Annotated in this window: 194 protein-coding genes, 1 tRNA gene, 1 rRNA gene, 2 pseudogenes and 1 riboswitch; of the genes and pseudogenes, 127 read left to right on the top strand and 71 right to left on the bottom strand. The window is 65.2% G+C overall.

Annotated elements, in window-relative coordinates:
- The 4 genes and pseudogenes from ACNEOT_RS21935 to sucB form a co-directional block, all read right to left on the bottom strand.
- Positions 1–139 (bottom strand): annotated as a pseudogene (locus ACNEOT_RS21935) (lipoyl synthase); the annotation flags it as partial.
- Positions 140–149: 10 nt separating this feature from the next.
- Complete coding sequence (lipB, locus tag ACNEOT_RS21940) at positions 150–929, bottom strand: lipoyl(octanoyl) transferase LipB (RefSeq protein WP_415976730.1); 780 nt, start codon at positions 927–929, stop codon at positions 150–152.
- Between the two features lie 21 nt (positions 930–950).
- On the bottom strand, positions 951–1,841 hold the full coding sequence (locus ACNEOT_RS21945) for a TIGR01777 family oxidoreductase (RefSeq protein ID WP_415976731.1): 891 nt from the start codon (positions 1,839–1,841) through the stop codon (positions 951–953).
- Between the two features lie 149 nt (positions 1,842–1,990).
- On the bottom strand, positions 1,991–3,757 hold the full coding sequence (sucB, locus tag ACNEOT_RS21950; protein ID WP_415976732.1) for a 2-oxoglutarate dehydrogenase, E2 component, dihydrolipoamide succinyltransferase: 1,767 nt from the start codon (positions 3,755–3,757) through the stop codon (positions 1,991–1,993).
- Between the two features lie 378 nt (positions 3,758–4,135).
- On the opposite strand from sucB, the gene ACNEOT_RS21955 reads away from it, so the two are divergent.
- Complete coding sequence (locus ACNEOT_RS21955) at positions 4,136–4,477, top strand: oxidoreductase (RefSeq protein WP_415976733.1); 342 nt, start codon at positions 4,136–4,138, stop codon at positions 4,475–4,477.
- A 48-nt stretch (positions 4,478–4,525) separates the two neighbouring features.
- Here the strand turns inward: ACNEOT_RS21955 and ACNEOT_RS21960 are convergent, their stop codons facing one another.
- Positions 4,526–6,049 carry a leucyl aminopeptidase gene (locus ACNEOT_RS21960; protein WP_415976734.1) on the bottom strand — a complete coding sequence of 508 codons (1,524 nt, stop codon included), beginning with the start codon at positions 6,047–6,049 and terminating at the stop codon, positions 4,526–4,528.
- Between the two features lie 117 nt (positions 6,050–6,166).
- On the opposite strand from ACNEOT_RS21960, the gene gcvT reads away from it, so the two are divergent.
- The gene (gene gcvT / locus ACNEOT_RS21965; protein WP_415976735.1) at positions 6,167–7,267 is read left to right on the top strand and encodes a glycine cleavage system aminomethyltransferase GcvT; all 1,101 of its coding nucleotides are present in this window, start codon (positions 6,167–6,169) and stop codon (positions 7,265–7,267) included.
- Positions 7,268–7,308: 41 nt separating this feature from the next.
- On the top strand, positions 7,309–8,412 hold the full coding sequence (locus ACNEOT_RS21970) for a branched-chain amino acid aminotransferase (protein ID WP_415976736.1): 1,104 nt from the start codon (positions 7,309–7,311) through the stop codon (positions 8,410–8,412).
- Here the strand turns inward: ACNEOT_RS21970 and ACNEOT_RS21975 are convergent.
- Genes ACNEOT_RS21975 through ACNEOT_RS21990 form a run of 4 tightly spaced genes read right to left on the bottom strand, consistent with a single transcriptional unit; the run spans position 8,409 to position 11,531 of the window.
- Complete coding sequence (locus ACNEOT_RS21975) at positions 8,409–9,170, bottom strand: adenosylcobinamide-GDP ribazoletransferase (RefSeq protein WP_415976737.1); 762 nt, start codon at positions 9,168–9,170, stop codon at positions 8,409–8,411. The genes ACNEOT_RS21970 and ACNEOT_RS21975 overlap by 4 nt on opposite strands.
- Positions 9,171–9,172: 2 nt before the next feature.
- Positions 9,173–10,300 (bottom strand): nicotinate-nucleotide--dimethylbenzimidazole phosphoribosyltransferase, encoded by a 1,128-nt coding sequence (gene cobT, locus ACNEOT_RS21980; protein ID WP_415976738.1) that lies wholly within the window; start codon positions 10,298–10,300, stop codon positions 9,173–9,175.
- Complete coding sequence (cobU, locus tag ACNEOT_RS21985) at positions 10,297–10,866, bottom strand: bifunctional adenosylcobinamide kinase/adenosylcobinamide-phosphate guanylyltransferase (protein ID WP_415976739.1); 570 nt, start codon at positions 10,864–10,866, stop codon at positions 10,297–10,299. The genes cobT and cobU overlap by 4 nt, the downstream gene beginning before the upstream one ends.
- 5 nt (positions 10,867–10,871) lie before the next feature.
- Positions 10,872–11,531 carry a DUF3043 domain-containing protein gene (locus tag ACNEOT_RS21990; RefSeq protein WP_415976740.1) on the bottom strand — a complete coding sequence of 220 codons (660 nt, stop codon included), beginning with the start codon at positions 11,529–11,531 and terminating at the stop codon, positions 10,872–10,874.
- A 100-nt stretch (positions 11,532–11,631) separates the two neighbouring features.
- Here ACNEOT_RS21990 and ACNEOT_RS21995 point away from each other — a divergent pair, with 100 nt between their 5' ends.
- The 3 genes from ACNEOT_RS21995 to ACNEOT_RS22005 all read left to right on the top strand — a co-directional run bounded on the left by ACNEOT_RS21995 (position 11,632) and on the right by ACNEOT_RS22005 (position 14,216).
- Entirely contained in the window at positions 11,632–12,705 is a 1,074-nt protein-coding gene (locus tag ACNEOT_RS21995) for a glycerate kinase (RefSeq protein WP_415976741.1), read from the top strand.
- A 66-nt stretch (positions 12,706–12,771) separates the two neighbouring features.
- Positions 12,772–13,137 carry a HesB/IscA family protein gene (locus ACNEOT_RS22000; protein WP_094679093.1) on the top strand — a complete coding sequence of 122 codons (366 nt, stop codon included), beginning with the start codon at positions 12,772–12,774 and terminating at the stop codon, positions 13,135–13,137.
- A gap of 104 nt (positions 13,138–13,241) precedes the next feature.
- Positions 13,242–14,216 carry a carbohydrate kinase family protein gene (locus ACNEOT_RS22005; RefSeq protein ID WP_415976742.1) on the top strand — a complete coding sequence of 325 codons (975 nt, stop codon included), beginning with the start codon at positions 13,242–13,244 and terminating at the stop codon, positions 14,214–14,216.
- Between the two features lie 96 nt (positions 14,217–14,312).
- On the opposite strand, the gene asnB is transcribed toward ACNEOT_RS22005, so the two are convergent.
- Positions 14,313–16,241 carry an asparagine synthase (glutamine-hydrolyzing) gene (gene asnB / locus ACNEOT_RS22010; RefSeq protein WP_415976743.1) on the bottom strand — a complete coding sequence of 643 codons (1,929 nt, stop codon included), beginning with the start codon at positions 16,239–16,241 and terminating at the stop codon, positions 14,313–14,315.
- A gap of 224 nt (positions 16,242–16,465) precedes the next feature.
- Here asnB and ACNEOT_RS22015 point away from each other — a divergent pair, with 224 nt between their 5' ends.
- Positions 16,466–17,545 (top strand): cytochrome c oxidase subunit II, encoded by a 1,080-nt coding sequence (locus tag ACNEOT_RS22015; RefSeq protein ID WP_415976894.1) that lies wholly within the window; start codon positions 16,466–16,468, stop codon positions 17,543–17,545.
- Positions 17,546–17,563: 18 nt separating this feature from the next.
- Positions 17,564–17,980: a cytochrome c oxidase subunit 4 gene (locus ACNEOT_RS22020; RefSeq protein WP_317804603.1), complete on the top strand. Its 417-nt coding sequence runs from the start codon at positions 17,564–17,566 to the stop codon at positions 17,978–17,980.
- Positions 17,981–18,106: 126 nt separating this feature from the next.
- On the opposite strand, the gene ACNEOT_RS22025 is transcribed toward ACNEOT_RS22020, so the two are convergent.
- From ACNEOT_RS22025 to ACNEOT_RS22045, 5 genes are all read right to left on the bottom strand, one after another.
- Positions 18,107–18,382 carry a helix-turn-helix domain-containing protein gene (locus ACNEOT_RS22025; protein ID WP_415976744.1) on the bottom strand — a complete coding sequence of 92 codons (276 nt, stop codon included), beginning with the start codon at positions 18,380–18,382 and terminating at the stop codon, positions 18,107–18,109.
- Positions 18,383–18,608: 226 nt separating this feature from the next.
- The gene (locus ACNEOT_RS22030) at positions 18,609–20,366 is read right to left on the bottom strand and encodes a cytochrome b (RefSeq protein ID WP_415976745.1); all 1,758 of its coding nucleotides are present in this window, start codon (positions 20,364–20,366) and stop codon (positions 18,609–18,611) included.
- On the bottom strand, positions 20,363–21,556 hold the full coding sequence (locus ACNEOT_RS22035) for a ubiquinol-cytochrome c reductase iron-sulfur subunit (RefSeq protein WP_415976746.1): 1,194 nt from the start codon (positions 21,554–21,556) through the stop codon (positions 20,363–20,365). The genes ACNEOT_RS22030 and ACNEOT_RS22035 overlap by 4 nt, the downstream gene beginning before the upstream one ends.
- Entirely contained in the window at positions 21,553–22,401 is an 849-nt protein-coding gene (locus ACNEOT_RS22040) for a c-type cytochrome (protein ID WP_415976747.1), read from the bottom strand. Before ACNEOT_RS22040 ends, ACNEOT_RS22035 begins: the two co-directional genes overlap by 4 nt.
- Positions 22,402–22,484: 83 nt before the next feature.
- The gene (locus ACNEOT_RS22045) at positions 22,485–23,096 is read right to left on the bottom strand and encodes a cytochrome c oxidase subunit 3 (RefSeq protein ID WP_415976748.1); all 612 of its coding nucleotides are present in this window, start codon (positions 23,094–23,096) and stop codon (positions 22,485–22,487) included.
- Between the two features lie 151 nt (positions 23,097–23,247).
- On the opposite strand from ACNEOT_RS22045, the gene ACNEOT_RS22050 reads away from it, so the two are divergent.
- Complete coding sequence (locus ACNEOT_RS22050) at positions 23,248–23,724, top strand: hypothetical protein (RefSeq protein WP_415976749.1); 477 nt, start codon at positions 23,248–23,250, stop codon at positions 23,722–23,724.
- A 51-nt stretch (positions 23,725–23,775) separates the two neighbouring features.
- Positions 23,776–24,837, top strand: a complete 1,062-nt coding sequence (gene trpD, locus ACNEOT_RS22055; RefSeq protein WP_415976750.1) for an anthranilate phosphoribosyltransferase — start codon at positions 23,776–23,778, stop codon at positions 24,835–24,837.
- 11 nt (positions 24,838–24,848) lie between these two features.
- Here trpD and ACNEOT_RS22060 read toward each other — a convergent pair whose 3' ends face one another.
- Together ACNEOT_RS22060 and ACNEOT_RS22065 are read right to left on the bottom strand one after the other, a co-directional pair.
- The gene (locus ACNEOT_RS22060; protein WP_415976751.1) at positions 24,849–25,124 is read right to left on the bottom strand and encodes an Lrp/AsnC family transcriptional regulator; all 276 of its coding nucleotides are present in this window, start codon (positions 25,122–25,124) and stop codon (positions 24,849–24,851) included.
- Positions 25,125–25,194: 70 nt separating this feature from the next.
- Entirely contained in the window at positions 25,195–26,910 is a 1,716-nt protein-coding gene (locus ACNEOT_RS22065) for a DEDD exonuclease domain-containing protein (protein WP_415976752.1), read from the bottom strand.
- Between the two features lie 167 nt (positions 26,911–27,077).
- On the opposite strand from ACNEOT_RS22065, the gene ACNEOT_RS22070 reads away from it, so the two are divergent.
- The 5 genes from ACNEOT_RS22070 to ACNEOT_RS22090 all read left to right on the top strand — a co-directional run bounded on the left by ACNEOT_RS22070 (position 27,078) and on the right by ACNEOT_RS22090 (position 32,115).
- A complete protein-coding gene (locus ACNEOT_RS22070; protein WP_415976753.1) occupies positions 27,078–27,359 on the top strand; it encodes a hypothetical protein in 282 nt (93 codons plus the stop codon).
- A gap of 115 nt (positions 27,360–27,474) precedes the next feature.
- Positions 27,475–27,636: riboswitch (cyclic di-AMP (ydaO/yuaA leader) on the top strand.
- An 18-nt stretch (positions 27,637–27,654) separates the two neighbouring features.
- On the top strand, positions 27,655–28,209 hold the full coding sequence (locus ACNEOT_RS22075) for a C40 family peptidase (protein WP_415976754.1): 555 nt from the start codon (positions 27,655–27,657) through the stop codon (positions 28,207–28,209).
- 305 nt (positions 28,210–28,514) lie between these two features.
- Positions 28,515–29,576, top strand: coding sequence for an NlpC/P60 family protein (locus ACNEOT_RS22080; protein WP_415976755.1), 1,062 nt, complete (start codon positions 28,515–28,517; stop codon positions 29,574–29,576).
- A 30-nt stretch (positions 29,577–29,606) separates the two neighbouring features.
- Complete coding sequence (locus tag ACNEOT_RS22085; protein WP_415976756.1) at positions 29,607–30,968, top strand: hypothetical protein; 1,362 nt, start codon at positions 29,607–29,609, stop codon at positions 30,966–30,968.
- Between the two features lie 22 nt (positions 30,969–30,990).
- Positions 30,991–32,115: a glycosyltransferase family 4 protein gene (locus tag ACNEOT_RS22090; protein WP_415976757.1), complete on the top strand. Its 1,125-nt coding sequence runs from the start codon at positions 30,991–30,993 to the stop codon at positions 32,113–32,115.
- 25 nt (positions 32,116–32,140) lie between these two features.
- On the opposite strand, the gene ACNEOT_RS22095 is transcribed toward ACNEOT_RS22090, so the two are convergent.
- A complete protein-coding gene (locus ACNEOT_RS22095) occupies positions 32,141–33,961 on the bottom strand; it encodes an AMP-dependent synthetase/ligase (RefSeq protein WP_415976758.1) in 1,821 nt (606 codons plus the stop codon).
- Between the two features lie 168 nt (positions 33,962–34,129).
- On the opposite strand from ACNEOT_RS22095, the gene ACNEOT_RS22100 reads away from it, so the two are divergent.
- The 6 genes from ACNEOT_RS22100 to ACNEOT_RS22125 all read left to right on the top strand — a co-directional run bounded on the left by ACNEOT_RS22100 (position 34,130) and on the right by ACNEOT_RS22125 (position 38,793).
- Positions 34,130–34,522 (top strand): polyketide cyclase / dehydrase and lipid transport, encoded by a 393-nt coding sequence (locus ACNEOT_RS22100; RefSeq protein ID WP_415976759.1) that lies wholly within the window; start codon positions 34,130–34,132, stop codon positions 34,520–34,522.
- 135 nt (positions 34,523–34,657) lie between these two features.
- Complete coding sequence (locus ACNEOT_RS22105; RefSeq protein ID WP_415976760.1) at positions 34,658–35,092, top strand: SRPBCC family protein; 435 nt, start codon at positions 34,658–34,660, stop codon at positions 35,090–35,092.
- Positions 35,093–35,121: 29 nt separating this feature from the next.
- Positions 35,122–36,357, top strand: coding sequence for an ArsA family ATPase (locus ACNEOT_RS22110; protein WP_415976761.1), 1,236 nt, complete (start codon positions 35,122–35,124; stop codon positions 36,355–36,357).
- Positions 36,358–36,388: 31 nt separating this feature from the next.
- Positions 36,389–36,853 (top strand): hypothetical protein, encoded by a 465-nt coding sequence (locus ACNEOT_RS22115; RefSeq protein WP_415976762.1) that lies wholly within the window; start codon positions 36,389–36,391, stop codon positions 36,851–36,853.
- A gap of 58 nt (positions 36,854–36,911) precedes the next feature.
- Entirely contained in the window at positions 36,912–37,886 is a 975-nt protein-coding gene (locus tag ACNEOT_RS22120) for an ROK family protein (protein ID WP_415976763.1), read from the top strand.
- 178 nt (positions 37,887–38,064) lie between these two features.
- Positions 38,065–38,793 (top strand): lysophospholipid acyltransferase family protein, encoded by a 729-nt coding sequence (locus tag ACNEOT_RS22125; RefSeq protein ID WP_415976895.1) that lies wholly within the window; start codon positions 38,065–38,067, stop codon positions 38,791–38,793.
- A gap of 22 nt (positions 38,794–38,815) precedes the next feature.
- On the opposite strand, the gene ACNEOT_RS22130 is transcribed toward ACNEOT_RS22125, so the two are convergent.
- Positions 38,816–40,102, bottom strand: a complete 1,287-nt coding sequence (locus tag ACNEOT_RS22130; protein WP_415976764.1) for a glycosyltransferase 87 family protein — start codon at positions 40,100–40,102, stop codon at positions 38,816–38,818.
- 80 nt (positions 40,103–40,182) lie between these two features.
- Here ACNEOT_RS22130 and ACNEOT_RS22135 point away from each other — a divergent pair, with 80 nt between their 5' ends.
- Together ACNEOT_RS22135 and ACNEOT_RS22140 are read left to right on the top strand one after the other, a co-directional pair.
- Positions 40,183–40,674 (top strand): polyadenylate-specific 3'-exoribonuclease AS, encoded by a 492-nt coding sequence (locus tag ACNEOT_RS22135; RefSeq protein ID WP_094679111.1) that lies wholly within the window; start codon positions 40,183–40,185, stop codon positions 40,672–40,674.
- 45 nt (positions 40,675–40,719) lie between these two features.
- Positions 40,720–42,105, top strand: a complete 1,386-nt coding sequence (locus ACNEOT_RS22140; protein ID WP_415976765.1) for a class II 3-deoxy-7-phosphoheptulonate synthase — start codon at positions 40,720–40,722, stop codon at positions 42,103–42,105.
- 26 nt (positions 42,106–42,131) lie between these two features.
- Here ACNEOT_RS22140 and pknB read toward each other — a convergent pair whose 3' ends face one another.
- Positions 42,132–44,114, bottom strand: a complete 1,983-nt coding sequence (pknB, locus tag ACNEOT_RS22145) for a Stk1 family PASTA domain-containing Ser/Thr kinase (RefSeq protein ID WP_415976896.1) — start codon at positions 44,112–44,114, stop codon at positions 42,132–42,134.
- Between the two features lie 212 nt (positions 44,115–44,326).
- On the opposite strand from pknB, the gene ACNEOT_RS22150 reads away from it, so the two are divergent.
- Positions 44,327–44,698, top strand: a complete 372-nt coding sequence (locus ACNEOT_RS22150; RefSeq protein WP_415976766.1) for an Rv2175c family DNA-binding protein — start codon at positions 44,327–44,329, stop codon at positions 44,696–44,698.
- Here the strand turns inward: ACNEOT_RS22150 and ACNEOT_RS22155 are convergent.
- The 4 genes from ACNEOT_RS22155 to ACNEOT_RS22170 form a co-directional block, all read right to left on the bottom strand.
- The gene (locus tag ACNEOT_RS22155) at positions 44,695–45,660 is read right to left on the bottom strand and encodes a phytoene/squalene synthase family protein (RefSeq protein WP_415976897.1); all 966 of its coding nucleotides are present in this window, start codon (positions 45,658–45,660) and stop codon (positions 44,695–44,697) included. The genes ACNEOT_RS22150 and ACNEOT_RS22155 overlap by 4 nt on opposite strands.
- An 11-nt stretch (positions 45,661–45,671) precedes the next feature.
- Positions 45,672–47,312, bottom strand: a complete 1,641-nt coding sequence (locus ACNEOT_RS22160; RefSeq protein ID WP_415976767.1) for an alpha-(1->6)-mannopyranosyltransferase A — start codon at positions 47,310–47,312, stop codon at positions 45,672–45,674.
- A gap of 158 nt (positions 47,313–47,470) precedes the next feature.
- Entirely contained in the window at positions 47,471–49,054 is a 1,584-nt protein-coding gene (gene crtI / locus ACNEOT_RS22165; RefSeq protein WP_415976768.1) for a phytoene desaturase family protein, read from the bottom strand.
- A gap of 11 nt (positions 49,055–49,065) precedes the next feature.
- On the bottom strand, positions 49,066–50,187 hold the full coding sequence (locus tag ACNEOT_RS22170) for a polyprenyl synthetase family protein (protein WP_415976898.1): 1,122 nt from the start codon (positions 50,185–50,187) through the stop codon (positions 49,066–49,068).
- A 194-nt stretch (positions 50,188–50,381) separates the two neighbouring features.
- Here ACNEOT_RS22170 and metF point away from each other — a divergent pair, with 194 nt between their 5' ends.
- Entirely contained in the window at positions 50,382–51,308 is a 927-nt protein-coding gene (gene metF / locus ACNEOT_RS22175) for a methylenetetrahydrofolate reductase [NAD(P)H] (RefSeq protein WP_415976899.1), read from the top strand.
- 2 nt (positions 51,309–51,310) lie between these two features.
- On the opposite strand, the gene ACNEOT_RS22180 is transcribed toward metF, so the two are convergent.
- Genes ACNEOT_RS22180 through ACNEOT_RS22200 form a run of 5 tightly spaced genes read right to left on the bottom strand, consistent with a single transcriptional unit; the run spans position 51,311 to position 56,327 of the window.
- On the bottom strand, positions 51,311–52,480 hold the full coding sequence (locus ACNEOT_RS22180) for a glycosyltransferase (RefSeq protein WP_415976769.1): 1,170 nt from the start codon (positions 52,478–52,480) through the stop codon (positions 51,311–51,313).
- Positions 52,477–53,211 (bottom strand): LppM family (lipo)protein, encoded by a 735-nt coding sequence (locus ACNEOT_RS22185; protein WP_415976770.1) that lies wholly within the window; start codon positions 53,209–53,211, stop codon positions 52,477–52,479. The genes ACNEOT_RS22180 and ACNEOT_RS22185 overlap by 4 nt, the downstream gene beginning before the upstream one ends.
- 47 nt (positions 53,212–53,258) lie before the next feature.
- Complete coding sequence (locus ACNEOT_RS22190; RefSeq protein ID WP_415976771.1) at positions 53,259–54,101, bottom strand: carotenoid biosynthesis protein; 843 nt, start codon at positions 54,099–54,101, stop codon at positions 53,259–53,261.
- Positions 54,098–55,705 carry a phytoene desaturase family protein gene (locus tag ACNEOT_RS22195; RefSeq protein ID WP_415976772.1) on the bottom strand — a complete coding sequence of 536 codons (1,608 nt, stop codon included), beginning with the start codon at positions 55,703–55,705 and terminating at the stop codon, positions 54,098–54,100. Before ACNEOT_RS22195 ends, ACNEOT_RS22190 begins: the two co-directional genes overlap by 4 nt.
- A 4-nt stretch (positions 55,706–55,709) precedes the next feature.
- On the bottom strand, positions 55,710–56,327 hold the full coding sequence (locus ACNEOT_RS22200) for a GNAT family N-acetyltransferase (protein ID WP_415976773.1): 618 nt from the start codon (positions 56,325–56,327) through the stop codon (positions 55,710–55,712).
- Between the two features lie 196 nt (positions 56,328–56,523).
- Here ACNEOT_RS22200 and ACNEOT_RS22205 point away from each other — a divergent pair, with 196 nt between their 5' ends.
- From ACNEOT_RS22205 to ACNEOT_RS22325, 25 genes are all read left to right on the top strand, one after another.
- The gene (locus ACNEOT_RS22205) at positions 56,524–56,979 is read left to right on the top strand and encodes an SAV_6107 family HEPN domain-containing protein (RefSeq protein ID WP_415976774.1); all 456 of its coding nucleotides are present in this window, start codon (positions 56,524–56,526) and stop codon (positions 56,977–56,979) included.
- Positions 56,980–57,208: 229 nt separating this feature from the next.
- The gene (locus tag ACNEOT_RS22210; RefSeq protein ID WP_415976775.1) at positions 57,209–57,646 is read left to right on the top strand and encodes a DUF3040 domain-containing protein; all 438 of its coding nucleotides are present in this window, start codon (positions 57,209–57,211) and stop codon (positions 57,644–57,646) included.
- Between the two features lie 531 nt (positions 57,647–58,177).
- On the top strand, positions 58,178–58,609 hold the full coding sequence (mraZ, locus tag ACNEOT_RS22215; RefSeq protein ID WP_027497352.1) for a division/cell wall cluster transcriptional repressor MraZ: 432 nt from the start codon (positions 58,178–58,180) through the stop codon (positions 58,607–58,609).
- Positions 58,610–58,827: 218 nt separating this feature from the next.
- Positions 58,828–59,859: a 16S rRNA (cytosine(1402)-N(4))-methyltransferase RsmH gene (rsmH, locus tag ACNEOT_RS22220; RefSeq protein WP_415976776.1), complete on the top strand. Its 1,032-nt coding sequence runs from the start codon at positions 58,828–58,830 to the stop codon at positions 59,857–59,859.
- Positions 59,856–60,701, top strand: coding sequence for a hypothetical protein (locus ACNEOT_RS22225; RefSeq protein ID WP_415976777.1), 846 nt, complete (start codon positions 59,856–59,858; stop codon positions 60,699–60,701). Before rsmH ends, ACNEOT_RS22225 begins: the two co-directional genes overlap by 4 nt.
- Positions 60,698–62,554: a peptidoglycan D,D-transpeptidase FtsI family protein gene (locus ACNEOT_RS22230; protein WP_415976778.1), complete on the top strand. Its 1,857-nt coding sequence runs from the start codon at positions 60,698–60,700 to the stop codon at positions 62,552–62,554. Before ACNEOT_RS22225 ends, ACNEOT_RS22230 begins: the two co-directional genes overlap by 4 nt.
- A 184-nt stretch (positions 62,555–62,738) precedes the next feature.
- Positions 62,739–64,340 carry a UDP-N-acetylmuramoyl-L-alanyl-D-glutamate--2,6-diaminopimelate ligase gene (locus ACNEOT_RS22235; protein WP_415976779.1) on the top strand — a complete coding sequence of 534 codons (1,602 nt, stop codon included), beginning with the start codon at positions 62,739–62,741 and terminating at the stop codon, positions 64,338–64,340.
- Complete coding sequence (locus ACNEOT_RS22240; protein ID WP_415976780.1) at positions 64,337–65,845, top strand: UDP-N-acetylmuramoyl-tripeptide--D-alanyl-D-alanine ligase; 1,509 nt, start codon at positions 64,337–64,339, stop codon at positions 65,843–65,845. Before ACNEOT_RS22235 ends, ACNEOT_RS22240 begins: the two co-directional genes overlap by 4 nt.
- Complete coding sequence (mraY, locus tag ACNEOT_RS22245) at positions 65,842–66,927, top strand: phospho-N-acetylmuramoyl-pentapeptide-transferase (RefSeq protein ID WP_415976781.1); 1,086 nt, start codon at positions 65,842–65,844, stop codon at positions 66,925–66,927. The genes ACNEOT_RS22240 and mraY overlap by 4 nt, the downstream gene beginning before the upstream one ends.
- Before the next feature lie 3 nt (positions 66,928–66,930).
- On the top strand, positions 66,931–68,391 hold the full coding sequence (gene murD / locus ACNEOT_RS22250) for a UDP-N-acetylmuramoyl-L-alanine--D-glutamate ligase (protein WP_415976782.1): 1,461 nt from the start codon (positions 66,931–66,933) through the stop codon (positions 68,389–68,391).
- Positions 68,388–69,968 carry a putative lipid II flippase FtsW gene (gene ftsW / locus ACNEOT_RS22255; protein ID WP_415976783.1) on the top strand — a complete coding sequence of 527 codons (1,581 nt, stop codon included), beginning with the start codon at positions 68,388–68,390 and terminating at the stop codon, positions 69,966–69,968. The genes murD and ftsW overlap by 4 nt, the downstream gene beginning before the upstream one ends.
- Positions 69,965–71,107, top strand: a complete 1,143-nt coding sequence (gene murG, locus ACNEOT_RS22260; protein WP_415976784.1) for an undecaprenyldiphospho-muramoylpentapeptide beta-N-acetylglucosaminyltransferase — start codon at positions 69,965–69,967, stop codon at positions 71,105–71,107. The genes ftsW and murG overlap by 4 nt, the downstream gene beginning before the upstream one ends.
- Before the next feature lie 63 nt (positions 71,108–71,170).
- A complete protein-coding gene (gene murC / locus ACNEOT_RS22265; RefSeq protein WP_415976901.1) occupies positions 71,171–72,673 on the top strand; it encodes a UDP-N-acetylmuramate--L-alanine ligase in 1,503 nt (500 codons plus the stop codon).
- A complete protein-coding gene (locus ACNEOT_RS22270; RefSeq protein WP_415976785.1) occupies positions 72,670–73,464 on the top strand; it encodes a cell division protein FtsQ/DivIB in 795 nt (264 codons plus the stop codon). The genes murC and ACNEOT_RS22270 overlap by 4 nt, the downstream gene beginning before the upstream one ends.
- A 170-nt stretch (positions 73,465–73,634) precedes the next feature.
- On the top strand, positions 73,635–74,900 hold the full coding sequence (gene ftsZ, locus ACNEOT_RS22275) for a cell division protein FtsZ (protein WP_415976786.1): 1,266 nt from the start codon (positions 73,635–73,637) through the stop codon (positions 74,898–74,900).
- Entirely contained in the window at positions 74,897–75,646 is a 750-nt protein-coding gene (pgeF, locus tag ACNEOT_RS22280; RefSeq protein ID WP_415976787.1) for a peptidoglycan editing factor PgeF, read from the top strand. Before ftsZ ends, pgeF begins: the two co-directional genes overlap by 4 nt.
- Positions 75,647–75,665: 19 nt before the next feature.
- A complete protein-coding gene (locus ACNEOT_RS22285; RefSeq protein ID WP_415976788.1) occupies positions 75,666–76,421 on the top strand; it encodes a YggS family pyridoxal phosphate-dependent enzyme in 756 nt (251 codons plus the stop codon).
- An 83-nt stretch (positions 76,422–76,504) separates the two neighbouring features.
- Positions 76,505–77,152, top strand: a complete 648-nt coding sequence (locus ACNEOT_RS22290; RefSeq protein WP_032394380.1) for a cell division protein SepF — start codon at positions 76,505–76,507, stop codon at positions 77,150–77,152.
- Between the two features lie 82 nt (positions 77,153–77,234).
- Positions 77,235–77,522, top strand: a complete 288-nt coding sequence (locus ACNEOT_RS22295) for a YggT family protein (protein WP_415976789.1) — start codon at positions 77,235–77,237, stop codon at positions 77,520–77,522.
- 159 nt (positions 77,523–77,681) lie between these two features.
- Positions 77,682–78,533 carry a DivIVA domain-containing protein gene (locus tag ACNEOT_RS22300; RefSeq protein ID WP_415976790.1) on the top strand — a complete coding sequence of 284 codons (852 nt, stop codon included), beginning with the start codon at positions 77,682–77,684 and terminating at the stop codon, positions 78,531–78,533.
- Positions 78,534–78,612: 79 nt separating this feature from the next.
- Complete coding sequence (locus ACNEOT_RS22305; RefSeq protein ID WP_415976791.1) at positions 78,613–78,789, top strand: hypothetical protein; 177 nt, start codon at positions 78,613–78,615, stop codon at positions 78,787–78,789.
- Between the two features lie 290 nt (positions 78,790–79,079).
- Positions 79,080–82,235 (top strand): isoleucine--tRNA ligase, encoded by a 3,156-nt coding sequence (ileS, locus tag ACNEOT_RS22310; RefSeq protein WP_415976792.1) that lies wholly within the window; start codon positions 79,080–79,082, stop codon positions 82,233–82,235.
- A complete protein-coding gene (locus ACNEOT_RS22315) occupies positions 82,232–82,882 on the top strand; it encodes a peptide deformylase (protein WP_415976793.1) in 651 nt (216 codons plus the stop codon). The genes ileS and ACNEOT_RS22315 overlap by 4 nt, the downstream gene beginning before the upstream one ends.
- A gap of 2 nt (positions 82,883–82,884) precedes the next feature.
- Positions 82,885–84,243 (top strand): DNA polymerase IV, encoded by a 1,359-nt coding sequence (locus tag ACNEOT_RS22320; RefSeq protein ID WP_415976794.1) that lies wholly within the window; start codon positions 82,885–82,887, stop codon positions 84,241–84,243.
- 173 nt (positions 84,244–84,416) lie between these two features.
- Positions 84,417–84,932, top strand: a complete 516-nt coding sequence (locus ACNEOT_RS22325; RefSeq protein ID WP_415976795.1) for a hypothetical protein — start codon at positions 84,417–84,419, stop codon at positions 84,930–84,932.
- Between the two features lie 98 nt (positions 84,933–85,030).
- Here the strand turns inward: ACNEOT_RS22325 and ACNEOT_RS22330 are convergent, their stop codons facing one another.
- A complete protein-coding gene (locus tag ACNEOT_RS22330; RefSeq protein ID WP_415976796.1) occupies positions 85,031–85,777 on the bottom strand; it encodes a hypothetical protein in 747 nt (248 codons plus the stop codon).
- Entirely contained in the window at positions 85,774–86,727 is a 954-nt protein-coding gene (locus ACNEOT_RS22335; RefSeq protein ID WP_415976797.1) for a hypothetical protein, read from the bottom strand. Before ACNEOT_RS22335 ends, ACNEOT_RS22330 begins: the two co-directional genes overlap by 4 nt.
- A gap of 184 nt (positions 86,728–86,911) precedes the next feature.
- Between ACNEOT_RS22335 and lspA the strand changes: the two genes are divergently transcribed.
- The 4 genes from lspA to dnaE all read left to right on the top strand — a co-directional run bounded on the left by lspA (position 86,912) and on the right by dnaE (position 92,733).
- Positions 86,912–87,463: a signal peptidase II gene (lspA, locus tag ACNEOT_RS22340; protein WP_415976903.1), complete on the top strand. Its 552-nt coding sequence runs from the start codon at positions 86,912–86,914 to the stop codon at positions 87,461–87,463.
- On the top strand, positions 87,460–88,386 hold the full coding sequence (locus ACNEOT_RS22345) for an RluA family pseudouridine synthase (RefSeq protein WP_032394372.1): 927 nt from the start codon (positions 87,460–87,462) through the stop codon (positions 88,384–88,386). Before lspA ends, ACNEOT_RS22345 begins: the two co-directional genes overlap by 4 nt.
- The gene (locus ACNEOT_RS22350; protein WP_415976905.1) at positions 88,386–89,051 is read left to right on the top strand and encodes a hypothetical protein; all 666 of its coding nucleotides are present in this window, start codon (positions 88,386–88,388) and stop codon (positions 89,049–89,051) included. Before ACNEOT_RS22345 ends, ACNEOT_RS22350 begins: the two co-directional genes overlap by 1 nt.
- A gap of 145 nt (positions 89,052–89,196) precedes the next feature.
- On the top strand, positions 89,197–92,733 hold the full coding sequence (dnaE, locus tag ACNEOT_RS22355) for a DNA polymerase III subunit alpha (RefSeq protein WP_415976798.1): 3,537 nt from the start codon (positions 89,197–89,199) through the stop codon (positions 92,731–92,733).
- Here dnaE and ACNEOT_RS22360 read toward each other — a convergent pair.
- Positions 92,704–92,988, bottom strand: a complete 285-nt coding sequence (locus ACNEOT_RS22360; RefSeq protein ID WP_415976799.1) for a hypothetical protein — start codon at positions 92,986–92,988, stop codon at positions 92,704–92,706. The genes dnaE and ACNEOT_RS22360 overlap by 30 nt on opposite strands.
- A gap of 166 nt (positions 92,989–93,154) precedes the next feature.
- Between ACNEOT_RS22360 and ACNEOT_RS22365 the strand changes: the two genes are divergently transcribed.
- Together ACNEOT_RS22365 and ilvA are read left to right on the top strand one after the other, a co-directional pair.
- Complete coding sequence (locus ACNEOT_RS22365) at positions 93,155–93,589, top strand: nitroreductase family deazaflavin-dependent oxidoreductase (protein ID WP_415976800.1); 435 nt, start codon at positions 93,155–93,157, stop codon at positions 93,587–93,589.
- 70 nt (positions 93,590–93,659) lie between these two features.
- Positions 93,660–95,015 carry a threonine ammonia-lyase IlvA gene (gene ilvA / locus ACNEOT_RS22370; protein WP_415976801.1) on the top strand — a complete coding sequence of 452 codons (1,356 nt, stop codon included), beginning with the start codon at positions 93,660–93,662 and terminating at the stop codon, positions 95,013–95,015.
- Between the two features lie 21 nt (positions 95,016–95,036).
- On the opposite strand, the gene ACNEOT_RS22375 is transcribed toward ilvA, so the two are convergent.
- Positions 95,037–95,561: a TetR/AcrR family transcriptional regulator gene (locus ACNEOT_RS22375; RefSeq protein WP_415976802.1), complete on the bottom strand. Its 525-nt coding sequence runs from the start codon at positions 95,559–95,561 to the stop codon at positions 95,037–95,039.
- Between the two features lie 127 nt (positions 95,562–95,688).
- Between ACNEOT_RS22375 and ACNEOT_RS22380 the strand changes: the two genes are divergently transcribed.
- Positions 95,689–97,245: an MFS transporter gene (locus tag ACNEOT_RS22380; protein ID WP_415976803.1), complete on the top strand. Its 1,557-nt coding sequence runs from the start codon at positions 95,689–95,691 to the stop codon at positions 97,243–97,245.
- Here ACNEOT_RS22380 and treZ read toward each other — a convergent pair.
- The 4 genes from treZ to ACNEOT_RS22400 form a co-directional block, all read right to left on the bottom strand.
- The gene (gene treZ, locus ACNEOT_RS22385) at positions 97,218–98,960 is read right to left on the bottom strand and encodes a malto-oligosyltrehalose trehalohydrolase (RefSeq protein WP_415976804.1); all 1,743 of its coding nucleotides are present in this window, start codon (positions 98,958–98,960) and stop codon (positions 97,218–97,220) included. The genes ACNEOT_RS22380 and treZ overlap by 28 nt on opposite strands.
- A 26-nt stretch (positions 98,961–98,986) precedes the next feature.
- Entirely contained in the window at positions 98,987–101,362 is a 2,376-nt protein-coding gene (gene treY, locus ACNEOT_RS22390; RefSeq protein ID WP_415976805.1) for a malto-oligosyltrehalose synthase, read from the bottom strand.
- A gap of 3 nt (positions 101,363–101,365) precedes the next feature.
- The gene (glgX, locus tag ACNEOT_RS22395) at positions 101,366–103,663 is read right to left on the bottom strand and encodes a glycogen debranching protein GlgX (protein WP_415976806.1); all 2,298 of its coding nucleotides are present in this window, start codon (positions 103,661–103,663) and stop codon (positions 101,366–101,368) included.
- 77 nt (positions 103,664–103,740) lie between these two features.
- The gene (locus ACNEOT_RS22400; RefSeq protein ID WP_415976807.1) at positions 103,741–105,867 is read right to left on the bottom strand and encodes an acyltransferase family protein; all 2,127 of its coding nucleotides are present in this window, start codon (positions 105,865–105,867) and stop codon (positions 103,741–103,743) included.
- Positions 105,868–106,156: 289 nt separating this feature from the next.
- Between ACNEOT_RS22400 and ACNEOT_RS22405 the strand changes: the two genes are divergently transcribed.
- Complete coding sequence (locus ACNEOT_RS22405; RefSeq protein ID WP_415976808.1) at positions 106,157–107,371, top strand: MFS transporter; 1,215 nt, start codon at positions 106,157–106,159, stop codon at positions 107,369–107,371.
- Between the two features lie 529 nt (positions 107,372–107,900).
- Here the strand turns inward: ACNEOT_RS22405 and ACNEOT_RS22410 are convergent.
- Complete coding sequence (locus ACNEOT_RS22410; RefSeq protein WP_415976809.1) at positions 107,901–108,698, bottom strand: MerR family transcriptional regulator; 798 nt, start codon at positions 108,696–108,698, stop codon at positions 107,901–107,903.
- Positions 108,699–108,830: 132 nt separating this feature from the next.
- Between ACNEOT_RS22410 and ACNEOT_RS22415 the strand changes: the two genes are divergently transcribed.
- A complete protein-coding gene (locus ACNEOT_RS22415) occupies positions 108,831–109,709 on the top strand; it encodes a diguanylate cyclase domain-containing protein (protein ID WP_415976810.1) in 879 nt (292 codons plus the stop codon).
- A 6-nt stretch (positions 109,710–109,715) separates the two neighbouring features.
- Here the strand turns inward: ACNEOT_RS22415 and ACNEOT_RS22420 are convergent, their stop codons facing one another.
- Positions 109,716–110,312, bottom strand: coding sequence for a CHAP domain-containing protein (locus tag ACNEOT_RS22420; protein ID WP_415976811.1), 597 nt, complete (start codon positions 110,310–110,312; stop codon positions 109,716–109,718).
- A 47-nt stretch (positions 110,313–110,359) separates the two neighbouring features.
- Here ACNEOT_RS22420 and ACNEOT_RS22425 point away from each other — a divergent pair, with 47 nt between their 5' ends.
- Positions 110,360–111,136 (top strand): SIR2 family NAD-dependent protein deacylase, encoded by a 777-nt coding sequence (locus ACNEOT_RS22425; RefSeq protein WP_415976812.1) that lies wholly within the window; start codon positions 110,360–110,362, stop codon positions 111,134–111,136.
- Positions 111,137–111,200: 64 nt separating this feature from the next.
- Complete coding sequence (locus ACNEOT_RS22430; protein ID WP_415976813.1) at positions 111,201–111,527, top strand: hypothetical protein; 327 nt, start codon at positions 111,201–111,203, stop codon at positions 111,525–111,527.
- Positions 111,528–111,531: 4 nt separating this feature from the next.
- On the opposite strand, the gene ACNEOT_RS22435 is transcribed toward ACNEOT_RS22430, so the two are convergent.
- The 3 genes from ACNEOT_RS22435 to ACNEOT_RS22445 are packed head-to-tail and all read right to left on the bottom strand — an operon-like array spanning position 111,532 to position 113,854.
- Positions 111,532–112,599 (bottom strand): ABC transporter permease, encoded by a 1,068-nt coding sequence (locus ACNEOT_RS22435; RefSeq protein ID WP_415976814.1) that lies wholly within the window; start codon positions 112,597–112,599, stop codon positions 111,532–111,534.
- Complete coding sequence (locus ACNEOT_RS22440) at positions 112,596–113,456, bottom strand: ABC transporter ATP-binding protein (RefSeq protein WP_415976815.1); 861 nt, start codon at positions 113,454–113,456, stop codon at positions 112,596–112,598. The genes ACNEOT_RS22435 and ACNEOT_RS22440 overlap by 4 nt, the downstream gene beginning before the upstream one ends.
- Positions 113,453–113,854, bottom strand: coding sequence for a GntR family transcriptional regulator (locus ACNEOT_RS22445; RefSeq protein ID WP_415976816.1), 402 nt, complete (start codon positions 113,852–113,854; stop codon positions 113,453–113,455). The genes ACNEOT_RS22440 and ACNEOT_RS22445 overlap by 4 nt, the downstream gene beginning before the upstream one ends.
- A gap of 141 nt (positions 113,855–113,995) precedes the next feature.
- On the opposite strand from ACNEOT_RS22445, the gene secA2 reads away from it, so the two are divergent.
- Complete coding sequence (gene secA2 / locus ACNEOT_RS22450) at positions 113,996–116,299, top strand: accessory Sec system translocase SecA2 (protein ID WP_415976817.1); 2,304 nt, start codon at positions 113,996–113,998, stop codon at positions 116,297–116,299.
- Positions 116,292–116,699 (top strand): META domain-containing protein, encoded by a 408-nt coding sequence (locus tag ACNEOT_RS22455; RefSeq protein ID WP_415976818.1) that lies wholly within the window; start codon positions 116,292–116,294, stop codon positions 116,697–116,699. The genes secA2 and ACNEOT_RS22455 overlap by 8 nt, the downstream gene beginning before the upstream one ends.
- A gap of 13 nt (positions 116,700–116,712) precedes the next feature.
- Here ACNEOT_RS22455 and ACNEOT_RS22460 read toward each other — a convergent pair whose 3' ends face one another.
- Positions 116,713–117,300, bottom strand: a complete 588-nt coding sequence (locus ACNEOT_RS22460) for a TetR/AcrR family transcriptional regulator C-terminal domain-containing protein (protein WP_415976906.1) — start codon at positions 117,298–117,300, stop codon at positions 116,713–116,715.
- Positions 117,301–117,425: 125 nt separating this feature from the next.
- On the opposite strand from ACNEOT_RS22460, the gene bioB reads away from it, so the two are divergent.
- The 3 genes from bioB to ACNEOT_RS22475 are packed head-to-tail and all read left to right on the top strand — an operon-like array spanning position 117,426 to position 119,259.
- Positions 117,426–118,418, top strand: a complete 993-nt coding sequence (gene bioB, locus ACNEOT_RS22465; RefSeq protein ID WP_415976907.1) for a biotin synthase BioB — start codon at positions 117,426–117,428, stop codon at positions 118,416–118,418.
- A gap of 22 nt (positions 118,419–118,440) precedes the next feature.
- Entirely contained in the window at positions 118,441–118,665 is a 225-nt protein-coding gene (locus ACNEOT_RS22470; RefSeq protein ID WP_415976819.1) for a hypothetical protein, read from the top strand.
- A gap of 6 nt (positions 118,666–118,671) precedes the next feature.
- On the top strand, positions 118,672–119,259 hold the full coding sequence (locus ACNEOT_RS22475) for a DUF2567 domain-containing protein (RefSeq protein ID WP_415976820.1): 588 nt from the start codon (positions 118,672–118,674) through the stop codon (positions 119,257–119,259).
- 12 nt (positions 119,260–119,271) lie between these two features.
- Here ACNEOT_RS22475 and ACNEOT_RS22480 read toward each other — a convergent pair whose 3' ends face one another.
- Positions 119,272–119,970 (bottom strand): NUDIX hydrolase, encoded by a 699-nt coding sequence (locus ACNEOT_RS22480; protein WP_415976821.1) that lies wholly within the window; start codon positions 119,968–119,970, stop codon positions 119,272–119,274.
- Between the two features lie 79 nt (positions 119,971–120,049).
- Between ACNEOT_RS22480 and nadA the strand changes: the two genes are divergently transcribed.
- From nadA to ACNEOT_RS22500, 4 genes are read left to right on the top strand one after another with little or no spacing between them, the layout of a single operon-like run.
- Positions 120,050–121,108: a quinolinate synthase NadA gene (gene nadA / locus ACNEOT_RS22485; protein ID WP_415976822.1), complete on the top strand. Its 1,059-nt coding sequence runs from the start codon at positions 120,050–120,052 to the stop codon at positions 121,106–121,108.
- The gene (locus ACNEOT_RS22490; protein ID WP_415976823.1) at positions 121,105–122,673 is read left to right on the top strand and encodes an L-aspartate oxidase; all 1,569 of its coding nucleotides are present in this window, start codon (positions 121,105–121,107) and stop codon (positions 122,671–122,673) included. The genes nadA and ACNEOT_RS22490 overlap by 4 nt, the downstream gene beginning before the upstream one ends.
- A 1-nt stretch (position 122,674) precedes the next feature.
- On the top strand, positions 122,675–123,550 hold the full coding sequence (gene nadC / locus ACNEOT_RS22495; RefSeq protein WP_415976824.1) for a carboxylating nicotinate-nucleotide diphosphorylase: 876 nt from the start codon (positions 122,675–122,677) through the stop codon (positions 123,548–123,550).
- Between the two features lie 33 nt (positions 123,551–123,583).
- A complete protein-coding gene (locus ACNEOT_RS22500) occupies positions 123,584–123,958 on the top strand; it encodes an RNA-binding S4 domain-containing protein (RefSeq protein WP_415976825.1) in 375 nt (124 codons plus the stop codon).
- A gap of 51 nt (positions 123,959–124,009) precedes the next feature.
- Here ACNEOT_RS22500 and ACNEOT_RS22505 read toward each other — a convergent pair whose 3' ends face one another.
- Positions 124,010–124,993, bottom strand: coding sequence for a LysR family transcriptional regulator (locus ACNEOT_RS22505; RefSeq protein ID WP_415976826.1), 984 nt, complete (start codon positions 124,991–124,993; stop codon positions 124,010–124,012).
- A gap of 78 nt (positions 124,994–125,071) precedes the next feature.
- On the opposite strand from ACNEOT_RS22505, the gene ACNEOT_RS22510 reads away from it, so the two are divergent.
- Positions 125,072–125,488, top strand: a complete 417-nt coding sequence (locus tag ACNEOT_RS22510) for a DUF5997 family protein (protein ID WP_415976827.1) — start codon at positions 125,072–125,074, stop codon at positions 125,486–125,488.
- Here ACNEOT_RS22510 and ACNEOT_RS22515 read toward each other — a convergent pair.
- Genes ACNEOT_RS22515 through rhtB form a run of 3 tightly spaced genes read right to left on the bottom strand, consistent with a single transcriptional unit; the run spans position 125,485 to position 126,655 of the window.
- Entirely contained in the window at positions 125,485–125,868 is a 384-nt protein-coding gene (locus ACNEOT_RS22515; RefSeq protein WP_415976828.1) for a YchJ family protein, read from the bottom strand. The two genes, ACNEOT_RS22510 and ACNEOT_RS22515, sit on opposite strands and share 4 nt — an antisense overlap.
- A complete protein-coding gene (locus ACNEOT_RS22520; RefSeq protein ID WP_415976829.1) occupies positions 125,865–126,011 on the bottom strand; it encodes a hypothetical protein in 147 nt (48 codons plus the stop codon). The genes ACNEOT_RS22515 and ACNEOT_RS22520 overlap by 4 nt, the downstream gene beginning before the upstream one ends.
- 17 nt (positions 126,012–126,028) lie before the next feature.
- Positions 126,029–126,655 (bottom strand): homoserine/homoserine lactone efflux protein, encoded by a 627-nt coding sequence (gene rhtB, locus ACNEOT_RS22525; protein WP_415976830.1) that lies wholly within the window; start codon positions 126,653–126,655, stop codon positions 126,029–126,031.
- Between the two features lie 81 nt (positions 126,656–126,736).
- Here rhtB and ACNEOT_RS22530 point away from each other — a divergent pair, with 81 nt between their 5' ends.
- The 12 genes from ACNEOT_RS22530 (at position 126,737) to hisI (ending at position 135,724) form a co-directional block, all read left to right on the top strand.
- On the top strand, positions 126,737–127,204 hold the full coding sequence (locus tag ACNEOT_RS22530) for an SRPBCC family protein (protein WP_415976831.1): 468 nt from the start codon (positions 126,737–126,739) through the stop codon (positions 127,202–127,204).
- Between the two features lie 20 nt (positions 127,205–127,224).
- Positions 127,225–127,746, top strand: a complete 522-nt coding sequence (locus ACNEOT_RS22535) for a DinB family protein (RefSeq protein ID WP_415976832.1) — start codon at positions 127,225–127,227, stop codon at positions 127,744–127,746.
- Between the two features lie 86 nt (positions 127,747–127,832).
- A complete protein-coding gene (hisD, locus tag ACNEOT_RS22540) occupies positions 127,833–129,185 on the top strand; it encodes a histidinol dehydrogenase (RefSeq protein WP_415976833.1) in 1,353 nt (450 codons plus the stop codon).
- Entirely contained in the window at positions 129,182–130,312 is a 1,131-nt protein-coding gene (locus ACNEOT_RS22545; RefSeq protein WP_415976834.1) for a histidinol-phosphate transaminase, read from the top strand. The genes hisD and ACNEOT_RS22545 overlap by 4 nt, the downstream gene beginning before the upstream one ends.
- Positions 130,309–130,932, top strand: coding sequence for an imidazoleglycerol-phosphate dehydratase HisB (gene hisB / locus ACNEOT_RS22550; protein ID WP_032379000.1), 624 nt, complete (start codon positions 130,309–130,311; stop codon positions 130,930–130,932). Before ACNEOT_RS22545 ends, hisB begins: the two co-directional genes overlap by 4 nt.
- 61 nt (positions 130,933–130,993) lie before the next feature.
- The gene (locus tag ACNEOT_RS22555) at positions 130,994–132,112 is read left to right on the top strand and encodes an MFS transporter (protein WP_415976909.1); all 1,119 of its coding nucleotides are present in this window, start codon (positions 130,994–130,996) and stop codon (positions 132,110–132,112) included.
- A complete protein-coding gene (hisH, locus tag ACNEOT_RS22560) occupies positions 132,109–132,738 on the top strand; it encodes an imidazole glycerol phosphate synthase subunit HisH (protein WP_415976835.1) in 630 nt (209 codons plus the stop codon). Before ACNEOT_RS22555 ends, hisH begins: the two co-directional genes overlap by 4 nt.
- The gene (locus tag ACNEOT_RS22565; protein WP_415976836.1) at positions 132,735–132,965 is read left to right on the top strand and encodes a hypothetical protein; all 231 of its coding nucleotides are present in this window, start codon (positions 132,735–132,737) and stop codon (positions 132,963–132,965) included. The genes hisH and ACNEOT_RS22565 overlap by 4 nt, the downstream gene beginning before the upstream one ends.
- A gap of 47 nt (positions 132,966–133,012) precedes the next feature.
- Complete coding sequence (gene priA, locus ACNEOT_RS22570) at positions 133,013–133,747, top strand: bifunctional 1-(5-phosphoribosyl)-5-((5-phosphoribosylamino)methylideneamino)imidazole-4-carboxamide isomerase/phosphoribosylanthranilate isomerase PriA (RefSeq protein ID WP_415976837.1); 735 nt, start codon at positions 133,013–133,015, stop codon at positions 133,745–133,747.
- A gap of 8 nt (positions 133,748–133,755) precedes the next feature.
- Entirely contained in the window at positions 133,756–134,586 is an 831-nt protein-coding gene (locus ACNEOT_RS22575) for an inositol monophosphatase family protein (protein ID WP_415976838.1), read from the top strand.
- Entirely contained in the window at positions 134,583–135,356 is a 774-nt protein-coding gene (hisF, locus tag ACNEOT_RS22580; RefSeq protein WP_415976839.1) for an imidazole glycerol phosphate synthase subunit HisF, read from the top strand. The genes ACNEOT_RS22575 and hisF overlap by 4 nt, the downstream gene beginning before the upstream one ends.
- A gap of 14 nt (positions 135,357–135,370) precedes the next feature.
- Positions 135,371–135,724, top strand: coding sequence for a phosphoribosyl-AMP cyclohydrolase (gene hisI, locus ACNEOT_RS22585; RefSeq protein WP_415976840.1), 354 nt, complete (start codon positions 135,371–135,373; stop codon positions 135,722–135,724).
- Here the strand turns inward: hisI and ACNEOT_RS22590 are convergent.
- Positions 135,715–136,236 (bottom strand): MarR family winged helix-turn-helix transcriptional regulator, encoded by a 522-nt coding sequence (locus ACNEOT_RS22590; RefSeq protein WP_415976841.1) that lies wholly within the window; start codon positions 136,234–136,236, stop codon positions 135,715–135,717. The two genes, hisI and ACNEOT_RS22590, sit on opposite strands and share 10 nt — an antisense overlap.
- Before the next feature lie 119 nt (positions 136,237–136,355).
- A complete protein-coding gene (locus ACNEOT_RS22595) occupies positions 136,356–136,817 on the bottom strand; it encodes a peroxiredoxin (protein ID WP_415976842.1) in 462 nt (153 codons plus the stop codon).
- A 56-nt stretch (positions 136,818–136,873) separates the two neighbouring features.
- On the opposite strand from ACNEOT_RS22595, the gene ACNEOT_RS22600 reads away from it, so the two are divergent.
- The 12 genes and pseudogenes from ACNEOT_RS22600 (at position 136,874) to ACNEOT_RS22655 (ending at position 153,482) form a co-directional block, all read left to right on the top strand.
- The gene (locus tag ACNEOT_RS22600; protein WP_415976843.1) at positions 136,874–138,442 is read left to right on the top strand and encodes an anthranilate synthase component I; all 1,569 of its coding nucleotides are present in this window, start codon (positions 136,874–136,876) and stop codon (positions 138,440–138,442) included.
- The gene (locus ACNEOT_RS22605; RefSeq protein ID WP_415976844.1) at positions 138,439–139,104 is read left to right on the top strand and encodes a TIGR02234 family membrane protein; all 666 of its coding nucleotides are present in this window, start codon (positions 138,439–138,441) and stop codon (positions 139,102–139,104) included. The genes ACNEOT_RS22600 and ACNEOT_RS22605 overlap by 4 nt, the downstream gene beginning before the upstream one ends.
- A 79-nt stretch (positions 139,105–139,183) precedes the next feature.
- Positions 139,184–139,993 carry an indole-3-glycerol phosphate synthase TrpC gene (trpC, locus tag ACNEOT_RS22610; RefSeq protein ID WP_415976845.1) on the top strand — a complete coding sequence of 270 codons (810 nt, stop codon included), beginning with the start codon at positions 139,184–139,186 and terminating at the stop codon, positions 139,991–139,993.
- 135 nt (positions 139,994–140,128) lie between these two features.
- The gene (trpB, locus tag ACNEOT_RS22615) at positions 140,129–141,400 is read left to right on the top strand and encodes a tryptophan synthase subunit beta (protein WP_415976911.1); all 1,272 of its coding nucleotides are present in this window, start codon (positions 140,129–140,131) and stop codon (positions 141,398–141,400) included.
- The gene (trpA, locus tag ACNEOT_RS22620; protein ID WP_415976846.1) at positions 141,397–142,200 is read left to right on the top strand and encodes a tryptophan synthase subunit alpha; all 804 of its coding nucleotides are present in this window, start codon (positions 141,397–141,399) and stop codon (positions 142,198–142,200) included. The genes trpB and trpA overlap by 4 nt, the downstream gene beginning before the upstream one ends.
- A complete protein-coding gene (gene lgt, locus ACNEOT_RS22625; protein ID WP_415976847.1) occupies positions 142,197–143,207 on the top strand; it encodes a prolipoprotein diacylglyceryl transferase in 1,011 nt (336 codons plus the stop codon). Before trpA ends, lgt begins: the two co-directional genes overlap by 4 nt.
- Positions 143,200–144,048 carry a TM2 domain-containing protein gene (locus ACNEOT_RS22630; protein WP_415976848.1) on the top strand — a complete coding sequence of 283 codons (849 nt, stop codon included), beginning with the start codon at positions 143,200–143,202 and terminating at the stop codon, positions 144,046–144,048. Before lgt ends, ACNEOT_RS22630 begins: the two co-directional genes overlap by 8 nt.
- 42 nt (positions 144,049–144,090) lie before the next feature.
- Positions 144,091–144,666 (top strand): annotated as a pseudogene (locus ACNEOT_RS22635) (TM2 domain-containing protein); the annotation flags it as partial.
- A 281-nt stretch (positions 144,667–144,947) separates the two neighbouring features.
- Positions 144,948–149,516, top strand: a complete 4,569-nt coding sequence (gene gltB, locus ACNEOT_RS22640; protein ID WP_415976913.1) for a glutamate synthase large subunit — start codon at positions 144,948–144,950, stop codon at positions 149,514–149,516.
- Positions 149,509–151,014 carry a glutamate synthase subunit beta gene (locus tag ACNEOT_RS22645; protein WP_415976849.1) on the top strand — a complete coding sequence of 502 codons (1,506 nt, stop codon included), beginning with the start codon at positions 149,509–149,511 and terminating at the stop codon, positions 151,012–151,014. The genes gltB and ACNEOT_RS22645 overlap by 8 nt, the downstream gene beginning before the upstream one ends.
- Before the next feature lie 122 nt (positions 151,015–151,136).
- Positions 151,137–152,555: a pyruvate kinase gene (pyk, locus tag ACNEOT_RS22650; protein WP_082073683.1), complete on the top strand. Its 1,419-nt coding sequence runs from the start codon at positions 151,137–151,139 to the stop codon at positions 152,553–152,555.
- Positions 152,556–153,482, top strand: coding sequence for an acyl-CoA thioesterase (locus tag ACNEOT_RS22655; protein WP_415976850.1), 927 nt, complete (start codon positions 152,556–152,558; stop codon positions 153,480–153,482).
- Here the strand turns inward: ACNEOT_RS22655 and ACNEOT_RS22660 are convergent.
- Complete coding sequence (locus ACNEOT_RS22660) at positions 153,448–153,969, bottom strand: DNA-deoxyinosine glycosylase (protein WP_415976851.1); 522 nt, start codon at positions 153,967–153,969, stop codon at positions 153,448–153,450. The genes ACNEOT_RS22655 and ACNEOT_RS22660 overlap by 35 nt on opposite strands.
- A 58-nt stretch (positions 153,970–154,027) precedes the next feature.
- Between ACNEOT_RS22660 and ACNEOT_RS22665 the strand changes: the two genes are divergently transcribed.
- On the top strand, positions 154,028–154,231 hold the full coding sequence (locus tag ACNEOT_RS22665; RefSeq protein ID WP_415976852.1) for a hypothetical protein: 204 nt from the start codon (positions 154,028–154,030) through the stop codon (positions 154,229–154,231).
- Here the strand turns inward: ACNEOT_RS22665 and ACNEOT_RS22670 are convergent.
- Entirely contained in the window at positions 154,207–154,698 is a 492-nt protein-coding gene (locus tag ACNEOT_RS22670) for a DUF1772 domain-containing protein (RefSeq protein WP_415976853.1), read from the bottom strand. The genes ACNEOT_RS22665 and ACNEOT_RS22670 overlap by 25 nt on opposite strands.
- A 120-nt stretch (positions 154,699–154,818) precedes the next feature.
- Here ACNEOT_RS22670 and ACNEOT_RS22675 point away from each other — a divergent pair, with 120 nt between their 5' ends.
- Positions 154,819–155,811, top strand: a complete 993-nt coding sequence (locus ACNEOT_RS22675) for an AraC family transcriptional regulator (RefSeq protein ID WP_415976854.1) — start codon at positions 154,819–154,821, stop codon at positions 155,809–155,811.
- Here the strand turns inward: ACNEOT_RS22675 and ACNEOT_RS22680 are convergent.
- The 3 genes from ACNEOT_RS22680 to ACNEOT_RS22690 form a co-directional block, all read right to left on the bottom strand.
- Positions 155,796–156,527, bottom strand: a complete 732-nt coding sequence (locus ACNEOT_RS22680; RefSeq protein ID WP_415976855.1) for an AAA family ATPase — start codon at positions 156,525–156,527, stop codon at positions 155,796–155,798. The two genes, ACNEOT_RS22675 and ACNEOT_RS22680, sit on opposite strands and share 16 nt — an antisense overlap.
- Positions 156,528–156,530: 3 nt before the next feature.
- The gene (locus ACNEOT_RS22685) at positions 156,531–156,707 is read right to left on the bottom strand and encodes a hypothetical protein (protein ID WP_415976856.1); all 177 of its coding nucleotides are present in this window, start codon (positions 156,705–156,707) and stop codon (positions 156,531–156,533) included.
- A gap of 63 nt (positions 156,708–156,770) precedes the next feature.
- Positions 156,771–156,847: transfer RNA gene (locus tag ACNEOT_RS22690), tRNA-Leu, on the bottom strand.
- Between the two features lie 121 nt (positions 156,848–156,968).
- Here ACNEOT_RS22690 and ACNEOT_RS22695 point away from each other — a divergent pair.
- Together ACNEOT_RS22695 and ACNEOT_RS22700 are read left to right on the top strand one after the other, a co-directional pair.
- On the top strand, positions 156,969–157,601 hold the full coding sequence (locus tag ACNEOT_RS22695) for an ANTAR domain-containing response regulator (RefSeq protein ID WP_415976857.1): 633 nt from the start codon (positions 156,969–156,971) through the stop codon (positions 157,599–157,601).
- A gap of 172 nt (positions 157,602–157,773) precedes the next feature.
- The gene (locus ACNEOT_RS22700; protein ID WP_415976858.1) at positions 157,774–159,108 is read left to right on the top strand and encodes an ABC transporter substrate-binding protein; all 1,335 of its coding nucleotides are present in this window, start codon (positions 157,774–157,776) and stop codon (positions 159,106–159,108) included.
- Positions 159,109–159,254: 146 nt separating this feature from the next.
- Here the strand turns inward: ACNEOT_RS22700 and ACNEOT_RS22705 are convergent, their stop codons facing one another.
- The 4 genes from ACNEOT_RS22705 to ACNEOT_RS22720 are packed head-to-tail and all read right to left on the bottom strand — an operon-like array spanning position 159,255 to position 163,479.
- Positions 159,255–160,055, bottom strand: a complete 801-nt coding sequence (locus ACNEOT_RS22705) for an ABC transporter ATP-binding protein (RefSeq protein ID WP_317804719.1) — start codon at positions 160,053–160,055, stop codon at positions 159,255–159,257.
- On the bottom strand, positions 160,055–161,149 hold the full coding sequence (locus ACNEOT_RS22710; protein ID WP_415976859.1) for an ABC transporter ATP-binding protein: 1,095 nt from the start codon (positions 161,147–161,149) through the stop codon (positions 160,055–160,057). The genes ACNEOT_RS22705 and ACNEOT_RS22710 overlap by 1 nt, the downstream gene beginning before the upstream one ends.
- Positions 161,142–162,131, bottom strand: a complete 990-nt coding sequence (locus ACNEOT_RS22715) for a branched-chain amino acid ABC transporter permease (protein WP_415976860.1) — start codon at positions 162,129–162,131, stop codon at positions 161,142–161,144. The genes ACNEOT_RS22710 and ACNEOT_RS22715 overlap by 8 nt, the downstream gene beginning before the upstream one ends.
- Positions 162,132–162,138: 7 nt before the next feature.
- Positions 162,139–163,479: an ABC transporter permease subunit gene (locus ACNEOT_RS22720; RefSeq protein ID WP_415976861.1), complete on the bottom strand. Its 1,341-nt coding sequence runs from the start codon at positions 163,477–163,479 to the stop codon at positions 162,139–162,141.
- 263 nt (positions 163,480–163,742) lie between these two features.
- Here ACNEOT_RS22720 and polA point away from each other — a divergent pair, with 263 nt between their 5' ends.
- Positions 163,743–166,484 (top strand): DNA polymerase I, encoded by a 2,742-nt coding sequence (gene polA / locus ACNEOT_RS22725; RefSeq protein WP_415976862.1) that lies wholly within the window; start codon positions 163,743–163,745, stop codon positions 166,482–166,484.
- Positions 166,485–166,549: 65 nt separating this feature from the next.
- On the opposite strand, the gene trxA is transcribed toward polA, so the two are convergent.
- The 3 genes from trxA to ACNEOT_RS22740 form a co-directional block, all read right to left on the bottom strand.
- Positions 166,550–166,921 (bottom strand): thioredoxin, encoded by a 372-nt coding sequence (gene trxA / locus ACNEOT_RS22730; RefSeq protein WP_037192657.1) that lies wholly within the window; start codon positions 166,919–166,921, stop codon positions 166,550–166,552.
- Positions 166,922–166,997: 76 nt separating this feature from the next.
- Entirely contained in the window at positions 166,998–167,996 is a 999-nt protein-coding gene (locus ACNEOT_RS22735) for a helix-turn-helix domain-containing protein (RefSeq protein WP_415976863.1), read from the bottom strand.
- A gap of 208 nt (positions 167,997–168,204) precedes the next feature.
- A complete protein-coding gene (locus ACNEOT_RS22740; protein WP_415976864.1) occupies positions 168,205–168,711 on the bottom strand; it encodes a 2'-5' RNA ligase family protein in 507 nt (168 codons plus the stop codon).
- Between the two features lie 10 nt (positions 168,712–168,721).
- Between ACNEOT_RS22740 and ACNEOT_RS22745 the strand changes: the two genes are divergently transcribed.
- Positions 168,722–169,819: an isocitrate/isopropylmalate dehydrogenase family protein gene (locus ACNEOT_RS22745; RefSeq protein ID WP_415976915.1), complete on the top strand. Its 1,098-nt coding sequence runs from the start codon at positions 168,722–168,724 to the stop codon at positions 169,817–169,819.
- 14 nt (positions 169,820–169,833) lie between these two features.
- Here ACNEOT_RS22745 and ACNEOT_RS22750 read toward each other — a convergent pair whose 3' ends face one another.
- The gene (locus ACNEOT_RS22750) at positions 169,834–170,661 is read right to left on the bottom strand and encodes a class I SAM-dependent methyltransferase (RefSeq protein ID WP_415976865.1); all 828 of its coding nucleotides are present in this window, start codon (positions 170,659–170,661) and stop codon (positions 169,834–169,836) included.
- 215 nt (positions 170,662–170,876) lie between these two features.
- On the opposite strand from ACNEOT_RS22750, the gene rpsA reads away from it, so the two are divergent.
- Complete coding sequence (gene rpsA / locus ACNEOT_RS22755; RefSeq protein WP_027497255.1) at positions 170,877–172,355, top strand: 30S ribosomal protein S1; 1,479 nt, start codon at positions 170,877–170,879, stop codon at positions 172,353–172,355.
- 156 nt (positions 172,356–172,511) lie between these two features.
- Here rpsA and ACNEOT_RS22760 read toward each other — a convergent pair whose 3' ends face one another.
- Positions 172,512–172,721, bottom strand: a complete 210-nt coding sequence (locus ACNEOT_RS22760; protein WP_415976866.1) for a hypothetical protein — start codon at positions 172,719–172,721, stop codon at positions 172,512–172,514.
- A 129-nt stretch (positions 172,722–172,850) separates the two neighbouring features.
- Between ACNEOT_RS22760 and coaE the strand changes: the two genes are divergently transcribed.
- A complete protein-coding gene (coaE, locus tag ACNEOT_RS22765) occupies positions 172,851–174,068 on the top strand; it encodes a dephospho-CoA kinase (RefSeq protein ID WP_415976867.1) in 1,218 nt (405 codons plus the stop codon).
- Position 174,069: 1 nt separating this feature from the next.
- Here the strand turns inward: coaE and ACNEOT_RS22770 are convergent, their stop codons facing one another.
- Entirely contained in the window at positions 174,070–174,615 is a 546-nt protein-coding gene (locus ACNEOT_RS22770; protein WP_415976868.1) for a DUF402 domain-containing protein, read from the bottom strand.
- A 78-nt stretch (positions 174,616–174,693) separates the two neighbouring features.
- Here ACNEOT_RS22770 and uvrB point away from each other — a divergent pair, with 78 nt between their 5' ends.
- Positions 174,694–176,856 (top strand): excinuclease ABC subunit UvrB, encoded by a 2,163-nt coding sequence (uvrB, locus tag ACNEOT_RS22775; protein ID WP_415976869.1) that lies wholly within the window; start codon positions 174,694–174,696, stop codon positions 176,854–176,856.
- 29 nt (positions 176,857–176,885) lie between these two features.
- On the top strand, positions 176,886–177,752 hold the full coding sequence (locus ACNEOT_RS22780; protein WP_415976870.1) for an SCO6745 family protein: 867 nt from the start codon (positions 176,886–176,888) through the stop codon (positions 177,750–177,752).
- Positions 177,753–177,758: 6 nt separating this feature from the next.
- On the opposite strand, the gene ACNEOT_RS22785 is transcribed toward ACNEOT_RS22780, so the two are convergent.
- Together ACNEOT_RS22785 and ACNEOT_RS22790 are read right to left on the bottom strand one after the other, a co-directional pair.
- Positions 177,759–178,616: an ABC transporter permease gene (locus ACNEOT_RS22785; protein WP_415976871.1), complete on the bottom strand. Its 858-nt coding sequence runs from the start codon at positions 178,614–178,616 to the stop codon at positions 177,759–177,761.
- Positions 178,613–181,480, bottom strand: coding sequence for an alpha/beta fold hydrolase (locus ACNEOT_RS22790; protein ID WP_415976872.1), 2,868 nt, complete (start codon positions 181,478–181,480; stop codon positions 178,613–178,615). Before ACNEOT_RS22790 ends, ACNEOT_RS22785 begins: the two co-directional genes overlap by 4 nt.
- A gap of 182 nt (positions 181,481–181,662) precedes the next feature.
- Here ACNEOT_RS22790 and ACNEOT_RS22795 point away from each other — a divergent pair, with 182 nt between their 5' ends.
- Positions 181,663–182,115 (top strand): universal stress protein, encoded by a 453-nt coding sequence (locus ACNEOT_RS22795; RefSeq protein ID WP_032378962.1) that lies wholly within the window; start codon positions 181,663–181,665, stop codon positions 182,113–182,115.
- Positions 182,116–182,185: 70 nt separating this feature from the next.
- Here the strand turns inward: ACNEOT_RS22795 and ACNEOT_RS22800 are convergent, their stop codons facing one another.
- The 3 genes from ACNEOT_RS22800 to ACNEOT_RS22810 form a co-directional block, all read right to left on the bottom strand.
- Positions 182,186–184,507, bottom strand: coding sequence for a HelD family protein (locus tag ACNEOT_RS22800; RefSeq protein ID WP_415976873.1), 2,322 nt, complete (start codon positions 184,505–184,507; stop codon positions 182,186–182,188).
- Positions 184,508–184,657: 150 nt separating this feature from the next.
- On the bottom strand, positions 184,658–185,848 hold the full coding sequence (locus tag ACNEOT_RS22805) for a DoxX family membrane protein (RefSeq protein ID WP_415976874.1): 1,191 nt from the start codon (positions 185,846–185,848) through the stop codon (positions 184,658–184,660).
- A 136-nt stretch (positions 185,849–185,984) separates the two neighbouring features.
- A complete protein-coding gene (locus ACNEOT_RS22810; RefSeq protein ID WP_415976916.1) occupies positions 185,985–186,674 on the bottom strand; it encodes an MBL fold metallo-hydrolase in 690 nt (229 codons plus the stop codon).
- Between the two features lie 263 nt (positions 186,675–186,937).
- On the opposite strand from ACNEOT_RS22810, the gene uvrA reads away from it, so the two are divergent.
- Positions 186,938–189,865, top strand: coding sequence for an excinuclease ABC subunit UvrA (gene uvrA / locus ACNEOT_RS22815; protein ID WP_415976875.1), 2,928 nt, complete (start codon positions 186,938–186,940; stop codon positions 189,863–189,865).
- Positions 189,866–189,949: 84 nt separating this feature from the next.
- On the opposite strand, the gene ACNEOT_RS22820 is transcribed toward uvrA, so the two are convergent.
- Positions 189,950–190,330 (bottom strand): DUF1844 domain-containing protein, encoded by a 381-nt coding sequence (locus ACNEOT_RS22820; protein ID WP_415976876.1) that lies wholly within the window; start codon positions 190,328–190,330, stop codon positions 189,950–189,952.
- A 456-nt stretch (positions 190,331–190,786) separates the two neighbouring features.
- Here ACNEOT_RS22820 and infC point away from each other — a divergent pair, with 456 nt between their 5' ends.
- From infC to ACNEOT_RS22920, 20 genes are all read left to right on the top strand, one after another.
- Positions 190,787–191,446 (top strand): translation initiation factor IF-3, encoded by a 660-nt coding sequence (gene infC, locus ACNEOT_RS22825; protein WP_230592545.1) that lies wholly within the window; start codon positions 190,787–190,789, stop codon positions 191,444–191,446.
- 116 nt (positions 191,447–191,562) lie between these two features.
- Positions 191,563–191,757 (top strand): 50S ribosomal protein L35, encoded by a 195-nt coding sequence (rpmI, locus tag ACNEOT_RS22830; protein WP_032394297.1) that lies wholly within the window; start codon positions 191,563–191,565, stop codon positions 191,755–191,757.
- 88 nt (positions 191,758–191,845) lie between these two features.
- On the top strand, positions 191,846–192,235 hold the full coding sequence (gene rplT / locus ACNEOT_RS22835) for a 50S ribosomal protein L20 (protein WP_415976877.1): 390 nt from the start codon (positions 191,846–191,848) through the stop codon (positions 192,233–192,235).
- Positions 192,236–192,273: 38 nt separating this feature from the next.
- Positions 192,274–193,080 carry a TrmH family RNA methyltransferase gene (locus ACNEOT_RS22840; RefSeq protein ID WP_415976878.1) on the top strand — a complete coding sequence of 269 codons (807 nt, stop codon included), beginning with the start codon at positions 192,274–192,276 and terminating at the stop codon, positions 193,078–193,080.
- Between the two features lie 106 nt (positions 193,081–193,186).
- Positions 193,187–194,254 (top strand): phenylalanine--tRNA ligase subunit alpha, encoded by a 1,068-nt coding sequence (gene pheS, locus ACNEOT_RS22845; protein ID WP_094612909.1) that lies wholly within the window; start codon positions 193,187–193,189, stop codon positions 194,252–194,254.
- Positions 194,255–194,310: 56 nt separating this feature from the next.
- Entirely contained in the window at positions 194,311–196,797 is a 2,487-nt protein-coding gene (gene pheT, locus ACNEOT_RS22850) for a phenylalanine--tRNA ligase subunit beta (protein WP_415976879.1), read from the top strand.
- A 109-nt stretch (positions 196,798–196,906) separates the two neighbouring features.
- Positions 196,907–197,449 (top strand): hypothetical protein, encoded by a 543-nt coding sequence (locus ACNEOT_RS22855; protein ID WP_415976880.1) that lies wholly within the window; start codon positions 196,907–196,909, stop codon positions 197,447–197,449.
- 52 nt (positions 197,450–197,501) lie between these two features.
- On the top strand, positions 197,502–198,557 hold the full coding sequence (gene argC / locus ACNEOT_RS22860) for an N-acetyl-gamma-glutamyl-phosphate reductase (protein WP_415976881.1): 1,056 nt from the start codon (positions 197,502–197,504) through the stop codon (positions 198,555–198,557).
- Positions 198,554–199,792, top strand: coding sequence for a bifunctional glutamate N-acetyltransferase/amino-acid acetyltransferase ArgJ (gene argJ, locus ACNEOT_RS22865; RefSeq protein ID WP_415976882.1), 1,239 nt, complete (start codon positions 198,554–198,556; stop codon positions 199,790–199,792). Before argC ends, argJ begins: the two co-directional genes overlap by 4 nt.
- Positions 199,789–200,703 (top strand): acetylglutamate kinase, encoded by a 915-nt coding sequence (argB, locus tag ACNEOT_RS22870; RefSeq protein ID WP_415976883.1) that lies wholly within the window; start codon positions 199,789–199,791, stop codon positions 200,701–200,703. Before argJ ends, argB begins: the two co-directional genes overlap by 4 nt.
- Positions 200,700–201,896, top strand: coding sequence for an acetylornithine transaminase (locus tag ACNEOT_RS22875; RefSeq protein WP_415976884.1), 1,197 nt, complete (start codon positions 200,700–200,702; stop codon positions 201,894–201,896). The genes argB and ACNEOT_RS22875 overlap by 4 nt, the downstream gene beginning before the upstream one ends.
- Complete coding sequence (gene argF, locus ACNEOT_RS22880; protein WP_415976885.1) at positions 201,893–202,828, top strand: ornithine carbamoyltransferase; 936 nt, start codon at positions 201,893–201,895, stop codon at positions 202,826–202,828. The genes ACNEOT_RS22875 and argF overlap by 4 nt, the downstream gene beginning before the upstream one ends.
- Entirely contained in the window at positions 202,825–203,340 is a 516-nt protein-coding gene (locus ACNEOT_RS22885) for an arginine repressor (protein ID WP_415976886.1), read from the top strand. The genes argF and ACNEOT_RS22885 overlap by 4 nt, the downstream gene beginning before the upstream one ends.
- A 51-nt stretch (positions 203,341–203,391) precedes the next feature.
- Positions 203,392–204,591 carry an argininosuccinate synthase gene (locus ACNEOT_RS22890; RefSeq protein WP_094635385.1) on the top strand — a complete coding sequence of 400 codons (1,200 nt, stop codon included), beginning with the start codon at positions 203,392–203,394 and terminating at the stop codon, positions 204,589–204,591.
- Positions 204,588–206,036 (top strand): argininosuccinate lyase, encoded by a 1,449-nt coding sequence (gene argH / locus ACNEOT_RS22895; protein WP_415976887.1) that lies wholly within the window; start codon positions 204,588–204,590, stop codon positions 206,034–206,036. The genes ACNEOT_RS22890 and argH overlap by 4 nt, the downstream gene beginning before the upstream one ends.
- A gap of 106 nt (positions 206,037–206,142) precedes the next feature.
- Positions 206,143–209,163, top strand: a complete 3,021-nt coding sequence (locus ACNEOT_RS22900) for an AMP-binding protein (protein WP_415976888.1) — start codon at positions 206,143–206,145, stop codon at positions 209,161–209,163.
- Between the two features lie 93 nt (positions 209,164–209,256).
- Entirely contained in the window at positions 209,257–209,463 is a 207-nt protein-coding gene (locus ACNEOT_RS22905; protein ID WP_415976889.1) for a Trm112 family protein, read from the top strand.
- 149 nt (positions 209,464–209,612) lie between these two features.
- Complete coding sequence (locus ACNEOT_RS22910) at positions 209,613–210,257, top strand: DNA-3-methyladenine glycosylase (protein ID WP_415976890.1); 645 nt, start codon at positions 209,613–209,615, stop codon at positions 210,255–210,257.
- 38 nt (positions 210,258–210,295) lie between these two features.
- Positions 210,296–211,570 carry a tyrosine--tRNA ligase gene (gene tyrS, locus ACNEOT_RS22915; RefSeq protein ID WP_415976892.1) on the top strand — a complete coding sequence of 425 codons (1,275 nt, stop codon included), beginning with the start codon at positions 210,296–210,298 and terminating at the stop codon, positions 211,568–211,570.
- Positions 211,571–212,138: 568 nt separating this feature from the next.
- Positions 212,139–212,247 (top strand): 16S ribosomal RNA (locus tag ACNEOT_RS22920); the annotation flags it as partial.

Genomic DNA, 212,247 nt, shown 5'->3' on the forward strand with positions numbered 1-212,247 from the left:
TCACAAGGCCTTTGAGCTCGGTGTATTCCGGGCCCATCTTGGCTTTCGTCTTGATCCAGCTGGGTTTGCGTTCGATGGGGGTCTCCGCGTTTCGGATCTCGAGGCGGAGCAGCTTGCGTCCTTCTGGGGCCACAGTCACAGAATCGATGCTACGCGCCGAACCGAACCGTGGTGAACTGCGGGTTGATCGACGCTCCGGTGACCGACGGCTGCTCGATCTCGTGCTCCTGCACGGGCATCGACCCGTCGAGGGCCGCCGGAATCGCGTCGCTGACCGCTGCGGTGACGTCGTCGATCGTGACTTCTCGTCCCAGTTCGAGCGACAGCGACGTCACCCCGGCGTCGGCGATGCCACACGGCACGATGGCATCGAATCCGGTCATGGCCGCATTGCAGTTGAGCGAGAAGCCGTGCAGCGTCACTCCGCGCTGAACACGGACCCCGATTGCCGCGATCTTGCGTTCGGGCAGCATTACTCCGTCCCGCAGCTCGGCCGCCAGCCAGACACCCGACCTACCGTCCACTCGGCCGCAGGCGATGCCGTACGCGGACACGACCGAGATCAACGCCTCCTCGATCCGGCGGACGTATTTGACGACGTCGATGGGCTGCGCGAGCTTGACGATGGGATACCCCACCAGTTGCCCGGGGCCGTGCCAGGTGATCTTTCCGCCGCGGTCCACCTCGACAACCGGGGTGCCGTCCCTCGGCATGTCATCCTCGGAGGTTCGCCGCCCGGCGGTGTAGACCGAGGGATGTTCGAGCAGCAACAACGTATCGGTGCCGACCCCGTCGGCTCGGGCATCGGCCAATTCCCGCTGCAGACCCCACGCCTGCGTGTATTCGACGGTGCCCAACTCGCGGACCACGATGGGCTCGGTGCTCGCGCGTGCTGACACTGAGACCGACGAAACGCTCACGTCACTCATGAAACGAAACGGTACGCCGCGTCAGGTGCCGACAGCCACCCGCAGTGCTTCCCCGACGGTGTTGTGCTCGAACGAGTACCCGGCGTCTTCGAGGGCCTTCGGGATCGCCCTGGGACCGGTCAGAATGGCTTCTTCTGCGAACTCTCCGATCACGGCCTTCAGGGCGAAGCCCGGAACCACCCACGGGGCCGGCCGGTGGACCGCGCGTGACATCGCGCTGTTGAATTGGGCATTGGTCACGGGCGTCGGTCCGACCATGTTGACCGGTCCCCGAAGCGAGTCGTTCTCGATGCCGTGCACGATGGCACCGATCTCGTCCTCCAACGAGATCCAGGGGAAGTACTGGCGGCCACTGCCCAGCCGCCCGCCGAGCGCGAACAGATACAGGGGGCGGAGCTTGCCGAGCATGCCGCCGCGCTGCGAGAGCACCACACCGCTGCGCAGCAGTATCGTGCGGACACCGCCTGCCGATGCCGCAGACGTCGCATTCTCCCAGTCGCGACACACCTCGGCCAGAAATCCGGCTCCGGCGGGTGCGCTCTCGTCGACCACCCGGTCGCCGGTATCGCCGTAGAAATTGACTCCGCTGGCGTTGATCAAGGTCGGCACGCCGGCGTCGGCCGCAGCGGCTGCGAGCACCTCGGTCGGGGCGATACGACTGTCCCGTACCAACTGCTTGTACGCCCCGGACCACCTCTTGTCACCGATACCGACGCCGCAGAGGTTGACGATCGCATCGGCACCGTCGAGCGTGGCCGCGTCGATGCTCCCGCGGGAAGGATCCCACTGGGACTCGTCCGGTCCCGCAGGCGCGCGTCGTACGAGCCGGGTGACGTCGTGGCTTCTGGCCCGCAGGGCCGCGACGAGAGCTGTTCCGATCAATCCTGATGAACCTGCAATGACTACGCGCATGTGAACGAAAGCCTCCTTGACACAAACGGGGCACCATTCGCGAACGAATGATGCCCCGGATGCACGGTTCGTGCCCCTCTTTTCGAGACTCCGATGCGAATGTTTCGCGCTCCCACGACAATACGTGAAAGGCGCGATTCGCCGGTTGTCTACAGGCCGAGATCGGCCTCGAACGATGCCACTTCGAGACGCTGCTTGATCGTGGTCAGGAAGCGTCCTGCATCGGCTCCGTCCACCAGGCGGTGGTCGTAGGTGAGCGGCAGGTAGCACATCGAGCGAACACCGATCGACTCGTTGCCCGAGTCGTCCTTGACGACGACCGGACGCTTGACGATCGCACCCGTGCCCAGCATGGCCGCCTGCGGCGGGACCAGGATCGGGGTGTCGAACAGCGCGCCCTGGCTACCGATGTTGGTGATCGTGAACGTGCCACCGGACAACTCGTCGGGCTTGAGTCCACCCGAGCGGGCGCGGGTGGCGATGTCGTTGATCGCCCGAGCCAGCCCGGCGAGCGACAGGTCGCCTGCGTTGTGGATGACGGGGGAGAGCAGACCCTGCTCGGTGTCCACGGCGATACCGAGGTGCACATCGGCGTGGTACGTGATCTCCTTGGCGTCCTCGTTGATGCTCGCGTTGACGTTGGGGTGGGCCTTGAGCGCCTCCACAACGGCTTTCGCGAAGAACGGCAGGTACGTCAGGTTGACGCCCTCGTTCTCGGCGAACTTCGCCTTCGCCTTGGTACGCAGCCCGGCGATCTTCGTGACATCGACCTCGAAGGTCTGCGTCAGCTGAGCAGAAGTCTGCAGCGACTCACGCGTCTTCTTCGCGGTGATCTGACGAATACGGTTGATCTTCTGCGTGGTTCCGCGAAGATGCGCGAGCTCCGGACGAACACCTGCGGTGGCCGGAGCAGCGGGCTTCGATGCGGCGGCAGGCGCAGCAGCAGCGGCCGGAGCGGCCGGAGCCTTCTTTGCCTCGGCAGCAGCGAGCACATCCTGCTTACGGATGCGTCCACCGACACCGGTGCCCTTGACGGTCGAGAGGTCGACGTCGTTGTCCGACGCCAGCTTGCGCACCAGGGGAGTGACGTACGGGCTGGAGTCACCCGAGGGTGCCGATTCCTTCGCGGGTGCAGCCTTGGGAGCTTCCGGAGCCGGCTTCGGCTCAGCCTTCGGAGCCTCCTGCTTGGGAGCTTCCTTCTTCGGCTCTTCCTTCTTGGGCTCTTCGGCCTTCGGAGCCTCGGGCTCCGGGGTGGCCTCGGGCTCCGGCGCCTTCTCGGCAGGCGATCCGGACCCGATGACAGCGAGCTGGCCACCGACGGCGACGGTGTCGTCTTCTTCGGCGGAGATCTCGAGCAACGTTCCGGCGACCGGCGACGGGATCTCGGTGTCGACCTTGTCGGTGGAGACCTCGAGCAGCGGCTCGTCGACGGCAACCTCGTCACCGACTGCCTTGAGCCACCGGGTCACGGTGCCCTCGGTGACGGATTCGCCCAACTCGGGCATCGTCACCGGTGTACCGGAGCTGGAACCGGACGATGCACCCTTCGCGGGTGCCTCCTCCTCGGCCTGAGGCTCGGGCTCTGCTGCGGGAGTGGGCTCCTCGGCAGCTTCCTCGGGTGCCGACTCCTCGGCGGGTGCGGCTTCCTCGGCCGGTGCATCGGACGAGGGTGCCTCGCCTGCATCACCGATCTGGGCGAGCTCGCCACCGATCTCGACGGTGTCGTCTTCCTGAGCGACGATCTTGGTCAGAACCCCGGCGGCAGGCGACGGGATCTCGGTATCGACCTTGTCCGTGGAGACTTCGAGCAATGGCTCGTCGACTTCGACGGTGTCGCCTTCTTGTTTGAGCCACCTCGTGACAGTTCCCTCGGTGACGCTCTCACCAAGAGCTGGCATCTGGACGGAGAAGGCCATGTCTGTTGACTCCTCGACAGTTGTATGCGGGTGATGTAGTTCTTACGACTTGTGGTCGCAGACCATTGTGCTGGCGGAACAGGGTTCATGGACGAGAGTTGCGTGATTCGACTCGACGGAGGCACCGGTGTACCAGACACCGATCGAGCACGTTCGGCTCGACACAGCGCCCACGTCGACACTCCCTCTCGGCAACTCACTCACTCACTTCACGAGACTCGGTTCACTATCAAGAGAGCTGAACCCTCTAATGTCATCCTTCCATTGTTGTCGCCTCGCCGTTCCCCTAGGGCGTGCAACACGCTTGGCAAACTGACGGGTAACAAAGATCCGGCACAGGAACTCGGTCTTTGCCGGCCGTACGAAAAGGGAGTTCTCGTGGGATTTTTCGATCGATTCAAGTCGAGCGGCGGAGGCGCGAAACGGGCCCCTGAAGGCTCGGTTGCCCAGTACTTGGCCGATTGGACCGCTGCACGAATCGGTGTCGAGGCGTACGTGGAACCCAAAACGACGGTCACCCCGCTGACCGTCGTACTGATCGCGAACGACGGCGAGTGGACCCGTCGGCCACTCGATGAAAAATATGTACGAAAGATCGGATCCGATCTGAAGATCCCGGTGTACGACGTCCGCAAGACGCGATATCCGCAGCGAATGCGCGACTACGACGCCCGGCAGAAGATCATTCGGCAGCGCGAACAACAGCAACGCGACAGCTGAAGCCGTCCGTGCGCGCGGACATCGGCCCGCACGCACGGACGAGCAGAATCAGCCGTTCTCGGCGATGTCCTCGAGGACCGCGAACATCGTTCGCACGGGAACGCCGGTGCCGCCCTTGCCGGTGTACCCGAACGGCCCACCGGTGTTGTACGCCGGGCCCGCGACGTCGATATGTGCCCATTCGACGCCGTCGGCGACGAACTCCTTCAAGAACAGGGCTGCGGCCAGCATTCCGCCGGCCCGGCCGTTGGTGACGTTGGCCAGATCGGCCACCTTGGAGTCGAGTTCGCGTCGAATCTCCTTCGGCAACGGCATCGCCCAGGCATTTTCGCCGATGGCCTGAGAGATCTCTGCAACGCGATCGCGGAAGTCCTCGGTGCCCATCACCCCTGGCGTTCGGTTGCCGAGTGCGACTACCTGCGCTCCCGTCAGCGTCGCGGTGTCGATGAGGTAATCCGGATCGTCCTCACAGGCACGCACGATCGCGTCGGCCAGTACCAAGCGGCCTTCGGCGTCGGTGTTGATGACCTCGACGGTGATGCCGCCGTACTGCGTCAGCACATCGCCCGGACGCTGCGCGGTGCCCGACGGCATGTTCTCGGCCATTGGCACCGTCGCAATGACATCGAGCGGCAGACCGACCTTCGCGGCCAGGATCACCGTCGCGATGACGGCAGCCGCCCCGCCCATGTCGGAGGTCATGTTCTCCATGCCCGCAGCGGGTTTGATGGAGATGCCGCCGGTGTCGAACGTGATTCCCTTGCCCACCAGGGCCACCTTCTTCGCACCCCGCTTACCGCCCGAGTGCGTCAGGCGAACCAGTCGTGGCAATCGCGAAGAGCCCTTGCCGACACCGTGAATGCCGCCGTAGCCGTCCTTCTCCAGTGTCTTGTCGTCGAGGATCTCGACTTTCAGGCCCGCAGCCGTACCCAAGGTCTTGGCCTGCGCCGCGAACTCCTCCGGGTAGAGGTGGCTCGGCGGGGTGTTGACGAAATCGCGTGCCACGGCGACCGATTCGGCAATGGCGAGCGATCGTGCCAGCTCGTTCTTGGCGTCCTTGGAACGGGTGTCGGGAACGAGCAACTCGACGCGGGCGAGTGGCAGCCCGTCGGATTTCGGTGCCGAGAGTGCGGATTTGAACTCGGTGAACTGATATGCGCCGAGAAAGAAGCCCTCTGCGGCCGCACCGAGATCGAGGGCGGACAACGTCGTCGCGGCACTGTCGACACCCTTCAGCGCGCGAGCTGCGGTACCGGCCGATTGGCGGATGCGCTCGCTGTCGATGTCGGCGGCACTGCCGAGACCGACAGCCAACACGCTGTCCACGGACAGCCCGGCCGGAGCCGGAATGCGTACCAGTTCGTCGGCCTTGCCGGTGGCACCGACGGCCTCGAATGCGTCGAGTAGCTCGGCGGCGACGGCATCGTCGGAAATGTCGTCGGTGATGGCGAGTTCGAGGCCGTCGTCGCTCGTACTCAGCGCGACGACGAGAACGTCGACTTTCTTACCGAGCTTGCCCGCGAGGACCAGGTCGGGTCCGAGAGTGCGGGAAGGCGTCGAGGGTGAAGGCACGTGGCTGCTCCTGTAGGGGTTGACGTGTACGTGCCTCGATCCTAGTGACGACCCATCATCAGGTGCAGTCGGTCTGCCGGCCACGCGACGGCCGCGATGTGAGCTAGCGTGACCGCCATGACGGACACCGAGCTGATCGAGGGACCACTGCACGCCGTGCACACCGAATTGGGCGCGACATTCGCACCTTTCGGCGGTTGGACCATGCCGGTGTCGTACGCCGGCGTGGTCGTCGAGCACACGGCGGTGCGGGAAAGTGTCGGCCTGTTCGACGTCGGCCACCTGGGTAAGGCGTCGGTCACCGGGCCCGGAGCTGCTGCGTTCGTGAACTCCGTACTCACCAACGATCTCAATCGGATCGAACCGGGCAAGGCCCAGTACACCCTGTGCTGCACCGAATCCGGCGGTGTCGTCGACGACCTGATCGCCTACTACGTCTCGGACGACGACGTGTTTCTGGTGCCGAACGCGGCCAACACGGCCGCCGTCGTCGCTGCGATGGCAGAGCAGGCACCCCAGGGAGTGTCGGTGGTGAACCAGCACCGAGAGTTCGGGGTGCTGGCCGTGCAGGGTCCGCGATCGGCCGAGGTGTTGCAGGAGCTGGGCCTGCCGACCGACATGGATTACATGGCGTTCGAGGATGCCACCTGGAACTCGGTGGCGGTCCGCGTCTGCCGAACCGGTTACACCGGCGAGCACGGCTACGAACTCGTCCCGCCGGCAGGCGATGTGGAACCGCTCTTCCGTGCCCTGATGGCCGCTGTGCGTTCTCGCGGAGGGCAGGTGTGCGGGCTGGGTGCGCGCGACACCTTGCGTACCGAGATGGGGTACCCGTTGCACGGACACGAACTGGCACTGGACATCTCGCCTCTGCAGGCTCGGTGCGGTTGGGCGATCGGCTGGCAGAAGGACGCGTTCTGGGGCAAGGAGGCATTGATCGCGGAGAAGGCTGGTGGGCCGGCTCGAACATTGCGCGGACTGAAGGCTCTCGACCGCGGTGTCCTTCGCCCCGGTCTCACCGTGCGGGCGTCGGGCCTGGACATCGGGACGACGACATCCGGAACTTTCTCGCCGTCGCTCAAGGTGGGTATCGCCCTGGCCCTGCTCGACGCCGAGGCAGCTCCAGCGGTCGGCTCCGAGGTCGAGGTCGACGTCCGTGGGCGAGCGTTGCGGTGCGAAGTGGTCGCGCCGCCGTTCGTCGCAGCGAAGACCAGGTGACCGCGCGAGAGCGTGGTGGCGTTGACGATAGGATCTCCGGCATGACAGGTGTTTCCGAGTTCACGTACGTGCAGCATCCTTCGCCCGCCACTGCCGCGGAGCGCGACGCGGTGCTCGCTGCACCCGGTTTCGGAAAACACTTCACCGACCACATGGTGACCATCGACTACACCCGCGAGGGCGGATGGCACGATGCGACGATCGCACCGTACGGCCCGATCGAGCTCGACCCCGCCGCGATGGTGCTGCACTACGGCCAGGCCATCTTCGAGGGCCTCAAGATCTACCGTCAGCCGAACGGAGACCTCTCGACGTTCCGAGTGCAGTCGAACGCAGAGCGCTTCCGCTCCTCGGCTCGCCGTCTTGCAATGCCGGAGTTGCCGGACGAGCTGTTCATCGGATCGATCGAGAAGCTTCTCGAACTCGACCACGACTGGGTTCCCGCAGCGGGCGGCGAGGACGCGCTGTACGTCCGGCCGTACATGTTCTCCACCGAAGCAGGGCTGGGCGTGCGCCCCGCCGACTCGTACCGCTACATGCTGATCGCCTCGCCCGCGGGCGCGTACTTCCCCAGGGGAGTCAAGCCCGTGAGCGTCTGGCTCTCCACCGAATACGTCCGGGCAGCACCCGGCGGTACCGGTGCCGCCAAGTTCGCAGGCAACTATGCCGCGTCACTTCTCGCACAGGCGCAGGCCAGCGACGAGGGTTGCGATCAGGTGGTCTGGCTCGACGCCACCGAGCGCCGCTACGTCGAGGAGATGGGCGGGATGAACCTGTTCTTCGTCTTCGGCTCGGGTTCGGATGCACGTTTGGTGACGCCGTCGCTGTCCGGATCACTACTCCCCGGCATCACCCGCGACTCGCTGCTGGCCTTGGCGACGGACGCAGGCATTCCCGTCGAAGAGCGGCGAATCTCCACCGAGGAGTGGCGCAAGGGAGCCGACTCGGGTGAGATCACCGAGGTGTTCGCTTGCGGCACAGCAGCAGTCATCACCCCGGTGGGCAGCGTCAAGTCCTCGGAGGGAACGTTCGAGATCGCGGGCGGCGAGCCGGGCGAGATCACGCTCGCCCTGCGTGACACGCTCACCGGCATTCAGCGCGGAACGTTCGCCGATACGCACGGCTGGATGACCACGCTCCGCTAACTCCGCAGCAGCAGGCCGACCGCCGCCAGCGCGGTAGTGGTCTCGATTCCGGCCCCGAGCACATCGCCGGAGAGCCCGCCGAAGCGTCGAACGCAGTGCCGAGTGGCCAGCGCCGCGAGCGCCAGGACGATGATGACGACCAGTGGTCCCTGCCACGGACGGTCGGCTCGTGTGAACACCGAGATCGCTACTGCGGCAACGATCCACAGCGTCGGCACGAGATTGGACTGGGTACCTGCCACGAGCGCACCGAAGCCGTTCGGCGACGACGCATCCGTGCCCCGACGGCAGGCGAGCACCACCGACACTCGGCCGATCACCGGCACGGCCGCGATTGCCCACCACATCTGCTGCTGCGCGAGTTGGCCCAGGCTCGCGGCCTGAACTGCCAGAACGAGGGCGATGGCCGCAACTCCGAACGGACCCGCACTGCCGGACTTCATGACTTCTCGCGCCCGCTCGGGCGGTCCGTAACAGCCCAGTCCGTCAGCGGTGTCGGCCAACCCGTCCAGATGCATCCCCCGAGTCAGCAATGCCGCAGCGGCGACGGCGATCAGTCCACAGAGCACCGGTGACAGTCCCGCCGCCATCGAAAGCCACAGCAGCCCCGACAACGCGGCACCGAGGGCAAGGCCGACAAGGGGAGCGTGCGCAATCGCTCGCCCGGCCGAGGCTCGATCGACATGCTCCGGCCCGCGCACGGGGAGCACCGTCAGCCAGGAGAACGCGAGCAGCAGTCCGTCGGCCCGCCGTCGCACCGTCAGAGGTCTTCGTTAGTGCTGTGGTCGTCGATGGTGCCGCGGGCTTCGCTGCTTCCGGGGGTTTCGCTGTCGCCGGTACTGACACCGGCGTCCGCAAACGTAGCCATAGAATTCAAGGTGCCGACACCCGCGCGAACCAGAGGCAACGCCGCGAGTGCGCCCGAGCCTTCGCCGAGACGCATCTCCAGCTCCACGATCGGTTCGATGCGCAAGTGCCGCAACGCAAGTGAATGGGCAGGCTCGGCCGAACGATGCCCGGCCACCCACCAGTTTCGGGCCCCTGCCGCTGCGTCCTCGGCCACCAGGGCGGCCGCGGTCACCACGAGACCGTCGAGAATCACCGGGGTTCGCCGATGTGCGGCCTGCGCGAGAAAGCCGGCCAGAGCCGCGATGTCGGCACCGCCGGCGACCCGTAACAAATCGACGGGATTCTTGGCGGCCGGCCGCGCTCGACGCATCGCATCCCGAATGGCGGCGGTCTTCCTGATCCACCCGGCATCGTCTATTCCGGTACCGCGACCCACGGCGGCAACCGGCTCGGTATCGGTGAGGGTAGCGATCAATACCGTTGCGGGAGTGGTGTTTCCGATACCCATATCGCCCGCGATGAGGAGATCTGCACCGCCGTCGACCTCCTCGTCGGCAATGGCGGCACCCGCGGCGACAGCGGCCCGGACCTCGTCCTCGCCGAGTGCATCCTCACGGTCGATGGATCCGCTCGACCGTCGAATCTTGAACGCGGACACCGAGGGATCGGTATCGGCGTCGACGGCGATATCGACCACGCGCACCGTGGCACCGGCGATGTCCGCGAGCACGTTGACCGCCGCGCCGCCGGCACGAATGTTCTCGACCATCTGCGCCGTGACCTCGGGCGGGTAGGCAGAGACGCCGTGCGCGGCCACACCGTGATCGCCGGCGAAGACGACCACACGCACTCGATCGAGAGACCGCGGTGGGCAGGCATCCTGGCAGGACGCGATCCACTCACCGAGCGTCTCGAGGCGACCGAGGCTACCGGCCGGCTTGGTCAGCTCGCTCTGCCTGTTCGCGGCGGCCGATCGGGCCGATTCGGACGGAGCGGTCACCGGCCGAAACGGCGAGTCTTCTGCCGAAAAAGTTGTCACACTGTGCCTTTCGCGGTGGTGAAGTCCGCCGGTGGTTCCTTGAGGGTCAGGGCGAGTCCTGCGACGACCAGCAGAACCCTGTCACAGACACCGGCGAGGCGAGAATTGAGCAGTCCCAACTCGTCTCGGAACAGACGACCGGAACGGGATTCGGGCACCACGGACAGACCCACTTCGGGGCTGACCAGAACGAGGGTGGATGTGCATTCCGCGACTGCCACGACCAGATCGTCGACGGCCGGTGCGATCGTGCCGCGGGGGAGCTCCCATGCGCTCGCGTCGTCGAGCATTCCCGTCAACCACGTACCGAGGTCGTCGACGACGGTGGTGCCGTCCCACGGTTGCGCGATCACTGCTGAGAGCGATGCGACGGTTTCGACCGTGGTCCAGTGAGCCGGCCTCGACGCAACGTGCCTGTCGATGCGGCGCTGCCAATCCTCATCGTCGGCATCGCGTCTGCCGGTGGCGAGGTAGCGGACCGGCTCGACCGTGGCAAGCGATTCCGCGTGGCCGGACTTGCCCGATCTGGCACCGCCGAGCACGAGGGTTCGAGTCGGTTCGAGCACCGACGTCAGACAGCCTCGCCGGCGCTGACTCGTGGCTTGGGCGCGCGCATCTTGCGGATCTGGGATGCCCGCACGAAGGCGTACCAGCCGATCTTGAAACCGCCGTCGGTGGTCTCGGGGAACCGCACGCGGATCTTGTTGTTGATCATCTTGCCGAGGTAGACGCCCTCGCCGACCATGAACAGCATCATCACGAACATTCCGAGGGTGACGTACTGCTGCACCTGGGGCTGCAGGAACAACGCGAAGATCAGGATCAGCGCAAGCGGCATGAAGAGGCCGACGAGGTTGCGCCGCGCGTCGACGATGTCGCGGACGTACGCGCGCACCGGACCTTTGTCGCGGGGGAGCAAGTACTTGTCGTCGCCCGCGAGCATGCGCGCGCGACGTTCGGCTGCGGCTGCGCGTCGCTCGTTGGAGGCTGCTTTGCGGTCTTCCTTGCTGCCCTTGTTCGCTTTGCGGCGCTCGCGCGCCTCTTTGCTCGTCAGGGGAGCGGGAGCCACCGGACCGCGTCGCCGAGCCTCGGCGTCACGCCGCTTGGGGGTCGGCCGGCCCTTGCCCAGAGACACCGACGGGGTCGCGTCGCTCGCGGACGTCGTCGGCTCGGATTGGTTCGAGTCGTTTCCGTCCGAATTGTCAGAGTTTCCACGGCGTAGCAGCTTCACGCACTCAGAGTATGGGATGCCCCGTCGGTATCGAACACCGGCCAGGTCAGCGGCGGAACAGCGGATGCCGTTCCGCCGTTGCAGCCCTAGACTTCCGACGATGCGAGTGATGATTGCGCCGGATTCGTTCGGAGACACCCTGACTGCGGCGGCCGCGGCCGCCGCCATCGCCAGGGGATGGGCTTCCGTACGCGAGAACGACGAACTCGAACTGGCGCCCCAGTCCGACGGCGGCCCGGGGTTCGTCGAAGTTCTGGCCTCGCGCATCGGCACCGTGCAGTTCGCCGACGTGGACGGGCCCCTCGGTACCGACGTTCGAGCGCGCTGGCTGCTCGACGGCACGGCGGCCTACATCGAATCGGCTCAGGCATGCGGATTGCATCTGCTCGACGGCCCGCCGACCGCGCTTTCTGCGTTGAAGGCGAGCAGCTACGGCGTCGGTCAGTTGATCGATGCTGCCCTCGGCAGCGGGGCCAGGACGGTGTTCGTCGGACTCGGCGGCAGTAGCTGCACCGACGGTGGGCGAGCGATGATCCGTGCGTTGGGCGGTCTCGGATCGGCAGTCGCGCGGCTCTCGGATATCGACCTCGTCGCGGCGTCGGATGTGGAGAATCCGCTGCTGGGCGACGCCGGGGCAGCTCGAGTGTTCGGCCCGCAGAAGGGTGCCGACGCAGAGACGGTCGCGCGGCTCGAGGAGCTGAACACCGACTGGGCCGCAGTACTGTCCGCCGCCGGTCACGACGTGGCGGATCGGCCGGGTGCCGGAGCCGCGGGCGGTCTCGGCGCTGCCCTGTTCGCGCTCGGCGGCAGGCAACTGCCGGGCGCAGCCGTGGTGGCCGAGCGGACCGGGCAGCAGGAATTGCTGGATTCCGTCGACCTGGTGCTGACGGGTGAGGGAAAGTTCGACTCGCAATCGCTGCGGGGCAAGTTGGTTACCCGAATTGCGGCAGCGAGCGGCGCGTCCGGGATCGAGACGATAGTACTTGCAGGTCAGGTCACGTTGTCCGAGGACGAGCTGGCACCGGCGGGCATCTCGGCCGCTCACTCGATCAGCGAGTTCGCGGGATCGGTCGAGTTGGCGATGTCCGATGCGGCGAACCAACTGGAACTGCTGGCCGCGCGCGTCGCGGCCGACGTGGTCGATTCTGCTGCTCGACCGAGGCGGCGAGCGTGAGGAATAGAGGCACCGGGAGTACGGTTGAGTAGTTCACGGGTTTTGTACGACTGATAGGGAGAGCCCATGACCGTTTCGAATGAGACCACAACAACCGAGACCACGGCGCACAAGGTCACCATGACCGAGACCGCGTCGGCCAAGGCCAAGGCGTTGCTGGATCAAGAAGGCCGCGACGACCTCGCGCTGCGCATCGCCGTGCAGCCTGGTGGTTGCGCAGGACTGCGCTACCAGCTCTTCTTCGACGACCGAAGCCTCGACGGCGACCTCGCGGTCGACTTCAACGGCGTCACCCTCGCAGTCGACCGGATGAGCGCTCCTTACGTGGAGGGTGCATCCATCGACTTCGTGGACACGATCGAGAAGCAGGGCTTCACGATCGACAACCCGAACGCCACGGGATCGTGCGCGTGCGGCGACTCGTTCAACTGAGCTGACTCGTCCGCGACTGTGACCGATACACGCATGCGTGTATCGGTCACAGTCGTGTCTGCCCCCAAGCTCGCCAACAATTTCGAATCGAAAGGCCCTCCTTCGTGACTCTCGCGGTATCCGGCTCGATAGCGACCGACCATCTGATGCGATTTCCCGGACGGTTCGCCGAGCAGATCGTCGCCGACCAGCTCTCGAACATCTCGCTGAGCTTCCTGGTGGACGACCTGGTCATCCGCAAGGGCGGCGTCGGCGGAAACATCGCGTACGCGCTCGGAGTGCTCGGCGGTGCACCCCTGCTCGTGGGAGCGGTCGGTCCGGACTTCGCCGAATACCGCACCTGGCTAGAGGAGCACGGAGTCGACTGCAGCGGAGTGAGCGTCTCGGCCACCGCGCACACCGCCCGCTTCGTCTGCACCACCGACGAGGACATGGCGCAGATCGCATCGTTTTACCCCGGAGCGATGAGCGAGGCCCGCGACATCTCTATCGACGCACTGGCGCAGCAGCACACTCTCGACCTGGTTCTGATCGGTGCCAACGACCCCGACGCGATGACGGCCCACACGGCCCAGTGCCGCGCAGCGGGCGTGCCGTTCGCGGCCGACCCGTCCCAGCAGCTCGCGAGGCTCGACGCCGCGCAGGCAACGGACTTGATCGACGGTGCCGCGTACCTGTTCACCAACGAGTACGAATGGGCGCTCCTCAAGCAGAAGACCGGCATGTCCGACGCCGACATCGCGGCGAAGGTGGACCTGCGTGTCACCACGCTGGGCAAGCGCGGCGTCGACATCGTCGCCAAAGGCGGCGAACACACTCACATCGGTGTCGTGCCCGAGACCAGCAAGGTGGACCCGACCGGTGTCGGCGACGGCTTCCGGGCGGGCTTCCTCACGGCGCATCTGGCCGGAGCCAGTATCGAACGCGCAGCGCAGCTCGGTTCGCTCGTAGCCGTCCTGGTCCTCGAAACCACCGGCACTCAGGAGTGGAACCTCGAGCGCGACGACGCGATCAAGCGTCTGACCGAGGCCTACGGTGCCGAGGCCGGCGAAGAGATCGGCGCACTGCTGCCGGCGTGAGTTCGGTCTCCGGTATCGGGATCAATGTGGCTTTGTTGCAATCTGAGCGACTTGCACTGGAATCCACATTGATCCCGGGGGAGACGGGCATACCGATCAGATGTTGACCGGGTACTCCGGTTCGGCGATCTGAGGCACGATGCGCTTTTCGACGAAGATGCCGTGCCACACCATGAAGATCAGCAGGGTCCACAATCGACGGCTGTGATCGGACTTACCGGCTCGGTGGTCGTCGAGCATCGCGACGATGGCGGGCTTGTTCAGCAGGTGATCGGTCTGCGATTCGGCGATCTGCTGGTGCGCCCAGTCGAAGAGTTCGGTGCCGCGCAGCCAATGGCGCAGTGGCACAGGGAATCCCAGCTTGGCGCGATGCAGCACGTGGCCGGGAACGATGCCCTCGAGAGCCTGCCGCAGAGCGTACTTGGTGGTGTTCTTGGTGATCTTCTGCTCGAGCGGCAGTTTCTCGGCGACCTTGTAGACCTCGGAGTCCAGGAACGGAACCCGGAGCTCGAGCGAGTTCGCCATGGTGATCTTGTCGGCCTTGACCAGAATGTCGCCGCGCAGCCACGTGAACAGGTCCAGGTGCTGCATGCGGGCCACCGGATCCCACCCTCGAGACTGCGCGTAGATCGGCGCGGTGACGTCCTGGTGAGTCCACTCCGACCGGAACTCGCGCAATACCGACCGCAATTGTGCGTCGTTGAAACTGCGGGCGTTGCCGTAGTACCGCTCTTCGAGGGTCATGGATCCACGGTTGAGCAGGCTTTTGCCGCGGGTGCCCTCGGGGATCCGCTCGCTCAACGAGCCGGCCGCACGACGTAAGAATGCGGGAAGAGACTCGAACGGCTTCAACGACAGCGGCTCACGATAGATGGTGTACCCGCCGAACAACTCGTCTGCGCCCTCGCCGGAGAGCACGACCTTCACGTGCTTGCGCGCTTCCTTGGCGACGAAGTACAGCGGCACCAATGCGGGGTCGGCCACGGGGTCGTCGAGGTACCAGACGATCTCGGGGATGGACGCCGCGAACTCTTCCGGCCCGACGACCTTCACGATGTGGCGAGCACCGATGGCTGCGGCCGACTCTGCCGCGACGTCGACCTCGGAGTAGCCCTCGCGCTCGAATCCGGTGGTGAACGTGATCAAGTCGGGATTGTGGCGAATCGCCAGCGCTGCGATGGCCGTCGAGTCGATGCCTCCGGAGAGGAACGAGCCGACGGTGACGTCGGCGCGCATGTGCTTGGCGACCGAATCCTCGAGTGCTTCGGCGATCTCCTGGTACCGAGCCTTCTCGCTCCCCGGGGCGAAGGGCTGGACCGGAAACTTCGGCGTGAAGTAGCGAGTGATCTTCGGCGGTGTACCGGGGGACAAGGTGGCGTAGCAACCCGATTCGAGCCGCCGAACGCCGGCGTGCAGAGTTTCGGGCTCAGGGACGTACTGCAGCACGGTGTAGTGCTCGATGGCGCGCGGGTCGAGGTCGGTGCCGACTCCCACCAGGTCCATCAGCTCGAGAACACTCTTCTTCTCGCTGCCGAATGCTGTTCCTCCGGGCCCGGTGGCCACGAAGAGAGGCTTGATGCCGAAGGGATCCCGAGCGATGAACATCTCGCGGGTCTCGGTGTCCCAGATGGCGAAGGCGAACATGCCGCGGAGCCGTTCGACTGCGGCAGCACCCCAGTAGTGGAACGCGGCGACGATCGATTCGCTGTCACCTTCGGTGGCGAACACCGCACCGTGGTCGCGGGCCAGTTCTGCGCGCAGTTCGAGGTAGTTGTAGATCTCGCCGTTGAACACGAGCGCGTACCGATCGGGCGACTCGGGTGGACCCCAGCGCATCGGCTGATGGGAATGTTCGATGTCGATGAAGGACAAGCGATTGAAGCCGTAGACGACGTCGTCGTCGTGCCAGGTGCCGCCGGGCTCGTCCGGGCCCCGGTGTCGCATGCAATGGGTGGCCGAACTCACCAGTTCGACTCCGGCGGCGGTCGTTCCGTGAGACGTCAGTACTCCGAGCAGTCCACACACAGCGTCTGCTACCTCTTCTCGCAGTTGGGGACAATGCAGGGGTTTCGGTCTCCGCGCGGGTCGTCAGCGGGACTGTGGACCAGGATCCGAGTATGCCGCAGACACGCACGTATGTAGGTAACGACCCAAGGGTGGTTCTCCGGCGGCTTTGGTCTACGCTGCGTAGTACTCGGGCATCTCCATGTGGAAGCCCTTATTCTTCAGTGGTGGGCAATCAGGAAGGCGTGAACGTGGCGCAGAGTCGGATCCTTCGGCGAGCGGGGCTGACAGCATTTCTCGGTGTAGCCGCGTTGATGCTGTCGGGCTGTTCCATCAGCAGCGACAACGTACTCAATTTCGGTTTCGCCTCGGGCGTCACTCCTCAGGGACGACGCATCGGCGACCTGTGGACGTGGTCGGTCATTGCTGCCCTGGTCATGGGCATCATCGTGTGGGTTCTGATCTTCTGGGTGGTGCTCTTCCACCGCAAGAAGAAGAGCTCACCCGAGTTCCCCCGCCAGACGGCGTACAACGTTCCGCTCGAGTTGTTCTACACGGCGGTTCCGTTCGTGATCATCGCCGTCTTGTTCTACTTCACCGTCGTGGTGCAGAACTACGTCGACGAAAAGCAAGCCGACCCCGACGTACAGGTCGATGTCACGGCGTACCAGTGGAACTGGAAGTTCGGATATCGGACCATCGACCTCAAGGACGGTGCTGCCAAGTACGAGGGCACCGACGAAGAAGAGCAGGCCGCAGCCGAGGCCGCTGCCGAGCCCGGCGAAGGTGCCGAGGGCATTGAGGACGGCGAGTTCGTACCCGGACCGATCCACGGAACAATTCCTCAGGATCTCTCCTACCTGCACTACAACAAGATCGAAACGGTCGGATCCAGCGCCGAGATCCCGGTCCTGGTTCTGCCCACCGGCAAGCGCATCGAATTCGTGCTCGCGTCCTCGGACGTCATCCACGGATTCTGGGTGCCGGAGTTCCTGTTCAAGCGCGACGTACTCCCGAACCCCGAGGAGAACCACTCGGACAACGTCTTCCAGATCAGCGAGATCGAACGCGAAGGTTCCTTCGTCGGTCGGTGCACCGAAATGTGCGGCACCTTCCACTCGATGATGAACTTCGAGGTTCGTGCTGTCTCGCCGGAGAAGTTCGAGCAGTACATCGAACTGCGCAAGCCCGTGTCCGAGGGCGGAGAAGCGCTGACCAACGCGCAGGCACTCGAGGCCATCGGCGAGAGCCCCCTCGCGACGAGCACCTCACCGTTCGAGACCGATCGCACCGTCCGCACCGCCAATGTCGCCGAAGGCAACTGACCAAGGAAGCATGCTGATATGAAAATCGAAGCCAAGATCTTCGAGATCCTCACTGTCTTCTTCCTCCTGGTCGGCATCGTGTACGCGTTGTTCACAGGTCTGAGTCGTACCGGCGTGGAGTGGGCCGGAGTCACCGCGATCTTCCTGTCGGTGGGTCTGACACTGATCGTCGGTACGTACTTCCGCTTCGTGGCCCGACGCCTCGACACTCGTCCCGAGGACTTCGACGACGCCGAGGTGAGCGACGGTGCAGGCGACCTGGGCTTCTTCAGCCCCGGAAGCTTCTGGCCGATCGTGCTCGCCGGGGCAGCGTCCATCACTGCCCTCGGTTTCGCGTTCTTCCAGCCGTGGCTGATCGCCCTGGGCGTCGTGTGCGTCATCGTCTCTGCTGCAGGTCTGGTCTTCGAGTACCACGTGGGTGCCGAGCGGCACTGACACCACCTGGCGTACACAGAAAAGGGCCCTGATCGTTCTCACGAATGATCAGGGCCCTTTTCTCATATACCTACTTAGACCCTGGCCTGGCCGGACCAACTGACCCATGGTTGGGGGGCACAGAGGTCAGGACGCGTCGGCCTCGGAGTGTGCGCGAACGGAACCGGACGTCGAGTCGGCGAGCGTGTCGAGCGAGATGCCCAACGCGCTGCACAGCGCCGCGACGGTGAAGAACGCAGGAGTAGGAATGCGGCCGGTCTCGATCTTCCTCAGAGTTTCGACCGAGATGCCGGCTGTGCCGGCGACGTCGGCCATTGTCCGGCTGCCACGGGCATGACGAAGAGCTGTACCGAGCCTGGCACCGCGGGCGAGTTCGCCGGGGGTGAGGGGAATGCGGACCATGTACCGATAGTAATACCGGTGCCACGAACCATCGGCTATGGCAGTCGATCCCGGCAGGACTCGGGACACCCCGGGGTGGGGGAGGGGAGAGGCTTCGCAGAGCGTCGCGGATGGGAGTCGCATGGCAGCCGGGACTCACCCGCAAATCGAACCTGAATGACGGTTCGCAGACAAACGAAGAGGGCGACACCGTTACCGGTGCCGCCCTCTTCGGTGCTGTCAGATATCAGCGTTCGCTGTCGGTGTCCTGTCGACCCGAAGTGATGGCAGCGTCCTCGTCTGCATGGATGCCGTTGCCGTTCGAGTGACCGTTGCCGTTGGCATGGCCGTTGCCGTTCGAGTGGCCGTTGCCGTTCGAGTGGCCGTTGCCGTGAATGCCCGCCTGGTAGTTGCGGAGCATTGCGAGCTGCTCGTGCTCACCATTGTGGAGAGCATCTTCCAGAGCCTTGCTCTGTGCCACCGGATCCGGTGTGAACAGCGATCCCGAGCCGGGCTTTCCTGCCGAGCCGAGCTTGTTCATCTTCTTGGGAACCGGCGCGCCCTGGTAATCGAGGGGAATCGGGTGCCCGTGATCGTCGACCGGTCCGAGCGGCTGGTGGATTTCCACGTACTGGCCGTGCGGAAGACGCTTGATGATTCCGGTTTCGATACCGTGCTCGAGCACTGCCCGATCGCTGCGCTGCAGGCCGATGCAGAATCGGTAGGCAACGAAGTACGCGATCGGCGGAAGAATCAGGACGCCGATGCGACCGATCCACGTCATGGCGTTGAGCGAGATGTCGAACTTGTACGCGATCAGGTCGTTGACGCAGGAGAGCGTCAGGACGACGTAGAACGCGATGGACATCGCACCGATGGCGGTACGGACCGGCACGTCGCGGGGACGCTGAAGCAAGTTGTGGTGAGCAGTGTCTCCGGTGAGGCGCTTCTCGATCCACGGGTAGGCGATCATGACCGTGAACACGAGGCCCATGATCACTGCCACCCAGAACACGGCCGGAATGGTGTACCGACCTGCGATGTAGATGTCCCACGCGGGCCACAGGCGAGCCAGACCGTCGGTCCACATCATGTAGAAGTCGGGCTGAGAACCGGCGGAGACCTGAGACGGGTTGTACGGTCCCAGAGCCCAGATCGGGTTGACCTGGAGCAGACCGCCCATTGCCGCCAGCACACCGAACGTCACGGCGAAGAACGCACCGGACTTGACTGCGAACACCGGAAGGATACGAACGCCGACGACATTCTGTTCGGTGCGGCCCGGTCCGGGGAACTGCGTGTGCTTCTGATACCAGACGAGTGCCAGGTGAGCTGCGATCAGCGCGAGGATGATCGCGGGCAGCAGCAGTACGTGGGCCACGTACAGCCGCGGAATGATGATCGTGCCGGGGAAGTCACCGTCGAACACCAGCCAGTGCAGCCATGTACCGACGATCGGAATGCTCATCGTGATGCCGGAGAAGGCTGCACGAAGACCGGTGCCCGAGAGCAGGTCGTCAGGAAGCGAGTATCCGAAGAAGCCCTCGAACATCGCCAGGATCAGCAGCAAGCAGCCGATGACCCAGTTGGCCTCACGCGGGCGACGGAATGCGCCGGTGAAGAAGATGCGCGCCATGTGCACGATGATCGATGCGGCGAACATCAGGGCTGCCCAGTGGTGAATCTGGCGCATGAACAGACCGCCGCGAACCTCGAACGAGATGTCGAGAGCGGTGGCGTACGCACGCGACATGGTCACGCCGTTGAGCGGGGTATATGCACCCTGGTAGACGACCTCGCTGAGCGAGGGGTCGAAGAAGAGGGTGAGGAACACGCCGGAGATCAGCAGGATGACGAAGCTGTACAGCGCGATCTCACCGAGCAGGAACGACCAGTGGGTGGGGAACACCTTGTTGATCTGGCGGCGCAGTCCCGGTGCCAGGTGGTAACGACTGTCTACGTCGTCTGCCTGCTTGGCGGCGAGGGCTTGCAATGAAGGACTCATGAATCACGCTCCGGACGACGTTCCCAGAAGGCGGGGCCCAGTGCTTCGTGGAAATCTGCTTGTGCCACTAGGTATCCCTCCTCGTTGACGGTGATGGGAAGCTGAGGCAGCGCGCGCGCAGCCGGTCCGAAGATCGGCTTGGCGTACTCGAGCGCGTTGAACTGCGACTGATGGCAAGGGCAGAGAATGCGGTTGGTCTGCTGCTCGAACAACGATGTCGGGCAACCCAGGTGCGTACAGATCTTGGAGTAGGCGTAGTAATCGCCGTAGTTGTAGCTCTCCTGGCCCTTGCGCTTGACGACCGTATTGGCGTCTTCGGTGCGTAGGCGGATGAGCATGACTGCGTTACGGATACCGCGGAGAGACGTGAGCAGTTCGTGCTCGCTCTCGCGGTCTGATTCGCGGAACGGGAAAACAGTTTCCATGGCACCAGCGTCCAAGTCCTCGGGCCGAACGAGAACGACGTCTTCCGGTCGCCCGGTGTCTCGTCGGAGGTAGATGGTTTCTCCATCGTAGCGAGGAGTCCAGCCGGATACCCACAACGGAGAATCTTCGCCCTTGGCCCACGGGTTCTTGATCAAACCGCCGAGGGGGAGAAGTGCCATGATTCCGAGTGCGCCACCGCCGAAGAAGAGCGAACGCTTGATGACCTTGCGTCGGCCGATGGTCGACGTGTCGAGCGAGTCGCCCAGCTCGGCCACCAACGTCTTGCGGTCCGTCTCCGACGAACTTCCGTCGTGACGGTCCTGGATGGAGACCTCTTCGGGGATGAACTTCTTGGTGAACTGCACCGCACCGACGCCGACCGCCAGAATCGCCAGACCCATCGTGCCGCCGATCAACGGCGTGTACAGCGAGTACAGGTGGTAGTTCTCGTCGCCGATCCCGGCGTACTGCCAAGGCCAGAACAGATAGATACCGATGAAGGCGACAGCCGAGATGCCTGCGATGGCGAACCAGACGGCCACGCTGCGCTCGGCGCGCTTTTCGGCGCGAGTGCCCTCCACGGCCCAGCGGTTGCGACGGAATGCAACGTCGACGCCGTCGAGGTTGGTGCCGAGTTCGACCAGTTCGTCTCGACTGAGTGCCGCGAGCTCCTCGTCGGAGTACTTCTTCTCGGGATTCACACCGCCGGCATCTTTGCCGTCGGTGTTGTCGGCGTCCTTACGACCGGAATCGCCGTCGCTCATGATCTAGCTCCGATCCACAATGTTGCGCCGACCACAGCGGCGATTCCGACAACCCACAGGGCGATTGCTTCGGTACCGGGACCGAAGCCTGCGAGGCCCCAACCGCCCGCGGCCTTCGTTTCCTGAGCCGACTTGACGTACGCGATGATGTCCGACTTCTCCTCGATCGTCAGCTGACGATCGGAGAACTTCGGCATGTTCTGCGGACCCGTGACCATCGCGGTGTAGATCTGCTGCTCGTTGGCAGGCCCGAGATCCGGTGCGAACTTTCCGGAGGAGAGGGCACCGCCCTGTCCGGTGAAGTTGTGGCAGGAGGCGCAGTTCAAGCGGAAGAGCTCACTGCCACGTGCAATGTCGTCACCGACCAGTGATTCCTGAGCGACCTCGCCGTTCTCGTCCAGAATGACGGTGGGTCCGCCGCCGTTGGCCTGGATGTAGGCACCGAGGGCGTCGGTCTGCTTGTCATCGAACTTCGGCGGCTTGCGCAACGCCTGTGCCTCGTTACGAACGGCGGGCATACGGCCACTCGACACCTGGAAGTAGACAGCGGCCTCGCCGACGCCGATCAGGCTCGGTCCACGATCCTGGACACCTTGGAGGTTTGCACCATGGCACGTGACGCAAGACGTGTCGTAGAGCTGCTTGCCCTCGCGGATCAGCGCTGCCGAATCGGTATCGGCGGTCGCGACCTGCGGGGCAGGCGTCAGGGCCGAGGCGAGGAAACCGGCGCTCAGAAGGCCCATCATCAGAACGAGAGCGCCGGTGATGCGTCGACGCGTCTTACGCTGCCGTCTCGCCTTGGAGGCGGCGTTGTCGTCGGATGCTGCTGGGGGAGATGAACTCATCTTCTATCCCTTGTCGTGTCGGGACGGACCGAACGTCGGGGGCTGAATCCGTTCGCTCGTTATCTGTGGCGTGCTGACTGTCACTAGCGGATGAAGTAGATCGTTGCGAAGAGGGCAATCCAGACGATGTCGACGAAGTGCCAGTAGTACGAAACGACGATGGCGGCGGTGGCCTGCGCGGGCGTGAACTTACTGACCAGGGTTCTGGTGATGAGGAAGACGAAGGCAATGAGTCCGCCGATCACGTGCAGTCCGTGGAAGCCGGTCGTGATGTAGAAGACCGAGCCGTACACGCTGCTCGACAGCGTCGTGCCCTCGTGGACCAGGTGGTAGTACTCGTACGCCTGGCCGGCTACGAAGAACGCGCCCATGGCCAACGTGATGGTGTACCACCGACGGAGGCCGAAGACGTCGCCACGCTCAGCGGCGAAGACGCCCAGCTGACACGTGAACGACGATGCAATCAGCACAGCCGTCACCGGAACCGCGAGACCGAGGTTGAGTTCGGTCGGTTCCGGCGGCCAATTTCCGTTCGCCTGGGCGCGCGCGACGAAGTACATCGCAAACAGCCCGGCGAAGAACATGAGTTCACTCGACAGCCACACGATCGTGCCGACGCTGACCATATTGGGACGGTTCAGCGAGTGCACGCGTTGGGTGATTGCCGATCCTTGAGTCCCTACAGCGCTCGTCACAGAAAGAAGTATGACCCGTCGTAGTACGGAAGGCATATCCGGGTCCGCTCTTGGCGCGTCGCGTCGGAACGAATCCGAATGCGTCCTTGTTCCCGCCCAGGTCGACGCCTATGTACGGGCCGGTAGGGTCCAGTCGTGCAAGGCTGGCCTCATGGCAAAGAGCACCGGCGGTGGATGGTTTCGAAGGCTGTTCTCACGATCGACGGCAGAGCGTCTGGACCCCACGCGCGAGGACTTGGTGATAGTGGCGAGTTGCTTCGACGACGCACAGGCGTGCTCGGCGGTGCTCGACGAGGCGGCGAAGATCCAGCCCGTGTGGACGGAATCTGCGGACGTGGTGCTCCGGCATCATCTCCTCTTGCCCTCCGAGCATGTCGAGGACGCCGCAGCAGTTGCTGCCCAGGACACCTACGAAGTGGGCCCGGACGTCGAATTACCGGACAGCAGCGGTTACCGCCCACAGGTGGACGACGGCGTTCATCTGGTGCTGCAACGCGTGCAGGTGCTGGACGCGCTGCACTGCTCGCAGGAACGTTCGCGGATGGCGGGCCTCGCTCAGCGTCGAGGGGGAGTCGTGCTCGGGTGGGACGCGTTGCAGCCCGCGCAGGCCGACGCGGCGTCTGGCTAAGCTTCCACGGCACCGAGTGCATCGACGGCAGAAGGGCACGGCAGAACCACCATGACTGCAGCGACGAGCAACGAGCAGCCGCGAACCTGGCGTCGCATTCTCGGCGCGTTGACGACACATACCGACCTGTCCAGCGCCGACACGGGCTGGGTCATGGACGAGATCATGGCCGACAACGCGACAGCCGCCCAGATTGCCGCCTTCGGAGTGGCCCTCAAGATGAAGGGGCCGACGCCGGCGGAGGTGAACGGTCTCGCCGAATCGATGCTCGCGCATGCAGTGCTGGTGCAGACCGACACCGATGCCGTCGACATCGTGGGCACCGGAGGGGACGGAGCCGACACCGTCAACATCTCCACCATGGCCGCGGTCGTCGTCGCCGCCAGCGGTGTTCGTGTGGTCAAGCACGGCAACCGCGCGGCGTCGTCCAAGAGCGGCACGACCGACGTCCTCGAAGCGTTGGGTGTCCGTGTGACTCTGGGAGCCGACGCGGTCGCGTCGAGCGTCGAACAGGTCGGCATCGGGTTCTGCTTCGCGCCGATCCACCACCCTGCACTGCGCTTCGCCGCCGCACCACGCAAGGAAATCGGCATCCCGACGGTCTTCAACGTGCTGGGCCCATTGACCAACCCTGGCCGCCCACGCGCAGGCCTGATCGGTTGCGCTTTCGAGAACCTGGTCCCGGTGGTCGCCGACGTGTTCGCGGCCCGTGGCAGCTCGGTGCTCGTCGTGCGCGGCGACGACGGCCTCGACGAGATCACCCTGTCCACCACCACCACCGTGCACGTGGTGTCCGGCGGTTCGGTCACCGTCGAGTCGATTGATCCACTGGACTACGGGATGGCCCGAGCGCCCATCGAAGCCCTCAGAGGCGGCGACGCCGAGTTCAACGCCGCCGTGGCGCACCGAGTATTCGCCGGCGAACGCGGTCCGGTCCGCGACGCCGTACTCCTCAACGCGGCCGCAGCACTCGCGGCACACCACGGAGTGTCCGGTGACCTCACCGCTCGGATCGAAGCCGGATTGTCCACTGCTGCAACGGCCGTCGATTCAGGAGCAGCAGCGCGGTTGCTCGCCGACTGGGCTCGATGCACCACCGAGCTCGTCGGCTGAGCAGACTTCGACTACTCGCCGATCGAAAATCCCGCATCCACATCGGCACTCGAATACGACTGGAACGCAATGTGAGTGGTGGTGCTGCGTACACCCCGCACGCGATTGATGCGCTTGGTGATGACCTCGGCGATCGACGCATGATCGCGAACCTTGACGATGGCGATCAAATCGACATCCCCGGCACAGGAATACACCTCCGACACCCCGTCGACATCGGCAACGGCCTGCGCCGCCTCCGGAATCAAGTCGGCCTCGGCGTCGATCAGAACGATGGCATTGATCATCTGTGCTCCTCACGCATCTCGAGCTCGGCATAGAGCGCGAGCGACCCCTAGACCCTAGTTGCCGAGCCCCCTACGAGTCGTTCCGCGGGCTCCATTCCTGGCGAGCTGCTTCCTTCGCCGTCCGACACCACGACTCCCACGACCCTGCCGACCGCGCCGGGCTGCAGTACCCACTGCTCGTCCGCACGATCCGTACCCCATCGGTGCGCAGCCACGACGCAATCAGTCCGACTTCCTCCGGGGGTGCCCCTCGCAGCGGCGTCGTATCGGGCAGAACCGTCTCGGCCGACGCGGTGATGGCATCGACGACAGGCATCGGGTGCACACCCCGCGGCGCGACGGCAGCTCCGGCCAAACGGCCGAAGCGAACCACGATCAGCTCCCACCCACCGTCGGCCGTCCGGCGCGCGGCTACGAGCTCGGCGATCGCAGCGACTGCGGCAGATCGATGCATCCTGCGGAGTGCGTCCACGGTGATCGCTATTCGGTCGCGTAGACGAGCGGCGGTTTCGTACAGCTCCTTGTCCGCCAGTTCGGATACACGGCGGCGCATCGAATAGAGAACGGCGTCGTCCTGCCCGCACACGAGCGCGAGGAATTGCGTCGGAGCGTCCGAGTACTCGTCGGCCGTCAAAGGGCCGGACAGCGCCGCTGGGCAGCCTCCGACGTCGGTTGCCGGGCAATCGTCGCCGTGTCGAACCGAGCGGGCCAGGCGTCGGGTGCATGTGCGTAGGCGACAGAACTCTGCGACGAGCGCAGCGGCCTCCGCGGCATCTCCGCGGACCGAGAACGGTCCGAGGCTGTTCGGTGCAGGCGTCCGGACGATCGACAGGCGAGGAAACGCCTCGTCGGTCAGGGTGATCCACCACCCTTTCCTGGGAAACTTGGAGCGGCGGTTGTACGGCGGGATGTGAGCCGAGAGCAGACGCAGCTCCCGTACACCGGCTTCGAGCGCGTGCGCACACTCGACGTGATCGACGCGAGTGGCCAGGGACACCATTTCCTTCATTCGGCCCCTGGTCTCCGAACCGGTGAAGTAGTTGCGCACGCGCCGTTTGAGGTTGTTGGAGGTTCCGACGTACAGCACCTCGTCGGACGGCCCGCGAAACAGATAGACACCGGGCGTGCCCGGCAAGTGCGCAGCCAGCCCGCGTTTCGCGCGTTGGCCGGCCGACACTGCGGGCAGGTAGTCGACCAATTCGGCATAGCTGTGGACGCCCTGATTGCCCACGCGCTCGATCAAACCGTGCAGGACGTCCACGGTGGCTCGGGCGTCGCCGAGCGCACGGTGCGTGGGCCTGGTGCCGGATCTGAACAAGGTGGACAGCGCAGACAGCTTCACCGAAGGTGCCTCGTCACGCGTGAGGACTCGGCGAGCCAACTTGACCGTGCACAGCACCTGAAACCGCGGCCAGGCGATATCGAGGCGACTGGCGGCGGCCTTGAGAAACCCGGTGTCGAAGCCGGCGTTGTGGGCCACCAGCACCGAGCCCCGCGCGAATTCGAGAAACCCGGGCAGTACTCGCTCGATCCGCGGAGCGCCGATGAGCATCGCCGACGTGATGCCGGTCAGCTCCACGATGTACGGCGGAATCGACCTGCCCGGATCGATCAGGGTGGCGAACTCGCCGAGGATCTCGCCACCACGGACCTTGACTGCCCCGATCTCGGTGATGGCCTCGGTGTCGGCGCTGCCGCCGGTGGTCTCGAGGTCGACGACGACGAATGTGGTCTCGTGCAGTGGGGTGTCGAGTTCGTCGAACGTCAGCTGGATGGGCAGGCTCACCGCGACGACGTTAGGGCCGACCTCCGACAAGTTCGGCCACCGCGCCGTCGAACGTGGTCGTGTTGCGTTCCGGCGGGGCCGCGTCACGAAACCTGTCGGAGGCCGACGCTATCTTTCGCTCGACGGGCCGATTCGGGCGCCGGAAACCATAAAGAGACAAGGATCACATGATCATCGACTGCAGTGACTGCCTGGTCCGCGACATCGCCTGCGCGGACTGCGTCGTGACGGTCCTTCTCGGGGCTCCGGGGATGCCGTCGAGATCGGATGGGAGATGGGTCGGACCGCCGTCCCGCATCACCCTCGAGCAGGAGGAACTCGGCGCGATGGGGGTGCTCGCCGATGTCGGGCTGGTACCTGCGCTCAAGCTCGTGGTGAACGACGACGAGACCGCCGAGGTTCCGTTGTTACCGAGTCGTGACACACCCGAGGATCAGCGTGCCGGCTAGCGCGAAACGAGCCGAATCTGCCCGCCTCGGCGCGTTGGGGTCGACACGGGGGTATGCCATTTCGTAACCTTCCTGAGACCTTGCGGAGTCTCGCCAATCCAAACCGGAGTGGCGTCGCAAGTCACCGCCTAATCGTTCACTCGCGAGAGTGTTCGTACCGGGAACCCGATATCTACTGGGGTGAATCCCGCTGAGCCACCGCACGGTGGCCGGTGGGTAGGGCTGCTCTTCCCAGCCCGAACCCGTCAGCTAACTCGGTCGGCGGACGATAGGAAGAAACGGAGCACCATCTTTCGTGGCGTCACAACTTTCCAACCGATCATTGCGGCGAGTTCTCGTAGCCGGAGCGCTCACGGCAGGCGTGGTCATTCTTCCCGCTGCACCCGCAATGGCGGCCCCCCTCACCATTCCCGGCGTCGGAACCTTCGAGATTCCTGACATCCCGGGCCTCCCTCCCCTCACCCTTCCGGGTGCGCCTGCACCGGGTGCGCCGTTGTCCCCCCAGGTCACCCCGGCAGCGAAGGCCGTTCAGGCTGCCGAGTCCAAGATCGGTGCACCGTACGTGTACGGCGCTTCGGGTCCGGACTCGTTCGACTGCTCGGGCCTCGTTCAGTGGGCATACAAGCAGGCCGGCATCAGCTTGCCCCGCACGAGCTACGACCAGGCGGCCGCAGGTACCCCGGTGTCGGCCGACAGCCTTGCTCCCGGTGACGTCGTCTCGTTCTACGACGGCTCGCATTCGGGCATCTACGTCGGCAACGGCAATGTCGTGCATGCATCCACGTCCGGCGTGCCGGTCAAGGTTGCGCCGCTGGCGTCGATGCCGTTCGACGGTGCTCGTCGTTACTGATTCGAGCGACCGACGTTCGCTGTGACCGACCGACAGGGTCGAGCCGTTCTCCGGCTCGGCCCTGTCGGCGTTTGCGGGACACAGTGCGCGACACGCCGGTCCGGTGGACAGCCGGGCGTCCAGTTCGTAATCTGATCGAGACCTGGTCGAGGTTTACTTCGTGACCTGTCACCTGGAACCTCCCTCGATTTCGGACCGTGTTCACGTCCGTGCCCGCAAGAGCATGGGTATGGTTCGTTTCGATCCACTTTTCAATCCGTTGCCCCGATCGGGGCAACATCTGCGAGGACGGAGAGTCGCTTTCCGTGGCGATATCGAGATCTACCCGAGCGTTGCGGCTGGCCCGTGACGCTGCGGTTGCTGTCACTCTGGCCGTATCCATCGCGGTCGTACCGACGACGACGGCGATTGCGCAACCGGGATTCGATTCGGCATCGGACGCGCAGGCCAAGCTGTCCGAGCTCTCCCGTGAATCCGAGCAGACCACCGAAGCTCTGCACAACGCTCAGATCGAGCTCGACGCCAAGAACCGGCAGCAACTCGACGCTCAGGTCGCCGTCGACAGCAGCCGTGCGGCTCTCGATGCAGCGCAGGCGCAATTGACCCAGCTCAAGCCCGCGATGGACAAGGTAGCCAACGTCAATTATCAGGGCGCCCGGACCAACCGACTGTTCGCCGTCATGGTCAGCGACTCGCCCCAGCAATTGCTCGACCAGATGTCGGCACTGGATGTGATCTCGGCGGAGACCGCCGATCAGGTTGCACGGTTCAAGCAGGCGAGCTCGGACGCCGTAGCGGCCGAGCAGGCGGCAGCGACGGCCGCCGATCAGGCACGCGTAGCCGCCGAACAGGCAAAGGCCGTCAGCGATGACCTCCAGGCCAAACAGAGCGAGCTGCAGGGGCAGATCGCCGAGGTGACGGCCGCGTACAGCGCTCTGTCGTCCTCCGATCAGCTGGCTCTGGCCGGCTCGACTTTGCCCGAGGGCTTCGATCCCACGACGATCCTGCAGAACCTGACGCCGGGATCGGGTGCAAGCGCGTTGCAGGCCGGCCTGACGCAGATCGGCAAGCCGTACGTCTGGGGCGCAACCGGCCCGGACGGCTTCGACTGCTCGGGGCTGGTCGTGTGGGCGTACAAGCAGGTGGGCAAAACGCTGCCGCGGTCGAGTCAGGCGCAGGCGGCAGGCGGAACTCCCGTGGACCAGAAGGATCTGCAGCCGGGAGATGTGGTGTTGTTCTATCCGGACATCTCACACGTCGGCATCTATGCCGGAAACGGAAACGTGCTGCACGCGTCCACCTTCGGTGTTCCCGTGAAGGTGCAGTCGATGGCATCGTTCCCGTACTACGGTGCGCGTCGATACTGAGGTGCGCCTCGGTGATCGACTGACGCCTGTATGACCGGCTCGAACCAGACACCAGGTTTGCGTGGTCTCGCCGCATCGCCGCGGTTGCGTTGGCTCGTGGTCGTTCTCGTCGCTGTGGTTGCCCTTTCGGTCGGCCTGATCCATCGATTCGACAGCACTGAAGGTCCGTCCGACGCGGTGTCCACCGACGCTTCCGTCGGCCGGCCGCCACCGACCTACGATCAGCAGCGCCGCGCCGATGTGACCGTGCTCGTCGAGCAGTGGGCCCGTGCGGTACGGACCGGCGACGTCGACGGAGTGCGCGCGCTGATGGATCCACAGGCCGACCCGGGCTTCGTCGAGGCGCAGGTGCGCCGGGCCGCGGTGGTTCCCGGCGTTCCGTTTGCCGATTTCGACTACGAACTGGGGGACGAGCCCGAAACCCCGGTTCCGCCGCCGATCGCCGAAGGATTGGCAGCCGCCGACGTCTGGGCACCGTCGGTGTATCTGCGGTATGCGGTCACCGGACCGGACGCATCGCCGACGCGTCGGCCGGTCTCACTCGTCGTGGCCGAGCGGGACGGTCGATGGCGGCTGGTCGACGACGCGGACCTGCCCGAGTATCGACGTCACACCTGGCGTGGCCCATGGGATTTCGGGCCTGTGGCGGTGCGCTCGGTGCCCACCGCAGCCGTGACCTCGGTGGTTGTCGGTCATCCGGACCGGGAGCAATTCGTCGCGGAGGTGGCGGCAGAGCTGCCATCGGCGACCGCTGCCGTCACCGAGTTCTGGGGAACCGACTGGGCGCGAGACGGGCTGGTCTTCGTCGCGTCCTCCGCGGCGGAGTTCGCCGAACTGACGGGGTCGACTCCACCGATCGACGTCGCGGCGGTGACGGTGTCCGACGCAGTGGCCGGGGACGGCTCGCGTCCGACGGGTCAGCGGGTGGTGTTCGGTCCCGATGCCGCGTCGCGGTTGACGCCGTTCACCGTTCGCTCGGTTCTGCGGCACGAGTTGACGCATGTGGCCGCGAGAGCGCGGACGGCGGACGGTACGGCGTTGTGGGTGTCGGAGGGGTTCGCCGACTATTCCGGATATCGCAATTCCGGTGCCGATTTCGCGCAACTTGCTCCCACTCTGGCTGCAATCGTGGCCGCCGGTGGGCCGCCGACGGTGCTGCCGAAGGACGAGGATTTCGGTTCCGGTGGTGCCCGGTCCAGCGTGGCCTACGAGTCGGCCTGGTCGGTGTTCGCGTTCGTGGCCGATCGTTTCGGGGAGTCGACGCTGCGCAGACTGTACGAGGCGCTCGCGTCCGAGGGCTCCGCAGACTCTGCGTTCGCGTCGGTACTCGGGTTGGACCGCGACCGGTTCGTCGCCTCATGGGGCGATTGGGTGGCCGCTCGGGCCCGTTGAGTGGGGGCGCTACGGTTGGGCCATGCGTCGTACTCTGCTCGTGACGAACGACTTTCCTCCTCGGCCGGGCGGTATCCAGTCCTATCTGCACAGCTTCGCCTCACAGCTGCCGGCCGACGAGCTCGTGGTCTACGCGCCACGGTGGCGCGGAGATTCACACGAGAAGTTCGATGCTCGGCAGCCGTTCGAGGTGATCAGGCATCCGACGACGCTGATGTTGCCGACTCCACTCGTGGCGCGCCGAGCAGCGAAAATTGTGAAATCGCGAGGTTGCGATTCGGTGTGGTTCGGAGCGTCGGCTCCGCTGGCAGTGATGTCGTCGTACCTGCGTCAGGCCGGTGCGGATCGCATCGTGGCAAGTACGCACGGTCACGAGGTCGGCTGGTCGATGGTGCCGGGCGGGCGTGCGACATTACGCACTATCGGTGAGAACACCGACGTGGTGACCTACGTCAGCAAGTACACGCGGGGTCGCTTCAGCTCGGCGTTCGGGCCGTCCGCCGCACTCGAGCATCTGCCGCCCGGTGTCGATACCGATCGATTCGTGCCCGACGACGCCGCGCGAGCGGAACTGCGCGCGCGCTACGGCCTCGGTGATCGGCCCACCGTTCTGTGCCTGTCCCGGCTGGTGCCTCGCAAGGGGCAGGACTTCTTGATCCGTGCGCTCCCGGGAATCCGCCGGGCCGTCGACGGCGCGGTTCTGGTGATCGTCGGCGGTGGGCCGTACGAGAAGACGCTGCGCGAGCTCGTCCGATCCACCGGGATGGACGAGCACGTGGTGTTCACCGGCACTGTGCCGTCCGCAGAACTCGCTGCCCACCACACCATCGCCGACGTCTTTGCGATGCCGAGTCGCACCCGTGGCGCGGGTCTCGACGTCGAAGGACTCGGAATCGTCTACCTCGAAGCCTCGTCCTGCGGTGTGCCCGTCGTCGCCGGTATGTCCGGAGGCGCGCCGGAAGCGGTGCAGCACAACAAGACCGGCCTCGTCGTCGACGGCACGTCGGTCTCGGACATCACCGACGCGATCGTGAGAATCCTGTCCGATCGCACGCTGGCCACGCACATGGGCAACGCCGGCCGCGCGTGGGTGGACGCAGAATGGCGCTGGGATGTGTTGACCGAGAAGTTGCGGTCGCTGATCTGACGTTCTGCACCGCGCAGCGGTTCGCCTAACGGGCGTAGATCGACTCGATCTCGTCTGCATATGCGGCGGTGATCACATTGCGCTTGAGCTTCATCGTGGGCGTCAATTCGCCGCTTTCCTCGGAGAAGTCGTGGGGGAGCAGCCGATACTTCTTGATCGACTCCGCGTGCGAGACGGACTTGTTCGCATCGGCGACTGCAGCATCGATCTCGGCGACGAGATCGGGGTCCGTCTGCAGATCCGCAGCGGTGGCGTCGGAATCCTTGCCGTGCGCGGACTTCCACCGATCGAACGCGTCCGGGTCGAGGGTGATGAGCGCGCCGATGAAGGGCTTCTGATCGCCCACGACGACGGCCTGACTGATCAGGGCACCCGCACGGAGCTGATCTTCGAGGCCGGCCGGTGAGACGTTCTTGCCGCCTGCGGTGACGATCAGCTCCTTCTTGCGACCCGAGATCGTGATGTATCCGTCGTCGTCGACAGAGCCCAGATCTCCGGTGCGGAACCAGCCGTCGTCCAGCGACTCTGCGGTCGCGTCCTCGTTGCGCCAGTAGCCGTCGAACACGACCGGTCCGCGGAGTTGTATCTCTCCGTCCTCGGCGATGCGCACGGTGTTGCCGGGTAGTGGGCGACCGACGCTGCCCACACGTTGGAATCCGATGGTGTTGACGGCGAATGCCGCCGTGGTTTCGGTCAGTCCGTAGCCCTCGTAGATCGTCACGCCGATGCCCCGGTAGAAGTGGCCGAGACGTGCACCGAGTGGCGCGCCGCCGGAGATGGCCAGCTCGCACTTGCCGCCGAGCGCGGCCCGCAGCTTGCCGTAGACCAGCTTGTCGAACACGGTGTGCTTGGCGCGCAACACTATTCCGGGTCCGCCGGTGTCCTGTGCCTCACTCCACGCCACCGCGCATTCGGTGGCGAGGTCGAAGATCTTGCCTTTTCCGTCGGCGTGAGCCTTCTGCTTGGCGGTGTTGAAGACCTTCTCGAACACTCGGGGTACCGAGAGGATGAAGTCGGGTTGGAAGGTGCCGAATGTCGCCACGAGGTTCGGGATGTCGCTGGTGTGGCCGATCGTGACTCCGGCGTCGAACGATGCGATGGACACTGCGCGGGCGAGGACGTGCGCCAGTGGAAGGAACATCAGGGTGCTGCGACCCTGTCTCATCAGCGATTTCAGCGAGGTCTCGCGAATGCCGAGCGATTCGGCGAGCAGATTGGCGTGGGTCAGTTGGACGCCCTTGGGGCGACCGGTGGTGCCCGAGGTGTAGATCAACGTTGCCGGGTCGGACGAGACGAGTGCCGAAACCCGTTGGTGCACTCGGTCTTCGGTGATCTCGGAACCGCCGTCGATCAATGCCTGCACGGCGTCTTTGCCGGATGAGTCCGTGCCCGACGGGTTCTCGACGACGAACGTCTGCCGCACCGACGGCGCAGCTGCCACAACGGACTTCGTCTCCTGCACGTGTGCATCGTTTTCGAGGATCAGCAGAACCGGCTGGGCGTCCTCGAGGATCCACTCCACCTGTCCGGCAGAGGACGTTTCGTAGATCGGGACGGTCACGCCTCCCGCGGCCCAGATCGCGTAGTCGATGAGCGACCACTCGAAACGCGTCGACGACATCAGGGCGACACGATCGCCCTGCTCGATGCCTGCTGCGATCAGTCCCCTCGCCACGCCCGTGACGAGTTGCTCGAACTCGGCGGCAGTGACGTCGATCCACTGTCCGTCGACCTGGCGGCGGAACACCGCAGCGTCCGGCGTGGTGCGGGCACGGTCGAAGACGGAATCGACGGCCGAGTCGGTGTCCGCGATGTCGTATTTTGCGGCGACGGTGAACTCGCGCACGGGATTACCTCCGGATAGAACGGGGAGAACGAAAGTCGACAGCTCGGCTTCACAGATACTGTAGACCCGGGTTCTCGGCGTCGAAACACGCCTCGAGTGGAGCCTGCGGGAGTGACCCGGGAAGAGGGGACGCGCACGGCCCCGGGTGCGATATGTGAAGCTCTGTCGATGAGCAGTATTCAAGTTGCGGATCAGACCTTCGTTGCCGCCCCCGGGGAGCGGGTGGCGCAGGCGTTCGCATCGCCCGAGCGGTGGCGTCGGTGGTGGCCGGATCTGAATCTCACGATCACCGAGGACCGGGGTGAGAAGGGGATCCGCTGGGCCGTGCGGGGCGGCGTCGTCGGCACGATGGAGCTGTGGCTCGAGCCCGCACTCGACGGCGTGATCGTTCATTACTTCTTGCATGCCGAACCCGCAGGAGACGTCGACTCGGGGGCGCACCAGCACGCGCGCCGGGTGGCCGGACGTGCCATGACCTTCGAATTGAAACGGGAGCTCGAGGCCGGGCGGTCTGCAGGTGAGGCACCCCACCACGTAGCGTCGAGTTCAGCTGGCGATTGAACCGCGCGGTACGGTCGGCCGGTTCGCATTGTGCGTCGGCGGATCGATCGTGTGTGATAGGTCTGCCGCGAGTTCGCGGCACCGTAGAGCCAGCGAAGCGCATCGAAGTACCCGAGAGGAAGCGGACGAGTAGTCATGGCGGAGAAAACCCAGAGGTCGATCGTCGTCGAAGCCCCACCGAGCCGGGTCATGGACGTCATCGCCGATTTCGACGCGTACCCCACATGGGTGTCGGCCGCGAAATCCGTCGAGGTGCTCGAAGTCGACGAGAACGGCCGTGGCAAGCGCGTCAAATTCGTGCTGGACGCGGGGATGGTGAAAGACACCTACGAGCTCGAATACGACTGGGCGGCCGACGGCAACTCGGTGTCGTGGAATCTCGTGTCGGGTGAGATGCAGAAGTCCCAGAACGGCTCGTACTCTCTGCGCGAGACCGGCGGCGGCACCGACGTCACGTACGAGCTGACCGTCGACCTGAACATCCCGATGATCGGTCTGTTCAAGCGCAAGGCAGAGAAGGTCATCACCGACACTGCACTCAAGGAATTGAAGAAGCGGGTCGAAGGCTGAGCGAGGCTCGCACCGAACCCCGCACCACGGTGTTGCTGTTCCTCGGCAAAGGTGGTGCGGGTAAGACGACGCTGGCGGCCGCGTCGGGGCTTCGGCTCGCGCAGGCAGGCGAGCGGGTACTGATAGCTTCCGTCGATCAGGCGCACTCACTCGTCGACGCGTTCGCGGGTGGCGCGAGCGACACCGAGGCGGGGGATACGTCGGGCATCCGATCGGTCGCGGCCGGCCTCGACATCGTCGAGATCGACACGTTGGGGCTGCTCGAGGCGAAGTATCGCGGACTGGGTTCGCTGATGGCCGTGGCGTCTGCCGGCCACGAGCACGGGGTCAGTTTCGGGGCGATCGAGCCGGAGGAGTTGCTGGGTTTCCCCGGGGTCGAAGAACTGCTCGGGATGCACGAGATCTGCCGTCTCGTCGACGACAGTCGTTGGGACACAGTGATAGTGGACCTTCCCGCGTCGGCAGATGCGCTGCGCACGCTGCAGTTGCCCGACACCGTTGCCGCGTATGTCGAGCGGATCTGGCCCCTGCACGCGCGCATGGTGGCAGGCACCGGCCCCGATGTACGGCTCACCCTCGTGGTGGCGATGATCGAGCGAATCCTCGCGCAGATCGACTCCGTCCGGTCCCTGGTCACCGACTCCGAACGCACCGGGGCGACCGTGGTCGTGACAGCCGAACAGCTCTCGGTCGCGGACGCGGAACGAACATTGTCGGCAGCGGCTCTGCTCGGCATCAGAATCGATCGTGTTCTGGTCAACAAGATGCTGCCGCGGCTCAACGCGTCGTCGATCGGTCTGGTGGGCGCACATCCGGCGGTGTTCTGGTTCGAGCGGTGGCGGGCTGCGCAGCTCGACGCCGTCGCCGAGCTGCGCCGACGCATCGGCACTGTTCCGATCGTGGAGGTGGAGCACGCCGACGGTGAACCGGTAGGGTTGGGACCCTTGCAGGATGTGGCCGATCGCCTCGAACCGGACTCCCTCGAACCGCGCGCGCCGGGCTGGGGTGAGCAGCCTTCGGTCGTACTCGAGTCGGGTCACGGACTCGACTCCGTATATGCGATGAGAATGCTTCTGCCGGTAGTGGATTCGACGACCTTGGGCTTGGGGCGAGTGGAGGACGACTTGATAGTGAGTGCCGACGGGAGGCGACGGCGCATCAGGTTGGCGTCGGTGCTCCGTCGGTGTGTCGCCGACTCCGCCGAGCTCGATGGACCGTCCCTGGTGGTTCGTTTCCGTCCCGACCCCGATGTGTGGCCGCGGTGACCCTCACGATCTCGACGACGGGGGTGCTCGGATGACGTCGGACCATTCCGAGCTGGGAGCGGACCTGCTGGCTCTGGCCGACACGGTGTTGACGCGACTGGAGCCCATACTGCGTGGGGTCGCCGAATCGCAGCAGGATCGCGACCGCCAGGGATGCACCTGGTGCCCGGTCTGCGCCCTCGCGGCACTGGTCCGCGGTGAGCGTCACGATCTCATCGAGCTCGTGGCCTCCGAGGGTGCTGTGGTGATCGCTTTGCTGCGTCAGTTGCTGACCGACCACACCACGGCCGGAACGCAGCACACTGCTGCACACGCTTCGCCCGCCCCACCGTCGCCGCAGTCCGGGCCCGACGGTGACACCGGTTCCCGCTCCGATCCGGGGGAGGTCGCGGACGTGTCGGACGACACCAAACTTCCGGGTGAACGCCACGCCGCGTTCGTTCCGATTACCGTTCGCGTGAAGGATTCGCGCTCGAACGGACGGGACCGTCCGTGATCGGCGGAGTGATTCGGGCTCAGACCGCGTGGGGGGCGGCCGAGGAAGGCATGGACGAATGAAGCGCAACCACCAACGACTGACCGTCGGTATCGACGTGGGCGGCACGAGCCTGCGCGCGTCCGTCGTGGATGCGGACGGGCAGGTTCTCGACTCGACGGCCGCTCCCACTCCGCACACGGCCCGCGCGCTCGAACGCGGTCTCGACCGGGCCGTGCAGGAGCTGGCCGGGCGACACGACATCGCGGCCGTCGGGCTCGCCGTCGCAGGGTTCATCGATTCCGAGCGGACGACGGTTCGCTTCGCCCCACATCTGCCCTGGGTCGACACTCCCGTGGCGACCGAGATGAGCAAGCGCATCGGCCTGCCGGTGTTGCTCGAGCACGACGCCAACTCGGCGGCCTGGGCCGAGTACAGATTCGGTGCGGCGTCCGGGGGCCGCAACGTGGTGATGGTGGCCATCGGGACCGGAATCGGTGCGGCTCTGCTGATCGACGGCAGGATCTACCGCGGGAGCCACGGCGTGGCACCCGAGCTCGGCCACATCCAGGTCGTCCCGGACGGGCGGGCATGCCCCTGCGGCAAGCGCGGTTGTTGGGAGCGGTACTGCAGCGGCACCGCCTTGGTGGACACCGCCGTCGAGTTGCTCGCCGCGGACCCGTCGTCCTCGACGACTCTGGCACGCGAGGTGTTCCTCGATCCAGGCTCGTTGACCGGCCGTCGGATTGCCGGTGCCGCGCACGACGGTGACTCGATCGCCCGCCGCACCATGGAAGATTTCGCTCAGTGGCTCGGAGTCGGTTTGTCGATCGTCAGTGACGTGTACGACCCCGATCTGATAGTGCTCGCCGGTGGAGTTGCGACGTCGTCGAGTCAGTTCCTGGCCCGCGCGACGGACAAGTACGCGCAGTTGGTGACCGGTGCCGGTCATCGTCCGCTGGCCCGAATTCGCAGTACTCAGCTCGGTGAGGCGGCAGGCATGATCGGGGCCGCAGAGCTGGCGCGAGCGCAGTTCGTCACCGGCGTTCGCTGACTGTTCGATTCCGCGTCGTGTGACCTCTGTCCCCGTGTCATCGATGATGTGGCTGGTGTCATAAACCCTGGGTACAGTTCACGGTGCGGCACGGTTCGTGGATGCACGGCCGCAGTCGATTCGCTTTCGAGAGAACCGGCATCAAACGATTTCCCGACCATCATCAGGGGGCATGTCAATGTGGTACTGGCTGGTCAAGTACGTTTTCATCGGGCCCCTTCTCATCGCCCTCGGTAGGCCGACGATCGAGGGTGCGGAGAACATTCCGGCTCAGGGTCCGGTCATCCTGGCCAGCAACCACAAAGCTGTTCTCGATTCTTTCTACCTCCCGCTCAAGACGCCTCGGCGCATCACCTTCCTCGCCAAGAGTGAGTACTTCACCGGACCCGGCCTCAAGGGCGCATTCCAGAAGTGGTTCTTCACCGCAGTCGGACAGGTACCGATCGATCGCACCGGAGCCGACGCGGCGCAGGACGCTCTCGATGCAGGCGTGCGCGTGATCGAGGCGGGCAAGGTTCTCGGTATCTACCCCGAGGGCACGCGGTCACCCGACGCCCGGCTGTACAAGGGTAAGACCGGCATGGCGCGTCTGGCGTTGCAGACCGGAGTGCAGGTGATCCCGGTCGCGATGATCGGCACCGAGAAGATGAACCCGATCGGTTCACGCATCTGGCGTCCGGCGAAGGTCACCATCCGGGTCGGAAAGCCGATCGACTTCTCTCGTTTCGAGGGTATGGCCGGCAACCGATTCGTCGAGCGTGCCGTCACCGACGAGGTGATGTACGACCTGATGTTGCTCTCCGGTCAGGAATACGTCGACGTGTACGCCGCATCTCTGAAAAAGACTGCATCCGAATCGGATTCGGCCCCGGCCCCGCAGCGAATTCCGGATTCCAAGGCCAGCTGAATCTGCTCGGACCGCACCGCGATCAGCGCGCGGGGCGCGTCTCGACCGTCGCTCGATCGGTCCACGTGACCGCGGCGAGCACGACGATCGACGCCAGGGCCCACCACACGTAGCCCGAGGCGGCGAACTGGTCGACCAGCGGCCAACCGAGACCGCTCCATCGTCCCTCGCCGAGGTGCCAGTGCGGCGGGTAGAGCATCAACGCCACTCCGACGGCCACCAAGGTTGCCAGCAGAGCACTGCGGCGGCGGTAGCCGAGGACGGCAAGCACCACGGTGAACGGGATGGCCCACACCCAGTGGTGCGACCACGAGACCGGCGACACCAGCAGACCGAACATGGCATTGATCGTCAGCGCGAGGGCAGTCTCGCCGGCGGCGAACGCTTTTCGGATCGCCACCGCCGCGACGGCGAGCACCACCACCGACAACGCGAGCCACAGAATCGACCGGGGCAGCTCGTCCAACCCGAGCCGGGCGAGCACTCCGGTGATGGACTGGTTGGGCGGGTACGCCGGGCCGCCGATTCGGTCGGAATCGACGATCGTCTCGGTCCAGTACCTCACCGAGTCCGACCACGTCAGCGCGAAACCGATCGCAGTGAACGCGCCGAAGCTCAGCACCGACACCACCGCGGCTCGAAAGTCCTTGCGCAGCAGGAAGTACAGCACGAACACAGCGGGCGTGAGCTTGACGGCGGCCACGAGACCGATCAACACACCTCGCGGCCACGGCGTCTTCTTCGGCAGGCAGTCGAGCGCTACGAACGCCATCAACACGATGTTGATCTGCCCGTAGTTCAGCGTCGAGGTGACGGGCTCGAGCACCAGTACGGCCACGGCGAACACGGCTCCGGCCGACCACCACACGAGCGTGCGAGGACGTAGTCCTAGCGAGGTGAGGGTCACCACGACCGTCACCAGCAGCAGGGCCATCGACAGCACTGTCACCGCGATGGACGCGGCGTACAGCGACACCGACGACAGCGGGCTGAAGATCGCTGCGGCGATCGGGGGATAGGTGAACGGCAGGGTCGTACCGGTCGCGATCGGCGGCAGCTGGCCGTAGAGATCCCCACCCTCGGCGAACACCTGACCGCCGAGGCGATACACGTCCAGATCGAGTCGGTAGTGCTCACCGATCGCACGCAGGCCCGGAAACCCGTTGAGGTGGAACGCAACGCCGACGACGGCACCGATCAGCACGACGACCCGGCTCGACGCGACCGCCCAACTGGGCCACCGGCGTCGCGTCGGCCCGGCCTGCTCCGATGCCTCGGCGACCGGACGGTTGGTGTCGGGCGAAGTCACTGGCGTTCCCTTTCAGGGCTGTTCGGATCGGGGTACCGGTACGTGGGGGACGTGTCGGGGCACGCGCTAGGGTGAGCCGCGTGCGCTACTTCTACGACACAGAGTTCATCGAGGATGGTCGCACAATCGAGTTGGTCTCGATCGGCGTGGTGTCGGAGGACGGTCGTGAGTTCTACGCGGTGTCCTCCGAGTTCGACCCCGAGCGCGCGGGCCGGTGGGTTCGACGCAACGTGCTGCCCAAGCTGCCACCGTACTCGTCACCGCTGTGGATGAGCCGGTCCCGAATCCGTGACGAACTGCTGGAGTTCCTTGTTCCGCACTACGGTGCCGAGGTCGAACTGTGGGCGTGGGTTGCGGCGTACGACCACGTGGCGCTGTGCCAGCTGTGGGGCTCGATGACCGAACTACCGCGTTCGCTGCCGCGATTCACTCGGGAGTTGCGCCAGCATTGGGAGGATCGGGGCAGTCCCGAGCTGCCGTCCGTACCCGACGACGCTCACGACGCGCTCGCCGACGCTCGGCACAATCTGGCGAAGTTCCAGGCGATCGAGGAGTACGCGCACCGCGGGTGAACACCCGTTGTCCTGCGGCTTCGGTGGAGCGAATATCCTGTACGGGTGAACTGGACTGTCGACGTACCCATCGATCGCTTGCCCGACCTGCCGCCGCTGTCACCGACGCTGCGCACTCGATTGGACGATGCGTTGGCGAAGCCCGCTGCGCAGCAACCGCAGTGGGATCCGGAGCAAGCGGCCGACATGCGCAAGGTGCTCGAGAGCGTTCCGCCGATCACCGTCGCCGGTGAGGTGGAAGCGTTGTCGGACAAGCTCGCCGCCGTCGCTCGTGGTGAGGCATTCCTGCTGCAGGGTGGCGATTGCGCCGAGACGTTCGTCGACAACACCGAGCCGCACATCAAGGGCAACATCCGCACCCTGCTGCAGATGGCGGTGGTGCTCACGTACGGCGCGAGCATGCCGGTGGTCAAGGTTGCTCGCATCGCCGGGCAGTACGCCAAGCCGCGTTCCTCGAACATCGACGCGCTGGGTCTGCAGTCCTACCGCGGCGACATGATCAACTCGCTCGTCGCCGACGAGAGCGTCCGCGGCCACGACGCGTCGCGACTGGTGCGTGCGTACGCCAATGCCAGCGCAGCGATGAACCTGGTCCGCGCCCTCACCGGTTCGGGCATGGCGGATCTGCGCAAGGTGCACGACTGGAACCGCGAGTTCGTCGCTCAGTCGCCCGCCGGTGCTCGCTACGAGGCACTCGCGGGGGAGATCGACCGCGGACTGCGCTTCATGGACGCCTGCGGCGTGTCGGACCCCAACCTGCACACTGCCCAGATCTTCGCCAGCCACGAGGCACTCGTTCTCGACTACGAGCGGGCCATGCTGCGCCTGGACAACACCGACGATCACCCCAAGCTGTACGACCTGTCCGCACACTTCCTGTGGATCGGCGACCGCACCCGTCAGCTCGACGGAGCGCACATCGCGCTGGCCGAGCTCATCTCGAACCCGATCGGTCTCAAGATCGGGCCGACCACCACACCCGAGATGGCCGTCGAGTACGTCGAGCGCCTCGACCCGACCAACAAGCCGGGACGCCTGACGTTGATCTCCCGCATGGGCAACGGCAAGGTGCGAGACATCCTGCCCGCCATCATCGAGAAGGTGCAGGCCACCGGCCACCAGGTCATCTGGCAGTGCGATCCGATGCACGGCAACACCCACGAGGCGTCGACCGGTTACAAGACGCGGCACTTCGACCGCATCGTCGACGAGGTGCAGGGGTTCTTCGAGGTGCACAACGGCCTCGGCACCCACCCGGGCGGGATTCACGTGGAGCTGACCGGCGACGACGTCACGGAGTGCCTCGGTGGTGCCCAGGACATCTCGGACCTCGACCTCGCCGGCCGCTACGAGACTGCCTGCGACCCGCGTCTGAACACGCAGCAGAGCATCGAACTGGCGTTCCTCGTGGCCGAGATGCTCCGGGACTGATCTGCTCGCCGGACTGCGCGGGTAATTCAGGGCAGCGAGACGACCATAACCTCGGAGCCCGGTTCCACTCGAGAACCGGCTCCGGGGCTCTGGCTGATCACCAGCGACCCGTCGGTGTCCACTACTTGACGGACGTCGATCGTCAAACCCAGCGCAGCGAGTGTCGTCCGTGCGGAACCGACCGACCTGCCGAGCAACGACGGCACGGTGACGGCGGTGGACACGTCCAGCACGGCGGTGGAACCGGACCTGACCGTCTGCCCGGCTGCGGGCGTCGTACCGATCGCCTTGCTGCCGTCGGTGTCCTCGTCGAACTTCTCACGCACCTCGCCGACGGTGATGCCCACCGACTCCAGCGTCGTTCGGGCCTGATCGACGCTCTGCCCGCGTACGTCGGGCACCTCGACCGGCGGCGCTCCCTTGCTGCGCAGCACCGTGACCGCGGCTCCGGTGGACAGGACGGTTCCCGGGGGTGGGTCGAGTGCAGCGACGCCGCCGATCGGCGCGGTCGTACTGAAGGCCTCGCCGCCGTCGACCGGCGTGAAAGTCCGATCCCGCAATTGCTGTTCCATGTCTGCGACGGATGCGCTGGCGTCGATGGAGGGCACGGTCGGGCTGCCCAGTGATACCAGCAGGAAGACCGTGTCGCCCTTGGCAATTCGTGATCCGCCGGTGGGATCTGTTCCGATGAGAAGGTCGGTGTCCACCGAATCGGAGTAGGCTCCGCGCACCGCCGCCTCCAGTCCGGCGGCTTCGACAGCGCTGGTCGCACCGGTGGTGTCGAGTCCGTCCACCATCGGTACGGCGGTGTAGCGACCCGAACCCATCCACCACCCGCCGAAGCCGACGAGTACGGCAAGCAGCGCGACGACGAGAAGCCAAATGACGATCGCTCGACGCGAGCGCTGGCGATCGGCGTCGAAGTCGGGAAACTCGTACTGCCGTCTGCCGGTCAGCGGCGGCCCGGCAGGCGGCCCGTCGAAGAGTTCCGGGCCGTGATCGACACCTCGGGAGGTGGGCGATGTGACCACTCGGGTGTGCTGCACCCCGTGCTGCGGGGGGTGCGGCGGCAGATCCTGGACCACCTGGGTGCGAGCGGACGGCGGGCGATTGCCCGCGACCGTCGTCGGTGCTCCGGCCGCTGCCGAGCTCAGATGCTGGGCCGAGCGTTTGGGAGCGGGCACTCGGTACTCGGGTAGCGCCAGCGCCGACGCGGCGGCGCGCAGTGCGCGGGCCATGTCGTCGGCGTTGCGGTATCGGTGTTCGGGGGCGCGGACTGTCGCGCGCTCGACCACATCGTCGAACTGCGGTGGAACACCCGCGATGAGAGTGGAGGGGAGCGGTACGTCGTTGTCGATGCGCTGGTAGGCGATGGACAGCGAGGTGTCGCCGGTGAACGGGGTGCGTCCGGTCAGTAGCTCGAACAGCACGACGCCGACGCCGTAGACGTCGCTGCTCGCCGACGCGGAGCCGGTGGTGACCTGTTCGGGTGAGAGGTATGCCGCGGTGCCGAGAATCACACTGCTCGACGTCACGGTGGAGGCCGCAATGGCTCGCACGAGTCCGAAATCGGCGATCTTCACGTCGCCGTCGTCACTGATCAGGATGTTCTCGGGCTTGATGTCGCGGTGCACGAGACCGGCTCGGTGAGCGACGGCGAGCGCCTCGAGGACCGGCCGGATGACGGCCACTGCAGCGTGCGGTGGCATCGGTCCGCGCTCGCGCAACAGCTCGCGCAGGGTTCCGCCTTCGACGAGTTCCATGACGAGGAAGGCGTGTTCGCCGTCGCGCCCGTGGTCGTAGACGGCGACGAGGCCCGGGTGGCTGAGCCTGGCGACGGCCCGCGCCTCGAACTCGAAGCGTTGAACGAACTGCGGGTCCTCGGCGAACTTCGGATCCATGATCTTCACCGCGACGGGGCGGTCGAGCCTGGTGTCGAGTCCGCGGTAGACCGTCGACATACCGCCACGTGCGATCGGTGCGTCTATTCGATATCGACGATCGAGCATCGAACCCGGTATCACCGAACCTCCCCTCGTCCCGTTCGTCGGCCGCCCGGAATGCCGGACACCGAAGACGATGGTATCCGTGCCGTGGGTGGTGTCCGACGATCGTGGTCCGTGTTCGGTCCTGCGAGGCAGGTTGCAGGAGTGGAGCCTGCGGAACGACCCGGCTGCCACGCTTTTGAAGTCTTGACGCCGGACCCGTTAACGTTGTCCGCGTGAGTGCCATTCCCTACGCCGACGACGTGCTCGATCCGTCGGTCTCTTTGCTGCAGTTCGCCGATGTCGCGAAGATCCTCGATGTCCCCAAGACCCGCGTCGAACAGCTCCTTCGAGATCGTCAGCTGCTGGCTCTCAAGCGCTCGCGCGTGCCCGGTGTGCCGGAGCTGTTCCTCGACACGACCAAGGGCGAGATCGTCAAGGGTCTGCCAGGGTTGTTGGCCGTGTTGCACGACGGCGGTTACGAGGACGAGGAAATCCTGCGGTGGCTCTTCACCGAGGACGAGAGCCTGCCCGGCGCGCCTGTCGCCGCACTGCACGGCGATCTGATGCGTGAAGTGATCAGGCGCGCACAGGCAATGGCCTTCTAGCGGACGGTCGCGCGCTTGAAGCCGGTGACGGCGAACTGCGGAAGCGCGACGCGCACGCGAGTCCACTGCGGCACCGTCGCGCGTCGGGACAGCACGCGATAGCCCTGCGATTCGACCTCGTCGAGAATGCGGCCGTACAGGATCGACGCCGTGCGCATGGACGGTCGCACCCGTGGATCCAGCATGTCGATACCGGCATCGGACGTGCGGTAGATCGAGCGGGTGACGGCGATCAGGTGCGCGAGGGCCCTGGTGACCCGGGCGTCGACATTCCCCGTCGTGCGGCACCACTGCAGCAATTCCTCGTCGACGCCGAACGCCGCGAGTTCGTCGGTGGGCAGGTAGATGCGGTCGCGGTCGAGGTCCTCGCCCATGTCCCGAATGAAGTTGGTCAGCTGGAACGCCTCGCCCAGGGCTGCGGCGGGCGGCTCGGCCTCCGACCGATCGACGACGGTTCCCAGAATCGGCAACATCTGCAATCCGATGACCGCTGCGGAGCCGTACATGTACTCGCGCAACTGCTCCATGGTGCGGTAGCGCGAGACGAACATCGCACTTCCCGGAATGTCCATGCGCATCGAATGCATGAACGCGTAGAAGTAGTCGTGCGGAATGTCGTAGCGCGCCACGGTGTCGCACAATGCGCTCAGTACTTGATCGGACACGCTGTCGGACAACGGTTTTCCCGCCAGGGCGTCGCGCACCCGAGATTCGATCACGTCGAGTTCGACGATGCGACGGGCGTTGAGCTCATCCGACCCGACGGCGATGTCGGTGCCCTCGAGATCGACGATGTCGTCGACCATGCGCGCGAACCCGTACAGCGCGTGCACGCCTGCGCGCTTGTTCGTGGGGAGCAGGCGAGTGGCGAGGAAGTACGTCTTGCCGTGCTGGGCGTTGAGCTCGCGGCAGATTCGGTACGCCTGGTGCAGCGCCGGATCGATTCCGTCCAGTTCTTTCATCACGCGGGCTCTCATGACGGGGATTGGTCCCCGGTCGGTTCCGTCATCGAGGTCTTGGGAGCATTGGGCACAGCTCGGTGTTCCCTGGATCGGTCCGACCGTAAACGCAGCGGATCCACCCGGGTCAACGCGCGAGCGGCCACGACTGCGGCGAACACGGCAAGTGCCACGTGGAGGACGCTGTACAGCCCGATCGAGCCGTCGGGTTGGAAGACGAGCATGAGCCAGGTGGACAGACCCGTCAGCACCATCAACGTGGTGCGGGAGAGCGCGAATCCTGCGGCGATCGCCAGCGGCCACGAGTAGTACCAGGGCAGGGCGGCGGGGGAGAGGACGACGGTGGCGACCAGGGCGATCAGGATTCCCTTGACCGCATCGCGCTCGGATCGGCGCCCGAGCCACCAGGCCGCGGCGAGAACGATCACCAGGGCGATCGAGCACAGCAGGCGACTGACGTAGAGAACCGGCCCGAGGCGTAGATCGAGGAACCAGGAGGTGCTGACGGTGACCAGGTGCGCCAGGATCGTCGGCAGCGACAGCCAGTTGATGATCTTGGCGGATCCGGAAAGCGCTGTCAGCCAACCGATTCCGACTCCCGCAATCACGGACGCGACGGCGAAGACTGCGACGAAGACGCCGGCTCCGATTCCGGCAGTTTTCGTGAACGCCAGTATCGGAGACATCGGTGTTCGGCCCTCCGCGCGCGCCTTCTCCCGCAGATGCAACATCCAGATCCACACGAGGAACGGCAGCGCCAGGCCTGCTGTCGCCTTGATGGCCACGGCGATCGCCACCAGCGCGATACCGGACACGTGCCGGTGTTCGAGGGCCAGCACGATGCCAGCGGTCATCAGACCCACCATGAGCAACTCGTTGTGTACGCCGCCGATCAGGTGGACCAGTACCAGCGGGTTGAGCACGGCGAGCCATACCGCAGTGGTCGCTCGGCCGCCGAGGTGCTTTGCCAGTCGCGGAACCGCCCACATCATCAGTGCGAGTCCGGGCAGCATGGTCAGGCGGAGCAGCATGGTTCCGGCAATGACGTTGTCGCCCGTCAGGCTGGTGATGCCGCGGCCCAGCAGCAGGAACAGCGGGCCGTACGGAGCGGTGGTGGTGGTCCAGACGTTGCTGACGTTGTCGAGTAGAACGCCTGGATTGGCAACGGGTCCAACGGCATACGGGTCGAATCCGTCGCGCAGCAGAGCGCCCTGAGCAAGGTAGGAGTAGGCATCACGACTGAACATCGGAACCGACAGCAGCAGCGGCGCGGTCCACGCCGGAACGATCCACCGCAATTCGCCGACGGTGGTACGCCCGTGCAGGGTCGCCCGCCCGAGCCGGACCCAGGCGGTGATCATGAGCAGTACGCCGACCCAGACGATCACGGTCGAGAGCACGAAGCCGTGACCGAATCGCAGCCACGACAGGTGCATCTCCTCGAGCAGCGGATCGCGTCGGCGCACACTGCCCGCGCCGAAGCCACCGAACACGATGCAGACGGCACCGACGACACCGAGCACCGCCGCCTTGCCTTCGGGGCTGCGCAGGAAATTACCTGTCGTGGTCAGTCTCGACGGTCGTCGCGAAGCGGTGGAGGCGGGGCCGTCCGACGATCGATCCTCGGAGGTGGAGTGCGACGAAATCGAAGACATTGCCGCCTGCTCCTCCTCTGCAACGAGTTGTGGGTCGAGATGTGCGCGTCGACCGATACGTTCCGGCCGGTGGTAGAACGATCATGGTCGCAGCAATGAGCGCGACCGGCAAACGATCGCGCTCAGCTTAGTTGGTCGCTGCAGTGAATCGAACGAACCTACCGTTCCCGATGTCCTGTCACCCGTTCGGCGGCCAACTTTCCGGAGACCAGAACAGTGGGAACGCCGACGCCAGGCGTCGTGCCCGAGCCGGCCAGAATCACGTTGTCGAGCCCGGCAACCATGTTCTTGCGCCGGAACGGCCCGGTCTGCCGGAACACGTGTGCGGACGAGAACGGTGAACCGGAGATCATGCCCTTCTGCGCCCAGGTCTCGGGAGTGTCGATGTGGTCCAGCGTGAATCCGTCGAGAAGCCCTTTGTACCCGCGGGTTTCCATGGTCGTCAGGATCTCGCGGAGGTACGGCTGCGCCAACTCGGCCCACGGCAGCGGAGCGCTGTCGAGATTGGGGCACGGTGCCAGGATCGACACCGGCTCGCTGCGGACCCCGTCGCGGACCACTTCGAGTGCTGGATCGCTCACCGACGGGCGAGTGATGAGCAGGGACGGATCGGCCATCAAGCTTCCCTTGCCCGAGCGGGCGGTGATGCGACGAAAGGTCTCGGACCATTCGTCGCCGAAGTCGATGGTGTGGTGCGCACGGGCAGGCCACGTGGCGCTCTGCTCCACGGGAACGGTTCCGTGGGCGACGACTGCCGACGGTGAGACCACGCCGTAGCCGTTGCGTCGGCCCTTCTTCGACACCGACGCCCGGTCGAGCAGTCGATCGACGACCGGCAGGTCCGCGGTGAGAATCAGAGCGTCGCATGCGATTCGGTCGCCTGCCGCGGTGACCACGGAATCGGCGCGGCCTCGGTCGACTGTGATGTCGACGATCTCGGTGCCGAGCTCGAGCGTTCCGCCCGCCGTGACGAACGCGTCGGCCATGGCCCTCGCGATGGCCGCCATGCCGCCCTGGGGGAAGAACACCCCGAGGGAGGTGTCCATGTGCGCGATGGCTCCGTAGACCGCGAGAGCTTTCTGCGGTGCCATGCCGGCGTAGAGCGCCTGGAAGGTGAAGACGCGGCGCAGGCGGGTGTCCTTCAAGAACTTGTCGACTCGCGGTCCGAGACGCCCGAACCCGCCCAGCTTGGTCAGCGTGGCGGTGTCGGAGATCGCGGCCTTCGAGCCGACCAGATCGAGCGGGGAATCGAAGTTCGAATCGATGAACCGATCGAACTCTGCGTCGAAGATGTCGGCCAGCCAGCGTCGCAATTCGCGGTAGCCCTGTGCCTCGGCAGGTCCGCAGGTGCGTTCGACCTCGGCCGTCATCGCCTCGGGGTCGGAGTAGACGTCGATGGACGTGCCGTCGGCGTAACGCGTGTGATACGACGGCGAGAGCGTGGTCAACCGGATCGGTGGCGTCGTCGACTCGAAGTCGGCGCCCACGGCGGCGAGCGCCTCGAGCACCAGGTTCGGCATCGTCAACACGCTTGCGCCGTTGTCGATGTCGTAGAGGTGCGAGCCGTCGGTGTCCGACACCGGGTACACCCCGACGCGGCCGCCCACAGTCTCCTCCCGCTCGACGAGGACGACCTTCTTCCCTGCCCCGAGCAGGTGCAGACCGGCCGCCAGACCTGCCAATCCGGCTCCCACGACGACAACGGTGTCGGTGGGGCCGGAGACCGTGCGGATCGAAGACATGACGCTCTCTTTCAGTACTGCCGTTGGATGGCGGCGGTTGCCATGGCTCGCAAATGTGTGGCGGCGACCGGATCGATCGAACTGTTGTCGAGAACTGCGACAGCCCGCGTGCCGAGCTCGTCGATCTGCCTCTCGACGGCGTCCACCGCGCCGAGCTCGACCAGAATCGAACGGATATCGGCCACGGCGGCCGCGTCGAGCTCGGTACCGAGGCTGGAGCGGATCTCGGCTGCCTGATCGGGCCGAGTCTCGTCGGCCTTGCGCAGTGCCAGCGCGATCAGCACGGTGCGTTTGCCCTCGGTGATGTCGTCGCCCGACGGTTTACCGGTCACCTCGGGATCGCCGAACACTCCGAGGAGGTCGTCGCGCAGCTGGAACGCGATACCGATATCTGCGCCGAAGCTGCGGTACGCCGCGATCAGCTCCTCGTCGGCATCGGCGAGAACCGCTCCGAGATGCAACGGGCGCTCCACCGTGTACGCGGCGGTCTTGTAGCGGTTGACGCGCATTGCAGCTGCCACACTCTCGTCGGTGCCTGCCTCGGCCTCGATGTCTAGCAGCTGGCCGCCGAGGACCTCCGTGCGCATGGCCGACCACACCGGTTGGACTCGCCGAGCGGCGTCGGCGTCGATACCCGATTCACGGAGCAGATCGTCGGCCCAGCACAGGGCGAGATCGCCGACGAGAATCGCGGCCGATTCACCGAAGTGTTGCGAGGAGCCGGACCAGCCCGAATCCCGGTGCCGCCGAGCGAAGCCGACGTGCACCGTCGGGAATCCGCGCCGCGTGCTGGACGAGTCGATGATGTCGTCGTGGATCAGGGCGCAGGCCTGGATCAGCTCGAGCGCCGAACACGCCCGCAGCACTGCGTCCGCACGGGGACCGGTCGTCTCGCCGCCGGCACCGAGCCACGCGGTCCATGCGAACGCGGGGCGCATGCGCTTACCGCCACGAAGCACGAACGCCTCGAGATCGGCCACCGCAGCGGGATAGCCACCGCCGACGGAATCGACGACCGCACGACGCGACGCGAAGAACTCGGCGAGCGTCGCGTCGACGGACTCTCGCAGCGAGGACGCATTCACGGGCGCAGGAACGGCATTCGTGGGCGCAGTGGAGGGGGGCGCGGACAGGTCTCCGGACAGGACGATCCTCCAGGTTTCGTGGGTACGACGCTTTCTGTTCCCACAGTAATGGCCCTCGAAACCTTGCATCGCAGTGCTGCGAACATCTTTCGTCAGGGACGCCTGACAGGCGTAGGTGCGGCGCAACCTATGATCTTCGGGTGAGCGAAGATTCCGTCAGGGGGCGGTCGAGCCGAGGATTCGTGACCAGGACGCCGTCCATCGTCGACCGGCTGCGGACCGAGCCCGAGGCCAGGATCCCGTTCTCGGTGGAGTTCTCGCCGCCGCGCGACGCCGACGCCGAGGCCAGACTGTGGCGAGCAGTCCGTGAGTTCGAGCAGTTGCAGCCCGCGTTCGTGTCGATGACGTACGGCGCGGGAGGCTCCACCCGCGACCGGACGGTGCGCGTCACCGGGCAGATCGCCGAGGAGACCACCCTGTTGCCGGTGGCGCATCTCACGGCCGTCTCACACAGCGTGGCCGAGCTCCGCTCGATGGTCGGGTCCTACGCAGATCGTGGGATCACCAACATCCTCGTACTGCGCGGAGACCCCCCGGGGGATCCACTCGGTGACTGGGAGAAGCATCCCGAGGGAGTCGAGTACGCAGAGGAACTCGTCCAGCTGGTGCGCGATCTCGGTGATTTCCACGTCGGAGTGGCGTCGTTCCCCGAAGGTCACCACCGCGCCGACGACCTCGAACAGGACACCCGGTGCTTGGTCGGCAAGCTGCGGGCGGGTGCGGAGTACTCGATCACCCAGATGTTCTTCGACGTGGACGACTATCTGCGCCTACGCGACCGGGTGTGTGCATTCGACGCCGAGCAGGGTGCCAAGCCGATCATTCCCGAGATCATGCCCATCACCTCGCTTCGGTCGGTTCGGCGGATGCTCGAGCTCTCGGGTACGACGCTCCCGTCGCATCTGGACGAGAAGTTCACTCGCGCTGCCGGATCCGGTTCGCAGGAGGACCGCGCCGCCGTTCGTGAGGTGGGTATCGAACTCGCCACCAACATCGGTGAGCGCCTGATCTCCGAAGGTGCCCCCGGATTGCACTTCATCACGCTGAACTTCGCGCGCGCGACGCGTGAGGTATTGACCAACCTGGGACTTGCGGCCGCGCGAGTGTGAGGTCAGTGCTGTGGCGCGGGCATCGGGCGTGACTTCCACGTTGCCGATCCGCGCTGCCTGCGCACGTGCGATTCCGCGACGAGTCCGACGAACGCGAGAATCGAGACCGGATGCAGCGCAGCGTCGACTGCGTCGCCGACCCCGAAGTGCGATCCCACCTCGCGCCGCCGCGCAGCCAGCCGAGACACCGTCCCCGCGAGGTATCCGGCCCAGCCGAGGCGACGCGTCGACCCCGAGGCAGTGAGCGCCGCAACCGGGGGCACCACGTACACGACGGCCAGTGCCACGGCCGCCGCGGCCGAACCGGTGGGACCACCGAACTCGTTCCACAACCACCTGCTGTAGCCGGAGCGCACGTCCGCCGCCGAGCGGTACATCCGGCACCGGACGAACCCCGCACCCGACGCCACCGCCGTCGAGAATCCCCGTCGACGTAACGCGCGGGCCAGGTCGAGGTCCTCGGTCGGGCTGGAGGCGACGCAGTGGTGGCCCCCGATCGCGCGGTAGGCGGCGGCGTCGAAGGCCATGAACTGCCCGCAGGCGACCGCTGTCGACGGTGCGAGCGACGCGTTGCCCAGCGGGATGGGAAGAGTGGACATCCACGACCAGGCAAGCAGGGGTTGCACCAGTCGCTCGGCGATGCTCTCGGCCAGTTGTTCGGGCCACGGACACAGCAGCGATGCCCCGCGCCGTCGCAGCATCCTGGCCGCGGCCGCAATGGCCTCCGGTTCGAGTCGAACATCGGCGTCGACGAACACGATCATCGACGCCGTAGGGTCGTCCTCGTCCGCCAGTCTCGCAAGTTCGGCGCACGCTGCGGCTTTACCGGTCCAGCCCGCCGGGGGTGCGACACCGGAGCTCACGACGCGAATTCTCGGATCACCCTCGGCCGCCGCGCGGGCAGCGGCGGCCGTTCCATCGGTCGAGTCGTCGTCGAGGACGATGACGTTGAGGTCGGTGCACGCGCGTTGACGCGTGAGGTCGCCGATCAGCGCCGGAAGGGTCGAGACCTCGTTGCGGGCGGGAATGCAGACGACGACGCGTTCGGTGACGTTCTGTTCCGGGGTACCCAGGCTCGGCATGAACCGAGAGTTGAACACCGACACCGCAGCAGACGCCGTCGCGGCAACGGCCGCGGTGGCCGTCGTTCGCGCGAGCAGGCGGTCTTTCACACAGACGTTCTGTCGCTCGAGTTCTCCGACTCGGTGCGTCGTGACCGGAGATTGCGCAGCGGTGGGTTGCGCGAGACCCAGGCCATGGCGCCGACGATGGCTGCGACGCCGACGGTCACTCCACCTACGATTCCGGCCCAGCCGGCGAAGCTTCGGGTGTTGGGATCGGGGTAGTTGACCTCGGCGCGCACCGAGGTGACCTCACCTGCAGGCAGCTTCCACGAGATCGAGTTGTCGCTCTCGCGGGTGCCGTTGGTGGTGCCGATGCGGGCAGGAAACGCGATGGTGAACTGCACATCCGAACCCTGGACCGGCACGGACGAGAGATCGGCGTTGCCTGCCAGGGTGACGGTGTCGCCCGAGCGCTGCAGCGTCAGCTGGAAGGATCCGGCTGCGTTCTGGAAGATCGAGCCGAGCGTCTGCACGTCGCCGAACGAGAGGTCGTCGAAGATGGCCTGCGAACCGACGTACCCGTCCTGGTTGTACGGCTCGACGCGAACCTTGTCCTCGATCGACGACGGAACCACCAGTTCCGGGCCGGTGTCCGATTCCGACGTCGGCACACTGGCCGCCACGATCTGGCCCGCGACGCGGTCGTTGGCCGACACGCCCATCGTGACCTGCACGCGCAGGCAACCGGCCAGCATCGGCGCGACCAGCAGCGCCAGTGCGACCACCGAGAGAACCCGGCGTCGGTGGGATCGGTGAGATGTTCGCGATGTCGACTGCACAGCGACATCGTGCCAGGGGATCGAGCCGATGTCAGTCGGCAGGGTTGTCAGCGAGGCGTGTCGGTACCGAACCGGTGGACCGGTGCGGGCGATCGCGGCCCGGGTGATCGGCCGCGGCGAGCGATCATCAGCAGAGGGATGCCGACGGTGCCCATGACGACGAACCCGTACACGGCCGAGAATCGAAGTTCGGGACCGTCGAGAAACACGGCATGTGCAAGGGCAGACCCGAGCCACGTCCACAGGAACAGTCCGATGGGCACTGCGTCGTCGGAAGGTTGCGGGCGGCCGAGGGCGCGGTCGAGAGAGTCCATCACCGCGGCCATCAGCGTGGCCACCACCAACCAGCCGAGGTAGTTGGTCAGCGGAATCGACTGCACTCCCGGCAATCCGACGGAACCAGCCGTCCAGGTCCACTGGCCGTCGGTGACCATCTGTGGATCGAGATAGAGGTCCCAGCCCACCATCCCCACCGCCACCGCCACGATCCGCAGTGCGGTGGCGCGTACCCGCGTCGCGTTCGTACGGCGGACGACGAAGTTCACCGCACACCAGATCGGATAGAACCCGGCTGTCCAGGCCAGCGGGACCACCACGGGCACCTCGAACAAGCTGGGGCCCAGACGATCCTGCGCGTAGAAGTACTCGCCGAACGGAATGCCGGTGGCCGTGCCGACCAGTTCGGATGCGAACCCGGTGCCTGCGGTGACGATAACGAGGACGGCTGCCCAGAGCGCGCCGCGGTGCAGAGCGGCATGTGCGATCGAGGCGAGCGCGAGAGCGGCGACGACTGCGACGGTCACGGCGTCCCGGGTCGAGCCGGAGACGAGTGGGTAGACGATCTGGGCTCCGACTGCGGCGATCGCGAAGGCGACGGGAACCATCCTCATGGCTGCCTCCTCCTGAACTTCGCGCGAAAACGTTTCGAGCGAGCGTCGGTGATCGCAATCCTCGCCGCCGACCGACCACTGGCCGCCGTGACTCCACCACCGGGGTGGGTCGATGCGCCGGTGAGATAGAGCCCGTCCGCACCGGGGACACGGTGACCGGCCAATTGCGGATGTGGACGCCACATCATCATCTGGTCCAACGACATGTCCAGGTGCATGATGTTGCCGCCGATCAGTCCGAGCTCACGCTCGATGTCCGGCGGAGACTGAACGTGTCGATCCAGCACGGACGCCGCGAAACCGGGCGCGTACCGGTCCATTTCGGCCACGATCCGATCCGCCTCGAATTCGGCCAGCGAGCGCTCGCCCGCAACGTCCGATCGCCACGATCTGCCGTCGGCGAGCGTGTGCGGATGCCACTGCGACCACAGGGAGATCTGATGCTGTCCCGGCGGTGCGATGGTGGGATCGAGTGCGCTGAACGACATGCCCAGCACTGCCGGAACCGGCGGCAGGTGGCCGGCCAGTGCGTGCCCGTGTGCCAGACGCAATTGGCTGCGGTCGCGTACCAGCAGGGCCAGACCGTGGGTGCCGTCCTCGATCCGCTCGGCGCTCGGATACGTAGGAAGGGCGTCGGTCGCCAGCCGGACCGCAGTACCGATCCCCGGCCCCACTCGAATAGTGCTGCGCCACCGTGCGATCTGCGCCGGATCGTGTCCGCCTGCGGCGAGCAGGTCGAGGGTGGTGACGATGTGGCAGCCGGCCACGACGACGCGGCTGTCCACCTCCCGTCCCGACGCGGTCCTGGTGGTCCAGCCGTGTGGGCGACGGACGAGTGAGGTCACCGCGTCACCGAGGGTCAGTGTTGCACCGTCCCGCTGCAGCCGGGCGATCATCGCCTCGGTCAATGCGCCGCTACCGCCGACGGCGCGACCGGGTGGAAGGGTGTGCATGAGCGCAGCGAAGCCGACCATGGGCGCGGTCCCGGGCTCGGACATCGGCGGACCCGACTGTGCGCCGAACCACGCGAGGGCAGCTTTGAGTCTCTCGCTCGAGAACATCTCGTCCAGCAGGGAATCGCCGGTGGCCAGGAATTCGCGCGAGAGCATGCTGCCGCCGTCGGGCGCGCCGAGGCCCCAGAAGGATCGAAGCAGCTTCGGGCCGGTGGGCGGCCCACCGAACGCCCGCATGGTGCGCTCGCTTCGGGGGCCCCACACCGAGACGAAACTGCGGTAGGCACGAACATCGGCGGTGCCGCAGGCGGCGGCGATGGAGTCACAGGTCCGGTCGAGATCGCGATGGAACACGATTGCGCGTTCGTCGGTGCCGACAGCTCCCGGTGCGAATGCCCAGGGATCGCAGTCGATGTAGCGCAGTCCGAACTCGGCGAGCCCGAGCTCCTCGACGATGCCGGTGTGACGAATCATGATGTGCGCCGAAGAACCCCTGTCCACGCGATGACCGGGGAATCGCTCCACCGTCGATACCGCGCCACCCGCTACGGTGTCGCGCTCGAGAACCTCGACGGACATGCCGGCATCGGTCAGGTAACAGGCAGAGGTCAGGGCATTGTGGCCGGAGCCCACCACCACAGCGTCGATCACATCTTCAGGCTACTGGCCCGCCGAGCGGCAACCGGCGGCCGAGGACGGCGAAGGGGCGTCGGTCGCCGGCGAACGTGAAGTCACGCAGTACGTCGGCAAAGCCGAGCCGCCGGTACAACCGCCAGGCCCGGTTGTCCTCCTGCGCCACCTCGGGTGTGGACAACATCACGTTGTTCGCGGAGACGCCGTCGAGCAACCGGCCGCACAGTCGGGCCCCGAGGCCGTGCCCCTGAGCGCTCGGAAGGACATGCAACTCGGTCAGCTCGAAGTAGTCCTCCAGTGCGGCCTCGACGCTGCGCGGGGAATGGCCGGCGCGTCGCAATCCATCGCGTACCTGCTGGTGCCACCACTGGTGCGCGGCACCGTGATAGCCGTATGCGACGGCGACCAGCGTGTCTTCCTGCGTCGGGTCGGGGTTGGGGAGCAGTGCGCCGACCGCTCGCCAACCCGGCCGGTGTAGATGTTCGCTCCACATCGGGGCGCGGCTCTGTTCGGTTCCACGCGGATAGCCCATGGCCTCCACGTAGATGGACAGTGCCTCGAACAGCCGCTGGCGAAACTCCGGGGGCGTCAGATCGACCAGGTAGGGCGTTGTCTGCGCATCGGTGACGACTGTTCTCAACCTTTCTTCGGCAACTTGTCGGTGGGCACAGCTATATTGAATGTGTCGAACGGGTGTTCGATGATCGGGGCCGAGTGCGCCGGTGGCTTCGGCTCGGATCGTCGAGTCGGATTCTCCGGAGTTCGACTGTAAGGCTTCGTCACGGTTCCGGCCGCGTCAGGTACGCGCCGGAGATTCGAACTGGAGGTGTTCGAGTATGACGATCACGAAGGCGTTCGATGCCGGAGTGCGGTCGCCGGTGTCGCGTCAGGCGCAGGTTCTGCTCGGTCGAGCCGATGCTCTGCTGTCCGAGTCGATCGGGGAGAGCGATGCCGGAGATCGGTTTCTCTTGAGCTACGCCGCAGCACTGAAAGGCGCGGCGGCCGTGCTGGCGTCGTTGCCCAATTCGATCGGAGCGCGTCCTCGCTCGCGCAGTGCGTGGGTGTTGATGGCAAAGGCGGCACCCGATCTCGCCGTGTGGGCGGACTACTTCGCGTCCTTCTCGGCCACCCGCGCTGCGGTCGAGGCCGGCGCATCGAGCGCGATCGTCGATCTCGATGCCGACGATTTCTACCGGCACGTCAGTCGTTTTCTGAACTCGGTCGAGGATCGGCTCGGGGGGCAGGCGCGATTCTCGTCCGTCGACCCGATGGCAGCACCGTTGTCGGCATAGCTCATCGAGACCTGGCCGTCAGGTCACAATCGCCACGTCATCCAGTGTTTGCGCCGTGTTTTCGAGACGTGCGTCCCGAATGCTTCGGGGTTTCTCGAAGAACACATCGACCGAGTAGGTGGTAAGCGGCGGATTCAGCTCGTATCATCGACAGCAGGTAGCCGCCAAGGTCAGCTTCCCGTCGTTTCCAACCGAAATGACCTTCAATATCTGTGCAGGGGGAGGTACCGTGCCACTCTCCGAGCACGAGCAGCGCATGCTCGATCAGATCGAGAGCGCTCTCTACGCCGAGGATCCCAAATTCGCGTCTCATGTGAGGGGCGGTCGCGTTCGCGCGGCGTCGAGCAGGAGGCGCTTTCAGGCTGCCGCATTGTTCGTAGTGGGACTCGTGTTGCTCGTCGCCGGTGTTGCATTGTCGACGAACAGTTTGGCTTTTCTCGTCGTCAGTCTCGTCGGCTTTTTGTTCATGTTCGGTGCCGGAGCACTGTTCCTGTTCGGCGGCTCCAACAAGGGAGCAACAGCCGCGCCGGACGGAGACAGCACAGTCGCCGAGGCCGCCGAGACGTCCGGGCGTCGTACCGGGCAGAAATCGAAGGGTGGCCGCAAGAGCGGCAGCTTCACCTCTCGCATGGAAGATCGGTTCCGAAAGAGGTTCGAGCAGGATTGAGTCGGTCAGGTTTCTCACCGAAATCCGACCGGAACCGCTCGACTCCACAACTTCACGCGTAGACCGACAACAGCACCTCACCTTCGGGTGAGGTGCTGTTGTCGTTTCCGGTCTCGAACCGTCACGCCGGGCTCTCGGCCCAGCCGGCTCGTCGGCGTGCTCCGCTCCGTGTCGATCGCCTCGGCTACTCCACGTGAGCGATAGGGGAGATCCCCCCACTCCTCCCCACCGCCGGCCACATTCCCCACTTCTCCCCACTCGAGCCCCGCCAGCAGGTGAATCGTGTCTTCGTTCTGGGAGCAGCGGCATAGAAGACCTGCTCAGACCGTTGACACAACGGGCCTGTGGGCTGTCGCCCGAGAATCCGATGCGCCACGTCGACCGTGGCGTCAGCGCTGGTGCCAACGATCTTGTGTAGCTCGACCTGCGAAGACGTGTGTTTTCCCAAAGTTTTCCGGCTTTGAATGGTTCGAAGTGGGGGAGAGTGGGGTAAAGTGGTCCGCAGCGGAGAGTCGAGGCTGGAGGTGGCGAGTGTTTCTCGGTACCTACACGCCGAAGCTCGACGACAAGGGTCGTCTCACGTTGCCGGCCAAGTTTCGGGACGCGCTTGCGGGAGGTGTCATGGTGAGCAAGGGGCAGGATTTCAGCCTCGCTGTCTACACCGCGGCGGACTTCGCAGAGCGTTCACGGAAGTTGACGGCAGCTTCTCGAGCCAACCCCAAAGCCCGTGCCTACGTTCGCCAGTTCTTTTCCGGAACGGACGAGCAGCGGCCGGACGGACAGGGTCGCATCACCATCAGCCCCGAGCATCGCCGATACGCGGGGCTCGAACGCAACTGTGTGGTGATCGGATCGATGGACTTCATCGAGATCTGGAACGACGAAGCATGGGCCCGTTACTCCGCTGAGAACGAACAGGATTTCTCCGACGCTTTCGACGAGTCCCTCGGAGGGATCTTGTAGCCCGCCCAGGTCGCCTGCGAGTGCAGCGAGGCCTCTGCCCGATCAGAACCCTGACGTTCTTCCCCAACGCCAGGTTTCGCAGATCAGGACCCTGACGTTCTTCCCCAACGCCAGGTTCCCTATCGGACAGGGACCTCGAAGCATTCGCATCGGCTTCCGTGGGCGACCTGCACGGCCCGGACCGGGCGAGAAGTACGTACGCGCGACCGGGAGGAACCATGACGGAGGGCACCGGACCGGACGAGAGCGAATCGTCCGTCGACCGAACCCACCGTCGAACCTCGGGTCCGGTCCACGTTCCGGTTCGACTCGAGCGAGCCGACGAATTGCTCGGACCCGCACTCGATTCGGCCGCCGACACTCGCGTCATGATCGACGCCACCTTGGGGCTCGGTGGTCACGCCGAGCATTTCCTGCGGACATATCCGCACCTGCACCTCATCGGACTCGATCGTGATCCCGATGCGCTCGCGCTCGCCGGAGATCGACTCTCTCCATTCGCGGATCGAATCACGTTGGTGCACACCACCTACGACGGCATCGCCGAGGCGCTCGACGAAGCCGGCCTGCCGCCGCTCGGCTCCGTGCACGCCATTCTGTTCGATCTCGGCGTGTCGTCGATGCAGTTGGACGAGTCCGATCGCGGATTCGCGTATTCCGTCGATGCGCCGCTGGACATGCGGATGAATCCGACGGTCGGAATCACCGCAGCCGACGTTCTCAACACCTACTCGCACGGCGACATCGCGCGGGTACTCAGTACGTACGGCGAAGAACGGTTCGCGGGCAAGATCGCGTCCGCTGTCCTGCGTAGACGTGAGCACACGCCTTTCACCACGAGCGGTCCACTGGTCGAATTGCTGTATGCCGCAATTCCGGCCGCGACGCGGCGTACCGGCGGGCACCCGGCCAAGCGCACCTTTCAAGCTTTGCGCATCGAAGTCAACGGTGAACTGGATTCCTTGAAGGCGGCGGTACCGGCCGGGCTCGACGCGTTGGCTGTCGGCGGTCGGGTGGTCTTCATGTCCTATCAATCGCTCGAGGATCGAGTTGTCAAGCAGGAGTTGGCACCTCGGATCAAGTCCCGCAGTCCCGAGGGACTGCCGGTCGAGCTTCCCGGAATGGGTCCGGAGTTTCGGCTCCTGACCAGAGGTGCCGAGCGTGCCTCGGACGCCGAGATCGAAGTCAACCCACGTTCGGCTCCGGTGAGATTGCGCGCCGCCGAACGGATTGCAAGGAGAGCGGAATGACGGTTCCAGATACAACCGTTGGGACACAACGCAATCGGGTTCCGGCACCGAGGAACAGGGTCGTTCCGCAGGCTCCACTCTCGCGCCCCGAACGCACGGGCAAGGGCGGTGGACGCTCCGGTGCCGCTCTTCGCGCGTACGAGCGCAGACAGCAGCGCGCCTCGATCCACACGTCCGATTCCGGCAGGGCCGCCGGGGTCGGTGCACGGCCGGCTCTGAACACGAGCGCTATCGCTGCGCGAATTCCGTTCGTCGCCTTGATCATCGGCTTGCTCGCCCTCGGGCTCGGCTTGACCTTGTTGCTCACCACACGGTCTGCCGGTGACTCCTACGACCTCAGCGCCGCCAAGGCCGTCAACACCGAGCTTGCTCAGCAACGGGCGTCCCTGCAGAAGGACGTCGAGTTGGCGGAGTCCGCCCCAGAGTTGGCCCGCCGGGCCGCCGGGCTCGGAATGGTCCCGGCCAAGAATCCCGCGCGCTTGATCGTCGCTCCCGACGGCGGCGTACAGGTCGTCGGCACCCCGGCTCCGGCCGAGGGCGCGCCGGTGGCACCGCTCGATCCGGTACCGGCCGCCGCAGGAGAGGGCACCGTACCGAGTTCGGGAACTGGATCGCCGCAGCAGCAGACGCCGCGAAGCGCATCGCAGCCCAACCGCACTTCGGGCACGGTGGACACCCGCGCCGCCACGCCGAGTACCAGCAATGGGGCTGGAAACGTCGCTCTTGCTGAACAATTCGTACCCATGAGCATCCCCTCGGTCGAAACACCCTCGGTCGAAGCCCCGTCTCCCGCTGACCCCTCGGCTTCGGTCACCAGCGAAGCACCGGGTGACGGGCAGTGACCAGGCCTTCGCCTGATCCACGCCGTCGGCCATCGACCCGAAGGCGTCTCGACTCGTCCACTTTTCGGTTCCGTCACGGCACCGGCCGGTTTCTGATGTACGCGGCGCTGGCCGTCGTCGCGGCGCAGTTGCTGTGGATTCAAGGATTCGACGCTCCACAGCTTTCGGCCGAGTCGGCGAGCCAGCGCACCACCACTCTCGTCGATCCCGCGATGCGCGGGTCGATCCTGGATCGCAACGGAAATCCGATCGCCTTCACGATGGAGGCGAAGGCCCTCACCTTTCAGCCGGTTCGGGTTCGCAAGGAGCTCGACGAGGCTCGAGCGAAGGATCCGACACAGCCGGAGACGGAGCAGTACCTCGAGGACATCGCCGACCGCATCCACAGTGACCTCGGCGATGTGATCAGCAAGAAGGATCTGCTTGCGAAGTTGAAGAGCAACGACGAATTCACCTACCTCGCCCGCGGTGTGGATGCCACCGTGGCGTCGAAGATCAGCAAGGATTTCAAGCAGGTCGGACTCGAGCGTCAGGACATCCGTGAGTACCCCGGCGGATCGTTGGCTGCGAACATCGTCGGTGCCACCGGATGGGACGGACACGGACTGCTCGGTCTGGAGGATTCGCTCGACGCGACCCTGGCCGGAACCGACGGTTCGCAGACCTACGACCGCGGTTCCGACGGTGCCGTCATTCCCGGTAGTTGGCGGGACAAGCAGCCGGCCGTCAACGGTTCGAGTGTCGAGCTGACCATCGATGCCGATCTGCAGTACTACGTGCAGCAGCAGGTGCAGTTGGCGAAGGACCTGTCGGGTGCCAAGAACGCATCGGCGTACGTGCAGGATTCGCACACCGGCGAAGTGCTCGCCATGTCCAACGACAACACCTTCAACCCCGGCATCGGCGTCGGAAACAACGAGCGCACCAAGGAGATGGGCAATCTGCCCGTCACCACCCCGTTCGAGCCCGGCTCGGTGAACAAGATCATCACCGCGGCCGCAGCCATCGAGTACGGACTCACCACGCCGGACGAAGTGCTGCAGGTTCCGGGCAGCATCTTCATGTCGGGTGTGTCGGTCAAGGACGCCTGGGAGCACGGCGTCGCGCCGTACACGTCGACCGGTGTGTTCGGTAAGTCCTCCAACGTCGGCACGCTGATGTTGGCGCAACGGGTCGGCGAGGACCGATACGCCGACATGCTGACCAGGTTCGGCCTCGGGCAGCGCAGCGATGTCGGGTTGCCCAACGAGAGCGCGGGGAGCGTGCCGAGCCGCGACCAATGGTCGGGCGGTACGTTCGCCAACCTCCCCATCGGTCAGGGCCTGTCGATGACGCTGCTGCAGATGACCGGGATGTACCAGGCCATCGCCAACGACGGAGTACGCATCCCGCCGCGGATCGTCGAGGCAACCGTGGACGCCAACGGTCAGCGAACCGAAACTCCGCAGCCCGACGGGGTGTACGTGGTCAGCCCCGATACTGCGAAGACGGTGCGCAACATGTTCCGGTCCGTCACTCAGGACGACAACGGCAACCAGCGCGGAACCGGTGTGGCCGCAGGCGTCGAGGGCTACCAGATCAGTGGCAAGACCGGTACGGCTCAGCAGGTCGACCCGGAGTGCAAGTGCTACTCGAACTCGAACTACTGGATCACTTTCGCCGGCATCGCGCCCGCCGACGATCCGCGTTACGTGATCGGAATCATGCTGGACGCTCCGACGCGCAGCGCCGACGGTTCGGGCGGCCAATCGGCTGCACCGCTGTTCCACAACATCGCCAGCTGGATGCTCCAGCGAGACAGCGTTCCGATGTCGGCCGATCCCGGTCCCAAGCTGGTTCTGCAGGCGGACTGAGATCCGAACCCGCCGGTCCTCACGAGTCGGGGCGGCGACACCACGATCCCGGACGCCGGTAATCTGACACATCGGCTCGAACGTGTTTATTCGGCTGCCGCCGTGGCGTGTTCGTTCGCTGCCGCCGCGGCGTGATCGAGCCGCTGCGGGCGCGCGGCCGGCAGCAGAGAAGAAGGGAGCAGGAGTGAGCGTGTCATCGGATTCACAACCGGCTCCGGGTTCACGTCCGGCGCATCCACCGCACACCGACGTTCGGGAGGTGGCCTCCGCAGTCGGTGCGACGATCGGCGAGGGTGATCCCACCGGGGTGAGCGTGACCGGTATCGACCTGAGAGCACAATCCGTGCTCCCCGGCGATCTCTTCGCGGCGCTCCCCGGATCTTCTCGACACGGTGCCGAGTTCGTCGCCGACGCGGTCGATCGTGGTGCCGTCGCCGTCTTCACCGATCCCGCCGGACTCGACATCGTTCGGGGAGCCCTCGCTGGCACCGGTCGAGAAGTTCCGGTGCTCGTGCACGATCGTCCGCGCCAGGTTCTGGGGGCGGTGTCCGCGCTGGTCTACGGCAATCCGTCGGCCAAGATGACCGTCATCGGAATCACCGGCACGTCGGGGAAGACGACGACGTCGTATCTGCTCGAAGCCGGCCTCACGGCTGCCGGTCGCCGGTGCGGTCTGATCGGCACCATCGAGACACGCGTTCTCGGGCGCTACGTTCCGAGCGCTCTCACCACGCCCGAGGCTCCGCAACTGCACGCGCTGTTCGCCGTCATGGTGGAGGAAGGCGTCGACACCGTGGTGATGGAGGTGTCCTCGCACGCACTGTCCCTCGGCCGGGTCGACGGCACCCGCTTCGCAATCGGAGCATTCACCAACCTGTCGCAGGATCACCTCGATTTTCACGATTCTCTCGAGGACTACTTCTCGGCCAAGAGCCGACTGTTCGCGGCCGATTCGGCAGTTCGCGCCGACACCGCCGTCGTCTGTGTCGACGACGCGTGGGGCATGCGGATGGCGGACATCGCCCGATCGGCCGGATCGACGGTGGTGACCGCGTCGACCGGCGCCGATTCGCAGTGGACTGTCTCGGACTGGGCCAAGCACGAGGACGGCACACAGTCGTTCGGCGTCGCGGATCCGGATGGCGTCTCGTTGCCGGTCTCGGTCCGGCTACCGGGTCGCTACAACGTCGCGAACACGGTGCTCGCGCTCGCGACCTGCGCGGCGGCCGGAGCCGACGTGCGCAACGCTGTGGCCGGGGTTGCGACGGTCGACGTACCGGGCCGAGTGCAGCGGATCGACCGTGGCCAGAACTTCCTGGCCGTGGTCGACTACGCCCACAAGCCGGCCGCCGTCGAGGCCGTGTTGGCAACTCTGCGCGAGTCATCCGCGGGACGCATAGCAGTGGTGCTCGGAGCAGGCGGCGATCGCGATACCGCCAAGCGTCCCCTGATGGGTGCCGCCGGAGCGCGCGGTGCCGATCTGCTCGTGGTGACCGACGACAACCCGCGCAGTGAGGATCCGGCGGCCATTCGGCAGGCCGTCGAAGACGGCGCGCTGTCGGTGCCGGACGAGGCGCGCGGCGAAGTACGTAATGTGGCAGGCCGCGCAGCGGCGATCGAGCAGGCCGTGGCATGGGCGCGCGAAGGGGATGTTGTGTTGATCGCAGGTAAAGGGCACGAGACCGGCCAGGAGGTAGCGGGCGTGAAGCACCCGTTCGACGACCGAGTGGTACTGGCCGCGGCCATCGATGCGCGTCGTGTCGACACGAGCGCGGGCGTCCGGTGATCCCGCTCTCGATCGCCCGCATCGCCGAGATCGTCGGCGGCACGGTGCACGACGTGCCCGACCCGACGGTCGTGGTTCCGGGGCCGGTGGAGTTCGACTCTCGCAAGGTCGCCCCCGGCAGTATCTTTCTTGCGCTTCCCGGAGCCAAGGTGGACGGTCACGACCACGCCGCCGCCGCGGTTGCCGCAGGTGCCGCCCTGGTACTCGCCGCGCGTCCGGTGGGCGTACCTGCCGTCGTCGTCTCGCCGGTTCCACACGAGAGCCGCGCGATGGCTCTCGAACACGATCCGGACGGCTCCGGGTCTGCGGTGTTGACCGCACTCGGTGCCCTGGCACGGGAATCGGTACTCGAACTGACTGCACAGCACGGCCTGACCGTCGTCGGCGTGACGGGATCCTCCGGCAAGACGTCCACCAAGGATTTGATCTCCGCGGTCCTCACGCCGCTCGGCTCGGTGGTGGCACCCCCCGGGTCGTTCAACAACGAACTCGGGCATCCGTGGACGGCGCTGCGGGCCGATGCGGACACCGATTTCCTGTGCCTGGAGTTGTCCGCCAGAGGAATCGGTCACATCGCCGAACTCGCCACGCTGGCACCGCCACGGATCGGTGTCGTCCTCAACGTCGGTACCGCGCACCTGGGCGAGTTCGGATCGCGTGCAGCTATCGCGTTGGCAAAGGGCGAACTCGTCGAGGCTCTGCCGAGTGCCGCCGACGGGGGAGTGGCGATTCTCAACATCGACGATCGACTTGTTGCCGAGATGGCAACGCGCACAACGGCATCCGTGGTCACGGTCGGTCGTAACGCCGATGCGGACATCCGGGCGCTCGACGTGCAGGTCGATACCGACGCCCGCGCGTCGTTCACGCTCGAATGTGCAGCGGGTTCGATACCGATCACCCTGGCGGTGCACGGCGAACATCAGGTCGGCAACGCCCTCGCAGCGGCGGCCGTCGCATTGGAATGCGGAGCAACACTGACGCAGGTGGCCGACGCGCTCTCCACCGCTGCGCCGACATCGATCAGGCGGATGGACGTGCGCACTCGCACCGACGGCGTCACCGTCGTCAACGATTCGTACAACGCCAACCCGGATTCGATGCGCGCCGCACTCAAGGCGTTGGTGTCGATGTCGCGTCGAGACGACGGGCCGAAGCGCCGCAGCTGGGCGGTGCTGGGGGAGATGGGCGAGCTGGGCGCCGACTCGGTGGTCGAGCACGACGCGATCGGTCGCCTCGCGGTTCGGCTCGACGTCGATCGGTTGATCATCGTCGACACGGGACGACCGACGCGGGCACTCCACCAGGGTGCGGTCATGGAGGGTTCGTGGGGCGAGGAGTCGATGCTGGTGCCCGACCGTGAGTCGGCCATCGCTGTGCTGCAGGAGGAGGTGCGTCCCGGCGACATCGTGTTGGTGAAGGCCTCGCAGTCGGGCGCGATGTGGACCGTCGCCGATGCCCTGCTTGCCGAGGCATCGAACGCGGTTGTGGAGGGCGAGCAGTGAGGCAGATCCTGTTCGCCGGTGGAATCGCACTCGCGGTAGCGATTCTGCTGACGCCGGTGCTGATCAAGACGTTCTCGAAACAGGGCTTCGGCCAAGAGATTCGAGTGGAAGGCCCGGCGAGTCACCAATCGAAGCGGGGCACGCCGACGATGGGTGGCGTCGCCATTCTGGTCGGCATCTGGGCCGGCTACTGGGGCTCGCATCTGATCGGTATCGGCTACGACGCCGATGGTCCATCGGCCTCGGCTCTGCTCGTCCTCGGCCTGACCACAGTGCTCGGTCTGGTCGGGTTTCTCGACGACTTCATCAAGATTCGCAAGCAGCGCAATCTGGGACTGAACGCCACGGGTAAGTACGTCGGTCAGATAACGGCCGCGGTGCTGTTCGCGATCCTGGTGTTGCAGTTCCGCAGCGACAGTGGGCTCACTCCCGGTAGCACCCAACTGTCGTACGTTCGCGATATCGCCACGTGGTCGATGTCCGCGGCGGTCTTCGTGTTCTTCGTCTGCCTGCTCGTGATCGCGTGGTCCAACTCGGTCAACCTCACCGACGGTCTCGACGGTCTCGCGGCCGGGTCCATGACCCTGGTGCTCGGCGCGTACACCGTCATCACGTTCTGGCAGTACCGCCAGGCATGCGCCGGCCCCTCCGGTCCCGCCCCCGGCTGCTACGACGTCCGAGATCCCCTCGACCTCGCTCTGGTGTGTGCCTCGGCTGCCGGAGCGTGCATCGGCTTCCTGTGGTGGAACGCCGCGCCGGCCAAGATCTTCATGGGCGACACCGGATCCCTTGCCCTCGGCGGCTTGATCGCAGGTCTGTCGGTGGTGACCAAGACCGAGCTGATCATGGTCGTCATCGGCGCGTTGTTCGTTGCCGAGGCCGCGTCGGTCGTGATCCAGGTAGCGGTGTTCCGATCCAGTCGCCGACGCGTGTTCCGCATGGCACCGTTCCATCACCACTTCGAGTTGGCCGGCTGGGCCGAGACGACGGTGATCATCCGATTCTGGTTGTTGGCAGCCATCGCTTCGGCGGTCGGACTCGCCCTGTTCTACAGCGAATACCTCGCTGCCGTCGGCGGATAGACGATGGCAGAGATTTCGACCGACCTGACCTGGTTGCGCGGCAGTTCGGTCCTGGTGACCGGTGCCCGCATCTCCGGACTCGCCGTGGTGCGACCACTGCTCGATCTCGGGGCCGTCGTCACCGTCACCGACTCGAATCGCGCCGCACTGGACGAGGCGTCGAACTCCGGTGCCTCGGTGGTGCTGCAGGACGACCTGCTGGACGACCCTGCGGCGCTCGCAGCGTTCTCGCTCGTCGTCACCAGTCCTGGCTTCCGGCCCGACTCGCCGGTGTTGGCGGCGGCTGCCGAGCGCGGCATTCCGGTGTGGGGCGATGTCGAATTGTCCTGGCACGTGGATCGGGCCGAGCTGTACGGCCCGAGGACCCGCTGGCTGGTGGTCACCGGTACCAACGGGAAGACGACCACCACCTCGATGCTCGCGTCGATCCTCGAGGCAGCGGGAATCGAGTCGGTTGCCTGCGGCAACATCGGCCTCCCCATCGCCGACGCGTTGCGCGGTACCCCGCATCCGAGTGTGCTTGCGGTCGAGTTGTCGTCGTTCCAGCTTTTCTGGGCACCGTCGGTGCGGCCGGCGGCCGGGGTGGTGCTCAACATCGCCGAGGATCATCTCGATTGGCACGGGGGAATGGACGGATACGTTCAGGCCAAGGCTCGTGCGTTGACCGGTGACGTCGCGGTCGTCGGCCTCGACGACGACAGGTCGGCGAGTCTGGCGGCCGGGTCTCCGGCGGCCACCGTCGTCGGATTTCGGCTTGGTGAGCCGGTCTCGGGTGAGCTGGGGGTGCGGGCAGGCGTGCTCGTGGACAACGCTTTCGGTGAGAATCTCGAACTGATTGCGGCCGAGAACGTGGAGCCGAGTGGCCCGTCCGGCGTCCTCGACGCGCTCGCGGCGGGCGCGCTGGCTCGTTCGATCGGGGTGGAGCCCGACGCCGTGCGGGTGGGATTGCAGACCTACCGGGTCGGACCGCACCGGGCGGCAGTGGTGCGCGAGCTCGGCGGGGTGACGTTCATCGACGATTCGAAGGCGACCAATCCGCACGCGGCGCGTTCGTCGATCATGGCGCACGATCGCGTCGTGTGGATCGCGGGCGGGCTGTTGAAGGGCGCGTTGATCGATGATCTGGTCGTCGAGATCGCCGACCGACTCGTCGCCGCGGTCGTTCTCGGTCGTGATGGGATGCAGATCGCAGAGGCTTTGGCGCGACACGCGCCCGATGTTCCGGTCGTCAGGGTCCCTTCGGGAGACGATGCTGGTGTGACTCATGGTGCTGAAGATGCTGATGCGGTGATGCGGGCGGTCGTGGCCCACTCGGCCGAACTCGCCGCGCCGGGGGACACCGTCCTACTGGCACCGGCTGCCGCGTCCCTGGACATGTTCGTCGACTACGGCCACCGCGGCCGCAGCTTCGCCGACTCCGTCCAGCGCCTCGAGGCCGCCGACATCGGATCGCCGCGATCGTGACCACCGCCGGTCAGCCCCCGCGTCCACCGCGTCGAACCACCCCGCCGCGCACTCGCATCGGCCTGTGGTTCGGCAGGCCGCTCGCGTCGTTCCACCTCGTCGTCACGATTGCCGTGCTGCTGACGGTGCTGGGCCTGGTGATGGTGCTGTCGGCGTCGTCCGCCGAGTCCTTCGCAGCCGACGAGTCAGGATACGCGCTCTTCACGCAGCAGCTCATCGGCGTCGTGCTGGGTGCAGTCGCGTTCTACGTGGCGCTTCGGCTACCGGTGCGCTACCTCAGAAAGCTGTCCTTCCCGTTGTTCCTGGTCTCGATCACCATGCTGATGCTCGTGCTGATTCCTGGAATCGGTGCCGAACGCCAGGGTGCTCGCCGTTGGTTCGACTTCGGCGTCGTGTCCTTCCAGCCGTCGGAGCTGGCCAAGGTGGCGCTGGTTCTGTGGGGCGCGCACCTGCTGGCCTCGCGGCGCAGCGAACACGGCAACATCAAGTCGTTGCTCATTCCGTTGCTGCCTGCGGGTCTGCTGATGTGCCTGCTCGTGGTCCTGCAGCCGAACCTGAGTACCGCGATCGCCCTCGGCATCATCCTGGTGGCGCTGCTGTGGTTCGCCGGCCTCAACGCCCGGCTGTTCGGTGCGGTGCTGATGACCGGGATGGCGCTGGCGACCGTCCTCGCGTTCACGGCCGGCTACCGCTCCAATCGCGTCAAGGCCTGGCTCAACCCGGGAGAGGACACTCAGGGACTGTCCTACCAGTCCACCCAGGCGAAATACTCGCTGGCCGACGGCGGTCTGTTCGGCCGCGGGCTCGGGCAGAGCCGCGCGAAGTGGAGTTATCTACCCAACGCGCACAACGACTTCATCTTCGCCATCATCGGCGAAGAACTCGGCATGATCGGTTGCCTCGCGGTCATCGGACTGTTCGGCCTCTTCGTCTACACCGGTCTGCGCATTGCCATGCGTTCGGTCGATCCGTTTCTGCGCCTGCTGACCGCGGGTGCCACCTGCTGGGTGTTCGGTCAGGCCATGATCAACATCGGTTACGTCGTCGGACTGCTGCCGGTGACCGGGCTGCAGTTGCCGCTGGTGTCGTACGGCGGTACCTCGACCGCGATCACCCTGCTGATGTTCGGCATCATCGCGAGCGCCGCCCGGCACGAGCCGGAGGCCATTGCAGCCCTGCATGCGGGGCAGGAGGGTCGTATCGCCCGCGCTCTGAAACTGCCGTTGCCCGCCGTGTTCTCGCCCAAGCGAGCCGCGATGGCGCGCTCGAAATCCACTCGTCCCACACTGGCCGCGCAGGACCGCAAACGTCTCGAGTCCCGCAAGGGCAAGGACGGCCGTCCAGCGAGAACCGCCGAGCCCGGACGTACCCGCACTCGGGTCTCCAGCTCGCGGACCGACACGATGTCGCCGAGATCCACGGCATACCGGGGCGACGCACCTCGCGGCAACGCCCGTCGCAGCGAGCCTCCGCGTCGCGAGCCCGCCGCAGGATCGCGATCGGCGTACCGTCCGCGGCCGGAACCACAACCCGGTCGCCCGCCGGTCCGCTCGGGTGAGCGAGGATATCGACGGTGAAGCACACATCTCGACCGATTTCCGTAGTGGTTGCCGGGGGCGGAACGGCCGGGCACATCGAGCCTGCTCTCGCCGTGGCCGACGCCCTGCGCGTCCTCGACCCGACCGTCACCGTCACCGCGCTGGGTAGCAGCCGCGGCCTGGAGACGACTCTCGTTCCGGCCCGCGGGTACGCCCTCGAGCTGATTCCGCCCGTTCCGCTGCCTCGCAAGCCGACCGTCGACCTGCTGAAATTGCCCCTTCGGGTGGTGCGGTCGGTGCGTCGCACCCGGGAGATCTTCGCGGCCGTCGAGGCAGACGTGCTCGTCGGGTTCGGTGGATACGTTGCGTTGCCTGCCTATCTCGCGGCTCGCGGTCGGCTGTTCGGCCGCGGCGGCCGGATCCCTGTGGTCATCCATGAGGCGAATGCACGAGCGGGCATCGCCAACAAGGTCGGTGCACGGTCCGCCGAGCGCGTTCTCGCCGCAGTCGCCGGCTCGGGCATCGCCGCCCGCGGAGCGGCCGACGCCGACGTGATCGGAATCCCGGTGCGCCCCACCATCACCGGACTCGACCGGGCTGCTGTTCGCAGCGAAGCCCGCGCCCACTTCGGGCTGCCGGATAGCGGCCCGGTGCTGCTGGTGTTCGGCGGCTCGCAGGGAGCCCGATCGCTCAACGAGGCGGTGTCCGGAGCATCGGCGGCCCTCGCCGCTGCCGGCATCTCGGTTCTGCACGCGCACGGGCCGAAGAACTCGCTCGACGTCGAGCAGCGCAATCCGGATGCGCCGTACATCGCGCTGCCGTACATCGACCGGATGGACCTGGCGTACGCCGCGGCGGACCTGGCGATCTGCCGTTCCGGTGCCATGACTGTCGCCGAGGTCTCCGCGACCGGCCTGCCCGCGGTGTACGTGCCCTTGCCGCACGGCAACGGCGAGCAGGAGCTCAACGCCCGTCCCGTCGTCGACGCGGGAGGTGGCATCCTGGTATCCGATGCGACACTGACCGAGCAGTACGTCGGCGAGACAGTGGTCTCGCTGCTCGCCGACACCGAGCGCGTCGCCGCCATGTCTCGTGCCGCCGCCGGCGCAGGACACAAGGGGGCAGCGGCGGCCGTCGCGCAGATAGTGCTCGACACCGCGCACGCGGCGCGGCGCTGAACTGGATGGCGTCGAACATGAGAAGACAACGAGGGAGACGTCCGCGTGACAACTGAGGGTGCGATGTCGGATCTGCCGACGGAGCTCGAACGAGTACACATGGTGGGAATCGGTGGTGCCGGAATGTCCGGCATCGCACGCATCCTGCTCGCTCGCGGGGGACAGGTGTCGGGTTCGGACGCCAAGGAATCGCGTGGTGTGCTCGCTCTGCGCGCACGCGGGGCTCAGGTTCGTATCGGTCACGACGCCGGTGCCCTCGACATGATCGACGGCGGACCCACCGTCGTGGTGACGACCCACGCCGCCATTCCCAAGACCAACCCCGAGCTCGTCGAAGCGCGTGAACGCGGAATTCCGGTGGTTCTGCGACCGGCGGTGCTGTCCTCCCTCATGCAGGGCTATCGCACGTTGCTGGTCTCGGGCACCCACGGCAAGACGTCCACGACCTCGATGTTGGTCGTCGCCCTGCAGCACTGCGGCTTCGATCCGTCCTTCGCGGTCGGGGGAGAGCTGAACGAGGCCGGAACCAACGCCCACCACGGCAGCGGTGACGTGTTCGTGGCCGAGGCCGACGAGAGCGACGGCTCGCTGCTGCAGTACACGGCCGACGTCATCATCGTGACCAATATCGAGGCCGATCACCTGGACCACTTCGGCACCACCGAGGCCTACGTGCAGGTGTTCGACGATTTCGCAGCCCTCCTCGGCCCCGGCGGTGTGTTGGTGGCCTGCATGGACGACCCGGGTTCGGCGGCCCTGGCGCGCCGCGTGGTCGAGCGCAATCTGCCCGGGGTGAAAGTTCTGGGGTACGGGTCCTCGGACGTCGACGCGGGGCCGGTCGAGATGGCCGTGCGGCTACTGGCGTGGGAGCCCGAGGACATCGGTGGCGTCGCACAGTTGCAGATCGCGGGCGAGGACGCAGCGCGCACGGTTCGGCTCGGTGTGCCAGGCCGCCATACCGCGCTCAACGCGCTGGCGGCGTTCGTCGCCGCTCGCCAGGTCGGTGCAGGAGTCGACGAGTTGCTGGCCGGCCTCACCGGCTTCGGCGGAGTGCATCGGCGTTTCCAGTTCACCGGCCGCGAGCACGGCGTCCGGGTGTTCGACGATTACGCGCACCACCCCACCGAGGTGCGTGCGGTGTTGACGGCGGCGCAGGCTCTCGTGGCGGGCCAGGACAGTACGGGTGACACACGGGGGCGGGTGGTGGTGGTGTTCCAGCCGCACCTGTACTCCCGTACTGCGACGTTCGCCGAGGAGTTCGGTGCTGCGTTGTCGTTGGCCGACGAGATCGTGGTGCTCGACGTCTACGGCGCACGCGAGGAGCCGCTCCCCGGTGTGACGGGTGCGTTGGTTGCCGCGTCGGTGACCAAGCCGGTGAACTATCAGCCGGATCTGTCGTTGGTGGCCAAGCAGGTCGCCCATCTGAGCCTGCCCGGCGACGTGGTCATCACCATGGGTGCCGGTGACGTGACGATGCTCGGCGGGCCGATTCTCGACGCGCTTCGCTCGAAGACCGATTTCGGTGCGACCGGCCGCGGAGTACCGAAGGATCGGCCGTCGACGTGAGTCGCCGCTCCGATCGAGTTCGTTCTTCGAGGTCGGGAACAGCTGCAGCACAGAATGATTCGTCTTCCGCGGTCACCGACAAGCAGGCGCGTGCGCTGGCTCGGGAAGAAGAACGTGCCCGGGTGAGGCGGTCGCGGCGCAAGGCCGTGCTCATCGTGCTCGCCGTCGTCGTCGCAGTGGTGGGATCGGCTGCGCTGGTGTACTTCACGCCGTTGCTGTCCGTTCGGACCATCTCCGTGGCGGGTGCGTCGTCGGTGTCCGAGGAGGAAATTCTCGACCGGCTCGATGTCCCCGCCGGCCTTCCGTTGGTTCGGGTGGACACGGCGGCCGCGGCGCAACGGGTGGCAAGTATTCCGGCGCTGGCAACTGTGCGTGTGCAACGTAAGTACCCCTCGACCGTGCAGGTGACCGTCGAGGAGCGAGTTCCGGTGGCGTTCTTCGATTCTCCGGACGGCACCCATCTGCTCGACTCCACCGGGGTCGATTTCGCGATCGCGCCGCCACCGCCCGGGGTGGTGCGCCTCGTGACCGACAACCCGGTCTTCGGCGATACGGTGACGAAAGATGCTCTCGCGGTGCTGGATACACTGCCACCGCTGCTGCGCGATCAGGTCGGGGAACTGCGGGCGAGCACGCTGTCCGACATCTCGGTTCTGTTGCTCGACGGTCGCACCGTGGTGTGGGGTAGCAAGGAGAATTCCGAACGCAAGGCCGCGGTGGCGATCGCATTGCTGTCCCAACCCGGGCAGATCTTCGATGTGTCGAGTCCGGATCTGCCCACCACGAAATAGTTTCGGCGCGTGACGCGAATTTCTGGCGTGGCGTCGGCGCGCCTAATGGCGATAGTCGTCGGTGATGAATAGCGTTTCGACCAGTTCAGTACTTGACATAACTCTAAGCCTGTGGTTCAGGTTGAGGGTTTTCCACATTTCACGCAACAATCCACGGAAGGCGAGAGCCCATGACGCCCCCGCACAACTACCTCGCCGTAATCAAGGTCGTCGGCATCGGCGGCGGCGGCGTGAACGCGGTCAACCGCATGATCGAACAGGGACTCAAGGGAGTCGAGTTCATCGCGGTCAACACCGACGCTCAGGCCTTGCTGATGAGTGACGCAGACGTCAAGCTCGACGTGGGCCGCGAACTGACTCGCGGACTCGGCGCAGGTGCCGATCCCGAGGTCGGCCGTCGCGCAGCCGACGATCACAAGGACGAGATCGAAGAGGTGCTCAAGGGTGCCGACATGGTGTTCGTCACCGCAGGCGAAGGTGGCGGCACCGGTACCGGTGGCGCACCCGTCGTCGCGAACATCGCCCGCAAGCTCGGGGCGCTGACCGTCGGTGTCGTCACCCGGCCGTTCTCGTTCGAGGGCAAGCGTCGCGGCGGGCAGGCCGACACCGGGATCCAGCAGCTCCGTGAGTCGTGCGACACGCTCATCGTCATCCCCAACGACCGGCTGCTTCAGCTCGGCGACGCTGCCGTCAGCCTCATGGATGCGTTCCGCAGTGCCGACGAAGTGCTGCTCAACGGCGTCCAGGGCATCACCGACCTGATCACCACCCCGGGCCTGATCAACGTCGACTTCGCCGACGTCAAGGGCGTCATGTCCGGCGCAGGCAGCGCGTTGATGGGTATCGGTTCCTCCCGCGGCGAGGGTCGCGCGATCAAAGCTGCCGAATCGGCGATCAACTCGCCGCTGCTCGAAGCCTCGATGGAAGGTGCACGCGGTGTGCTGCTGTCCATCGCCGGTGGATCGGACCTCGGTCTGTTCGAGATCAACGAGGCGGCATCGCTGGTACAGGAAGCCGCACACATCGACGCCAACATCATCTTCGGAACCGTCATCGACGATTCGCTCGGCGACGAAGTCCGCGTGACCGTCATCGCCGCCGGATTCGACGGCGGAACTCCCACGCGTCGCCCGGTCGAGGCGGCCACGTCCACTCGCGGCCCCATCGGATCGGCCCGTTCGGGAGAGGTGTCCTCGCGTTCGAGCGACAGTTCCGACGGTGCCGTGTTCCGTGACCCGGTGAGCGCACCGAGCGGTAGCAGTCTGCCGCCGCTCAATTCGTCGAGTTCGTCCAACCGCGAATCGTCGAGTCGCGAATCCGGCGGTGGTCAAGGCCGTGACTCGGGTCGCGATTCCGTCGGTTCGGGTCGGCGTGTTCCGGTCGCCGAGGACGACGGCGAAGACGAAGTCGATGTGCCGTCCTTCATGCGGCGGTGACCGACACCTCTTCCGCCGGTCCGTTTCGTGTCCGACGCGTCTCGACGACGCGCGACGGTGGCGTATCGGCACCGCCGTTCGACACGTTCAATCTCGGTGATCACGTCGGCGACGACCCCGCTGCGGTTAAGGCGAATCGTCGACGCCTCGGCGAGCGGCTGGGTATGGGCCTGGAACGGCTCGTTTTCATGGAGCAGGTCCATGGGCGCACCGTCACGGTGGTCGATGGTCCGGTGTCGCAGCCGGTCGCGATGACCGATGCGTTGGTGACGACGCGGCGCGACCTCGGCCTGGTGGTCTTGACGGCCGATTGTGTGCCGGTCCTGCTCTCCGACGAGGAGGCCGGGGTGATCGCGGCTGTGCACGCGGGCCGGGTCGGTGCCCGCATCGGCATCGTTCCCAGGGTGTTGGCTGCGATGGTCGAGCTCGGGGCGGTTCCGGCGCGCATCGGTGCGTTTCTCGGTCCGGCCGCGAGCGGTCGCCAGTACGAGGTGCCCGCGCACATGCGGGCCGACGTTGACAAACATCTCCCCGGAAGCGCGACCACGACGGTTCGCAACACGCCTGGGCTCGACATCCCGGCGGGCATTCGTGCTCAGCTGCTCGCCGCAGGAGTGTCCGCAGTGGCTCAGGATCCGCGATGCACCATCGAGGACAGAACCCTGTTCAGTCACCGTCGCGAAGGCTCGACCGGCCGAATCGCCAGTGTCGTGTGGATGGACAGCGCCTCGCCGGGTGATCGGTGAATCGGCAGAGAAGGTAGTCATGAACGAACCAACAGACCGGACTCCGGAATCCGAGCGGGCGCTCGAGATCGAGACGGCGTTGACGGCGGTGCGCGAGCGCCTGCACCGAGCGTGCGTCGATGCAGGCCGGTCGCCCGCAGACGTCGCTCTGCTGCCGGTGACCAAGTTCTTTCCCGCCTCGGACGTGCGAATTCTCTACCACCTGGGGTGCCGAGACTTCGGAGAGTCCAGGGAGCAGGATGCGTCGCCGAAGGTCGCCGAGACGGCCGAGGAGTTCCGGAGCGAGCCGCCTCGGTGGCACATGATCGGACACCTGCAGCGAAACAAGGCGAAGTCCGTGGCCGCGTGGGCGCATTCCATACATTCCGTGGACAGTGCGCGGTTGGTGGCCGCGCTGTCGAAGGCAACGACGGTGGCGCTGGACGAGGGTGTCCGTCAGGCCGAGCTCGACGTGATCGTCCAGGTCAGTCTCGACGGCGATGTGCACCGCGGCGGCGTCGAACGTGGCGAACTGCACGAGCTGGCGGACGCCGTGTCGGATGCGTCCGGGTTGCGTCTGGCCGGGCTGATGGCGGTACCACCTCTCGACGCCGATGCGGACGCCGCGTTCGCCGACCTCGAGAGCCTTCACCGTCGTCTGATGCTCGATCACCCGGACGCGCGTGAGTTGTCCGCGGGTATGACCGGAGACCTGGAAGCTGCTGTGCGGCACGGATCGACGTGCGTGCGTGTCGGTACCGCAATACTCGGCGCGCGGCCGATAACCTCGCAATAACAGTCCATGGATCACATCAGTCACAACAGACACTTGCGAACCTGGAGATGGACAGTAGACACACCGCCACGGAAGGCAGAACGATGAGCACCCTGCACAAGTTCAAGGCGTACTTCGGCATGGTTCCGCTCGCCGACTACGAGGACGACTACCTCGACGATCCGGACACGCGACGCAGCTCCCGTGGTGGTCGCGACAGCTACGACGACATCGACGAGCGCGAGTTCGTGAAGCCGTCGTTCGGTGGATCTCGGCACGCACAGGTCGAGGACGACTACGACGATTACGAAGCACCACGACCGGCGGCCACCCTGGCCCCGATCGGTGGTCGAGGCCGTGGCGCGGCACCGACCACACGAGGCGCAGCAACACGGGGAGCGTTGGCCATGGACACTCGCATGGACGTACGTGCGGAGACCCGACGCAGCCCGATCGTGGACGACGGTGGCCCGTTGTCGAAGATCACCACGCTGCGGCCACGGGACTACAGCGAGGCCCGCACGATCGGTGAGCGCTTCCGCGACGGCACCCCGGTCATCATGGACCTGGTGGAGATGAGCAACGCAGACGCCAAGCGTCTCGTCGATTTCGCGGCTGGTCTGGCATTCGCCCTGCGCGGATCCTTCGACAAGGTGGCAACCAAGGTGTTTCTGCTCTCGCCCGCCGACGTCGACGTCTCGCCGCAGGAGCGCAGGCGGATCGCGGAGACCGGCTTCTACAGTCAGCAGTGAGAGTTTCACCCTCCCGGGCGGCACGACGGGCCCGTGACCAGCGCGCTTTGCTCAGCTCGGTGAATTCAGGCAGAGTATAACCGTGCTCGTGTTCACGGTGATCAACATCGTATTGTTTCTTTTTTGGCTCCTTCTCATCGGTCGAATCATCGTCGAGTTCATCAGAACTTTCGCGCGAGATTGGCACCCGACCGGGGTGGTCGTCATCATCCTCGAGGCGATCTTCACGGTGACCGACCCGCCGGTGAAGTTTCTGCGCAAGATAATTCCGCCGCTCAACCTCGGTGGAGTACGACTGGATCTGTCCATCATGGTCCTGCTGTTCGTCGTCTTCATTGCGTGGAATGTGACCAGCAGTCTCGCGGCCTGAGGCCGTGTACGAAATGTTAGAACGCGGGACCCGCGCAAGCTGCGTGTCCTGTGTGACAGAATGGACGCCAGTTACAGTTTGATTGTTCTGCACTCGCGCGGAATGGCATATAACTGAATGCTTGCTCTACCGCCCCAAGACGCGTGAAGGGATCCTTCCATGCCGCTGACTCCAGCTGATGTGCACAACGTTGCGTTCAGCAAGCCGCCCATCGGTAAGCGCGGATACAACGAAGACGAGGTCGATGCTTTTCTCGACCTCGTCGAGCAAGAGTTGTCGCGACTGATCGAAGAGAACGCCGACCTGAGGCAGCGAGTCGGTGAACTCGATCAGGAGCTTGCGGATGCCAAGAGCTCTGTGCGCCAGAACCCGCAGTCCGCTCCGGTAGCGGCACCGAAGGCCGAACCACAGCGTCCGGTCGAGCCTCCCAAGCCGGCACCCGTTGTCCAGCAGCCTGCACCGGTAGCGCCCGTAGCGGCGGCACCGCAGCAGAGCGGCGACTCCAACATGCAGGCCGCGAAGATTCTCGGTCTCGCGCAGGAGATGGCCGATCGTCTCACCGGTGATGCCAAGTCCGAGTCCGAGCAGCTGCTCGGGAACGCCCGGACCAATGCCGAGCGGTTGGTGTCGGATGCACGCACGCGTTCCGAGTCGATGATGTCCGAGGCTCGGCAGAAGTCCGAGTCGTTGCTGTCCGACGCTCAGACTCGTTCCGAGACTCAGCTGCGTCAGGCCAAGGAGAAGGCCGACGCCCTGCAGGCGGATGCCGAGCGCAAGCACACCGAGATCATGGCGACGATCAATCAGCAGCGATCCGTCCTCGAAGGTCGCATCGAACAGCTCAAGACGTTCGAGCGCGAATACCGGGTGCGGCTCAAGTCCTACCTCGAATCGCAACTCGAAGAGCTCGAGAATCGTTCCTCGGCGCTGCCGGTGGACAACGGCCAGGACAACTTCGGCCAGGACAATCAGTCGTCCGGGTACAGCCAGTCGTACGCCAAGGGCAACTGACGCACCACCGTGTGCCGACGCTGCCGATCACGGCAGCGTCGGAGTCGGTTGTCGCGTCGGATGGTGAGCGAGGAATCTCGTGTTGGTTCTGACTCTCGGCGCAGCAGCGATCGGCTTCGGCTTCCTGGTTCTGGCCTTGATGACGGGCTCCGTCGTCTGGGCGTGGGCCTGCATCATAGTGTGTGTGGTCGGGGCAATTCTGTTGCTGATCGGCGCACTCACCGGTCGACGACCGCCGCCCGAGCTCGACAGGTAGCATCACGACCAGCAGACATGCAATATCGAGCGTCGATCCGGCCATCACCGGGGAGCTTTCGGAAGAACGACGGTCGATGCGAAGCACCCAGGTGTTTCGGATCTGCCGTTCAGTAGAACCGAACGGGTGAGCCCGTCACAGCTCATGTGGAGTGGCTCGCTCCGGCGGCGGGGTCGTCGGGCGAGCAAGCGGGGTGGTACCGCGGTATCGGGTGTACAGATCGCCCGGATGTCGTCCCCGTGCCAACTGACGCCGCGTTTCGTACGCGGCCGGCACGGAGGAGCGAACACATGACAGATGCAAGCGCACGTCCGACCACGGGCTCGTACCCGTTGGTCGACCTGGCCGAAGGTCGATCGGGCAGCGTCCCGTTTCCCGATCTCGAACGCATCGTTCTGGACGAGTGGGCGCAGGACGGAACCTTCCGGGCCAGCATCGACAATCGAGCCGACGCCGAAGAGTTCGTCTTCTACGACGGCCCGCCCTTCGCGAACGGTCTGCCGCACTACGGCCACCTGCTCACCGGGTACGTCAAGGACCTCGTCCCACGTTTCCAGACCATGCGCGGCAAGAAGGTCGAGCGGCGCTTCGGTTGGGACTGCCACGGTCTGCCCGCAGAGCTCGAGGCGGAGAAGCAGCTCGGCATCAAGGACAAGTCCGAGATCGACGAGATGGGCCTCGCGAAGTTCAACGCCTACTGCAAGCAATCGGTCCTCCAATACACCGACGAGTGGCGGGATTACGTCACCCGGCAGGCGCGTTGGGTCGACTTCGACAACGACTACAAGACCCTCGACGTCGATTTCATGGAGTCGGTCATGTGGGCGTTCAAGACGCTGCACGACAAAGGTCTGATCTACCAGGGCTACCGCGTGCTGCCCTACAGCTGGTACGAGCAGACACCGCTGTCCAATCAGGAGACCCGCCTGGACGACGCGTACAAGATGCGCCAAGATCCCGCGGTCACCGTCACGATGCCGTTGACTGCTCCCGGCTCGCCCCTGGACGGAGCGAACGCGCTGATCTGGACCACCACCCCGTGGACCCTTCCGTCGAACCTGGCGATCGCGGTGCACCCCGAGGTGCAGTACGTGCAGGTCCGCGGCACCGATGGTGAGCGTTACGTGCTTGCAGCTGCACGTCTTTCGCACTACGCGAAGGAATTGGGGGAGGAACCCGAGGTGCTCTCGGAGCACACCGGCGCAGAATTGGTCGGACTCGGCTACGCACCGCCCTACGACTTCTTCCTCGGTCACGAGAACGCACACCGCGTCCTGCAGGCCGATTACGTCACCACCGATTCGGGTACCGGAATCGTCCACCTCGCACCGGCTTTCGGTGAGGAGGACATGGACGTCGCCACCGCGAACGGCATCGAGGTGGTGCAACCGCTCGACGCCGGTGGCAAGTTCACCTCGTTGGTGCCGCCGTACGAGGGCCTGATGGTGTTCGACGCCAATCCGGTGATCATCAAGGATCTCAAGGCATCCGGTCGTTTGCTGCGGCACGAGACCATCGAGCACTCGTACCCACACAGCTGGCGCAGTGGCCAGCCGCTGATCTACATGGCAGTGCCGTCGTGGTTCGTCGCCGTCACCAAGTTCCGCGATCGGATGGTCGAGCTCAACCAGGAGATCACCTGGGTGCCCGAGCACATCAAGGACGGCCAGTTCGGCAAGTGGCTCGAAGGTGCCCGCGATTGGAACATCAGTCGAAACCGCTACTGGGGCAGTCCGATCCCGGCGTGGACGTCCGACGACCCGGCATATCCGCGCCTGGATGTCTACGGCAGCCTGGACGAGCTCGAGCGTGATTTCGGTGTGCGACCGACCGATCTGCACCGCCCGTACATCGACGAGTTGACGCGTCCCAACCCGGACGACCCGACCGGCAAGTCCACGATGCGTCGCGTCCCCGAGGTCTTGGACTGCTGGTTCGAGTCGGGCTCGATGCCGTATGCGCAGGTGCATTTCCCGTTCGAGAACGAGGAATGGTTCAACGGCACAGCAGAAACGGCAGGGCACAACCCGGGCGACTTCATCGTCGAGTACAACGGGCAGACCCGCGGCTGGTTCTACACCCTGCACGTGCTCGCCACTGCGCTCTTCGATCGCCCGGCGTTCAAGACCGTTGCCGCACACGGCATCGTGCTCGGTGACGACGGCTTGAAGATGAGCAAGTCGAAGGGGAACTACCCGGACGTCAAGGAGGTCTTCGACCGCGACGGCTCCGACGCCATGCGGTGGTTCCTGATGTCCTCGCCGATCCTGCGCGGCGGCAACCTCATCGTCACCGAGCAGGGCATCCGCGAGGGCGTACGCCAGGCGTTGCTGCCGATCTGGAATGCCTGGAGCTTCCTGCAGCTCTACGCGTCCGAGCCCGGGCAGTGGCGAACCGATTCGCCGCACGTGCTCGATCGCTACGTGCTGGCCAAGCTGTCGGCCACCCGCGATGCCATCACCGATGCGCTCGAGGGCAACGACATCGCCGGTGCGTGCGACGAACTGCGCACGTTCTGTGATGCACTCACCAATTGGTATGTGCGACGGTCTCGTTCGCGGTTCTGGAGCGAGGACGCCGACGCGATCGACACCCTGCACACGGTGCTCGAGGTGCTCTCTCGCATCGCCGCTCCGCTGTTGCCGCTCATCAGCGAAGTGGTGTGGCGCGGATTGACCGGTGGCCGCTCGGTGCACCTGACGGATTGGCCGGAGGAAGGCGAACTGCCGTCCGATCCCGAGTTGGTCGAGAGCATGGACGAGGTCCGCACGGTGTGCTCCACCGTGCTGGGTCTGCGTAAGGCGCAGAACCTGCGAGTGCGGCTGCCGCTGCCCGAGGTGACGGTCGCTGCCGCCGATGCGGAACGACTGCGCCCGTTCGTGGACATCATCTCCGACGAGGTCAACGTCAAGAAGGTCGATCTGACCGAGGACGTTGCCGTACACGGCAAGTTCGAGCTCGTCGTCAACGCCCGCGCCGCGGGACCACGGATCGGCAAGGACGTCCAGAAGGTCATCAAGGCCGTCAAGGCAGGCGACTGGTCCGAGGACGCAGACGGGGTCGTGAGCGCCGCAGGCATCGCGTTGCTGCCCGAGGAGTACACCCGCAAACTCGTTGCAGCCGAACCGGAGTCGACGGCGCCGTTGCCCGGAAATTCGGGACTGGTGGTGCTCGATTCGGCAGTCACCGAAGAACTCGAAGCGGAGGGCTGGGCCAAGGACCGAATCCGCGAGCTGCAGGACGCCCGTCGCAATCACGGATTCGACGTCTCGGACCGGATCGACATCGTCATCGACGTCCCCGAGCATCGGCAGGCGTGGCTGGACACCCATCGCGATCTGATTGCCGGCGAGGTGCTCGCACTCTCGCTCGTCGACGGACGCGTCGGCGACGACGGCAGCGATCTCGGTGAGGGAGTTCGGGCAGTGATCACCAAATCGTCGTGATCGACGACCGCCAGGTTACGGTCGACGCCGTCCGTGAGCTTCTCGGCGGAGCTCACGGCGGTGTCGTGCCCATCGTCACCGCAGGCAACCCGGTGTTGCGGTCCAGGGCTGCACGCTACGACGGGCAGCTCGATTCGCGGACGTTGGCAGAGTTGATCGAGGTGATGCGGGCGACGATGCACGACGCACCCGGTGTCGGTCTGGCCGCGCCACAGATCGGCATCCCGTTGCAGATCGCGGTCGTGGAGGATCTGTTCGACGTCGGCGAGGCTGTCACCCACGCACGGGAGCGCACGCCGCTTCCGTTCCGGGTGCTGATCAACCCCCGGTACACCCCGGTCGGGTCGCGGACTGCGGGGTTCTACGAAGGGTGCCTCAGCGTTCCCGGCTATCAGGCCGTCGTGACGCGAGCGGCCGAGGTTCGGCTCGAGTGCACCGACGAGACCGGCCGAGAGATCGACGAGGTGACCGTCGGTTGGCCGGCCAGGATCGTGGCCCACGAGACCGATCACCTCGCCGGAAGGCTGTACATCGACTCCGCGCATACTCGATCGCTGACGACGACCGAGAACTACGGTGAGCTGTGGTCGGATCCGACACCCGAACGCGCTGCTCAGGCGCTCGGCTTCGCCGTCGACCCTCGCTGACCGTGCCGAACATCGCCGACGACACTCTGCGGAGTCGCCGATGGGTGCTGCACCTGGACATGGACGCGTTCTTCGCCTCCGCCGAACAGTTGACTCGACCCACGTTGCGGGGCCGCCCGGTGCTGGTCGGCGGCGCGGGTGGACGAGGAGTGGTGGCCGGGTGCAGCTACCAGGCCCGCGCGTTCGGTGCGCGGTCGGCGATGCCGATGCATCAGGCTCGTCGACTCGTCGGGGCAGGGGCGGTGGTACTGCCGCCGCGGTTCGTTCTCTACTCGGAGCTGAGCCGGCGGGCGTTCGAGGCCCTGCGCGGCCGGATGCCCGTCCTCGAGCAACTGTCGATCGACGAGGCGTTCGGCGAGCCACTCGAATTGGCCGGAGCGACGGTGGCCGAGGTCGAGCAGTTCTGCGCCGGCCTACGCGCGCTGATACTCGCCGAGACGGGGCTCGTCGCCTCGATCGGTGCCGGATCGGGAAAACAGATTGCCAAGATCGCGTCGGGACTCGCCAAGCCCGACGGCATCACCGTGGTCGCCCCTGGAATTCAGGCCGAATTGATGGCGGCCCTGCCGGTGCGAAAGTTGTGGGGGATCGGGCCGGTGGCGGGAGAGCGGTTGCGGCGCTTGGGTATCGACACCATCGGCAAGTTCGTGGCCACACCCGAATCGGAGGTGGCGTCGATCCTCGGGGCCACGATGGGACCGAGCCTGCACCAGTTGGCCCGCGGAATCGACAATCGAGTTGTGGCCGAGCGCGCCGAGGCCAAGCAGGTCAGCGCCGAGACGACGTTCGCGCAGGATCTGATCTCCCTCGCACAGCTGCGTCCTGCCATCGAGTCGATCGTCGACTCGACGCATCGTCGGCTGCTGAAGGACGGCCGCGGTGCCAGGACGGTGGTCCTCAAACTGCGCAAGTCGGACATGAGCATCATCACCCGATCGGCAACGCTGCCGTACGCGACGGTGGACAAGCAGACCATCGTGGCCACCGCGCAGCGACTGGCCGTCGATCCGGTCGACGTCGGCCCGATTCGGCTGGTCGGAGTCGGCTTGGCCGGGTTGTCGGCGGTGCGGCAGGGATCGCTGTTTCCCGAGCTCGAATACGAGCCGGTTGCCGACGCGACGGAGGAGTCGCCTGCACCGATCGAGGCCGCGTCGGACGTCGTCGTACCGGACGGTCCGCGCTGGCAACCGGGGATGGACGTCCGGCATCCCGAGTTCGGTCACGGCTGGGTGCAGGGCGCAGGCCACTCGGTGGTGACCGTGCGATTCGAGACCCGCACCACCGGGCCGGGAACGGCGCGTACCTTCGCCGAGTCGGACGAGAACCTGGTGGTGGGTGACGTTCTCGACAGCCTGAAGTGAGTTGTGGTGGGCCTGAGGAAACTCTGTGAGGTTTCACAGGTATGCGTTACGCGTTGTGACTCCATGTACCCGAACTGACATAGTGGAGCCCGAGTCCGAGGCGATCCATTCTCGGACGACCGACGAGTGACAAGACAGATCTACCGTGACCGAAGAGTGAAAAGGACAAGCACTTGAAGCTTCGTAACACCCGACGGACGATGGTTGCCGGCTTCGCCATCGCCGCCGCACTGACCATGACCGCCTGCGGCTCCGAGGAGGGTGGCACGACGACCACGACGACGTCGGCCGTCACCACCTCGGCCTCGGCCCCCGCACCCGAGGGTGGTGCCTACCCGCCGGCACCCACCGTCGAGGAGCTCAACACTCAGCTCATGCGTGGACTCGATCCCAACGTGCCGGTCGAGGAGAAGGCAGCGTTGATCCAGGGCGCGTCCGAGGATCCCGATCTGATCAACCAGGTCGCCGCCGCCGCAGTGGCGAACAATGCACAGATCGAGATCACCAGCATCGACGATCTCGGTACCGGCGTCCTCAATGCCGGCATCACGATCACGCTCAACGGACAGGCCAACCCCGGCACCTTCCAGTTCGTCCCGGAAGACGGCGTCTGGAAGCTCTCCAAGGAGAACGCCTGCGGCATCGTCTCGCTCGCGCAGCTGACCAGCCCGGCGTGCCCCGCACCCTGAGTCCTGCCGATCGTTCCTGAAAAAACGAAGAACTGCCGGTGACACGTCCCCTCGGGGATATGTCACCGGCAGTTCTTCGTTGCCCGGATCGGTGCGGATCACATGTTCGGCGTCACCGATCGAATGCGCTCGACGGCCTTCTCGGCGACAGCGGTGACGGTCTCGGGTTCGAGTCCGCTCTGATCCGAGACCACGATCTGCGCGACAGTCGAGTCGACCACGGCCACCACCACGTCGGACACCAACGTGAATCCTGCGCTGCCGGTGGTGACGCGCACCGAGGTGGATGCATCGCCGATAGGGGACTGCTCCCGGCCTGCGACCGCATAGTCGACCTTCACTCCGTCCGCATCCGTGCCGCTGAACGTCGTGCACCGGGCCCACGCCTGCTGAATCGCTGCAAAGGCTTCGGCGGTCCCCGTGCCGGAGTAGCTGGCCGCATCCTCGTCGATCGAGGAGAAGTTGGGTCCGGAGAAGCGGGCCACTGCCGACGCCACTGCACCGTCGCGCTGCTCCGAGATCGGTGCCAGCACGGACGCGCATTCGGCCGGGTCGGTACTGGACTTGTCGGGTGCGTCGTACTCCGGTGCCGGGTCGAGCCCGAGATCCTGGACCGGGTCGGGGATCGAGGAGAACCCGCCCGGAAGGTCGCCGAGCCCCAACATTGCTGCGGCCAGAACCCCGGAGTCGGAGATGGGGGCACCGCGCAGGGGATCGGGAGCGGCGACGGCGCTGGGAACGGGCACCGGGGTCTGTGCCGGTTCGTCTGCGCTGCATCCGGCTGCGGTGACGCCGACAAGCGCCAGTGCAAAGACCGCTCTGGTCTGCGCGCCGGCCGGTGTCATCGGGCACCCCAGGTGGTCGAGTCTCCGACCGTCTGGCGGAGCACGGTCGTGCTGTCGGGGTCGGTGTACATCTGCTCTCCTCCCGCGCTGATGGATCCGGCGACGGGAAGCGGCTGGTTCAGATCGATGTCGAGGGTTCCCGAGCCGGTGAACGTGTAGGACGCGATGTTCAGCGTGCCGGAGTTGTCGGGCAGGTTCCATGTCGTCGATTCGGGCGACTGGGTGATGGCGATGTCCAGGCTCGCCCGGTCACCGTCGAGTGCCCGCAGGGTGACGGTGGTGCGCTGGTTCAGAGTGATGCCGCTGAGCACTTGTTGGTCGACGGTCCACACCGCTCCCACTCCTACTTCGGCGTCGGGAAAGTCTATGGAGCGGTACACCGCGGCGTTCAACGATCGTTCGATCGCGGCGCGGGCGGTATCGAGCGCCGCCTCGGCCGGCGTGATGTGCAGTGCGGTGATCGCTCCGGAGTCGGTGCTCGCAAGCCGCGCCGTCGAGCCCTCGGATGCCGAGAGTGCGTCGGTCAGTCCTTCGTCGGGAGACGTCGCTGCTCCGATGGTCAGCTCGACCGAACGTGTTGCGCCGGTCGCGGCGTCGTCGTCCGGCACGGTATCGGACGTCGACGCGGACAGGGGCACGGTCAGTTCGGGACTGGAGAAGTCCTGCAGCGCACCGTTGTTGATCTGCTGCTGGACGGTGGAAGTGGTGGTGAGATCGATGTTCTGCTCGTCCTGCCCGTCCGTGTCGAAGGCGAGCACGCGCCGCGGCTCGGTGCCTGCGTCGACGACGGTGGTGGTCGTCGGAGTCACGGCGATCGTCACCTCGTTCGAGGACGCGGCCTGCTCGGGCGCGGGGTCGGCGTCGGTACTCGAACATCCGGCGACGAGAACCACACAGCATGCAGCGAGAAAACCGGAGCGGACGGTGCGGATGCGATGGGTCGACTTCACGGGCACCAGGCTACTGACACCGCCCGCAGTGATCGGTAGTGCGCGGTGATCGGCAGTGAGCGGCACGGATGAGGACCAGCCGACTCCGATGCGCCATGATGGACAGGTGAGTGAAGACCGCACCGACGATCCGCCGGCCGAGACGAGTGATGTTTCGGCACCGCACGAGACCGCGGACTCGCAGGTGACCGATACCGACAGCGCCTCGAATGGACCGGTGAAGCCTCTCAAGACCCGGCTGCTGATAGCGATTGCGTCCGTCATCCTGCTGTTCGATCTCGTGACGAAGATTCTGGTCGTCCATTTCGTGAAGCCCGGCAACCCGATCGAGATTGTCGGAGACGTGGTCACGTTGCGGTTGGTACGCAACCCCGGTGCGGCGTTCTCCATGGCCACCGGGATGACGTGGCTGCTGACGGTCGTGGCTGTGGCCGTCGTCATCGGAGTGATCAAGATCGGCCGGACGCTGCGCTCGCCGTGGTGGGCGCTGGGATTGGGTCTGGTTCTCGGCGGCGCTCTCGGCAACCTGATCGACCGCTTCTTCCGTGCACCGGGGCCGTTCCAGGGCCATGTCGTCGACTTCGTGTCGGTGGGCTGGTGGCCGGTGTTCAACGTGGCCGACTCGTCCATCGTCTGTGGTGCGATCCTGCTCGTGGTGCTGAGCCTGTTCGGTTTCGAGCCGAACGGCGAACGGGTGACGAAGTCGAAGTCCGACGCCGGCGAGGCCGACACGTGAGGGAATCACGCTCGATGCCGGTGCCCGACGGTCTGGACGGAATGCGGGTCGACGCCGGTCTCGCTCGGTTGCTGGGACTCTCGCGTACCGTCGCTGCGACCCTGGCCGAGGAGGGCTCCGTTCTGGTCGATCACGGTGCCGTCGGCAAGTCCGATCGGCTGGCTGCGGGCTCATGGCTCGAAGTGACGCTGCCCGAGCCGGCCCGTGAGCTGACGATCGAGGCGGAGCCGGTCGAGGGGATGGAGATCCTCTACGCGGACGACGACATCGTTGCCGTGGACAAGCCTGTCGGCGTCGCTGCCCATGCCAGTGTGGGTTGGACCGGTCCGACGGTCATCGGCGGTCTCGCGGCGGCAGGTTTCCGGATTTCGACCTCCGGCGCGCACGAGCGGCAGGGCATCGTGCACCGCCTCGACGTGGGAACGTCCGGGGTGATGGTGGTCGCCACGTCCGAGCGGGCATACACCGTCCTCAAGCGGGCGTTCAAGGCGCGGACCATCGACAAGCGCTATCACGCATTGGTGCAGGGCCATCCGGATCCGAGCAGCGGAACCATCGATGCTCCGATCGGTCGTCACGGCAGCAACGACTGGAAGTTCGCCGTCCGTGCCGACGGCAAGCCCAGCGTCACCCACTACGACACGGTCGAAGCGTTCCAGGCGGCGAGTCTGCTGGACGTGCATCTGGAAACCGGCCGTACGCACCAGATTCGGGTGCACTTCTCGGCTCTGCGGCATCCGTGCTGCGGGGATCTGACCTACGGCGCCGATCCGCGGCTGGCCGAACGGTTGGGTCTGGAACGGCAGTGGCTGCACGCTCGGTCGCTCGGCTTCGCGCATCCGTCCGACGGCCGCTGGGTCGAGATCGAGAGCAAGTATCCGGCCGACCTCGAGCATGCACTCGAGGTGCTTCGGAAGGCGTGATGCGCAGCAGGGGAGTCTCCGGCGTGGTCGGCGGTGTCCTCGTTGCTGCCCTTGTCGTCGGGGTGCTCGCCGTCATCGGGTACCTGAATCCGGTACGACAGCTGGGCGTGAGCACCGACCGGCTCGGCCCGGACAGCGGCGAGCAGGTGATCGACTATGTGGCCCGCGCCGAGGCGAGCCTGCGCACCGACAACCCTGAAACCCGGTGGGCATCGGTGTCGTTCGATCGTGAACTCACTGCCGAACAGGCCTACGAGGTCGCTGGTGGTGTTCGTATCTCGCAGGTGCTGCTGCGTGTTCCGCTCGATCGCGTGCAGACTCCGATAGTGACCGTCGGCGTGTCGGGCAGCGAACGGTCGGTACTGAATTCGACTGCGCGTGCAGCGAGCCTGCTGGAGGAATCGCTCGGGGCGTCGGACCGGCAGGCACAGATCGCCGCAGTGTCGCAGCGCCGGTTGCTCGACGGGTGTGCGTGTGTGGTGACCGTGGTGATGCGCGGAACCCCGGTCGAGTTGACCGACGTGGCAAGCCGCGCCGATGTGCGGGCGGTGCAGGCACTTCCGCCGGATGCGGTGTCCGGGAAATTCGCCGTCGAACCGCTGCTGCCGGAGCACGTCGATGTCGTCGCACCGTTGCCCGACGACGGTCCCGTGCCGATCGCATGATGTCTTTTCGTCGCTTCCGTCACACCTGTCACGTCGTCCCAGGACACACCGGCAGCTACGAAAATTCTGTCGGTCCCACCGCCTACAGTGAGTACGTTCGCGGCTCGTATTTTCGATAACGCACGACCTTCAGGAGAGAACCTTCGTGGCCGATTCGTTCGTTCATCTGCACAACCACACCGAATATTCGATGCTCGACGGCGCCGCCAAGATCGGGGCGATGTTCGCCGAGGCGGCGCGGTTGGAGATGACGGCAGTCGGCATGACCGACCACGGCAACATGTACGGGGCCAGTGAGTTCTACAACGAGGCCAAGAAGGCCGGCATCAAGCCGATCATTGGCATCGAGGCCTACATCGCCCCGGAGTCCAGGTTCAACAAGAAGCGCGTGCTGTGGGGCGATCGGAGCCAGAAGTCCGACGACGTCTCCGGTAGCGGTGCGTACACGCACATGACGATGGTCGCCGAGAACGCCACCGGCGTCCGAAATCTCTTCAAACTGTCGTCGCTGGCGTCGATCGAGGGCCAGCTGGGCAAGTGGGCCCGGATGGACGAGGAGATCATCGCCTCGCATGCCGAGGGCATCATCGCCACCACCGGCTGCCCGTCCGGAGAAGTGCAGACGCGGCTGCGACTCGGCCAGGAACGCGAGGCGCTGGAGGCTGCTGCCAAGTGGCAGGAGATCTGGGGACCGGAGAACTTCTTCCTGGAATTGATGGATCACGGCCTGTCCATCGAGCGACGCGTCCGCGAGGGCCTGCTCGATATCGGCAAGAAGCTGTCGATCCCGCCCCTGGCCACCAACGACTGCCATTACGTCACCAAGGACGCGGCCGAGAACCACGAGGCGCTGCTGTGCATCCAGACCGGTAAGACGCTCAGCGATCCCACTCGCTTCAAGTTCGACGGCGACGGCTACTACCTCAAGTCGGCCGCCGAGATGCGCGCACTCTGGGACGACCAGGTCCCCGGTGCCTGCGACAGCACGCTGCTGATCGCCGAGCGAGTCCAGCCATACGACGAGGTGTGGGCGCACCGTGACCGGATGCCGATCTTCCCCGTGCCCGAGGGCCACACCCAGGGCACCTGGTTGCGTCACGAGGTCATGACCGGTCTCGATCGTCGGTTCCCCGACGGCCCTGCCGAGGACTACCTGGCACGGGCCGAGTACGAGATCAAGGTCATCCTCGAAATGGGCTTTCCGGCCTACTTTCTCGTGGTCGGCGACCTGATCAACCATGCCAAGGCTGTCGGCATCCGTGTCGGCCCCGGCCGAGGATCTGCTGCCGGATCGTTGGTCGCCTACGCCATGGGCATCACCAACATCGATCCGCTGCCGCACGGTCTGCTGTTCGAGCGATTCCTCAACCCCGAGCGTGTGTCGATGCCCGATATCGACATCGACTTCGACGATCGTCGCCGCGGCGAGATGGTGCGCTACGCCACCGAGAAGTGGGGCAGCGATCGCGTCGCGCAGGTGATCACGTTCGGCACCATCAAGACCAAGGCCGCCATCAAGGACTCCGCGCGAGTGCAGTTCGGGCAGCCCGGCTTCGGCATCGCCGATCAGATCACCAAGGCGCTGCCGCCGCCCATCATGGCCAAGGACATCTCGGTTGCCGGAATCACCGACCCCTCGCACGAGCGCTACAAGGAAGCCGTCGAGGTTCGAGCGCTGATCGACTCCAACCCGGACGTCGCGACCATCTACAAGACGGCCAAGGGCCTCGAGGGCCTGATCCGCAACGCGGGCGTGCACGCCTGCGCGGTCATCATGTCCTCCGAGCCGCTCACCGACGCCATCCCGGTGTGGAAGCGCGCGCAGGACGGCGCGATCATCACCGGCTGGGACTACCCGTCGTGCGAGGCCATCGGCCTGCTCAAGATGGACTTCCTCGGTCTGCGCAACCTCACCGTCATCGGTGACGCCATCGACAACATCAAGGCCAACCGCGGGATCGAGATCGACCTCGACGCGTTGCCGCTCGACGATCCGGCGACCTTCGACTTGCTCTCCCGCGGAGATACTCTCGGTGTCTTCCAGCTCGACGGCAGCGCGATGCGAGACCTGCTGCGTCGCATGCAGCCCACCGGTTTCGAGGACATCGTCGCCGTCCTCGCCCTGTACCGCCCCGGTCCGATGGGCATGAACTCGCACAACGACTACGCCGACCGCAAGAACGGTAGGCAAGAGGTCAAGCCGATTCACCCGGAGCTCGAGGAGCCGCTGAAGGTGATTCTCGGTGAGACGTACGGCCTGGTGGTCTACCAGGAGCAGATCATGCAGCTGGCGCAGAAGGTCGCCGGCTACACCCTCGGCCAGGCCGACCTGCTGCGTCGCGCGATGGGTAAGAAGAAGCTCTCCGAGCTCGAGAAGGCCTACGCCGGGTTCCGGCAGGGCATGTTGGACAACGACTTCTCCGAGGCGGCCATCAAGGCGCTGTGGGACACCGTGCTGCCCTTCGCCGGCTACGCGTTCAACAAGTCTCACTCCGCCGGTTACGGTCTGGTGTCGTACTGGACGGCGTATCTCAAGGCCAACTACCCGGCCGAGTACATGGCCGGTCTGCTCACCAGTGTCGGCGACGACAAGGACAAGGCCGCGATCTACCTGGCGGACTGCCGCAAGCTCGGCATCACGGTGCTTCCGCCGGACGTCAACGAGTCCGAACTCAACTTCGCGTCGGTGGGCAAGGACATCCGATTCGGTCTCGGTGCCGTGCGCAACGTCGGCACCAACGTGGTCGCCTCGATCATCAGGGCGCGATCGGAGAAGTCCAAGTACACCGATTTCTCGGACTACCTCGGCAAGATCGACGCGATCGCGTGCAGCAAGAAGGTCACCGAATCTCTCATCAAGGCAGGCGCTTTCGATTCACTCGATCATCCCCGCAAGGGTCTGATGTTGATCCATGCCGATGCGATCGATGCGGTGATGGGCACCAAGAAGGCCGAGGCGATCGGGCAGTTCGACCTGTTCGGTGGCGAGGATGCCGACGAGTCCATCTCCGCGGTGTTCAACGTGCGCGTGCCGGACGAGGAATGGGAATCCAAGCATCGGCTCGCACTCGAGCGCGAGATGCTCGGTCTGTACGTCTCGGGCCACCCGCTCCTGGGCGTCGAGCACATGTTGGCTGCGAAGTCCGATTGCAACATCCCCACCATTCTCGAGGGTGACATCAAGGACGGCACCCAGGTCACCGTCGGCGGAATTCTGGCCTCGGTGAATCGGCGGATCAACAAGAACGGTCTGACGTGGGCGTCGGCTCAGCTCGAGGATTTGGCCGGTGGTATCGAGGTGCTGTTCTTCCCGCAGGCGTACTCGGTGTTCGGTGCCGACGTCACCGAGGACTCGGTGGTACTCGTCAAGGGCCGTGTGTCGGTGCGTGACGACCGAATCTCGTTGATTGCCAACGATCTTGCGGTGCCGGATCTGTCCGCGATCGGTATCGACAAGCCTTTGGCAGTGAGCCTGCCGACTCGGCTGTGCACGGCAGACAAGGTCGGTGCCCTCAAGCGGGTGCTGTCGAGCCATCCGGGAACGTCGGACGTACATCTGCGGTTGGTCAGTGGCGACAAGATCACCACGATGAAGCTGGACGACAGCCTGCGCGTCACGCCGACGTCGGCGTTGATGGGAGACCTGAAGGCGCTACTGGGGCCCGGCTGCCTGACGGGCTGATGTCTGCCCGCCCCACACGCGACCGGCGGATCCCAGTTCGGTCAGGCGCAGCGTCCACCAGGCCACGACGGTGATCGCTGCGCCGCCGAGGACCGCCGCCTGCAAGGAACCAGCGATGACAAGGGTCGCGGCGAACACGATAACTCCGAGGGTGAGGGCTTCGAGTTTGTAGACGGGCCACGCGACGCCTGCTACATCCGCACTGCGTAGGGCTACGGCGGATCGATCGTTCACCCGCGTGCTCGTGAAGGTCATCGTGTTCTCCTCTGCTGCCACACCGACCGTCCGCGGGTTCGGCTCTCCGCTGGCGGAAGTTCAGACTACACCCGCAAAAGATTCGGGCCACCGAACTTGTGGCGCGGGCCTGGGAATTTCGGCGATCTCGTGGCGTCGCGGCGGCAGAAGGTGTTGACTGAAAATCATGCCATTGACAGGAGAATACGAACCGAGTTCATCCGACTGGGCCCGTGAGCAGGCCGAACTGTACGAGAATTCCGGCGGAACCGAGGGCACCTCGCTCAACGGAATGCCGGTCGTGCTGTTGACGACCAAGGGCAACAAGAGCGGCAAGCTGCGCAAGTCGCCGCTGATGAAGGTCGAACACGACGGTGAATATGCCATCGTCGCCTCGCTGGGAGGCGCTCCCAAGCACCCCGTCTGGTACCACAACGTCAAGGCTGAGCCGCTCGTCGAGTTGCAGGACGGGACCGAGAAGCACGACTACATCGCACGTGAAGTGACCGGCGACGAGAAGGCTGTGTGGTGGGAACGGTCCGTCGCCGCTTACCCCGATTACGCGGAGTACCAGAAGAAGACCGACCGCGAGATACCGGTCTTCGTGCTCTCACGCGCCTGAATCGCCTCTTGCCCGGCCGTGGAACGGTCCCGGATGGGGAACCGTTCCACGCTGGTGGCAGCATGTGCTGGTGTCTTCATCCCCTGAACTCGCTTCCCAGCACCCATCGCCGGTAGCCGTCACCGCTGCCGACATCGATGACGCTGCGGTGCGAATTTCTTCGGTGGTTGCGGCAACCCCTCTGCAGCTGTGCGAGCGACTGTCTGCGGAGACGGGCGCGCAGGTGTACCTCAAGCGCGAGGATCTGCAGATCGTGCGGTCGTACAAGATCCGCGGCGCGTACAACCTGATGGATCAGCTGACGGAGGAAGAACGCGCGGTGGGCGTGGTGACGGCCAGCGCCGGAAACCATGCGCAGGGTGTCGCGTTCGCGTGTCGCTCGATGCAGGTGCGCGGCCGCATCTACGTTCCTGCGAACACGCCGAAGCAGAAGCGCGACCGTATCCGGGTGCACGGCGGAGAGTTCGTGGATCTCATCGTCATCGGCGACACGTTCGACGCTGCCGCCGCTGCCGCGGCGGAGGATGTCGCCCGTACCGGGGCCACGATGGTGCCGCCGTTCGACGATCCGCGCACCGTGGCCGGTCAGGGCACCATCGCGAAGGAGATCGTCGAGCAGCTCGGCGGTGCACCCGATGTCGTTGTGATGCCCGTGGGCGGCGGCGGATGCATCGCGGGCATCTCGAGCTATCTGCGCGAACGCGCGCCGCAGACGTCGCTGGTGGGTGTCGAACCGTCCGGAGCTGCGTCGATGACCGCTGCGCTGATCGCCGGTGGTCCGGTGACGCTCTCCGACATCGATCCGTTCGTCGATGGAGCAGCCGTCCGCCGCATCGGGGACGTTCCGTACGCCGCGCTGCAGTCGCTCGGGGCGAGGGTGGTCTCGCACGCCTCGTTGCCACTGCTCACCGCGCCGGTGTTCGACAGCTCCGGCCCCGGGGCGTTCCTCGTCACCCAGATCGACGAGGGTGCGATCTGCACTGCGATGCTGGCGCTATACCAGAACGAGGGCGTCATCGCCGAGCCCGCAGGAGCGCTTGCGGTCGCTGCGCTCGAGCACCTCGACATCGCGCCGGGCAGTACCGTCGTGTGCCTGGTCTCGGGGGGCAACAACGACGTCTCGCGCTACGGGGAGATCCTCGAGCGATCTCTGGTTCATCTGGGACTCAAGCAGTACTTCCTGGTCGACTTCCCGCAGGAACCAGGGGCGCTTCGCCGCTTCCTCGACGAGGTGCTCGGCCCCGAGGACGACATCACGCTGTTCGAGTACGTCAAGCGGAACAACCGCGAGACCGGTGCCGCGCTGGTCGGCATCGAGCTCGGGGCAGCGAGTGGGCTCGGTCCGCTCCTCGAACGCATGAGGGATTCGCACCTGCAGGTCGAACAACTCGAACCGGGCTCCCCGGTGTACCGCTATCTGACCTGAGCCCGACAACCTCGGCAAAATTTACCGGCCGAGCAGGCGATCGACGACCCGTTTGTGCAGTTCTGGGTCGACCGGTGGCAGGTCGAGCACGGCACCGAGGTAGATCCCGTCACCGACGAGCCGGATGATCTCGGCTTGGACCGGATCGTCTATCTCGGTTCGCAGGCCCTCGTCCCATTGCTGCATCATGTCGACGACCGCGTCCTGCACCTCGCCCGAGTTCCCGTCCACACTGCGCAGTGCCGCCAGGGTCGAGCGATACAACTCGATTTCCTTTTCGGAGATGCTGTCCGGCGGTTGGAGATACCACTCCGCGACCGACGTACCGCCCGCCGCGGCGTCGCTGCGCTGCTGATCGGCCTGTACTGCGAGTCGTCGGACCATGGCAGCGACCAATGCATCCTTGGTCTTGAAGTGATAGAGCAAACCGCCCTTCGACACTCCGGCGGCTGCGGCGACGCCGTCCAGGGTCACTTTCGTCATGCCGTGTTCGAGGAGTACCGATTCGAGTGCGTCGAGTATTCGGTCGCGGGTGTCCGATGACATGAAACTCACTTTACCGGCTGGACGGTTCGCGGTACGCTCGATCACTGTACCGGCTGGACGGTTGGTACTTGTCGTCGTTCGGACCGGTCCACGGGCTCGACCGAACGCGGAACGTAGGAGTATTGACGTGAGTGACGTGCGCACCGGTTCGGTGCCCGAGGTCGATGGAGCATCTCAGCATCGGGCAACCCCGCGAGACTGGCTCGGGTTGGTGGTCCTGGCCTTCGCCGTACTGCTCATCGCGGTCGACGGCACTGTCCTCGACCTGGCGCTGCCGTTCATCAGCTCGGATCTGGCACCGACCAGCAATCAGCTGCTGTGGATCATCGACGTCTACTCGTTCGTCCTGGCCGGCCTGCTGATCACCATGGGCACGCTCGGAGACCGAATCGGCCGACGCCGATTGCTCCTCATCGGCGCTGCGGGCTTCGGTATCGCCTCGCTCGTCGCTGCCGTCTCGTCCAGCGCGGAGATGCTCATCGCCGCGCGGGTGCTGCAGGGCATCTCCGGCGCGACTCTGATGCCGGCGACTCTCGGACTGATTCGCACCATCTTCCTGAACCCGCGTCAGCGCGTCGCCGCGATCGGCGTGTGGGGCGCAATGGCAGGCGGCGGTGCCGCCGCAGGTCCGCTCGTCGGCGGCTGGTTGCTGGAGCACTTCTGGTGGGGTTCGGTGTTCCTCATCAACATTCCCGTCATGGTCGCGCTGATTGCGTTGGGTCCGTTGGTGATTCCCGAGTCCAAGGATCCGAACCCGGGTCGCTTCGATCTGCCGAGCTCGGCGCTGTCGATGCTCGCTATCGTGCCGATGGTGTTCGCGGTGAAAGAGACTGCGGCACACGGATTCGACATCGTCTACCTACTCTCCGCGGTAGTCGGTGTCATCGCCGGGGTGTTGTTCGTCCGACGGCAGCGGACCCTGGACGCCCCGATGATCGATCTGCGGCTGTTCGCCAACCGGGCGTTCTCGACGGGCGTCGCCACGAACTTCCTGTCGGTGTTCGCCCTCGCCGGCGTGTTGTTCTTCGGTTCGCAGTACCTGCAGCTCGTGCTCGGCAACAGCCCGCTCGAGGCCGGGTTGTTGCTGTTGCCGGGTACGGCCGCCAGTATCGTGACCTCGCTGCTCGCCGCCGTTCTGCTCCGCTACTTCACCGCGGGCACGGTCCTCGGCACCGGAATGTTCGCCGCTGCTGCGGGCGCGGGCGTTCTCGTCGGTCTCGGGACGGACAGCAGCCCGGTGTTGTTCATCGCCGGGTTCGTGCTGGTGGGAGCCGGCGTCGGTGTCGCGATCACCCTGACGTCCGATCTGGTGGTCAGTGCCGTCGAACCGGAGCGGGCGGGGGCTGCGTCCGCCGTGTCGGAAACCGCGTACGAGCTGGGAATCGCGCTGGGAGTGGCGATTCTCGGCACCGTTGTCATGGCCATCTTCCGACGCGGGATCGACACCTCGCAACTGACTCCCGAGCTCGGTGCCCGAGCTGCCGAGACGCTCGGCGGTGCAGATGCGGTGGCTCGTGAGTTGCCGGACTCGGTGGCGACCGTTCTGCTCGATTCCGCACATGCTGCATTCGTGTCGGGCATGCATGTCGCGGCCGTCGCCACCGCGGTGGTGCTGGCCATCACCGCCGTGTTCGTTCTGGTCAATCTACGCAGGCGTCAGGATTCCAGCACGACGACGCAGTGACCGGGAATCGTTGTCGCGGAACCTGTCTCGTCGGAGGTCGTCGGCTCCCACTCGAGCAGTGGTGAGCCGCCGACCGGAACCGTCACAGCGGATTCGGACAGGTTGCACACCACGCTGAGCCGGCCGCGGCGCACGACGATCCACTTGGCGTCCTCGTCGTAGTCCACCTTGACGTGGTCGAGCCACGGATCGGTCAGTTCGGTCCTGTCGCGGCGCAGCTTCAACAGATCGCGGTAGAGCGCCAGCAGTCGTGCATGATCGCCGTCGCCGAGTTCCGACCAGTTCAATTTCGACCGCGTGAACGTCTCGGGATCCTGCGGATCCGGGATGTCGCTCTTGTCCCAGCCGTGTTCGGCGAACTCCGCTTTGCGTCCCTCGGCGGTGGCCTTGCCCAGCTCGGGTTCCGGGTGCGAGGTGAAGAATTGGAACGGTGTCGATGCGCCCCACTCCTCGCCCATGAACAGCATGGGGGTGTACGGCGATGTCAGTACCAGGGCAGCTTTGATCGCGAGCTGGCCGGGGGAGAGGTAGAAGCCCGGTCGGTCGCCGATGGCACGGTTGCCGACCTGGTCATGGGTGGTGGTGTAGGTCACCAGCGAGCTGGCCGGGATCCGTCGGGTGTCCAACGGGCGGCCGTGAATACGACCGCGGAACGTCGAGTACGTTCCGGCGTGAAAGAAGCCCTGCCGCAACGTGTTCGCCAAACCCTGGAGCGAACCGAAGTCGCCGTAGTATCCCTGCCGTTCACCGGAGACCGCGGCGTGGATCGCATGGTGGATGTCGTCGTCCCATTGCGCGTCGAGTCCGTAGCCGCCGCCCGACCGTGCGGTGATCAGCATCGGGTCGTTGAGGTCGCTCTCGGCGATCAGGGTCAGGGGGCGACCCAGATGTGCCGAGAGGCTTCGGGTTTCGATCGAGAGCTGCTCGAGCAGGTGCACGGCAGTGTGGTCGACGATCGCGTGCACCGCGTCCAGGCGCAGCGCGTCGATGTGGAATTCGGAGAACCAGCGCAACGCGTTGTCGAGGGCGTAGCGCCGCACCTCGCCCGAGTCGGCCTCGGCGTAGTTGATCGCCTGCCCCCAGCTGTTGGCACCCTCGGTCATGTAGGGGCCGAACCGGTCGAGGTAGTTGCCGGACGGGCCGAGGTGGTTGTAGACCACGTCGAGGACGACGCCGATACCACGGCGATGGCAGGCGTCGACCAGGCGCTGCAGCCCTTCCGGGCCGCCGTACGCCTCGTGCACGGTGTACCAGAGAACGCCGTCGTAACCCCAGTTGTGCTCGCCGTTGAACCCGTTCACCGGCATGATCTCGACGAACGTCACGCCGAGATCGACGAGGTGATCGAGTTTGCCCACGGCCGCGTCGAACGTGCCTTCGGCGGTGAACGTGCCGATGTGCAGTTCGTAGATCGAGGAACCGGGCAGTTGCCGTCCGGTCCAATCCGAATCGGTCCACAGCGTGGGATCGATTTCGAATACCTGGGACAGCTCGTGCACGCCGTCGGGCTGACGCGGCGACCGCGGATCCGGCAGCGCCTTGTCGGCGTCGTCGAGCAGAAAGCCGTATCGACTGGTCGGTGCGGCGTCGACGTCGGCGTGCCACCATCCGTTCGAGGCGCGCTGCATCGGGTGCACCGTGCCGTCGAGTTGGAGGCGGACTGTTTCCGGGGTCGGTGCCCAGACCTCGAATCGTCGTGTGGCTGTCGATGTCATTGCTGTCGATGTCATTGCTGTCGATGTCACTGTGCCACCGCTTCTTCGTTGTCGCGCACCAGAAGTGCGACCGGGAGTGAGGCGAACACCTCTGCTACGGAGACTGTGCCGGTGTGCTCGGTGTCGGTGATGCGATCACGCCATCGGCCGTCGGGCAGCGTCACGGTTGTCTCACCCCAACCCCGTTCGGACACACCGAGCGACAATCTGGTGGCCAGTGCGATCACGTCGGCGATGCCGGGAACCGGGCCACGTGCGAATCCGAGAAGGTGTTCGGCCGCGGATCCGTCCGCAACGATCGGTGCGTAGGTTCCGCCGACGAAGCTCTCGGGTCGCTCGCGTCGTACGTGCAGCGCGGAACGCACGACGGCCAACTTGGCTGCGCCCGTGGCGAGCGACGGCGTACCGGTGTTCGACGCGGCGAGCATCGACCGGCGTACCGAGTAGTCGACCGGTCTGCGGTTGTCGGGGTCGACGAGCGAGTCCTCCCACAACTCGGTGCCCTGATAGACATCGGGGATACCGGGCCCGGCCAGGTTCAACAATTTCTGGCCCAGCGCGTCGGAATGGCCATGGGGAGCAAGGTTCTCGACGAGCATCGTCATCGAACGCGCGACGGGACCGTCGAAGATCGCGTCGAGCCAGCTGTGGACGGCGGTTTCGAATTCCTCGTCCGGGGCGGTCCACGTCGTGCGCAGCGCGGCCTCGCGGATGGCCTTCTCCGCGTAGGCGTGAACGCGCTCACGCAAGGTCGAGGTAATGACGCCGTCCACCGGCCACACACCGAAGAGGTTCTGCCACAGGAACATTCCGGTCGTACCGTCCGGGCTCGGTGTAGCTTCTTCCCAATCCGCTATCGAACGCGCCCACAACTCGGGCGTCTGGGAGAGCACGCCGATACGCGCCCGCACATCCTCGCCGCGTTTGGTGTCGTGCGTGGACAGTGTGGTCATCGCAGCAGGCCAACGCTTCGCGCGGTCTGCGTTGGTGAGATGGAAAAACGCTGCGCTGCAACCGAATCGGCTGGGATCGCCGCCGACCTCCTGGAGCGAGATCAGTCGGTTGGCGCGGTAGAACAGGCAGTCCTCGACGCCCTTGGCGGTGACGGCACCGCACACCTGGTCGAATCGAACCGGTGATTCGGCTCCGCCGATGAGAGCGGTAGTGAGTGCGCCGAGGCCGTCGGTCAGTTCGGGATGCTCGTCACCGATCTCCGCGATCACACCGGGCAGTACGCCGGCGAGCGGCGCGTAGTCGGTTCGGTACACGGGCACTGCTGCGACGACGGCAACGATCGCGTCGATGACGGATTCGAGGTCGACCGTGGTGCCGGACTCGCGCACGACGGCCCGCGCGAGGCGTCGCACCTCGGGAGACAGATCGCCGCGAGCTACAGCGGTCTTGAGTTCGAGCTCTGTTTCGTGCAGCGTCTCGGCGTCGAATGCGATGCCCGAGCGCACCTGCGACAGCGCGGTGAGTGCATGCACGCCCTCGGGATCGACGAACACTCCGCCGACCGCGGCCAATGCGTCGTATCCGGTCGTACCGTCGACGGGAAGAGATTCGTCGAGGGGTTCGCCGTCGGCCAGGATCTTCTCGATGACCAGCCACCGGTCGGGACCGAGGAGTCCGCGTAGCTCGGTGAGGTAACCGGCGGGGTCGGCCAGCCCATCGGGATGGTCGACGCGCAGTCCGTCGATCAGACCGTCCTCGATCCAACTTGCCACCTGGCGATGGGAGTCGGTGAAGACGTCGAGGTCTTCCTGCCGGATTCCGGCCAGGCCGTTGACCGAGAAGAACCGTCGGTACCCGATCAGCCCGTCGGACCAGCTCACCAGCCGGTAGGACTGCCGGTCGTGCACGGCCTGCGCATCCTCGCCGTCGGTGCCGTCTGCGATGGGGAAGCGGTGCTCGTAGAACGCCAGTAGTGGCTCGTCCTCCGATCGGTCGATCGTCAGCTCGCCGACATCGCTTGCGCTACCGAGGACGGGGATGGCGATCTTGCCGTCCACCCCGTTGTCGGCTCCGAAGTCGATGTCGAAGTACGTCGAGTACTCGGAATCGCGGCCGCGGCGCAGTACGTCCCACCACCACGCATTCTGTCGCGGATCCTCGACACCGACGTGGTTGGGCACGATGTCGACGATGATCCCCATGCCCAGTTCGGCTGCACGAGAATGCAACTGCGTCAATGCATCTCGTCCCCCCAGTGCGGCCGAGACCGTCCCGGTGTCGGTGACGTCGTACCCGTGCGTCGACCCGTCCGTTGCCGTCAGGATCGGCGACAGATAGAGGTGGGTGACGCCGAGGTCGTGCAGGTACTCGACCACGTCGGAGGCGTCGGCCAGGGTGAAGGCATCGCCCCGCAGTTGTAACCGGTATGTACTGGTGGGCAGCGGCATGTGTCAGGCAGTCTTTCGTAGAACGAGCAGGGAACGAGCGGTGACTTCCACCGGTGTACCCGCTTCGATCGTTTTCTCACTTGTCCCGGTTCGTGAGGCGGTGTTCAGTGCCACCGTCCACTCCTTGGCGTAGCCCCCGTCCGGGGTCACGAACTCGATGGTCTCGTGATGTGCGTTGAAGCACAGCAGGAACGAGTCGTCCACCACGCGCTCGCCGCGCTGATTCGGCTCCGGGATTCCGTCGCCGTTGAGGAACACGGTGAGCGACTTGCCGAACCCGCTGTCCCAGTCCTCGGGGGTCATCTCCTCGCCCGCGGGGGTGAGCCAGGCGATGTCGCGTGCCTGCTCGCCGGTTCGAATGGGTCGGCCCTCGAAGAATCGTCGACGACGGAACACGGGGTGATCGGCGCGCAGCGCGATGGCGTTGCGGGTGAACTCGATCAGTTCGGCGTTCTTCTCGGCCAACGACCAGTCCATCCAGGCCAGTTCGGAGTCCTGGCAGTAGACGTTGTTGTTGCCCTGCTGGGTGCGGGCCATCTCGTCGCCGTGGGCGATCATCGGCGTGCCCTGGCTGAGCAGCAGCGTCGCCATGATGTTGCGGATCTGGCGCGCGCGCAGGTCCAGGATCTCGGGGTCGTCCGTCGGGCCCTCCACGCCACAGTTCCACGAGCGGTTGTGGCTCTCGCCGTCGTTGTTGTCCTCACCGTTGGCGTCGTTGTGCTTGTCGTTGTACGACACCAGATCGTTGAGCGTGAACCCGTCGTGCGCGATGACGAAGTTGATGCTGGCGCCGGGGCGACGGCCGGTGGCCTCGTACAGGTCCGAGGATCCGGTGAGCCTCGACGCGAATTCGCCGAGAGTGGCCGGCTCACCGCGCCAGTAATCGCGCACGGTATCGCGGTACTTGCCGTTCCATTCCGTCCACAGGCCGGGGAAGTTGCCCACCTGGTAACCGCCCTCGCCGACGTCCCAGGGCTCGGCGATCAACTTGACCTGGCTGACGACCGGATCCTGTTGGACCAGATCGAAGAACGCGCTCAGGCGATCGACGTCGTGCAATTCGCGGGCCAGAGTGGATGCGAGATCGAACCGGAACCCGTCGACGTGCATTTCGGTCACCCAGTACCGCAGTGAATCCATGATGAGTTGCAGCGTGTGGGGGTGGCGCGCGTTGAGGCTGTTGCCGGTACCGGTGTAATCCATGTAGTGCTCGAGGTCGCCGTCGACGAGTCGGTAGTAGGCGGCGTTGTCGATGCCACGGAAGCTGATGGTCGGGCCCATGTGGTTGCCCTCGGCGGTGTGGTTGTAGACCACGTCGAGGATCACCTCGATACCGGCGGCGTGGAAGGACCGAACCATGGCCTTGAATTCGGTGACGGCCGCACCGGGGGACTGATGGGAGGAATACTCCGCGTGCGGGGCCAGGAAACCGAAGGTGTTGTAGCCCCAGTAGTTTCGCAATCCCTTGTCCAGCAGAACCTGATCCTGCATGAACTGGTGCACCGGCATCAGTTCGATGGCCGTGACGCCCAGGTGATTGAGATGATCGATGATCACCGGATGCGCCAGGCCGGCGTAGGTGCCGCGCTCGGCCTCGGGAATCTCGGGATGGTTGATCGTCATGCCCTTGACGTGGGCCTCGTAGATCACTGTTTCGTGATAGGGCCGCTTGGGGGCGCGGTCGGCCTGCCAGTCGAAGAACGGGTTGATCACGACGGTCGTCATCGTGTGTCCGAGCGAATCATGTTGTGGAAAGTCGTCGTTCGGCACGTCGTCGTGTGCGATGGGAGCTTCCTCGACGATCTCGCCGTCGGGATCGGCCAGATCGGATGCGTCCTCGAACGGGGCCTCGGCGTCGAGCAGATCCTCGTCCGCCGACGCGTCCACCTCCGGTTCCTGAGCCGGAGTGTCCACCGATTCGGTGTCCATGTTGTACGAGAACAGTGAGCGGTCCCCGTCGAACGATCCCTCGAACGCTTTCCCGTACGGATCGACCAGCAGCTTGCTCGGGTCGCAGCGATGCCCGGCAGCCGGATCCCACGGACCGTGAACGCGGTAGCCGTAGCGCTGACCCGGAACCACCGTGGGCAGATATGCATGCCACACGTAACCGTCGGACTCCTCGAAACGGATGCGGGTCTCGGTTCCGTCATCGGCGATCAGGCACAGATCCACCGCCTCCGCGACCTCGGAAAACAGTGCGAAATTGGTTCCTGCTCCGTCGTAGGTCGCGCCGAGCGGATAAGCGGATCCCGGCCATACTGCGATGGCAGGCGTGTCGTCGGAGGCTTCGTGCAGCATGGATCAACCCTACTGTGACGGGTGGGCCCGGGCTTACCGAGCGCGGGCCGCATGCCCCCGGCCCCGGACCGACCGGATCACGGTCCGGCCCACCAGCCCGTGGCCGATCCCACCTGTCGGCCGAGCTCGGTGGTCAGGGTTCGCACGTAGGTCGCGGTCAGATGATGCTCGTCGCGGTAGATCAGGACGTTTCCCTGTTCGGCGCGACAGACGGTGTCGTCGCACACCGCATCGGACAGGTCGAGGGCGGAGAAACCGCGCAGGGCGAACGAGGACGCAAGGGCCGGGTTGACCGGATCCAACGCGTCGTTCCTGGGGATGCCGCACGAGGTTGCCGTGCCGCCGTCGGCGAGGCAGTCGATGGCCCGATACGCGAGCCACGGAGTGTCTCGCACGCCGAGTACTCCGACGCCGTCCGCGGCCAGTTGCCGCCAGACTGCCGCGTACCAGGTGGGGGTGTAGTCACCGGGCGAGTCCTCCCGAGGGCGGGTTGCCGTGGTGAACACGTAGTCCGGCTGCATGTCGGCGATGTCGGCGAGGACGGTCCGAGTCCAGTCCAGGCAATCCGGGTATTCGTTGGGGCCGAGCATCGGCATCGTGTCCGTGCTCAGCGGGCATCCCATCTTGAGGAACGTGACCACCGCGAAGCCGTGCGTGCGACCCAGCGCGTCGAGGGCCGTGACCCAGTGCTCGGCGTGTGAGCTGCCGGCCAGCACGATGGTTCGGGTGGCGTCGACGTCGCCGTATGTGCACGAGAGTGCATCCGAAGTCTCGAAGTCCGCGATGCAACCCTCGATGGTGGTGGCGGGTAGGTCCTCGGCGGCGGAGTATAGAGGTGGGATCGAATCCGCCGGGTCCGCTCGAATACCGTCGGTCAGTTCGAGAGCCCCCGGATGGGTCGTCTCGTCGACCGATCCATCGGCCTGTACGGCGGTGATCGACCGGCCGATGTGAACGTTCCATCCGATCGAACCCGCAGTGACGGCGACTGCGGCGACCACCGCACAGACGGTCACGGCAATGCGACCCGGCGTGAACGTAGTCGATCGTGAGGGTCGCTCGATGAACCGGACGGTGAGCCATGCCAGGACGACCGAGGTCGCGACGATGCCGAGACCACCGAGGAGATCGGCGTTGGACCGACCGTTCGTCGAAAGGTAGAAGATCAGTAGCGGCCAGTGCCATAGATACAGCGGAAAGGCGATGGATCCGATCCAGGCGAAGAACCGGTTGGAGAGCGTCGCCGCCACTGCGGTCTCGGAGCCCGCGAAAATCAGCGCGAGGGTGGCCAGTACCGGAATCAGAGCCAGGGGACCGGGAAATGCAGTCACGCCGTCCACCAGAAAGCCGCACGCGACGATGACCACGATTGCGACACCGGCCATGACTCCGCGCGCTGTCGACCACATTCGGGTGCTCGGGGGCGAACCCTCGACGGAGGTGTCGCTGCGCGCGGCGAACAGGGCGGCAACTGCGGCTCCGAGCATGATCTCCCACAGCCGGGCCCCGGTGTCGTAGTAGTTCCAGGCCTGATGGCGTCGAACACCGTCCGCCGCGTACACGAATGAGCACAGCGCGATGACCAGGAAGATCACCGCGAAGGTGCGCGGGGTGAGACTTCGCGGTCCCTCGGGTCGCGCGATGCGCCGGACCCACGCGAGCCCGAACACGATGGCAATGGCCAGTAGATAGAACTGGAACTGCACAGCTACCGACCACAGGTGCTGAACAGGACTCACCGAGGGGTCGGCTGCAAGATAGTCGTTCGCAGTCGTCGCCAGCTGCCAGTTCACGAAGTAGAAGACACCGGCGACCAGTTGATCGCCCAGATCGGCCCAACGGGTGCGCGGGAGCCAGAACACCGATGCCAGAAACACGGCCAGCAAGGTGATCAGCAGCGGCGGCCCGAGCCTGCGGAGTACCCGGGTGATGCGGGTGAGTGGGTTCAGGCTCGCGCCGGCCTCGGCAGATCGCAGCAGGGAAGCGGTGAAGAAGAAGCCGGACAGCGTGAGAAACACGTCGACGCCACCGGAGACGCGACCCATCCAGATGTGGAACACGACGACGAGGGCGATGGCTATCCCACGCAGGCCGTCGAGGTCCCGTCGTTGGGGTGGTCTCGGCTGTATGCCCGACAAAGCGGAGGTACCGGCCGGGGACTGGGCGATCGCCTCGGTGTCGGCGCTGCTCTGGGGTGCGTGCATGGAAAAGATGTGGCTTCCGGCTGTCGATCGACCACTCGGTCGGCGGTCGCGGTCGGTGGTGCCCGATTCGTGTGCAATCAGGTCCGGACGCAAACACTACGTGTACGGGAGGTGAAGTACCCCTCGGAGTCCGTTGTGCGTCGATGGAAGCAGCTCGGAGGAGACGGCGGCCGGGGCCGGATGGACGGCTTGCGCACATAGCAAGCGTATGCAAGCATTTGAAGAGCGCGTGCAACTACACGCCATCGCTATATAAATGCGTACGCATCTACTATCGGGAGTCTCTGACATGCCACTCGGCTTGCTCGCCCTCGCAATCGGCGGATTCGGCATCGGATTGACCGAATTCGTCATCATGGGTCTGTTGCCCGAAGTCGCGGCCGACTTCGCGGTGTCCGAGGCCACTGCCGGATGGCTCATCACCGGCTATGCGCTCTCCGTCGTCGTCGGGGCCCTGGTCGTCACCGCCGCGGTGACTCGGTTTCCTCGTAAGAACGTTCTGCTGGCGCTGATGTGCCTGTTCATCGCAGGCAATCTGGTGTCCGCTCTGTCGAGTAGTTACGAGATGATGCTTCTCGGCCGTGTCGTCGCAGCCCTGTGCCACGGGGCCTTCTTCGGCATCGGTGCCGTAGTGGCGGCGAGCTTGGTCGAGCCCGCCAAGAAGGCGGGCGCCATCGCCATGATGTTCGCCGGCCTCACCGCCGCCAACGTCCTCGGCGTTCCGTTCGGCACATTCCTGGGTCAGAACTACGGTTGGCGTTCGACGTTCTGGGCCATCACGGTGATCGGCGTCGTGGCACTCATCGGTGTGGCAGCGCTCGTTCCACGAGACACGGGAGACGGCGAACCGAGCAACCTGCGCCGTGAACTGCGTGCGTTCCGGTCAGGGCAGGTGTGGTTGTCCATCGTGGTGACGGTGCTCGGTTTCGGCGGCATGTTCGGCGCGTTCACCTATATTGCCTTCACGCTCACCGAGGTCAGCGGATTCGCATCGAGTTCGGTGCCGTGGCTGCTCGTTCTCTTCGGCGGCGGGCTGTTCGTCGGCAACTACCTCGGCGGCAAGGCTGCGGACCGAAATCTCACTGCCACTCTCGTTGTTCTGCTCGGTGCGCTGACCGTCGTACTGGTCTTCTTCGCGCTCACCGCGGAGAGTCGCCCGGCAACGATCGCATCTCTCGTACTCATGGGTGCGTTCGGATTCGCAACCGTTCCAGGACTGCAGATGCGGGTGATGTCGTATGCACCCGACGCTCCGACGATGGCGTCCGGGGCGAACATCGCCGCGTTCAATCTCGGAAACGCGTTGGGCGCGTGGCTCGGTGGAGTCACCATCTCGGCCGGTCTCGGCTACACCTCGCCCATCTGGGCCGGATCCGGCATCACGGTGCTCGCCCTGGTGGTTCTGTTGTTCGCGACCGCTCTGCTGCGACGGGCCACGCCGGAGCCGGCCTCGGGGGCGGGCCGGGTGAGCGCCGCCACCAGTGCTGCAGGATCGTCCACCTGAAGACCGAACGAGTGAGCGGAACCTTCGATTCGCCACCGCTGCAGGGGCGCGGGAACGACGACTGTTGTTGCACAGGACAACTCGATGTCGACGGTGGTGCCGTCCTGATTCGGCAGAACGAGACGTCCGCCGTCGAGGTACGGGGACACGGCTCCATAGCGGCGGTGAATACGGGCAGAAACGATGTTCGCTCGGTCCACCGCCGCGACAACCGTGCCGGACGCGCGCAGGGTGAGTGTCGTCGGTGAGAGAACATGGGGGTGCGCGCGAGCCCGGGCCACGGACGAGGCGAGCATCACCAAGGACGCTATGGACATGGCTGCGATCGCCGCGCTGATCCAGGGCACCGGAATCAGCAGATGCAGAACGACCATTTCGACGAGTGTTGCGACACCGAACATCAGCGGCATTCCGAGCGTGCCGCGTACCGCTGGGAACACCGTCGAGCCCGCGGCTACCGGCGCATGCCGCCCCCGCGCCCACAGCAGCAGTGCGTGCCACCTGCCGACCCGAACCGGGGTGTCGTCCGTCATCGTGAGTCTCCTGATCGACGAGTGTGGGGGCTGTGCAGATACGCCGTGGCGCGAATGATGACCGCGCGTTGTGCAGGGTCGGGGACGATGTCGTCGATGCCGAGTGGGCCGGCCGCATCGGCAGTCGAATCGGCTTCCGTCTCCGCGACGGAGAGCGCGTCGAGCATCGACGCCAATTCTGTTGCGAGAAAATCGATGTCGTGTTCGGCGTCGTGGAGGCTTCGGCCTTCGAGTGCGCCGAATCCACGCAGGAGGCCCAGGTACTTCTGTCGAGCATCGGTATCGGTGAGCGTCGCAGTCATCGTCTCGAAGAACGACGCGGGGACGGTGCCCGATATCGCCATCACCTCGAGAAGATCACGGTCGCGGAGCAAGGCCTCCCGTTCGGTCTCGTCGGCGGCATCGATCAATGCGGCCAGTGTGTCCGCCGCGTCGTGCGGTAAGGCCGACAGCGGACGATGCGCGACGGCGTCGTCGAGCAAGGCGGAGAGCCGAGTATGTTTGTGCGCCAGGGTCTTCTGCTCCGATTCGATTCCGGTCAGTAGTGCCCGTAGATCGGCCACCACGTCGCTTTCGTCGCCGGCGGACCCGTCGAGGGCGGCCGCAACAGCTCCCAGGGGCATCCCGCAGTCGGCCAGCCAGCGGATTCTCATCAGTCGCACCACGTCGTCGATCGTGTATTCGCGATAGCCGTTGGCCAGGCGGCGTGGCTCACCGAGTAGGCCGAGACGGTGATAGTGGCGCACTGTTCGAGGTGTCGTTCCGGCGGCGTCGGCCAGGGATCCGATTCTCATGCGTCCAGTGTGAACCTTGACGCTACGTCAAGGTCAAGACCGGCGGCCGGGGCTTCGGAGCGGCCTGCTGCGAGGCACCGCGTATCCTCGGTGTCGACGTGCGATTCGACGTGGCTCGCACTGTTCGAGGAAGTGACCTGGCTGAAGATGGTCGACACCGATCGTTGGTATCGGGACATGTTCGAGGCCAGCACGGTCGCATTGGCCCTCGCCGACGAGAACGGATTGCTCGTTCTCGCGAACGAGGCGTACGCGGCCATTGTCGGTTGTCCACGCCATCTTCTGGCGGGCCGGTCCTCTCGCGAGTTCACTCATCCCGACGATCTGGCTCAGCACGCCGCCATGGAACAGATCATGGACGACGCCAAGGAGCGTGGAGAGTCGGTCCACCTCGAAAAGCGTTACCTCCATCCTGACGGTACGGTCCGGTGGGGTTGGGTTTCGGCCAGTGAGGTTCCGGGGCCAGGGGGAGCGCGGTGGACCATGGCCGTCGTGCACGACACCACCGATCGGCGGCGCGTCGAGGACGACCTACGCGAGGCCGCTCGGACCGATGCCCTCACCGGTCTGCTCAACCGGCGTGGATGGCGAGATCGGTTGCATCAGCTGACAACACCGCGAGGTGCCGATGTCGCACTGGCTCTTGCGATGGTCGACTTCGATCGGTTCAAGTCGTACAACGACAAGTACGGGCACGGCCGAGGAGACCAGCTGTTGGTCCGGTTCTCCGCTGCCGCCATGGACCTGCTCGGTGGCCGAGCCTCGATGGCCAGGTGGGGCGGCGAGGAGTTCGCTCTCGTGATGCCCGGTGTGGGTTCGACGACCATGTCCGCTGTGCTGGCCGAGTTGGCCGCGGTCGTCCCCGATGCCCAGACCTTTTCTGCCGGATACACGACGTTGCGTGTGGGCGAAACCGTCGACGACTGCTTCGACCGCGCGGATATGTTGCTGTATCGGGCCAAACGAGACGGCGGCGCGCGTTCGTACGGCGACGACTCGTGCCCGACGTAGAAGCTGTCAGCTCTGCAGGCGGCCGAATCCTACGACGCCCGAATCGGATCGGTAGTCCAGCGTGTGCACCCGGATCTTGCCTGCTTCGTTACCGCCGACGGTGACGGCCTCGTCGCCGTCGACCGCGACGATCACGTTGGTGTGTTGGCCGATCCAACTGGTGTTGTCGTACAGCACCACATCGCCCACCGACGGGGTGTAATCGCCGACGGCCTCGAATCGGCCCTGCTCCTGGTAGTACTCCTGCAGCGTGTAGACGCCGGGTATGCGCCACGAACCGGAGTTGGGGTTCGAGAGCGGCATGTCCGCTTCCTTCATGATCCAGCTGACGAAATCGGCGCACCACGCTTCCTCGATGCCCTCGGCGTAGAACGTTCCCGGCCGCTGCTGCTCGTGCTCGGTTCGCAGGAGTTCGACCACCCGGGCCTGGTCGGTGGTCAACTCGCTGGTGTTCACCTCGGGGAAGGCCTCGGTATCCCAGGGAAAGTAACGGCTCGGTGCCAGCCAGAGAACTCCGACGGCCACGACTACGACCACAGCGGCGCACGCCGCCGACAACAGAGGCCAGCGTCGTCGGGTACGCGCAGTGGTGTCGATGCTCATGCGACCACGGTAGCGCGACCGGCGACAGACCTCGGCACAATAGCGGTGTGACCGCTCCCGAGGATCAGCCGCCCGTCGTCGTACCGACTCCGCTTGCGATCGCTGCACGAGAGGCTTCGCGCATTGCGGTCCTGACTGGAGCGGGCATGTCCGCCGAATCGGGGATAGCAACATTTCGCGACGCCCGGACCGGGTTGTGGAAGGACTTCGACCCCCAGGACCTCGCCAGCCCCGAGGGCTGGTCGGCCGACAGCGATCTGGTGTGGGGATGGTATCGGTGGCGAGCCGAGTTGGTTCGGCGCTCCGAGCCCAATGCCGGTCACGTGGCACTGGCGCGGTGGCAGAAGCAGGCGCATGTCGACATCGCCACGCAGAATGTCGACGACCTGCACGAGCGAGCCGGGGCCAGAGTGCTCTCGCACGTGCACGGCAGTTTGTTCGAGCCGTACTGCAGCGACTGTGGGACACGTGCTGCTTTCGACGACACCGGCGATGTGCCGGCCGAGGCTGATCAGCGGGTCCCGCCGCCGGAGTGCCCGCTGTGCGGCGGGCTGATCCGGCCCGGTGCAGTGTGGTTCGGCGAATCACTTCCCGAGGACGCCTGGGCAGCGGCCGAGAATGCAGTACGCAATGCCGACCTCGTGCTCGTCGTCGGCACGTCAGGTGTCGTCTACCCCTTCGCCGGACTGCCTGCCATCGCGCGCAGCGCCGGCGCGACGGTCGTCGAGATCAACCCGGTCGACACCGAGGTCTCGGATATGGCCGATCACCGATGGCGCACCACTGCCGCGGTGGGACTGCCCGCACTGGTTGCGCAACTGTGACTTCTGGACATCGATTCGGAGTTACGGTGAGGGCCCACGACCGAGAGCAAAGGAGGCCCAACCGATGTGGGGTTACTCGCTCATCGCACTGGCATTGGCCTGTTCGTCCCTCGGCGCCTGGTGGGCCGCGGTCGACTACAGCGGACGTCGAATGCCGTCAGGGTCGCAGCGTCACACATGGGACAAGAGCAGGCGCGTCCGCCGAATCGAGTTCGTGGCGTGGCTGTCCGCTTTTTTCGGTGCGATAGCTGTTGCGAACCAGCTGTGGATGTCGAACCCGTGGGTGACCGGCGCCTTCGTTTGCGCGATCATGGTGCTCGTCAACGGCCTTCCCGCCTTCCTGATTACGTTGGTGCACAACCGGAAACCGGAGTCTGTGTCCCCGATGTAGGCGATCACGGTCGCAATCTCCGCACCAGGACAAGCGAAATCCCACCGAACAGCGCAGCAACCACCAAAGACAATGCCGTCTCGATCGCCTGGAACCGCCAGAACAGCCGATCCTCGTGGTACTTCGTCTCGAAGGCTTCGGCGCCCTGACCTCGGATGCATTCGAGCAGAATTCGGGAGTTGTCCGCGCTGCGGCGGTCGGAGTACTGCTCGTACTCGGCGACCGTCTCGAACTCGCTCATGTCTCGGTAGTCGTTCGGCCAGGTGCACTTCTGCAGATCGATTGCCACGGCACCACCGTTCCCGTCGACATAGTCCGACGAGACGGTCCAGCGCGAATAGATTTCTATCGAGTCCAGGGGTTGGTAGAAGTCCGGTGTCCCTCCGTACATCTCGTTGGCCTTCTGTTCCAGCGACAGTCGTTCGACCTGAGGTGTCGCGTAGTGCTCGCGAATCTGCGTCGGCAGCAGCGCCAGAAGCGCAGTGGACACGACGACGGTCGTGATCATTGCGGCGATCGTGTTCCGCATGGCCAGCGCGCATGCTGCGCCGAGCATCAGGCCCACGGCCGTGTAGGCACCTGCCACGAATCCGGTTGCGCCGAAGGTGGGGAAGTCCAAGCGGGATTCGCCCGCGCCGGAGAACGACATCGTGAATTCGTCTGGGGCGGTGCCGTATTTCGCCGCGTAGAGTACGCATCCGAGCACTGCCACGGAGAGCATCGTCGGAACGAACACGACGAGCACGCGCACGCCGTACCACCGCCGTCTGCTCACCGATTGAGTCAGTCCGAGTACGTGAGTTCGGCGTTCGAGGTCGCGGGAGAACACGGTCACGCCGACGAAGGCACCGAGTACGACCGGTAGCACGATCGTCAGAAGGATGGCTACTGTCTGTGTGGTCTCCGCCAGGCATTCTGTTGCTTCGAACGATAGACAGCCCTGCAAGTACGTTGTCGGCACCACACCTCCGTCGATCAGTGTGATGACAAATGTGATGACCGCCAACAGCAGTGGGGTCAGTACCCCGAACAGGATCGTTGCGCGGAATTGTCTCCACGTCACCCAGATCATGCCGCCACCTCCGCACCGAGGTGAGCGAGTACGACGTCGTCGAGGGTGGCGTCTTCTACGGTCCAGCCCGGTCCGGCAGTATCCGGTCTGGTGCCGTGAACAACGAATACTGTTGCACCGGAACCTGATACCTCGGATACGATCACGCCGTCGTCGACGGTGGGTTCGGCATCGGTGCCACCGACGAGGAGGTAGTGCTCGGAGGTTATGGCATCGAGTTCACCGTCGAGTCGAATTCTTCCGTCGCGCAACAGGAGTAACCGATCGGCGACGTCGACGAGTTCGGACAGCACGTGTGACGACAGGATGATTGTTGTGCCGTTCTCGGCTGCGTCGCGCATCAGTGTTCGGGCGACGGCGCGTCGAGCGACCGGATCGAGGTCGGCGAGAGGCTCGTCGAGCAGAAGCACTTCCGGTCGTCTTCCCAGGGCGAGGGCGAGGGCAACACGGGTGCGATGGCCGGGGGAGAGTGACTTGACGCGCGTGGAGGCCGAAATTCCGGCGGCGTCGACCAGCTCCGTGGCGTAGGCGTCGTCCCAGTGCGCGTTGGTGTTTCGGCCGAAGTGGAGCATGTCGGCGACGGTGAAGTGCGGGTACAGGGGTTTGTGCTGCGCCAGGTAGGACAGGCCGGGTGAAATGCCGCCGTTGCCCACTGCTTCACCCAGTACCCGGATGGTTCCGCCGTCCGGCGAGAGCAGCCCGACAGCCAGCGACATCAGAGTCGACTTGCCGGCACCGTTGGACCCGACCAGCGCAGTGACGCTTCCTCTTTCGATGGCGAACGAGCATCGGTCCAGTACGGTCTTGCGGCGGAACGACTTGACCACCTCGTCCATGGTGAGAACCGCGTCGGTCATGATTCGTCTCTTTCCGGTCGGTCGAAGTGCGCGTCGAGTGCTGCGGTGAGGATGGCCTCGAGATCCGGTCTGTCCAGTCCTGCTGCACGGCAGTGGCGAATCCAGCGGGCGAGTTCTGCTTCGAGTGCCGATCTTTCGGCCATGCCGGGTTTCGCCAGCGATGCGACCACGAAGGTTCCCGACCCGGTCCGTGGTTCGACCAGGCCTTCTCGTTCGAGTTCGCGGTAGGCCTTGAGCACGGTGTTCGGGTTGATGGCCAGCGCCGTGACCACGTCCTTCGCTGTCGGCAGCTTGTCGCCGACAGTCAGCGATCCGAGGCGCAGTGCCTGTTTGGTCTGCAGTATCAGTTGGACATAGGTGGGGATGCCGGACTGACGATCGATGCGGTATGCGATCACCAGAACCCTTTCACTAGTTGATTAGTGGAAGACGGTAATGCGTACTGCTCGGTTTGTCCAGGTTTCGGGGTTGGAGCTGGGCGGAGCCGCACTCGGTACTGTGGGGACGAACGTTTCTTCTTTCTCAGGTAGGGATCACAGATGGCTTTGGGCTCCGATCGATTCTGGCGTGTACTCGGCCGTTCCGCGCAGAAGGCGCAGAGCACCTCGCGTCAGCAGGTCGAGCGAGCCCAGGGGCACGCGGAGTGGGCTTCGGCTCTGAGTGAGCGCCAGTTGGCAACCGAGGCGACGGGGCTGCGTGTGGAGAAAGCCGCTCAGCTCGATGTCGCGCAATACCTCGCGTTGACGCGTGAGGCGAGCGATCGTGTGTTGGACATGCGGCCCTTCGATGTACAGCTGCACGGCGCTGTCCGACTCCTCGCAGGCGACGTGGTGGAAATGGCCACGGGCGAGGGCAAGACGTTGGCCGGTGCCATCGCTGCCGTCGGATACGTGTTGACCGGACGTTCGGTTCACGTCATCTCCGTCAACGACTTTCTCGCGCAACGCGATGCGCAGTGGATGAAGCCGCTGTACGAGGCGCTGGGCATCACTGTCGGTTCCATCGCCGAGGCGTCGTCGGCGCAGGAGCGTCGCACCGCTTACGCCTGTGACATCACGTATGCCTCGGTCAACGAGATCGGGTTCGACGTTCTGCGTGATCATCTGGTGAACAACCGAGACGATCTGGTCTCACCCGTCCCGGATGTTGCTCTGATCGATGAAGCCGATTCCGTGCTGGTGGACGAGGCTCTCGTGCCGTTGGTGTTGGCGGGTTCGGTGTCGGGCGACGTCTCGACGTCGACAGTGATGGACGCAGTCCGGTTGCTGGACAGGGGTGTTCATTACGACACCGATGCCGAGGGCAGAAACGTGTTCCTCACCGACGAGGGCGCGCTGCGCATCGAGAAGGAACTCGGGGGAATCGACCTGTACTCCGAGGCGCACGTCGGGACCACGCTGGTGGCGGTCAACGTGGCTCTGCACGCCCACGTTCTGGTGCAGCGCGATGTCGACTACATCGTGCGCGACGGCCGAGTTCAGCTGATCAATGCCTCCCGTGGCCGGGTGGCCGAATTGCAGCGCTGGCCGGATGGTTTGCAGGCGGCGGTCGAGATCAAGGAGGGGCTTGCGCCCACCGAGACCGGTGAAATTCTGGACACGATCACAGTGCAGGCGTTGATCAATCGGTACGCGACGGTGTGCGGCATGACCGGCACCGCGATGGCTGCGGGGGAGCAACTGCGCACCTTCTACGATCTCGGAGTTTCGGTCATCGAGCCCAATGTGCCTACTGTGCGTGTCGACGAAGTCGACCGGGTGTACGACACGATCGAACACAAGAACGCAGCAATTGCAGTGCAGGTGAAGAACATTCACGAGACCGGTCAGCCCGTCCTCATCGGAACGCACGACGTCGCCGAGTCCGAGTCGCTCGCAGAGGCGCTCGCTGCGGCAGGAGTGGACGTGGTGGTACTCAACGCCAAGAACGACGCCGAGGAAGCGGCGGTCATCGCTGCTGCGGGAGTTCACGGCGCGGTGACGGTGTCGACGCAGATAGCCGGTCGGGGAACCGATATCAAGCTCGGCGGCCCGGACGGGTCCGATCGCGAACGTATCGCCGAGCTCGGTGGGTTGTTCGTCCTCGGGACGGGTCGTCATACCACCGAGCGACTGGACAACCAGCTGCGAGGACGTGCGGGTCGGCAGGGTGATCCGGGCCGTTCGCTGTTCTTCGGCAGCTGGGAGGACGACGTCGTCAAGAACAACATCGGCGGTAAGGACGCGCCGAAGGGGATCGACGACAGTGGAATGTTCACCTCCTCGGCAGCGGCCGAGCGCGTCGATCACGCGCAACGCATCGCCGAGGGGCAGATGTTGGAAATTCATTCGCGCACATGGCGATACAACCAGTTGACGGCCCAGCATCGCGACATTCTCGATCGTCGTCGAGCTACGTTGCTCGACTCCGACGAGGCACTGACTCTGCTCGAAGCGCATGCGCCCGAACGCTCGAAGGAACTTCGCGAGACGGTCTCGGAGGACACGCTGATCGACGTCGCCCGCCAGATCGTTCTCTATCATCTGGACCGTTCGTGGTCGGATTACCTTGCGCATCTCGCAGATGTGCGCGAGAGCATCCACCTGCGTGCGCTGGGACGCGAGAATCCCCTGGACGAGTATCACCGAATCGCCGTCGAAGCGTTCAGGACGGTGTCGTCGAAGGCAATGGATCTCTCGCACGCGACATTCGAAACGGCCGAGATCACCTCCGGCGGTATCGATCTGGACGAAGCGGGACTGCGCAGACCGACGTCGACCTGGACGTACATGGTCCACGACAATCCGTTCGCGTCCCGCGGGAATGCCGGTGCGGCCGGTCTGGGGCCGATCTTCGGTGGCTGACGCGCGCCGCGCGTTGGTGGCGCTCGCGTTCGGCGCGAGCGTGTTGGCCTGCGGGTGTGCCGACTCCTACGGCGAATTTCCGGCCGACAAGACGTACTCGTCGATCGATGCTCCCGACTCTTTCGCGCCGGTCGACGGAACGGTGATCAGGCTCGAATTCGTCGACGATCGAATCTCGGCTGAGGCCGGGTGCAACAGGTTGTTCGGCACGGTGGACACCTCACAGGGCCGAATTTCCATCGATTCCCTCGGTTCGACGCGGATGGGCTGCCCGCAGGCGTTGATGGATCAGGAACAGTGGCTGTCGGCGTTCCTGACGTCGATGCCGTCCTGGTCCCGAGACGACGGCACCATGACACTGGACAACGGACGCGAACGCATCGTGTTCGCCGAGTCCTGATCCTTCGGCCCTGCTAGCGGCGAATTCGGTCCGCCGCCGTGTGCCGTACTCCGTCGAGGAACAGCTTCAGTCCGAAATCGAAGCGGCTCGTCGGGTCGGGACTCTCGAACAGCGGCGACGCCTCGGGGGCCAGCGCTCCGGCGGAGTCCATCTGGAGTCTCGCCTGCTCGTCCACGGTCTGGCCGAGGATGTAGTACAGCAAGGTATCTGCCGTCAGTTCCGCCTCGCGACGTGGCAGTCCGGCTCGGATGCACACGGCGGCGATGCGTTCGCGAATGTGGTTGGTTGTCGATCTCGACGCGTACGTCGCGGCGACCAATTCGGCCCCGTCTCGTCGGGAGAGCAGGGCGTCTCGCAGTCGGTGCGCAATCTGTCCGATCTGCGCATCCCAGGTTTCTTCGGTGGACGGGGCGTCGGCACCGGCGAGTATGTGGTCGGCAATGGCGCCGAGCAGCGTTTGCTTGTTGGGGAAGTGCCAGTAGAGCGCTCCGGGCTGCACGTGCAACGAGGTCGCCAGACGTCGCATGGTCAGGTCGGCCAGGCCGTACTCGTCGAGAATGGCGATTGCGCCGTCCAGGACGTCCTGCCTGCGTAGCTGCACTGCTTCCCCCAAGTCGTTCGACGCGGCTTTCGCTTTGACAGTAGCCGAGCGCGATGCATAACGTGAACGCCGTTCAACTTGAACGGTGTTCAATGATGGCGCTGTTCGACTACGAGGGGACCGGTATGGACATTTTGGCTACGGCTCGGGCACAGGTGCTCGGCGACGGCATCGCACTCGATCGATCTCAGGTTCTCGAGGTTCTCGAGCTCGGCGACGACCGCCTCGAAGAGGCGATGTCGTTGGCACACGAGGTGCGGATGAAGTGGTGCGGGCCCGAGGTAGAGGTGGAGGGAATCGTCAGCCTGAAAACCGGCGGGTGTCCCGAGGACTGCCACTTCTGTTCGCAATCGGGGCTTTTCGCTTCCCCGGTGCGCGCCGCGTGGCTCGACATCCCCTCGCTGGTCGAGGCTGCGAAGCAAACCGCGAAGACCGGAGCGACGGAGTTCTGCATCGTCGCCGCAGTACGCGGACCCGACGCTCGGCTGCTCGCGCAGGTCGCTGCGGGAATCGAGGCCATTCGGAACGAAGTCGAGATCGATATCGCGTGCTCGTTGGGCATGCTCGACCAGGATCAGGTCGATCAGCTCGCGGCGATGGGCGTGCATCGCTACAACCACAATCTCGAGACCTCGCGATCGTACTTTCCGAACGTGGTGACCACCCATACCTGGGAGGAACGGTGGAACACCCTGAAGATGGTGCGCGAGGCGGGCATGGAAGTGTGCTGCGGCGGAATTCTCGGCATGGGGGAGACGCTCGAGCAACGGGCCGAGTTTGCGGCCGATCTCACCGCCCTCGAACCCGACGAGGTTCCCTTGAACTTCCTGAACCCCAGACCGGGCACCCCGTTCGGAGATCTCGAGGTACTGCCGGCGTCCGATGCATTGCGCGCCGTCGCCGCGTTCCGTCTCGCTCTGCCCCGCACGATTCTGAGATTCGCCGGTGGCCGCGAGATCACCCTCGGCGATCTGGGAGCCAAGCAGGGGATTCTCGGCGGTATCAATGCCGTGATCGTCGGTAACTACCTGACCACGCTCGGTCGTCCGGCAGAGCAGGATCTCGATCTTCTCGGCGAACTCCAGATGCCGATCAAAGCGTTGAACTCGACTATCTGATGGGCGTATTAGGGTGGGTCGAATGACGAGCGAGACCCACTACGACCCGTACACCGGCCGTCCTGCCGACACCGGAGCCGAGCCGGGTTCGAAGTCGTTGTCGGTCGCCGTCCGTCTCGGGTTGGAGCCGCCCCGGTACTGCGCCGAGTGCGGTCGCCGCATGGTCGTACAGATCGTGCCCGACGGGTGGACGTCGCTGTGCTCGCGTCACGGTCCGATCGACTCGGCCGCGACGGGTAGGCGCTGAGTGGCCATGTCCGAAAGCCTCGAAAGCCCGCCGCGAAGCAGCACCGGTCGTGTCCTGGTGGCGGTCGTCGGAATATCGGTTGCGGTGTCTGCCATGGGCGGGCTGCTGTGGGGATTTCTCGCACCGGCGCAGCAATTACTTGTGGTGGCACCGGACCGCGGGGCGGCGTTGACCGGGGAAAGCCTGCACCGCTTCGACGGCCTCGCGCTGTTCTCGTTCGTATCGCTCGCCCTCGGCGTCGTTGTCCCGATCGGGTGGTGGCTGTGGAGGTCGGAGCGGGGTCCACGACTGTTCGGTGCCGTCTTCGTCGGTGCACTCGTCGGGTCGATCGCTGCCCTTCTGGTGGGTAACGGGATTGCTGCACTTCGGTTTCCGAAGGCCACCGACCCCGCTGTCGGCTCCATCGTCACTGTCGCGCCGAGTATCGAGACGCCGTTGGCGTTGATCGTGCAAGCGCTGACGGCGTCGCTGGTCGTCCTGTTGTTGGCGGCGATGAATCCCAACGACAACTTGCAACACACCGATCCCGATCCGGACGACCTCGATGACGAGTTCTTCCCGCCGCCGTCGTTCGACTCGAATCGGGCCGACTGATCACGGCCCGACTCACGCCTGGGGCGGGCGCAATGCGGCGAACTCGTCGGTGACTCGAATGCTGTTGTCGGCGAAGCGAAACAGAGCCGGCGGTCTGCCACCGGCCTTGCCCGACGGCGCGCGCCGTCCGGTGGGCTCGATGACGCCACGTCGACTCAGCACGCGTTGCAGGTTGGTGGCATCCACCTGATAACCGAGGGCAGCACCGTAGATCTCGCGCAGCGCCGAGATCGCGAAATCGACCGGCGCAAGAGCAAACCCGATGTTGGTGTACGAGAGTTTCGCGACCAATCGGTGTCGCGCGTGGGCTACGACGGTCCCGTGATCGAACGACATGGGAGGCAGCGCCGAGACCGGGTGCCACGTCGTGTCCGCGGGGAGAGTCGGTTCGGCCGAGATCGGTACCAGGCCGAGGAAGGTCGATGCGATCCGCCGATCTCCCGGCACGCGGTCGGGTTCGCTGAAGATGGACAGCTGCTCGAGGTGGGCAACCGAGCGCACGTCGACCTTCTCGGCGAGCTGTCGGCGAGCAGACGTGGCGAGGTTCTCGTCGTCGCGCAGGGTGCCGCCGGGCAGCGACCAGGTGCCGGCCTCGGGATCGAGAGCGCGCTGCCACAGCAGCACTGCCAGCTCCGGTGTGTCGGGGTCGGAGAAGGCTCGAACTTGGAACACCGCAATGAGCACTTCGTGGACGGTGCTACGATGAATCATGTTTTCGATCATAGGTCGAAAACTCCCACGGAGGAAATTCGGTCACCGACGACCGGATGATCGGTGAAGGAGAAGCGTCATGACCAGTAGCGCTACCCGGGTGAACATCCTGGACTCGGCATTTTCCGGAGTTCGCGACATCGTCGACGGAGCCGGTGGTTACGGGGGAGTCGAAGCATCTCCGGAATGGGCCGCCGAGGTTCGACGGCTTGCCGATCTGCGCGGAGCAACACTGCTCGCGCACAATTACCAACTGCCTGCGATTCAGGACGTCGCCGATCACGTCGGCGACTCGCTCGCGCTTTCGCGCATCGCCGCCGAGGTCTCCGAGGACACCATCGTGTTCTGCGGCGTCCACTTCATGGCCGAGACCGCGAAGATCCTCAGCCCGCAGAAAACGGTGCTCATTCCGGACCAGCGCGCCGGCTGCTCGCTCGCAGATTCCATCACCGCAGACCAGCTCCGCGAATGGAAGTCAGATTTCCCCGACGCCGTCGTCGTCTCGTACGTCAACACCACCGCCGAGATCAAAGCGCTGACCGATATCTGCTGCACGTCGTCCAACGCCGTCGAGGTCGTGCAGTCCATCGACCCGAGCCGCGACATTCTCTTCCTGCCGGATCAATTTCTCGGTGCACACGTCAAGCGTGTGACGAAGCGCGAGAACTTGCACATCTGGGCCGGCGAATGCCACGTGCACGCCGGCATCAACGGTGACGAGCTGGCGGAGAAGTCTCGCACCCACCCCGATGCAGAGCTGTACGTGCACCCCGAATGTGGTTGCGCCACTTCGGCTCTGTACCTCGCCGGCGAGGGTTTCGTACCCGCGGACAAGGTCAAGATTCTCTCCACCGGCGGCATGCTCGACGCTGCCCGCACCACCGCGTCCAAGCAGGTTCTCGTCGCCACCGAGATCGGCATGCTCCACCAACTGCGCATGGCAGCACCCGATGTCGACTTCCTGGCCGTCAACGACCGTGCGTCCTGCGGCTACATGAAGATGATCACCCCCGCGGCTCTGCTGCGCTGCCTCGTCGAGGGACGCGACGAAGTACACGTGGACCTCGAGACCGCGAACATCGCCAGCAAGTCGGTGCAGCGGATGATCGAGATCGGCACCCCTGGCGGCGGCGAGTGAATCCATCGGTCGCGTGGGAAACCGCGGCTGATCTCGTCGTCGTCGGCGGCGGCATTGCCGGACTCACCGCGGCTCGTACCGCAGTCGCTCGCGGCCTGCGGGTGCTGACCGTCAGCAAGGGCACTTCCACCGACACCGCCACGCAATACGCGCAGGGCGGGATCGCGGTCGTCGGGCCGGAACTCGAGGATTCGGTCGAATCGCATGTGGCCGACACCTGCGTTGCCGGTGCCGGATTGTGCGACGAGGACGCGGTGCGTTCCATCGTCTCGGGTGGCCGGGCAGCGATTACCTCGCTCGAAGCTGTGGGTGCGGAGTTCGACCTCGGAGCGGACGGCGCCGTCGCGCGCACCCGAGAGGGTGGCCACAGTGTGCGTCGCATCATCCACGCCGGCGGCGACGCCACCGGCGCAGAGGTGCAGCGCACGTTGGACGCCGCTGGGCCCAGGGTGGAGTTCGACACCACGGCGCTTCGGATGTTGACGACCGACGGCGAGGTGGTCGGTCTTCTCGTACGCGGGCCCCGCGGCGTCGGCGTCGTCCATTGCTCGACGGTGCTGCTCGCGACAGGTGGACTGGGACAGCTGTTCTCGTGCAGCACCAACCCGGCGGGCGCGACGGCCGACGGCATCGCCCTTGCCCTCGACGCCGGTGCCGGGATCGCCGACCTGGAATTCGTTCAGTTCCACCCGACGGTGCTGTTCGCCGCCGGTTCCACGGGCCGTCGACCGTTGATCAGCGAGGCGGTGCGCGGCGAAGGCGCGCGTCTGGTCGATGTCACCGGCCGCGCGTTCATGGCGGCCGTGCACCCACTCGGTGACCTCGCCCCACGCGATGTGGTGTCGCGGGCCATCGCCGAACTGCTGCACGCGAGCGGTGACGACCACGTGCTGTTGGACGCCCGCGCAGTCGCGCGCGTCCACGAACGGTTCCCGACCGTGACCGCCTCGTGCCTCGATGCAGGGATCGATCCCGCAACGGACCTGATTCCGGTGGCACCCGCGGCGCACTATTCGTGCGGAGGAGTGGTGACCGATACGGCAGGACGCACCTCGGTTCCGGGTTTGCTCGCAGCAGGCGAAGTGGCGCGCACCGGCCTGCACGGCGCAAACAGGTTGGCGTCGAACAGTTTGCTCGAGGGCCTCGTGGTCGGTGAGCGGGCGGCCCTCGTGGCCGCCGAACGGGTCGGCAGGAACGTACCGATCTCGGACACCGCGCTGCCTACGTATCGCCGCACAGACCGCACGGTGCTGCAAAGAACCATGACAGCCGAGGTCGGCGTCGTTCGCGATGCGGCGGGTCTTGCTGCGGCGCAGCGTCTTCTGGCGCACGGCGTCGTCTCGGAACCGCCCGTGGATGCGCACGCTGTCGAGGACGCCGCGTTGACTGCTGCGGCAGAGGTGATCGTGCTGGCCGCGTCCGAGCGCCGCGAGAGCAGAGGGTGTCATACCCGACGCGACTATCCGGAAAGCGCACCGGCGCAACGCCGAAGCCTGTACATCGAGCGAGATCGAGACGGCCGGCTGGCGATCGTGAACGACGACGTGATGACGGGAGCACGCTGACATGACCGATACACCGAACCAGGTGAACCCGGGTGTGGATCGCGGCGAGGTACTCGCACTGATCCGTACCGCGCTCGACGAGGACCTGCGGTACGGACCCGACATCACCACTGTGGCAACTGTCCCCACCGATGCCGTCGCGACTGCGTCGGTGGTGTCGCGGCAGTTCGGGACGATCGCCGGGATCGACGTCGGCCTCGTCGTTCTCGACGAGGTCATCGGAGCCGGCAACTACTCCATCGTGCATCGGATCGCGGACGGGTCGAATGTCGAACCCGGACAAGCTGTTCTGACAGTGAAAGCCCCGACGCGGGGGCTGCTCACGGCCGAGCGCACGATGCTCAACATCGTCTGCCACCTCTCGGGGATTGCCACCGCAACCGCCGGCTGGGTTGCCGAGGTGTCAGAGACCGAGTGCAAGATCCGGGACAGCCGAAAGACGTTGCCCGGTCTGCGTTCACTGCAGAAGTACGCCGTGCGCGCCGCCGGCGGTGTCAATCATCGGATGGGGCTGGGCGACGCCGCGCTCATCAAGGACAATCACGTAGCAGCAGCCGGTTCGGTCGTCGCCGCACTGAGAGCGGTGCGCGCTGCGGCTCCCGACATCGCGTGCGAAGTAGAGGTCGACAGCCTCGAGCAACTCGACCAGGTGCTCGCCGAGAACGTCGAATTGGTTCTGCTGGACAACTTCGCGCTGTGGCAGACACAGATGGCAGTGCAGCGTCGCGACAAGTTCGCGCCGCAGACGAAGCTGGAATCCTCGGGTGGCCTGACCGTCGACGTGGCACGGGATTACGCGCGCACGGGGGTCGACTACCTCGCGGTGGGCGGTCTGACACACTCGGTGACAGTGCTCGATCTCGGCCTGGACATGTAGTCGAGCCTCGCAATGTGAGGAATTCGTTCGAAGATGGAATTGCAGAGTGCCCGCCTCGACAGCTGGATCTGGGCGGTGCGATTGTTCAAGACGCGATCTGCCGCGGCTGCTGCCTGCCGCGGCGGACACGTTCGCGTCAACGGCACTCCTGCCAAGCCCGGCCAACGTATCGGCCCGGACGACGAAATCCGGCTCCGGGTCGACGGTGTGGAGAAGATCGTGGTGGTGGTTCGAGCGATCACAAAACGCGTCGGCGCAGCAGTGGTTCCCGACTGCATGATCGATCGCAGTCCGCCGCCGCCGCCGAAGGAAGTGCTGGCCTCGGTACCCAGGCGTGATCGGGGGGCCGGTAGGCCGACCAAGCGTGATCGGCGCGACATCGACCGATTGCGGCTTCGCCCGTCGTGAGCGTTTTGCGTACCTCTGCACACGCAAAACGCGCACGGGGGCGCAGCCCCCCTAGCGCCGTTTGCCGCTCCGTCGCGCGTTCGTCTTCGTCTTCGCAACCGGACGGGCAGGCTTGGAGGGGCGCGCCTTCTTCTTCTTGACCGGTGCCTCGTCCGAGGGTCCCCGTGAGCTGCGGGTCGATCGGCCGCGGACGATCCCGATGAACTCCTCGATGCGGTCGTCCTCGCGTTCGGCTACCCACGCCAGTGCGATCTGCGACTGCTCGATGTCGGTCACCGGACGGTAGACGAGATCCTTGCGGGCGTTGAAACGGGCAACCGAATGCGGCACTATCGCCACACCGAGCCCGGCCGCCACGTACTCGAACGTCTCGGAAACAGAATTCATCGGCGGCAATCCCGGACGAGTGCCGTCCACGAGTTCCGTTGCCACAGCGGCCCATTCGGGCACCGTTGCCGGATCGGCCAGGAGATGCTCATCGGCGAGATCGGTCGCCGTCACCGAATCGAATGCTGCAACGGCATGGTCCTTGGGGACCACCACCACCTGAACTTCCTGATAGAGGCCGATGGCATTGAGACCCTCGCGATCGATCGGCGGACGAACGAAGCTGACATCGACCGTTCCGTCGCGCAAAGCCGCCACCTGCGTCTCCGGCGTTGTGGCCACTACAGAGAGCGTGACGTCGGGGAACCGATCCGCCCAGATGCGCGTCCACTTCGACAGCGTCACACCCTCGGCGAACCCGATGGTGAAGGTCGTCGGCTCCGCCGCGGCAACATCGGCGAGTTCCGAGAGGTGATCGTCCTCGGCGATCTCCACCAGCGCCCGCTCGAGCAGATCGCGGCCGTCCGCCGTCAGCTCGGTGGGAGAAGCACCCGGCACGAACAGGTCGACGCCGAGCTGCTCCTCGAGTTCCACGACGGTCTTGCTCAAGCGAATTCGCGAGATTCCCAGCGACTGAGCAGCGCGAGCGAAATGCAGTTGCTGCGCCACCGCCGCGTACCAGCGCAGTGTCTGCACATCGATGTTCACGGTGTCGAGCCTATGGGACTACGCGGGCGGTGAAGGACGGTGGCATCGAGAGCGCGTATTGCCGGATAAGCTGTTGCGGTGAGCCCGGAGAACAAGCAGCAGACCATGAAGCCATTGACTGCGGCGAACAAGCTCGGCATCTACCTTCCCGCCGCACCCGAGGAATTCCAGAACTCGCAGGTCAGCCGGTCCGAGCTGGAGGCACTGCGCAGCGATCCGCCGCAGTGGTTGACCGAACTGCAGACCAACGGACCCTTCCCGCGCGACGTCATCGCCAAGAAGCTCGGGGTATCCATCGCCGGCCTCGCCCGCGGCGGTGTCACCGAAGCACTGACCACCGAGGCGATCGACGAGCTCATCGCCAGCCCGCCGCAGTGGCTCGTCCGCGAGCGTCGCACGCAGATCCAGGTTCGCAAGGACGCCGAGCGCATCAAGGAGAAACAAGAAGCGCGTCGCACCTCGGGCAACCGACCGACCAAGATGCGTAACCTCTAGTTCGAGACGATCCCGTCGAGGTAGAGCCATCGACTGTCCACTCGGACGAAGCGGCTCACCTCGCGCATCTCGCCCGCACCCTCGGGGTGCTTGTATCGAGCCCTGAACTCGACCGTTCCCGCGTCGTCGAACAATCCACCGGCGTCGGTGTCGAGAATGTCGAGTCGATACCACCGCTGATCCGGATCCAGGTCCAACTCGGCAGGTGCGGTATCGGGATGCCACGACGCGCGCAGATAGTCGACGTCTCCGAGGGCGAACGCGGTGAATCGCGATCGCATCAGCTTCTCCGCAGTCGGTGCGCTTGCAGCGCCGAGCAGATACCGCTCGCAGCACGCGTCGAACGTGTCACCGCTCGAACAGGGGCAACGCCTGTTCATTCCTCGGCGACTTCCACTTCGACGGAGTAGGTGCCGAGCTCGTGCTCGTCGCGCTTGCCGACGTCCTGGATCCAGGTGTTGGCCTCGAGAAGGGTATCGAACAGCCCCATGGGAATGCGATCGCCGCCGAGGGCATTCTTCATGTGCACTCGGTATTTCCTCACGGAGTCACACGCCGAACGGTCGCGAGAAACGTTGCGGCAGCGAAGAACAGCCCGGCGAACGTGCGGTTCATCGTCTTCTGCTGGCGTTGCGATCGCATCAATCGCAACACCCGCGACGCGAGCGAGGTGTAACCCGTCATCACCAGCATGTCGACCGCCACCATCGTCGCTGCGATCACGAGGTACTGGGCAACCAGCGGTCGCGTGGGATCGAGGAACTGGGGGAGGACCGCGACCATGAAGACGACGGCTTTCGGGTTGCTGGCGTTGACGAGGAAGCCTCGCATCAGCATCGTCACGCCACGGTCGGCCACCGCGGGAGCGTCCGCGACATCGGTGGGTGCGGCCCGCCACTGCCGAACACCCAGGTAGACCAGGTAGGCGACGCCGAACCACTTGATGGCAGTGAAGGCCAGTGCCGAGTTCGCCAGTACCGCTCCCAGACCGACAGCGACGATGCCGATCTGCACCAGCAGACCGATCTGCAGGCCGAAGATGTTCCAGTATCCGCGGCGCAGGCCGTAGCGAAGCCCGGTGGACATCGACGCGATGGCTCCGGCTCCGGGGGACAGACTGATGACGATGCTCGCGCCGAGGAAGGCGAGCCACACTGACCAGGACATGCGTTCATTGAACTACGCCCGTCAACTCGCTTTCGTCTCGGCCGGTGTGTCGAACGAGGAGCTGCGGGGTAGGCCGTGGAGATGGCAGACATCAGAAGCATCGACACCGGCCCACAGCAGGTCACCCGTCAGACCGAAGTGGGGGCATCGGCGTCCGAACTCTTCGAGATCGTGGCCGATCCCACCCGGCACGGCGAGCTCGACGGGTCCGGCACGGTCAAAGACACCGTCCGCGGACCCGATCGTCTGAGCAGCGGTGCGAAGTTCTCTGTGGGCATGAAGCAGTACGGCGTGCCGTACAAGATCACCAGCACCGTCACCGAGTTCGTCGACGCCGATCGGCACAAAGTCGTCGAGTGGCAGCACCCGATGGGGCACAGCTGGCGCTGGGAGTTCGAGGAGAAGCAGCCTGGCCTGACGACGGTCACCGAGAGTTTCAAGTACGGCACGGCGAAGGTTCCGAAAATGCTGGAGCTGTTCAAGATGCCGCAGAAGAACGCGCAAGGGCTCGAGAGCACGCTGCACAACCTGGCTGCCCGCTACGCCTGACCTGAATCTATTCTTCCGGCATGCCTATCGATCCCGACACCAAGAACTGGACCTGGGTACTCGAGCGAGCGTGTCCGGATTGCGGATTCGACTCGAGCGCCGTCGACTACGACGACATTCCCGAGCTGATTCGCGCCGATGTCGAGCGTTGGGAGGCCGTTCTGCAGCGTGACGATGTGGCAGTGCGCCCCGACGACTCGACGTGGTCTGCGCTCGAATACGCCGCGCACGTGCGTGACGCGCACCGCATGTTCCGCACTCGGCTCACCCTGGTGTTGACCGAGGACGATCCCGAGTTCGCGAACTGGGATCAGGATGCCACCGCGCTGGCCGACAACTACAACGCGCAGGACCCTGCGACAGTGGCGTCGGAACTCGGTGACGCCGCGCGCGCTCTGGCCGACGATTTCGCCGCTGTGCCGCCGGAGAATCGGCACCGGACCGGTCGGCGCAGCGACGGATCGAATTTCTCGGTCGAATCACTGGCCGCGTACTACATTCACGATCCGATCCATCATCTGTGGGACGTGCGGGGCCGATAAGTATTCGGTGGAACTATCCTGGGTGTTCGAACCACACTGTTTCGACCGAACCCCGGCACCGAACCGACTTCACGAAGGGGCCCACTATGCCTGCCCGCATCGAGCTCGCCCGCGTCGATCTGCGCGGACGAACTCCATCCACTGCCGAACTACGCGGCGCACTTCCCCGAGGCGGAGTGGATGTCGATTCGGTGCTGCATCAGGTTCGCCCCGTCGTCGACGCCGTCAAGGAACGCGGTTCCGAGGCTGCGCTCGAGTTCAGTGAGAAGTTCGACGGCGTCCGCCCCGACCGCGTCCGGGTTCCTCGCGAAGAGCTGGTCCGGGCACTCGCAGAGCTGGACTCGAATGTTCGGGCCGCCCTCGAGGTGGCGATCGAACGAACCCGTCTGGTGCACTCGGATCAGCGCAGAACCGACCACACCACCCAGGTGGTGCCCGGCGGAACCGTCACCGAACGTTGGATCCCCGTCGATCGCGTCGGCCTGTACGTGCCGGGCGGAAACGCGGTGTACCCGTCCTCCGTCGTGATGAACGTGGTGCCTGCACAGATCGCCGGTGTGGGCTCCCTGGTAGTGGCGTCGCCGCCGCAGAAGAACTTCGGCGGTTTGCCCCACCCCACCATCCTTGCTGCCGCACAGCTTCTCGGCGTGGACGAGGTATGGGCCGTCGGTGGCGGTCAGGGCATCGCGCTGCTCACATACGGCGGCGTCGACACCGATGGCGCCGAGTTGGCGCCGGTGGATCTGATCACGGGTCCGGGAAACATCTACGTCACCGCTGCCAAGCGACTGTGCCGCTCGCTCATCGGAATCGACTCCGAGGCGGGCCCCACGGAGATCGCGATTCTCGCCGACGCCACCGCGGACCCGATCCACGTCGCCGCCGACCTGATCAGTCAGGCCGAACACGACGTCATGGCCGCCAGCGTGTTGGTGACCGACAGCATCGAATTGGCCGACGCCGTCGACCAGGCCGTCAATGCGCAGATTGCGTCCACCAGGCATGCAGAGCGCGTGACCACGGCTCTGAACGGTAGCCAGTCGGGCATCGTGCTGGTCGACGACGTCACGCAGGGGTTGGCCGTGGTCAACGCCTACGCGGCCGAGCACCTCGAGATCCAGACGAAGAACGCCTCCGACGTCGCATCGCGGGTGCGAAGCGCCGGTGCCGTGTTCGTCGGAGCGTGGTCGCCGGTGAGTCTCGGTGACTACTGCGCGGGCTCGAATCACGTGCTCCCGACGGCAGGATGCGCGCGTCACTCGTCAGGGCTGAGTGTGCAGACGTTCCTGCGCGGAATCCACGTGGTGGACTACAGTGAGGCAGCGCTGAAAGATGTTGCGGCGCATGTCATTGCGCTGGCCAACGCTGAGGATCTGCCGGCCCACGGCGAGGCTGTGCGGTTGCGGTTCGAGGGACTGCGCTCCGGTGCGCCGTCATGACCGATGCACTCGGGCAGTCGATTTCGCTCGACGACCTTCCACTGCGCGACGCCCTGATCGGCAAGTCGCCTTACGGTGCGCCGCAGTTGACGGTGCCGGTTCAGTTGAACACCAACGAGAATCCGCACCCGCCCACACAGGCGCTGATCGACGACGTAGCGGAATCGGTGCGAACTGCCGCCGGGCAGCTGCACCGCTACCCGGATCGCGATGCAAGCGAGCTGCGGGCCGATCTCGCTCGCTACCTCACCGAGCAGACCGGTTTCGCTGTCGACACCACCAACGTGTGGGCGGCCAACGGGTCCAACGAAATTCTGCAGCAGTTGCTGCAGGCGTTCGGGGGGCCCGATCGCACGGCGCTGGGATTCGTGCCGTCCTACTCGATGCACCCGATCATCTCGTCCGGGACGCAGACCGAATGGATCCCTGCGAAGCGTCGGGCAGATTTCTCGTTGGACGTCGACTACGCCGTCGGTGCCATCGAGGAACGTCGACCGGACGTCGTGTTCGTCACCAGCCCCAACAACCCGACGGGGCACAGCATCGGCGAGGCCGATCTGCGCAGGATCCTCGACGCGGCACCGGGAATTGTGGTGGTCGACGAGGCCTACGCCGAATTCTCTTCGGCTCCGAGCGCAATCGGACTGATCGAGAGCTACCCCAGCAGGATCGTGGTCAGCAGAACTATGAGCAAGGCCTTTGCATTCGCGGGCGGACGGTTGGGTTATCTGGTCGCGGCCCCGGCCGTCGTCGACGCAATGTTGTTGGTGCGCTTGCCCTATCACCTTTCGGTCGTCACGCAGGCAGCTGCGCGGGCGGCGCTGCGGCACGCCTCGGACACGCTCGGTAGCGTGGCCGAACTCTCCGCCGAGCGAGACCGGGTGGCGCAGGCTCTCGGTCGTCAGGGCTACGACGTGGTCCCGTCCGACGCCAACTTCCTACTCTTCGGCCGATTCTCCGACGCGGCCGCGACGTGGCAGCGATACCTGGACGAGGGCGTCCTCATTCGGGACGTCGGCATCGCCGGCTATCTGCGCGTCACCATCGGGCTGGCGCACGAGAACGACCGATTCCTCACCGTCAGCGCAGAACTGGCATCGACCGAAAGAGCAGAGGCACCGAAGTGACCACACCCGCTCCCCGCATTGCCAAGATCGAGCGGACCACCAAGGAATCCGACATCTCGGTCGAGCTGAATCTCGACGGCACCGGCATCGTCGACATTTCCACCGGGGTCCCGTTCTACGACCACATGCTCACCGCGCTCGGCACCCACGCTCGCTTCGACCTGACGGTTCGGGCGAAGGGCGACATCGAGATCGAGGCGCACCACACTGTCGAGGACACCGCGATCGTCCTCGGCCAGGCGCTCGGGCAAGCCCTCGGCGACAAGGCGGGTATCACCCGCTTCGGCGACTCGTTCATTCCGATGGACGAGACCCTCGTGCACGCGGCTGTCGATGTCTCGGGGCGTCCGTACTGCGTTCACACCGGTGAGCCCGACTACATGGTGCACTCCGTCATCGGCGGTTACCCGGGTGTTCCGTACTCCACCGTGATCAACAAGCACGTGTTCGAGACGCTGGCGTCGAACGCTCGGATCGCACTGCACGTGCGGGTGATCTACGGTCGCGATCAGCATCACATCACCGAGGCCGAGTTCAAAGCGGTCGCTCGGGCACTGCGTCAGGCCACCGAGTACGACCCTCGCGTGACCGGAATTCTCTCCACCAAGGGCAGTCTGTGATCGGTCGACCGGCACTCGTGTCTTGAGTGGGCTGAGCTCCATTCGCGGTCTCCCGGCCGCGATGGCGATGGGAGCCGCCTCGTTCGGCGGCTGGGGACTGCTGCTTCCGGTGGTTCCGCTCGCCGTGTCCCAGTCCGGGGCATCCGATGCGGTGGCGGCGGCCAGCACGGCGATCTTCATGACCACCACGGTGATCACCCAGCTCTTCGTGCCACGCATGCTGATGCGAGTCGGCCACCGTGCGGTCCTGGCTGCGGGGTGTCTGCTCCTCGGATTACCTGCGCTGCTCTTCATCGTCTCGGTCGAAGCCGCGCCCGCGCTGGCAGTGTCCGCCCTCCGCGGCACGGGTTTCGGAATGCTGACCGTCGCCGGTGCCGCCATCGTTGCCGAGCTTGCTCCGATCGCTCTGCTCGGCCGCGCCACGGGTGCGCAGGGAATTGCCGTCGCATTGGCACAGATGATCACGCTGCCACTGGGTTTGGTGATCTTTGCAATCGATCCGACGGCTGTGTTCGTGTTCGGTGCCCTGGTGCCCGCTGCCGGTCTGATCGGCGTCGCGCTGCTGCCTCCCACCAGACCCGCGCCGCAACCGCCCGCAGCCGAGCGGGTCCGCCTCGACGCGCGTCGATTCTTGGTGCCGTGTCTCGTCGTGGCCTCGGTGTCCGCCGCATACGGCGGAATCACCAGTCTGCTGCCGATCGCGGAATCGAACCGAGCGGCGATGATCGGCCTCGCACTGGCCGTCGTCAGCGCCGCGATGCTGGTCGGTCGGTATGCCGCGGGGTCGGTGGCGGATCGAATCGGCGTCGGACGCTCCGTGATTCCGGCATTGGTGTCGGCGGCGATCGGTATCGCGCTGTTCGCGATCGCGGCCCTCGGCGGCATGCCCGCCGTACTGTTCTTCGTTGCCGCTGTCCTGTTCGGAATCGGGTACGGCGCATGTCAGAACGACAGTCTCGTCATGGCGTTCGACGCGGCCGGCCCCGCCCGGTACAGCAGCGCGAGCGCCGTCTGGAACATCAGCTTCGACGCGGGCACCGGAGCAGGGGCGCTCGCCCTCGGCGTTCTGGCCACCAGCGTGGGGTACACCGCGGGATTCACCGCGGCCGCAGTCACGGTGGTCGTCGTCGCGGCGGTGGCGCTGGCCGCGCGAGCACGCACCGATAGACTTCCGACATGACTTCTGTGGTGTTGCTCGACTACGGCTCGGGCAATCTGCACTCGGCGAAGAGGGCGCTTGCCCGGGTCGGTGCCGACGTGACCGTGACCTCGGATTTCGACGAGGCCTTGAACGCAGAAGCGTTGGTCGTTCCCGGTGTCGGCGCATTCGCCGCCTGCATGGAAGGTCTGCTGGCGGTGAAGGGCGACCGGATCATCGGGCGCCGTCTGGCCGGCGGACGCCCCGTACTGGGGATCTGTGTCGGAATGCAGATCATGTTCGACCGTGGCGTCGAATTCGGCGTCGAGGCAGACGGATGCGGAGAGTGGCCGGGAACGGTCGAGCGTCTGCAGGCCGACGTGCTGCCCCACATGGGTTGGAATACCGTCGAGGCACCGGAGAAGAGCGTGCTGTTCGCCGGTATCGACCCCGAGACCCGGTTCTACTTCGTCCACTCCTACGGTGTGCAGCGGTGGGAACTCGAACCGAGTGACACCATCGCCTCCCCGCTGCTGACGTGGGCCGATCACGGCGGCCGTTTTCTTGCGGCAGTGGAGAACGGTGCGCTCACGGCCACCCAGTTCCACCCGGAGAAATCCGGTGACGCCGGTGCCGCGCTCCTCGAGAATTGGGTCCGCTCGGTGTGAGCGACCGCGAGTTCTCTCTCGGACGGTTGGCCTTCCTGGCTCTGGGCGCAGCTGTGGCGGTATTGGCACTCTCCACTGCCGCGATCGCACTGCTGAAGCCGAGCGCCGGGGTGGCTCTTGTCATCGCCTTGGCCGGAGTGGTCGGGGCGATCGCAGCGATGGGCGTGGTGTCCACTCGCATGACCCGCAGAGAACTGGGTGACCAAGCTCGCACACGTGATGAGTGACGACCCGTTTTGAGTTCCCGCCTGCTCGGCCCGTAGCATAACCGCACGTGAGCCTGGTCTTATTGCCTGCTGTCGATGTCGCAGGCGGCGAAGCTGTCCGTCTCGTTCAAGGGGAAGCCGGAAGCGAAACGAAGTACGGGTCGCCTCGCGATGCCGCCCTCGCGTGGCAGAACGACGGCGCGGAGTGGGTGCATCTGGTGGATCTCGACGCTGCGTTCGGACGCGGCTCCAACCGCGAGCTGCTGGCATCGGTCGTCGGCGAACTCGACGTCAAGGTGGAGCTGTCGGGTGGAATTCGCGACGACGAGTCGCTGCGTGCGGCATTGGCGACCGGCTGCGCGCGAGTCAATCTCGGCACCGCGGCCCTCGAGGATCCGCAGTGGTGCTCGCGTGCGATCGGCGAGTTCGGTGATCGCGTCGCCGTCGGCCTCGATGTGTTGATCGTCGACGGAGCGCCGCGATTGCGCGGCCGCGGCTGGGTCAGTGACGGCGGCGATCTGTGGGAGGTTCTCGAGCGCCTCGAGCGCGACGGGTGCTCGCGCTACGTCGTCACCGACGTCACCAAGGACGGCACGTTGACGGGACCGAACCTGGAACTGCTCGCGGACGTGTGCGCCAAGACGGACAAGCCCGTCATCGCGTCGGGCGGTGTGTCCACGATTGCGGATCTGCAAGCGATCGCCGGACTGGTCGAGCGCGGCGTGGAGGGTTCCATCGTCGGAAAGGCGCTCTACGCCGGACGTTTCACGCTCCCGGACGCCCTCGCCGCGGTGTCTCGGTAACGACTTCGATGACCCTTCCCGAGGAACCGACTCGTCTGCTCGAGATCGCCGGCGGCCTGCTCGACGGCATCCACGATCGGTTCGTCGCGGGCGTCGGCGCACCGAGTGCCGTGCAGAAGGGGCCGGACGATTTCGCCACTGCCGTGGACCTGGAACTCGAGCGGCGGCTCACTGCAGAACTGCAGGAGGCCACCGGAATTGCCGTTCACGGCGAGGAGTTCGGGGGACCGGATCTGAACTCGGGACTCGTCTGGGTGCTCGATCCGATCGACGGCACGTTCAATTACTCGTCGGGATTGCCCTCGGCGGGAACGTTGTTGGCGTTGCTGGATAACGGCGAGCCGGTTCTGGGGCTCACCTGGTTGCCGTTGGTGGATCAGCATTTCTCCGCTGTCGCCGATGGCCCCCTCCTGCTCAACGGGGTCGCTGTGCCGACGCTGCGACCGAAGACCTTGCGCGAGTCCATGATCGGATTCGGTGCATTCAATGTCGCCAGTCGCGGCTCGCTGCCCGGGCAGTTCAGATTTCGTATTCTGGAAGAGTTGTCGATGCACTCCTCCCGGCTGCGGATGCACGGTGCCACCGGGGTCGATCTGGCCTACACGGCCAGCGGGGTGCTCGGCGGTGCGGTGGTGTTCGGGCACCGTGCCTGGGACAACGCAGCGGGGGCGTTGTTGGTGCGCGCAGCAGGCGGAATCGTCACCGACCTCGCGGGCGAACCGTGGACGGTCGACTCGAAGTCGGTGCTCGCAGCCGGGCCGGGAGTGCACGACGAGCTTCTGAAGGTGATCACCGAACTCGGCGATCCAGTCGACTATCTGGAAGGACCGGTGCGATGAGCGTCGCGGTCAGAGTGATTCCGTGCCTCGATGTCGATGCCGGACGCGTCGTCAAAGGCGTCAACTTCGAGAACCTCCGCGACGCAGGCGATCCGGTCGAGCTCGCTGCTGCGTACGACGCGCAGGGGGCCGACGAGCTGACCTTCCTCGACGTCACCGCATCGACGTCGGATCGAGGCACGATGCTCGACGTCGTCAGCCGCACCGCCGAGCAGGTGTTCATTCCGCTCACCGTGGGCGGGGGAGTGCGCACCGTGGCAGATGTGGATCGTCTGCTGAGGGCCGGAGCGGACAAGGTCAGTGTGAACACCGCTGCGATCGCCCGGCCGGAGCTGCTGCGAGAACTCAGCGAACGGTTCGGATCGCAGTGCATCGTGCTCTCCGTCGACGCCCGTACCGTTCCGCAGGGTCAGCAGGACACGCCGTCGGGCTGGGAGGTCACCACGCACGGTGGCAAGCGTGGCACCGGTATCGACGCCGTCGAATGGGCGGTGCGCGGTGCCGAACTGGGCGTCGGGGAGATTCTGCTCAATTCGATGGACGCCGACGGTACGAAGGCCGGATTCGACCTGCCGATGATCGCTGCCGTCCGGTCCGCGGTGCACGTGCCGGTCATTGCCAGCGGGGGAGCAGGTAGCGTCGAGCACTTCTCGCCTGCGGTGCACGCCGGGGCGGACGCTGTTCTTGCTGCGAGCGTCTTCCATTTCGGTGATCTCACCATCGGCCAGGTCAAAGATGCGATGCGCGCCGAGCGCATCGTCGTTCGATAGCGAAGAGGTTCCCGATGACACTCGATCCGACGCTGGCCGCGCGGCTCAAGCGCAACGATGCAGGACTGTTCAGCGCCGTCGTCCAGGAGCGGTCGACCGGTCAGGTGCTGATGGTTGCGTGGATGGATGACGAGGCGCTCTCGCGAACCCTCGAAACCCGCAGGGGCACATACTATTCCAGGTCCAGGAAGCAGTACTGGGTCAAAGGTGAGACGTCGGGTCATACCCAGTACGTGCACGAGGTTCGGCTCGACTGCGACGGTGACACCGTGCTCCTGGTCGTCGATCAGGTCGGCCCGGCGTGCCACACCGGAACCCATACCTGCTTCGATGCCGACGTTCTGTTGGGCCCCGACACTCAGGCGTGACCGGTTCCCGCCGCAATTCCCTTGTCCAGCTGCGTCAGTAGAGTCGAGCTCAAGGTGGCGAGTTCGCCTACCTCGGAGTCGGACAGGCCGTCGAAGATCAGAGCCTGCACGGTGGCGACGTGGCCGGGTGCCGAGGCCACGACCTTGTCCATTCCTGCGTCGGTCAGCACGGCATAGGATCCCCGGCTTCCCTGGATGCTCTCGCGCCGCACCCACCCGGCCTTCTCCAGCTTGGTGATCACGTGCGACAGGCGCGAGAGTGACGCGTTGGCGTACTCGGCCAGGTCACGGAGCTGGATGCGTCGCTTGGGGTTCTCGCTGACGACGGCGAGGACGAAGTAGTCGAAGTGGGTCAGCTGCGAATCGCGCTGTAGCTGAGCGTCGAGCGCCGCGGGGAGCCGAGTGACCAGGGCCACGAGCGATCGCCAGGCGTCCTGTTGACTCTCGTTGAGCCAGCGGGGATCCACCGCACCTTCGGGTGTCGACTCCTTCGGTGACGCCGACGTGTCCATCGCGGGGAACCTCTCGATCTCTGGGTCGTTCCTTCAGGCTCCACTCCTAAAGAGATAGTTGTGGTCTGCACATGATGCCTCGAGCTTCCCCCACCCGAGGCATCGCGTCGGACAGTGATCTAGCTGCGATGTGCGCGCAGAAACTCCAGAGCCTTGTCCGCATGTGCCTCGAACCGTACTTCGCTCGAGAAGGTCTCGAGCACCTTTCGGTCGGTGCCGATGACGAACGTCGCGCGCTTGACCGGGGAGAGCTTGGCCAGCAGACCGCGCTTGACCCCGAAGGCCGTGGCGACGGTGCCGTCCTCATCGGAGAGCAACGGGTAGTCGAACGACTTGGCGGCGGCGAATTCTGCCTGCTTGGCGACGGCGTCGGCGCTGATGCCGACCCGGGTGGCCCCGACCTCGGCGAACTCCGAGGCCAGGTCCCGGAAGTGGCAGGCCTCTGCAGTGCAACCGGGGGTGAAGGCGGCGGGATAGAAGAACAGCACGATCGGACCGTTCGACAGTAATTCGGTCAGGGTTCGGGTCTGTCCGGTCTGGTCCGGTAGGGAAAAATCGGGAACGAGCTCGCCTGGTTTCATGCTCGGCAGGTTACCGCGCGCGAGGGCCCTCACGCCGAACCTGGGAGGATGGAGCGATGCACGGCGAGACGACCACCCATGCCAAACCCACTCCCGATACCGAGAACTCGGCCTCGACCACCTCTCGTGAGGTGTTCCGCCAGCTCGCCGCCGAGCACCGCGTGGTGCCGGTGACCCGAAAGGTGTTGGCCGACTCCGAGACTCCGCTGTCTGCGTATCGCAAGCTCGGTGCCGATCGGCCCGGCACGTTCTTGCTCGAATCCGCGGAGAACGGCCGATCGTGGTCCAGGTGGTCGTTCATCGGGGCCGGCGCTCCGGCGTCGCTGACGGTGGTCGACGGGGAAGCCGCCTGGCGCGGCAACGTGCCCGCGGGCGTCCCGAACGGTGGCGATCCCCTCGAGGTGCTGGCTCGCACGTTGGAACTGCTGCATTCGGAGCGTGTGCCGGGATTGCCTCCGTTGACCGGCGGCATGGTCGGCTACCTCGGTTACGACTCGGTGCGACGCATCGAGAAGCTGCCCGAACATGCACAGGACGATCTCGGTGTGCCCGAGTTGGTCATGCTGCTCGCCACCGATCTGGCGGCCGTCGACCACCACGAGGGCGCGATCACTCTGATCGCGAACGCGGTGAACTGGAACGGCACCGACGACAACGTCGACGAGGCGTACGACGACGCCGTGCGTCGTCTGGATCGCATGTGTGCGGACCTGTCGAAGCCTGCAGCCTCCACCGTGTCCACCGTGTCCAGGCCTGCACCGCAGTTTCGTCGGCAGCGGACGTCCGAGGGCTTCGGTGCCGATGTCGCGCGCCTGGTGGAGGAGATCGAGGCCGGAGAGGCGTTCCAGGTGGTGCTCTCGCAGCGTTTCGAGATGGACACCGACGCCTCACCACTCGACATCTATCGGATGTTGCGAGCGTCCAATCCCAGCCCCTACATGTATCTCATGCACGTGCCGGGCGAGAACGACGAGACGGCCTTCTCCATCGTCGGATCGAGCCCCGAGGCGTTGGTGACGGTGGTCGACGGCCTCGCTACCACGCACCCCATCGCGGGCACCCGCTGGCGCGGGACGTCCGAGGAGGAAGACGTGTTGCTCGAGAAGGACCTGCTGGCAGACGAGAAGGAGAACGCCGAGCACCTGATGCTCGTCGATCTCGGCCGCAACGATCTCGGACGCGTCTGCGCCCCGGGCACAGTGCGGGTGAGCGACTATCGCCACATCGAGCGTTACAGCCACGTCATGCATCTGGTCTCGACGGTCACCGGACGCCTGGCCGAGGGCAAACGCGCACTCGACGCGGTCAAGGCCTGCTTCCCGGCCGGCACCTTGTCGGGGGCGCCGAAGGTGCGCGCCATGGAACTGATCGACGAGCTCGAGCCGACGCGACGCGGCATCTACGGCGGCATCGTCGGATACCTCGACTTCGCGGGAGATGCGGACACCGCCATCTCGATTCGTACCGCACTGATCAAGGACGGCACAGCATACGTGCAGGCCGGGGCCGGCGTCGTAGCCGATTCGGTTGCGGAGTACGAGGACGACGAAGCCCGCAACAAGGCCATGGCCGTGCTGGGTGCCGTCGCCGCAGCGGAGTCGCTCCGTGAGGTCGGCGGCCGGTGACCGAGCGATCCGGTCGCCGCGGATCGGCGGCTGCGCCCGTCGCTCTGCTGGTCGTTGCAGCGGCGTGCCTCTGGGGTGCGTCGAGGATGACATGGGTTCGGGTGACGTCCTTCGACGGTCTCGGCGAGAGTCGGACCGATGATCTTCTGGGCAGCACCTGGGCCGCCGCCACGACACCGCTCGCGCTGGTGTTGGTGGCGGCAGTTGCGGCGTCGTTCGCGGTGCGGGGGTGGGCTTCTCGGGTACTGGCTCTGCTGATCGCGGCGGTGGCCGTCGCGGCCGCGATTCCGGCTGTTCGTCTGCTCACTGCGGGGGCATCCGACTCGGAGGCCGCGTCGCTCGCCGAGCTTCCCGCCCGCGCCGAGGTGTCGATGACGGATGTCTCTGTTCTACCGGCGATCGTGACGCTCCTCGGAGCGCTCTGCGCCTTGGTCGCGGCCGTGGTCTCGATCCGCAAGACATTCGGCCCGCAAGTGCTCTCGTCCAAGTACGACGCCCCGGCGGTGCGTCGTGACGAGGTGGCTCGCCGTGCTCGCAGAATCGCGTCCGGTACAGGTGGGCAGGACGAGGGCGAGGACCTCACCGAACGCATGCTGTGGGACGCGCTCGACGCCGGTGAGGACCCTACCGACGAGTCCGGTACCCCGCGTTCGTCGGATTGAATCCGCCCTCTACGCTAGATCCGACGCCGATGAGATACCTCACATCGATTGTCGACGCTCAGAAAGGACCCGGGGCACCATGACTGTTCTCGACTCGATTCTCGAAGGTGTACGCGCCGACGTTGCGGCGCGCGAATCGGTGATCGATTTCGCCGCTGTCAAGGCAGCAGCGAAAGTTGCCCCGGCACCCCTGGACGCGGCAGCGGCCCTCCGCGAGGACGGCATCGGCGTCATCGCCGAAGTGAAGCGTGCCAGCCCCTCCAAGGGTGCGTTGGCCGACATCGGTGATCCGGCGGTACTCGCTCGCGCGTACGAGCAGGGCGGCGCACGCATCATCAGTGTCCTCACCGAGGAGCGACGCTTCCGTGGCTCACTGGCAGACCTCGACGCGGTGCGCGCTGCCGTCTCGATTCCCGTGCTGCGCAAGGACTTCATCGTCGGTCCGTATCAGATCCACGAGGCCCGCGCTCACGGTGCCGATGTCATCCTGCTCATCGTTGCGGCACTCGAGCAGGACGCGTTGACGTCGTTGCTCGACCGCACCGAATCGTTGGGCATGACGGCGTTGGTCGAGGTGCACACCGAGGCCGAGGCGGATCGCGCACTCGAAGCCGGTGCCAGCGTCATCGGCATCAACGCTCGCAATCTCAAGACGCTCGAGATCGACCGTGACAGTTTCGGTCGGATCGCGCCCGGGTTGCCGAGCGAGATCATTCGTATCGCGGAGTCCGGAGTGCGGGGCACTGCGGATCTGCTCGCATACGCCGGTGCCGGTGCCGACGCGGTCCTCGTCGGCGAGGGCTTGGTCACCGCGGGAGATCCGCGTACGGCCGTCTCGGACCTGGTGACGGCCGGGACGCATCCCTCGTGCCCCAAGCCTGCACGCTGACCCGAACAGGCCTGACCCGGCACCAGACCCGAACGCGGCGGCGGTCCGCCGTTGGGGCACACTGGACCGGTGAGCACCAGCAATTCTTCTTCCACCACGGACGCCCCACAGGCAGTCCGTTTCAAGGGCGCTGATCTGCCGCAGAGCAGCATCGGCCTCACCGATCGCAGCGCGCACGAGCCCGACGTCGGCGGCCATTTCGGCGTCTACGGCGGCAGATACGTGCCCGAGGCGTTGATGGGTGTGATCGAGGAAGTCACCGCCGAGTACGAGAAGGTCCGCAGCGACAACGAGTTCCTCGGAGAACTCGACCGACTGCAACGCGATTACACCGGTCGCCCATCCCCGGTATTCGAGGCGACGCGGTTGTCCGAGCACGCCGGTGGCGCTCGTATCCTGCTCAAGCGAGAAGACCTGAACCACACCGGTTCTCACAAGATCAACAACGTTCTCGGCCAGGTGCTGCTGGCCAAGCGCATGGGTAAGACGCGGATCATCGCCGAAACCGGCGCGGGTCAGCACGGAGTGGCCACCGCAACGGCATGCGCACTCCTCGGTCTGGACTGCGTCGTGTACATGGGCGAGGTCGACACCGAGCGTCAGGCGCTCAACGTTGCCCGGATGCGCCTGCTCGGATCGAGTGTCGTCGCCGTGAAGTCCGGATCGCGAACTCTCAAGGATGCGATCAACGAGGCGCTGCGCGACTGGGTCACCAACGCGGACAACACCTATTACTGCTTCGGCACCGTCGCCGGGCCCCACCCGTTCCCGGTCATGGTGCGCGATTTCCAGCGCATCATCGGCCTCGAGGCGCGGCAGCAGGTGCTCGCATCCACCGGCAGGCTGCCCGACGCGATCGCTGCGTGTGTCGGCGGTGGGTCCAACGCGATCGGCATCTTCCATGCCTTCATCGACGACGCCGATGTTCGGCTGATCGGCTTCGAGGCCGCAGGCGACGGCGTCGAGACCGGTCGACACGCTGCGACCATCAGCGGGGGTACACCGGGAGCTCTGCACGGTGCGTACTCCTACCTGCTGCAGGACGAGGACGGCCAGACCGTCGAATCTCATTCCATCTCAGCGGGATTGGACTACCCGGGCGTCGGTCCCGAGCATTCGTACCTGCACGACATCGGGCGGGCCGAATACCGCGGCATCACCGATACCGAAGCGATGAACGCCTTCAAGATGTTGTGCCGCACCGAGGGCATCATTCCGGCCATCGAGTCCTCACATGCGATCGCAGGCGCGCTGACCCTCGGTAAGGAACTGGGCAAGGACGCGATCATCCTGGTCAACCTCTCGGGCCGCGGAGACAAGGATGTCGACACCGCAGCCGAGTGGTTCGGTCTGATCGATGGAGACGGCGAAGCGAACGTGGACGACGAGGCAGGGGTCAAGCCATGAGCAACAACGACTCTCGCCTCTCGGGGACCTTCGCGCAGTGCCGCGCCGAGGGACGCGCCGCACTCGTCGGCTACCTCCCCGCCGGTTTTCCGACCGTGCCGCGCTCGGTCGAGGTGTTCAAGACGATGGTCGACGCCGGCTGCGACATCGTCGAGGTGGGCATTCCCTACTCCGATCCGGTGATGGACGGCCCCACGATCCAGGCCGCAGCAGACGTGGCGCTGCGAGCCGGAGCCCGAGTCAAGGACGTGTTCGCCGTCACCGAGCAGGTTTCCGCCGCAGGCGGAAAAGCTGTCGTCATGACCTATTGGAACCTGGTGCTCAAGTACGGCATCGAGAACTTCGCTCGGGATCTCGCGAATGCGGGTGGGCTCGGGATCATCACCCCCGACCTGATTCCGGACGAGGCGCAGGAATGGATCGACGTCTCGAACACCTACGGTCTCGACCGCATCTTCCTGGTAGCCCCGTCGTCCACCGAGGAGCGGCTCGTCAGCACCGTCGAGGCCAGCAGTGGCTTCGTGTACGCGGCCTCGACGATGGGCGTCACCGGTGCCCGCGACGCGGTGTCCTCGATGGCTCCCGAGTTGTCGGCGCGAATCCGTCGGCACTCGGACATTCCGATCGGCGTCGGCCTCGGGGTTCGCTCGGGCGCTCAGGCCGCCGAGATCGCCCGGTACGCGGACGCGGTCATCGTCGGTTCGGCGTTGGTCAGTGCGGTCGACAAGGGACTCGACGCAGTACGCGACCTGACGACGGAACTCGCCGAGGGTGTCCGTTCCGCTAACGTAGCGTCGTGACTTCGACCGCAATCCTGGCCTACATTCCCAGTCCCGCACAGGGGGTGTGGCACGTCGGACCGCTGGCTCTGCGTGCATACGCCCTGTTCATCATCATCGGCATCGTCGTGTCCGTGGTGTGGGGTGACCGTCGTTGGGTCGCCAGGGGTGGCACGAAGGGCACCGTCCTCGACGTCGCCGTCTGGGCCGTTCCCTTCGGCCTGCTGGGCGGGCGTCTGTACCACGTGGCCACCGATTGGAAGACCTACTTCGGTCCCGGCGGTAGCCCGATCGAAGCGTTGTACGTCTGGAACGGCGGCCTCGGAATCTGGGGTGCGGTGTTCCTCGGCGGCGTCGGTGCGTGGATCGCCTGCCGTCGGCGGGGTATTCCACTGCCTGCCTTCGGTGACGCCGTCGGCCCGCCGATTCTGCTGGCCCAGGCGATCGGTCGCATCGGCAATTACTTCAACCAAGAACTGTACGGTCGCGCCACCACGCAGCCGTGGGGACTGGAGATCTACGAGCGCATCGACGCGAACGGTCGTCTCGATCCGCTGAACGGTGTCTCGACCGGTTTCGTGGAGAAGGTCGTCCACCCGACGTTCCTGTACGAGCTGTTGTGGAGTCTCGCGATCGTCGTGCTGCTGGTGCTGATCGACCGCAAGTACACGATCGGTCACGGTCGTTTGTTCGCGCTGTACGTCGCCGGATACTGCGTCGGCCGGTTCTGGGTGGAACTGATGCGCGACGACTTCGCGACGAAGATCGCCGGAATACGTATCAACACGTTCACCTCCGCCATCATTTTCGTCCTCGCCGTGGCGTACTTCGTGATCGCCACCAAGGGCCGTGAAGATCCGGCGACCCTGAAATCGAAGGACGACGAGGACAACTCCGCGAGCGCCGGCGCGATCGATCAGGAGTCGGGAGACTCGACCGATGCCGTTGTGGACGCGGACACCACCGACGAAGCGCCTGCGCCGGCGTCGGACAAGAAAGTCGAGGAAGAGGGCAGTACGCGTGGTTGATTTCGGTAAGAACCCCGATCCCGAATCCAGTTCCGGCCGTGCCGATTCCAGCGACAGTGTGGCGCAGCCCGCCAATCCGTTCGGTGCGCCGTTCGACTACGACGCGACCGCCGAAGCATCGCTGTCGGAATCGCCCGGCACCTCGGAATCCGCGCCGTCGCACGGCCCCACCGGCCCGACGGGTCCGGGCTGGGACACGTACTCGGGGATAGGAAACGGCCCCGGCTGGTCCACCACGCCGAGCTACCCGGCACCGAGCCCCGACGGCAGCATCGACAATCCGCTCGGCGGCTTCCCCGCACCCTCCGGATACCCCCAGCAGAGCTACGGCCAGCCGAATCCTCCGCAGCAGGGATACCAGCAACAGGGCTACCAGCAGCAGAATTTCGGTCAGCCGCAGGGATACGGCCAGCAGGGACACGGCCAGCAGAGCTACGGCCAGCAGGGGTACGGACAGCAGGGGTACGGACAGCAGGGGTACGGACAGCAGGGGTACGGCGCACCTCCGGGTTATCAGGGTGGACATGCGTTCGGAGTTGGCCCCGACGCTCCGTACGGTCGCGATCCGGTGACGGGCGAGGTGTTGTCGGACAAGTCCAAAGTGGTCGGCGGCCTGCTGCAGCTGTTTCTGGGCTGGTTGGGGGTCGGTCGCTTCTATCTCGGTAGTACGGGAATCGGCGTCGCGCAGCTGATTCTGTTCTTCTTCGGGTCTTTGCTCACCGTCGTCTTCGGCCTCGGGTTCCTACTGTTGTTCGGACTGTTCGTGTGGCACGTCGTAGACGGCGTTCTGATACTGGTCGGCAATGTGTCGGACGCTCAGGGGAGAAAGCTGAGAGACTGAGCCCCTTGCTGATATCGCATCGTCAAAAGGGAGCTCGAAGTGAGTGACTCAGGAACATCGTCCTCGGACGGATCATCGGGTGACGGATCGCCTTCGTCCGAGCCGACCATCTCGTTCGACAAGGGCACTCCTGGAGGGCAGGGGCCGGGTCCGGTGTACGGCGCACCCGACCCGAATTACACCGGTCCGAACTACGGCGCTCCCGGCGTCGGCGATCAGGGCGGGCAATTCGGACCTCCGCCCGGTGCCGGGTACCCACCGCCCGCCGACGGTTCGGGCCAGTACGGAGCCCCACCGCAGTATGCCGGCGGTCAGTACGGCGGTCCCCAGTACGCAGGCGGGCCCGGATACATGGACCCCGCGGCTCCGTACGGCCGTCATCCCGTCACCGGTGAACCGTTCTCGGACAAGCAGAAGTTGACTGCCGGTCTGCTCAACATCCTGCTCGGCGCATTCGGAGCAGGGCGCTTCTATCTGAACCAGCCCGGTATCGCGGTGGCGCAGATAGCCGTGACGTGGCTCACCTGCGGTATCGGCAGCATCTGGCCGCTGATCGACGGGATCATGATGCTCACCGGCAGCGTGCGCGATCAGCACGGTAGACCGCTGCGCGACTGACATCCGAGTCCGTAGCGGCCGGCATTCGTGATTGCATCGATCCGAATGCCAGCTGCTACGATTTCGCCATCCGGGAGCAATTCCGGATTCTTTCGCGGGCCAGAGCTGTCCCGGTGAATTCCCGATAGGCATCGAAGATTCGGCTCATCCGACCGTCGTGGTCGAAGTGAGTCGACCAGCCGGCGGGGTTGCCGAGATTCCACGGTGCAGCGTCAAGACTCTGCACCGCCTGCGCGCACCCCACGGCCTACGTGGAGGTGATCGTGGTGCTGTTTTCTCGGATGCATGCAGAGCAAGGCCTGTACGACCCGAGCTTGGAGAAGGATTCCTGCGGCGTGGCGATGATTGCCGACATCGCGGGGCGACGCTCCCACGAGATCGTGGCCGACGGCGTTCTGGCACTGGAAAATCTGGAACATCGCGGAGCTGCCGGGGCCGAACCCAACAGTGGTGACGGCGCGGGCATCCTCATCCAGCTTCCCGTCGAGCTCCTCGGCTCCGTCACACCGTTCGATCTGCCCTCAATCGGAGAAGGCGACGAGAACGCATTCGCAGCCGGAGTGTGCTTCCTGCCACAGGGCATTCGGGAGCGGGCGATCGCCGTCGAACGCGTCGAATCCATTGCCGCCGAAGAAGGTCTGGAGATCCTGGGCTGGGTTCCGGTCGAAGTGAATCCCGATCGCGCAGACGTCGGCCTCACCGCCCTCGGCTGCATGCCGTACATGAGCTACCTCTTCGTCGCGGCCCCCGAGGTCGACGGCACGCGCCCTTCCGGTCTCTCTCTCGATCGGCTGGTCTACGGGCTGCGCAAGCGTTCCGAGCGAGTCACTCCCGAGATCGAGGCCGAGGGTTCGGGACTGTTCTTTCCGTCGCTGTCCTCGCGCACCATCGTCTACAAGGGCATGCTCACCACGATGCAGTTGCCGCTGTATTTTCCGGAGTTGCGAAACCCGTTGTGCAAGAGCGCCATCGCGATTGTCCACAGTCGCTTCTCGACCAACACGTTCCCGTCGTGGCCGCTGGCGCACCCGCATCGGTACGTTGCCCACAACGGTGAGATCAATACCGTCAAGGGCAACCGAAACCGGATGCGGGCTCGCGAGGCGCTGCTGTCGAGCGACCTGATTCCGGGTGATCTCGAGCGATTGTTCCCCATCTGCAATCCGGATGCCTCGGACTCGGTGTCCCTGGACGAGGTGCTCGAACTGCTCCATCTCGGCGGCCGGAGCGTGCCGCACGTGGTGATGATGATGGTTCCCGAGCCGTGGGAGAACCACCGCACGATGGATCCGCGGGTGCGAGCGTTCTATCAATTCCACTCGTCGATGATGGAGGCCTGGGACGGTCCGGCGTGCGTGACGTTCACCGACGGCAGTTACGTCGGAGCCGTGCTCGACCGAAACGGTCTTCGCCCCGGACGGTGGTGGCAGACGGCCGACGGTCGGGTGATCCTCGCCAGCGAGGCAGGCGTGCTCGACGTGCCACAGTCCGAGGTCGTCGCCAAGGGTCGCCTCGAGCCGGGAAAGATGTTCCTCATCGACACCGTCGCGGGACGTCTGGTGCCCGACGAGGAGATCAAACTCCAACTGGCAACGGAACATCCGTATCAGGAGTGGCTGCACGCCGGCCTGCTCGAGATCAAGAGCCTGCCCGAGCGCGCGCACATCCAGTACAACCACGATTCCGTGGTGCGCAGGCAGGTCGCGTTCGGCTACACCGAAGAAGACCTACGCGTCGTACTGACGCCGATGGCCGCATCCGGGGGTGAGCCTTTGGGGTCGATGGGTACGGACACCCCCGCCGCGGTGATGTCGCAGCGCTCGCGTCAGCTCTACGACTACTTCATCGAACTGTTCGCGCAGGTCACGAACCCGCCGCTGGATTCGATCCGCGAGGAGATCGTGACCTCGCTCGCGCGGGTGATGGGCCCCGAGCAGAACCTGCTCGAGCCCACTGCGGCGTCGTGCAGGCAGATCGTGTTGCCGTGGCCGGTGCTGGACAACGACGAGCTCAACAAGATCATCCATATCAACGACGACGGGGACCACCCCGGGTTGTCGGCCACCGTGTTGCGCGGGTTGTACGAGGTCGAGCGCGGTGGTGAAGGTCTCGCCGAGGCCATCGAGGAGCTGCGTGCCCGGGCATCGGAGGCCATCGCGGCGGGGTACACCACGCTGATCATCTCCGATCGCGATTCCGACCACACTCGCGCACCGATCCCGTCGCTGCTGGCCACCTCGGCCGTGCACCATCACCTGGTTCGTACCAAGGAGCGCACGAAGATCGCGCTCGTCGTCGAATCCGGCGATGCGCGCGAGGTGCATCACCTGGCGCTTCTCATCGGCTTCGGTGCGGCCGCGGTCAACCCGTATCTGGCGATGGAGTCGATCGAGGATCTGGTGGGCGAGGGCGAACTGACCGGCGTCGAACCCACGATCGCGGTGCGGAACTACCTGTACGGGCTCGGCAAGGGCGTGCTCAAGGTGATGTCGAAGATGGGCATCTCGACGGTCGGGTCGTACACCGGTGCACAGGTTTTCGAGGCCGTGGGTCTCGATCGCGAGGTGGTGCGCGAGTACTTCAAGGGCACGGTCAGCAAGCTCGGCGGCGTCGGTCTGGACGTCCTCGCCGAAGAGGTCAAGCTGCGCCACCGCCGCGCGTACCCCGAGAACCCGACGGACCGCGTGCACCGTCGGTTGGAGATCGGCGGCGAGTATCAGTTCCGGCGCGAAGGCGAACTGCACCTGTTCACTCCCGAGACGGTGTTCCTGCTGCAGCACGCAACGCGCACCGGTCGCTACGACGTGTTCCAGAAGTACACCGACGAGGTCGACCGACTTGCTCGCGAGGGTGGTGCCCTGCGTGGTCTGTTCGAGTTCAAGGACGGTGTGCGACCGCCGGTTCCGCTCGACGAGGTGGAGTCGGTCGAGTCGATCGTCACGCGGTTCAACACCGGAGCGATGAGCTACGGGTCCATCTCCGCCGAAGCTCACGAGACGATGGCCGTCGCGATGAACAACCTCGGCGGGCGGTCCAACTCCGGAGAGGGCGGCGAGAACGTCGACCGTCTCTACGATCCGACACGGCGCAGCGCCGTCAAGCAGGTAGCCAGTGGTCGGTTCGGCGTCACCAGCGACTATCTGGTCAACGCCACCGACATTCAGATCAAGATGGCGCAGGGGGCCAAGCCGGGCGAGGGCGGGCAACTGCCCGGCTACAAGGTGTATCCGTGGGTGGCGAAGACTCGACATTCGACGCCGGGTGTCGGCCTGATTTCGCCACCGCCGCACCACGACATCTACTCGATCGAGGATCTCGCGCAGCTGATCCACGATCTGAAGAACGCCAACGAGAATGCGCGCGTGCACGTCAAGCTCGTGAGTTCCGTGGGTGTGGGCACGGTCGCGACGGGCGTCAGCAAGGCGCACGCCGACGTCGTCCTCATCTCCGGGTACGACGGCGGAACCGGCGCTGCGCCGTTGACCTCGCTCAAGCACGCAGGCGCGCCCTGGGAGATCGGCCTGGCCGACGCCCAGCAGACGCTGGTACTCAACGGTTTGCGTGATCGCATCACCGTGCAGTGCGACGGCGGAATGCGCACAGGGCGAGATGTCATCGTCGCCGCTCTGCTCGGTGCCGAGGAGTTCGGTTTCTCGACGGCTCCGCTGATCGTGGCGGGATGCATCATGATGCGCGTCTGCCATCTCGACACCTGCCCGGTGGGTGTCGCGACGCAGAACCCCGAGCTGCGCAAGCGGTTCACCGGCAAGCCCGAGTTCCTCGAGGACTTCTTCAAGTTCATTGCCGAGGACGTGCGAAAGTACCTCGCGCAACTCGGTTTCCGGAGTATCGACGAAGCGGTCGGACACGCGGACGTGCTCGAGACGGCAGCCGGAGTAGCGCACTGGAAGAGCAAGGGACTCGACCTCGCGCCGATATTCGCGATGCCCGTCGACCGACACGGTGCCCCGATGACGCAGCGTGGACGCCTCCGCGCGCAGAATCACGGTCTCGATCTCGCGTTGGATCGGACGCTGATCCAGTTGGCCGAAGGTGCGCTCGAGGATGCGCATCCGGTGACGCTCGAGCTGCCGGTACGCAACGTCAATCGCACCGTCGGGACACTGTTGGGGTCCGAGGTCACTCGACGCTACGGCGCGGGCGGCTTGCCCGACGACACGATTCGCATTGCGTTCACCGGCTCGGCCGGGCAGTCGCTCGGTGCATTCCTGCCGCCGGGTATCACCATCGACCTGGTCGGTGACGCGAACGACTATGTGGGTAAGGGTCTTTCGGGTGGCCGAATCGTCGTCCGTCCCGCCGAGGATGCGCCGTTCGTCGCCGAGGACAACGTGATCGCAGGCAACACCATTCTCTACGGTGCCACCTCGGGCGAGGTGTTCCTGCGCGGCAAGGCGGGGGAGCGCTTCGCGGTCCGTAACTCGGGAGCGATCGCGGTGAACGAGGGCGTGGGCGACCACGCGTTCGAGTACATGACCGGCGGTCGTGTCGTGGTGCTCGGGCCCACCGGTCGCAACATGGCCGCGGGGATGTCCGGTGGGATCGCGTTCGTCCTGGGTCTCGACCCGGCCGACGTGAACATGGCGATGGTCGAACTGCAGGTTCCCGACCCGGACGATCTGGTGTGGCTGCGCGAGACCGTGGAGCAGCACCGGCGTTGGACCGGGTCGACCGTCGCGGCGTCGTTGTTGGCCGACTGGCCCCGCCGATCTGCGCTGTTCACCAAAGTCATGCCCGTCGACTATCAGCGAGTGCTGGAAGCGACAAGAATGGCGCGCGCCGAAGGGCGCGACGTCGATGCTGCGATCATGGAGGCTGCACGTGGCTGATCCACAGGGATTTCTGAAAGTCGTCAAGCGCGAGGCCGTCAAGCGTCCGATCGGCGAGCGTGTCAAGGACTGGAACGAGGTGTACTCGCGCCAGCCGTCGAGCGAGCGGGCCGCCGAGGTCTCCGATCAGGCCCGTCGCTGCATGGATTGCGGAATTCCGTTCTGCCACTCCGGCACTGCCGGCTGCCCGCTGGGAAACCTGATTCCCGAGTGGAACGACCTGGTGCGCCGCGACCGCTGGGATGCCGCCAGCGATCGTCTGCATGCGACGAACAATTTTCCGGAGTTCACCGGTCGGGTGTGTCCGGCACCGTGTGAATCTGCTTGTGTGCTCTCGATTTCCGAGGCGGCCACCGGCGGCAGCGTGACGATCAAGCGGGTCGAGCAGACCATTGCCGACCTGGCCTGGGAGCAAGGCAGCATCGTTCCGCAGCCGCCGACGATCACCACCGGCAAGCGAGTCGCCGTCGTCGGATCCGGTCCGGCGGGATTGGCTGCGGCACAACAGCTCACGCGCGCAGGGCACGACGTGACAGTGTACGAGCGGGATGACCGCCTCGGTGGACTGCTCCGCTACGGCATTCCCGAGTTCAAGCTCGAGAAGTCCGTACTCGATCAGAGACTGATGCAGATGCGGGCCGAGGGAACGCATTTCGTCACCGACTGCGAGGTGGGTATCGACTTCACGGTCGAGCAGTTGCGCGAATCCTTCGACGCGGTCGTTCTGGCGGTCGGAGCTCTTCGGGCCAGAGACAACACCGACGTGATCGGTCGCGAACTCGACGGCATCCACCTGGCCATGGAACACCTCGTGCCGTCGAACAAGGAGTGCGAGGGCGACGGGCCCACGTCGATCTCCGCTGCAGAAAAGCATGTGGTGATCATCGGCGGAGGTGACACCGGAGCCGACTGCCTGGGGACCGCCCATCGTCAGGGTGCCGCATCGGTGACGCAGCTCGACTACAACCCTGCGCTGCCGGGCGCTCGCGACGACAGCCTTTCGCCGTGGCCGTCCTGGCCGTTGGTGCTGCGCACGTCACCCGCGCATGCCGAGGGTGGCGTCGTGCGTCATCAGGTCGCAGTGCAGAGGTTCCTGGGTGACGAGCGCGGGCGCGTGCGTGCGATGGTGCTCGCCGAGGTCGAGGTTCAGCGCGACGCGGACGGGCGACGCATCGTCACCCCCATCGGCGAGGAAGTCGAACTGCCCTGCGATCTGGCGTTGTTCGCGATCGGCTTCGAGGGCGTCGAGCACGGTCCGTTGCTCGACGACTACGGCTTGGCATTGACCAAGCGCGGTGCACTCTCGTGTGGTCCCGATTGGCAGACCACCGCGCCGGGTGTGTTCGTCTGCGGGGATGCGCACCGAGGCGCATCGTTGGTCGTGTGGGCGATCGCGGAGGGTCGATCGGCGGCGCACGGAGTGGATGCATTTCTCACCGGGCACTCGGATCTGCCGTCCCCGGTGCACCCGACAGCGCTGCCTCTCGCGGCGGTGTGACCTCGGTCTCTGAACCGGTACAGACCGCTTCAGCAGGACAGTAGCGAGGCTACCGATCGGTAGTATTCGCGCGGCCGCGTCTGCGATAGAGAACGAGGCGTGCAGCGGCTACGCTCGCAACCGTGAGCCGACGTACGAAGATTGTCTGCACCCTTGGACCCGCAACCGCAACCACAGAGCGCATCCGCGAACTCGTCGAGAGTGGAATGGATGTCGCACGACTGAACTTCAGCCATGGCGATCACCCCGATCACCAGGCCAACTACGAGAGGGTTCGCGCAGCATCGGACGCCACCGGCAAAGCCGTGGGCATTCTGGCCGACCTGCAGGGACCCAAGATTCGTCTCGGCCGTTTCGCCGAGGGCTCCACCACCTGGGCGGCCGGTGAGCTCATCCGCATCACCGTCGAAGAGTGCGAGGGCACCCACGATCGGGTGTCGACCACCTACAAGGAACTTGCTCAGGACGCCAAGGAAGGCGACCGCCTTCTCGTCGACGACGGCAAGGTCGGCCTCGTGGTCACCGGTGTCGAGGGCAACGACGTGCTGTGTCGAGTCACCGAAGGTGGCCCGGTCAGCAACAACAAGGGCGTCTCGCTGCCCGGCATGGACGTATCCGTTCCTGCCATGAGCGAGAAGGACATCGCGGACCTCGAGTTCGCCCTCGCCCTCGGCGTCGACTTCATTGCGCTCTCGTTCGTGCGCTCTCCCGCGGACGTCGAACTCGTCCACGCCGTCATGGACCGCGTCGGCCGTCGAGTTCCTGTCATCGCCAAGCTCGAGAAGCCCGAAGCCGTCGACAATCTCGAAGCCATCGTGCTCGCGTTCGACGCGATCATGGTCGCCCGCGGTGACCTCGGCGTCGAGCTGCCTCTCGAGCAGGTGCCGCTGGTGCAGAAGCGCGCCATCCAGATCGCCCGCGCCAACGCCAAGCCCGTCATCGTTGCCACCCAGATGCTCGAATCGATGATCGAGAACTCCCGCCCGACGCGCGCCGAGGCGTCCGACGTCGCCAACGCAGTGCTCGACGGTACCGACGCGGTCATGCTCTCCGGCGAGACCTCGGTCGGCAAGTACGTGATGGAAACGGTGCGGACCATGGCTCGCATCGTCGAAACGGTGGAGACCGAGGGTGACAGCGTTCCTCCGCTGACCCACGTGCCGCGCACCAAGCGTGGCGTCATCTCGTACGCCGCCCGCGATATCGGTGAGCGTCTGGATGCCAAGGCTCTCGTTGCCTTCACCCAGTCGGGCGACACCGTTCGACGCTTGGCTCGTCTGCACACCAAGCTTCCACTGCTCGCGTTCACCTCCATCTCCGAGGTCCGCAGCCAGCTGTCGCTGAGCTGGGGAACCGAGACGTTCCTGGTCCCCGATGTGGGATCGACGGACGCAATGGTCAAAGAGGTGGACAAGGCACTGCTCGAACTCGGTCGGTACAACAAGGGCGATCAGGTCGTCATCGTGGCCGGTGCCCCTCCCGGCACAGTAGGCTCGACCAACTTGATCCATGTGCACCGAATCGGAGAAGAGGACCGGTAAGTGGTCGAAGCGGGGGGAACCGGCGTCAGCGCGAGCGCGCCGAGCAGTACTGCGGTGAAAACGGATCTCGACACGCTTCTCGATCTCCTCGCACTCGAGGAGATCGAGGAGGATGTGTTTCTCGGCGTCCATCCCGATCAGGTGGGGAGCCGAACGTTCGGGGGGCAACTCGTAGCTCAGGGCCTGATCGCAGCCGGGCGCACCGTGTCCGGTACTTCGCGAGACGTGCACGCCATCAACGCGCACTTCATCCGTGGCGGCGACGTCAAGAAGCCCATCGAGTATCGGGTGACCCGGCAACGCGACGGCCGAGCTTTCGCCAACCGCCAGGTCACAGCATTCCAGGACGGTAACGAGCTGTTCGTCATGCTCGCTGCTTTCCAGGATTTCGGAAAGGGACTCGAGCACAGCGTCGAGGTGCCCGAGGTTCCGTATCCGGACGCTCTACCCCCGCTCGGCGATCACTTCGTCGGATACGAGGACCGGTTGCAGATGTTCGTCGATGCGCTCAAGCCGATCGACATGCGCTACGCGAACGATCCGGCGTGGATCATGCACGGTACCGGCGAGAAGCTCAATCACAATCGGGTCTGGATGAAAGCCGACGGGGATCTTCCCGACGACTCCATCTTCCACGCCGCGACCATGGGATACGCGTCGGACACCACGGTGCTCGACTCGATCATCACCACCCACGGTCTGTCGTGGGGAATGGATCGCATCGTCGCGGCGACGGTCAACCACTCCATCTGGTTCCACCGTCCGTTCCGATTCGACGAATGGGCCCTGTACGCCACCGAATCACCGGTCGCCGCCGGATCACGTGGCCTGGCCACCGGACGCTTCTTCTCCATGGACGGTCAGCTGCTGGCCACCGTCGTGCAGGAGGGCCTCATCCGGCATTTTCCGAAGCGCGATCGGGCCTGAGGGCCCTCGACCAGGCCTGTGTCTTCGCGTCGAGGTTCAATGACGCGTGCGCAGGGCTGGTCGACGGCAGTCGTGTGAATTCGACGTGGGGCACTGCCGCCGTCTTCACGTGGCGACGGTAACTGTCCGCGGCTTTGGCACCGTTGAAGAACACCCTGTCGATGTCGGGGTTCTTCGCGAACAAGTCCTCGAAATCGTTTGCCACGATAGATGATTCGACGATTGCGGAGTCCAGGCTTCCCTCGCGAGTGCACAGCTTCAATACGTCCCACACTGCGACTCCGTGCGTGCGCAGCCGCTCGGCGCGTGCCTCGTACGGCAATTCGCGGCCGGCCCCGAACACTGTTCCCATGATCGGCCAGAACGCATTTCGCGGATGGGCGTAATACTGCTGGGCTACCAGTGACGCAACACCGGGCATCGAGCCCAGGATCAGGATGGTTGCGCCTCGACCGAGAATCGGCTCGAAACTGTGCACGACGGTCATGCAAGCGATTACATCAAATCCTGCGCGGAGGCATGGGAAGTGGGACCACAATGGAGTCATGTTGGATCCACGGGTACTCGACAACAATGAACTCGAAGCCGAACTCGCCGCATTGCGGCGGGGACGAGACGCAGCGATGGACGAGGGTGCACGCGATGTGTCCACCGCTGACGCCGATCACCTCATTGCGCGCTTCGAGGACGAAATTCGCAAACGACACCAGGATTCGGAATCCGATCAGCCCAGTGCAGATCTGCCCTGACCGAGGATCAGGACGGTGCAGGCCGCGGTAGCGGCCACCACTCTGATGTTGTTGCACCGCGTCCACTTCTCGGTGAAGTTCTGCCAGGCCTCGACTGCCGCGGTGCTGCCGGGATCGACAGCGGCCAATGCGTCGTTGAGTGGGACGTTCAGAACGCCCGTGATCGCGAAGCACCCCAGCACGTAGAGAACTGCGCCGGCCACTACGAGCGCAGGTGCGCCACGACTTGTCGATGCGCTGAGAACCGCTGCGAGAGTGGACAGCACGGCCGTCCCGACGAACAGTACGAGGAACAGTGGGTTCAGAATCGCGGCGTTGAATCGCTGCATCGCGGCGATCGCGTCGGACACCGGCAACGACGCCAGGCCGGGGAGCACGCTGAGGGAAAAGGCGAGCAGGACGCCTGCCACGAGCCCGCATCCGACTGCTGCTACGACGGTGGCGATCAAGGCGATTCGATCGATCATGATGGTTCCCTCACTCTTCGCTTGGTCTTCTCGTCTACTGTGGCGCTCCGGGGTCGGACGGGCAATGCCCGACAGGCCTGATTCGATGTCCGATCGTCCAGCCCGTGCGACAATTGATCGATGCGTGGAGCCGATCCGTGGACGTCGCCGGATCCCCTCGGTGAGGCCCTGTATTTCCTACGAATAACCGGATCGTTCTACGTCCGCTCCGAGATGGGCGGAGCGTGGGGTATCGCATTGCCCGCCATGGAAGACGCGCTGTGGTTCCACACGGTGATCGACGGCGGGTGCATACTGTCGGTTCCCGGCGAGCCGACGCGTGAGTTGGTGCCCGGCGATTTCGCGTTGGTCCCGCACGGGCGAGGGCATGTGCTCTCCGCGGACGACAACGCGTCGGCTGGTGCGCCGAGTGTGCACGACCTTCCGCACGAATACATCAGTGACAGATATGCGGTGATGTCGCACCACGACAGCGGTTCGGGCAGGGCAGCGACCCTTGTCTGCGGTGCCGTCCGTGTGGATCACCCTGCCGCGCAACGGCTCGTCGCCCTGTTGCCCGGATTGGTGGTCGTCGACGCAGATCGCGGTCCGGTGCAAACGAGGATGCAGAAGGTGCTGGCGATGGTGGCGGACGAGGCGCGGGTGCTCGAGCCCGGGGGAGAAGCCGTGATCACCCGACTGTCCGACATCCTGGTGATCCACGCTCTACGGTCGTGGATTGCGAACACCCCACGCGCGCAGTCGGGTTGGCTCGGAGCGTTGCAGGACAACCGGATCGGGGCGGCGTTGGCCCTGATCCATCGACACCCTCATGAGCGGTGGACCGTTGCTGCTCTGGCATCGAGCGTGAACATGTCTCGTTCGGCGTTCTCGGCGCGGTTCGCCGAGTTGGTCGGCGACTCTGCAATGAGCTATCTGGCGACGTGGCGGATGCAGGCCGCGTACGAGACGCTGCGGTCCGAGGACGTGGTGTTGGCCGAGTTGGCCCGCCGCAGTGGGTATCTCTCGGAGGCCGCGTTCGGCAAGGCATTCAAGCGCGCGACCGGAGTGTCACCCGGAAGTGTGCGTCGGCGAGAAGCTATGTCGCTGAGCGCCGCTCAATCGAGCAGGTGACGCAGATAGCTGTTCGGGTCGTCGAGGTATCGACGCCAGTGCTGTACCAGTTCGAGTTCGTTCCAGGTGCTTCGGCGTAGACCGTGCTCGCCCACCTCGACGATGTCCGCCCCCGGTGTCGACGCCAATATGGGTGAATGAGTGGCGCAGACGATTTGCGCGCCCTCCTGACCCAGTTCGGACATGAGCGCGACCAGTTGCAGGCTGGCGGTGAAGGACAGGGCCGACTCCGGCTCGTCCAAAACGTAGAAGCCGGGCTCGGCCAGCATCGCACCGAACATGGCGAGGAAGCCCTCGCCGTGACTCATCTCGGCGGTGTTCTCGTCCCAGAATCCCGGCATGCCGCCGAGGTTCTCGGCCATATCGAATGCCGTCTCGGCGCGAAGAAAGAAGCCGCGCTTCTGCATCCGGGGGCCACGCAGCATGCGAGCGCCCCGCGGAGTGGTTTTCAACTCGAGCACCTCACCCAGGGCGCTCGTCACCTCGTCGAGTCGACGCGATTGCTGCGCCGCTCGTCCGCCTCGGGCGTCGATCCCGAAACCCTCGGCGATCGCCTCGACGAGGGTCGATTTACCGGAACCGTTGTCGCCGACCAGAATTGTGACCGGAGCCAGGAACTCGAGTCCGTCGCGCGCGAGGTCGGCCACGGCGGGCACAGTGAAGGGCCAGTCCGATCCCACATCGTCGGGGTGGACGTAGGCGCGTTCTACGAACATGATTCAGGCAGTGACCAAGCGGTCGACGTAACCGGTCTCGTGAGTGGGGTCTGCGCTGCAGGTGTAGTAGACCCACTGCGCCGACCGGTCGGCCGAATCCCCGAACCGGTGGTCGACCTTCGCTGCGCACAATTTGCCCGCACTGGTGTCGTGGCAACGAAGACTGCTGGGTATGTACATCACTCCACTGTAGGCGCGATTGCCGACGTTCATGACCGACGTCGTGAACGGGGTGTGGTCACGTGGTGCCCTCGGTGAGACTCGAACTCACACTGCACGGGTTTTGAATCCGTTTCCTCTGCCAATTGGGATACGAGGGCTGGCGTCCTTCTGAGCAACGATTGACGAGTTTAGAAGATGCGCTTTCGGCCCCGTGCACCGGTACCCTTCAGATGCTCGACTGCCCTGATGGGCGATGACTGTCAAAGGAGACCGATACAGATGAACGCTCCTGGTGCGCACGGTACTGGCAAGCCACCGCTTCGCGTGGTGGTTGCGGAGGACGAATCCCTGATCCGCCTCGACCTCGTGGAGATGCTCCGTGAGGAGGGGTACGACGTGGTCGGAGAGGCCGCGGACGGTCAGCAGGCGGTGGAGTTGGCAGTCGAACTTCTTCCCGATCTGGTCATCATGGACGTGAAGATGCCGCGTCGAGACGGAATCGACGCCGCGTCGGAGATCGCGGAGAAGCGTATTGCGCCCGTGGTCATTCTCACGGCGTTCAGCCAACGCGAACTCGTAGAGAAGGCCCGTGATGCCGGGGCCATGGCGTATCTGGTCAAGCCGTTCACCAAAGCCGATCTGATGCCGGCGGTGGAGTTGGCGGCCAGTCGTTTCAGTGAAATATCCGCGTTGGAATCAGAGATCGCGGACCTGCAGGATCGTCTGGAAACGCGCAAGCTCATCGAGAAGGCCAAGGGCATCCTGATGGATTCGCAGTCGCTGACAGAACCGCAGGCGTTCAAGTGGATTCAGCGCGCTGCGATGGATCGCAGGACGACGATGAAGGCCGTCGCCGAGGTCGTCATCGAGACACTCGGTACTCCTGCGAACAAGCCTGCGGCAGAGAGCTGATCGGCTCCGAAAGCTACGGACACGTAAAACTTCGACCTTCTAGGTCACAGTCAGGTCACGAGCCTCGTTCTAGGCCTTGCGAACCGGCTCCGCGCATTAGCGTCTGGTTCACACGTGAGCCACATGTAACTCAGGTGAGCTTCAACGACGAGCAATTTCAAGGAGAACCTAGATGGCAATTCGGACCTATGTCCGCACGGCTGCGGTGCTGAGCGTTACCTCGCTCGCATTGTTCGGCTGTTCGTCGAGCGACGACTCGGGCTCGACCGACTCCAGCAGTGCCAGCGGCGGCACGGCTGCCGCGGAAACGACCGTCTCCACCGACTGCACGCCCGAACAGGCCACTGCCGGGGCCACCCCCGACACGTCGCCTCTCGTGGTCGGAACGCTTCTCCCCGAGACCGGAACCCTCGCCTTCCTCGGCCCACCCGAAGTTGCCGGTGTGCAGTTGGCCATCAACGACGTCAACGGCGCAGGTGGCGTTCTCGATCAGCCCGCCACTCTCATCCCCGGTGACTCGGGCGACACGACAACCGATACCGCCAACACCACGGTCGACCGCCTGCTCGCCGGCGGCGCGAACGTCATCGTCGGTGCGGCCTCGTCCTCGGTCTCGCTCAAGGTGATCGACAAGATCGCCAGTGCAGGCGTCGTCGAGTTCTCGCCCGCCAACACGTCCGATCAGTTCGTCTGCTACCCGGACAAGGGCCAGTACTTCCGTACCGCACCCACCGATGTTCTGCAGGCACAGGCACTCTCGCAGTTGATCGCGAACGACGGTGCGCAGCGCGTGGCCATCCTCGCACTCAACGACCCGTACGGCACGGGCCTGGCGAAGAACACCGCGGACAACCTCGAAGAGGCAGGCATCGCGGCCGATCAGATCCAGACCACGATCTACGACCCGAACGCACAGTCGTTCAACGCCGAGGTCGACGGTGTGAAGAACTTCAACCCGGACGCCGTCGCCATCATCGGCTTCGAGGAGTCCGCGAAGATCATCACCCGTATGCACGAGATCGGCATCGGACCGTCCGACGGCACGCTGGTCTACGGCGTCGACGGCAACATGGGTAACGCTCTCGGCGAGTCGGTTGCAGCAGGTCTGCTGGACACGATGCGCGGAACCACCCCGCTGACCGACGTCGGCACCGCGTTCCAGGACCGTCTCAAGGCTGTCGATCCGGCGCTGGTGGACTTCAACTACGCCGGAGAGTCGTACGACGCAGTGGTCATCTCGGCGCTCGCTGCCGAGCAGGCGAAGTCGACGGCAGGCACCGACATCGCTGCCAATATCAACAGCGTCACCAAGGACGGCACCAAGTGCACCAGCTACGCCGAGTGCCTCCCACTCGTCAAGGCCGGAACCGATATCGACTACGACGGAATCACCGGCGCGCTGAACTTCAGTGACGCAGGAGAGCCCGCCACCGGTTCGTACGGCAACCTGGTCTTCGGACCGGACAACAAGCTGACGACAGACGGATACATCGTCGTCGGTGAGTGACCTGTAGCTTTCACACAGCCGCTGGGCCCGAGTCCTCGATCAGGACTCGGGCCCAGCGGCTTTCGAATGTGTCTCGCCCTCAGGGCAACGAGAAGGCCCCGGTTCGATGTCGATCGAACCGGGGCCTTCGTCGCTGCAGAGGACCTCTATTTCTTCTCTTTGCTTCCCGCCAGAGTGCCGAGATACAGCTCGATCACCTTCGGGTCGTTCATCAACGCCGGACCGGTGTCGGTGTAGGCGTTGCGACCCTGATCGAGGACGTAGCCGCGGTCGCAGATCTGCAAGCACCGACGGGCATTCTGCTCGACCATGATGATCGAGACACCCGCGGCGTTGATCTTTTTGCAGCGGATGAACACCTCGTCCTGGAACATCGGCGACAGTCCGGCCGACGGTTCGTCGAGCAGAAGTACCGAGGGCTCCATCATCAGTGCACGTCCCATGGCAACCATCTGGCGCTCGCCGCCGGACAGAGCGCCCGCCTTGACCTTCTTGCGTTCACCGAGCAGCGGGAAGAGTTCGCTGACGAACTCGAATCGCTCGCCGAACTTCTTGGGGCGCAGATAGATTCCCATTTCGAGGTTCTCCTCGATGGTGAGCGACGGGAACACGTTCTGCGTCTGCGGAACGTAGCCGACCCCCTTGGTCACCAGCACGTGCGCCTCGGCGGAGGTGATGTTGTCACCGCGCAGTTTGACGCTGCCTTCTCGGACGGCGACAAGTCCGAACAGGGTCTTGAGGAGGGTCGATTTGCCGGCTCCGTTGGGGCCGATGATGCCGACGATTTCCCCGTCGTTGAGGAAGAAGTTGCACTCGCTGAGGATGTTGACTCCGGGGATGTATCCGGCGACCAACCCGTCGGCGCGCAGCAGAGCGCCTTCGGCGAGGCGCGCGTGCTCCCCGGGTGTGGCGGCGAATTCCGCCGGGGTCAAAGTCTGTTCGCTCATCAGTTGTCCTCCTTGGCCCGGTGCGAGCCGCCTTCGGTGACTTCGGCCGCCACCGGACTGACGAACTCCGGTTCCGAAAGATCGCCTCCCGCTTCGAGTTCCTCGATCTCGGCCTGTTTGAGCGCCTCGGCCAGTTCTGCTGTGGCACCGACCGGATTGCCGTCGGCATCGAATTCGAGAGCCTGATCGTGATGGCTACCGAGATACGCATCCACGACGGCACCGTTGTTGGACAGCTCTTCCGGCGTGGACTCGGCGATGATGCTGCCTTGCGCCATCACCACCACCCAGTCGCTGATGTCGCGGATGACGTCCATGTCGTGCTCGACGAACACCACCGTCATACCGTCGTCGCGCAGCGACTTGATGTGACCCAGAAGTGACTGTGTCAGAGCGGGATTGACTCCGGCCATCGGCTCGTCGAGCATGACCACCGACGGATCGGTCATCAACGCGCGTGCCATCTCGAGCAGTTTTCGCTGGCCGCCGGACAGGGAGCCCGCCAGGTCGTCGGCTTTGGCGTCGAGCTTGAAACGCCCCAACAGCTCGTAGGCGCGCTCGGTGATCTCACGTTCCTGCGCCTTCCACGTCCACGGCATGAACGTGTTGATCATGCGCTCGCCGCGCTGACCTGTTGCACCCAGCCGAACATTGTCCAGCACAGTCAGTTTCGACAGCGCCTTGGTCAGCTGGAATGTCCTGACCACGCCTTTGCGTGCCACCTGGTGCGGATGCATTCGGCCGAGCTCCTGGCCGTCCATCGACCACGTACCGGTGTCGGGTCGATCGAAACCGGTGAGCAGGTTGAACAGGGTGGTCTTGCCTGCACCGTTCGGTCCGATGAGACCGGTGATGCAGCCACGCTGGATTTCGAGATGGGCCACGTCGACGGCCTTGAGGCCGCCGAAGGTGCGCGAGACCCCGTCGACCACCAGGGTGGCGTCAGGCTTGGGAGAACCGGGCTCGTTCGCGACACCGGCGAACAACGCCGCGCGCTGATCGCTCGACAGTGCTTTGGCAGCACGTGATTCGAGTGTGCTTGCTTTCTTGCTCGGTGCCGCGGTTGCGGCGGCATCCTTGCTCGGGTCAGGCATTGAGTTGAACCTCTCGCTTGTTGCCGAGAATGCCCTGAGGTCTGAACACCATCAGCACGGCGATCAGAATTCCCAGGAGTACGAATCGCGTGGCACCGACCTGGGCACCGGTGAGGTTGAGCACCGGATCGTCGCCCGAGATCAGTTGCCGCAGAATCGCGTCGGGAATGGACAGCAGGAACCAGAAGAGCATCGCGCCCAAGACGGGGCCGAACACTGTGGCGGCACCACCGAGAATGAGGGCGCCGAAGGCGAAGAACGTCTGCGCCGTCGAGTAGAAGTCCGGGTTGATGGACTGGGTCTGCAACGCGTTGAAGACGCCGCCCATACCGCCGATGACGCCACCGAGCACGAGCGCCTGCATCTTGTAGACGAACACGTTCTTACCCAATGAGCGGGCCGCGTCCTCGTCCTCACGAACAGCCTTGAGCACACGGCCCCACGGGCTGTGTGTCAGCAGGTAGACCACTCCACACAGCAGCAGTACCAGCGTCCAGCCCACGAGCATCGCCCACAGATCGTTGCCCAGGAACCGAACGCCGATGAAGCTGTACGTCTTTCCACCCTCGAACGGACTGAGATCGGTGAACGGAGCTGCGAATCCGGTGATGCCGTTGGTGGACTTGGTCACCGAATCCGTTGCGGTCGAACGGAACACCAATCGCAGAATTTCCGAGGCGGCGATGGTGACGATAGCGAGGTAGTCGGCTCGAAGGCGCAGAGTCGGTATACCGAGAACGAGAGCGAGCAACCCGGCAGCGGCAAGGCCGACCAGGATGCCCAGCCACAGTGGCTGCTCGTAGGTGATCGTGGTGATGCCGACGCCGTAGCCGCCGAGCAGTGCGAAGCCGATCTGGCCGAAGTTGAGCAGTCCGGCGTAGCCGAAATGCAGGTTCAGGCCGATCGCGAGCAGAGCGTAGAAGATGGCCGAGGGGCCGACCAGTTGAGCAAGCGAGATCTGAAGTGCGCCGATGATATCCATGTGGTGGTCACCCGATCCTTTGTCGCGAGCCGAGGATGCCCTGAGGACGGACGACGAGGATGAGAATCAAGACGAGCAACCCTCCGATGTATTTGAGGTCGGGATTGATGACCAACGTCGACCACTGCACGAGCAGGCCCACGATGACGCAACCGAGGAACGCGCCGTACGCCGTGCCGAGTCCTCCGAGCGTGATACCGGCGAACATCAGCAGCAGGAGCTTGAAGCCCATCTCCCATTGCACGCGACCGCCGAGTTCGGAGAGCCCGAACAGCACGCCGCCGAGGGCAGCCAGGCCGCCACCGAGGCACCAGACGAACGTCACGACGCGCTCGACGTTGATACCCGAGGACGCGGCGAGGTCCCGGTTGTCGGCTACCGCGCGCATGGCCTTGCCGATCTTGGTGCGCTGCAACATCAGTGCGACGCCGATCAGGACGACGACGCTGATGACGATGCAGGCCAGGTTCACGTTGGTGATCGAGAGCGGACCCCAGTCGTTCTCGGTCTGAGCCTGATAGTCGTCGAACGGTTCTGCACGATCGGAGAAGAAGATCAGGATCAGATATCTGAGCGCGATGGCGAGGCCGATGGTGACTACCAGCTGCGCGATCAGTCCGGTTCGACGCTTGCGAAGGGGGCGCCATATCAACGCATTGTTGAGCCAGCCGATCGCGACGCCGACGATGATCGCCAGGACGGTCGCGGGTATCAATTGGATGCCCATACTGACGTTGAAAATCCACGCGGACACCGCACCGAGGGTGACGAGTTCGCCGTGCGCGAAGTTCGTCAGACCCGTGGTACCGAAGATCAGGCTCAGGCCGACCGCGGCGAGCGCGATCACGAGACCGAAGCGGATTCCGTCGACGGTAGTGCGCACGAACTTCTCGTAGAAGGGGACGCTCGTCGCGGTTCTGGCCTCACCGAACGAAAATATGACGGTGTTCGAGCGCCCGGCCTGTACATCGCGCTGGACCTCGCCCTGCACGCTCACTCCGTCCGGGAGCGATTCCTGGTCGACCTGGAATGTGTATGTGCCGGGCGACAATTCGAGGGTCCATCGGCCGCCGGTTTCACTGGTGGTCCGAGCGACCTCGGTACCTGATGCATCGAGAGCCACGACATCGACGCCGACGAGGCGTTCGCCGCCGTTGTTGAGAGATCCTGCGACCCCGACAGCGTCCGCGGGTGGTGTCTGCTCGGCACTGGTTCCGGGAGCTGCCGGGGGAGTGGGGGTAGGTTCCTGGGCCAACGCCGGCGCACTGAACAGCAGCGCGGCAATCGAACTCAGAATGGCGAGTAGGAGTGTTCGCTGGAAGAGGCGAACGGCTGATCTTGCGCGCAACCTCGGCGGTTGCACCTTTCTGGTCCATCGAACATTTGGAGCCACGCACGTCCTCCGGACGGTTGTCGTTGTGTCACGGGTGTTGGGGATTTACTGCAATTGTCGGACTCTATCCGCTGGAACGACGCAAAATCGGCGACTGAGATTTCCGGAAAGTATCGGTTGTGTTTCGCGGTGCACAACTGCTCATCGTGAGTGCGATCGCGTGGTGGCCCGAGCATCCGGCTACGAGTTGTCGGACCCGCTCCCTAGACTGGTCAACCGTGAGCCCAGTAACCGATGCAAGTGCAGCGCCCGCAGCCCCGACCGACGCGAAAGCGGGCGGGCAACGCCCCACGTTGCTCCTCATCGACGGCCACTCGATGGCATTCCGTGCCTTCTTCGCGCTGCCTGCAGACAACTTCAAGACCACCAGTGGGCAATCCACCAATGCCGTGTACGGGTTCACGTCGATGTTGATCAATCTGCTTCGCGATGAGAAGCCGACGCACATCGCCGCGGCATTCGATGTCTCGCGCCAGACCTTCCGTGCCGAGCGTTTTCCCGAGTACAAGGCCAACCGCCACAAGACGCCCGACGAGTTCGCCGGCCAGGTCGACATCACCAAGGACGTACTCGGTGCCATGGGCATTCCGGTGATGGCGGAGGCGGGCTTCGAAGCGGACGACATCATCGCCACTCTGGTCACGCAGGCGGAGGCACTCGGGTACCGCGTTCTCGTGGTCACCGGCGATCGCGATGCGCTGCAGTTGGTAACCGACAACGTGACGGTGCTGTACCCGCGCAAGGGCGTCTCGGACCTCACGCGGTTCACCCCCGACGAGGTCGCCACCAAGTACGGGTTGACGCCGTCGCAGTATCCCGACTTCGCCGCCCTTCGTGGCGATCCGAGCGACAACCTTCCCGGGATTCCGGGTGTCGGTGAGAAGACGGCGACCAAGTGGATCATCGAATACGGGTCTCTCACTGCTCTTGTCGACAACGTGGACAAGGTCAAGGGCAAGGTGGGAGATGCGCTGCGCGCCAACCTGTCGAGTGTTGTGCTCAACCGGGAGCTCACCGAGATGGTGCGCGATGTGCCGTTGCCCTACACCCCCGATCAGCTCGAACTTGCTCCGTGGGATCGCGAGAAGATCCACGCCCTGTTCGACGATCTGGAATTCCGCATTCTGCGCGACAGACTGTTCGAGACACTCGCATCGGTCGAACCCGAAGCAGAAGAAGGCTTCGACGTGCGCGGTGGCATCGTCGCGCCGGGCGAACTCGCCGCGTGGCTGGAAGAACACACGTCCGACGGCCGGCGCAGCGGTCTGTCCGTCCTCGGACCGCGCAGGCCCTTCGACAGCGACGCGACATCGGTGGCGATCGCGGCGGCCGACGGAGAAGGCGCCTTCGTCACGACCACTGCTCTCGACGAATCCGACGAGCGTGCTCTCGCCGCCTGGCTCGCCGATTCGACGCAACCCAAGGCGCTGCACGAGGCCAAGTGGGCGCTGCATGCGGTTCGCGGGCGGGGCTGGACCCTGGGTGGTCTGACGACCGACACCGCTCTGGCCGCATACCTCGTTAGGCCCGGCCAGCGATCCTTCAATCTCGACGACCTCTCGCTGCGATACCTCAAGCGCGAGCTCCGGGTGGAGGATGCCGGCGAAGGTCAGATGTCTCTGCTCGATGCCGAGGACACTGCCGACGCGGCGTTCGCCGAGGGCGAGATCCTCAAAGCGCGGGCCGTCATCGACCTCGCCGATGCGCTGGACGCGGAACTCGCGGCCATCGAGTCGACCACGCTGCTCTCCGAGATGGAGCTGCCGCTGCTGACGGTATTGGCCGACGTCGAGGCAACGGGTATCGCCGTCGACGGCGATCACCTGCGATCGTTGCAGTCCGGGTTCGCCGCACAGGTCGACGAGGCCGCGAATTCTGCGTACGGGGTGATCGACAAGCAGATCAATCTCGGTTCGCCCAAGCAGCTGCAGGTGGTGTTGTTCGAGGAACTCGACATGCCCAAGACCAAGAAGACCAAGACCGGGTACACCACCGATGCCGATGCGCTGCAAGGGTTGTTCGAGAAGACGGAGCATCCGTTCCTGAAGTTTCTGCTCGATCATCGTGACGCGACACGAATGAAGGTGACGGTCGACGGCCTGCTCAAATCCGTTGCCGACGACGGCCGTATCCACACGACGTTCAATCAGACCGTCGCGGCCACCGGACGACTCTCGTCCACCGAGCCGAACCTGCAGAACATCCCGGTGCGCAACGAGGCCGGACGTCACATCCGTGACGGATTCGTCGTCGGGGCGGGCTACGACACTTTGCTGACGGCCGATTACAGCCAGATCGAAATGCGCATCATGGCGCACGTATCCGGCGACGAGGGTTTGATCGAGGCGTTCAACACCGGCGAGGACCTGCACAGTTTCGTCGGTGCCCGGGCGTTCGGCGTGCCGATCGAAGAGGTCACTCCCGAACTGCGTCGTAGGGTCAAAGCGATGTCCTACGGATTGGCGTACGGGCTCAGCGCATTCGGCCTCGCAGCGCAGCTCAAGATCTCCACCGACGAGGCGAAGCAGCAGATGGAGGCGTATTTCGCCCGGTTCGGCGGCGTCCGTGACTACCTGCGCAACGCCGTGGAGGAAGCACGCAAGGTGGGGTACACCTCCACGCTGTACGGCAGGCGTCGATACTTGCCCGACTTGAACAGCGACAACCGTCAGCGCCGCGAGGTTGCCGAGCGGGCCGCCCTGAACGCCCCGATCCAGGGCACCGCCGCCGACATCATCAAGGTTGCGATGATCGACGTGCATCGGTCGTTGGCCGACTCGACTCTGAAGTCGCGAATGTTGTTGCAGGTGCACGACGAACTGGTGCTCGAAGTCGTCGAATCCGAGCGCGAGGAAGTCGAGGCACTGGTGAGGAACAAGATGTCCTCGGCTATCGAGCTGTCGGTGCCTCTGGAAGTGTCGGTGGGCACCGGTCGTAGTTGGGACGCCGCCGCGCACTGATCGGGCTTCGCCCTCGTGAGTGTTTTGCGCGTTTGGAGGCACGCAAAACACTCACGAGGAATGCACTACTCCGCCGCGGGGGCCTGCTCGGCGATCTGCTGGCGTACGACGTCCATGTCCAGTGCCTTGATCTGCCCTACGAGGTCTTCGAGCGCCGGGGCGGGCAGTGCGCCGGGCTGTGCGTAGACGAGGATTCCCTCGCGGAATGCCATGATCGTGGGGATCGACTGGATCTGAGCCGCTGCAGCGAGGCCCTGCTCGGCCTCGGTGTCCACCTTGGCGTGTACGACGTCGGGGTGCGCATCGGACGACTTCTCGAAGGTCGGAGCGAACTGGCGGCACGGTCCGCACCAGGACGCCCAGAAATCGACCAACACCACGTCGTTGTTCGTCACGATCTCGTCGAAATTCTGCTGGGTCAAAGTCTGAGTGGCCACACGGTCCCTTTCGATTGATTGCGCTTCTGGTCGATCTCAACGCAGGTATCTGCCGGAATCATCCCGGCTGCGGTTATCAGGCGGGCTGGGGTGCGGCGCGGAACGTCCGGCGGTACGAGTTCGGCGTGGTGCATCGCAGCCGCACGAAGTGTTGCCGCAGGGCCGCGGCATTCCCGAAGCCGACCACCTCGGCGATCGAATCCATCGGCAGATCGGAGTTCTCCAGCAGCTGCTGCGCTGCCAGCACTCGTTGATCGTTCAGCCACCGCGCCGGCGTCGTTCCGGTCTCGGCCGCGAACTTGCGAGCGAAGGTACGCGGCGACATGTTCACCCGAGCCGCCAATCGGCCGATGGTGAGCTCGGAGTCGAGGTTCTCGGTCATCCAGTCCAGCAACGGTGCCAGTGTGTCGATGCGGGTGGCCGGTAGGGGACTGGTGACGAATTGTGCCTGGCCGCCATCCCGATGCGGCGGGACGACCATTCTGCGCGCGATCCCGTTGGCCACGACGCTGCCCTGGTACTTGCGCACGATGTGCAGGCACAGGTCGATTCCGGCTGCCGTGCCGGCACTGGTGAGCACGTTCCCCGCATCCACGTAGAGGACGTTCGGATCGACCTGTGCCAGAGGGTATTTCGCAGCCAGCGAGGCCGAATGGCGCCAATGCGTCGTGCACGGTCTGCCGTCGAGCAGCCCGGCCTTGCCGAGTACGAACGCGCCGTTGCACAGGCTGGCGACCAAGGCACCCCGGTCCACTGCTGCGCGAAGTTTGGCCAGTAAGGGTTCGATGGATGCGTCGTATTCCGTGCCGCACACGAAGCTGCCGTCGACCGCTGCTTCGGTGCCACCGGCGGGAATGATGATCAGGTCGGCGCTGTCGAGTCGGTCCAAATCGTGTGGCACGTCGATGGTGTATCCGACGCGGGTGCGGATCGGTTCGGGGACACCGGCGATCAGTGAGAAGTCGTAGGTGGGCAGACCCTCGTCCGAGCGGTCGAACCCGAACACCTCACACGCAACGCCCAACTCGAACTGTTCGGTCAACGGCATCAGTGCGACGACCACTCGTTTCAGCATGATGAAGAGTATGGCAGAAAGTCGTGGATATGTGGCGTTACTGCCACTCGTGCGCACTCGTCGCAGGTAGGACGCTGGTGACATGACAATTGTATTGGTAGTTGTGCTGTCGTTCCTGGCCATCGACTCCCTCGTGGTCGCAGGCTTCGCTCCCGATACTCATGCGGAGGTGACTCAGTTCGGTGATTACCGGTTCTGAGATACCGGGTCAGCCGATTCGCCACTCGCGTTTGCCCTCGCCGTCCCACCGGCGCAGCGCCACAGCGGACCCCACGAGATCGACCATGTCGGCCGAGAGCAGGCGCACCGCCGCCCCTGCCTCCTCGGGTGTCAGCCGTCGGGCCAACGTCACGTGTGGTGTCCATCGACCAGGATCGAGGTAATCGAGCGAATGCTCGCCCACGGCCTCGTGCATCCTGGCGTGCAAATCGAGCAACGCGGTCGACGGAACGACCAGCCGCGCCACAGTGATTTTCCGACCGCCGAACACGACGATCCCCCCGAGGCGAACCCCGAACGGATCGAAGCGGACCGCGTCGCCGTCGTCCACCGCGACAGGCATCGACGACGCCACGGCGACGGTGACGTGCGGGCGGTTCGACTCGCCGAGATGACGGTTCTGACTCGGGAGTCCTGCGCCGGACAGCGTCGCCCCCTCGCGGCGAACCGCTCTATCGAGGCCGGAGTCGAGTAGAAGTTCTGCGGACTGCACCATGGAGGCCATGATGTCGCAGACGGACGGACAGAACGCAACGACGCTACGGATCGGGGCCATGAACGGCGACGGCATCGGCCACGAGATCGTCCCCGCAACGATCCGGGTGGTCGACGCGGCACTGGCGGCCGCACGTGGACCGGCCGTCGACTGGGTGCACCTCCCTCTCGGGCGCAGCGCTATCGACGAGTACGGAACACCGGTGCCCGAGCACACGCTGGCGGAGTTGGGCGAGCTCGAATGTTGGATTCTGGGACCACACGACAGCGCGTCGTATCCGGAACCGTTCCGTTCGCAGCTGACGCCCGGCGGACGCATTCGCAAGACCTTCGATCTGTTCGCCAACATTCGGCCGGCGAAGGCCCTCACCGGTGTCCGGGCGGTGTCACCGAGGATGGATCTGGTGGTGGTTAGGGAGAACACCGAGGGCTTTTACGCCGATCGGAACATGTTCGTCGGAAGCGGAGAGTTCATGCCGACTCCCGACGTGGCGCTGGCGGTCGGAGTGTTCACCCGCCCAGCGTGCGAACGTATTGCCCGCGAGGCATTCTCGTTGGCAGATCGACGCCGCAGGAAGCTGACCATCGTGCACAAGACCAATGTGCTGGCCATGACGACCGGATTGTTCCGCGATGCGTGCCGCGCCGTGGGCGAGCAGTTCCCACACGTCGAGGTCACCGAGGAGCACGTCGATGCGCTCACCGCGCACCTGGTCCGACGCGGTCAGGACTACGACGTCATCGTGGCCGAGAACATGTTCGGAGACATCCTGTCGGATCTGACGGGCGAGCTGTCCGGATCCCTCGGCACGGCGCCGTCGATCAACTCCTCGCAGACTCGGGCGATGGCGCAGGCCTCGCACGGATCGGCCCCGGACATCGTAGGGAAGAACCGCGCCAATCCGACGGCGCTGTTTCTCTCTGCCGCGATGCTGCTCGAGTGGCTCGCCCCCCGGCATCGGGACGAACGGCTCGCCGCCGCAGCAGGCCGGATCCGACACGCCGTCGACGCCACCGTCGAATCCGGGGTCGCGACGGCCGATCTCGGTGGGCAGGCGTCGACCAGTGCATTCACCGAAACAGTCGAAGCCCGGGTGCACCGGCGCTGATCGACGGTCTTCGATCAGATCGGTTTGCGGCTGCTGAAGATCGCGGTACCGGGGAAGAGCTGTCCACGAAGCGGGCTCCACTGACCCCATTCGCGGTCGAGCCACTCCGGCCAGTCCGGCTCGACGATGTCGCGTACCTCGAGACCGGCGGCGACCAGTTCGCGAACGCGATCACCGATCGTGCGGTGATGCTCCACGTAATTCGGGGTCCCGTCGGCGTCGTACTCGACGTACGGGGTTCGATCGAAGTACGGAATGGTTGCGGTCAGCCCTCCGAGCCCTGGATCGTCGGGGAAGATCCAGCGCATCGGATGATTGACGGCGAACACCCAGATTCCGCCCGGCCGGAGTACTCGCGCCACCTCCTTCATCACGTTGGCCGAGTCCGCGACGAACGGAACCGCACCGAACGCCGAGCAGACGATGTCGAACCGCTCGTCGGCGAACGGCAACGATTCGGCACTGGCCTGCACCAACGGAACCGTCGACCCGCCCGCGGTCATGGCGTCGACGCCGCGCTGCAACATGCCCATCGAGATGTCGAGCCCGATCGCGCGTGCACCCTGTGCTCCGAGCCAGCGGGCGCATGGTGCGCTGCCGCAACCCACCTCGAGGACATCCTTGCCCACGACGTCGCCGAGCAGGTGCGCGTCGCCCTCGTGCAGTCCCTCCGGGCACCAGACGAATTCACCGGATTCGGACGAAGCTCCCAGGAACGCGCCGTGGGTACGGTGGTAGTTCTCGGCGTCCGAATCCCACCAGAGACGGCTGGCACGGTCGCTCTCGACCGAATCGATCCGGCGGCGGCCGGGAGTGGACGACGGAGTGGAAAGATCGGTCACACGCCGACTCTAACCGGGTTTGTGCTGGTACTACGGCATCGCGTACCCTGTTCAACGCGAGTGTGTTCATGCTGCGCCCAGGTCGGGTTCGCCCGGCGGCGGCGCATGCGGACCCGGCAACGGATCCGCCGAACATGTTCGTGCTGCACACGTTTCACCAAGTCCGACCGAACATCCATCAACCGATACCCAACCCGTCCGGAGCAACTCAACACATGCCCTCAACCACAACCTCACCGCAGGTAGCCGTCAACGATATCGGCTCCGCAGAGGATTTTCTCGCCGCCATCGACGCCACGATCAAGTACTTCAACGATGGTGACATCGTCGAGGGCACCATCGTCAAGGTCGATCGTGACGAGGTTCTACTCGACATCGGTTACAAGACCGAAGGCGTTATTCCTTCCCGCGAGCTCTCCATCAAGCACGACGTCGACCCCAACGAGGTCGTCTCCGTGGGAGATGAGATCGAAGCACTCGTCCTCACCAAGGAGGACAAGGAAGGCCGTCTGATCCTGTCCAAGAAGCGAGCTCAGTACGAGCGCGCTTGGGGCACGATCGAGGAGCTCAAGGAGAAGGACGAGGCCGTCAAGGGCACCGTCATCGAGGTCGTCAAGGGTGGACTCATCCTCGACATCGGTCTCCGTGGCTTCCTCCCCGCCTCGCTCGTCGAGATGCGTCGCGTTCGCGACCTCCAGCCGTACGTCGGCAAGGAGATCGAGGCCAAGATCATCGAGCTCGACAAGAACCGCAACAACGTGGTCCTGTCGCGTCGCGCATGGCTCGAGCAGACCCAGTCCGAGGTCCGCAGCGAGTTCCTGCACCAGCTCCAGAAGGGCCAGGTCCGCAAGGGCGTCGTGTCCTCCATCGTCAACTTCGGTGCCTTCGTGGACCTCGGTGGCGTCGACGGACTCGTGCACGTCTCCGAGCTGTCCTGGAAGCACATCGATCACCCGTCCGAGGTTGTCGAGGTCGGCACCGAGGTCACCGTCGAGGTTCTCGACGTCGACCTGGACCGCGAGCGTGTTTCCCTGTCGCTCAAGGCAACTCAGGAAGATCCGTGGCGTCAGTTCGCTCGCACCCACGCGATCGGCCAGATCGTGCCCGGCAAGGTCACCAAGCTGGTTCCCTTCGGTGCATTCGTGCGCGTCGAAGAGGGCATCGAGGGCCTCGTGCACATCTCCGAGCTGGCCGAGCGCCACGTGGAGGTTCCGGACCAGGTCGTGGGTGTCGGCGACGACGCACTCGTCAAGGTCATCGACATCGATCTCGAGCGTCGCCGGATTTCGTTGAGCCTCAAGCAGGCCAACGAGGACTACGCAGAAGAGTTCGATCCGTCCAAGTACGGCATGGCCGACTCGTACGACGAGGGTGGCAACTACATCTTCCCCGAGGGCTTCGACTCCGAGACCAACGAATGGCTCGAAGGTTACGAGAAGCAGCGTGAAGAGTGGGAAGGCCGCTACGCCGAGGCAGAGCGTCGCCACAAGATGCACACTGCTCAGATGGAGAAGACGGCCAAGGACGAAGCTGCCGAAGCCGCCAACACCAACTACTCCTCCGAGTCGGGTCAGGCCCCCGCCGATGCAGAAGGCGACGCTCCCGCAGCGTCGGCTCCGGCTTCGACCGGTGGATCGCTGGCCAGCGATGCGCAGCTCGCTGCACTTCGCGAGAAGCTGTCGGGCAACGCCTGATAGAAGTAGTCCACCCGTGAGGGTGTGACACCGAGCCCCGGTTCTCCTGGTGAGAACCGGGGCTTTCTCGTTCGAACCCCGCAAGCAGAAGTCCTGCCGAAACGACAATGGACCCGGTTCTGGTGAACCGGGCCCAAGGTGGAGGGGGAGTGCGAACTACGCGGCAGTGGCTGGACTCCACTGGCCGACGCTCGCTGTGCGCTTGCGCATGGTGGCGAAGCTGTGGCGGGCGGGGGTGATGAGGTTCGTGAACCAGTTACGCCGGTGGTCGGCCAACGCCGAGGCAACTTCCGGGATGAGAATGCAGTGAACGCCTGCATCCATGCCAAGGCGGTGCCGACCCGGTTGGATCTGATTGCTTCGCATGGGTGTCCTTTTCAATAGCAGTGGGTCGGCACATCGAGGTCGCGTTCGTCGAAGATAACCGACACGCCTACGAAACCGGTGCATTTGAGGCTGGTGTGCTTCGGCGTGTTCGAGTGTCAGACTGGGGGCATGCTGAGACTGGGACTGACCGGTGGAATTGGTGCCGGAAAATCGACCGTTGCGAAGGTGCTGACCGAACTCGGGGGAGTTCTCGTCGACTCCGATGTGCTCGCCCGTGAGGTTGTGGAGCCGGGAACACCTGGGCTGCAACAACTGACAGAGACCTTCGGTGCCGACATTCTTGCGTCCGACGGTTCACTCGACCGTCCGGCATTGGCAGCCAAGGCATTCGGCGACGAGGAATCACGCAAGAAACTCAACGCCATCGTCCATCCGTTGGTCGGTAGGCGTACGGCCGAGATCATCGACGGAGCGAATCCGGATTCCGTTGTGGTGCAGGATATTCCGCTCCTCGTCGAAGGGTCGATGGGTCCGTTCTTCCACCTGGTGGTCATCGTGTGGGTCGACGCCGAGGAACGAGTACGCCGACTCACCGGCCAACGAGGCATGCCCGAGGCCGACGCACGCGCGCGTATAGCCGCACAGGCAACCGACGACGCACGGCGAGCTGCGGCAGACGTGTGGATCGACAACACCGGTGCGCCCGGCAGCGTCGACGACGGAGTCCGAGCGTTGTGGAACGACCGTCTGATTCCCTTCGAGCGCAACATCAGAGAGGGCGTAATCGCCCGCACGCATCCGGAACTGGTGACGGCCGATCCGGCCTGGGAATCGCAGGCCCGACGCATCGTCGCCCGACTGGCCCTTGCCTGCGGCGACAAAGCCGTTCGGATCGATCATGTCGGATCGACCGCAGTGCCCGGCCTCGACGCCAAGGACGTCATCGACATTCAGATCACGGTGCGGGCACTCGACGACGCCGATGCCGTCGCCGAACAGCTGCGGTCAGCAGGGTTCCCTCGCAGGGAGGCCAGCAATTTCGATGACCCGAAGCCTGCGTACGGAATCGGCGGGGAGGCCGATCCGGCCGTGTGGTCCAAGCGCTTTCACGGCAGTGCAGATCCGGGTCGGCCGGCGAACGTCCACATTCGGGTCGACGGCTGGCCGAATCAGAAATTTGCGCTGCTGTTCCGTGATTGGTTGCGCGCGGACGCAGGTGTAGCGACGGAGTATGCGGGAATCAAGCGACGCGCCACCGAGGCCGCTGCCGGAATCACCGATTTTCGATCGGCGATCGAGGCGTACGAGAATGCGAAAGCCCCATGGTTCGACGTGGCATACCGCCGGGCCTGGCAGTGGGCGGAGCAGACCGACTGGACCGCCTGAATCAGGACGGCTTACCGTTCCACTCGGTCGGCATGCCGATCGACGCGAGCCACGCGTTCAGGTCGTAGTCATGTCGCGTCAGCCCCTCGATGGCCGTGATCGATCTGGCCAGTGCGAGCTCGGCCGTCGGTGTGTCCAGATGCTGTGCAACCCGAGCGTCGAACAGTTCGTCGACGTCGAGCAGGTCGTAATCGCGGCCGGTACGGACACTGAGGTCGAGATAGTGGTCGACGGACGTCCATCGGGTGGTTCCCGCCGTGTACTCGCCGATGTCGACGTAGTAGTCCTGATCGCGGGCGTGCGCGGGCAGGTAGTGGAACACCGACGCCCGGAGCCCGAGCGCAGGCAGCAACCAGGACTCCAGGTAGTCGAAGTGGGCGTGATCCGAGGGACGGGCCATGTACAGCCCCCACGGCTCGACGCGGTATTCGTCGACGACGCGCACGAACCCCTTGGGATCGACGTTCGTCTTGGCGACAAGGTCGAACGTCTCGTGCTTGGGGGCATGAACGTCGGTGTGTGCACCGGCTGACGTGTGGGCGACCATGCCTGTAGAAGTTACCGGGAACCGACCGTCGAGGTCGGTCCGACGGAACTTGTCGGTGGTCGCGTCTACGCTTGTGAAATGGCGTTTGCATCCGAACATCCCGTTGTCGCGCACTCCGAACATCGTCCGGTGGGCGCGATCGAGCGCACCGGTCCGGCGTTCGAGGTCGTCAGCGAACACACACCGGCGGGAGATCAGCCGACCGCGATCGCGGAGCTCGAACGACGGATCAGGGCCGACGAGAAAGACATCGTCCTGCTCGGTGCCACGGGTACCGGCAAGTCGGCCACCACTGCCTGGCTCATCGAGAAGCTGCAGCGCCCCACCCTGGTGATGGCACCGAACAAGACTCTGGCGGCGCAGTTGGCGAACGAGCTGCGAGACATGTTGCCCAACAACGCAGTCGAGTACTTCGTGTCGTACTACGACTACTACCAACCCGAGGCGTACATCGCGCAGACCGACACGTACATCGAGAAGGACTCCTCCGTCAACGACGACGTCGAGCGGCTGCGGCACTCGGCGACGGCATCCCTGCTCTCGAGACGCGACGTGGTCGTGGTGGCCTCGGTGTCGTGCATCTACGGTCTCGGAACCCCGCAGTCGTACGTGGATCGTTCGATCGAGCTGGAGGTCAACGTCGAAGTGCAGCGCGACGCGCTGCTTCGGCTGCTGGTGGACGTGCAGTACACCCGCAACGACATGGCCTTCACCCGCGGGTCGTTCCGGGTTCGCGGCGACACCGTCGAAATCATTCCGTCCTACGAGGAACTGGCGATTCGCATCGAGTTCTTCGGCGACGAGATCGAGGCGCTGTACTACCTCCATCCGCTCACCGGAGACATCGTCCGCAAGGTCGACGCGGTTCGCATCTTCCCTGCCACGCACTACGTGGCTGGTCCCGAGCGGATGGAGCGAGCAGTCAAGGACATCGAGGCCGAGCTCGAAGCACGTCTCGCCGAACTGGAGGGCAAAGGAAAGCTGCTCGAGGCGCAACGACTCCGGATGCGGACGCAGTACGACCTGGAGATGATCAAGCAGGTCGGGTTCTGCTCGGGAATCGAGAACTACTCGCGGCACATCGACGGTCGTGGTGCAGGTACCGCGCCCGCCACGTTGATCGACTACTTTCCCGAGGACTTTCTGCTCGTCATCGACGAGTCGCACGTGACCGTGCCGCAGATCGGTGCCATGTACGAGGGGGACATGTCGCGCAAACGCAACCTCGTCGACTTCGGGTTCCGGTTGCCGTCCGCGACCGACAACCGACCTCTGACGTGGGAGGAATTCACTCAGCGGATCGGCCAGACGGTGTACCTCTCGGCAACGCCAGGAAAGTACGAGTTGGGCCAGACCGGAGGCGAGTTCGTCGAGCAGGTCATCCGACCCACCGGACTCGTCGACCCCCAGGTCGTCATCAAACCCACCAAGGGGCAGATCGACGACCTCGTGCACCAGATTCGTGAGCGTGCCGAGAAGGACGAGCGAGTACTGGTGACCACCTTGACCAAGAAGATGTCGGAGGACCTCACCGACTATCTGCTCGAACTGGGCATTCGCGTTCGCTACCTGCACTCCGACATCGACACGCTCCGCCGCGTCGAGCTGCTGCGCCAACTCCGGTTGGGCGAGTACGACGTGCTGGTGGGCATCAACCTGCTCAGGGAGGGTCTCGACCTTCCCGAGGTCTCGCTCGTCGCCATCCTCGACGCCGACAAGGAGGGCTTCCTACGCAGCGGCACCAGCCTCATCCAGACCATCGGTCGTGCGGCCCGAAATGTGTCCGGCGAAGTGCACATGTATGCCGACAAGATGACCGACTCGATGACCTACGCGATCGAGGAAACCGAGCGTCGGCGCGAGAAGCAGATCGCGTACAACAAGGAGCGCGGAGTCGACCCGCAGCCGCTGCGCAAGAAGATCGCCGACATCCTCGACCAGGTGTATCAAGAGGCTGAGGACACCGACTCGGTCGTCGAGGTGGGTGGTTCCGGTCGCAACGCGAGCCGTGGACGACGAGCACAGGGCGAAGCAGGTAGATCGGTGAGCTCCGGGGTGTACGAGGGCCAGGATGTCTCGTCCATGCCACGAGCCGAACTGGCCGATCTGATCAAGAACATGACCGACCAGATGATGAACGCGGCACGCGAGCTGAAGTTCGAGCTCGCAGGCCGACTGCGTGACGAGATCCAGGACTTGAAGAAGGAGCTTCGTGGGATGGATGCGGCCGGCTTGAAATAGGACAGGCTCGAGTTCGCTACGGTTCAGTGATGGACGCAACCACTGCCGGCCGAACCTCTCGCGCTCTCGAACTCATTCATTCGATGACCTACTTCCTTCCGGAGACGCAGGAAGCTCTCGTCGCCGCCGGGTTGCCGCCCAGGGCCTGCTATTTCGCAGGCCGCGCAGCGCCCTTGGGGCGAGTCGGTGCCGGTGTCGTCACCGCCACCTTCTACAACTTCAATCGAGAACTGGTGGAACCGCTCATCCCAGCCGCCTGGGACATCGCGTCACCCGACGAGATCATGGCTGTCCGCTACGCCACTCTCGACGTCGCTTTCGCTCGACTGCTCGGCACCGAGGTTCTGACGTCTGCCGACATGGCAGAGGCGGCAGATCTCGCATCGATCGCTGCCCGCGGTATCCCCGGTGACGACGGCCGCCCGTTGTACGCCGCGTATGCCGAGCTCGACTGGCCGACCGCACCGCACCTGGTGCTGTGGCACGCCCTGACACTGATTCGCGAATACCGCGGCGACGGTCACATTGCTGCGCTGCAGACGGCGGGCCTCAACGGTCTCGAAGCACTCATCACGCACACCGCCACCGGGTACGGGTTCGAGAAGGAGTTCGCGCGTAAGCGTCGCGGCTGGTCGACGGAGCAGTGGGACGGAGCGGTGGCCTCGCTGGCCGACCGAGAGTTGCTCACCTCCGACGGTTCGCTGACTCAGGACGGCGAAGATCTCCGCACGCTGGTCGAGGACATCACCAACGACCTCGCCGTGGTGCCATGGGCCGCCCTCGGCGAAGACGGTGCCGCGCGGCTGGTCTCGCTCGCGACGCCGTGGCGCGAATCCATCGTCGGCCAGGGCGTCATTCCCGCCGGCGTCTTCGGACCCGCGATCACCAAGAAGTAGACCAGCTCAGCTGGTGATGTCCTTGGTGCCGAAGCGTCGCCATGCGATCAACCCGAACACCGCCGCGTAGGTGACGGCCGAGAACGAGCCGACCACCATGTCGTTCCAATCGATGCTCGTCCCGAAAGCGTCGATCCACGAATTCGCGTAGTGCCCGGGCAGGTAGTTGCGGAGCGATCCGAGCGCCGTGATCTGATCGAGAATCTGCATCAGAATCGACGTCATCACCGCGCCGCCGACGGCCCCGAGAGGGGCGTCGGTGAGCACCGACAACAACATCGCCAGTCCGGCGACCCACAGCAGGTTGATGCCGATGTAGGCCACTGCGATCAGCAGCCGCACCAGGGAGGTTCCGTACGACAATCCCTCACCCAGTGGGGTGATCAGCGATTCCGCGCCGTACATCACGGTGCCGATCAGGAGTGACACTCCGACGAGCACCACGATCGCCGCACTGGACAGGGTGGCCGAGACCAGCGCTTTCTGCGTCAGCAGTCGACTCCGGGGCACGGGAATGGCAAGCAGATACCGCAGGCTCGACCACGAGGCTTCGCTTGCCACCGAGTCGCCGAAGAACAGGGCCACCACCACGATCAGCAGAAATCCCACCGACATGAACAGCGCGAAGACCGTGAAGTTCATGCCACCGCGAGTGCCGAGTTCGATGAGCCCGCCGGCATCGGAGTCCGCACTCGAGCTGCCGACGGTGAACGCGATGGCCAGGATCACCGGAAGCAGGGCCAGGAAACCGATGGCCAGCTGAGTGCGGCGGCGGCCCAGCTGCCTGCGCAGCTCGGTACGAAACGGCAAGGTGCGCCCGCCGCTGTAGCCGGCCGCGCGCCCGTCTGCGTGCGTGGTGGTCATGAGCGTTCCTTGCTGGTGTCGGGCTCTCGAATCACAGAGCCCGGGTTGTCTCGGTGGACGAGGTCGAGGAATACGTCCTCGAGGCGGGTCGATTGCGAGAAGCCACGCACCGAGACGCCCGCGGTGACGAGTTCTCTGATGACGACGGCGGAGTCCGCGTCGGTCAGGTCCACGGTCACCGTGCTGTCGTCGACGACGACGGCACCGTCGTGGCCCGCAGCATCGAGCACCGACTGCGCGCGCGTGGCGTCGTCGACCCTGATCTCCGTCTGCCCGCCCGCCGCGGTCAATTCACGGACGGTGCCCGAGCTGATCACCGAACCGCGGTTCATGACGACCACGTGGGTGCAGGTCTGCTCCACTTCGGCGAGGAGATGGCTCGACACCAACACCGTTCGCCCGGTCTTCGCGTAGTTGATCAGGACGTCGCGCATGGTCCTGATCTGCGGTGGGTCGAGTCCATTGGTCGGTTCGTCGAGGACCATCAGATCCGGCAACCCGAGCATGGCCTGGGCGATGGCGAGCCGCTGCCGCATTCCTTGGCTGTACGACTTGACCTTGCGTTCGATCGCGGTGCCGAGGTCGGCGATGTCGAGGGCTTCCTCGAGATGAGCGTCTTCGATCGGTCGACCCGTCGCCTCCCAGTACAACCGAAGATTCTGCGTTCCTGTCAGGTGCGGAAGAAAGCCGGATCCCTCGACGAACGATCCCAGCCTGGACAGCACCGGGGCACCCGGCGTCACCTTGTGACCGAATACGCGGATGTCACCGCCGGTAGGAGTGATCAGGCCCATCAGCATGCGCAGCGTCGTGGTCTTTCCTGCACCGTTGGGCCCGAGCAGACCCAGAACCTGGCCCTGCTTCACCTCGAAGCTGACGCCGTCGACGGCACGGAAGCCGTTGGAGTACGTCTTGGCCAGATCGGTGATCACCAGGGGAGTGTCGATCAGGTCCTCGTCGACCTCGGCGACAGTGCGGCGCCTGGTCCGAAGGACTCCGGCAGCGATGGCGCATCCGACAACCAGTACGACGACTCCGATGCCGATCAGTGGTGCCACCGGCACGGTGCTGTTCGAACTCGCCACGGCAGGGACTGTCGGCACGGCGATGGTGTTGTCGGTCATGGCCACGCTGAAGCGAGCGGGTTCGAGTGGAACGGCGTATGCCTGATCGGTCGTGGAGATACTCAGTTCCAGACGATGACCCTGCTGGATGGTGTAGCTGATGCCGGGAAGTGCGACGGTGACGTCGACCGGATCGATGCCGCCGGTGTCGGGCAGGCGGATCGCCGACACCGCGCCGCCCGGAAGTGTTCTGGTGCCGTTCGGTGCGACGTCGTAGAGCTTGGCGAACAGCACTGCTTCACCCGGCGCAGCCAGTGACGCCACGCGCAGATTCACCCGAGGGGCTCCGGTGATCGTCACGGACGAGTCGACAGGATCGCTGGTGAACGTCGCCGACTGGCCCGGCAGGTCCGCAGTCAGTGCGGCACCGGCTCCGGTGGATCCCAGCGCCCCGAGCACCGAACCCAGACCTGGCACCGACGAGATCGCCGACGGCGACGCTCCGGGTGGGCGGATGATCGACTGGTTCTCGGTAGCGGGAGTGAATGTCACCGCTTCGGTTCGTGTCGGATCGGAATCGGGGGTCAGGCCGGGATACTCGGGAGCCGTCATGCGCCGGTTGCGGTCGCCGCCGCGCTCGTCGACTGCACGCTGAGTGGAGTAGACGAACGGCTCACTTCCGGTGTCGGAACCAGGGCCACGCAAGGTCTTGTCGAAGAAGTCGGCGATGGCTCGGTCGCTGGCACCGTTCGTTCCACCGGCGTCATGGCCGCCGTCGAACCACCGCACCGTGACGTTCCCGCCGGCCGCCGCGATCTGACGAGCCGTCGCGTCGGCCTGATCCAGACCGAACAACGTGTCCTGTGTGCCCTGGACGAGCAGAGTCGGTGCGGTGATGTTCGACGCCACCGCGACGGGCGAGTGGGCGGTCAACAGATCGAGAAGCTGTTGGCTGGGGATTCCGGTGACGGCGGATTGTGTGTAGGCGTCGCAGAATTCGGGTGCGAACCGACCGCAGGCGGACGAGTCGTCGGTGCTCTCGGAATTTGCGGTGTCGTCGTCTGCGGATCGGTCGGACGGTGCGCTCGATGCACCCACTCCGAAGAACACTCCCGCCCAGCCGCGCTTGAGCACGCCGCGTCCGCCGTATTGTGCTGCTGCGGGGGTCACGGTGTCGCCGAGGGCTTCTCGACTCGCGGCGGTGGTGACGCCGTAGTTGGGAAACAGGGCCTGACCCAGGTCGTTCCAGGTGATCGCTGCGGCGATCGAATCGATTCGGGGATCGGTGCCGCCTGCGCTCAGTGCCAGTGCGCCGCCGTACGATCCGCCGGCAACGCCGACGTGCGGATCGCCGGGAGCGTCGAGTTCCACTTCCGGTTGTTCGGCCAGCCAGTCGATGAGACCACGCGCGTCGGCGACCTCACGATCGGGGTCGTTCAGGGAGATCGAACCTGTGCTGTCGCCGAACCCACGTGCGCTGTAGGCGAGCACGGTGTACCCGCGAGACGCGAGGTCACGTGCTTCACCGTCGACCGAGTCCTTGCTGCCGCCGAAGCCGTGGGCGAGCAGAACTGTCGGGGCGGGGGTGACGGCGGGGGCATAGAGCCGAGCATCGATGTCGACGGTGCCCGTCGACCCGGGGCTGTCGGGTAGCGTTATGCGCGCGTCACGCGTGGTTGTGTCGGCACTCGAATCCTGGGGGAGGAATGCGAATGCGAGTGCGGCTACCGCCAGAACAGCAATCACGGCGGCACCGACAGTGATGGCCCGTCTCGACAGTGGCGGGCGGGGAATCGGCATGCAAACCAATGTATGTGAGTGGCGCGGATCGTGTTGTTCCCCAAGTTCACGTGCCGATCGGCCGGTTCCGGCTAATGTCAGCGCATCAGTCCCCGGACCACGTCTTTCGGTCCTGTGACTTGCACCAATCGAGATCGACCAGAAGTGTCACATCTGTGTGTGACCGACAAATGGAGGAATGAATGAGCGCCTACCGCACCGTCGTCGTCGGGACCGATGGCTCCGAATCGTCACTGCGGGCAGTGGAGAAGGCCGCGGCACTCGCGGGAGACGCCGACGCCACCTTGGTGATCGCCTGCGCGTACTACCCGGCCGATCCGAAGGACACGTCCGCTGCCGCCGACGCATTGCGCGAGGACGCCTACCAGATCACCGGATCGGCACCGACGCGCGAGATTCTGCGTACGGCGCGCGAGCACGCCACCAAGGCCGGCGCGAAGAACATCGAGGAGAAGGCGATCGTCGGTGCGCCCGTCGAGTCCCTGCTGGCACTGGTGGACGAGGTCAAGGGCGATCTGCTCGTCGTCGGCAACCGAGGCCTGAACTCGCTGACCGGTCGCCTGCTGGGATCGGTTCCGTCCGATGCCGCTCGCAAGTCCACCTGCGATGTTCTGATCGTGCACACCGTCCGCTGATTTCCCTGCACACACGAACGGCCCGCTCCATCGAATCGATCGAGCGGGCCGTTCGTGTGTGCGTGGTTCGTCAGGCCTCCGGCTCGAACGGCTGCAACGCCGAGAGCTCTCGGGGCAGTGCGTCGACGTGCACCACTCCAAGTCGCTGCGTGGCTCGGGTGAGCGCCACGTAGAGGTCGTTCATGCCCTTGACCGACTCGGCCACGATGGCACCCGGTTCGACGATCAGGACCGAGTCGAATTCGAGGCCCTTCGCGTCCTTCACGGTCGATACGGTCACCGACTCCGCTGCCAGATGACGGAATTGCTCGACGTGACCGGCCGGAACCAGCACGGCGCTCAGACCGGGACGCGGATGATCGGCCACGCGCTTCTCGACCGTGGTCACCAGATCTGCGGCTGCCACCTGTTGGGCCCACGGCTGTACGCCGGTGCTGCGAATGGACCGTGGTTCGGCCTGCTCGGGGTCGATCGCTGCCAACACGTCGTGCGCCACCGTCATGATCTCCGACGGTGTTCGATAGTTGACCGTCAACTCGGTTCGCTTCCAGCGCTTGGCCACATAGGGTTCGAGAACCGAACCCCACGACGAGGTTCCCGCTGGGTCGCCGGTCTGCGCCGTATCGCCCACCAGAGTCATCCATCGATTCGGTATGCGCCGCATGACCATTCGCCACGCCATGGCCGAGAGTTCCTGCGCCTCGTCGACGATCACGTGCCCGTAGGTCCAGGTTCGGTCACCGGCAGCACGTTCGGCCGTGGTGAGACGTTGCCCCGAATTCTGCCGTCGCGCAAGCTGATCGGCATCGATGAGGTCGTAGGCCATCAGGATCTCCGGGTCGAGCTCGTCCTCGAGATCCTGTGGTGCCGAACCGGTCAGAATGTCCAATGCGCCCTGGGCGTCGGCAATCTGGCTGCGCCACTGACGTTGTGCCTGTTCACGTTCGGCGGCGTCGTCCACGCCGAGCAGTTCGGCCAGTTCGTCGAGCAGGGGAGCGTCGGCGGAGGAGAAACCGTAGCCCCGACGAACGAGAGACTCGCGCTCCGCTTCGTCCAGTCCCGGTGCCGCCGAGGCGATCTTCTCCGACGACGTGAACAGGTCGTGTAGAACTTGCTGGGGCGACAGATCCGGCCACAGCTCGTCGACGGCGGCCATGACGTCCTGGTCTTCACGCATCTCGTCGCGCATGTCCGCGATGTCGTCTGCACTGAGCAAGCTGGACCCGTCGACGACGTTCTGCCCCAGTTTCGCCGCCAGTTGGTTCGCCAATTGGTCGAGGACCGAGGACACGAACAACGGCCGAGCCAGGTTGTGCGGTCGCCGCGACGAGCGAGCGCGCCCGCGAGCCCGAGTGACGATCTTGCGGTCGAGCGTGATGTCGTAGGTGTCGAACTTCAGGCGGCGCGGCTGGGCGGGAACTTCCTGGCGGTCGCGGACCGCCTGGGTCAGCACCTCGACCATGGACAGTCTGCCCTTGACCTCTGTTGCCAGGGCGGAATCCTCGCGTTGCGCACGGACCCCCGGGTAGAGGTCGCCGATCGTGGACAGCAGTACGCCGGTCTCGCCCAACGAGGGAAGCACCTGGCCGATGTAGTCGAGGAACGTGGCGTTGGGTCCGATGATCAGGACGCCGCTCTTACCGAGTTGTTGCCGGTAGGTGTAGAGCAGATACGCGGCACGGTGCAGTGCGACGGCGGTCTTGCCCGTGCCCGGCCCGCCCTGAACGACCAGAACGCTGCGGTGTTGCGACCGAATGATTGCGTCCTGTTCACTTTGGATCGTCTCGACGATGTCGTTCATCTGACCGGTACGCGCGGCATCGAGCGCCGAAAGCAGTGCGCCTTCACTGGCGACACCGCCTGCCACGGCAGCATCGCTGGACGATCGAGCGGAGTTCAGATCGAGGAACTCGTCCGCGATCGATGTCACTCGACGGCCACGGGTGCGAATGTGTCTGCGCCGCAACACATTTTCGGGTGCGGCCGGTGTCGCCAGGTAGAACGGCCGGGCCATCGGCGCACGCCAGTCCAGCAGCAGCGTTTCGTAGTCGTTCTTGTCGTCGAGAATTCCGACGCGTCCGATGTATCGCTCGGGCCGGTCGTCGACTTTGGGGTCGAGCGAATCAGGATCGAGGTCGATTCGTCCGAAGCACAGTCCGTTCTCTGCCGCGTCGTACTTGGCAATGTCCTCGGTGTACATCTGGTTGAACGATTCGCGCTCGCTGCGGGCCTGCGGGGTTCCGCCGGTCTCCAACAGCACTGTGCGCAATCGAGTTGCCGCGTATTCGCGTAGCGCGTCGAGTTGGGTGTACAGCCGCGTCAGATGCGCCTGCTCGAAGTCTTCTTCGATCGGCACATCGGAATCGCTCGATGTGTGGCCGTCGTCCGGCAAAGGGTCTCCTCGGGAGTTCGGCCGAGGCGAAGATATCGCCTCGAAATCAGCCAGAGCAGTCTACGCCGCACAACGGCCCTGCCGCAGAACCGCAGTTCCGGGACAGGGCCGTGTACGCGAACGTCGCTGTGCTGTTGCTCGCGGAGAGAGCTACTTCGTGTACTGCTGCAGCTTCTTGTCCAAGTTCTTCTGAGCCTTGGCAACTCGCTTCTCGAGCTTGGCGCGAGCCTGCTCGGTCACCTTCTCGAGTTCCTTGCTCTGCTTCTCGGCGCGCTTGCGGGCGCGCGTGCTCAGCGTCTCGACGCGGTCCGACGCGAGGTCTGCCCACGTGACCCCACGCTTCTGAGCCTCCTCGGCCAGGACCGAGCCCTTCTCGGAAGCGAGATCGGCGAGCTTGGACGCCCGCTTCTGCGCGACATCGGCCAGTTCGACACGGCGATCTGCAGCGACGTCGACGAGCTTGGACCCGCGCTTCTGCGCGAGCTCGGCCAAATCGGATCCGCGGTGCGCTGCCTTGTCGGCCAGCTTGGAGCCGCGCTTCTGAGCCTCTTCGGCCAGGTCGCTGCCGCGATCGGCGGCGAGTTCGGCGAGCTTGGAGCCGCGCTTCTGCGCTTCCTCGGCCAGCACGGAGCCCTTGTCGGCCGCGATGTGAGCCCAGCGGTTCAGGGCCGGCTGAGCGACCTCGGCCAGTTCCGATCCCTTGTCGGTGGCGATGTCGGCCAGCTTGGCGAGCTTGGGCTGTGCGGCATCGGCAAGCTTGGCCAACTTGGGCTGGGCCGCGTCGGCGAGATCGGCGCTACGGCTCGCGGCGATGGCTGCGATCTCCTTCACTCGCTCTCCGGTGTCGTGGGTGGAGTGTCCGGGCAGTGCCGAGACGACGCTCTCCTGCGCGCGGCGGGCCGCCCGCTTGCTGCGCCACGCGACGGACGGCTTGCCCTCGGTGTCGACGGCCGCGATGAGCAGACCGCCGAGGAGGCTCAGGTTCTTGAAGAAGTGGATGCGCTGCGCAGCCTTGGTTTCCGGATCGGTTTCGTTCCAGAAGGCGTGACCGGCGAGCGTCGTCGGAACGAGACTTCCGGCGAGTGCGAGCGAGGCGATGCGCGGTGCCTTGCCGGTGGCCAGCAGAATGCCGCCCGCGACCTGGATGCCGCCGTTGATGCGGACCAGCGTCTCCGGGTCGTTCGGAACGTTCGCGGTGACGTCGTTGGGGAGGACGTCCTTGCCCTGCTCGATCAGCGGAGTGGCAACCTTCGCTTTGCCGGTGGGGTTACGGAGTGCGTCGACGCCCCCTGCGATGAAAATCGTAGACATCAACGGACGGGCGATACGGCGGACCAGCATTGACAGCCTCCTGCATAGTTTCTCGTGTCTCGGCGGTAAAACCTGGGACGGGCCGGCAGGCGGAAAACCTACCGGTGGACGTCCTTTTGTCACCCTATTCATACCCCGGGATCGACGGTCTCAAGCACGCCGATCTTCACCAACCCCGTTCGCGCCATTCGGCCAGGTGAGGGCGCTCGGCTCCGAGTGTGGTGTCCTTCCCGTGGCCGGGATAGACGATCGTGTCGTCGTCGTATCGGTCGAACAGCTTTTCGGTCACGTCGTCGAGGAGGCGATCGAAATCCTCGGGGCTTCCCGTCTTGCCGACGCCACCGGGGAACAGGGAATCGCCGGTGAAGAGATGGGTTCGCGTGCCGTCCGCGTCGGTCAGTGCGAGCGCGATCGAGCCGGGGGTGTGCCCGGTCAGGTGCACCACATCGAGGGTGAGTTCGCCCACCGACACCGTGTCCCGATCGGCCAGCAGGCGATCGGGGGCCACCGGCAGCGGCGCGGCATCGAGTTCGTGGGCGGCAGTCGGCGAGTCGGTGCCGCGAGCTATGTCTGCCAGTGCCTGCCAATGGTCGGCGTGCTGATGTGTCGTCACGATGAGCGAGAGCGTCGGGGCGTTCTCGTCGATGAGCGACGAGATGCGCTCGGCCTCGTTGGCGGCGTCGATCAGCAAGGAGTGGCCGGTTGCGGAACAGACAACCAGGTAGGTGTTGTTGTCCATGGGGCCGACAGACATCTTCGTGATCGTGGCTCCGGGAACGGTCCGCCGCTGAGGCTGCGAACCTTGCGCGACGACGCCGGTGTAGTTGTCGTCGATGACCATGAGGTGCTCGTCCATTTCGAGGACGCTACCGTCGGCAGCGGCACGAGGGGCGGCGGGGTAGCGCACGTGGAAAAGTCTGTCGGTGCCTGGATCTACCATTGCTACCGCGTGAGGTTCGTCCTCACCACAACAGGTTTTCGACGTGGGGTCCTCGGTTACTCGTCCTGTGACCGGTGCGTCGGCATCACACGTCATCACACGACTCGGAGTCGTGCAGTGCTGCGTCCCGTCGAGTAGCAACTCGACTGGACGTGCTCGTTCGGAAAGAAGGGAACACAGTGGCGGATCGCCTGATAGTGCGAGGTGCACGGGAGCACAATCTGCGGGGAGTCGACATCGACCTTCCCCGGGATGCGCTGATCGTGTTCACGGGTCTGTCCGGCTCGGGCAAGTCGTCCCTCGCCTTCGACACGATCTTCGCCGAAGGTCAGCGTCGCTACGTGGAGTCGCTGTCGGCATACGCGCGGCAGTTCCTCGGTCAGATGGACAAGCCGGACGTCGATTTCATCGAGGGCCTCTCGCCCGCAGTGTCCATCGATCAGAAGTCGACCAACCGCAATCCCCGGTCGACGGTGGGCACCATCACCGAGGTCTACGACTACCTGCGCCTGCTCTACGCCCGCGCCGGCACGGCTCACTGCCCGGTGTGCAGCGAACAGATCGCGAAGCAGACTCCGCAGCAGATCGTCGATCAGGTGTTGGACATGGAGGAGGGCCTGAAGTTCCAGGTTCTCGCTCCGGTGGTGCGCACGCGCAAGGGAGAGTTCGTCGATCTCTTCGACTCGCTCAACACTCAGGGCTACTCCCGTGTGCGCGTCGACGGTGTCGTGCACCAGCTCACGAGCCCACCTGTTCTCAAGAAACAGGAGAAGCACGACATCGAGGTGGTCGTGGACCGCCTCACGGTCAAGTCCAGCTCGAAGCAGCGCCTGACCGACTCGGTGGAAACCGCACTCCGTCTGGCCGACGGCATCGTGGTTCTGGACTTCGTCGACCGCGACGAGAACGCGGCCGACCGCGAACGTCGGTTCTCCGAGAAGCTCGCCTGCCCCAACGGCCACCCGCTGTCCATCGATGACCTCGAACCGCGGTCCTTCTCCTTCAACTCGCCGTACGGTGCCTGCCCGGACTGCGTCGGTCTCGGCGTTCGCAAGGAGGTCGACCCCGAGCTCGTCGTTCCCGACGGAGATCTCAGCCTCGCCGACGGTGCCATCGCACCGTGGTCGATGGGCCAGACGTCGGAGTACTTCGGGCGCCTGCTGTCCGGGCTCGCCGATGCCATGGGGTTCGACCTGAACGCACCGTGGAACAAGCTGCCCGTCAAGGTCAAGCGCGCGGTGCTCGAGGGCAGCGACCATCAGGTGCATGTGAAGTACAAGAACCGCTACGGCCGAACTCGGTCGTACTACGCCGAGTTCGAGGGTGTGATGCCGTTCCTGCACCGTCGTCTCGAGCAGACCGAGTCCGAGCAGATGAAGGAACGCTACGACGGGTACATGCGTGACGTGCCGTGTCCCACCTGTAATGGTGCGAGGCTGCGGCCCGAGATCCTGTCGGTGACGATCGCGGCGGGCGACTTCGGTCCGAAGTCGATCGCCGAGGTGTGCGAGTTGTCGATCGCCGACACCGCGAACTTCCTCAACAGCCTCACCCTCGGTCGGCGTGAGGAAGCGATCGCGGGGCAAGTCCTCAAAGAGGTGCAGGCTCGTCTTGGCTTCCTGCTCGACGTCGGTCTGGAATACCTGTCGCTGGCTCGGACCGCCGGTTCGCTGTCCGGCGGCGAGGCCCAGCGCATCCGACTCGCCACTCAGATCGGATCGGGACTCGTCGGTGTTCTCTACGTTCTCGACGAGCCGTCGATCGGGCTGCATCAGCGCGACAACCGGCGGCTCATCGACACGTTGACGCGGTTGCGCGATCTCGGCAACACGCTCATCGTCGTCGAACACGACGAGGACACCATCCGCACCTCGGACTGGGTGGTCGACATCGGGCCCTTGGCAGGCGAGCACGGCGGACGCGTCGTGCACAGCGGTTCCTACGAGGACCTCCTCACCAACGAGGAATCACTGACCGGTGCATATCTCTCCGGGCGGATGGAGATTCCGCTACCGGACACCCGCCGCGTCGTCGACAAGAAGCGTCAGGTGACCGTGGTCGGTGCCCGCGAGCACAATCTGCGCGGCATCGACGTCAGCTTCCCGCTGGGTGTGTTGACCTCGGTCACCGGTGTCTCGGGTTCCGGTAAATCCACCCTCGTCAACGACATCCTCGCGACCGTGATGGCCAACAAACTCAACGGTGCACGTCAGGTTCCCGGTCGGCACACACGGATCAACGGACTCGATCAACTCGACAAGCTCGTTCGAGTCGACCAGTCACCGATCGGTCGTACACCGCGCTCGAACGCCGCAACATACACCGGGGTCTTCGACAAGATCCGGACGTTGTTCGCGGCGACCACCGAGGCCAAGGTGCGCGGCTATCAGCCCGGTCGGTTCTCGTTCAACGTCAAGGGCGGTCGATGCGAGGCGTGCTCGGGAGACGGCACCCTGAAAATCGAGATGAACTTCCTGCCGGACGTCTACGTCCCGTGTGAAGTGTGCGAGGGTGCGCGGTACAACCGTGAAACGCTCGAAGTCCACTACAAGGGCAAGACCATCGCCGAGGTCCTGGATATGCCGATCGAGGAGGCTGCCGACTTCTTCGAGGCCATCACCTCGATCCACCGGTATCTCAAGACCCTCGTAGAGGTCGGTCTCGGGTACGTCCGACTCGGACAACCGGCGACCACGTTGTCCGGCGGCGAGGCGCAGCGCGTGAAGCTGGCCGCGGAATTGCAGAAGCGGTCCACCGGACGCACTGTCTACATTCTCGACGAGCCGACCACCGGCCTGCACTTCGAGGACATTCGCAAGCTGCTCGGCGTCGTGAACGGTCTGGTCGACAAGGGCAACACGGTGATCGTCATCGAGCACAATCTCGACGTCATCAAGGTGTCCGACTGGGTCATCGATATGGGACCCGAAGGCGGTTCCGGAGGCGGAATGGTTGTGGCACAGGGAAATCCCGAAGCGGTGGCTGCCGTTTCGGAAAGCTACACCGGCAAATTCCTGCAGGAAGCGCTCACCAGTGAGTCGGTCGTGACCCCGCCGGTGAAGTCGGCTCCGAAGAAGCGCAGGCCACGCAAAGTTGCTGCTGTCTGATTCACATCGGTAACGACGAAGCCGCGTCCGGAATTCACCGGACGCGGCTTCGCGTACATCTGTCGACGTTGCGGATGGTCCTGCTCAGTGCACCGGGCCGGTGTACTTCTCGCCGGGGCCCTTCCCCGGCTCGTCCGGATGGGCCGATGCTTCTCTGAACGCGCGTTGCAGCGCCTGTAACCCGTCGCGGATGGGGCCGGCATGGGGGCCGAGATATTCCACCGACGCAGTGACCAAACCGGCGAGCGCAGTGATGACGCGTCGCGCTTCGTCGAGGTCGAGGTACGGGCTTTCTGCGGGATCCGGCTCGGAGAGACCCAACTTCTCGGCTGCCGAACTCATCAGCATCACTGCAGCGCGGCTGATGACCTCGACCGCCGGGACCTCGGCGAGTTCACGGACTTCGGGCTCGGTGCCCAGGGGTTCGGCACCTACGGCATCGTCGGGACTGGGGGAGCTGGTCATGCCTACGAGAATCCCACGCCGCCTGCTGCAGAGAGCAGCGGGTGTCCGAGGCGAACGCGCGACGAGGCTCGATTTTTCGATTCCAGAATGTGCTGGTAGTGTGACTCGACGACCGTCTTCGGCGTGCGCTCCTCGATGGAGTTCACCGCACGGAGGCAGCAAGTGGAGCCCGACTCCCACCGGCATGCAGCCTTCAACAAGTTGCTTCCGGTCCGGTCGCACGATGAGAACCCTCACCGGTTCTCGATGTGCTTCCTCCCAATGAGGAGACTGTACGACAGTTGTCGTGCGGTTCGACCGGTCGACATCGGGCCCTGCTGTCGGTACACACCGAAAGCAGGGTTTTTTCTTTGCAGCGATTCGCATCGCCGCGAGGAGTGTCGAGGATCGACGGCGACGGGCTGTGCCAGTGGCAGGCGGTCGGGTTACACCACACCGCACTACCTAGGAGGCCCCATCAGCACTGAGACCCGCATCAACGATCGCATCCGAGTTCCCGAGGTCCGGCTTGTCGGACCTGGCGGTGAACAGGTGGGAATCGTGCGTGTTGAAGATGCACTCCGCTTGGCTCTCGAAGCCGACCTCGATCTTGTAGAAGTAGCTCCCGACGCACGTCCGCCGGTCTGCAAGATCATGGACTACGGGAAGTTCAAGTACGAGGCTGCGCAGAAGGCGCGCGAATCGCGCAAGAACCAGACGCTCACCGTCATCAAGGAGCAGAAGCTCCGCCCCAAGATCGACGCTCACGACTACGAGACCAAGAAGCGCAACGTCGTTCGCTTCCTCGAAGCCGGCTCGAAGGTCAAGGTCACCATCATGTTCCGCGGTCGCGAGCAGTCGCGTCCCGAACTCGGTTTCCGTCTGCTGCAGCGTCTGGGCGCGGACGTAGCGGAGCTCGGCTTCGTGGAGACCTCGGCAAAGCAGGACGGCCGCAACATGACGATGGTGTTGGCACCGCACAAGGGTGCCAAGACTCGCGTCAAGGCACAGGAGAGCGCAGCGGCACCGCCCGCGCAACGCGCACCGGCTCCCGCGCCGGAACAGCCCGCCGACGCAGCCCCGGCTGCCGAAGCACCGGCCGCAGCAGCTCCGGCTACTCCGGCGCAGACCAACTGAGCCACGCGCTCTACCAGTAAGACAGCCTTACAACCCGTTTCGGTGCGCAGTTTTCCGTTGCGCTGTGCGGCTGTGCCATGCAACACCGAAGAGCTATTACAGAAGAAGAGGATTTCATGCCCAAGCAGAAGACCCACAGTGGTGCCAAGAAGCGATTCAAGGTGTCCGGCAGCGGCAAGATCCTGCGCCAGAAGGCCGGCCGTCGCCACCTGCTCGAGCACAAGCCCACCAAGGTGACCCGTCGCCTCGATGGTGTTGCCGTCGTCAAGAAGCCCGACGTGCCGCGGATCAAGCGCCTGCTCGGCATCTGATCTGGAACGGCCGCCGACCTGATACCGGTCGGCTTCATCCCATTACCATTCGGGGTTCAACAAGCCCCCAGATCGACAGGATTTACCAGTGGCACGCGTAAAAAGGGCCGTCAACGCCCAGAAGAAGCGCCGTTCGATTCTCGAAGCGTCCAAGGGCTACCGCGGACAGCGCTCACGTCTGTACACCAAGGCCAAGGAGCAGCAGCTCCACTCGCTGACCTACGCGTACCGGGACCGCCGCGCGCGCAAGGGTGACTTCCGCAAGCTGTGGATCACGCGTATCAACGCTGCAGCTCGGGCCAACGACATCACGTACAACCGCTTCGTCCAGGGCCTCAAGGCTGCTGGCGTCGAGGTCGACCGCAAGATCCTCGCCGAGCTCGCCGTGTCGGATGCTGCGGCATTCGCAGGCATCGTCGCCATCGCCAAGGCTGCACTGCCTGCCGATGTCAACGCTCCTGCCGGAGAAGCAGCCTGAGCGAGTCGACGTACGACGACTCAACACCGAAACGGCCCGTGGATTCGCTGACCGAGCGAACACCGCGGGTCGTTTCGGCCGTCAAGCTGGCACGTGCGGCCGAACGCAAGAAGACCGGACTCTTCCTCGCCGAGGGCTTCAATGCGGTATCCGAGGCGTCGCGGTTCGGGGCGGTGCGTGAGCTGTTCTTCACCTCCGATGCGCTCGAGCGCCACCACACCCTCATCGCGTCGGTCGAGGCCGGTGGCGCTCGGGTTTTTCCGATCACCGAACGCGCGGCGAAGGCTCTCTCCGACACCGTGACGCCGCAGGGACTGGTCGCCGTCACCGAGCTGATCGATGTTCCGCTCGATCGAGCGTTGGCCGGGTCGCCCCGCCTGGTGGCTGTACCTGTGGAGGTGGCCGAACCGGGCAACGCCGGGACCGTCATTCGCGTCGCCGACGCAGCCGGCGCGGATTCTGTTGTGTTGCTTGGTGATTCGGTGGATCCCCACAACGGTAAGTGTGTCCGCGCTTCGGCGGGCAGCGTCTTCCATCTCCCTGTTGCTCGAGAGCGGTCGATCGAGTCCGGCATCGACGCGTTGCGCAGAGCCGGACTGACCATCGTGGCCACGGCTGCGGACGGCGAAGTCGATCTCGACGACGCCGACGAGCTGCTCACGCAACCGACTGCGTGGTTGTTCGGCAACGAGGCGCACGGGCTTTCCGCGTCCGTGACGCGCGCTGCCGATCACCGCATTCGAATCCCGATCCACGGTCGAGCCGAGAGCCTCAACCTCGCCACCGCAGCGGCGATCTGCCTGTACGCGAGTGCGAGGGCACAGCGACGCTCCGAAAACGTGTGAGCACGTCTCGCCTAGGATCGATACCTGTCTGCTCCGTGCAGGAGTGAAGCCTGCGCAACGACCCTTCGTGGCAGACACCGACTATTACTCGAGGAGTGCAGCTGTCGTGGCGAAGAAAGATGTCGGAACCGAGCCGGTGGATCCGAGCGTTCTCGAGGAGTCCGCTCTCGGATCCGCGGTGGACTCGGCCGAGCAGGCGTTCGCCGACGCGTCGGACCTCGATGCTCTGACCAAGGTCAAGATCGATCACGTGGGCGGCAAGGCTCCGTTGGCGTTGGCGCAGCGGGCACTCGGTGCGATCCCGGGGGACCAGAAGGCGGACGCGGGCAAACGCGTCAAGGCGGCGCGCGATCGAGTGCAGAAGGCCTTCGACGAGCGTCGCGCCGTGCTCTCGGCCGAGCGTGACGCCGCAATCCTGGTCGCAGAAACCATCGACGTGACACTGCCGACCGACCGAGCTCCAGTCGGTGCCCGGCACCCCATCACGATCATCGCCGAACAGGTTGCCGACGTGTTCGTCGGTATGGGCTGGGAGGTCGAAGAGGGCCCCGAGGTCGAGACCGAACACTTCAACTTCGACGCGCTCAATTTCTTGCCCGATCACCCGGCACGCACGATGCAGGACACGTTCCACATCGCACCCGAGGGTTCGCGGCAGGTGCTGCGCACGCATACCTCCCCGGTGCAGGTCCGGTCGATGCTCTCGCGTGAGGTTCCGATCTACGTCGTCTGCCCGGGACGGACGTTCCGCACGGACGAACTCGACACGACGCACACGCCGGTGTTCCATCAGGTCGAGGGTCTCGCTATCGACAAGGGCCTGACCATGGCGCACCTGCGCGGCACACTGGATGCGTTCGCCAAGGCCTTGTTCGGCAACGACACTCGTACTCGTATGCGGCCCAACTACTTTCCGTTCACCGAGCCGTCGGCCGAGGTCGACGTGTGGTTCCCCAAGAAGAAGGGCGGGGCCGGTTGGGTCGAGTGGGGCGGCTGCGGAATGGTCAATCCGAAGGTGTTGCAGGCCAGCGGAATCGACCCCGAGGTCTACACCGGATTCGCGTTCGGTATGGGCCTCGAGCGGACGCTGCAGTTCCGTAACGACATCCCGGACATGCGCGACATCGTCGAGGGCGACATCCGGTTCACGTTGCCCTTCGGCGTTCAGGCCTGACGGAAGTTTCTCACCCGCCCCACTTCTTCTCGGATACAAGAAAGAGCTGAGCACACGTGCGAGTCCCACAATCCTGGCTGACCGAGGTCCTGCACGCGGGTTCTCCCGACTGGGCCGTGTCGCCCGAGGAGCTCGACGCCGGTTTCGTACGGGTCGGGTTCGAGGTCGAGGAGCTCGTGTCCCTGGACAACGTGACCGGCCCACTGGTGGTGGGTCGCGTCAGCTCGATCGAGGAGCTGACCGAGTTCAAGAAGCCGATTCGCTTCTGTCTGGTGGACGTCGGAGCCGCCGAGCCTCAGGAAATCGTGTGCGGCGCCAGGAACTTCGCCGAGGGTGACCTGATCGTGGCCGCTCTGCCGGGCAGCGTCCTGCCCGGGGGATTCGCCATCGCGTCGCGCAAGACCTACGGCCGCAACTCCAACGGCATGATCTGCTCGACGCTCGAACTCGGGTTGGGTAAGGATCACTCCGGAATTCTGGTGCTGCCCGAGGGTACGGCCACTCCGGGCGACGACGCCAAACCTCTTCTCGGCCTGCAAGATTCGGTCATCGAACTGAACGTCACCCCGGATCGCGGTTACGCCTTCTCGGTTCGCGGTCTCGCACGGGAACTGGCGTGCAGCTTCGATCTGCCGTTCGTCGATCCGGCGCGCACCGTCCCCGCCGAGGTCACCGGCGACGCATGGCCGGTCACCGTCGAACCGAACTCGGGCGCATCGCGATTCGCGTTGCGCAGAGTCGTCGGCATCGATCCGACGGCGACGACGCCGTGGTGGATGCAGCGTCGACTCCTGCTGGCGGGTGTGCGCCCGATCTCGGCGGCCGTCGACGTCACCAACTACGTCCTGCACGAATTGGGCCAACCGCTGCACGCGTTCGGCGCCGCCAAGCTCGAGGGCGATCTGACGGTCCGTCGCGCGAATACGGGGGAGAAGTTGACGACGCTGGACGGGGTGGAGCGTTCCCTCGATCCCGAGGACGTCGTCATCGCCGACGGGTCGGGCGCGATCTCGTTGGCCGGTGTCATGGGCGGCGCGTCCACCGAGGTCGACGACTCGACCACCGAGGTCGTACTCGAAGCAGCGTCGTTCGATCCTCTCGCTGTGTTCCGCACCGGTCGTCGCCACAAGCTCTCCAGCGAGGCGAGCAAGCGTTTCGAGCGGACCGTGGATTCTGCTCTGCCTGTCGCAGCACTCGATCGGGCGGCTCAGTTGCTGGTCGAGATCGCCGGTGGCCGGATCGAGCCGGTGTTGACCGACGTCGGTAGCGCTGCCGAGTACCCGGCGGTCACGATGGACTTCGACCTGCCCGACCGCATCGCCGGAGTGCAGTACGCCAATGGAACCGCGGCCCGACGGCTGACGCAGATCGGCTGTGGAGTCGAGGTGTCGGTCGACGACGCCGGGCACGGCCAGCTCATCGTCACGCCGCCGTCCTGGCGACCGGACCTGGTGCAGCGCGCCGACCTGGTGGAGGAGGTGCTGCGGCTGGAAGGGCTCGAACAGATTCCGTCGGTTCTGCCGTCGGCCCCTGGAGGTCGTGGCCTCACGGGCGAACAGAAGCGCAGGCGCGCCGTCGGCAAGGCACTCGCATTCTCCGGGTACGTCGAGGTGTTGCCTCCGGTGTTCCTACCCAAGGGTGTGTTCGACACGTGGGGTCTCGATGCAGACGATCCGCGGCGCGAAACCACCTCGGTGCTCAACCCGCTCGAGGCCGACCGTCCCGAGCTCGCGACCACGGTACTTCCGGGATTGCTCGAGATGCTGAGCAGGAACATCGCCCGCGGCCAACGAGACGTGTCGCTGTTCGGCATTGCCCAGGTGGTGCTCCGACACGACGCCACCGCCGCTGTCGAGGCGTTGCCGGTCGATCGTCGTCCCACCGACGACCAGATCGCGATGCTTCGCGGTTCGCTGCCGGCGCAGCCGGTGCACGTGGGCATGGTGCTCACCGGTCAGCGTGAGCTGTCGGGCCCCTGGGGTCCCGGCCGCGCGGCCGAGGCCACCGATGCGTTCGCTGCGGTGCGTACCGTTGCCGAGGCGTCCGGAGTTCACGTCGATCTCCGTGCCGCACAGCATCTTCCGTGGCATCCCGGTCGGTGCGCGGAGGTCCTGCTCGACGGCGAGGTCGTCGGATACGCGGGCGAGCTGCACCCGGCCGTGCTCGAGCGTGCAGGCTTGCCGCCGCGCACGTGTGCCGTGGAGCTGAGCCTGAGCGCTCTCCCCGTCGTCGAATCGCTGCCCGCCCCCGAGGTGTCGCCGTATCCGGCAGTGCTGCAGGACGTGGCCGTCGTGGTCGACGCGTCCGTGCCTGCGGCGTCGGTGGAAGCCGCGCTCACGATCGGCGGTGGCGACCTGCTCGAGTCGATTCGACTGTTCGACGTCTACGAGGGTGAACAGGTCGGTGAGGGTCGCAAGTCCCTGGCGTTCGCATTGCGGTTCCGCGGAGCCGACGGCACCTTGACCGAGGATCAGGCCACGGCTGCCCGAGATGCGGCGGTCGAGGCAGCATCGAAGGCTGTCGGCGCGCAGTTGCGCAGTTGAATCAGCACAGTTGCGCAGTTGATTCAGCGCAGCTGCGTAGCTGATCCGTCCACGCCCTGGCGTGTGTGTCCGTAGCGTGGAGTCACGAGTTCGGTGACGGGAGCAGCGCATGAGTGAGTTCGGATCAGACGGTACGGCGACGGATCTTCGGGTGGTCGAGGAAATTCTCGCCGCCGTGGCGGGTCGCCCGCGGTTGGCCTCGGTGGCAGCTGCCGCGTCGGCGCTGGCGGCGGAGCTCGAACCCACGACACCCGATCGCAGTGTGCCGCCGGGGACGGTTCCCGACGTCGACGTTCCGCAGGTGACGAGGCCGCGGATCGACCAGCCGCTCGGTGATCCACCGCCGGGGGCTCCGCTCGGCGGATCGGTACCGGGGATCATCGATGCGGAGCTGGTCGAGGACATGCCTGCTGGCACCGGATACAGGGGTGGGTCGGTGAGTGCTCCGAGCGGCGACTTCACCGACTCGGGGGTGCCCACATGGGACGGTGTGCGCGAGAAGGTGGAACAGCGATCGGGGACTGCCGTCGGTGCCGAGGAGTTGGACCGAGACTCCACTGCAGGTCGCGACCTCGACGAGCAGTGGAACGAGCGTCAGGAAGCCGGCCGCAGGAAGCTCGACGAGATACGCAAGTCCATGGGTGGACGCTGACACACCGCACCCGTTCATGAATGAGCTTGCATGATGCTGCATAATAAACCGCATGACTATTTCGGAGGCCACGCCGAAGCGCATCGCGGTGGCGGGCGCAAGTGGGTACGCCGGCGGTGAGATCCTTCGACTGTTGCTCGGGCACCCCGGAGTGCGCGACGGTTCGTTGGTCATCGGCTCTTTGACCGCCGGCGGCAACGCCGGCGCGACGCTGGGTGATTTCCATCCGCATCTGCTGCCACTCGCTGATCGCGTTCTCGGTCCGACCACCGTCGACGAGCTCGCCGGGCACGACGTCGTGTTCCTGGGGCTGCCGCACGGCAAGTCCGCCGAACTCGCGCTGCAACTGCCCGAGTCCGTGGTGATCATCGATTGTGGTGCCGATTTCCGCCTCACCGACGGTGCCGCGTGGGAGAAGTACTACAAGAGTCCTCATGCCGGCAGTTGGCCGTACGGATTGCCGGAGCTCCCGGGCTGCCGGGAGCGGTTGGTCGGTGCCACTCGCATCGCGGTTCCCGGGTGTTACCCGACGGTGTCGTCTCTCGCACTCGCACCTGCTGTCGCCGCAGGCATCATCGAACCCCGCGTCAATATCGTTGCCGTCAGCGGTACTTCGGGTGCCGGCCGCGCTCCCAAGGCCGATCTTCTGGGTTCGGAGGTGATGGGTTCGGTTCGGGCGTACGCAGTTGCGGGTGCCCACCGGCACACTCCCGAGATCGTGCAGAACTTGTCGGCCGTCGCCGGTAGCGCTGTTGCGGTGTCCTTCACGCCGGTTCTCGCGCCGATGCCCCGCGGAATCCTGGCCACCTGCACCGCGATCACCACTGCCACGCAGGCACAGGCCGTCGAGGTCTACGAGAAGGCCTACGCCGCAGAGCCGTTCGTGCACGTACTTCCCGCCGGTCGGCTTCCGCAGACCGGTTCGGTCATCGGGTCCAACGCCGTGCAGATGAGTGTGTCGGTCGATGCAGACGCCGGCTTGCTCGTCGTGATCGCGGCCATCGACAACCTGGCCAAGGGTACGGCGGGAGCCGCCGTGCAATCCATGAATCTTGCACTGGGAATCACCGAGACCGAGGGTCTCTCTACCGTAGGAGTAGCACCATGAGCAGCGTCGGGAGCCAGGCGGAGGCCGTCGGTACAGTTGCGGGCAAGCTCGTGCGCACGCAGGGTGTCACCGCTCCCGCGGGTTTTCGCGCCGCCGGGATTCCGGCCGGAATCAAGGCAAGTGGCAAGTCGGATCTGGCCCTGGTGTTCAACGAAGGCCCGGACTTCGCGGCAGCGGGTGTGTTCACCCGGAACAAGGTCAAGGCTGCGCCGGTGCTGTGGTCGCAGCAGGTGCTCTCCACCGGACGGCTGCGTGCGGTGATTCTCAATTCCGGTGGTGCCAATGCCTGCACGGGTGCGCCGGGATTTCAGGATGCGCACCGCACGGCCGAGGAAGTGGCGTCCGCGCTGAGCAATTGGGGTTCGGAGACGGGCGCGATCGAGATCGCCGTGTGCTCGACGGGTCTCATCGGTGATCGGCTTCCGATGGACAAGCTCCTGCCCGGCGTGACCGAGGTCGTGCACGAACTCGCGGGCGGTATCTCCGGCGGCACCGACGCGGCCTACGCGATCATGACCACCGATACCGTGCCCAAGCAGGCTGCCATTCATCATGCCGACAAGTGGAACGTCGGCGGCATGGCCAAGGGTGCAGGCATGCTTGCACCGTCTTTGGCCACGATGCTCAGTGTCATCACCACCGATGCCGTCGCCACCGCGGAACAGCTCGACAAGGCGTTGCGTGCGGCGACCCGGTTGTCCTACGACCGGCTCGACGTCGACGGCGCGTCCTCGACCAACGACACCGTGTTGTTGCTGGCCTCCGGGGCCAGTGGAGTGGCACCGTCGCAGGAAGAACTCGACGCCGCGGTGCTGGCTGTGTGCGACGACCTCGCCGACCAGATGATGGCCGACGCCGAGGGAGTGACGAAGCGGGTGCGGATCACCGTCTCGGGTGCCGTGTCCGAGGACGACGCCCTGATCGGCGCGCGTACGGTCGCCAGGGATTCATTGACCAAGACGGCCCTGTTCGGCTCGGATCCCAACTGGGGTCGGGTGCTCGCCGCGATCGGCATCGCCCCGATCGAGCTCGACCCCGATCGAATTGCCGTGTCGTTCAACGGCAATCCGGTGTGCATCGACGGTGTGGGTGCTCCGGGGGCGCGGGAGGTCGACCTGTCAGGTGTCGACATCGCAGTGACCATCGACCTCGGGCTCGGTTCCGGTACGGCCACGATCAGAACGACGGACCTGTCCCACGCGTACGTCGAAGAGAACTCGGCGTACTCGTCATGAGTTCTGCGACAACACCACTGACGGCCGCGCAGAAGGCCTTCACTCTCGCCGAGGCTCTGCCCTGGCTGCAGCGGTTCTCCGGGAAGATCGTCGTCGTGAAGTACGGCGGCAACGCCATGATCGACGACGATCTCAAACGTGCGTTCGCAGCCGACATGGTTTTTCTGCGCACCGTCGGAATCCATCCCGTCGTCGTGCACGGTGGCGGCCCGCAAATTTCGGCGATGCTGACCAGGCTCGGCCTGACCGGCGAATTCCGCGGCGGGTTCCGCGTCACCACGCCCGAGGTCATGGACATCGTTCGAATGGTGTTGTTCGGGCAGGTCGGTCGCGAACTCGTCGGCCTGATCAACGGTCACGGTCCGTACGCAGTCGGCATCTCCGGTGAGGACGGACACCTGTTCACTGCAACGCGTCGGACCGTGCTGGTCGACGGCGCGGACACCGACATCGGTCTGGTCGGTGACGTCACGTCGGTGAATCCCGCAGCGGTCTTCGATCTCATTGCTGCAGGACGTATTCCGGTGGTGTCCACCATCGCTCCCGACCGCGACGGCGTCGTGCACAACATCAACGCCGACACCGCGGCAGCTGCACTGGCGAGTGCCATCGGTGCCGAGAAGTTGGTGGTGCTCACCGATGTGGAAGGCCTGTACACGAATTGGCCCGATCGCAGCTCGTTGACCTCCGAGATCGACGCGTCCGCACTCGAGACATTGCTGCCCTCGCTCGACGCCGGGATGGTGCCGAAGATGGAAGCGTGCCTGCGCGCTGTTCAGGCCGGTGTTCCGTCTGCGCATGTGATCGACGGTCGTGTCGAGCATTCCGTTCTGGTGGAGCTGTTCACCGGCGAGGGAATCGGCACCATGGTCACCCCCGCCAACTCTTCTACGTCAGGAGTCACGTCATGACCGGCACCCTCGATCTGCAACAGCGGTGGTCGAATTCGTTGATGGACAACTACGGTGTTCCTCGCGTGGCGCTCGTACGCGGCGAAGGTGCGGTGGTGACGGACGCCGACGGCAAGCAGTATCTCGATTTGCTGGCAGGGATTGCCGTGAACATCCTCGGCCACGCCCATCCGGCGGTGATCGAGGCGGTCACCACTCAGCTTTCCACCCTCGGTCACACCTCGAATCTGTATGCAACAGAACCCGGTATCGCGTTGGCCGAGCAATTGCTCGCGCACCTCGGTGCCGGGGCTACCGGTCGAGTCTTCCTGTGCAACTCGGGAACCGAGGCCAACGAGGCGGCGTTCAAGATCGCTCGCCTCACCGGCCGGCCCAACATCGTGGCCGCCGAGAAGTCCTTTCACGGGCGGACGATGGGAGCGCTTGCACTCACCGGGCAACCCGACAAGCGGACTCCGTTCGAGCCGATGCCTGCGGGCGTGCAGCACGTGCCGTACGGCGATGTGGCCGCGCTCGAAGCCGCCGTCGATTCCGATACCGCCGCAGTGTTTCTCGAACCCATCATGGGCGAGGGAGGGGTGGTGGTTCCGCCGGAGGGGTATCTCCTCGCTGCGCGGGAGATCACTGCGAAGCACGGCGCTTTGCTGGTTCTCGACGAGGTGCAGACCGGTATCGGTCGCACGGGGTGGTTCTACGCGCATCAGTCGGTCGGCATCGTGCCCGACGTCATCACGCTCGCCAAGGGCTTGGGCGGTGGCCTGCCCATCGGAGCATGCATCGGTATCGGAGCGGCGGGGGAACTGCTGCATCCGGGCAAGCACGGCACCACCTTCGGCGGCAATCCCGTGTGCGCCGCCGCGGCACTTGCCGTACTGCGCACCATCGCCGACGAGGATCTCGTCTCCCACGCCGACAGCATCGGCAAGACAATTGCGCACTCCATCGAGAACCTCGAACACCCGTTGGTGAGCCATGTTCGGGGCTCGGGTCTCCTGCTCGGCGTGGTGCTCACCGCTGCCGTGGCACCGGCGGCCGAGGCTGCCGCGCGCGAGGCAGGCTTCCTCCTCAACGCGGCACAGCCCGACGTGCTCCGGCTCGCACCACCGTTGATCATCACCGAAGAGCAAGCCGCGTCGTTCGTGACGGCGTTACCGGCAATTCTCGATGCAGCACAGGAGGCTCACCAGCCATGACCGTTCAGCACTTCCTCCGGGACGACGACATCACGCCCCAGCAGCAGGGCGAAATCCTGGCTCTGGCAGCAGAACTCAAGCGCGCGCCGTTCTCGAAGCGTCCGCTCGAAGGTCCCCAGGGGATCGGCGTCATCTTCGAGAAGAACTCCACGCGCACCCGTTTCTCCTTCGAGATGGGAATCGCGCAGTTGGGTGGTCATGCGGTGGTCGTGACCGGCCGCGATACCCAACTCGGTCGTGAAGAGACGTTGCAGGACACGGGTCGGGTTCTTTCGCGCTACGTCGAAGCGGTCGTGTGGCGCACGTTCGGGCAGAAGCGCCTCGAACAAATGGCTACGGGCGCAACAATTCCCATCGTCAATGCCCTGTCCAACGAATTCCACCCGTGCCAGGTACTGGCCGATCTGCAAACGCTCATCGAGCACAAGGGAAACCTGCAGGGTCGTACGCTGGCCTACTTCGGTGACGGTGCCAACAACATGTCCCATTCGTTGCTCATCGGCGGGGTGACGGCGGGGCTCAACGTCAGGATCGCTGCCCCCAAGGAGTTCGCGCCGCTCGGATACGTTCTCGACGCCGCCCGTGCGCGCGCCGAGGAGACCGGGGCCACCGTCACCATCACCGAGGATCCGGTCGAGGCCGCCACCGGTGCCGACGCATTGGTCACCGACACGTGGACATCGATGGGACAGGAGAACGACGGTCTCGATCGCGTTGCCCCGTTCCGCCCGTATCGAATCGACTCCGATCTTCTGGCCAAGGCCCAGTCCGACGCTGTCGTGCTGCACTGCCTCCCCGCCCACCGCGGCGAGGAGATCACCGACGAGGTGCTCGACGGTCCGCAGAGTGTGGTCTGGGACGAGGCCGAGAACCGCCTGCACGCGCAGAAGGCTCTGCTTGTGTGGCTCCTCCAACAGGCCAGGCGACCATGAGCGAGGACGTCACTGCGGTGCCGTTGACTGCGTCGACCCGGGCGGGAAGGCAGGCGCGCATCATCGCGTTGCTGGCCACGCATCAGGTACGCAGTCAACCGCAGCTGGCGTCGTTGCTGTCCGCCGAGGGGATCGACACCACGCAGGCCACGCTCTCACGGGACCTGGAGGAATTGGGTGCGGTCAAATTGCGTGCACCGGACGGCGGAGTGGGGGTGTACGTCGTGCCCGAGGACGGCAGCCCGGTCCGCGGAGTGTCCGGCGGTACCGACCGCCTCCTGAAGTTGCTGGGGGAGTTGTTGGTGTCCACCGATCACAGCGGGAACCAGGCTGTATTGCGAACACCGCCGGGTGCGGCGCACTACCTCGCCAGCGCCTTGGATCGGGCCGCGATGCCCGAGATCGTCGGAACCATCGCCGGTGACGACACCATTCTGTTGATAGCCCGCGAGCCGCACACCGGCGGCGAGGTCGCGGACAAGATCGAGAAGCTTGCTCGACGCGGTAACTGAGATCCGGTTACCCATCATGCGCAACAAGAACAACGAAGGAGCTCGAACACCATGGCCGAACGCGTCATCCTCGCCTATTCCGGCGGACTCGACACCTCTGTCGCCATCAGCTGGATCGGACGAGAGACCGGCAAGGAGGTCGTCGCTGTCGCCATCGATCTGGGGCAGGGCGGCGAGGACATGGACGTCGTGCGTCAGCGCGCACTCGATTGCGGCGCAGTCGAATCCGTGGTCGTCGACGCCAGGAACGAGTTCGCCGACGAATACTGCCTGCCGACGGTGCAGTCCAACGCGCTCTACATGGATCGGTACCCGCTGGTGTCGGCCATCAGCCGTCCGTTGATCGTCAAGCACCTCGTCGAGAACGCGCGAGCCCACGGCGGAACCGTTGTTGCACACGGGTGCACGGGCAAGGGCAACGACCAGGTTCGGTTCGAGGTCGGCTTCAACACGCTCGCTCCCGAGCTCGAGGTGCTGGCACCGGTTCGTGACTACGCGTGGACCCGTGAGAAGGCAATCAAGTTCGCCGAAGAGAACGACATCCCGATCAACGTGACCACCAAGTCGCCGTTCTCCATCGACCAGAACGTCTGGGGGCGCGCGGTGGAGACCGGTTTCCTCGAGGACCTGTGGAACGCGCCGACCAAGGATGTCTACGACTACACCGAGGATCCGACGGTCAACTTTCAGGCTCCCGACGAGCTCATCGTCTCGTTCGACAAGGGTCGTCCCGTCGCGATCGACGGCCGTCCGGTCTCGGTCCTCGAAGCTATCCAGGAGCTCAACACTCGTGCGGGAGCGCAGGGTGTCGGCCGGCTGGACGTGGTCGAGGATCGGCTCGTCGGCATCAAGAGTCGCGAGATCTACGAGGCACCAGGAGCGATGGTGCTCATCCGCGCCCACGAGGAACTCGAGCACGTGACCCTCGAGCGCGAACTCGGTCGCTACAAGCGTCACACCGACCAGAAGTGGGCCGAGTTGGTGTACGACGGCCTGTGGTACTCCCCGCTCAAGGGTGCACTCGACACGTTCGTCCAGCACACGCAGGAACATGTCTCGGGCGACATTCGCCTGGTTCTGCACGCGGGCGGGATCATCGTCAACGGACGCCGCAGTGGCGAGTCGCTCTACGACTTCAATCTCGCCACCTACGACGAGGGCGACACGTTCGATCAGTCCGCGGCCAAGGGCTTCGTTCAGTTGCACGGACTCTCGTCGAAGATCGCCGCGAAGCGGGACCTGGGCCTGTGACGAATTCGGAGAACTCGCACGGAACCAACGAAGGTTCGCTCTGGGGCGGCAGATTCGCATCGGGGCCGGCCGCCGCCATGGCAGCGCTGAGCAAGTCGACGCACTTCGATTGGGTTCTCGCGCCCTACGACATCCGCGCATCCATGGCGCACGCCCGCGTGCTCAACGGTGCCGGACTGCTCACCCCGCAGGACCTCGAGACCATGCTCGACGGTTTGCAGCGTCTCGCCGCCGACGTCGCCTCGGGCGCGTTCGTGGCAGCCGAATCGGACGAGGACGTGCACGGCGCTCTCGAACGCGGTTTGATCGATCGAGTGGGACCCGAGGTCGGTGGCAGGCTACGCGCGGGCCGGTCGCGAAACGACCAGGTGGCGACGCTGTTCCGAATGTGGCTGCGCGACGCCGTCCGTCGGGTGTCGGTCGGTGTTCTCGATGTGGTCGACGCGTTGGCCACCCAGGCAGCGGCGCATCCGACAGCGGTCATGCCGGGCAAGACCCATTCGCAGGCGGCGCAGCCGGTGTTGCTGGCGCATCATCTGCTCGCCCACACCCATCCGTTGCTGCGTGATGTGCAGCGCTTCGCGGACTTCGACACGCGAGCAGCGGTGTCGCCGTACGGTTCCGGTGCACTCGCCGGTTCGTCGTTGGGCCTGAGTCCGGAGAAGATCGCGGCCGAACTGGGGTTCGACTCGTCCGCCGAGAACTCGATCGACGCCACGTCCTCACGAGACTTCGCGGCCGAGGCGGCCTTCGTGCTCGCGATGACGGCCGTCGATCTGTCGCGGTTCGCCGAGGAGGTCATCTCGTGGAGCACTCCCGAGTACGGCTACGTGACGTTGGCCGACGCATGGTCGACAGGCAGTTCGATCATGCCGCAGAAGAAGAACCCGGATGTCGCCGAACTGACGCGTGGCAAGACCGGGCGACTGATCGGAAATCTCACCGGTTTGCTGGCCACGCTCAAGGCGCAACCGTTGGCCTACAACCGTGATCTCCAGGAAGACAAGGAGCCGGTGTTCGATTCGGTGGCGCAGCTCGAACTGTTGCTGCCCGCGCTCACCGGGTTGACGGCGACACTCGAGTTCCACACCGACCGGATGGCCGAGCTCGCTCCGGCCGGGTTCACCCTTGCCACCGATATCGCCGAATGGATGGTGCGGCAGGGCATCGCCTTCCGGGTGGCCCACGAGGCAGCGGGAGCCTGTGTCCGCGCGGCAGAGGCGCGCGGCGTCGGGCTCGCGGAACTGACCGACGCCGAACTCGCCGCGATCGATCCGTCCCTCACTCCGGCCGTCCGTGAGGTGCTCACGGTGGAAGGTTCCATCTCGTCGCGTGATGCGCGCGGTGGCACGGCAGCGGTGCAGGTGGCGCATCAGCTCGGCGGTGTGCGGTCGACTGCCGCGACCCTGCGTGCATGGGCCGAGGAACCGGTGTTGCGGCACTGAGTACGCAAACGATATCCACGCCGGTTTCCTCGAGGGTGATGTGAGAAGCTTCTCCTCACGCGAAGACCGATGCCGGTCGTTCCGTCGGGCCGAACGCAGGAGTGTATTGGTGGGACTGAATGCAGATGCCGTCCGTGGACCCCTGCGGCGTGCGATCGCCACGGCCCAGAACGGTCTCGAGGTCATTCGTCTGGGTGGGCTCGAAACCGAGGTGGATCCTTCGCCGTTTCGGGTGATCGACCGCGAGCCGATGTATCGGCTTCGGCGGTATTTCCCGGACGATGTTCCTGCGGACAGTCCTCCGGTAGTGCTGATTCCACCGATGATGGTGTCCGCGGACGTCTACGACGTGACGACCGAGCAAGGCGCGGCCGGAATTCTGCACGGGATGGGTCTGGACCCGTGGGTTGTCGATTTCGGCTCGCCCGATACCGAAGAGGGTGGCTGGGGCCGTACGCTCGCCGATCACGTCGTGGCGATCAGCGAGGTCGTCGACAAGGTGCACGAGCACACTGGTCGAGACGTCCACCTCGGTGGATATTCGCAGGGCGGCATGTTCTGCTATCAGGCGGCCGCCTACCGAGGAGGCCGAAATCTGGCCAGCATCATCACGTTCGGGGCTCCGGTCGACACGTTGGCAGGCCTGCCTCTCGGAATTCCGGCCGGAGTGGCCACGCGGGGAGCGGAGTTCCTGGCCGACCACGTGTTCACCCGCCTCGCTGTGTCGGGTTGGATGGCGCGGACGGGATTTCAGTTGCTCGATCCGGCGAAGACCGTGCGGTCGCGCTTGGATTTCCTGAGGCAGTTGCACGATCGTGAGGCACTCCTACCGCGCGAGCCTCAACGACGCTTCCTGGCGATGGACGGGTGGGTGGCCTGGTCCGGCCCGGCGGTGGCGGAGTTGTTGAAGCAGTTCGTCGTACACAACCGCATGATGACGGGCGGGTTCGTCATCAAGGACAGACTGTTGACTCTGGCCGAACTGACGGTGCCGGTGCTGGCCTTCGTCGGCGAGGTCGACGACATCGGTCAGCCTTTGGCCGTGCGTGGTATCCAACGCGCAGCTCCGCGTGCGCAGGTATTCGAAACCACCTTGCGTGCAGGGCATTTCGGCTTGGTGGTCGGTAGCACGGCAGCTGCACAGACGTGGCCGACGACGGGCAATTGGATCCGGTGGCGCGAGGATCTGGGGCCGAAGCCCGAGGCGGTCCGGGTGATGGAACGCGAGGATCACAGCGATTCCGACAGCGGTGTATCGATCACCAACCGGTTGATTCACACCGCAGCCTCTATTGCCGAGGTGGGCGTGGGCGTCGGCCGCGGGCTGGCATCGGCTGCGACCGGGGCGGTGCGGGGTACGCGAGAGATCTCCTCCGAGGCCGTACGTACCTTGCCGCGGCTGGCACGGCTCGGGCAGATGCAGCCACACAGTCGAGTTTCGTTGGGACGGTTGATCGCCGAGCAGGGACGCAAATCTCCCAACGGCGAGTGCTTCCTGTTCGACGACCGAGTGCACACCTACGACGCGGTCAACGTACGTATCGACAATGTCGTACGCGGTCTGATCAGTGTCGGGGTGCGGCCCGCATCGCGCATCGGTGTGTTGATGGAGACACGTCCGAGCGCATTGGCCGCGATGGCTGCGCTCTCGCGCATCGGGGCGGTGCCGGTTCTCCTGCAGCCGGGGAGCGACCTGACGGCGGCCTTGCGGGCCGTCGACGTCGATACGGTCATCGCCGATCCGGAGAATGCTGCGGCAGCGGTCCCGGTGGCTCCGAACGTGTTGGTGCTCGGCGGCGGCGAGAGTCGGCAACTCGACATTCCGTCCGGTTACGAGGTCGTCGACCTCGAGTCCATCGATCCGGACGCGGTGCGGCTACCTCAGTGGTACGAGCCCGATCCGGGTCGGGCCCGCGAACTCGCGATGATCCTGTTCACGACGAACGATCGCGGCCTCGAACCCCGCTACATCACCAATCACCGGTGGGCACTGTCGGCCTTCGGTACTGCGACCGCAGCCGCTCTCGGACCGGGCGATACCGTGTATTGCCTTGCGCCACTGCATCATTCGGCTGGAATTCTCGTGACCATCGGCGGTGCCCTCGCGGGTGGATCACGGATCGCACTTTCGCGAGGTCTCGATCCCGAGAGGTTCGGCGAAGAGGTCTACCGCTACGGCGTCACTGTCGTCAGCTACACGTGGACGATGATGCAACAGATCCTCGATGATGGTCGCTTCCCGGTCGATACCGGTCATCCGGTTCGCCTGTTCATCGGCTCGGGCATGCCCGTGGGGCTGTGGCGTCGCACGCTCGCGCGGTTCGGTCCGGCTCGGGTGCTCGAGTTCTACGCATCCACCGAGAACGACGTGATCCTCGCCAACGTGGCGGGCTCGAAGATCGGATCCAAGGGTCGTCCTCTGCCCGGCAGCGCGCGGGTTGCTCTGGCGGCGTACGACCCGATCACCGGCCGACTCGAGGAAGACGACGACGGCTTCGTTCGGCAGTGCCGCGATGACGAGATCGGGTTGCTTCTCGGACGACCGAGCGGCGACGGGGAAGCGACCAGCCACGTGATGCGCGGCGTCTTCGAGCCGACCGACGCCTGGATTCCCACCGACAACCTGTTCCGCCGCGATTCGGACGGCGACTACTGGCTGATCGACAGAAAGGACACCGTCGTCCGGTCCGCGGTGGGCCCGGTGTTCACCCAGCCGATCGTCGACGCGGTGGGCGACCTCGACCAGGTGAGTTCGGCGGTCGTCTACGGGGTCCGCGTCACTTCTGATCGGCCACGATCGGTCCGCGTCGAGGCGTCGTCGACGGAGGTAGCGGTGTGCGCCATCGCGTTGCAACCGGAGGCGGTGATCACCGCTCGTGCCTTGACGGACGCGCTCGGTGCATTGCTGCCGGACGAGCGTCCGGCAATCGTGCACGTCGTCGCCGAGATCCCGGTGGGACGTGCGTACCGACCGACCGCTACGGCGTTGAAGAAGGTGGGCATCCCGACGCCGAGCGCGCGGTCCTGGTACTACGACTCAGAGTCCAACAGCTACCGTCGACTGACGAAAACTGTTGTGACCGAACGCTTTGTCGGACGCGAAGTCGCGGCCGAGAAGTCGTCCTAGGAGTGGAGCCTGCAGTAACGCCTCGGGAAGGCGTTCGGTAGCGTGAGCGCAAACACCACCCGAGATTCGATCGGATCAGAACGAAGGACACCTGTGGCAATCGATTCGACACTGCTTTCCATCCTCGCGTGCCCGGTGGACAAGGGCCCGCTGCTGCTGGTCGAAGGGGAATTGCTCTACAACCCGCGACTGCGGCGTGCGTATCCGATCGAGAACGGTATTCCGGTGTTGCTCGCCGACGATGCCCGCGACGTCGACGCCGCCGAGCACGAGTCGATCCTGGCACGCGCTACGTCCTAGATCGCTTCTTCGGTCTCGAGCTTCGGCGACGCGCTGTGGTGGCTGCAACTGCACAGCGCGAACGCCACGTTGGCCTCGAGCATCACCGGATCTCGGAGTAGGTGGCCCCGGTCGGCACTCGGTGGTCGAGAGCGAAGCATCATGGGAGGGTGAACGTCGCTGACTTGGAGATCGGAGAGCCCGACGACGCAGCCCGATGCATCCTCGGCGGAGTCGTCACCGTGGGTGATGTGTCTCTCCGCATCGTGGAAGTCGAGGCCTACGGCGGTCCGGCCGACGGTCCGTGGCCCGATCCCGCTGCACATTCGTTCCGCGGGCCGACCCCTCGGAACGAGGTGATGTTCGGTCCGGCGGGGCATCTGTACGTCTACCTGAGCTACGGAATGCATTTCTGCATGAACGTCAGCTGCGGACCGGAGGGCACGGCCGCTGCGGTGTTGCTCCGAGCTGGTGAAGTTCTCGCCGGTCACGACGTCGTCGAGAGCAGGCGGGCCGGACGGAGTCCACGGACCAACCGGGTCGAGGCCGGTTGGGCCCGCGGGCCGGGCAATCTCGGTCGGGCCTTGGGTGTTGCGTTGTCGGACAACGGAACCGACCTGTTCGACGCCTCGTCCGCGGTCACCCTTGAGCTGCTCGAGCGCCCGCTGCACGAGAAGGCGGTCGCGTCCGGACCGCGGGTCGGGGTGAGTCGGGCGGCCGACCGTCCATGGCGCTTCTGGGTGCCAGGGTCGCCGGCGGTATCGAGCTACAAGCGCAGCCCCCGGGCCGCCGCTGCCGGAACCTCGGAGGCCTGACCGACCGATCGCTGCGCCCATGCGGGAGGATCGACGTCGTGAGTGAGAACATCATCGACGAAATGACCTGGCGCGGACTGATCGCGCAGTCCACCGATGTGGACGCGTTGAAGAAGGCGACGTCGGAGGGCCCGATCACGCTGTATTCCGGTTTCGACCCGACCGGTCCTTCTCTGCACGCAGGGCACCTGGTGCCGCTGCTGGCACTCAAGCGGTTTCAGCGGGCAGGCCATCGGCCGATCATTCTCGCCGGCGGTGCGACGGGACTCATCGGTGACCCTCGCGACGTGGGGGAGAGGACCATGAATTCCCGCGAGGTCGTCACCGAATGGGCCTCGCGTATCCGCGGCCAGCTCGAGCGGTTCGTCGATATGGACGAGAGCCCGACGGGCGCAGTGGTGGTGAACAATCTGTCGTGGACGGGGGAGCTGTCCGCGATCGATTTTCTGCGCGACATCGGTAAGCACTTCTCGATCAACGTGATGCTTGCTCGCGAGACGGTGAAGAATCGGCTCGAAAGCGACGGAATGTCGTACACCGAGTTCAGCTACATGCTGCTGCAGGCGAACGACTACGTGCAGCTTCGCCGCCAGTACGGCTGCAGCCTCCAGATCGGTGGCTCCGATCAGTGGGGGAACATCATCGCCGGGGTGGAGCTGAACCGGCGCCAAGACGCCGAGTCGGTCCACGCCATGACCGTTCCCCTGGTCACGTCGGCCGACGGCAAGAAGTTCGGCAAGTCCACCGGTGGTGGCAGCCTGTGGCTCGACCCGGAGATGACGAGCCCCTATGCCTGGTACCAGTACTTCGTCAATACCGGTGACGCGGACGTCGTGAAGTACCTACGTTGGTTCACCTTCTTGTCCAAGGACGAGTTGGCAGAACTCGAGCTGGCAACCACCGAGCGTCCGCACGCGCGCGAAGCGCAGAAGCGCCTGGCGGCCGAGATGACCACGCTTGTCCACGGAGAAGCGGCGACGCGATCGGTCGAACTCGCCAGCCAGGCACTGTTCGGGCGGGCGGAACTGACAGAACTCGATGAAAAGACTCTGGCTGCCTCATTGCAGGAAGCGTCGGTGGCGGATATCGAGGCCGGTGCGCCGAACACCATCGTCGATCTGCTCGTCGCCACGGGCCTGAGCGAAAGCAAGGGCGCTGCCAGGCGAGCGGTCAAGGAGGGCGGCGCATCGGTGAACAACGTGAAGATCTCCGATGAGGACTGGACGCCCAGTGCGGAAGATCTACTCCACGGCCAGTGGTTGGTGGTCCGACGCGGAAAGCGAAACTTCGCCGGCGTGCGAATCGCAACGTAGTTTCGGTTGTTGCCAGTGGTCGGAGTCACATCCATGTAATTTGGTTACGACGCCCGTCGGGTGGGTACGTAAGCGGTTGCGACCAGGCTGTTCACACGATCCGCGTGTGAACGACCTGGGGATTTGACGCGTTGTTATCCGGCGCGTAACTTTGTCCAAGTCAGAGCGACACGGACGCCAGCCCAGACCGCAAGGCCTGAGCGGGCAAAGTTCACTCCAGGCACTATGAAGTTGTACGGGCCGCGAGGTTCGGCATCTTCACGGATGAGAAGCCAGCTTGACTGCGCTCGATCATCTGATCTAAGCTGGAACGGTTGCCCCGGACATTTTTGAGCTTCGGCTCGGCAGTGAACGGTGTGTGCGTGTTCTTTGAGAACTCAACAGTGTGTCGATGAATGTCAGTGCCGAAATTATTTGTTTTGGTGAATGCATTCGATGTATCGATCATCCGCTTGTGGTGGTTGTTGTCGGGTGTTGTTTTGAATGCTAGTTGAGTTTTTCTGCTAGTGATTTGACTTGATGTCTTTGACTGATTCACGGTCCTTCGGGATTGTTGTTTCGCAGGTCTTTTACGGAGAGTTTGATCCTGGCTCAGGACGAACGCTGGCGGCGTGCTTAACACATGCAAGTCGAGCGGTAAGGCCTTTCGGGGTACACGAGCGGCGAACGGGTGAGTA

This window comes from Rhodococcus sp. 077-4, from assembly GCF_047782425.1.
Taxonomy (GTDB): Bacteria; Actinomycetota; Actinomycetes; order Mycobacteriales; family Mycobacteriaceae; genus Rhodococcoides.

What these genes read in the sequence shown, in the direction of transcription:
- trpC (WP_415976845.1), top strand. Translation starts at nt 139,184, where the DNA reads ATGACTGTTCTCGACTCGATTCTCGAAGGTGTACGCGCCGACGTTGCG.
- ACNEOT_RS22050 (WP_415976749.1), top strand. Translation starts at nt 23,248, where the DNA reads ATGGCAAAGAGCACCGGCGGTGGATGGTTTCGAAGGCTGTTCTCACGA.
- ACNEOT_RS22715 (WP_415976860.1), bottom strand. Translation starts at nt 162,131, where the DNA reads ATGGATATCATCGGCGCACTTCAGATCTCGCTTGCTCAACTGGTCGGC.
- ACNEOT_RS22735 (WP_415976863.1), bottom strand. Translation starts at nt 167,996, where the DNA reads ATGCTGAAACGAGTGGTCGTCGCACTGATGCCGTTGACCGAACAGTTC.
- ACNEOT_RS22410 (WP_415976809.1), bottom strand. Translation starts at nt 108,698, where the DNA reads ATGAGAATCGGATCCCTGGCCGACGCCGCCGGAACGACACCTCGAACA.
- ACNEOT_RS22400 (WP_415976807.1), bottom strand. Translation starts at nt 105,867, where the DNA reads ATGCACGCACCCCAGAGCAGCGCCGACACCGAGGCGATCGCCCAGTCC.
- ACNEOT_RS22420 (WP_415976811.1), bottom strand. Translation starts at nt 110,312, where the DNA reads ATGAGCATCGACACCACTGCGCGTACCCGACGACGCTGGCCTCTGTTG.
- ACNEOT_RS22020 (WP_317804603.1), top strand. Translation starts at nt 17,564, where the DNA reads ATGAAAATCGAAGCCAAGATCTTCGAGATCCTCACTGTCTTCTTCCTC.
- ACNEOT_RS22225 (WP_415976777.1), top strand. Translation starts at nt 59,856, where the DNA reads ATGACGGTTCCAGATACAACCGTTGGGACACAACGCAATCGGGTTCCG.
- ACNEOT_RS22440 (WP_415976815.1), bottom strand. Translation starts at nt 113,456, where the DNA reads ATGACCGACGCGGTTCTCACCATGGACGAGGTGGTCAAGTCGTTCCGC.
- ACNEOT_RS22770 (WP_415976868.1), bottom strand. Translation starts at nt 174,615, where the DNA reads ATGGTCGCCCACACGTCAGCCGGTGCACACACCGACGTTCATGCCCCC.
- ACNEOT_RS22680 (WP_415976855.1), bottom strand. Translation starts at nt 156,527, where the DNA reads ATGTTCGTAGAACGCGCCTACGTCCACCCCGACGATGTGGGATCGGAC.
- rpmI (WP_032394297.1), top strand. Translation starts at nt 191,563, where the DNA reads ATGCCCAAGCAGAAGACCCACAGTGGTGCCAAGAAGCGATTCAAGGTG.
- ACNEOT_RS22480 (WP_415976821.1), bottom strand. Translation starts at nt 119,970, where the DNA reads ATGATTCATCGTAGCACCGTCCACGAAGTGCTCATTGCGGTGTTCCAA.
- ACNEOT_RS22125 (WP_415976895.1), top strand. Translation starts at nt 38,065, where the DNA reads ATGTGGTACTGGCTGGTCAAGTACGTTTTCATCGGGCCCCTTCTCATC.
- uvrB (WP_415976869.1), top strand. Translation starts at nt 174,694, where the DNA reads ATGGCGTTTGCATCCGAACATCCCGTTGTCGCGCACTCCGAACATCGT.
- ACNEOT_RS22000 (WP_094679093.1), top strand. Translation starts at nt 12,772, where the DNA reads ATGACCGTTTCGAATGAGACCACAACAACCGAGACCACGGCGCACAAG.
- ACNEOT_RS22040 (WP_415976747.1), bottom strand. Translation starts at nt 22,401, where the DNA reads ATGAGTTCATCTCCCCCAGCAGCATCCGACGACAACGCCGCCTCCAAG.
- ACNEOT_RS22115 (WP_415976762.1), top strand. Translation starts at nt 36,389, where the DNA reads ATGACGTCGGACCATTCCGAGCTGGGAGCGGACCTGCTGGCTCTGGCC.
- hisF (WP_415976839.1), top strand. Translation starts at nt 134,583, where the DNA reads ATGAGCGTCGCGGTCAGAGTGATTCCGTGCCTCGATGTCGATGCCGGA.
- ACNEOT_RS22705 (WP_317804719.1), bottom strand. Translation starts at nt 160,055, where the DNA reads ATGAGCGAACAGACTTTGACCCCGGCGGAATTCGCCGCCACACCCGGG.
- ACNEOT_RS22780 (WP_415976870.1), top strand. Translation starts at nt 176,886, where the DNA reads ATGGACGCAACCACTGCCGGCCGAACCTCTCGCGCTCTCGAACTCATT.
- coaE (WP_415976867.1), top strand. Translation starts at nt 172,851, where the DNA reads ATGCTGAGACTGGGACTGACCGGTGGAATTGGTGCCGGAAAATCGACC.
- ACNEOT_RS22600 (WP_415976843.1), top strand. Translation starts at nt 136,874, where the DNA reads ATGCACGGCGAGACGACCACCCATGCCAAACCCACTCCCGATACCGAG.
- rpsA (WP_027497255.1), top strand. Translation starts at nt 170,877, where the DNA reads ATGCCCTCAACCACAACCTCACCGCAGGTAGCCGTCAACGATATCGGC.
- ACNEOT_RS22470 (WP_415976819.1), top strand. Translation starts at nt 118,441, where the DNA reads ATGACGAGCGAGACCCACTACGACCCGTACACCGGCCGTCCTGCCGAC.
- ACNEOT_RS22330 (WP_415976796.1), bottom strand. Translation starts at nt 85,777, where the DNA reads ATGACACCGGCCGGCGCGCAGACCAGAGCGGTCTTTGCACTGGCGCTT.
- ACNEOT_RS22350 (WP_415976905.1), top strand. Translation starts at nt 88,386, where the DNA reads ATGCGCAGCAGGGGAGTCTCCGGCGTGGTCGGCGGTGTCCTCGTTGCT.
- murD (WP_415976782.1), top strand. Translation starts at nt 66,931, where the DNA reads ATGGCAGAGATTTCGACCGACCTGACCTGGTTGCGCGGCAGTTCGGTC.
- ACNEOT_RS22070 (WP_415976753.1), top strand. Translation starts at nt 27,078, where the DNA reads ATGATCATCGACTGCAGTGACTGCCTGGTCCGCGACATCGCCTGCGCG.
- ACNEOT_RS22810 (WP_415976916.1), bottom strand. Translation starts at nt 186,674, where the DNA reads ATGGACGAGCACCTCATGGTCATCGACGACAACTACACCGGCGTCGTC.
- ACNEOT_RS22160 (WP_415976767.1), bottom strand. Translation starts at nt 47,312, where the DNA reads ATGTCTTCGATTTCGTCGCACTCCACCTCCGAGGATCGATCGTCGGAC.
- trpD (WP_415976750.1), top strand. Translation starts at nt 23,776, where the DNA reads ATGACTGCAGCGACGAGCAACGAGCAGCCGCGAACCTGGCGTCGCATT.
- ACNEOT_RS22300 (WP_415976790.1), top strand. Translation starts at nt 77,682, where the DNA reads ATGCCGCTGACTCCAGCTGATGTGCACAACGTTGCGTTCAGCAAGCCG.
- ACNEOT_RS22515 (WP_415976828.1), bottom strand. Translation starts at nt 125,868, where the DNA reads ATGAACAGGCGTTGCCCCTGTTCGAGCGGTGACACGTTCGACGCGTGC.
- nadA (WP_415976822.1), top strand. Translation starts at nt 120,050, where the DNA reads ATGACCAGTAGCGCTACCCGGGTGAACATCCTGGACTCGGCATTTTCC.
- ACNEOT_RS22405 (WP_415976808.1), top strand. Translation starts at nt 106,157, where the DNA reads ATGCCACTCGGCTTGCTCGCCCTCGCAATCGGCGGATTCGGCATCGGA.
- ACNEOT_RS22590 (WP_415976841.1), bottom strand. Translation starts at nt 136,236, where the DNA reads ATGGACACGTCGGCGTCACCGAAGGAGTCGACACCCGAAGGTGCGGTG.
- treY (WP_415976805.1), bottom strand. Translation starts at nt 101,362, where the DNA reads ATGCCGCTGCCCACCAGTACATACCGGTTACAACTGCGGGGCGATGCC.
- ACNEOT_RS22535 (WP_415976832.1), top strand. Translation starts at nt 127,225, where the DNA reads ATGCCTATCGATCCCGACACCAAGAACTGGACCTGGGTACTCGAGCGA.
- ACNEOT_RS22790 (WP_415976872.1), bottom strand. Translation starts at nt 181,480, where the DNA reads ATGCCGATTCCCCGCCCGCCACTGTCGAGACGGGCCATCACTGTCGGT.
- ACNEOT_RS22820 (WP_415976876.1), bottom strand. Translation starts at nt 190,330, where the DNA reads ATGACCAGCTCCCCCAGTCCCGACGATGCCGTAGGTGCCGAACCCCTG.
- ACNEOT_RS22190 (WP_415976771.1), bottom strand. Translation starts at nt 54,101, where the DNA reads ATGAGGATGGTTCCCGTCGCCTTCGCGATCGCCGCAGTCGGAGCCCAG.
- ACNEOT_RS22085 (WP_415976756.1), top strand. Translation starts at nt 29,607, where the DNA reads ATGACCGGCTCGAACCAGACACCAGGTTTGCGTGGTCTCGCCGCATCG.
- pknB (WP_415976896.1), bottom strand. Translation starts at nt 44,114, where the DNA reads ATGCTCGATCGTCGATATCGAATAGACGCACCGATCGCACGTGGCGGT.
- ACNEOT_RS22805 (WP_415976874.1), bottom strand. Translation starts at nt 185,848, where the DNA reads ATGCTGGTCCGCCGTATCGCCCGTCCGTTGATGTCTACGATTTTCATC.
- ACNEOT_RS22035 (WP_415976746.1), bottom strand. Translation starts at nt 21,556, where the DNA reads ATGAGCGACGGCGATTCCGGTCGTAAGGACGCCGACAACACCGACGGC.
- ACNEOT_RS22205 (WP_415976774.1), top strand. Translation starts at nt 56,524, where the DNA reads ATGACGATCACGAAGGCGTTCGATGCCGGAGTGCGGTCGCCGGTGTCG.
- ACNEOT_RS22875 (WP_415976884.1), top strand. Translation starts at nt 200,700, where the DNA reads ATGACCGGCACCCTCGATCTGCAACAGCGGTGGTCGAATTCGTTGATG.
- ACNEOT_RS22710 (WP_415976859.1), bottom strand. Translation starts at nt 161,149, where the DNA reads ATGCCTGACCCGAGCAAGGATGCCGCCGCAACCGCGGCACCGAGCAAG.
- ACNEOT_RS22105 (WP_415976760.1), top strand. Translation starts at nt 34,658, where the DNA reads ATGGCGGAGAAAACCCAGAGGTCGATCGTCGTCGAAGCCCCACCGAGC.
- ACNEOT_RS22475 (WP_415976820.1), top strand. Translation starts at nt 118,672, where the DNA reads ATGTCCGAAAGCCTCGAAAGCCCGCCGCGAAGCAGCACCGGTCGTGTC.
- ACNEOT_RS22155 (WP_415976897.1), bottom strand. Translation starts at nt 45,660, where the DNA reads ATGAAAGAACTGGACGGAATCGATCCGGCGCTGCACCAGGCGTACCGA.
- ACNEOT_RS22745 (WP_415976915.1), top strand. Translation starts at nt 168,722, where the DNA reads ATGTCGCAGACGGACGGACAGAACGCAACGACGCTACGGATCGGGGCC.
- argF (WP_415976885.1), top strand. Translation starts at nt 201,893, where the DNA reads ATGACCGTTCAGCACTTCCTCCGGGACGACGACATCACGCCCCAGCAG.
- ACNEOT_RS22545 (WP_415976834.1), top strand. Translation starts at nt 129,182, where the DNA reads ATGACCGATGCACTCGGGCAGTCGATTTCGCTCGACGACCTTCCACTG.
- ACNEOT_RS22435 (WP_415976814.1), bottom strand. Translation starts at nt 112,599, where the DNA reads ATGATCTGGGTGACGTGGAGACAATTCCGCGCAACGATCCTGTTCGGG.
- ACNEOT_RS22025 (WP_415976744.1), bottom strand. Translation starts at nt 18,382, where the DNA reads ATGGTCCGCATTCCCCTCACCCCCGGCGAACTCGCCCGCGGTGCCAGG.
- ACNEOT_RS22700 (WP_415976858.1), top strand. Translation starts at nt 157,774, where the DNA reads ATGGCAATTCGGACCTATGTCCGCACGGCTGCGGTGCTGAGCGTTACC.
- sucB (WP_415976732.1), bottom strand. Translation starts at nt 3,757, where the DNA reads ATGGCCTTCTCCGTCCAGATGCCAGCTCTTGGTGAGAGCGTCACCGAG.
- ACNEOT_RS22100 (WP_415976759.1), top strand. Translation starts at nt 34,130, where the DNA reads ATGAGCAGTATTCAAGTTGCGGATCAGACCTTCGTTGCCGCCCCCGGG.
- ACNEOT_RS22575 (WP_415976838.1), top strand. Translation starts at nt 133,756, where the DNA reads ATGACCCTTCCCGAGGAACCGACTCGTCTGCTCGAGATCGCCGGCGGC.
- ACNEOT_RS22375 (WP_415976802.1), bottom strand. Translation starts at nt 95,561, where the DNA reads ATGTCATCGGACACCCGCGACCGAATACTCGACGCACTCGAATCGGTA.
- ACNEOT_RS22685 (WP_415976856.1), bottom strand. Translation starts at nt 156,707, where the DNA reads ATGTACATACCCAGCAGTCTTCGTTGCCACGACACCAGTGCGGGCAAA.
- ACNEOT_RS22740 (WP_415976864.1), bottom strand. Translation starts at nt 168,711, where the DNA reads ATGGTGCAGTCCGCAGAACTTCTACTCGACTCCGGCCTCGATAGAGCG.
- nadC (WP_415976824.1), top strand. Translation starts at nt 122,675, where the DNA reads ATGACCGATACACCGAACCAGGTGAACCCGGGTGTGGATCGCGGCGAG.
- bioB (WP_415976907.1), top strand. Translation starts at nt 117,426, where the DNA reads ATGGACATTTTGGCTACGGCTCGGGCACAGGTGCTCGGCGACGGCATC.
- secA2 (WP_415976817.1), top strand. Translation starts at nt 113,996, where the DNA reads ATGGCTTTGGGCTCCGATCGATTCTGGCGTGTACTCGGCCGTTCCGCG.
- ACNEOT_RS22500 (WP_415976825.1), top strand. Translation starts at nt 123,584, where the DNA reads ATGGAATTGCAGAGTGCCCGCCTCGACAGCTGGATCTGGGCGGTGCGA.
- gcvT (WP_415976735.1), top strand. Translation starts at nt 6,167, where the DNA reads ATGACGGACACCGAGCTGATCGAGGGACCACTGCACGCCGTGCACACC.
- ACNEOT_RS22530 (WP_415976831.1), top strand. Translation starts at nt 126,737, where the DNA reads ATGGCAGACATCAGAAGCATCGACACCGGCCCACAGCAGGTCACCCGT.
- ACNEOT_RS22520 (WP_415976829.1), bottom strand. Translation starts at nt 126,011, where the DNA reads ATGAAGAATGCCCTCGGCGGCGATCGCATTCCCATGGGGCTGTTCGAT.
- ACNEOT_RS22595 (WP_415976842.1), bottom strand. Translation starts at nt 136,817, where the DNA reads ATGAAACCAGGCGAGCTCGTTCCCGATTTTTCCCTACCGGACCAGACC.
- argB (WP_415976883.1), top strand. Translation starts at nt 199,789, where the DNA reads ATGAGTTCTGCGACAACACCACTGACGGCCGCGCAGAAGGCCTTCACT.
- gltB (WP_415976913.1), top strand. Translation starts at nt 144,948, where the DNA reads ATGCATGCAGAGCAAGGCCTGTACGACCCGAGCTTGGAGAAGGATTCC.
- ACNEOT_RS22290 (WP_032394380.1), top strand. Translation starts at nt 76,505, where the DNA reads ATGAGCACCCTGCACAAGTTCAAGGCGTACTTCGGCATGGTTCCGCTC.
- ACNEOT_RS22675 (WP_415976854.1), top strand. Translation starts at nt 154,819, where the DNA reads ATGCGTGGAGCCGATCCGTGGACGTCGCCGGATCCCCTCGGTGAGGCC.
- glgX (WP_415976806.1), bottom strand. Translation starts at nt 103,663, where the DNA reads ATGCTGCACGAAGCCTCCGACGACACGCCTGCCATCGCAGTATGGCCG.
- ACNEOT_RS21970 (WP_415976736.1), top strand. Translation starts at nt 7,309, where the DNA reads ATGACAGGTGTTTCCGAGTTCACGTACGTGCAGCATCCTTCGCCCGCC.
- ACNEOT_RS22555 (WP_415976909.1), top strand. Translation starts at nt 130,994, where the DNA reads ATGGCGATGGGAGCCGCCTCGTTCGGCGGCTGGGGACTGCTGCTTCCG.
- trpA (WP_415976846.1), top strand. Translation starts at nt 141,397, where the DNA reads ATGAGCAACAACGACTCTCGCCTCTCGGGGACCTTCGCGCAGTGCCGC.
- ACNEOT_RS22855 (WP_415976880.1), top strand. Translation starts at nt 196,907, where the DNA reads ATGAGTGAGTTCGGATCAGACGGTACGGCGACGGATCTTCGGGTGGTC.
- ileS (WP_415976792.1), top strand. Translation starts at nt 79,080, where the DNA reads ATGACAGATGCAAGCGCACGTCCGACCACGGGCTCGTACCCGTTGGTC.
- rsmH (WP_415976776.1), top strand. Translation starts at nt 58,828, where the DNA reads ATGACGGAGGGCACCGGACCGGACGAGAGCGAATCGTCCGTCGACCGA.
- ACNEOT_RS22785 (WP_415976871.1), bottom strand. Translation starts at nt 178,616, where the DNA reads ATGACCACCACGCACGCAGACGGGCGCGCGGCCGGCTACAGCGGCGGG.
- ACNEOT_RS22760 (WP_415976866.1), bottom strand. Translation starts at nt 172,721, where the DNA reads ATGCGAAGCAATCAGATCCAACCGGGTCGGCACCGCCTTGGCATGGAT.
- ACNEOT_RS22060 (WP_415976751.1), bottom strand. Translation starts at nt 25,124, where the DNA reads ATGATCAATGCCATCGTTCTGATCGACGCCGAGGCCGACTTGATTCCG.
- argC (WP_415976881.1), top strand. Translation starts at nt 197,502, where the DNA reads ATGACTATTTCGGAGGCCACGCCGAAGCGCATCGCGGTGGCGGGCGCA.
- ACNEOT_RS22695 (WP_415976857.1), top strand. Translation starts at nt 156,969, where the DNA reads ATGAACGCTCCTGGTGCGCACGGTACTGGCAAGCCACCGCTTCGCGTG.
- ACNEOT_RS22090 (WP_415976757.1), top strand. Translation starts at nt 30,991, where the DNA reads ATGCGTCGTACTCTGCTCGTGACGAACGACTTTCCTCCTCGGCCGGGC.
- ACNEOT_RS22890 (WP_094635385.1), top strand. Translation starts at nt 203,392, where the DNA reads ATGGCCGAACGCGTCATCCTCGCCTATTCCGGCGGACTCGACACCTCT.
- ACNEOT_RS22030 (WP_415976745.1), bottom strand. Translation starts at nt 20,366, where the DNA reads ATGAGTCCTTCATTGCAAGCCCTCGCCGCCAAGCAGGCAGACGACGTA.
- argJ (WP_415976882.1), top strand. Translation starts at nt 198,554, where the DNA reads ATGAGCAGCGTCGGGAGCCAGGCGGAGGCCGTCGGTACAGTTGCGGGC.
- rhtB (WP_415976830.1), bottom strand. Translation starts at nt 126,655, where the DNA reads ATGTCCTGGTCAGTGTGGCTCGCCTTCCTCGGCGCGAGCATCGTCATC.
- treZ (WP_415976804.1), bottom strand. Translation starts at nt 98,960, where the DNA reads ATGACATCGACAGCCACACGACGATTCGAGGTCTGGGCACCGACCCCG.
- ACNEOT_RS22670 (WP_415976853.1), bottom strand. Translation starts at nt 154,698, where the DNA reads ATGATCGATCGAATCGCCTTGATCGCCACCGTCGTAGCAGCAGTCGGA.
- lipB (WP_415976730.1), bottom strand. Translation starts at nt 929, where the DNA reads ATGAGTGACGTGAGCGTTTCGTCGGTCTCAGTGTCAGCACGCGCGAGC.
- ACNEOT_RS22660 (WP_415976851.1), bottom strand. Translation starts at nt 153,969, where the DNA reads ATGACCGTCGTGCACAGTTTCGAGCCGATTCTCGGTCGAGGCGCAACC.
- hisH (WP_415976835.1), top strand. Translation starts at nt 132,109, where the DNA reads ATGACTTCTGTGGTGTTGCTCGACTACGGCTCGGGCAATCTGCACTCG.
- ACNEOT_RS22885 (WP_415976886.1), top strand. Translation starts at nt 202,825, where the DNA reads ATGAGCGAGGACGTCACTGCGGTGCCGTTGACTGCGTCGACCCGGGCG.
- ACNEOT_RS22665 (WP_415976852.1), top strand. Translation starts at nt 154,028, where the DNA reads ATGTTGGATCCACGGGTACTCGACAACAATGAACTCGAAGCCGAACTC.
- ACNEOT_RS21995 (WP_415976741.1), top strand. Translation starts at nt 11,632, where the DNA reads ATGCGAGTGATGATTGCGCCGGATTCGTTCGGAGACACCCTGACTGCG.
- ACNEOT_RS22365 (WP_415976800.1), top strand. Translation starts at nt 93,155, where the DNA reads ATGCCATTGACAGGAGAATACGAACCGAGTTCATCCGACTGGGCCCGT.
- murC (WP_415976901.1), top strand. Translation starts at nt 71,171, where the DNA reads ATGTCGGATCTGCCGACGGAGCTCGAACGAGTACACATGGTGGGAATC.
- ftsZ (WP_415976786.1), top strand. Translation starts at nt 73,635, where the DNA reads ATGACGCCCCCGCACAACTACCTCGCCGTAATCAAGGTCGTCGGCATC.
- ACNEOT_RS22360 (WP_415976799.1), bottom strand. Translation starts at nt 92,988, where the DNA reads ATGACCTTCACGAGCACGCGGGTGAACGATCGATCCGCCGTAGCCCTA.
- ACNEOT_RS22285 (WP_415976788.1), top strand. Translation starts at nt 75,666, where the DNA reads ATGAACGAACCAACAGACCGGACTCCGGAATCCGAGCGGGCGCTCGAG.
- hisI (WP_415976840.1), top strand. Translation starts at nt 135,371, where the DNA reads ATGACACTCGATCCGACGCTGGCCGCGCGGCTCAAGCGCAACGATGCA.
- hisD (WP_415976833.1), top strand. Translation starts at nt 127,833, where the DNA reads ATGCCTGCCCGCATCGAGCTCGCCCGCGTCGATCTGCGCGGACGAACT.
- crtI (WP_415976768.1), bottom strand. Translation starts at nt 49,054, where the DNA reads ATGTCTTCGATCCGCACGGTCTCCGGCCCCACCGACACCGTTGTCGTC.
- ACNEOT_RS22120 (WP_415976763.1), top strand. Translation starts at nt 36,912, where the DNA reads ATGAAGCGCAACCACCAACGACTGACCGTCGGTATCGACGTGGGCGGC.
- ACNEOT_RS21945 (WP_415976731.1), bottom strand. Translation starts at nt 1,841, where the DNA reads ATGCGCGTAGTCATTGCAGGTTCATCAGGATTGATCGGAACAGCTCTC.
- ACNEOT_RS22430 (WP_415976813.1), top strand. Translation starts at nt 111,201, where the DNA reads ATGTGGGGTTACTCGCTCATCGCACTGGCATTGGCCTGTTCGTCCCTC.
- ACNEOT_RS22795 (WP_032378962.1), top strand. Translation starts at nt 181,663, where the DNA reads ATGAGCGCCTACCGCACCGTCGTCGTCGGGACCGATGGCTCCGAATCG.